The sequence below is a fragment of the Allobosea lathyri genome, from assembly GCF_900108245.1.
In the GTDB taxonomy this organism is placed as follows: domain Bacteria; phylum Pseudomonadota; class Alphaproteobacteria; order Rhizobiales; family Beijerinckiaceae; genus Allobosea; species Allobosea lathyri.
In genome coordinates, this window is record NZ_FNUY01000004.1 from 56,245 (window position 1) to 285,149 (window position 228,905).

Consider the following 228,905-nt stretch of genomic DNA (forward strand, 5'->3'; position numbering starts at 1 on the left):
GACGGCCAGACAAGCGACGTAAGCATCGAGCGGCAAGGGTTGGGCTAGAGCATTTCGCGTCTGGCTTGGCTTGGCGCACTGTCATCCCGGACAAGCCGCGAAGCGGCGCTGATCCGGGATCCATTCCGGAACCTCTCTCGGAAGCGCCTCGGAATGGATCCCGGGTCTGCGCTACGCTTCGCCCGGGATGACCGACCGTATCAACTTGAACACGAAGCGTTTCTAATATCCAGCCACGAGCGTCGTACGCCTTTCCGGCGCGGGATCGTGCCCGAACCCGTTGATCAGCCCATAGAGCGCTGCGACCCCGACCCCGAAATCGGCCGATGTACCTGCAAGCGCCGACAGCACCAGGCTGATCAGCAATGTCGCCTTCAGGGCGAGCAGCAACTCCGCCCGCGAAGAATGTCCGGCCGGTGCACGCCTTGCGAAGGTTTGGACGATAAAGCCGAGCATCAGCGCCGCGCCCAGCGCTCCGGTATTTGAAAGCAGCGCCACGAACCAGTTGGAGGCTCGCGCCGAACCCAGCCCGACGCCGAAGCCCGATGTCGCCAGGAAGCCGTCCACGGCCGTCTGGTTCCAGTTCATGCGCTCGATATAGGATTCGGAGGTGGATTTCTGGAACAGCATGAGATCGACCATGTCGTGGACGTGGTCGGAGAGCGACGGCTGGAACAGGATGATTCCGAGCACGACCGTCGCAACCACCGTCAGTCCGATGAAGCCGGTGGTGAGGCTGCTGCGCCATCGCACCGAGGGCGAGCGCAGCCGCCGCAGCCAGTTCAGCGCGAGCAGGCCTGCGCAGACACCCAGCCCGACATAGGCTGTCGACGATGTCGAAAGCGCCGACATGACCAACAGAGCGGATGCCGTGATCGCCGCCAAGCCGCGCGAACGGCCGGAATAGGCCGGATAGAGAAAGGCGAGGCCCGTCGCGTAGAGCAGCGAAAGCCCGCCGAAGGACGAGGCTTCCGGCATCAGGCCGACCAGGCGACGCGTGCCCAGGGATTCGACGTCGGTGAAGAGGTTGTAGCTCACCGTCCGGAACGGATCGAGCAGGTATGATGCCCCCGCGGCATCGGCCGCCATCGCCACCAGCGCCGACAGCGACAGCACGACGCCGCCAAGCAGAAACGCCCGCCGCATGACGGCTTCGAAGTCGAAATGCTCGGATAACACGGAGAACATCACGACGACGCCGACCGATAGGCAGAGATAAAGCGCCTGCGTGAAATTATACGAGCCCGGCGCCAGCGGCTGCGGGCCCGCACTAACCCCCGAGATCGACACGACATCGACCGTTCCCGCGAAAATGCGCGGCGCGAACATGGTGACGAGCACGCTGACGACGAGAAACAGCATCAGCAGCCCGAGCGAGCGCAGATCAAGCATCGCGGCAAGCGCCCACCGGAGCATTTGCGCATTGAGCAGCGCGCGCAGGATGATGACCCCGGCGCAAACCGCTTGTGGCAGGAGGTTGACGCCGCCTGCGGCCTCGACGGGAACAACCGCCAGCGACCCGAACGCCGCTGAGGCGAAGAACAGGTAGATCAGGACCTGCCAGGAGCCGAACACGCCCCAGAGCAGAACGCACCAGAAGACAAGAACGGGCCAGGTCACCGATCTTCTCCCGACACAGTCACGCCGGCGCAGCCGCCGGCAGCGCAACGAACAGCGATTTGCGGCGATGGTAGACCACGGCCGCCATCATGGCCGTCACCAGCGCCTCGGTCATCGTCACGGCCGCTGCGGCCCCCGCCCCGCCATAGAAATGGCAAAGCGGCACCAGCATCGCCAGATTGATCAGCCCCGACGCGACGGTGATCTGCATGAACTGCCGCGTCATGCCATGCGGCAGCATGATGTTGATGCCGAGCGCATTGCTCAATCCCACGATGAAGGGGATGGGCGAGAGCAGCTTGACGATGATCACCGCCGCCGCGAAATCCGGCCCCAGGAAACTTGTGGTGATGAATTCAGCCGAGACATACATGGCGAGGCTGAGCATCAGCGTCGCCGCCGCCTGCCCTGCCAGCACGATCTTCATCAACTGGCCGGCGCGTTCTGGCGAGGTCGCCAGCAGATTGTTGACCCGGGGAAATATCCCCATGCTGATAGGGCCGATCACGCCCTGCACGCCGCGCCGGATCCGATCCGCCCCGCTGAACAGTCCCGCCTGGCCCACGCCCGACAGGGCCGCGAGCACGACGAGATTGCTCTGGCTGTAGAGGCTGATGCCGCCCGTCGATAAAAAGAGCTGGGTTCCCTCCCTGATCTGCCGCCACGCACCCGACAGCGACAGCCCGACGGGCCGCAACGGAATGACGCGCGCGACGAAATAGAGCGACGCCACCGTCGAGACCAGGAAGGTCCCACCCTGGATTGCGGCCGCGATCACCACGTCGTCGGGAGAATGCACCAGCAGAAAGGTCAGCGGCACGGTCAGTGCACGGCCGAGCAGGGATGCGGTAGCGAAACCGACCATGCGTTCGAGCCCCTGCAGCAGCCAGCCGGCATTGGCGATGCTGAACAGCACCTGCAGCAGATAGGCGAGCAGGATCGGCGTCATCGCGTGAAGGCTCGGAATCATCCAGATGATCACCCCGGCACCGAGGATGGCGACCAGAGCCAGCAGGGCCTTGGCCATCGTGACATCCCAGAACAGGGTGCGCAGCACCGCCGGCGACGACGCGTTCTGCGCGGCCTTCTGCGTCGCGCTCAGGCTGAAGCCCCATTCGCAGACGAGCGAAACGTAACTGACGATCGCGCCGGCTATGGCCAGGATGCCGAAATGCGTGACGCCGAGGACGCGCGCAAGATAGGGCGTCGTGAGCAGGGGGATCAGATAGATGCTGCCCTGCCAGAGGATCAGCGTCCCGATGTTTACAAGGATTTTCACGCTCGGGACCCCTGGCTTCCGTCAGTGTGAAGCAGCTGCTGGGACAGGCTGGAAAAACACGTCCCTGACCTGCTGCGCAAAGACCTCCCGTTCTCGCGTGATCACCTGGCGATAGGCTTCCTGAACCGCCTGATGTCGCGGGAAATCGGTCAGGATATCGCTGATCAGCGCTTGGAATGCCGCTGGAAGCGTGTCGTCGACGGCGAGCTTGTAGCTCCCCGTCAGGTTGATATCCTCATCGAAGGCGGCGGACCCTCGCGCACCGACCACCACGACGGTTCCCATCATCGCGGCTTCGCGCGGGAGGCGATCCTTGCCGGGATGCTCGCCGAAATCGATGTAGATCTTGGCGCGTCGGAAGATGGCCTCGACCTCCGCCTTGGTCATGTTGATGATCGGGACGAAAGTAAGCGCGGGATAGGCGGCCCGCAGCCTATCGGTGATCTCGATGCCCTTCTTGGGATTGTAGAGGATAAGGTCCTCCCTCGGCGCGCTGTCGCGGGCGGCGGCCTCAATGGACAGATAGTCGGAGAGCAATTCGCCGCCGATCAAATGCGGCTTGAGCCGGCTGCGCGCATAATAGGACTGGAACAGATGGCCGGTTCCCAACCGCGTCAGCAGCTGCAGCAGGGCTGCCTTGTAGGTATTCGCGATGACACGTGCGGCCTTGCTGGAGCGCCTGCTTTCGAAGAAGTCGAAACTCAGCCACCACACATAGCGGTCGGCTGGTGAAAGCAGCGGCAGCTTCCGGATCATCGTCTCCGGGGCGACGATGCAATCGCCCTTGCCGAGATCGAGCGCGCGCAGCGGAGGCGTATCGTAGCAACGATAGCGCTCCGGAACCTCGGCGGTCGGATCGGGAACATAGTGGATCGCCGCGTCGCCGCCATGCAGCCGGATTTCATGGACGAGTTGATGCAGCAGTTCCGGGCCGCCCGTCGTCGACGCCGACGGGGCCAGGACGGCGATCTTGCCGTAGCGACAGGCCAGCGCAGTCATCGCCGCTCCTCCACCCGAACCGGCTGCTCAAGCGACGGACGTTCCGGAGCCGGCCGCTCGGACGGATCGCGAGGCGAGAGCGGCAGGCGCAGAAGCCCGAGGGCAATATCCTTCATCAGCACCTTCCACCCCGAGATGCCGCTTTCATCCATTTCGTAGAAGCCCTGCTTTTTCATCGCCGACAGCCGGGACAGGCGCGCCGCAAAGCTCGGGGCTTCGTAGAACTGCATACGCATCGCGTAGGTCTCGCCGATGCGCCTCCAGTAAAGCGCCGCCTGCTCTGCCTGATCGGCGATGGGCGATGGGCGCGATGTCGCGGCAAGATCGGCCATCAGCCCGGCCCGATGCAGCGCGATCGTCATATGCTGACGCAGGATATCGGCCGAGCCGTTGAACTTGCCGCGCAGCCGGACCATCAAGGGCTTCTTCAGGCCGCCATAGACGTTTTTGCCATGCTGGCGATAGGCAACGAGCGGATGAGCAAGCGTGACAGTCTTGCCGAGGCTGAGAGCCAGGAAATAGATCCAGCGATCATGCGACAGCGAGGTCCGCAGCGTATGGCTGTCGGTGCCGCGCGCCTCGAACCTGATCAGGCCGAGCAGGTCTCGCCGAAACACCTGCGTAAAGCCGAAGAACACCTCCCAGGGCGGCAGCGTCAGCGCCGGATAGGTCGCTCCATGCGCGATTCCCTGCGAGAAGAACCCGATATAGGCCGAGTTCCCGTCGATAAGCGTGGCGGTATGGGCGCATAACACAGCGTCCTCGCGCTCCAGAGCCTCCACGCAGCGTTCCAGCTTCTCCGGATGCCAGTCATCATCCTGATCGCAGAAGGCGATATAGGTTCCTTCGCAGAACTGCGCTGCATTCAGGAAGTTCTCGCCATATCCCAGGCGCTCGCTGTTGAACCGCACCCGCACGGGAAAAGGAGCCCGCTCGGCGAAGGCCGAGACGATACGCAAGGTTCCATCGGTAGAGCCGTCGTCGGATATAAGCAGTTCATGCGGCGGGAACGTTTGCCGCAGGATACTCTCCAATTGCGCCCCGATATACCGCTCGCCATTGTAAGTGGCCATAACGACAGAAACGCTATTCATAACAACACTCCCGATTCTATAGGCTTACGGCCATATTTTTTCGTTCCCCCGCTTCGTTTTGCGCAGTTTCGGGCGGCCTTGCCTGCGAGAGCTGTTTCTCGAAGAGCGCCAGGGCGCGGCCGCAAGCCTGGTCCATGTTGTAATAGGCGTAGTCGCCGAGCCGTCCGGCGAACCAGACCTTGCCGCGCAATTCCTGGGCCATCTGCTGATAGGGGCGCAGCGCCGATGCGGTGTCGTCGGTCGGGATCGGGTAATAGGGTTCGTTGCGGCCCGGCACATAGGCTTCCGGATACTCTTCGATCAGGACGCTGCCCGGTGCCGACTGGCCGGTCAAATGCTTGAACTCGGTGATCCGCGTGAAATCGAATTCATTGGGATAGTTGACCGTCCCGACCGGAAGGACATGAGCTTCATCGCGCTCGAACATCCGGAAGCGAATGCTGCGGTAAGGCAGCGCGCCATGGGCGAAATCGAAATATTCGTCGATAGGACCGGTGAAGACGACCTTCGCATCGGGATAAAGGCCGCGCACGGAATCAAAATCGGTCGATGTCTCCACGGCGATGTTCTCATGCGCGAGAATCCGCTCGAACATCGCGGAATAGCCATCCGCCGGCATGGCCTGGTAGATATCCTGGAAATAGCGATTGTCGCGGCTGATATGGATGGGAACACGCGCACTGACCGAAGGGTCGAGCTGTTCGGGACGCAGCGACCATTGCTTGATCGTGTAGTTCTCGAAGACTTTTTGATAAACGTAATCCGCGAGGAAGCGGAGCTGTTCGCTGGCCTCTTCGCGCATCTTCAGGATCGGGACCTTCTTGCCGTAGCCATAGGTGTCGATCAGGACTTGCGAGAGCTGATCCGCCATCTGGCGTGGAAACAGGTCGGCAAGCGTGTTCAGGTTGAACGGGATCGGCGTGTAACAGCCATCGACATGGCCGACGACGTGATGAAAATATGGCCGCCATTCGGTAAAGCGCGACAGGTAATCCCAGATCTTCTTGCTGTTGGTATGGAAGATGTGGGGACCGTATTTGTGGACGAGGATGCCGTAAGGCCCCTTGTAGTCGTAGGCATTGCCGCCGATGTGGTCACGTCGATCGATCACCAGAACCGATTGACCGAGCTGCGAAGCGATCCGCTCCGCAAGAACTGCTCCGGTAAAACCTGCTCCGACAATAATCCATTGCGGTGTACTCACGGAAAACTCCAGCCCCACAAGAGACGCCCGGCCGCGCCGGCCGTGAATTGTGATGCTGCACCGCAATAACCGTGCCAGCCTCCGCTCCGGCCGATAACGTTTGTGAGAGCGGCACCCACAAGCAGCTCCACAACGTGGAAACCTGCCCTCAAGACCTGTCGATCTTCGCCATGGACTCTAAGTAACCCAATGCCGAGCCGCGCCACGAGAATTGGCCAGCCTGAACTCGCCCCTTCTCGATGAGCGAAGCCCGCAGGGAGGGATCGTCGCGCAGCCGCAGGAATGCCTTCAGCCATTCCTGCGGCTGATCCGGATCCGCATAAAGCACGGCGCTGCCCCCGACTTCAGGCAGGCTCGCGCGGTCGGACGAAACAACAGGACAGCCAAGTGCCATGGCCTCGAGCGGCGGCAAGCCAAAGCCTTCGACGAAAGAGGGGAAAGCCAGGCACAGGCAATCGCCCAGCAAAGCGGCGAGTTCGTCATCAGACAGGCGACCCACCGAGATCGCCTCATGAGATGCATCGAGACCGCCGGCCTGAAAAACCTTCGCATCGAGAGCGCCGACGATCGCCAGCTTCAAGCCCTCCTTGGCCATATCCCCGGCAAGCGCTCGCAGCATGGCGACGTTCTTGTGCGGCGCACCACTGCCGAGGACGACGACGGTCCTCGGCCCGGCCGCTTTCTCCGTTGCGGGAGAACGCGTGGGGAACCACGCCTTGGCGTGCTCGTGGCCATTGGGAAGGACTGCGATCGCGCCCGAATCGAGGCCCACAGCCGCGATCTTCTCCGCCGAATAACGCGAAACGGTCGTGACGAGCCTGGCGCGCCGCGCCACGGTGGGGATCAGCGCCTTATAGAGCAGCCTGAACTGCAGCGAATAGCTGGCAGGAAATTCGACGACGTTCATGTCGTGGATACAGACGATGTTGCGCCCCCATACCGGCGCGGTGTTGCACAGGTTCAGGATTTTACCCTTCGCCTGCGCCGGCAGCACGATCTGCTCCCATAGATGCCCCTTGAGGCCGGTCACAGTGCGGCTCTCGATCGCCTTCAATCCCGGCAGAGCAAGCCCGGCCTCCGGCATCAGAATCTCAACCCTGAGCCCTGCCGTGAGCGGGTGCCGCTCGGCAATCAGCTCATCGAGGCCTTGGACGATCTCGCGAGCATAACGTTGAACGCCCGTGATTTTCTGCGTCAGAAAGCGGCCGTTTATGCACCAGTCTCGCCGCTCCATGAGCTGTTATCTCCGACGTTCCCTGGTCCAGCAGACCCCAGTCGGGGATGCAAAATCCGGTCCGTGCCTTGACGTGGCACGACTTTGCGCCGGGACGGGAATTCTTGGCATGAGCGATTGCTATGCGCTTCATGACGCAAATGATCTGGTTCTTACCTGAACGGAACCTGAGGTTTCGCCGCAGCTCGATTCAGAGCCGAAAAAAGTGACTACAGAACGTGCACTTCGATCCCAAAACGGTGAAAGCGTGCCACAAAATACGGCAGGCAGGCATCGCGCCGAACAAATGTTGTGCGACGCACAATATGGGCTTGCGCACCGTATTCGCATCATTCACCATTCGTTAACCTTCTGGATGCCTTCCGCATGCCTGCATGGGGACCACGATGGCTAAAATGGTCATGTCTCCGGACTTCGCCCTACGCTCATCCTCCGATGAACGCAGTACTTCGTCATCGGGAAAGGTCTTTAAATACGCTATCAAGCAGATATTTGACTTGGCCGCCTCGGCCACGGCGCTTTTTCTGCTTGCGCCATTGCTGGTAGGCATCGCTTTACTTGTTCGCGGCCGCGACGGCGGCCCTGCTTTCTTTCGGCAGACGCGGATCGGGAAAGACGGACGCCCGTTCAAATGTCTGAAATTCCGCTCCATGGTTTTGGACGCGGATGGCGCGTTGCAGGACCACCTTGCACGAGATCCCGTCGCCATGCGCGAATGGCAGGACAATCAAAAGCTCACGGTCGATCCGCGCATCACGCCTATCGGTGCAGTTCTGCGCAAGACCAGCCTGGATGAACTGCCCCAGCTGATCAACATCCTCAAGGGCGAGATGAGCTTCGTCGGCCCGCGCCCGATCGTGCCCGATGAGATCCATCGCTATGGCGAAACCTTTTCTCACTGCTTCTCGGTGGTTCCGGGCCTCACCGGCCTTTGGCAGGTCAGCGGGCGCAGCGATTGCAGCTATGCGCGACGCGTCGCACTGGACAGCCGTTATGCCAGCGACTGGACCTTGCTGGGCGACGTGGAGATTCTCCTTCGCACGGTACCGGCTGTGCTGCAGCAGCACGGGAGCCGGTGATGCCGGCCTCCGCAAGTAGAACCTCAAGTAAAATCTCCGGCCGGCGACGGCCTGAACCGAGCTTCTACGTTGATGCGGCGCGAGTGCCGATGGGAGTCCGATTGCTCTAGCCATGCTGCAGCTCACCGGCCACAACAACGGACTGAACGAGGAAAGTTCGCGCACGGCTTTCCAGCCTGAGAGCGAGCAGGATCTGGTCGTTGCGTTTCGCCAGAACTGGCGCACGATCCTGGCCTGCGTCGCGGTTGCGCTTGCAATCGCGATGGCGATCATCGCCACCTCGCGGCCCATCTATATCGGCAGCGCCCGCATTCTGTTCGATCCGCGGCGGGCGGAACCCTATCGCCAGAACTCGGACCGGGAGCTGGCGCAGTTCTCGATCGACACAGCGCAGCTTGAAAGCCAGATCCAGCTTCTGAGGTCAGAGCAGGTTTCGCGGACGGTCATCGAGGCGCACAGGCTCGATCAGGACCCGGAATTCACCAATCCCGCTCCCTCGCTGCGGTCTTTCCTGCGCTCGCTGCTGGCCACGGAAGCCCCGCCGCCGGCCTCCTACAGCGCCGTATCCAACGAATTCGACAGCCGGCTGGATGTGCGACGCCTCGGGCAATCCTATGTGCTGCAAGTGTCCTTCCAATCGGCCGATCCGCTCAAGGCGGCGAAGTTGGCCAACGCCGTGACAGCCGCCTATATCGGCAAGCAGGTATCCTCACGGATCGAGGGCGCCGTCCGCAGCAGCCAGTTCGAACGCCCGATCCGGGAGTTGAGCGCCGAGGGCGTGACCGTCACCGAGGCGATCAAGAGCGGCAAGATCGATATCGACAACTTCCCCGCAGCCGATGCCCGCGTGATCTCGGGAGCCCTGACTCCCACCGGACCATCAGCTCCACGTACGTCTCTCATCGTCGGCTTCGCCCTCTCGCTGGGACTGCTCACGGGCGGCTTGCTGGCTCTCTTGCGCCACCGCAAGCGCAAGGCCATTCGCCTGCGCTCACAGGTCGAGCGCCAGCTCGGCGTCAACTACCTCGGCTCGTTTCGCGCCTTGAGAAGCCAGGCGCCCGGGTTGCGCTCCAGCGCCATCGAGGCTTCGGACCGATGGGGCGTCGATGTGATGGCGGAAACGCCTGCGGCTCCATTCGGCACGAGCCTGCGGACGATCAGGACATCCTTCGAGATGCAGGTCGGGCATCGCGGCGGCCAGTGCATCGGCGTAACCTCGGCCAATTCAGGGGAAGGCAAGAGCCAGGTTGCGCTTGGTCTGGCCCTCAGCTTCGCAGCCGCCGGCCGCAAGACCCTGCTGATCGACGCCAACCCACGCAACCCGACATTGTCGGAGCGGCTTGCCGTGCATCTGCAGACGCGCTCGACGACCGGCTTCGTCCAGGTCCTGGCCGGGGAATATCTGAGCACCGCGATCTCTCCGGCACTGGCGAGGAACCTCTCCTTCATGCCCATCGGCCACGAGCATGAACTGGCGAATTTCAGCGATCTGTTCGATACGTCCGCAGCCTCGGAGTTGTTCAAGCGCCTGCGCGAGCAATATGACCGCGTCATCATCGATCTGCCGGGCTTTTCGGTGCTGCCGGACGCCTGGGCCATCGGCTCCATCATCGACAGCTACCTTCTGGTCATCGAAGCCGGACGCACCCGCCACAGCGACGCGATGCAGATGATCTCGGCGCTGAAATTCGCCAATGCGGGCATCGCCGGCGCGGTGCTGAACGAACGCCGGGGCTGACCGCCAACCTGGACGACGTCAACGATTTCGAGTGTCGAGTATCTGTGCGGGGACGGGTGAACCTCATGAAAGTAGCCATCGTCCATTATTGGCTCGTCGGCATGCGCGGCGGCGAGAAGGTCATCGAAGCCTTGTGCCGGATCTATCCCGAGGCGGACATCTTCACCCATGTCTATGCGCCCGAGGCCATCTCCGACGCCATCAAGCGGCATCGGATCGAGACCAGCTTCATCAACAGGCTGCCGCGCGCGAAGCGCTTCTATCAGAAATACCTGCCGCTGATGCCGCTCGCCCTCGAGCAGCTCGATCTTCGCGGCTACGATCTGATCATCAGCAGCGAGTCTGGGCCGGCCAAGGGCATCATCCCCCCGCCCGGGTCGATCCATGTCTGCTACTGCCACTCCCCGATGCGCTACATCTGGAACATGTTCCACGAATATCGGAACCGCTCCGGCTTCATCACGCGCGCGATCATGCCGGTCCTGGCGCATTACATCCGCAACTGGGACGCCGTATCGGCCAACCGGGTCGACCATTACATCGCCAACTCCGAGACGGTCGCAGCGCGGCTCCAGCGCTATTACCGCCGCAAATCACACGTCATCTACCCACCGGTCGACGTCGATTCCTTCGAGGTGCTGCCGGACGACCAGATCGGCGACTATTATCTGATGGTCGGCGAACTCGTCGGCTACAAGCGCCCCGAGCTTGCGGTTCAGGCCTTCAACGCGACCGGCCAGAAGCTCGTGATCATCGGCGGCGGGGAAATGCTCGCCGAGCTGCGCCGGATCGCCAAGCCGAATGTCACGGTCCTGGGACCGCAGCCGTTCAGCGCCCTGAAGCACCATTATTCGCGCTGCCGTGCCCTGATCTTTCCGGGCGAGGAGGATTTCGGCATCGTGCCCGTCGAGGCCATGGCGAGCGGACGCCCGGTGATTGCATTTCGGCGCGGCGGCGCGACTGAAACCGTCATCGATGGCGTGACAGGAGTGTTCTTCGACGAACAGAGCGTCGAGGCCATCATCGACGCGAAGCAGCGCCTCAACGCGCTCACGCTGAAGCCCGCAATCATCGCGGCCCACGCTCGCAATTTCTCGACCCGTGTCTTCGAGAGCCAGATGAAGCAGCATCTGGCCAGCCTGTGCGCGCCGATAGCCGCGCCCGAGAGCGCGCGGCTATCTCTCGCCGAAAGGACCCCGGCGCTGGCCGCCAAGGTGTGACGCCGCAGCTTGTGATCAGTCGGAAAGCACTGGCGGCGCCCGCGAAACCAGCGAGCCCGCTACGGCCGCGCCTGCGCCCGCGGCATCGACCGTCGCGAGGGGCGGCCTCTGGATCTTCAGGATGTCGCCGGGCCGAACCGCATCGGTCTGCTCGGCTGCAATCTCCTGCAGCTTGCCGTCCTGGCGGCGAACGATCCTGAAGCTCAGCCTCGCCGCCTCGCTGGACTGCAGCAATTGCTGACGCGGCCCCGAAACCTGGGAGTCATAGATCAGCATCTGCAGCGAATTGATCCGGTCCGTGGTCTGCCGCAGGCTGATCTGGGTTTCACGCAGATCCTTGTTGATCTCGTTTTCGCGCAGATTCTGCAGCTCGATGATGTTGCGCTCGTTGCGGCTGATCTCCTGCTTGGTCCGCGCGGTCGCGAGCAGCAGGTCAAGCATCTGGCTTTCCATCTGCGCCAGGTTCTGTTCCACGGCGAGTTGCCGGGGACTCACAGCCAGACCCCGGCTCAGCAGGCTGTTGATATTATCCAGTTCCTTGCGAACCAGATCGTATTGCTTCTGCTGCGTCACGCTTTTGGCCGCCAGCGTCTTCAACTCCTCCTCGAGCAGGCTCTTGGCCTGCCGCAGCAGATCGGTTTGAGACCGCGCCGTCTTCAGGCGGGACGCGAAGATCTGGCCTTCCTCGCGCATCCCTTGCGCGACGACACGCTCGTCCTTGTGCTGGAGCACCTCTTCTGAAAAGCGGATCGCCTCCAGATTCTGTGTTTCCGACAACAATCGGTCGCGCCGCAGCAGCAGCGCCGCGCGCTGGGTCTCGTTGATCCTGATGTCGCCTTCGGTGACGATCGTCTCGCGCTCGAAGCGCGACATGTTCGTGTCCGGCCGGAAAAAGCCGCCGGCAATGCTGACGGCCTGGATGACGCTCATCCCCGGGCGGTAGGCGTATTCTCCCGGCCGCTCGACATTGCCGACGACGTAGAACGGGCGATATTGCGAAATCTCGACAGCCGCGTTCGGGCTCTTCACCAGCCCGGCTATGGATTTGAGCCGCTCTGAAATGATCGCCGCGATCTCGCCGGTGGTCGCGCTCTCGGCATGGATGGGACCGACGATCGGCAGTGACAGCATCCCGACTGAATTGATCGTGAACTCGCCCGTCAGCCCCGCCCATTCGAAGACATCTCCGGAGGTCGGGCGCCATTCCGAGACCTTGACCTTGATCTTGTCGAGCGGTCCGAGCTTGTAGTCGGCCTCGTCGGCAAAACTCGGCAGCGTCAAGGCGGTGAGCAGCGCGAGCGCAAGCAGCGCCGAGGACACTTTGCTCGATAGGCTTCCCACATTCAGGCGGGAGCCGGTCGATGCTGTTGGGCAATCGTCAGCCACCATAACCTCCTCAAGATCATTCTTGCGTCGCCGCCGGCACAGCAAAGCAATTTCGTGGCCAAGGCGCCGGCCGATCCCACTCCGTTAATGTTTTCGCGGTATTTCCAAACGCGGGTTTGCCTTGCCGGGCTCGACTATTCCCGCTGACGAGCGGGCGGGCTCTCGCAGAATTCGCGTGGTCACGGGCAGGCCGGCCTTTGAGTTTGGGCTTTTGCTCGGTCGGGAGGGCGTCTATGGTCGCGATGACGATTGAGCGCGCACAAGAGCGGGGGACGATGATCGTTCTGCTATCAGTTCTTACGCTGATGCTCGGCGCCCTCACCGCGACCCTGCTTTGGCCTCATGGCGTCGTCCTGGCGATCATCGTGACGCCTTTCGTCTGCAGCGCCTTCGTGATCCTCATTGCCCTCGCGCTCGCAGCCCGCCCCAGTCAGGCCGCCCGCGACAACGCCAAGGATCGCGCCACCAGAAGCGCCAACCCTGTCCTGGATGCCCTGAGCAAATTGCTCGCTCGCTGATCCTGCTGAAGGCGTACTCGTTCCTTGTGTGAAAATCGCGCGTGCCTCGTCCCGCGCGGGCGTGATCTGTGAGCTTATGGCATAGCTCTTGCCTGTAACCTTTCGTTAAGCATCGACTTCTGTTGAACGCGTGATCTCGTTTCGGGATCGCGAAACGCTTCGGTCGGACGGGACGATGAGGATGTGGGTCGCGGATTTCTTTCGGGATGACACGCGCGGAACGTCCGGGGCGTTTCGCACCAGTGGACGATTCTGGGCGCTGGCTCTCGCGCCGGCGCAGCGCTGGCGAAAGGCACGAGTGATGACGGCAATCCCGCGTTTCCGGTCTGCGGATCGCGACCAGCAAACCGATGCGGCGAGGATGGCGCCTGTAAGGGGCGAGCTTCGCAAGGCGCTCAGCTCGCTCGATCGGGAGGAGACCGGTCTCAAGCTGCGCCTCGAAGAGATCTCGACACGCACGGCCGTACTTATGGGCAATGAGGACGGCGTCTATTTCGAGCGCGAGCCGGCCGATGAAAAGCGCCTGGTCGAAGCCGAAGCGGAAATGATGAACGCCTACCGGCGATTGAAGACGCTGCGATCCCAGCACGCGATCTATACGCGGCTGCTTGAGCTTGTGGGTTCGGAGGACGATCCCGCCGGCGTGATCGAGCAGCGTATCCTCGGATCCACCCCGCCGTCGCCGCAATGATGCAGCCGGGCATGCACGCGTTCCTCACGGCTCGAAGCGGCCCGGAGCGAGGCCGAACCCGACTGCTGTCGATATGGGAGCGTTCTCGCCCGCTATTCGCCTTGCTTGGCTGGCTCATGCTTCTGGCGATCCTCTACGCGACGCTATCGACGATCGAGCAGCGGCCGCGCATCTCGCCGCTTGCCCCCCGGCTGGATTGCAGCCTGATTGCCGACCGTTACGGCCTCTCCATGCCGCCATGGCAAGCCTCGACCCGGGCTTGCGTCTTGCGTCTCTTGTCTTGAGCGGTTTCGCGTCATTCTTGCCGCAGGAAGCGGCACGCGGCTTCACCCCATGACACTAAACGAGCTGTCAGATCGCAGCGGAGAAACGCACATTTCCGATCGCGACCTCGGTCAAGGCGCCCTGTAGCGACCCGGAAAGCCGTTTCACCAGCTCCGGCGTGTAGTGATCGTAAAGCGATTGGTTCGATCGGCCGAGCGCATGCTCGCCGGTGAAGCTGCCGCGATATCGGCCGATGACGATATCCAGCACTATCGCCCGCACGCGACCGATATAGGCGGCGTCCGGCTTGCCGGGATGCACGAGATTGAAGTGCACGCCGCCATCGGCAATATGCCCGAAATCGCAGACCTCCAGCTCGGGGAACTCCGTAGCGAGAAGCGGAATGATCTCGTTGCGAAAGCAGACGAGGTCCGACCGCCGCAGGGAGAGGTCGAAGGCGATCACATGCCCTGCCGCCTTCAGCCCCTCCGACAGGGAATGACGCAAAGCCCAAAGCTCCTCCGGCCGGCCGACCAATGCATCGCTCAACAGCGCGTCATCCTGCTCGAACTGTTCGGCGAGAACACTTTCGAGCACATCCGAAAGCGCCAGTTCCTGCGCTCGCTCAGGCCAGCTCCGGGTGAGTTCGACCAGGATCGCATAAGGCGGGATTTCGCCGCGCGCGAAAGGGTTTCGCAAATGCCCGACATGGCCAAGCGCGTGCTTCATCGCATTGCGCGAAATGCCCTCGAAGGCCGTCAGATATTCCCCGCAAGCCTCCTCCAGCGCCGTGAGCAGGAGCGGGATGGCTTCGCCGTCGCGCGGCACCAGCAATGCGGTCGCAACCTGTTGCGGCAGGCGCTGCACCTCGAGAACCGCCTTTGTGACAATGCCGAAAGCCCCGCTCGTTCCGACGAAGAGCTGCTTGAGATCGAGGCTGGCATTGTCCTTCCGGAGGCCTGTGGTCAGGTCCAGGATCGTGCCGTCATGGTCTGGCAGCACGACCTCCAGCCCCAGAACCTGCCGCCGCATCGCGCCATAGCGCAGGAAGCGGGCGCCGCCGGTATTCGTGGCGACCATGCCGCCGATCATCGGATCGGCTCCCAGATCGATCGGCAGGAACAGCCCATGCACTGCCAGGGCCTCGTTGAGCGCGGACAGGCGCACGCCCGCTCCGACCTTGACCGTCCGGTTCGGTATGTCGATCTCAGGCGCCGCGTTGAGACGGTCGAGACTGAGCACGGCCTGCGTTCCCGACGAATCGGGCGTCGATCCACCGACCACGCCGGTATTCCCGGATTGGGGCACGAGACGAATACCGTTCGAGACCGCATAGGCGACGACGCGGGAGACCTCTTCGGTAGTGCCTGGCCGAACGACACAGGCAGCCCTGCCCTCGTCATAGCGCGCACCGATCTCGTAGCCGCGCATGTCGGCCGCGTCGGTGATCAATCCCTTGTGGCCGACGATCGCGCCGATGGCGTCGAGATGTCTGGTGGCGATCATGTCTGTGCTCGGTCGTTTGTGCTCGGTATTTGGCTTGGAACATGGAGGCGGACTCTGGCAGGTTCGGATCACAACCGAGCCTGCCAGAGCTTGCTTACTGAAGCCAGACTTTGAACCCGCCAGGCCGTGTCGTTACTTCGGGGGCGACATGTCCGACTTGAACCACTTGAGCGACAGCGTCTTGATCGTGCCATCCGCGAGCGCCTGATCGATGGCCTGATCTAAGCTCTGCTTGAGCCCGCCATCATCCTTGCGCAACCCGATCGCGACACCGCGGCCGAGAAGGCCGCCACGGAAAGCCGGGCCGGCAACGGTCATGCCCTGCAACTCCTTCTTCTCGAGCGAGGCCATTGCCGATGCATAGTCGACGAACACCGCATCGATACGGCCGGCCGAGAGATCGAGATCATGCTGCTCGGAGGTCTTGTATTCGCGGATCTGGATATCGCCCTTGAAGAAATTTTCGAGGAAGGCAAGCGCGTTCGTCGATGTCTGGACGCCGATCGTTTTCCCTTTGAGGCTCTTCCTCATCTGCTCGATGGTGGCTTTGCCATCGTCGTTCAGGGAGGTGATGTCGATCAGCTCGCCATTTTTGGGGAGATTGAGGATGTCGCGATCGTTCATCGTCGCAAAGACATGGCGGCTGGTCGCGTAGGGCTTCGAAAAGCCGATCACCGCGAGCCGCTTGTCGGTGATGTTCATCCCCGTCATCACCGCGTCGTGCTTTCCGGCCTGAAGAGCCGGGATGATGCCGGCCCAGTCTTGACCGACCATCTTGCACTTCGCATTCATCCGGCGGCAGAGGTCATTGGCCAGCTCGACATCGAAACCGCCCAGCTTGCCGCTTGGCTCGGTGAGGTTCCAGGGCGCAAAGGCGCCTTCCGTCGCGATAGTGATCTCCTTGGCCTGCTGCGCCTGCGCGGCAGGAGCAAGCAATGCGCATGCGCCAAGCGCAAGCAGCCAGCGGCGGGTCTTCGCAAGTAGCCAGCGGCGGGTCTTCGAATCTGTCATGGCGTCCCTCCTAACGATGTTCTGAGATGAATTGTCGAAACCGCGGCGAGGTGGGCGAACTGAACACCTCACCGGGCGGGCCGTCCTCCTCCACCACCCCTTTGTGGAGGAACACGACGCGGGACGAGACGTCCCGGGCAAAGCCCATCTCATGCGTCACCACGAGCATTGTGCGGCCCTCTTCGGCGAGCGACCGCATGACGCGCAGAACCTCACCCACGAGTTCCGGATCGAGCGCCGAGGTCGGCTCGTCGAACAGCATCAGCTTCGGCTTCATGGCGAGTGCGCGCGCGATCGCGGCGCGCTGCTGCTGGCCACCGGACAAGTGAGCCGGATAATGATTTCGCTTGTCGACAATGCCGACCCGCGTCAGCAAGGCTTCCGCCTCGGCGATGCACTCGGCCCGAGGCCGCTTCTGCACATGCACCGGTGCCTCGATGACGTTCTCGAGCACCGTCAGATGCGACCAGAGATTGAAGCTCTGGAAGACCATCGCGACGCGAGAGCGAATGCGGTCGACCTGGCCGCGATCGACCGGCTCGGTGCGGCCGTGCCTGCCCTTGCGCAGTGCGATGACCTCCCCACCGATCGCGATCTCGCCCGCATCCGGCGTTTCCAGCATGTTGATACAGCGAAGCATCGTTGATTTGCCGGAACCGGACGAGCCCAGGATCGAGATCACCTGCCCCTCGGCTGCGTCGAGCGAAATGCCGCGCAGAACCTCCAACGAGCCGAAGCTCTTGCGCAGATCGCGCACCGACACAGCAGGTGTGGACAGCAAGGTCACCGATCGTCTCCGCTACTCTGAGGCCGCCACGAGGCGCGGCATTGGTGACGGCGCGTTCCGCAGATGCGGAGAAAGCCGGTACTCGAGCGCCTGGATGGCCCGCGTCACCAGGAAATTGAGGATGAGATAGATCGCCCCGGCGCAGATGAAGATCTCGATCGCGCGGAAGGTCTCGGAAATCAGCTTGTGCGCAATGCCGGTCACTTCCATCATCGTGATGATCGACGCCAGCGACGTCGCCTTCACCATCAAGATGATTTCGTTGCCATAGCCGGGCAGTGCCTGCCGCACCGCGATCGGCAGGATGATGCGGCGGGCGAGCAGCAGCCGCGACATCCCGCAGGCGCGCGCCGCCTCGATCTGGCCTGCCGGAACCGACTGCAGCCCGCCCCGCATGATCTCGCTCACATAGGCGGCGGTATTCAGGGTCAGGGCGAGCAGCGCACACCAATACGGCTCGCGGAAGAAGCCCCACAGGTTCATTGCCTGCAGGCTCGGCCGGAACTGCCCGAGCCCGTAATAGATAAGGAATATCTGAACAAGCAGCGGCGTTCCGCGAAACACGAAGACATAAGCTCGTGCAAACCAGTCGAGCGCGGGCACGCCCGACATGCGCATCGCAGCCAGCGACATCGCGACGACCAAGCCCAACACGACCGACGCGAAGGTGAGGTTGAGCGTGAGAGGCAGCCCTCCCAGCAACCTCAGGAAGGTTTCGCCCATGAATGCAGCGTCCATCATGGGCTCCGCTTTTCCGGATGTTTCAGGGCGGCCGGCTTGCGAGCGGGATGCATTCAGGCTCTCCGGACGCCGCGCATCGCGTAGGTCTCGGCGCGCCGAAAGCCCCATGACGAGACCGTGGTGATGGCCAGGTAAAGCACGGCTGCGGCGAGGTAGAAGCTGAAGGGCTGACGCGTCGACCCCGCGCCGATCGCCGACTGGCGAAGGAGTTCGACAAGCCCGGTGACAGAGACCAGCGCCGACTCCTTCAAAGCCAGTTGCCAGACATTACCCAGCCCCGGAATGGCGTATCGCAGCACCTGCGGCGCGATGATGCGGCGAAACATCAAGGCGCGGTGCATGCCCACGGATTTCGCGGCCTCGATCTCCCCCCGGTTCAGCGCCGTATAGGCGCCTCGGAACACCTCCGACTGATAAGCGCCGGAGATGATGCCGATCGCGGCAGCGCCCGCAGCGAACCCGGACACGCCGACAAAGCCGCCGGGACCGAAAAGCCCCGCAATGCTGCTCAGAACTGCGCTGCCCCCGAAATAGAAGAGGTAGATGACGAGAAGGTCCGGAATGCCGCGGAGAACCGTGGTGTACGCATCTGCCGCGCCGCGCGCCATGACGCCGCCCGAGAGCTTCACCCAGGCAATGAGGCTGCCGATCACGGAACCGATGAGGAAGCCGCAGGCAGCAACGGACAGCGTCACGCCGGCGGCGAACACCATCGCCAGCCCCCAGCCTTCGGAGCCAAAGCTCATGAGCGAGAATATCGACATGGATGACGTCTCGCGGATTTCAGACAGACGAGGCGGTCACGCCAGATCCATCAGGATCGAAAGCGCGGCCTGGCCTTCACCGCATGGTCCCTCGTATCCGCCGTCGGCATTGCGTGGTGATTTGATCGTGGTCACGGCAGCCCCCAATCCAACGCATTTTGCGCGCTCATATTTTGAGCCTAACAAACGTTTGGTTGTCGGACAAAAATCACAATCTTTCGGAGGCGTCAAGCTTTGCAACCGTAGTGCCCAGGCGACGTGAGCAATGCCACAGGAGCGAAGCGCTTAACGACGATCGACGTGATGGCGCCAAGGCAATCACGGGAATGATCTGCCTGGCAAAACCACACGCCCGGGAGGCAGGACGATCGCCTCCACGATATATTTGCCTGACAAATATTTCTTTGATACTGGCTGAACAGGAATGACTCTCAAACACGCAAAACCCGCACCTGCAGAGATGCGCCGCTCCTTGCGGCGGCCGAACCTGGCCGAGCAGATCGCGAGCGATCTGGCCGCGCGCATTGGCGACGGCGAATTCGAGATCGGGCAGAGATTGCCGACAGAACTCGTGCTCTCTCGAACCATCGGCGTCAGCAGAGCCGTGATCAGGGAAGCCATATCGCGGCTGAAGCAGGAGGGGCTGGTCGACGGCCGCCAGGGCAGCGGCGCCTTCGTCACAAGCCTGCGCCCGGCGGGATCGTTCCGGCTCGATCCACGCGAGATCGAGAACAATCGGGAGCAGCTTTCACAGGTCTTCGAATTGCGCCTCACGCTCGAGGGCGATGCGGCGGGCTATGCGGCCCTGAGGCGCTCCGACGACGATCTGCGCGATCTCTCCCGCTGCCTCGACGCCATCGATGCAGATATTCGCGACGGAAATGACGGCATCGACGCCGACTTCACGTTTCACAGCACGATCGCCAGGGCGACCGGAAACGCCTTCATTCTCGAACTCGTCGATCTTCTCGGAGCCCAGCTCAAGAATTCCATCCGGATCGCCCGGCTGAACTCCTCCTCCTATGTCGGACGGCCTGAGGCGGTCCTCGCCGAGCACAGGGAAATCTACGACAACATTGCCGACCAGCGCGTCGAGGCGGCACGCAGCGCCGCGCGACGGCACGTCATGAACGCTGCCAAGCGACTGGGCCTCTCGGTCGGCCTCTAGATTCAAGCAGTGCGGGCGGATGCAAGCCAGCACCACGCCTTCCAAACCCGACATCTTCCAGGGACAAACCATGCCGGTCATCACTCTGGGCTCTCTGCGCCCAACCCTTCCGCAGCCGGGCCGCTATTGGTTCGCGCCCGACGCTTCGATCATCGGCGACGTCGTTGTCGGGGATGACGCCAGTGTCTGGTTCGGGGCGGTCATTCGCGGCGACAATGACCGCATCGCGATCGGCGCGGGCTCGAATGTTCAGGACGGAGCCGTGCTCCACGTCGACGCCGGCTCGCCGCTGACGATCGGGGAAGCCTGCACGGTGGGACACCGTGCGATCCTGCATGGCTGCACGATCGCCGACAATGTCCTGATCGGCATGGGTGCAACCGTTCTGAACGGCGCCGTCATCGGAAAAAACTGCATCGTCGGCGCCAACGCGCTGGTCACCCAGGGCAAACAGTTCGATCCGAACTCGCTGATCATGGGCGTGCCGGCCAAGGCGGTGCGGTCACTGACCGAGCAGGAGGTTCGGGACATCGCGGAGACGGCGGCAGAGTATGTCGCCAACCATCGGCGCTTCCTGGCGGAGATGGCTATCGACGAGCCGGCGGGTCTTTCGTCTCAGATCTGACACCGACAAGACCGAGGGCCATGCTCGCATAAAGGTCCGCGGTCGCCTCGATCGAGAGCCGACCCTCGGCGCGATACCAGGTGATGACACCGTCACACATGGAAATGATCGCGAAGGCTGCGATCGAGACGTCCTCGACCGCGAACTCGCCCGCCGCGACACCCTGCTGGATGACGCGGCGCAGGTTTTCGGTGTGCCGGCGCTGCAGCGCGCGCATGACGTCGCGCTGCTCATCCGACAGGAACTCGACGAGCGGGCCCATTCCCAGGAAAGTCCGATCATAGACCCGGGCGTATTCGATCTTCTCGATCTGATAGCGGACATGCGAAGCCACGAGGGCCGCAAGCTGCCCCCTCGGCTCGGAAGGCGCCTTCGCGACGGCATCCTCCGTCGTTGCGAGGAAGTCGCGCTGATTGTCTTCGAGGACGGCGAAGAGCAGCGCCTCCTTCGAAGAGAAGTGGTGATAGAGGCTGGGCGCGGTGATGCCGAGTTGCTGCGCCAGCAGGCGCATGCTCACTCCCTGATAGCCGCGCCCGCCGAAGAGCAGCGTCGCGGTGCGAACGATCGCATCCCTGCCGCTCTCCTGCTGCTCCTGCCTAAAGCTCGTCGCCATCTGCCGCTTGTGCACTGGATCCAGCGCGAGTGCCAGCCGGACGACGCAGCCTGCTACCGGTCAGGTCATATGGGCCGTGCTTCCCAGGGTCGCCTCGATGCAACGTGCCCAGTAAAGCAGGCGTGCATCTTCCTTCACGCAGCCTACCACTTGGAAACCGAGCGGCAATCCGGCGGGACCGCGCGACACAGGCAGGGTGATGGAGGGGTTGTGCAGCAACGACCAGATCCGGATGAAGGCCGAGCTGCCGGTGCTGGCCGCCTCGGGCGCCTCGCCCAGCGTCGAGGGCATGACCAGGACGTCGAAATCGCGCGCGAGATCGTAGAAAGCCCTGCGGCAGGCGTCTGCGACATCGAGCGCACGCGCATAATCGCTCGCCGAGTAGCTCTCGCCGAGCTCCAGATACGCGATCAGCTCGCGATCGCATTTGTCGGCATGATCGCGCTTGATGTCGGCATATTCGCGCGCCAGATCGAAGGCCATGATCACGTCCTGCGCCTCGCCGATGGTCTCGAAGATCGCGGGCATGACCAGCGAGCGGACAGTTGCGCCGGCCGCTTCCAGCTTGCGCAGATTGTCCTCGAAGATCGCCAGCGCCGCGGGATCCGCCTTGTCAAAATCCTTCGTCCGCCACACGCCGACGCGCATGTCGCTCCGCACGGGCGTCGTCGCGTCGAAACGCGGATCGCCGGTGAAGCCATGCATGAACAACGTCGCGTCTTCCACCGAGCGACAGATCGGCCCGATGACGTCGAGCGGGCGCGAATAGGTGCGGATACCGAGATAGGGGATGGCATCAAGCGTCGGCTTGAAGCCGACCGCGCCGCAGAAGGCGGACGGCCGTAGGATCGAGCCGGCCGTCTGGGTGCCCACAGAGATCGGAGTCATGAAGTCGGCGACAGCGGCGCCGGAGCCTGCGGACGACGCAGCGGGAGTCCGCGTCAGGTCATGGGGGTTGCGCGCCGGCCCCGGCAGCATGATGGCGTGCCGCGAGACGGTGTTCTTGCCCAGGATGGTGAAGCCGAGATTGCGCGCCATCGTGACGACAGGCGCATCGGCCTTCGGTTGCCGGCCCGGAAATATCGCGGGATCGCCCAGTTCCGTCGGCATGTCCGCGGTGTCGATGGTGTCCTTGAGACCGAGCGGGACACCGTCGAACATGCGGCGGCGTCCGGTCCGGTCGAGCGTGCGCGCATGGGCAAGGGCGGCCTCGGCGTTGACATGGACCCAGGCCTTGACGCCGCTATTTCGCTCCTCGATGCGATCGAGGCAGGCGCGTGCCCAGGCCTCGCAGGTCAGCGTGCCCTGTTCGAGCGCGCGCAGCCCCCCTGCGACAGTGAGCGTGGCGGTTGCCGAGGCGGCCGGACGCTTGGCCTTCACGGGCTGGGTGGTTTGGGGATGGGTAGCGACGGGAGAGATGTCCATGGACCTGTCCTGTTCTAGATATGCGAGGATGGGGATTGGGGCGCCGCCTGGACCTGGCCGCGTCCGATATAGACGTCTCCCATTTCCTCATTGGCGAGCAGATTTGCCCCGGTATCGGATAGGACGATGCGGCCGGCATCGAGAATGTAGCCGCGATCGCTGAAGGCGAGCGCCTGGCGCGCGCGCTGTTCGACCATGAGCACGGCAACATCGGCCTGCGGCAGCCGCTTGACCTCCTCGAAGACCTGGTCGGTCAACGCCGGCGACAGCGCGGCCGACGGCTCGTCGAGCAGGATCAGGCGTGGCGAGGACATCAGGGCTCGCGCGAAAGCGAGTTGCTGGCGCTCGCCGCCGGAGAGGTTCTCGGCATAGGTGCCGCGCCGCCCCGCCAAGGCGGGGAAGAGATCGAACATGTCGCGGATCCGCGCGGCCTTGGCCGGCGCGTGCTCGACGACCTGCAGGTTCTCCAGCACCGTCAGGGTGCCGAAGACATTGCGGACCTGCGGCACGTAGGAAATGCCGATGCGGACGCGATCCTCGATCTGCAGCTTCATCAGGTCGATGCCGTCGAAGACCATCGTGCCGGAGATGCGCGGCAGGATCCCCATAGCAGCCTTGATGAGGGTCGATTTGCCCGCGCCATTGGTGCCGGCGATCGTGACGATCTCCTTGGCGCCAACGTCCATGTCGATGCCGCTGATGATGTCGACATCGCCGTAGCCGCCCGACAGGTTGGCGATTTTCAGAAGGCTCATATGACCCCTCCCATATAGGCTTCGCGGACGCCCTGATCGGCGAGAACGGCATCGGGCGTGCCGCTGGCTATGACCCGGCCACGATCCATCGCGTAGAGACGCGGCACGATGCGGGCGAGTTCGGCGAGATTGTGCTCGATGATCAGCACCGCGATGCCGCGCTTGTTCAGCTCGACGATCCGGTCGCAGAGCTGCTCGATCAGAACCGGGTTCACGCCGGCAAAGGGCTCGTCGAGCAGGATGCATTTGGGTTCGAGCATCAGCAGCCGGCCGATCTCGAGCAGCTTCTTCTGGCCGCCCGAAAGCTTGCCGGCAAGTTCGTCCGAAACGCGCGCAAGATTGAGGAAGGCCATCACCTCGCGCACGCGCTCGGCCAGCCGCTCCTCCTCCTGCCGGATCGCGTGCCTGGAGAAGACCAGGGCCGCGAGCTTCTCGCCGCGCTGATCACGCGCCGCCACCATCATGTTGTCGAACACCGTCATGTGGCTGAATTCGCGCGGCACCTGGAAGGTCCGGGCGAGGCCGCGCCGCACGCGCTGATGAACCGGCACGTTGGTGATGTCCTCGCCCTGGAAGACCACGCTGCCGGAGCCCGCCGGGATGTAGCCGGTCGCGACCGAGAACAGCGTGCTCTTGCCGGCGCCGTTCGTGCCGATCAAGCCGACCAGCTCGCCATCGCCGACCTCGAGGGAGACGCTGTCGAGGGCACGGAATCCGCCAAAGCGCGCCGTGATGTCGGTAATCGAAAGGAGCGCCATCAGTTGCTCCCCCTTGCGGATTTGCCGGAGGATTTCCCGAACAGGCCCTGCGGGCGGTAGAGCACGACGCAGATCAGCGCCATGCCGATGATCCAGATGCGCACGCTCGCCAGTTGCACCTCGGACACGCCGGTGAAGATGTCGCGCAGGAAGCGCGAGCCTTCGAGAAAGCCGACGAGCAGGACGGTTCCGATGATGACGCCGCGCAGCGAGCCCACGCCGCCCAGCACGAGGGCGATCCAGATATAGAAGGTGATGAGCGGGACGTATTGCTCGGGGCTGATGAAGGTCAGGTAGTGGGCCTGAAGCCCGCCAGCGAGACCGGCGATTCCCGCGCCGATCATCAGGGACCGCGTCTTGAACTGCGCGGGGTTCTTGCCCAGCGCCCGGACAGCGACCTCATTGTCGCGGATCGCTTCGATCACGCGGCCGAACGGGCTGCGGATGATGTGATGGATCAGCAGGAAGACCGCCGCGCAGACCGCGAGCAGCAGCAGGAAGATGCAGAGATCGATCATCTTCGGATCGACCCAGCCGGCAAAAAGCCTCGGAATGCCCGGCAGGCCGTGCATGCCCCGCGTCAGCCACTCTTCCGTCTGCAGCGTCATGCGCACCGCCTCGGAAAAGCCGAGCGTCACGATGGCCAGGTAGTCGCCGCCCAGTCGCAGCGAGACCATTCCCAGCGGGTATGCGGCAAGCGCCGCCAGAGCCGTGGCCGCCGCCAGCGAAACCGGGATCGGCACGCCTTTGAGTGCAAGCAGCGCCGAGGTGTAGGATCCGATGGCGAAGAAGCCGACATGCCCGAAATTCACCAGGCCGGTGAAGCCGTATTGCAGCGCCAGCCCGCTTGCCATCAGCAGATAGATCAGCACGCTGATCGAGATCGCGATCAAATAGCCTTCCATGGCATCACCTCGCTGCAATCGGACGGCCGAACATTCCCTGCGGTCGCATCAGCAGCACGCAAAGAAGGATCAGGAAGGCGAGGACGACCTTGTAGGCAGGGCCCACGAACAGGGTCGCGACTTCCTGGGCGATACTGAAGGTCACGATGCCCAGCACCGCGCCGACAGGACTGCCGATCCCGCCGAGGATCACGCCGGCAAACATCGGCATCAGCAGTTCCCAGCCGAGCTCAGGCAGAACCACGGCCTTGATGCCCAGCAGCGCGCCGCCGAGCCCGCAGAAGGCCCCGGCCACGGCCCAGAGGAAAATCATCACCCGGCGCGCGCGGATGCCGCTCGCCGCAGCCAGTTCGGGACTGTCCGCGATCGCCCTCATGCGGCGGCCCGTCGGCGTCAGATACATCACGCAGAACACGAGTAGGAGCGCGACGAGCGCCGCACCGACGATGTAGAGGTCGGTCGGCAGGATGCGGATTCCGCCGAAGTTCCAGGCCCGCACCAGCGGCAGGTCCACCACATACTGGTCCTGCCCGGCGAAGAAGGTGATCGAACTGCGCACCGCGAAGGCAACGCCGATCGAAGCGATCAGGCGGGACACGTGGGAACGCTCCGCAAGCGCCCGGAAGACCCAGAAATACATCAGCAGCGAGACGGCCGCCGTCATCGTCATCGCGCCCAGCACGGCTGTCACGATGGAGCCGCCCAGAAACATCTGGGAGGCGATGGTCGTATAGGCGCCCAGGGTCATGTAGTCGCCCGTGGCCGCATTGGGGAAGCGCGCGATGCCGAACACCAGCGTGATCGCCAGTGCCGGCAAGGCAAGGAGCATCCCGATCACCACGCCGTTGATGACCGCGTTTGCGATCGAGATCCAATCCATGGCTGCGACCTTCCCTACGCCGGCAACTGGCCAGGGATGGTCTCTTTCAGGACAAGCTTGCCATCCTGAATGTCGAACACGCCGAAGTCGGGTACCGTTTCGCCTTGCTTGCCGAAATCGAGGCGCGATGAGGCGCCGTCATAATCGACCTTCTGGCCCTTCCGCAGGATGTCGCGGCCTTCGACGAAGGAGTTCGCCTTGGTGCCACCGGTGCCGGTGACCGAGCGGATCTTGTCGTTGATGGCGGCAATGTCGGCCTTGGCCCCGGCGGCTTCGAGGGCGAGAGCAAGGGTGATCACCATGTCGTAGCTCTGCGCGGCGAAGATGTCCGGTTCGCGCTTGGTGATCTTCTTGAACTCGCCCGCGAAATGCTTGAAGGCGGAATGCTGCTCGGCCGCGACATTGGAGATCGAGATGAGCCCTTCGGTCGCCTCCTTGCCGAGCGCCTTGACGAGGTCCTCATTGGCCGTCCAGCCGGGCATGATGAACTTGCAGTCCTGCCCGCTCTGGTACCATTCCTTGAGGATGATCGTGGCATCCGGACGGTAGGCGCTGAGTGAGATGACATCCGGCTTCGTGGCGAGGACGCGTGCCAGTTCGGTGCGATAGCTGCTCTGGTTGGGCTCGTAGACGACGAAGGCGCTGACCTTGCCGCCATTGGCCTCCCAGGCATTCTTGAAGTAGTTGGCCTGCCCGACAAAGGTCGAGTTGTTGAAGGCCATCACGGCCGGGCGCTTGAAGCCGCGGCGCCGCGCAACCTCGGCGAAGGCATTCCCGAAGATCGCGTTGGAGGCCTGGAACATCCAGGCGAGCCCCTTCTTGTTCTCGGTGAGCATCTCCGGCGCGCCGCAGGTGTTCATCGTGATGACGTTGGCGTCGTTGGTGATCGGCATCGTCGCAAGGCCGACCGAGGACGGCCAGATGCCAACGACTGCTTCGACCTTGTTGATCTCGACGAGCTTCTTGACCGCAAGCACTGCGGCCTCGGGCTTGGTCTGGTCGTCCTCGGCAAAGAGCTGGAACTTGCGGCCGGCAGCACCGCCGGCGGCATTCACCTCGCTGACCGCGAGCTTGATCGCTTCCAGCATGTAAGGGCCATAGGGGCCGCCGATGCCGGTGATCGAATTGAGCGCGCCGAGCCGGAAGACCGGCTCGCCCTGCGCAAGAGCGGGGACTGGAAGTGCGCCCAGGGCGGCGGCTGCCGTCCCGGAGACGAGAAAGCCGCGCCGTGACAAATCGTAAGGCTGTTTCATCATCGTTCCCTGTGTTGGTTTTTGGCGTTTTTTTATTGTTGGGGGCGGTTGCGTGCCCCGAAAAGGCAACTCACTGAATGGCGCCGCGATCTCGCAGGCCGGAGATCTGATCGTCCGAAACCCCGAACCGACGCAGGACGGTGTCCGTGTCTTCGCCGAGCAGGGGAGCGGCCTTTCGGATCGCTCCCGGCGTTTTCGAGAATTTCGTGGGGATGCCGATCATCCGCATGGAGCCAAGCTTGGGATGTTCGATCTCCTCGATCATGCCGCGGGCGATATAGTGCGGGTCGTTCATCGCCTGCCCGAAGTCGTTGATCGGGCCGCAGGGAACGCTGGCCTCCTCGCAACGCGCGATCCAGGTTGCCGCATCGGCTGAGGCGAAGGCCGCTTCGAGCAGCGGCTCGAGCGCCGTGATGTTCTCGAGCCGGTCCATATTGGTCAAGAAACGCGGGTCGGCGATCAGCTCCGGGCAATTGATAACGTCGCGGCAAAGCTTCTCCCAGGTACGCTGGTTGGCGGCGCCGATGACGATGAAGCCGTCTCCCGTGCGCAGCGCCTGATAGGGCGCCGAAACCCGGTGACGGCTGCCCGTCGCCTTGGCCACAGTGCCCTCAGCGAAATAGGCGGCCGCCTCCCAGATGAACCAGGGCAGCCCGCATTCCGCCAGCGAGATGTCGATATGCTGGCCTTCGCCGGTCTTGAGTTGATGGACATGGGCCGCGATGATCGAATAGGCGGCGGTCAGACCGGCGCCGACATCATAGATCGCGATGCCGGATTTGAGCGGGCGGCCATCGGGCTCTCCGGTCATGCTCATGATGCCGGTCAGGCCCTGCGCCACCAGGTCGAAACCGCCCTTGCGCGAATACGGGCCCGTCTGGCCGTAGCCGGACACCGAGCAGTAGATCAGGCGCGGATTGATCTTGCTCAGGGTTTCGTAGTCGACACCCAGCGATTTGGTCACGCCGACCCGGTAGTTCTCCACCACGACATCGGCCCAACGGACCATGTCGTAGAGAATGTCGCGCGCCTGCGGGTCCTTCAGATTGAGGGAGATGCCCTCCTTGTTGCGGTTGATCTGCGCGAAGCAGGTCGACTCGCCGTTCACATAGGGGCCCATCTCGCGGGAATCGTCGCCCGTGACGGGCTTCTCGACCTTGATCACCTCGGCCCCGAGATCGGCGAGGACCATGGTGCAGTAAGGCCCCGCCATAATCTGCGAGAGATCGAGGACCTTCATGCCGGTGATCGGCGACGGATGGCTGCTCATTGGAACTCTGCCTGTCATGTTCTTGTCAGCGCCCGGCAAAGGCCGGCTTGATCTTCTGGGCGAAGGCTGTCCGCCCCAGCCGGTAGTCCTCGGTGTCGAAGCACGCATAGGCTTCGTCGCTTTCCTCCGAGGTCAGCGGGCCGCCCTGGCGCAGGCGCTGGACGAATTTCTTGTGCCAGCGATTGACCAGGGGCGCCCCGGCGGCGATGCGATCGGCCGCGCCATGGGCTTCGGCGGCGACAGCCTCGTCATCGGCGAGCCGGGTCACGAGCCCTTTCGACAAGGCCTCTTCTGCTCCGAAAATGCGACCTTCGAGCAGGATTTCGAGCGCAGCCGAATGGCCGATGACCGCAACGATGTCCTCGAGCTCGCGATAGTCCAGCGTGATGCCGATCCGGTTGATCGGCACGCCGAAGCGCGCCGAGCGCGCCGCGATGCGGATGTCGCACATCGAGGCGACCTCCAACCCGCCGCCGACGCAGGCGCCTTCGATGCAGGCCACGGTCGGATGCCGCAGGTTCTTCAGCCGGTCGGTCATTTCGAGCGTGAAATCGGCATAGTCGCGGGCCTGCCGACGGCCGTCGCGATCGTCGCTGAAACCACCGATATCGCTGCCGGCACAAAAGTGGCCGCCGGCGCCCCGGACGACGACGCAGCGAACGTCGTCATCGACCTCGAAGCCGGCAAAGGCCGCACCGAACGCCTGGTACATCTCCATCGTGAAAGCATTGCGCTTCTCGGGACGGTTCAGCAGGACCGTGACGACGCCCTTCCCGTCGCGCGAAACCTCGATGCTCATCAGGCGCGCTCCAGCAGCAGGTCGGTGCCGCGCAGGACGGCGCGGCCGTCCAGCTCAAGGGTCGCGTCGGTCAGGATCGTGTCGTAATGCGCCGCCGCCTTCACGGTGCCGCCGATATAGGCGCTGGTGCCCAGCGCGAGCTGGATCGAGCCATAGACGCTCTCATCGGAGAGCATGGTGCCGTCGAGAACGCAGTGCGGGTTCATGCCGACGCCGAGTTCGCCGAGATTGTAGACGAGCGGGTCGTTGAAGCTCTTCAGGAGGTCGCTGAACTGGCGCGCCTCGGCTCCGCCCTCGATCGCGACGGCCATGCCCTTCTCCATATGGATGCGAACCGGCTCCTCGCGGATCAGAGACACGCCGGGAATGCTGGCATTGACGACGATGACGCCCTCGGCCGTGCCCTCGACTGGAGCCAGGCTGGCCTCCAGGCAGTATCCGGCCGAGATATCGACGGTGTTGGCGAAGCCATGCAGCGCCCGGCCGCGCCGGCCGGCGATGCTCATGGTCACGTCGGTCCCGTCAGCGCTGGTGACGCGGGCAGTATCGGCCTGGGTGAAGGCCTCGGCCAGGCTCTCGATGCGCGGTCGCAGGGCGACGAAATCCGCTTCCCAGCCCTCGGCCAGGAAGAAGTCGCTTTGATGCGACTCCGGCAGCACGATGACACCGACACCGGCGCGCGTCGCCTCCTGGCGGGCCTGGGTGTGCGCGATGTTGGCGCGCGTCAGCCCGATCACGAGATCCGAGGCCTTCATGGCATCCGCGGTGATCCGCGAAAGCCCGCCTCCATGCCGCGACGAGCCCTCGATCTGCATGAGGTGCACGCCGGCGCCGACCTCCGACAGGGCGATCGCCAGCGCCTCGACATTATGATCGGTGAAGAGATCGTACAGGACCAGAACCTGGCTGTCGGGCCCGGCATTGCCGAGCAGCTTCACGACCTTGCGCGCGTTTTTCAGCTTGAGAAGTGTGTTCATGTCGATCTCAGGCGCTCTTTGCCATCGGGCTGGCGCGACGGTCGGCAGCGGCGATCGCCTCGCCGAGAATGTCGAGGCCTCGCTCCAGATCCGCCAGCTCGATCGAGAGCGGCCCCAGGAAGCGGATGACGTTGCCGTGGAAGCCGGCCTTCACCAGGATGAGGCCGTTGCGATAGCACTCCTCGACGATCTGGGCGGCGAGGTCTCCGGCCGGCGCGTGCGACTTGCGATCCCGCACGATCTCGACGGCCCGCATCGCCCCGAGGCCACGGGCATCGCCCACAACCGCATAGTGCTGCGCCCAGCCAGCGAAACGATCCTCGACAATGGCGCCGATACGCCGGGCCTTCTCGAGGTAATCGTCGCGCTGCATCACCGCGATCGTGGCCAGGGCCGCAGCGCAGGAGAGCGGATTTCCGCCATAGGTCCCGCCCAGGCCACCGACCCGGGGGGTGTCCATGAGATCGGCACGCCCGACCAGCGCCGCGATCGGCATGCCTCCGCCCATCGATTTGGCGAGCGTGTAAAGGTCGGCCTCGATGCCCGAATGCTCGGTCGCGAACCATTCGCCTGTGCGGCAGAAGCCGGATTGGATCTCGTCGGCGATCAGCACGATGCCATGCTCAGTGCAATAATCGCGCAGCTTCCTGAGAAAAGGCGTGGGCGCAGCGTGGAAGCCGCCCTCCCCCTGAAGCGGCTCGATGATTACGGCGGCAACCGCGTCGGGCGAGATCTCCATCTCCACCATGCGCGCGAATTCGGCAAAGGCGGCTTCGCTGCAGGCTTCCTCGCTTTCATGGCCGGAGCGATACAGGATCGGGAATGGGGCGCGGTAGATTTCCGACGCGAACGGCCCAAAGCCGCTCTTGTAGGCGGGGGCTTTCGCCGTCAGCGACAGCGCCATGAAGGTGCGGCCGTGGAACGCGCCCTCGAAAGCGATGACCGCCTGACGCCCCGTGGCGCTGCGCGCCACCTTGATCGCATTCTCGACAGCCTCGGCACCCGTCGTCTGGAGCATGACCTTCTTCGGCCATGAACCGGGAACGAGCTCGATGAGCTTCTCGGCCAGCTCGATATAGCCGGGATACATCACGATGTTGAAGCAGGTGTGCAGGAACTGGTCGGCCTGCGTCTTCACGGCCTGCACCACGTCCGGGTGGGCATGGCCGACATTCAGCGTGCCGATCCCGCCAGCGAAATCCAGGAACGCATTGCCGTCGACATCAGTCAGCTTTGCGCCCGAGGCTTGTGAAGCGAAGACCGGCGGCCCGTTCGCGACACCACGCGCCACGGCCGCATTGCGCCGCTCCAGCATCGAAATGCACTGCGGGCCCGGCACTGCCAATTCCTGCTTCAGCCTCATGCGGCTTTCCTCCCCGGCGTCCAATCGCCATGGCCGGACATAAGCGCGCACATCACTTTGTGTCAACTATATTGCAATCGATTGTACAATCTTTTGTCGAAGCGATTGATCTATCCGCTCAGCCGCTCTATTCGGAAGGCACACACACCATGGGGTTGCATAATGCCTAGGCCGAAGAGAAAGGCGGCGACTGTCGAGGGCGCCATCGCCGACATGCGCAAGAAGATTTCCTCGCGGGCCATCAGCCCGGGCACGCGAATTCCCGAAGAGGATCTGGCCCAGGCCTATGATCTGCCGCGCGCCAAGGCGCGCGAGGTGCTGGCAACCCTGGAAGACCGCAGCCTGATCACCCGCGAACCCAATAAGGGCGCGATCGTCGCGGCGGTGGATATGGAAACCACCTATCGCCTCTATGAGGTCCGCGAAGCCCTGGACGGCCTTGCCGTCAGATTGGCGACGCTGAACTCGAAGACGAGCGATTGGGACGATATCAGCGAGCTCTTCGGCCCGTCCTTCGAGGAAAGCCTGAAGGCAGGCGACATCGACCGCCATGTCGAGGCGATCGAAACATTTCGCGCCCGGATCACGGAAGCCGCCCAGAATCCGGTGCTCACCGATCTGATCGAGCGGATCTACGACCGCACGCGCGTCACGATCCGCCGCGTGGCGCTGCTACCCGGCCGCGCCCAGATGGGCATACTTCAATATCGGGCCGTGCTCTCGGCAATGATCCGTGGCGACGCCGACGAAGCCGAACTGCGCATAAGGGAGCTGAACCGGAGCGCGCGCGAATATATCGAACGCTACAAGGACTACGTGCTTTAGACGGCGCCTGCACATGCAGGACGAACTCCGCCGGCGCCAGCGCCCCACTTCGATGGCGAGGATGCTGGTCCGGTCGAGAATCTCGACCGGGTTATGGGGTGCAACGTGGCATAGGTCCGTAGAATCCGCGGCAAGCGCCCGTACATCAGCGAATGCACGGAGGCGATCGCGATGCCTCCTGTCGAAAACCGCGAGATGGTCTTCAGCCTGTCACCCTGCGCGATCTCGAAAGTCGATGCCCTGACGGGACAAACCGCTTAAGCCAGCGGTCTCTGAAATGACGCATCGCTTGTCCTGAAACCCTATGCCAGACGGAAGGTCGGCAGGGGATAACGGGCTGCGTCCGGCAGCGGCAGCGTCTCCACCTTCGCGGTGCTCTTCACTGCGGTCGCGTCTGCGGCAATGACGCGGCCGAGCAGCGTCGCGCCCTCCTCCAGGGCGATCTCGGCCAGGATGATCGGAACCTCATCGTTGAACGAGGGGTGGTTCGGGCGGGTGATCAGCGAGAAGGACACGATGTGGCCGCGCCCCGACGCTTCGATCCAGACGAGATCGCTGGAGCCGGTATAGGGGCATAGGAGGCGCGGATAGAAGAAGGGTTGCCCGCCGGACCGGGCCTGCTGGAGGAGGAGCTTGCCCTCGCGCCATCCGGCGAGGAACGTGGCATTGTCCTCATCCTCATAGGGCTGCGGATAATTGGGTTTCTGCGTCATTGCACGGCCTCCAGAATGATGCTGCTGGCGGAGAGGCCATGGCCGTACCCGACCATGCCATAACCCGCGACGAGCCCGCGCCGGGCCTTGGCGACCTGACGCCCGACCGCCTCCCCGCGAAGCTGCCGGACGGCTTCCGTCACGCTGAGCAGTCCGCCGGCGATTCCAGCCTGGCCGCAGGACAGCTGCCCGCCGCCGGTGTTGAGCGGCAGGGTTCCCTCCCATGAGAAGCTGTTGGCCGCCAGGAACGCGCTGACCTCGCCCTTCCTGCAGAAGCCTAGATCCTCGAGCTGGATGGCGACCATGATCGGGTAATCGTCGTAAGCCTGGACGAAATCCATGTCTTGCGGGCCATAGCCCGCCTTGGCGTAAAGCTTGTCGGCGAAGGTCTCCCAGCCGCCGCGCAAGGGCGCGATCTCCATCGGCGGATGATTGTGCCGCTCGAAGCCGGACAAAATCCGGACGCCCTTGCCCGGCGGCGCGCGATCCAGCGTGGTCACGATCACAGCCTCGGCTCCGGCGCAGGGCAGCACGCAATCGTAGAGGCAGATCGGGTCGGCGATGACCCGCGCGTTCATATAGTCGTCGATCGTCATCGGCCCACGCAGCAGCGCGTGCTCGTTCTGTTGCGCGCTGCGACGCTGGTCGACGGAGATCCGGCCCAGATCCTCGCGGCGGGTGCCGTAGGTTTCCGCATGTTTGCGCTGGATGATGCCGAAAAGACCGTTCGCGCCGCCAAAGCCGAGCGGCGTGCCGTAGTTGCGCAGACCGCGGCTGAAATTATCCATCAGCTTGAAGTGACCGCCGACATCGTAATTGTCGCCGGCGATGCAAAGCACTGTCGTCGCCTGTCCGGTCTCGATCGCGTGCTTGGCATTGATCACGCTGGCGACGGGCCCGGCGCTGCCCGCCGTGCCCAGATACGCCCAGGACAGCGACAGGCCGAACTGCTCGGCCGTCGTCACCGTGTTGTCGGGCGGCAGTTCGAATGAGGAGATCGCCAGTCCATCGACATCCCCAAAGGACAGGCCCGCCGAAGCGAGCGCCTTCTGGCCGGCCTCGGCAAGGAACGCGAAGAGGGTGCGGCTCGTCCGCTTCTCATAGGCCGTCTGGCCATATCCGGTTATTCCGATGCTGCTCGTTGTCATGTCGGCCTCAGATGATGTTGCTGCGCCGCAGCGCGTCCATGTCGTCGCGGGACAGGCCGAGCCAGCCACCGAACACTTCGTCGTTCGACGCCCCCGGGTCGCGGCCGGTCCAGCGGATCGTGCCGGGCGTGTCGCTCAGCTTGGGTACAGGCGCCGGCATTCGCAGGGGGCCGAGTTGATCGTCGACCAGCGTCTTGATCGCCTCGCGAGCCGCGACATGCGCATCGCCCAGGACATCGGCGATATCGTTGATCCGACCGGCGACGACTTTCTGCGCGACCAGCTTGGCGAGCGCTTCGTCGGTGTTCTGCGTTGCGAGCCAGGCAGCCACCTCGCCATCGATCGCGTCCCGGTGCGTGACCCGGTCGGCCATCGAGCCGAAGCGCGGGTCGGTCTTGAGGTCGGGCCGCTCCATCGCAGCCACGAGCCCCTCATAGATGCGCTGCGAGCCGCAACTGATGGCGATCGCGCCGCCATCGGCCGTCGGATAAACGTTGCGCGGGACATCCTCTTCCATCTGGTTGCCGAGAAGCGGCTTCTTCTGGCCGGTCTGGTCGAAGCGCACGACGACGGATTCGATGATCCGCAGCAATGGCTCGTACAGGGCGACGTCGACGACCTGTCCCCTTCCGGTCAACTCGCGGCGATGGATCGCAGCGAGCGCTCCGAAAGCGCCGAAGACGCCGGCGAGATAGTCGCCCATCGGAAAAGCGGAGACCGTCGGCCCCTTGTCGGGATGGCCGGTGAAGGAGGCGAGGCCGGAGAAGGCCTCGGCGATCGTGGCATAGCCGCCTTGCTCCTTGTTCGGGCCGGTCTGCCCCCAGCCGCTGACGCGCACCCAGACGATACGGGGAAAGCGCTCGCTCAATTCCTGCGGGGACAGCCCCCAGCGTTCGAGCGTGCCCGGTCGGAAATTCTCGATCACGATGTCGCTTTCGCCGATGAGCTTGAGCGCGAGCTCGCGTGCCTCGGGCCGGGAGATGTCCAGCGTGACCGTGTGCTTGTTGCGCGCCATCGTCTTCCACCAGAGCGCCGCGCCGTCCTTGTGCGGCGGCCATTCGCGCAACGCGTCCGGCTTGCCGGGTTTCTCGACCTTGATCACGCGGGCGCCGAAATCGGCCAGCATCGAGCCGACGAACGGCCCCGCCAGCATCGAGCCGAGTTCGAGCACTTTCAGGTCGCCGAGCGCGCCTTGGGATGGCAGGGCAGAGTCCGTGGTTCGTGTCATGATCGGCCTGTGATGATGCGCGCGGGTCGATTTCCGCGCGGGTGCGGCGAAATATCGAGCTATTTCTGGGAGGCTGCGACGCGATCGATCCCGACAAAGATATCGAGGATCACCACCGCGACGATCGCGACATAGATCGTCCCCGCGGAGATGGCCGCCACCATCGGATCGATGGCGTATTGGACGTAGTTGAAAAGTTTCACCGGGATCGGCATCAGGCTGGCGGTCGAGTTGAAGATGCTCAGCTCGACGTTGATCCAGGAGATGATCAGGGCGAAGAGCGCGCCCGCAACGATGCCGGGCTTGATGATCGGCAGCGTCACCAGGAAGAAGGTCGAGACCCCGGATGCGCCGAGATCGAGGCTCGCCTCCTCCAGCGACTGATCGAACCGCGCCAGCGAGGCGAGGACGGTTCGCAGGATGTAGGGCACGACGATGACGACATGGCCCAGCAGCAGGGCCGCGTAGCTGCGCGCGAAACCGAGCGCGCTGGCATATTGCAGCAGCGCCGCGCCGATCACGATGGTCGGCAGAATGAGCGGGGCCAGGAAGATGGCGTTGACGACGCCGCGGCCAGGAAGCGAGCTGCGCGTGATCGCAAGCGCGGCCGGCACCCCGATAAGCACGGCTATGGCCGTGGCGCCGAAGGCGATCGACGCGCTTAGCCCGATCGATTCAAGATAGGAGCTGTCGGCGAGGAAGCGTTCGTACCAGCGGAAGGTGAAGCCCTGCGGCGGGAACTTCAGATACTCGGTCTCCGTGAACGAGACAGCCACGATGATGGCAAGCGGCAGGGTCAGGAAGGCAAGTCCCGCCCAGACCACGATCACAAGACAGGCGCGCCCGATGCGCTCGGAGACCGTCATCATCATTGCACCGCCTGGCGGCCTGACGGCTGCCGCTCGATGAAGAACAGGGAAAGCGCGATCAGGATCAGGGTCACGACGAGCAGGCCAACCGCGAGGGCCGCTCCGAAGTTGAAGTCGAACAGGGAGCCGTATTGCTCGAAGATCGACATCGCCATCACCACGGTTCGTCCGCCGCTCATGATGCTGGGAACGACATAGGCGCTGACGGCGAGCGTGAAGACGATGAGCGAGCCCGCGATCACGCCGGGCAGGCTGAGCGGGAACGTCACCTTCGCGAAGGTGACGAACCGGCTGGCGCCGAGGTCGAGCGATGCCTCGACCAGGGATTTGTCGATCGTCTGCAGCACTCCCGCCACGGTGAGCACCATGAAGGGCACGAGGATGTAGGTGAGACCGATCACGATGCTCAGTTCGGTGAACAGGATCGGGATCGGACGCTCGGTCAGCCCCAGCGTCACCAGGGTCGCATTAACGATCCCCTGCCGGCCGAGCAGGATGATCCAGCCGAACGAGCGCACGATATTGCTCGTGAACAGCGGCATGATCACGAGGATGTAGCAGAGCCGCCGGCCGGCGCGGCTGCGCACGACATTCACGATGTAATAGGCGATCGGATAGCCGATCAGGAACGAGACCACCGTCGCAAGCAGAGACAGCTTGAACGTGGTGTAGAGGACGTTGGGATAGTAGCTGTCGGCCAGGATGCGCGCATAGTTGGCCAGACTCCATTCGCCGGCCGCGTTCTGGAAACTCGCGACAACGACGACGACGAACGGCACCAGGAAGAACGCGGCCATGAAGGCCAGCGGCACGCCGAGCAGAAGCGCAGCCCAACCGTTCCGGATTCTCATCGCGGCATCTCCACGGACCAGCAGTGGAGGCCGAAGCGGCGCGTGCCGTATGCCGTCGGGGGGCCCAACCCAAGCTCCACGAGAGCGCTCATTTCGTCAGGACCTGGCCGCTGTCGCAGTGCCAGGACAGGAAGACGGCATCGTTCCTGCCGAACTCGGTCGCCCCCGCCAGCGCAGTCTGCTGTGCAATGAACTCCTGGCCACCGTCGGTCACGGCATAGACACGGACAGCACCGCCGATGAAGACCACATCCTTGACCTTGGCGCGAACCACGATCCCGCCGGAGGCTTTCGGCGGCTCTTCGCACGTCAGCGTCACGGCCTCCGGCCGGAGCAGATAGGTGACCTCGGCACCGGCAGGGGCGGCATGGCCGGCTGGAATCGAAAGCCCCGCCACCACAAGCGTCCGGTCGGCAGCGACGGTTGCGGAGATGAGATTGGCGTCCCCGATAAAGTCGGCAACATACCGCTCGCTCGGCGCATGATAGATGTCGCGCCCCCGGCCGATCTGCGCGATGCGCCCCGCATCCATCACCGCGATACGATCGGCCATCACCAGCGCTTCTTCCTGATCATGCGTCACGAAGATGAAGGTGATGCCCAGCTTCTGCTGCAGGCTTTTCAATTCGATCTGCATCTGCTTGCGGAGCTTGAGGTCGAGCGCTCCGAGCGGTTCGTCCAGCAGCAGGACCTTCGGCTTGTTGGCGATGGCGCGGGCAAGCGCCACGCGCTGCTGCTGCCCCCCGGACAGCTGCGAGGGAAAGCGCCCGGCAAATGTCGCCATGCCCACGGTCGTCAGGGATTCATCGACGATCGCCGCTATATCCTTCGGCGAGACACCGGCGCGGCGCGGCCCGAAGGCAACGTTCTGCGCGACGGTAAGATGCGGAAACAGCGCATAATTCTGGAAAACGGTGTTCACCGGCCTTCGATTGGGCGGGAGATGCTTCACCGAGCGCCCGTCGATGACGATGTCGCCCCCGCTTATGTCGACAAAGCCGGCGATCGACCGCAGAAGCGTGGTCTTTCCGCAGCCGCTGGGGCCGAGCAGCGCGAGAAACTCGCCCTCGGCAACGTCCAGCGAGATGTCGTCGAGGACGACGAGATCGCTGTAGCGCTTGACGAGCCGTTCCACCCTGATGAAGCCGTCGGACATCCGATCTCCCAATCGTTCTGCGGACGCGTGAAGCCTTCCGTCGGCTATGATGCCGGGATGTCGATCCGCATCAGCGGCACATGATGCTGGCAGCCATACATGTCGCCATCGCCGGCCGAACCCTGCGCGCGCGGCCGCTTGATCGTGATCTTGATCGCGTTCGCCATGTCGATTTCGAAGAAGGACGAGATTTGCGCGACGTCGATGCCATAGGCCGCCGCGACCGATGCCGGATTGATGGCGCCAGTGTCGCGGACGGCCTCATAACGCGCCTTGTCCTTGAAAAGGATGTCGAAGGTGATCCGATAGGGGCCGGCATTCTTGCTGCGGACGATGTCCGCGAGATCCTTGAGCGGGCGCGGGTTCATCTCAGAGATCCTCGAAGCTGACGGGAAAGAGTTCGTTCGGCGAAGCGACCTTCATCAGGTGATAGGCGCTGAACTCGTAGACCGGCCCGAGGTCGATATCCGACGGCGAATACGGGAAGGCGAGATTGCCGGAGGTGTTGATCACGCCGGGGTAGTGATAGTGCAGCATCGCGCCGCTGATCTGGTGGCAGGCCGCATGGGCGAGCTCCTGGTCAGCCGCCGTGACCTCGATCACCAGTCCGACCTCGCGCTGGGGCGTCGTTTCGCGCTCCAGTTCCTTCATCACCCCGTCACGGCCATAGACGTGGAAGGTGATCGTGACGGGGGCAGGCGCGAAATAGACAAGCGCCTTCTGCCTGACATCGGCGAGGATCGCGTCGAGCGCTTTCACTGTGGTGGGGCAGCGGATGCCGGCGATCGCGATCGAGCGATAGCCCGCCAGCTTCGCGCCCTCCAGCTTGACGTAGTACTCGGCGGTTTCGGTCAGCTTCGCGCCTCGGACCCGGACCTGACGCTCTCCGATCTGCTCGAAGGAACAGGCCGAAAGGTCGATCTCGTGGCCGGGGCCGGATTGCTTGAAAGGGTTCTCGCGTTCGTAAAGGGAATGCGCGGCGACCGACTTCACCGAGGCCCGCCGTGCCGTGCTGCCCGGTTCAAGCACGAAATTATCCGCGTGCAATGTGCCAAGCATCACATCCATCGCGAAGGGCTCGGCGGAAAACGCGCCGCATTCCAGGATTTTGCCCATATGGATCGCCAAAGCGGGATCGGCCCCACGCCAGATCGGGAAGGAGGCGATGACGGAATCGTCGCAGGCACGCCCGGCGATGATGACCTCGGCGCCACCGTCCAGCGCCGCGCAGATCGGCTCATGCCCCATCTGGGCAACGAGCATCACGGTCTCGTCGAGGAGTTCGCTCGTCAGGGCACTGCCCGCCTCGAAATCGATGATCTCGCCGGCGGCGACAGCCTGCTTCGCCCGCTCGATCGGAATATCGGAGCGAATCGTCGCCAGCCTGAAGCCGAGGCCCTGTTCCTCGGCGATCTCACGGACCAGCCTGGCTGTCCGCTCCACCTGAACGCCTGAGCCCGCCCCTCCGGCGCTGCCGACGATCACCGGGATGCCAGCTTCGCGGCCGGCGCGGATCAGCGCTGTCAGCTCGCGCTTGATGCTGACGTCGGACACCAGCGGCTTGCCGGAACCGAGATAATGCGGGCCGGGATCCGTCGATCCGGCATCCACGGCGATGACCGCCGGCCCCAGCGACATGCCACGCGCCAGCGCTTCGTCGCCGAAACCATACCCCAACGTTCCCGTTGGAGTCAGAACCGTAATGGCGGTCATAATCTACCTCAAATTGCAATTGAACATGAATATCGCCCACGAATACATCGGATGTATCCGGACAAGATTCATTTCCACTGCAATTGATCGCTTGCGAGGCATCTTCGTCAAATCGCTTCTGACGCCTCAGAGATAACCTGAGGATATGCCTGAACGCTCAACACGCGCGCGCCGCCGTGTCGATCAGGAATTTTCGCTGCCGATCACCCTGGCAATTTCATCCAGCTTCCGGGCCAGTTGCGCACGCACATGAGAGATCAGCGCCTGGGCGCTCAGCGAGGTCTCGCGAAAGCTCGGCGTGACCACCCAGATGTCGTAGCTCACCGCCGGCCGGAAAGGCCGCACGACCAGTTGCTCGGGCCCAAAACCGACCGTGCTGAGCGGATCGACAACCGCGACTCCAACACCGGCCGCAACAAAGGAGCAGCAGGCTTCGGTCAGTTGCACCTTGAGGATGATCTCGCGCTCCGCGCCGCATTCGGCAAAGGCATTGTCGATCTGGAGCTGGGCGCGGTCCTCCTCCACCATCGCCACGAAGCGCTCGCCGTGAAGGTCTTCCGCCCTGATGACGGGTCGGTCAGCCAGCGGGTGACTGGGCGGCAGGACGCAAACCGCCTCCATGGAGCAGAGCTTCTCGAAGCGCACGCCGGGCCGCTCCGAGGCGACCATGCCAAAGCCAACATCGACCCCTTGCGAGGCGACCCTGTCGACCAGGAGCCAGGAGTTGCGACTCGACATCGTCACGCGCAGGGCCGGTCTCGACGTCAGGAACTCGGCCAGGATGGGCGGCAGGACCCGCGTCGCCAATGATGGAAACGTAACGAGCTTGATCTCGCCATAGTCGAACTGCCGGATCGCGCGCGCCCGCGCCGATACGGAATCGACGCTGAGGAAAACCCGCTCAACCTCGGAATAGAGCATCTGCCCTTCGGCGGTCGGGATGACCCCGTTCTTCTGCCGGTGAAACAGGGCGAAGCCGCATTTTCGCTCGAGCAGGAAGATGAGTTTGCTGACCGCGGGCTGAGACAAATGCAGCTTCTCGGCGGCGCGGGTGAAGCTGCCCAACTCCATGATGGTTTTGAAAGCTTCAAGCTGCCGGATGTTCATAGCTGCAAGTTATCTCAGTCGCGCCAATTTCAATTTGATGCGGGCGCAAAGCCGCTCCCTCATATCACGCTCAGAGGAAAGATACCAAAACGCTGGAGGAGAAGGCATGTTTATCAGTAAACGTCATGCATTCGCATGTGCTGTCATGCTCGCAGGCACCGCTGGCGCGTTGCCGGCGAAAGCACAGGAATCGATCACGGTCGCGACCTATGGCGGCGAGTGGGGCGCGGCCATGCAGGCCTGCATCATCGACCCGTTCACGCGCGACACCAAGATCCGCGTCGTTCCCGAGCCGGGCGTGTCGGGCGTCACCCTGAGCAAGCTGCGCCAGCAGAAGGATGCACCGACGCTCGACGCGGTCTGGATCGATGGCGGCGTGTCCGAGATCACCGCTGCCGACAAACTCCTGAAGCCGATCGATCCCGCCAGGGTTCCGGCCGTCGCCGACATGATTCCCGAAGGACTCTACAAGGACGGAAGCGGCGCCATCTTCGCCGTCAGCACCGGCTTCTACTCGCTCGGCCTCGCCTATAACAGCAAGGACATCAAGCAGGCCCCCATCTCCTGGCTCGACCTCTGGAAGCCGGAATTCGCCGGGGCGGTCACCTTCCCCAGCCCATCGAACGCCATGGGCGTGCCATTCATCGTTCATCTGGCCGGCCTGCTCGGCGGAACGGCCGACAATGTGGCGCCGGCGTTCGACAAGCTGAAGCAGCTGAAGGTCGCAGCTTATTTCGACACGGCGGGCGCGGGAACCAACCTCTTCCAAAGCGGGGAGACCGTCATCGGCGCTCATTATGCCAGCTCGGCCTATGCGATGCGCGACCAGAAGCTGCCGATCGGCTTCGTCGTGCCCAGGGAGGGCGCGATCGGCGGCGACATCCGGTTGCACCTCGTCGCCAACAGCAGGAAACAGGAGGCGGCGGAAAAATTTGTGAATTATGCGCTAGGCAAAGAGCCGGCTAAGTGCATGGCGGAACGAATCTATGTCGGGCCGGCGACGGCGGGTGTGGACCTTTCCGAAAACGCCAGGCAGCGCATGCCCTGGGGCGCCGATGGTTCGATCAAAAGTCTTGCGCTTCCGGACTGGAACAAGATCAACGCCAATCGCGCCGCTATCATCGAGGCGTTCAATCGCAGTGTGGCGGCGAAGAAATAACGCAAACGGCCAGTGCGAAGGGAATGTCGCCCGAGTTCAGACTCGAGGCGGCGTTCCCGTATCGTCGAGATCGGAGACGAAGGCGGCAAGCCGTTCGAGCGTGAAGGCGACGAATTTGTCGACGAGGTTGAACGGGCGCGCCGCCTTGGGTCGGATCAGCCAGATGTCGAACTCGACCGCAGGCTCGAAACGGCTGACGGCGATCCGCTTGTCGTCATTGTTGTAGACGCTGATCGGGTCGACCACCGCGACCCCGGCATTGGCGGCGACGAAGGAGAAGGTCGTTTCGGACTGCCCCGCTTCGATCCGGGTTTTGCGGGGGACTTTGAGTTCGTCGAATATCCTGTCGATCATGAACCGCGAGTGATCCTGCGGACCCAGCGAGATGAAGTTCTCGTCCGCCAGATCGCGCGCATGAATCACCTCGCGTCCGGCCAGGCGATGAGCCGCCGGCAGGATGCAGAGCCCGCGCAGGCGGTGCAGATGCGTGCTTTCCACCTCGGGGCGGTCTCCCGGCAGGATGCTCAACCCGATATCGACATGCTGGGCGGCCACGGCATCGATCAGGCTGCGAGAGCGCATGCTCTCGAGCCGGAAGCGCGTGTCCGGATGTGCCTCGCAGAAGCTCCACAGGATTTCGGGGATCACCCGCCGCGCGATGGCTGGGAAAGCTGCCAGACTCACCGAGCCCCAACTCTGGTCGCGCAGCGCCGTCGCGACGCGCGCAATCTGCCCGACGCCGATAAACATGCGCTGGACTTCGATGTAGAGCGCTTCCGCCTCGCGCGTTGGAGCGATCTTGCTGCCCTGCCGGTCAAACAGCCGAAAGCCGCAATGGCGCTCCAGCTGCGCGATCAGCTGGCTGACGGCCGGCTGGGAAATGCTGAGGCGTTCGCCCGCGCGAGTGACGCTGCCGGTTGCCATGACGGCCTGGAAGGCCTCGATCTGCCGAACATTCATTGCGGACGCCATAAGTTCTACTTATTTTGATAATGCAATTATCTATTAGGAAATTATGATGAGCAAGGCGATCCTGTGTATCAGAGCGCCGCGCCGACAGTTGCTGATCGGTATAAGGAGCGCTCCCGGAAAAAGGGGATTTCCATGACGTCTCGCTTCGCCAAGCCGCGCTTCGCCAAGCCGCTCGCCGCTATTTCTCTGCTGGCCACCTGCCTCGCTTTCGGAGGCGGCGCCCAGGCCGACCAGCTCGACCGCGTCAAACAGCGCGGCAAGCTCATCGCAGGCATCAAGAACGACTATCCGCCGTTCGGTTCGCTCGACGCGAAAGGCGAGATCAAGGGTTTCGAGATCGATCTGGCGAAGTTCGTCGCCAAGCAGATCTTCGGCTCGGATACGGCGATCGAACTCGTTCCCGTCATCGCCTCGAACCGGATCGAGCTTCTGAATGCGGGTCGCATCGACGTGATCTTCGCGACGCTCGGCAAGAACGCCGACCGGGCCAAGGTGCTCGACTTCACTGAAGAGTATTACAAGATGGCCGGCATCGTCCTGCTGGCCGCCAGGGACACGCCGGTCAAGACGTGGGAAGACGTCAAGGGGCGCAAGCTCTGCGGCATCCAGGGCAATCTGTACAACCGCACCCTGAGCGAAAAATACGGTGCCGAGACGGTGCTCTTCACCGGCACGGCCGAGATGTTCAAGGCCTTCCAGGACAATCGCTGCGAAGGCATCGCCTTTGACGGCCCGATCCTGACCATGAAGGTTGCCGAGGACGGCTGGAAGGACAAGTACAGGATCGCGCTGGAGACCTTCGACTACATCCCGATCGCGGGAGGCGTGCGCAAGGGCGAGGCCGCGTTCCTGGCAACGGTCAACAAGGCCATCATCGCGGCGGAAGCCGCCAATGTCCTGACCTCGGCGGAACAGAGCTTCCACATGGGCGCCAGCGACTACGTCACCAAGCGCGCGGCCGAGGCCGCCGCGAAAGTCAAGGCGAACTGATCCCGTCCTGGCGATGGCCTCAGCCTTTGCGCTTGGCCATCCGATCTCCTGAGTCAGCCGGCAAATCCGGCTGACTCCAGCATTGATCCGAGGATTCGGAAGGCGATGACTCTCGATTTCAGCTGGCTCGCCGACCCGCTCTATCAGCAATGGCTGCTGCGCGGCCTCGGCACGACGATCCTGATGAGCCTGCTGGGCATCGTCTTGATGTTCATCATCGGCATCGCCGGCGCCGCCTGCATCCACTTCCGGCTGCCGGTGCTGGAGACGCTGACGACGATCCTCGTCGAGCTTTTCCGCAACACGCCACCGCTCGTGCAGCTCTTCTTCCTGTATTTCATGCTCTCGGAAATAGGCCTGACCCTGACCGACTCCGCGACGGGACGCAGCATACCGCTCTTCAGCGGCTTCACCTGCGTGGTGCTCTCGCTTGGCCTCTACAACGGCGCGATCGCGGTCGAGATCATCCGCTCGGGCCTGCTCGCCGTTCCCTCCCAGACGGTCGAGGGAGCGCGCTCCCTCGGCTATTCCAGGCTGCAGACGTTCCGGCATGTGGAGCTGCCGATCGGCCTGCGCATGAGCATTCCCGCGATGACGAATAACGTCGTCAGCCTGATCAAGACATCGTCGCAGGCCGTTCTCGTCGCCGTCGCGGACATCATGTACGGCGCGACCCAGATCATGCTCGAAACCTTCCGCAATCTGGAGGTCATGATCCTGATCTGGATCATCTATGTGGTGATCGCGAGCCTCGCTGTCGTCGCGGCGCGCCGCATCGCAGCGGCCGTCCGCATCCCCGGCTACGGGATGTGATCCGCCATGAACAGTGAACTCAAAGCCTTCACCTTCGGCGTTGTCGGCGTCACGCTCGTCCTGAGCGCCATTCTGGTCACCGTCTATGGCGCGGAAACCGGCCGCGTCGTGCAGGCGCTGGCCGTGCGCACGCCGCTCCTTTTATCCGGCTCACCTGATTTCAGCCGGTTCGAGGGCGGTTTCGCCGCCAACATCATCATCAGCCTGTGGGCGATGCTGATCGCTGGAATCACCGGGGTAGCGCTCGGCATCGGCCTGATCGCGCAGTCGGCAGCGGTGCGGACGCCGTCCGTGCTGGTCATGAACATCCTGCGGAACTCGCCCTGGCTCGTCGTTCTCTATGCGATGCTCTATCTGCTGCCTTTCGAGGTCGATCTCTTCGGAACGACGTTTTTCCTGTCGCCGCTGGTGAAATCCGTCATCGGCCTGGCCCTGCCGGTCACGGCCAACATCGCCGAAGTGTTTCGCGGCGGCGTCGAGGCCATTCCGAGCGGCCAGTGGGAATCCGCACGCTCGCTCGGATATCGCAGGCTCCAGATCCTGCGCCATGTCGTGGTCCCCCAGGCGATACCGTTCATGACGCCCAACCTCATGACGACCTACGCCATGCTGTTCATCGGCACGAGCCTGGTGGTCGTGACCGGGGCCGCCGATGTCCTGTCGGTGGCACGCACGGTGATCGCCAGCGACGGCGCGCATTACGCCACCGCGATCTACCTCTACGTGCTGTTTCTCTTCTTCATCTTCTGCTTCCCGATCGCCATCCTGACCCGTTGGCTGGAGCGACGCGTGCGAGTTCGCCAATGACGCCAGACCAGCAAGTCCGCCCTTTGATCGAACTCCAGGGCGTCCACAAATCCTTTGGCAGTTTCCCCGTGCTCAAGGGCGTTTCCCTGTCCGTTCAGGACGGCGGCGTGGTCTGCATCATCGGGCCATCGGGCTCGGGCAAGTCGACCATCCTGCGCTGCATCAACGGCCTGACGCCAATCGATCGCGGAACGATCAGGGTCGGTTCCTTCGCGGTCGAGACGCTGAAGAGCGACAAGGATCTCGTGCCTCTCAGGCATCAGGTCGCGATGGTTTTCCAGCAGTACAATCTGTTCCCGCATCGCACCGTCCTGCAGAACCTGACCATGGCGCCCATCCAGGTGCTGGGCGAAGATCCCACGCAGGTTCGCGAAAGGGCGTTGTCGCTGCTCGCGAAAGTCCGGCTGACGGGAAAGGAGGCCGCCTATCCCGGCGAACTCTCCGGCGGCCAGCAACAGCGCGTCGCCATTGCTCGCGCCCTTGCCATGCAGCCGCGCGTGATCCTGTTCGACGAGGTCACCGCCGCACTCGATCCCGAAATGGTCAGCGAAGTCCTGAGCGTCATTCGCGATCTGGCCCGCGAAGGCATGACCTGCGTGCTCGTGACCCATGAGATGCGTTTCGCGGAGGAGGTCGCCGACGAGGTCTTCTTCACCGATCGTGGCGTGATCGTCGAGCACGGCCCCCCAAGCACGATCTTCAAGGCGCCAGGCGACGAGCGGCTGAAAAGCTTTCTCGAAAAGGTTCTCTGAACAAGAGCATCACAAGGAACGATCTGATGAAACCTCTCAAGGTCCTGGTCCCGGACGCGCATCTCCGCGATCTCGATGTCGAGCGCGGCGTTTCGGGCGATCGCCTCGACTATCTCGTCTTCGACGAGACCGACCCGGCGGCGATTCCCGACGAAACCTGGCGCTCCTGCGAAGCAATACTGATCTGGCACCGGATGAAGCTCACGCGGGACGTCGTCGCCAAGCTCGACAACTGCCGCCTGATCGTGCGCGTTGGCGTCGGCTTCGACAATGTGGACGGCGAGGCCTGCCGGGCGCGCGGCATTCCGGTTTCCAACGTACCGAACTACGGCACCACCGAGGTGGCCGACCACGCGCTGGCCATGCTCCTCCATCTCGTGCGCGGACTCGGCTCCTATGAGGCCAGGTTGAAGGCCGACCTCGTCGCCGGTTTCCTCGCCGAGGACGTTCCCGTGGTCCGCCGCATCAGGGGCACCACCTTCGGCGCCATCGGCATGGGGCGCATCGGGACGGCCATCGCCCGCCGCGCCGCCGCCTTCGACATGAACGTGATCTACCACGATCCCTATCTGCCCGAAGGTCATGAACTTGGCCTCGGCGTCGAGCGCGTCAAGACGTTGGACGATCTGCTGGGCCGTTCGGACGTCGTCAGCCTTCATGTCCCCCTGTCGGACAAGACCCGCAACATCATCGGCAAGCGCGAGCTGGCATCGATGAAGCCCGGCGGCATTCTCATCAACGTGGCCCGAGGCGGTCTGGTCGATGTCGACGCGGTCCACGACGCCCTGAAGAGCGGGCATTTAGCCGCCGCCGGGTTCGATGTCCTGCCGAAGGAACCGCCCGTCCCAGCGCCGGCGCTGATCGAGGCGTGGCGAAACGACGAAGCCTGGCTGGCAGGCAGGCTGGTCGTCACACCGCACGCCGCCTTCTATTCGCAGGCCGGCTATCTCGACATGCGAACCTTCTCCGCCGAGATCCTGCTCGACTTCCTGTTCGAAGGACGGCTCCGGAACAACGTCAATCCAGGCTGGGACGTGAAGGCCTCATAGCCCGCCACCCTCCCCGCAGCCTTACGAGAAGAGAGCGACCCATGGCCTTTCAACAATGCGACACTCAGTTCCGGGTTCTGAGCAAGGACGAACTGGATGCCTGGCGCGCCATCCCGCCAGCCGTGGCTTCGGACTGCATGAACCGCACCCAGGTGATGAACGCGACGATCAAACCCATCATCGAAGGCCTCACACTTTGCGGACAGGCCCGCACGGTGACGACCATGGTCGGCGATTGCGGGCCGATCTGCTCGCTGATCAGCAACGCCCTGCCCGGCGAGATCATCGTCGTCGATGCCGGCGGCGTCGAGGATACCGCCGTCTGGGGCGGCGTCATGGCGGAGGAAGCCGTCCATCGCCGGCTCGGCGGCGCAGTCGTGGATGGCGCGATCCGCGACGTTGCGGATATGCGCAAGGCGCGGTTTGCCATGTTCTGCCGCTCCGTCGTACCGCGCGGCCCCCATCACGGCTTTGGCGGGACGATCGACGGCACGGTCTCGGTCGCTGGAGTACCGGTGCGCTCGGGCGATATCGTGCTGGGCAACGATGACGGCGTGGTCATCGTTCCGCTCGAACTGGCGCCCACCGTGCTGAAGGCCGCGCAAGCTCATCTCCTCAAGGAAGAGAGCTGGATACGCGACATCCGCAACGGCATGTCGATACCAACGATGTTCGAGCTTCCCAGCGCAAAGTAATCAGCCGCGACATAGTCCGCTTGAGCGCGTCTGTAGCCGTCAGGGCCTCGCGCATGAACAGGCCGCCATGGCGAAACGGCGTCGGGCCTTTCCCGTCAAACCGATTTGGGCAAGCCGATGGCTTGCCTGCCGCACCAATGGTCCGTCAGCCGCGTGCTGTGGGCGGAAACTGGATCCCTCGTCGCCTCAGGCGCAAGCGGGCATCGTTCTGCTGCGGGATCCGAAATCCACTAATCCGCCGAATGGTATGGCCGAAGAGTAGAGATAGCCCTGGCCGAACTCGACGCCCATCTGCATCAGCAGCTGGCGCTGCTCCTCGGTCTCAATGCCTTCGGTCACGAGCTTGGCGCCATAGCGCCGGGCGCTCTCGAAGGCCAGGGCCACCGCTTCCCTGATCCTGGCCTGATCGAGTCTGGCGGTCATCCAGTGATCGACCTTGACCTCCGCGAAGGGGAAACGCGCCAGCAGGGTCAGCGCCGCGTAACCCGTGCCGAAATCATCGAGAGACAGCTTGACGCCGGCCTGGCTCAGCGCATCGAAATTCCGCTGGACGATGTCGATCGTGGGCATCTTGCTCGTCTCCGTAACCTCGATCGACAAGCGATGCGCCGGAACCGCCATGTCGCGCAGGAGCGTCACGACACGTTCGCCAAAGCGGGCCGTGGCGAAGGATGAAGCGGAGATGTTGACCGCGAGATGGAGATCGGGCTCGACGCTGTCGAGTTCACGCAGGTCCCGGACGACGGCCTCGATTGTCGACCATTCGAACTCGACGAGCAGCCGGTGACGCTCGGCGATCTCGAGCACATAATAGGGCGAAAGCGGCCTCCCGCTCGCATCGACTGCGCGAAGCAGGGCCTCGGCGCCGACCATGCAGCGGGTGCGTATTTCAAGCTTCGGCTGGTAGCAGAGCGGCGGGTTGGCGCCCTTGATCCACTCGACCAGCAGGAGCCGGACGCGCTCGTCCGATTGGGCCTTCTCGGCGAATGAGCCCGAGAAGATCTGAATGGGGTTGTCACTGCCTCGGAGCGCCAAGCTGAGATTTCGCAGGGTAGAGGAGATCGTCTGCGGCGAATGCGCGTCCAGATTGGCGGCACCGATTCTCAGATGCGGTATCGGGCCGGCCTCACCGATCTGGAACTGCGCCGTCAAACCGGCATGGAGCCGCGTCATCAACCCGGTGCGTTGGATATCCTGGGCCATCGGTCCGTGCAGCACGATAGCCAGGGTCGCATCGCCGAACAGGAAGCAGCGCGGCCGATAGGGCTTCAGCGCCGCACCGACCTCGCCAGAGACAATCTGCTCCGCGAGATACGGCCAGAATTTGTCGCCCCAGTCATCGCCATGTATCGAGGCGACGTCGGCCATGTTGATGATTTCGACCAGAACGATGGTCCGGGACTCGACCTTTTCGACGGGTGTAAGCGCCTCGATATAGTCTTTCAGCGCGCGCCGGTTGGGCAGACCGGTCAGGGAATCCGTTCGAGCAGCAGCTTCGCGCTGCCTTGCCTCCTCGCGCGCACGCGCTTCGCTGCGAAGAACGAGGAAGAGGCATGCGATCATCGGCAGCGTGACGGCCGAGCTGACGATGCGCCGCCCGAAATTGCTCCAGAAGATGTCGGGGCCGATCATCCCCATCCCATAGGTGAACGATACGGCCAGCAGCGACGCGAGCAAGCGGACCGTGAAGACGATCATTGCATCGGCAAGGCCGAGCTGCATGAGTGAGCGCGAGCGCATCCAGCCATGCATCATCACGCCGACGCCGGCGATGACGGCCATGTCGATGAGGCCCGCGAGCAGGAAGGCCGGACCGCCGAATACGAAACGGGCCACACCCATGATGAGCAGGCAGATCAGCCCGCCCTGCCATGCCCCGAAGAGCCCGGCCAAGAACAGCAGATCGGAGCGGATATAGGGTTTTGAGGGGAGCTTTATGAATTCGGAAACGAGCAGGGCCAGCAGAAAGCCCGCCATGCCGAAGATGAAGCCGTAATAGACCTTGAAGCGTTTATCAGCCAGGCCGATATCGCGCCGCAGAAGAATGAGAACCGAGACGATGCCGACGACAGCGGCCGCCTGCAGCAACAGGAAAGGCAGCTCTTCCGCCGAGGCGCCGAACTGGCTGGTGATCGCTGCCATCATCCCCTGCGTCCTTGATCATGGGCGTGGCGAGCACCAAAAGCTCCGCATTCATATCCGGCCTGAGACCGTCTGTTCGCGCAAGAGATGGACCTTTCGGCAGCACAAGCCGCGATCATCGACCGGCCTCCTTGTTGCGCGCGCGGTCTGCGCTCGTTTCGGCGACCGGTTCAGGACCAGAGTGCAATTGCGCCACGACCCACTCGGCATCCTCATGCGCCAGCACGGAGCGATCGCGGCCCTGTCGCTTGGCCTCGTATAGCGCAGCGTCCGCACGACCGAGCGCCTGCGCGATCGTTTCATTGCGATGGCTCGATACCGCGATGCCGAGACTCACCGTCACGATGTCCCGCTCATCAGGCCGGGCAGGATGGGCGATCGCGAGATCGGATACGGTCCGCCGCAGCCTTTCGCTGACGGCCAGGGCGTCGGGCTGGGAGCACTTCTCCAGCAGCACCGCGAATTCCTCGCCACCGTAGCGTGCCACGAAATCCTGGCTTTCCCGGTCGTTCCTGAGCGCGGTGCGCAGCGCATTGCCGATAAGCCGCAGACACTCATCGCCGGCGGGATGGCCCATCGCGTCGTTGTAATGTTTGAAGTAGTCGACATCGAGCAGGATGACAGCCCGCGGCCGGCCGCTGCTGCGATAGGTCTCCTCGACGGCCGCGTCGAAACCGCGGCGGTTGGGAATGCCGGTGAGTTGATCGGTATTGGAGAGTTGCTGCAATTCGGCGTTCGCACTCTGGATACGCGCCAGCAACGTCTTCTCGCGGAGCGAGGCGAGGTAGTCCTTCCGTTCGACCCCCTCGATGCGGTAGGCGGCGAAAAGCGAGACGAGACTGATCCCGATCGAGCACAGGATCGCCGGCAATTTGGCTTCCTCGCTCGTGACGGTGACGTATTGCATGCCGATGATGAAGACAGCCAGGCAACCCGCCGTGCCGAGAGCGGCCAGCAGCAATGGCTTGCGATGTACAGTGTTCATATACATCACGACGGTGGCGACACCCATGTAATACTCGCTCGCAGCCGTCGTTCTGGCATTGGCATAGATGTACATGAGCGAGGCGACCACGAGCATGCAGCCCAATGCATGGATAACCTCATGCGCAATCGCATCCGGTCTCGCCTTCATGGCGAAATGCCGGGCGGGCAGATAGAGAAACAGAAGCGGCGAGACGATGACGAGACGCATGAAGATATCTATCCCGATAAGATCGGGAACGAACCATGAATCAACGATGAGGTAAAGATTGTAGATCAGTATGCCGAACAACAATCCACGCGTGTTGAATTTATAGTTCGTTTCATTTATTTTTTGGAGGAATCCGGACGAACGATCATCTTCAAGGAACTTACCTATCACAACGGAGCCTTCATTTTCATGAAAGCATTATTGCTTTTCACCTGATGCCGCCGGTTGCTTGTCCAGCCCGGCCCGTTTCCCCTTGAGTTGCATGCCAGACGGGCTATGAGCGCCAACGGACATTCCCGGCGTAGACAGCTGCATTCGGCCAATGAAATTTCGCCGCGCTTGCTGATGCCGAACGCGCTCAAAGCCGACAACGCCCGCAATAGAAGCCTCGATAAACCTGCAACCCCAACTCATCGAGGCACAGGCACGGATGTCTTCCATCTCGTGCCTTGGCTTGATCACGCGAATTCACAGCGACACCTCTGATGTCTCTCCCGACCAGGGCAGCTTCCAGAGAGACTCAGGTCGCGATGGCTCGTTCAATCCAGGATAGAGACCCGCTCCGAGTTGGCGATAACGTCAGCGTTTCAAATCCGTGCAGCCCGTCCATAAATGCAGGTTTCACGCAGGCCAAACATGGTGAAAATCAAACAATGTGGTATTTTATCTCGGAGCCGACCTAACGTTAATAAAATCGATAGCGCAGATTCAAAACATATTCTTAGATCTATATGCGAGCAAACTAAAACAAATTTCACAAAACATTGGGTAATCGGCGCATTTCCAATGAATAGATCCGCCAATCGTCAAAATAAATCCGATTCGAATCAAAATTCGGCCATCAGAATGTGGCCTCCATCCATTCTGTTCACCACGGAAAAGCTCTCAAAGCCGAAGCAGTTTGACGAATGGAGCTCGTTCATTTCGCCCGTTGCGGAGGTTGAGGCCATCACTGCGGAGCGGGACGGCCTCGCCGCTGAAGCGTCCATCTGGGACATGGGCAGCCTCGCATTCTTCCGGCTTTCTGCACCAAGTCTGCTTCATCGCCGGACGCCTCGCCTGATACGAAAGGAACCGGTCGACCACTGGATGCTGAGCTTCCCGAAAAGACGCTTACTGCCGACGCAAGCGGCATTGCCCATTCGCCGGAAGAGAGCGGAACGCCTGTTGCTTCATTCGCTTGGCCGCCCGTTTGAAGCCCGAATGGAAAGCGGCTTGATCGGCGTCATCGTGCCGCGTCATCTTCTCGGAACATTGTCGAATGAGCTCGACAGCGGCTCACAGATGATCCCCGGCAGCGGCCGGGGAGCCATGCTCATCGATTATCTCCTGGCGGTCGAGAGGCGGCTTCCCGCTTTGACCAGGAGCGAAGTGCCGCAGCTCGCCTTGGCGACCCAAGCCATGCTCAACTCCTGCCTCTCGGCGAACGGCGAGCCTCGGGATGAAGCGCGCGTGCCCCTCTCCGCGACCCTGTTCGAGCGTGCGAGGCTCGCAGTGCAACTGAATCTGAGGTCACCCGCACTGGGAGCTACGGAACTCTGCCGCCATGTCGGTATTTCGCGAACGCGGCTCTACCGACTCTTCGAACATCATGGCGGTGTCATCCGCTATATCCAGCGCCAGCGCCTGCATGCCGCACATGCCGAGCTGTCGGATCCCGACAATATGCAAAGCACCGGAGACGTCGGCGAGGCCCTCGGCTTCAGCGACGCATCGAGCTTCGCCCGCTCATTTCGGGTGGAGTTCGGCCTCAGCCCCGGCGAGGCCAGAGCGGCAGCACAGGCGGGCATGCCGCAGATCGTATCACCGTCCTGGCCGGTCAACGGCAAGGCGACAGGACTCCGGGAGCTACTGTGGCGCCTTTCGACCTGAGCAGCGGCACCTCACTTTAAGTTGCGACGAATCTGGTTGGCATCTGCGGGTATGAACGATGCAGGCGAAGGACAACGCCCTCCATGGCGCAGCAGAGGCTGCGGCGGACCATCTCCAGCCCGTCCGGTTTTCGACCAGCGCGATCAAGGCGTCGGAACAGTTCGACGCGTGGCGGGAGCATTGCGGTGCTGTCGCCGACATCTCGCCGGTCTCGAAAGGGAGGCAGGCTTCAAGGTCGGGCATAGCGTCTGGCAGTTGAACGCCTTTGCGGTGAGCTGTGCCACGATACCGCCCGCCAATTTCGTTCGCGACGCGCGCCAATTGCGCAGGGACAGCGTCGACCACTGGTTCATCATCTGCCCAAGGTTTGGCGGCTCGAAGGTTCGGATTGGAGACAAGGTCCTCGTCACCCAGCCCGCAACCCCGCTCCTGCTGTCGCTCGCCGACAGTTTCGACGGGCAAAACGCGCAATGCGAGAGCTGCTCTCTTTTCATGCCGCGCGACGCCCTGCAAAGCATCGTCGGGGCGCTCGATCTCGCCCGCAACCGCACCCTCGACACGCCGATCGCGGGCCTGCTGGGGGACTACATCCAGCTTCTCGAGCGGGGTTTGCCGGACTTGAAACAAGCCGACATCCCGGCTGTCACCGACGCGACAAAAGCGATGATCGCGGCATGCCTGGCGCCCTCCTCCGATCGTCAGGCCGAAGCACAGGGGCAAATCGACATCGTCTGGCGCGAGCGGGTTCGCCAATTGGTCGAGCAACGCTTCAGGAGGCCGACGCTCGGTCCCGATGAGCTTTGCCGCCTCCTGGGCATTTCCCGTTCGCGGCTCTACCGGGTTTCCGAGCCGCTGGGCGGAGTGCAGCATTATATCAGGCGCCGGCGCCTCCGCGAGGCGGAGGCGGAACTGTGCCGGGAAGGCAGCGTCCGTCCCATCTTCGAGATTGCCGAAAGCCTCGGCTTCGCCGATGCCTCCAGTTTCTACAGCGCATTCCGAGCTGAGTTCGGCTGCAGCCCCAGCGAGAAACGCGCGGCAGCGGCGCAAGACAAGGGCGAGAGCATGCCGCGACCTGCGCGAACAGATGGCCAGCCGAGCGATTTGGGCAGCCTGCTTCGCGCGCTCAAAGCCTGATCTCCGCGCCGCAGATTGCTCCGCCAACCAGGACGCGGTGAGCGTGGTTTAGGCAGCATGCGCCATTCGCAGCCCGAGCGGACGAGATAGCGGGTCGCGTTCAGCACCTCGCGAAATCGGTTCCGCGCGGACTGCCCGTCGCTTCGCGCTGCGGAAGAAAACGCCTCGACCGCCGACCACCCCTCATCGGTCAGATCGCGCGGATAGCGCTTCGCCTTCTTCTCGATCGCGGCCATCCGGCCTCGGCTTGATGTTGTCCACATCCAAAGCGTGAACCACGCAAATCCAACAATGCCAAAGTTGCCGAACAGCCTCGAACAGCTTCGGTCACCTCTGCGCGACCGCTGGTGAAATCGAGCTCGCCTGAACCGAGCCGTGCAAGCCGCTCCGGCATTGAAAGCTGAGTTACGTTCATGTGTCGCTCTAAATTTCGCGTTTAAGCCGGCGCTGGAATTTCGGCACAATATGCTCTCCGGAATTTGGACCGCGAGAGGCAGCGCTTGAACGTTTCACCAAAGATCACGCCTGTTGGTCCGAGCCCGCTCGCTCTTGCCGAAATGGCCCATGCGATCCGATTTCTCTCCATCGACGCCATTCTTGCCGCGGGAGAAGGTCACCAGGGTGTCCCGCTAGGCATGGCCGAGATCGCGACGACACTCTACGCCCGGCATCTGAAATTCGACCCGGCGGACCCGACCTGGCCGGATCGCGACCGCGTCGTGCTCTCGAACGGCCATGGCTCGATGCTGCTCTATTCCTTGCTGCATCTGAGCGGCTATCGCCATATCTCGCTCGACGCGGTGAAGCGCTTCCGCGAACTCGGCTCACCTTGCGCCGGACATCCCGAATATGACCCGCCTGCCGGCATCGAGACCACCACCGGGCCGCTCGGCCAGGGCATCGCCAACGCGCTGGGAATGGCCATTGCCGAAGCCGCGCTGAACGCCCGCTTCGGCGACGGCCTCATCGATCATTGCACCTGGGCCTTCGTCGGCGACGGCTGCCTGCAGGAGGGGCTTGGACAGGAGGTGATCCAACTTGCCGGACACCTGCGGTTGAACAAGCTCACCTTCTTCTGGGACGACAATGCCATCACCGATGATGGCTCGACCGAACTGTCGATCTCCGAGAACGTCGCCGAACGCTTCCGCGTCGCTGGCTGGCATGTTCAGGAGATCGATGGCCACGACATCGCCGCGATCGATGCCGCGATAGCCGCCGCCAAGGCCGATTCACGCCCCTCGATGATCGCCTGCAAGACCGTGATCGCGCACGGCGTTCCGCGCCTGGAGGGTCAGCGTGGCGGCCATTCCGGTAAGCTCATCGCGCAAGATCGCGCCGATATGGCCGCGCGCTTCGACTGGGTAGGGGAGATTTTCGACATCCCGGAGGCGATCGCAACGGCCTGGCGGGAGACCGCCGCGCATGGAGCGAAGGAGCGGGCAGCCTGGAGCCAGCGCCTCGGCCTGGCGAGCGATGCCGCCCGCGACGAATTCGCGCGCGTTCACACGCGCTCCCTCAAGGATGGCTGGCGCGAGACGATCCACGCCTTCAAGGAACGCGCCGCCCGAGAGGGCAGGGCCGAGTTCTCGATCGCGACATCGGGCGAGATCGCGGCGAGGCTCTACGACGTGCTGCCCGAGGTCGTGACGGCCTGCGCCGATCTGGAGGCGCCGACCAACCACAAGCGCCAGCTCGCCGCCTTCACCGCGCGCGACCGGGCCGGCCGGTATCTGCATTGCGGCGTGCGCGAGCATGCGATGGGCTCGCTGGCCAACGGCATTGCGGCGCATGGCGGCGTGATCCCGCTCGCCGTGACCTACCTGCCATTCTCCGATTACGAGCGGCCGGCCATGCGCATGGCCGCATTGATGGGCCTGCCGACGATCTTCATCTTCAGCCACGACTCTATCGGCATCGGCAAGAACGGACCGACTCACCAGCCGGTCGAGATCATCGCCTCGCTCAGGGCCATGCCGAACATGCTGGTGTTGCGCCCCTGCGACGCGGTCGAGGCCGCCGAAGCCTGGGAGATCGCGCTGGAGCACCGCACAGGCCCGATCTCGCTCGTCTTCGCGCGCCAGAGCCTGCCGCAGCTGCGCCGCGACGGCTGCCGGGAGAACCGCTCGGCCCGCGGCGCCTATGTGCTCGCGGAAGCAGAAGGCGGCGCGCGCCGGGTGACGCTGCTCTCGACGGGCTCGGAGGTGCAGATCGCGCTCGCGGGCCGCGATATCCTGCAGGGAGAAGGCATTCCCACGGCGGTCGTCTCGATGCCGTGCTGGAGTCTGTTCGAGGCGCAGGACCGGGCGTACCGCAAGGCCGTACTGGGCGAAGGCTGCGTGCGCGTGGCGGTGGAGGCCGCCGTGAAATTCGGCTGGGAACGCTGGATCGGCGAGGAGGGCGGCTTCGTCGGCATGAGCGGCTTCGGGGCTTCTGGGCCGGCCGATGAACTCTACCGGCATTTCGGCATCACCGCCGAAGCCGTCGCCGCGCAAGCCCGCGAACGCCTGTAGCCGGAGAGCGCCATGCACAGGATCGTCTTTCTCGACCGCGACACCGTCGCGCCGGCTCTCGACGGAGGCCCAGCAGGCTTTGGTCGACCAGCTCATCGACAACATCGAGAATTTCGTCGCGGGCAACCCGAGCAACGTCGTCGCGCCCGACTGATCGGACGCCACTACGCTCCGGGAAGGCGGCGCTCTCCAGCATTCATCATCGGAAGCAACGAAAAGGCGGCCTGCGGGCCGCCTTTCTTGTTCGGCGAAGTTCTTCGCCGCGATTTCAGTAGATCGTAAGCGCCGGCACGTAGCTGATCAGCAGCAGCACCAACATCGCCACGCCGAAGAAGGGCCAGAGCTCGCGGGTCGTTTCTCCGAGCGAAGTCCGGGCGATCGAGGTCGAGATGAACAGCGTCGTCCCGATCGGCGGCGTGTAAAGCCCGATGCCAAGGTTCAGCACCATGATGATGCCGAGCTGGACCGGATCGAGCCCGATCGAGGCCGCCAGCGGCACGAAGATCGGCCCCAACAGCAGGATCGCCGGCGGCAGGTCGATCGGCATGCCGACGAGCAGCAGCAGGATGTTCATCGCGAGGATGACGAGATAGGGATTCGAGATCGTCGCCGAAACCCATTCGGCGAAGCGCTGCGGCACCTGGTCGAAGGTCAGTATCCAGCCGACGATGGCCGAGCCCATGATCACCAGCATGACCACGCCTGTGGCGACGCCAGCTTCGACCATGCTGACGCGGAATCGGTTCCAGGTCATGTCGCGGTAGAGCACGACGCTCAGCACCATTGCGTAGAGCACGGCGAGAACGGCGATCTCCGTCGGCGTCGCGATGCCGAAACGCAGGCCGAGCAGGATGAAGACCGGCATCAGCAGCGCCGGCATGCTGCGCCACGCGAGCCGCGCCAGCTCCGCCTTAGAGACCGGCGCCTCGAGCGAGACATAGCCGCGACGGCGCGCGATCCAGCTGCACAGTACGATGAAGCCGCCGGCCATCAGCAGGCCGGGCAGGATGCCGGCCGTGAACAGGTCGGCGATCGAGACGTTCGAGACCAGTGAATACAGGATCAGTGGAATCGAGGGCGGGATCAGGATGTCGATGATCGCCGATGTCGCGTTGTTGGCGGCGCAGAGCGGGGCCGGATAGCCCTGCCGCTTCTGCCAGGGGATCAGCACCGAGCCGAGCGCGCTGGCATTGGCGACCGCACTGCCCGAGACGCCGCCGAATACCACCGACGCGACCACCGTGGTCGAGAGCGGCCCGCCGCGCCAGCGCTGCATCGCCTTGGAGGCGAAGGCGAGAAGCTCGTTGCCGAGCGCGCCGCCGAGCATGAGCGAGCCCGCGAGCATGAAGAAGGGCAGCGCCAGCATCGGGAAGGACTGGGTCTGCTGATACATCTGCTGGGCGATGATCGTCAGCGGAATCTGCCCCTGCACGAGCAGGGCGGCTCCCGCCGCCACGATCAGCGCATGACCGACGGGGATCGCGAGCAGCATCAGAATGGTGAAGGAAAGGATGAGGGTGATGCTCATGCGACCGACTCTTCGGGGGCGGGGATCGGCATCGCCTCGGGCCCCATCAGGGCGACGCGCACCGCCTGTGTCGCGGTAACGACGATGATGAGCGCCAGACCCACGGCGAGCGTGTAGTAGCCATAGCTCGCCGGGATCCCCATCACCGGGGAGCGGTCGATCCAGAGCATCTCGGCGAGCAGCAGGATATCCTTGCTCAGCAGGATATAGCTGCCGATCACGATCACATGCCCGGCCAGCAGCATGATCCGGGCGCCCTCGCGGTTCAGCATGGCGAGGATCGTCTCCACCGCCATGTGGCCGCCTTTCTGCACGCCGAGCACGACACCCGCCATGATGAAAACAGGGAAAAGCCGCTCCGGCAGCTCCTGCGCGAAGCGGAAGCCGCCGGAATCGAGCACGTAGCGGGCGCCGACATTGGCGGTGAGCATGGCGAGCAGCGCCGAGCCGACAGCGATGACGATCACCTCGCACAATCTGGCGGCGAGGCGGTCTATGCCGTACGCCGCGGCGATGGCGCTTGCGCGCCACCCCTTCTCGCGTTGCTCTTCCATGACCTCAGCCCCTCGCAGCCTTGGCGAGCCTGTCGACGAAATCGCCGAAGGGCTTGGCCTTCCAGGTGTCGTAGACCTTGGCCGAAGCCTCGCGGAAGGCACCCTGGTCGGCCTCGTTCACTTGCAGCTTCGGGTTCGCCTTGAACTCGCCGGCGAACTTCGTGTCGGCATCGAGGAACAGTTTGCGCTGCAGCTCTCCCGCCTCCTTGGCCGCGGCCTTGACGATGTCACGGTCGGCCGGCGACAGCCGCATCCAGGTGATCTGCGACATCAGGAACGGCGAGCATTCCCATTTGTGAGCCGAGAGCGAGATGTAGCGCTGCACTTCATAGAGCTTTGACGAGGCGATGTTGACGAGCGGGTTCTCCTGGCCGTCGACCACGCCCTGCTGGAGCGCGACATAGAGTTCGCCGAAGGAGATCTGCTCCGTGCCCGCCCCCAGCGACTGGAAGATGTCGATCGTCATCGGATCGGGCGGCGTGCGGATCTTCAGCCCCTTGAGATCGGCGGGCTTCACGATCGGGCGCTTGCTGTTGGTGATGTGGCGGATGCCGTTATCCCACCAGCCGAGCGGCACCATGCCGATCTTGGCGAAACGCTGGTCGAATTCGGAGCCGATCGGGCCTTCCAGCACCTTGAAGGCCGCAGCGGAATTCGCGAACAGGAAGGGCAGGCCGAGCGCGGCGAGCTCGGGCAACAGGGCGGAGGTCGAGCCCTGGCTGTTGACGGTCATGTCGACCGCTCCGGTGCGCAGGCTCGTCAGCAGCGATTGTTCGTTGCCGAGCTGCTCGGCGCCGGCGACGCGGACCGCGAGGCGGCCGTTGCTGCGCTCCCTGATCAGCTCGCCGAACTTGTCGGCCGCGAGCCCGCGCGGATTGCCGGCGGCTGCATTGTGCCCAAGCGTCATGGTGACCTGCGCTTGCGCGCCGCGTGGCAGGGCGAGGACAGCCGGCATCGCCAAACCTGCCACAAGCATAGTCCGGCGGCTCAGGCCTCCGGTCGAGAGATTGGGTTTCGTCATCAAGTCCTCCCTTGTTTTGCCGTTTCGACGGCTTTTGCTACTTACTGTCGATCAGCTTGCATCCCGCCCCTGAAGCGCCCGGTAGGCGGCGATCACCTGGCTGTCGTCCAGCGCACCGAGACCGCGCCCGGAGACGGACAGGAAAAGCTGATGGGCGATCGCTGCCATCGGCAGCGCCGCCTTCGCGTCACGCCCGGCCTCGAGGACGATGCCGAGATCCTTGACGAAGATGTCGATCGCGCTGGTCACGCGCGGGTCGCTCTCCAGCATGCGAGGGCCGCGGTCCTTCAGCATCCAGCTCGATGCGGCCGAGCCCGATACGATGTCGAGCATCCGCTCGGGATCGACGCCAAGCTTCTCGGCCAGCGAAAGGCCTTCGGCCGCGATGGCGAGATGGGCGCCGCAGAGCAGCTGGTTGACGGCCTTGGCCGTCGCCCCCTGCCCCGGCTCCTCGCCCATGAACACCACCTTGGAGCCCATGGCGTCGAGCGCGGGTTTGACCGCATCGAAGACCGGCCGGCGCGCGGCCGCCATGATGGTGAGGCTGCCCGCCTCGGCGCCGACGACACCCCCGGATACCGGCGCGTCGACCAGCGCATGGCCGGCCGCTTCCACCCGGACCGCGAGCGCAGCGACGGCCGCCGGCGGACAGGTCGCCATCAGGATGACGGTGCTCCCCGGCGAGAGATGCGTCAGCGCCGCCTGCGCGAACAGGATATCCTCGGCCTGCGCTGCATTCACGACCATGAGAACAGCGGCGTCGCGCCCCGAGAATGCGTCCGCGAGCGCGCCGGCCGACTGCCCCCCTGCCGCTTCCAGCGCCGCGCGGGCTTCGGCGCGCAGGTCGAACCCCGTCACGGCGAAACCGGCCCTGCCCAGATTAACCGCCATGGGCAGGCCCATCGAGCCCAGCCCCACGAAGCCGATCGTCTTCATCCATCCCTCCCGGCATTTCGCTCCTCTTGGCAGGAGCTTCGACACATTCAGGCTATTTCAGCCAGGCTTTGACCCTGTTGCAAAAGGCCTCGGTCGAGATCCCGTAGCGATCGTGCAGCGTCGGCAGGGCGCCCGCCGCGAGGAACTCGTCGGGTAGGCCGATCATTCGGAAAGCCGGATGCACGCCCTCCCGCATCAGCAGGCCGGCGACCGCCTCGCCGAGACCGCCGTTGACGGTGTGGTTCTCCGCCACCACGACCAGCCGGCCAGGCTTCGCGCAGGCTGCGAGAATCGTCGCCGTGTCGAGCGGCTTGATGGTCGGCACATGCAGCACGCCGACATCGATCCGGTCCTTCTCCAACGCCTTCGCGGCCTCCAGCGCGCGCATCGTCATGATGCCGGAGGAGATGAACAGAACCTCGTAGCCGTCGCGCAGCAGCTTGGCCTTGCCGAGCTCGAAACTGTAGCCGTATTCGTCGAGCACGAGCGGCACCTGCCCGCGCAGCAGGCGCATGTAGACTGGGCCCTTGTGCCGCACCATGGCCGGAACGACCTGCTCGATCTCATGCGCGTCGCACGGATCGATCACCACCATGTTCGGCATGGCGCGGAACAGCGCCAGATCCTCGGTCGCCTGATGCGACGGCCCGTAGCCCGAGGTCAGGCCCGGCAGCGCGCAGGCGATCTTCACATTGCGGTCTTCTTCCGCGATCGTCTGGTGGATGAAGTCATAGGCCCGGCGCGAGGCGAAGACCGCATAGGTCGTTGCGAAGGGGGTGAAACCTTCCGCCGCGAGGCCGGAAGCGGCGCCGAACAGCAGCTGCTCCGCCATCCCCATCTGGTAATAGCGATCGGGAAAGGCCTTCGCGAAGATGTGCAGATCGGTATATTTGCCGAGATCGGCCGTCATGCCGACGATCGAGGGATCCTGCTTCGCCAGTTCGACCAGCGCATGGCCGAAGGGGGCGGGCTTGGTCCGCTGACCTTCGCCCGCGATCGAGGCGATCATCGCCGAGGTGGTCAAGCGCGGCTTGCCGGCGTCGGACTTGCCGAGGCCGGGGTTGGCAGCAGCGGGCTTCATGCGGGCTTCCTCTCGTCGAGCGCATCGAGCGCCAGCCGCCATTCATGGGCGTCCACGCGGATGAAATGGTTCTTCTCGCGCGCCTCGAGGAACGGCACGCCCTTGCCCATCAAGGTGTCGGCGATGATCATGCTGGGCTTGCCCTGGCCGGCTTGAGCCTTGGCGGCGTCGAAGGCGGCCCGCACCGCGGCAAGATCGTTGCCGTCGACGCGCTGCACGAACCAGCCGAAGGCGTCGAGCTTCTCCTTCAAGGGCTCGAAACCCATGACGGCGTTCGAGGGACCGTCCGCCTGCTGGTTGTTGACGTCCACGACCGCGACGAGATTGTCGAGCTTGTAATGGGCGGCGGACATGATCGCCTCCCACACCGAGCCTTCGTCCAGCTCGCCATCCGAGAACAGCGTATAGACACGGCTGTCCGAACCCTTGCGCTTGAGGCCCAGGCACTTGCCGACCGCGATGGACAGGCCGAGCCCGAGCGAGCCGCCCGACATCTCCATGCCCGGCGTGTAGCTCGCCATGCCGGACATCGGCAGGCGGCTGTCGTCGAAACCGTAGGTTTCCAGCTCCTCTTCCGGGACGATCCCGGCCTCGATCAGCGCCGCGTAGAGCGCGATCGCATAATGGCCGTTCGAGAGCAGGAAGCGGTCGCGCCCCTCCCAATCCGGGTCGTCCGGCCGGTAGCGCATGGCGTGGAAATAGGCGACGGCGAGGACATCGGCGATGTCGAGCGCTTGCGCGATATAGCCCTGGCCCTGCACCTCGCCCATCAGGATGGCATGGCGCCTGATGTTCCAGGCGCGACGCTCGAGCGAGACATTGTGGCCAAGTGAAGCGGTGCTCATGGGCACGGAGCCTCCTGAAGATCGGTCATCGGATGGGATGGCGGCTTGGGCCGCCAGGTGCCCGGCGGGCGACAAGGGCTCAGCCGTGGATCAGCATTCCGCCGTTCACGTCGATCACCGCGCCGGTGACGTAGGCCGAGAGGTCGGAGGCCAGGAACAGGTAAATGCCCGCCACGTCGCTGGCATCGCCGAGCCGGTTCAGCGGGATGCCCTTGGTGATCTCCGCGCGCAACTCGTCGGTCAGCTTGCCGCCGGTGATGTCGGTCTGGATCAGGCCCGGCGTCACGCAGTTCACACGGATGCCGTCCGGTCCGAATTCGCGCGCCATCGCCTTGGCAAGGCCGAGCACGCCCGCCTTGGCGGAGGAGTAATGCGGGCCGCCGAAGATTCCGCCGCCGCGCTGCGCCGAAACGGAGGACATGCAGGCGATCGATCCCCGCTTGCGCGCCTGCATGTGCGGAATGAAGACTTGGCTGAGGAACAGGACGCCCTTGCAGTTGATGTCCTGGATACGGTCCCAGCTCTCCTCATCGATCTCCAGAGTCTTGACCGGCTGGGTCACGCCCGCATTGTTCACCAGGATGTCGATCTGACCGAAGGCCTCGACGACCTTGTCGGCCGCGGCCTGGCACGACGCCTTGTTCGCGACGTCGCAGCCGAGACCGACATGCTGGGAACCGAGCTCGGCCGCAGCCGTCTTCGCGGCGGCCTCGTCGATATCGAGGATCGCGACCCGCGCTCCATTGGCGGCGAAGAGCTTTGCCGTGGCGAGGCCGATGCCGCGCGCGCTGGCGGCGCCGGAAATCGCGGCGGTCTTGTTCTGAAGCAGCATTTCAACTCCCTAGGGCGTTCTTTTTCTAGGATCACGTCGACCAAGAGTCAGAGCATGGCTTACGCGAGAAACCGGCTCCAACTTTTTCGCGCCATACTCTAAGCCTGACACTGACTCGTCTTTCCCATTGTGAAAAACGCAAAAAATGCGCTATTGGATGAATTTCATTCATCGATCTAAATCGAGCCGCGTGTCTCCAGTCAGGGAATGGGCAGGGAGGCGCCGGCTGCACAGACGAGACGTTCCCGCCATGAAGCGTCTACCTCTCTCGGCGCTGGAAGCCTTCGAGGCCGCCGCCCGCACCGGCTCGTTCAGGGCTGCGGGCGAGGAACTCGGCATTTCGCCGAGCGCGATTAGTCACGCGGTGCGCAAGCTCGAGACCCTGATGGGGGCCGTGCTCTTCGACCGGGAGAGCCGCGCCGTCCATCTCAACACGGCCGGAGAGGCGCTGACGCGCCATATCGCAGCGGGGTTCGACGAGATGCGGCAAGGCATCGAGACGGTCGCCTCCCGCTCCGGCAACCTACTGCGCCTGCATTGTGCGCCATCCATGGCTGCACAATGGCTGCTGCCGCGCCTGCGCGACCTTCTCGCCAAACAACCGGGCCTCGAGGTAAGATTGTCGGCTGGTATCGACTACCCGCGCTTCGAGCACGACGAATTCGACGCCGACATCTGTTACGGGCCGCCGAGGCAGGAAGGTCTGATCGTCATTCCGCTCGGCGACGAGACGGTCACCCCGCTCTGCGCGCCTGATATGGCGGCGCAGATCCACTCGGCCAAAGACCTCCTCGGAGCGGAGCTGATCGAAAGCGACAACAAGCGCGTGCGCTGGAACAACTGGTTCCAGGCGAACGACATCGCACCGCCCTCCCCACGCGGCTCCCGCTTCGACCGCTCCTTCATTGCGATCGCCGCGGCTGTCGACGGGCTCGGCATCGCGCTCGAGTCGACTCGGCTGGCCGAGCGCGAAATAAAAGCCGGTCAACTCGTCGCCCCACTCGCTGGTCGAACGAATGACGTCCGCTATGTCGGGCACTACCTCGTCTTTCCGCGCGTAGCCAAGGCCCGCCGTTCGGTGCGGATGTTCGCGCATTGGCTGACGCAAGAGCTAGCCCTGCCTCCGCCAAAGATCTGATTCATGTCTTCATCTTAGCAGGCGGCGGTTGCCTAAGCGATCCCTGACGCCGCATGCGCGAGAGCACCTCGAAACGTGACTACCACCGCCGGGCCTGAGGCAAAGACCGGGCGCGCCTCGTGCAATACATTCCGCGCGCTGTGGCTATTGCCACCTGCGCCAGCTGCCGAAGTGCGATGACATTGTGCACCGGCACCTCACGCTCAGGCAAATGCCATCGCTATTATACGTGTTCGATGCGCGCGCATGGGCAAGGCCGCCTGCAAGAGCCGTTCGATAGCCATGGATCGGCTCGACACGCTCGTCACCGATCATTTGGTTGAGCGGTTGTTTCAGCCTGCGCGCCTAACCGAGCTTCTCGCCTCGACGCTGGGGCGTCGCAGCCGGCAGGCGGTCGAGGTCGATCAACGCATCACCACGTTGCAGAGCGACCTGACCAAAGCCGAGGATAAACTGAAGCGGCTCTATCGCATGGTCGAAGATGGCCTGACCGAGCTGGATGACATCCTCAAAGACCGCATCACCGATCAAACTCGCCCGCGACAAGGCCCGCGCGGCGCTTGAGCGAATCACCGTAGCCCCGGCACTCTCGATCCGTCTTTGATCGAGGCCTTCAGCCGCGTCATGCGCGACAACATCACCACCGGCGAGATTTCGTTCCGGAAAGCCTATGTCCGCTCGCTGGTCGATCGCATCGAGGTCGATGACGTCATCCGCATCGTTGGCGACAAAGCCACCCTCGAACAGGCCGTCGCACATGGCGAAATGGCAGGAAAGGCGGTTCGCAGTTTTGAACCGAAATGGCGCGCCCGAAAGGATTCGAACCTCTGACCCTCAGATTCGTAGTCTGATGCTCTATCCAGCTGAGCTACGGGCGCGTGCCGGGCTCCGCAACGCGCTGCGTCTCGAAGCCGATGGCGGGGAGATAGCTGCTCTCCATCGGCTTGGCAACCCCGAAAAACACTTCCGTATTGGAGGGCGTCGCAGAATTCGGCTTCGTGTTGAAAATGCTCGCGCACCAGCCCCGGCAAGCCAGCTTCGATTTTCCCCTCACCTCAATCCTCGGTCACGGCCACCACGATAGCCTCCGGCCTGATCCGCCTGGCCCGGTCGGCGGCGCGGCTCTTGGGCAACTTCTCGGCAATTCCGTAGAGCTGCTCGCGTCGGTCGATCTCGCGCCAGACATCGTCGGGCGCTATGCCGATCTCGCTCCAGAGCACGACGAGATTGTAGATCAGGTCGGCACTTTCGAGAATCGCGCGCTGACGGTCACCCTGGACCGCCTCCAGGCCGAGCTCGACCGCCTCCTCCGCCAGCTTCTTCGCCATTTTCGGCATGCCCTCGCTCAGCAGTTTTGCAGTGCGCGAGAAAGCCGGGTCGCGGGAGCGGGCCGTCAGGACAGCCGCATGAAGCCGGAGGATCGAATCAGACATGCAGACGAGCGTCGGCCTGTCGCATGAGGGTTTCATGACAATCCGACCGGAGAGGCTTTTCTATATGGCGCGATGCGGGCAGCCATAGCGCGTTAAAGGCCGCCCTCATCGGCCGGCCCTGGTATTGTCAACTCTTGTTCGCCAGCCCTAGCCAGGGCCGCCGGTCAGCGGGTCGCGCGTCGCGTCGTGCGAACGACCGTGGGCGCCGTTACAGCCCCTGCAGCGCCACCGACCACCGCGCCGACCGGTCCCGCTACCACGGCGCCCGTCCCCGCGCCGACGGCTGCTCCGCCGACTGCTCGACGGTATTGCAGGCGCAGAGCGCGATGGCGGTCGCAGCGAGCAGGCCAAAGGTTGAAATCTTCATGATCGGCAATCCCCCAGTTGAATAGTTGGGCAACGCGGCGACAAGGCGAGATGTTCCGTAGACAGGTCGCCAGAGCGGAACGGGCAACCGGGGCAAGCTTGCTGGCCTGCAGCCCGGCCCCTACATTCTCGCCGCGAATCCCCCAGACGCGATCCGGAGTTGGGTCATGCCCCGTTTCCTCTGCCGACAATGCGGCGCGCGCTATCCGGAAGCGGCCGCGCCGCCACCGGGCTGCCCTATCTGCCTCGACGAGCGCCAGTTCGTGCGCTGGGGCGGCCAGGAATGGCTGGAGGTCGAGGATCTCGCGAAGAGCCATAAGATCATCTGCCGGGAGGACCATGGCGTGCTCGGCCTGCGCATCGCACCCGCTTTCGCTATCGACCAGCGCGCGCTTCTCGTCGAGGCCAGCGAAGGCAACCTGCTCTGGGACTGCATCGGACTGGTGACACGCGAGGCTATCGAAGCAATCCGCGCGCGCGGACCTGTAATCGGCATCGCGATCTCGCATCCGCACTATTACACCGCGATGGCGGAATGGGCGAAGGCGCTCGGCGTGCCCGTGCATGTCCACGCCGACGACCGCGTCTGGGTCACTGAACCCGATCTCGCAATCGAGCACTGGGACGGCGAGGCATTGAAGCTCGGCCCATCGCTGACCCTGCTGCGCTGCGGCGGCCATTTCGCCGGCGCGACGGTGCTGCATCATTCCGAAGGCGACGGCGCGCTCTATTGCGGCGACGTGCTCCAGGTCACGCAGGACCGCGCCCATGTCAGCGTGCTCTACTCCTATCCCAACATGATTCCGGTCAATGCCGCCGCGATCCGGCGGATTGCCGCGATACTCGATCCTTATCCGTTTGCGCGGGTTTATGGCGCTTTCGAAGGCCGCGTCATCCCGGCCGACGCCAAGACAGCGCTCGAGCGGTCCTTCGCACGCTATCTGGCGGCTATCGCCTGATGCTTTCTTTCCGATGTTTTCTGCAGATGCGCGGTCTGTGCCCTTGCGATCCGCGCAAAAATCCGTATACAGCCGGCATCGCATCAGCCGCACCATTCGTGTGGGCGATGAGGACCGGTCTCCGGTTCGCGTCGCAAGGTTGAGTTTTTTTGACCGGTCTGTCCCGCAAGGATGGATCGACGGAGTTGAGACGATGAAGATCCGTAATTCGCTGAAGTCGCTGCGTGGCCGTCATCGCGACAACCAGCTCGTGCGCCGCAAGGGCCGCGTTTACATCATCAACAAGGTCCAGAAGCGCTTCAAGGCGCGCCAGGGCTGAGTTGCCGCGCGGCGTCTTTCGCCGCGTCTCCCGGATTTTGACCGGTTTGGGAATGGCGGGGCGCTTTGGCGCAGCCCGCCTTTTTCCGTTGGACTCCAGGTCGCCTTCCTGTGAATTGACCTTGCACCGGGCCGGGCTACAATCATGGGCATGATGATCGCTCGCATGCTTCCCGTCGCATTCGCGCTGGCGCTGGTCGCAGCGGCACCGCTCGGCATCACCGCTGCCTGCGCGCAGGAGAACCCGCTGCAGAACCCACCGCCTCGCCCGGGCGTGGTTCCGCCGTCGGACAAGGACGACAACCCCGTCGCACCCGCCCCTGCGCCCTTGCGGACGCCAGCGGCAACGCTCGACCGGCTGTTCGAGAGGCTCACTGCCGCCAAGACGCCCGAAGAAGCCAAGGGCATCGCCAATTTGATCCAGCGCCGCTGGGCACGCTCGGGGTCCGATACGGCCGATCTGCTGATGACCCGCGCCCAGAGCGCGATGAAAGACAAGCAGCTCGAACTCGCAATCGAACTGCTCGACCGCGTGATCAGCCTGGAGCCGAACTGGGCAGAAGGCTGGAACCAGCGCGCCAATGCGCTCTTCCTCGCCGGAGATCCGATTCGCTCGATGATCGACATCGGCGAGGCCTTGAAGCGCGAGCCCAGGCACTATGGCGCCATGATGGGGCTAGGCACCATCCTGCGTCAGCAGGGTGACGACAAGCGCGCCATGGTGGCCTATCGCCGCGCGCTCGAAGTCTATCCGCAGATGGAAGCGGTCAAGAGTGCCGTCGAATCGCTCAAGAGCGAGGTCGATGGGCGGGACGCCTGATGCCGTGCCGCGAGCGCGCCGACCCCGGATACGCCGGTCACAAACACCCTGCCCCAAGTTTATCCCCGAAACCGATAAGCGCGTCGCAGCGTAGGCAGGCCATGCTGACCCGCCTCCTGCTCATCGCCCTCGTCCTGGTCGTGTCAGGCCTGCTCCTGCGGACGGGCTGGCTCAACCTCGAAGCCGGGCGCCAGTACCCGCCGCAGGGCAGCTTCGTCTCCGTCCCCGGCGGCAGGCTTCACTATCGCGAGCGCAAGCCCACGGACGAGGGGCTTGGCACTGTGGTGCTCGTCCATGGCGCGTCCTCGGCCCATGCCGACCTGCTCGCCACGCTGGGACCCGAGCTTGCGCATTACCGGGTCATCGCGATCGACCGCCCTGGCCATGGCTGGAGCGACCGGCTCGACGGCGCGGCGATGGCCGATCCGGGGCGTCAGGCCGCCGCGATCATGCAGGCGGTCGATCGGATTGCGCCCGAGCGCTTCGTGCTGGTCGCGCATTCGCTCGCCGGCGCCCTGTCGACCCGGATCGCGCTGGATAGGCCGGAACGGCTGCGCGGGCTCGTGTTGCTCGGCGCCGTCACCCAACCCTGGCCCGGCGGCGTCGCCTGGTACCATCATCTCCTCGCATGGCCGGTCATCGGATCCGCCTTCACCTGGCTGGTGGGCGTGCCCGCGGCGAGCCTCCTCCTGGAATCAGGCGCGGAAAGCGTCTTCGCGCCGCGCGAGGTCACGCCCGGCTACCTCGAAACGGCGGAGACCCGCCTCCTGCTGCGGCCTGCGGCATTGCGGGCGAACTCGCAGGACATAGCGGCGACCCATGCGTTTGTAGCGGCGCAGGCACCGCGCTACCGCGAGCTGAAAGTCCCGGTAGTCGCGATCACCGGCGACAGCGACGCGATCGTCTCACCCATGATCCACTCCGCCGCGATCGCGCGCGCGGCACCGCAGGGCCGCTTCGTGCTGCTGCCCGGCGTCGGCCACATGCCGCATCACGCGGCGCCCGAGATCGTGGTCGAGGCGATCGACCAGATCGTCGGGCCCCGCTCGGGCCTCGCTCTGCTGAGCCCCGACCTCACGCCTTCTGGACGTGTTCCTGCGCGATAAAGGCGATGCGGACCATGTTGGTCGCGCCCGGTGTGCCGAAGGGCACGCCGGCCACGACGATGATCCGGTCACCCAGCTTGGCGAAATCCTCGCGCACGGCGAATTTGCAGGCGCGCGAGGCCATGTCGTCGATGTCGCTGGCATCCTTGGTTACGACGGAGTGCACGCCCCAGACGAGCGTCAGGCGGCGTGCCGTGGCCCGATTTGGGGTGAGCGCGATCACCGTGGAGTTGGGCCGTTCGCGGGCGATGCGGAAGGCTGTCGAACCCGACGAAGTCCAGGCCGCGATAGCTTTCAGGTTGAGCGCATCGGCGATCTCATGGGCCGCCTTTGCAATCGCATCGGCGCCGGTCGCCTCCGGCTCGGCGCGCTGCGACTCCAGGATCGAACGATAAACCGACTCGCTTTCGACCTCCTCGGCGATGCGGTTCATCATCGTCACCGCCTCGATCGGGAACTGCCCGGCCGCGCTCTCAGCCGAAAGCATCACGGCGTCGGCGCCTTCGAAGACGGCGGTCGCGACGTCGGAGACCTCGGCGCGCGTCGGCACTGGGCTCGTGATCATGCTCTCCAGCATCTGGGTGGCGACGACGACCGGCTTGCCCTTGCGGCGGCACATGCGGACCATGCGCTTCTGCGTGCCCGGCACCTTCTCCAGCGGCATCTCGACGCCGAGATCGCCGCGCGCGACCATGATCGCATCGGAGGCGTCGATGATCTCGTCCAGGCGAAGCAGGGCCTGCGGCTTCTCGATCTTGGCCATTGCCAGAGCCCGGCCACGCACGATCTTGCGCAGATCGGCCATATCCTCGGGCCGCTGCACGAAAGATAGCGCGATCCAGTCGACGCCGGCCTCCGCTGCGGCTTCCGCGTCGGAGCGATCCTTCTCGGTCATCGCGGACACAGCGATCGTGGTGTCTGGCAGGCTGACGCCCTTGCGCGAGGACAGGCGCCCACCGACCGTGACACGCGTCACGGCCTGGGTCGGCGTCGCCTTCTCGACCACGAGCCGCAGCTTGCCATCGTCGAGGATCAGGGTATGGCCGGCCTCCAGCGCAGTCAGGATTTCCGGGTGCGGCAGGTGAACCCGCTTCACCGTTCCCGGCGTCGGATCGGAATCGAGCGTGAACCTGGCGCCATTCTCCAGCATCACGCCGCCATCGCCGCCAAACTGGCCGACGCGCAGCTTGGGCCCCTGAAGATCGGCGAGAATGCCGACCGGGCGGTGGAACTTGGCTTCCAGCCCCCGCAGCATCGCGACCTTCTCGGGCAGCGTCTCGCGCTGGGTATGGCTCATATTGATGCGGAAGACGTCGACGCCAGCCTGGAACAGCTTGCCGCACATCTCCTCGGTCGCCGATGCCGGGCCCAGTGTGGCGATGATCTTGATACGGCGCTCACGCTTCTTCATGTCTCGTCCTTCAGGGGCGCGCTGGCGCATTTCCGGTGGTGTCGGTCAGCTGGATGGTCCAGCTCTTCTGTTCGCCCGTATCGACCTCGAAGAAGCCGGCGCGGTCATATCCCCGCGCCAGGCAATCCTCGATGCCGCGGATCGTGAATTCCTTGTTGCGCGTGCACATGACGGACTTGCCGGTCCACTCGCCGCCCCTGTCGTAATCGATGGCATGGACGTAGTAAAAACGCGCTGCCAGCGTTCCCCGCAGCAGGGTCTCGCAGCCGCGTGGCGCGAGATTCCACCAGCCCTCGGTGATCCAGCCCTGCGCGTCGCGATAACCGATCGCCACGCCGATCCGGCTGCTCGTCGTGTTGCACATGCGCAGATCCGCCCATGCCGGAGCAGCGCTCGCAAGGAGGCCGCCCACCAGCAAGGCAAGGCGCAGGCCCAGTCTTTGGATTCGGTGCGTATTCACGGCTCGATCAGGATCACGCGGCAATCATTGATATTGGTCAAGGTCGGCCCCGGCTGCAGCAAATCACCCAGTGCTTCGAAGAAGCCCGTGGAATCGTTGTCGGCGAGGTATTGGGCGGGAACGAGGCCGAGCCCGCCTGCGCGCGTCAATGTGCCGGGATCGATGACCGCGCCGGCTGGATCGGTCGCCTCCCCGCCTCCGCCATCGGTCCCGTCCGTATCCCCCGACAAGGCGATGATGCCGGGTTCTCCGGCCAGCGCGATGGCCAGCGCCAGCGCATATTCCTGATTGGGACCGCCACGGCCCTGGCCGCGCAACGTCACGGTAAGTTCTCCACCGGACAGGACCGCGGCACGCCGACCCCTACGCTTCAGCTCGCGCGCAAGCTCGGCATGGGCAGCCGCCACATCGCGGGCTTCGCCTTCGAGATCGGCGCCAAGATCATGAACGGCATAGCCGGCAGCTTCCGCGGCAGCACGCGCAGCGGCGATGCCATCGGCGGGGCGGGCGATGATGTGGAACTCGCTGTTGGCGAAGGCCGGATGGCTGGGCTTCGGCGTCTCGCTGGCCTCGTCGTCCAGCAGGACACGCGCGGCATCCGGCAGATCGAGCTTGTAGCGGGCGACGATCGCGCGAGCATCCGCCATCGTCGTCGGATCGGGCACGGTCGGGCCCGAGGCGATCGCGGTGGGCTCGTCGCCCGGCACGTCGGAAATGGCGAGCGTCAGCAGCCGCGCCGGGGCGGCCGCAAGCGCGAGCCTGCCACCCTTGATGCGCGAGAGCCGCTTGCGCACGATGTTCATCTCGCCGATCGGCGCGCCCGAGCGCAGCAGCGCCTTGTTGACCGCCTGCTTCTCCGCCAGCGTCAGCGTTCCCGCCGGAGCGACCCAATTGGCCGAGCCGCCGCCCGACAGCAGCACCAGGACAAGGTCGTCGGCAGTCGCGGAGGCCGCAAGTTCGAGCGCCCGGCTGGCACTATCGATGCTGCCCTGATCCGGCACGGGGTGGCCGGCCGCAACCATCGGAATCTGGCGCGTCCTGGCCTCATAGCCATGGCGCGCAACGGCGTGGCCGGTCAGGCGCTGCGCCGGGAAGCCTGAATCGAGATAATGCGCTTCGGCGAAAGCGATCATGCTGCCTGCGGCCTTGCCGGCGGCCAGCAGGATCAGGCGTCCCGTCTCCGGCGCAACAGGCAGATGGGCCGGCAGGCAACCAGCCGGCTGGGCCCGCGCGACGGCGGCATCGAAGATCGTTCTTGCAGTGGCGCGCATCCGGGCCAAGTCGTCGCTGGGTCGCTGCAAGGCCGCCTCGTGTTCCGCCCGTCTTTGACAGCCGATCATGTCGACTTTCGTTGCTGATTCTTTTAAGTCGCGGCGATGCAGACGTCATCAGGCTTTTGCTGGAATAGTCATACTTTTTGAGGGATGCATGCGCTCCGATTTCGCGATCGCCCGCCCTGCCCCGCCGCTCGCGCCGGGCGAGGTCGAAATCATCCCCGGCAATCCGGCGACGGGCATGCTGCTGCTCTGCGACCACGCCTCGAACGCAATCCCGCGCGAGCTCGAATCGCTCGGCCTGCCCCCGGCGCAGCTCGAACGCCACATCGCCTATGATATCGGCGCCGCCGAAATGACGCGGGCCATGGCGCAGGCGCTCGGCGCGCCGGCGGTGCTGACGAATTTCTCCCGCCTGCTGATCGACCCCAATCGCGGGCTCGACGACCCGACGCTGGTGATGCGGCTGTCGGATGGCGCGATCGTGCCGGGTAATCGACATATCGACGAGACCGGTATCGCCGAGCGCGTTGCGCGCTACTACAAGCCCTATGATGCGGCGATCGACGCGAGCATCGCCGCCGCGCTGGCCGCCGGACATCCCCCCGCGATCGTCTCGCTGCATTCCTTCACGCCTTATTGGAAGGCGGCGGCCCGCCCCTGGCATGTCGGCGTGCTCTGGGACCATGAGGGCCGGCTGGCAAAGCTCGTGATCGCAGCTCTGCAAGCCGAGAGCGATCTCGTTGTCGGCGACAACGAGCCCTATCATGGCGGCCTGCCCGGCGACACGATCGACCGTCACGCCACCCGGCGCGGCCTGCCCGACGCGCTGATCGAGATCAGGCAGGATCTGATCGCGACCGACGCTGCAGCACGCGCCTGGGGCGAGCGGCTGGCGGGGATTGTCCCGCCCTGCATCGAGGCGCTGCGCGCCGGGTGAGACATCAGGACTGTTGAACGCGCAGGCCTCGACGTCGCTTCCCGCTTGACGTCGCCCCCCGATCCCTGCGAACCCTCCGGCCAAATCTCCCATCATCGAGAAGGATATCAGATGGACGATCCGGTTGCTGGCGACCAGCTGAAGAGCATTGTCGAGCGCATCGAGCGCCTCGAGGAAGAGAAGAAGACCATCTCCGACGATATCAAGGAGGTCTATGCCGAGGCCAAGGGCAACGGCTACGACGTCAAGGTCCTGCGCAAGGTCATCGCCATCCGCAAGCGCGACGCCAATGAGCGCGCCGAGGAGGAAGCGATCCTCGACCTCTATCTGCAGGCGGTCGGCGAAAGCGCCTGAGTTCGCCAGCACAACCCGATATGACAATGCCGGCTTCGGTTGCCCGACGCCGGCATTTTTATGTCACGGATGAACCGAGATCAGGCGACGAGTGCCAGTTCGGCCCGGGCGTCGTTCATCGCCTGCTCGCGTGCCTCGGGACCATATCCGAGCTTCTCGGCGCGGATGAAGGTGATGTCGCTGATGCCCATGAAGCCGAGCAGCGTGCGCAGATGCGGCTCCTGCGAATCCATCGGCTGGGCCGGGCCGCTGCTGTAAAGACCGCCGCGGCTCTCGACGACGATGGCGCGCTTGCCCTTGAGCAGGCCTTCGGGACCGGCTTCGCTGTATTTGAAGGTCAGGCCGGCACGCAGCACATAGTCGAACCAGGCCTTCAGCGTCGAGGGAATGCCGAAATTATACATGGGAGCGCCGATCACGACGACATCGGCGGCCTTCAGCTCCTCGATCAGCGCGTCGGAGAATGCCTTGGCCTTGACCTGAACCTCGGACACCGCCTCGCCGCCACGCAGCGCCGGGGTGGTCTCGACCGTCAGATGCGGAACCGGCTCGGCGCCGAGATCGCGTTCGACGACCTTGAGGCCGGAATTCTGGCTGCGCAGCCGCTCGACCGTCGCCTGGACCAGTTCCCTCGATGCCGAGGCGGGGCCCGAAGCGCTGCTGTTGAGAACGAGAACGGTGGACATGGTGATTGATCCTGTCACGAGGAAGAGTTCGATGACGGGCAACATAGGGGTTCATTGAGCGCACCAGAACGCGCATAATGAACACTAGACTGTTGCTCACAGAGGAACGCGCCATGTCCGAGCTGGACGATATCCGCAGTTTCATCGCCGTCGTCGAGACCGGCGGTTTCGGGCGCGCGGGCAGGAGCCTGGGCCTGGCGAAGTCCATCGTCAGCCGGCGCGTCTCGCGGCTGGAGGCCGATCTCGGCACGCGCCTCCTGAGCCGGACCACGCGCGGGGTCAGCCCGACCGAGGCCGGCCTCGAATTCAAGGCGCGGGGCGAGCGCATCCTGGCGGAACTCGTCGAAGCCCGCGAATCCGTGGCGCAGCAGGCCGGCGGCGTGGCCGGGCGCCTGCGCCTGTCGATGCCGCTGACCTTCGGCATCCGCCATGTCGCCCCGCTGCTTGGCGAACTCGCGCGCCAGCACCCCAGGCTCGAGATCGATGTCGAGGCCAGCGACCGCTATGTCGACCTGATCGGCGAGCGCTTCGACGCGGCGATCAGGATCGGCACCCTCAAGGATTCCAGCCTCGTGGCGCGCAAGATCGCGCCCGTCCATGGCGCCGTGCTGGCGAGCCCCGATTACTTCGCGCGCAAGGGGCGCCCAACCTCCCCGCTCGAACTGACGGAGCATGACTGCCTGCTCTACACCGGCACCGCCGTTCCCGATTGGACCTTCCGCATCGGCAAGCGCTGGGTGCCGGTGCGGCCATCGGGCCGCATGCGTTCCGACAGTGGCGAGACATTGCTGGAATGGGCTGCAGCAGGACTGGGCATCGCTGTCCTGCCGACCTTCATCGCTTCCGACGCGATCCGCGACGGCACCGTCGAACATCTCCTGTGGGACTTCCCGATGCCGACGCAAGCACTCTATGTCGTACGCCCTCCCGGCGCCTATGTGCCCGGCAAGGTCCGGGTCCTGATCGACCTGCTGGTCGAGCGCTTCGGCAGCACGCCCTATTGGGACCCCTGCCAGCTCGCAGCGAAAGCTCAAGGCATATCGCTGGGCCATACCGCCGATGCCGATGATGACGCGGACATCGAGGCCGACGCAATGGACCATCAGCCGGCGTGATCTCAGGCATCACGCGATTTCGCGTGGCTTTTCGCCGCCCGCAGGCCAGTCTGCGCCGCGTCGAACATGGAGATCGCGATGCTGCTCGTCGGAATGCTGGATAGCCCCTATGTCCGCCGCGCGGCGATCACAGGTACCCTGCTGGAGCTGGAGTTCGAGCACCGCTCAGTCTCCGTCTTCCGGCACATGGATGAGTTCAGGGCGATCAACCCGCTGATCAAGGCCCCCTCCCTCGTTTGCGACGATGGCGTCGTGATCAGCGAATCGCTCCTGATCATCCAGCATTTCGAGGATGTCGCGGGCCGATCCTTACGTCCGCTGGAGCCCGGCGCACGCAACCGCGACCTCGGCCTGACCGGCATCGGCATCGTCACCGCCGACAAGGCCGTCTCGGTCGAATACGAGCGCAAGCGTCCCGAAGCGCAACGCTACGCGCCCTGGCAGGAACGCATCGTCACGCAGCTCCATACCGCGCTCGGCCTGCTCGATGCTGCCGCGACGCGTGGCGAATTGACCTCAGGCCCGGAGCTGCAGCCCTGCGATATCGCGGCGGCGGTCGCCTGGGGCTTCTGCCGCTTCACGATCCCGGAATTCGTGCCCGAGGACCGTTGGCCGGCGCTGGCAGCCCAGGCGCGTGCCTGCGAGGCACTCGATGTCTTTAAGGCATGGCCGATCGACCGCGAGTAGCGGCCGGCTCTCGGCGAAGGGCACCTGCTCTAGTTCTGGACGAAATTCGTCGGCAGGGAGCGCACGGCCGGTCCGCTGAACGAGCCGACCTTGGCGTCGCTGGGATCGGCATGGCTGAAGCCGAGAGCGGCAGCGGGGCTTGGGCCCTGGATCGGCGACGCGGCCGGAACAGTTGTCTTGGAGCGGGCGGTCGCAACCGTGACCGGCCTGTCCGGCGAGCGTGTGGTCCGCGACACCGCAGCAAATAGCGAGTCGAGCCCGGAACGGTCGGCCTCATAGGCTGCAACATCAGGCGCAGGCGCCGGAACGGGCATCGAACGGCCACGCGCACTCGCCACGGCGGTCATACCACCATCGCGAGGCCTGATCGGCGGCATCGGGTGGTTGACCGCGACGAGGCGGCCTTCCGGCACGGCCGATTGCTGGTTGGCGACGTCGTTGGAACCGCGCAGCGCCACGCCTGCAAGACTTGCGAAGGCCGCCGGGCGCGCCGGCGGCAGCGGCGCATTGGTGGGCTTTCCGGCAACGACGGAATCAATCAGCGCGACGATCTGGTCGGGCCGGCGCGGCGGCAGCGAGGCCAGGACCAGCCTCTGGTCTGAACTCAGAGCAGGCTGCGGCGCGAAGGCGAGAGCCCCGCCCGGACCGGGCAGAGCCGCGACCTGCACGGCGGCGCCTGCGTCGCCCGGCTGCTGCGGCAGGGTCAGGCCACGCGGCCGCGCCAGCGGCACGGGCGCATCGATCAGCTTGGGCCGGTTGTCCTCGGGCACAGGCACGGGCGCCGGCGTCGGTGCAACGGCGACAGCAGCGGCCGGAGCTTCCTGCGGTTGCGCCTGACGTGGCGCAAGACGTTCGGAGCGCTCGCGCGTAAGCGCACGCGCCGTCGGCTCCGGAGGCGCAGAGGCGACCGCGAAGCGACCACCATCAGACGCGTTGCTGTCGGAATAGCCGCTATTGTTGTTGGCATAGGCCATGACCGTCGGCTGCGGCTTGGGCGCGCCACGGCGTCCGCGCGTGGGACGGGCATCGGCTTCTTCGTCGTCGCCGCCGAAGAGCGAGGCCCACAGGCTCTTGCGACCGGACGCCATGACGGCGCCCTCGTCACTCTCGGCTGAGGCATAGCCCATCACCGAGCCACCGCTGGAAATGACCTCGGCCATGGCGACGTCGTAGCCGCTGAGCGGCTTGCCGTCGGCGGGCAGATGGACCGTCTTCTCGTCGGGGAAGAGGCGCACCAGCTGGTCGCGCGTCATGCGCGGCCAGGAGCGCACGGAACCAGCATCGAGATGGACGAAAGGGGTATGCGCGCCGGGATAAAAACCGACGCCGCCGCGCTGGAGCCGCATTCCGGCCTCGCGGATGCGGGCGGTCGGCGTATCCGGCAAATAGAAGTCCATTGCCTTGCCGAGCATATGCTGGCTGTTCTTGGCGACGGCGCGCGAGCGACGGCGCAGCATCGAATTGGTGCCGGGCGAGCGATAGGCGGACACGACATGGAAGGGCTGTTCCGAGCCAACCGTCCGCTGCACCTCCCACGCGACATCGAACAGGCGCGGATCCATGCGGATCGGCTCGTCGGTGCGCCAGTCGCGCAGGGCCCAGTTCAGCTTCTCCAGGCCCTCCGACACATAGCGCCCGTCGCGCTTGAAGGTGACTGTCGTCTCCTCCTTGGTGTGCATGTGCTTGATGGTGATGGTGCGGGTGTCACCGTTGGCGACGGCATCCTGAGTGCCGCGCACGCCGAGCAGAAGCGCGACCACAGCAGCGCCCAGCGCCACACTGCGCTTCAGAACGGGCTTCGAGCAGAACGGCAGCCGTCCTGAAAGCGTGGCGTTTAACCTGACCAATCTGCCTGACCCGTCTCGATGTCACCGCCGACGCGGCGCGATGAACGTGAACGAACAGTTGCGGAGAAGCGTTAACGATTAGTTAGCAAGCCGGCAATCGGGCCGCCATGACTTTGTCGGCCGAGAGCTGGCTAACGGCAGATCGTGGCGAAACCGTGCCCGCGGTGTCGCGGGCACGTCTTCAGCCGCGCTGCTCCAGTGCCTGACGGACCAGTCGATGGAAGCCGTAGAGGTCGTCGAAGATCGTCAGGCGGCCGTCCGCGCCGATGACATGGGTGTTGTAGACAAGGTGGATCGGGATCGGCTCCGGCAGCCTGATCGTCCGCTCGCCCGAGCCGATCAATCGCTTCAGGCGCTCATGCGTCCATTCCGGGCCGAGCACCTGGTCGGCCAGCAGGAAGGGGTTGTCCACGCGCACGCAGCCATGGCTGAAAGCCCGCTTGTCGGCGCTGAAGAGCCGGCGATTGGGCGTGTCATGCAGATAGACCGCATGATCGTTGGGGAACATGAACTTGATCCAGCCGAGCGCGTTGCGTTCGCCCGGCGGCTGGCGCACCGAGATATTGCTGCCCCGCCGCGTCACGACATAGCCGCGCTTGGCGGCGTAGTCGGGATCGGCCGCGAGGCCGGGCAGGAACTCCTTCTTCAGGATCGAAGGCGGCACGAACCAGGACGGATTGACGACGACGTGGTCCATCTTGTGCGAGAAGATCGGCGTCGCGGATTCCGGCTTGCCGACGATGGCGCGGGCCTGATGCACCAGCTTGCCGTCGCGGAATACACGAACCTGGAACTCCGGCACATTGACCATGATGTGGCTCGCGCCGAGATCGGGCGGCAGCCAGCGCCAGCGTTCCATCTGCGCGATGATGTCCTGCTCGCCGCGCGCCGTGGCGGGCGTGCCGAGCGCGGCCAGCGTCTGGGCGCTCAGGATGCCGTTCGCGCGCAGGCCCGCCTGCTTCTGGAATTCGGCAAGCGCGGTTGCCGTCGAGCGGTCGAATACCGGCTCCTCCGACGGGCCGAGCCCAAGCCGGGCGCGCACCAGCGGCACGCGCTCGTCGCGCATGCCGAGCTTCAGCGCCGGCCCTGCGGGGATGCGAACCAGCGGCGTGTCGTCCAGATGCTCGCGCAGTTCCACGAGCTTGACCTTGAGCCGGCGATAGCCCTCATGCGGTGGATTATATGAGGCCAGCATCGCACCGGCATCGGTCGCGCCCGCCAGTTCCGAAAGCACTTCGGTGGCCGAGGGCAGATAGAGCGTCGGCGTCAGGTTCTTCGACAGCCGGCGCGGATCGATGCGGCCGCCACGCGCGTCGCGAGCGTAGAGCACGGCCAGCGCCGACAGCCTGACATCGGCCTCGGCGAGGCGGCCCTTGTCGCTCGCCTCGAACACCGGCAGCGGATAATCCGTCGGCCGCAAGCCATCCTCACGAGCCCGGCTGAGCTGCGCGACCAGACGCTTGCCCGCCTCGCTCCAGCCCTTGCCGTCGATCCAGAAGGGCCGGTTCTCATTGGCCTGATAGGCGGCCAGAACATCGTTTCGCTCGCGCTCGCCCAGGCGCGGCAGCGCCAGCGCCTCAGGAGCATACGTCGCGATATCCGCGGCGAATTCGGAGCCCGGCGGCAGCTCGATCACGACTTTCGGGATTTCGGGCAACGGCACGAGCGGCTCGGCCGCGCGCAAGGGTTCGGGCTGAGGTGCGACTTGCTCAGGTCCGGCCTGCTCAGGCTCAACCTGCTGAGGCTCGGCTTGCGGCTTGACGACAGGAACGAGCGCCGGGTCGGCAGGCGGCAGCTCGACATCGGGAATGTCGAGCATGACGGGGCCGTCATCGACGCCGGGCGACGCCGGAGCAGTCGTGGCGCGCGTCGGCGGGACTTCGAGCGTCGAAAGCCCTCGTGGCGGCTGGCCGGAAGGCGAAACCGTGCCGGTCACCATCTCGGCGTCGGGAGCCGGCTCGGTCCGGGCGGTCGCCTCCGGCTGTCCGCGCAATTCCGGCAGCGCTGCGGGTTTCTCGCCTTCGAGAAGGATCAGAGCCGGCTGCTCGGGAAACGCGATCCCCAGCATCGGTTCGGTATTGCCGGAACTCTGCGCCAGGGCAGCAGCACTTCCCAGTGCCAGCGCCAAGACGGATGCGGAGGCCAGATTCGCCCATTGGCGACGACGCATGGTCGCTATCCCTAAACTTTGCCGGATGTCCGCATTCCTGCGTGAACCCGGCTGCTTCGACAAGATGCGGCGGCGCAACAACCACCTGCATTCGACCCCTGCGGCGCTTATGCCGCGTCGGAATCCTCGGAGGTGGGTTCGCTCTCCATCAGCCCGTAATCCTTGAGCTTGCGGTAGAGCGTCGAGCGGCCGATGCCGAGCTTGCGCGAGACCTCGGACATGTGTCCGCGGTAGTGCGCCAGCGCGAATGTGATGATCTCGCGCTCCAGCTCTTCGAGCTTTCGCATGTCGGAGCCCTCGAGGAGTTCCAGCGCATTGGGATCGCGCACCGGCATCTGGATGATGCGCGGCGTGTCGTCGCGCGGCTCGGAGCGTGAGAAGGAAGCCGGCGCGGGCGGTATGCGGATGTCGAACCCGTCCATCTGCGCCGCGATCTGCGGGAATTCGGCGATGGTCAGCTCATCACCATCAGCCAGAACGACCGCGCGGAACATCGCGTTTTCGAGCTGGCGGACATTGCCCGGCCAGTCATAGTCGCTGAGCAGGCCAAGCGTTTCCGGGGCGATGCCGCGCAGCTTCTTGCCCTCCTCGGCCGCAAAACGCGCCAGAAATCCCCGCGCGAGATCGGCGATGTCCTCGCGGCGCTGGCGCAGCGGCGGCAGCGTGATCGGGAAGACGTTGAGGCGGTAGTACAGATCCTCGCGGAAAGCGCCCTGCTTCACCTGCTCGAGCAGGCTCTTGTTGGTGGCGGAGATGATGCGGATGTCGACGCGCACCGACTTCTTGCCGCCGACCGGGTCGACCTCACCCTCCTGGATCGCGCGCAACAGCTTGACCTGCGCGTCGAGAGGCAATTCGCCGACCTCGTCGAGGAAGAGCGTGCCGCCATTGGCCTCGACGAACTTGCCGACATGGCGCTCGGTCGCTCCCGTGAAAGCGCCCTTCTCATGGCCGAACAGGATCGATTCGACCAGATTATGCGGGATCGCGCCGCAATTGACGGTGACGAAGGGCTTGCCCTTGCGGTCGCTGGAACCCTGTATGGCGCGCGCGAGCACCTCCTTGCCGACGCCGGATTCGCCCTCGACCAGGATCGGGATATTGGACTTCGCGGCGCGCTCCGACAGGCGTACCACGCGCGCCATGTCGGCACTCTTGGTGGCGAGGTCGCGGAAGCCGAGCGTGTTCGAGACACGGCGCTTGATATGGCGCAATTCGTGTTCGAGAGCGCCGAGCTTCAGCGCGTTCTTGATCGAGATCTGCAGGCGCTCGGCACCCACGGGCTTGACCACGAAGTCGACCGCGCCGGCGCGCATCGCCGAGACCACGGTCTCGATCGAGCTATGCGCCGTCTGGACGATGACCGGCGTTTCCACGCCGCGCTCGCGCAGCGCCGCCAGAACGCCCATGCCGTCGAGCTCGGGCATGACGAGATCGAGCACAACGGCATCGAAACGCTCCCCCTCGCCCCCGCCGAGCAGTTTGACCGCCGCATCCCCGCTTTCGGCGGTGACGACATCATACCCGAATCGCTTGAGCATGGCGTCGAGCAGGCGGCGCTGGACGGGATCGTCATCGACGACGAGGACGGTGGCGGTCATGAAACCTCGAAGGCTTGGACAAAAGGCAGGGCAAGGCTGGGGGTAGGCTTGGCCATAGGCTTGGCAGTCGATCTGGCAATATGAAGAGAAAACACGCGCGACCCGGAATCACGTGTTCCGTTCTGGGGCATCCTCGGTCACAACGGTTAATCGGCGCTTAAGCGCGGCCGGATCGTCAGGCCTTGCGTCAGGCCTTGGATCGGCCGTCATGCGAGGCTCGACATTGATCGTGCGCTCTGCACCGCGCATATGGGAATGACTGTTCTTCAGCCTGTGGGATGTTTCAGAGATGACCGTTGCGTTTGCAGGGATCACCGCGCGCGCCAGTGCGACCGAAAGCGCCGCGCGAACCGCCAAGGCGCTCGGCCCGCTGCCGGAATGGGATCTGAGCCACCTCTATCCGGGGATGGATTCAAGCGAGTTCAAGGGCGATCTCGAACGAGCGCTCACCGAAGCGCAGCGCTTCGCCGAGCTCTATCGCGGCAAGCTCGAAGCCATCGCCCAGCACGAGGATGCGAGCACCGTGCTGGCCGAGGCGGTGAGCTCCTACGAAGTGCTCAGCGATCTGCTTGGACGCATCGGCGCCTATGCCGGCCTCGTCTATTCCGGCGACACGACCGATCCGCAGCGCGCCAAATTCTACGGCGACACGCAGGACCGCCTGAACGCCGCCGTGACCGAGCTACTGTTCTTCGAGCTTGAGCTGAACCGCATCGACGCCGCCCTGTTGGCCGATATCGCAAGCCGCGCCCCGCTCTCGCACTGGAAGCCCTGGCTCACCGACCTCGCCAAGGACAAGCCCCACCAGCTCGAAGACCGGATCGAGGCGCTGTTCCACGAGAAGTCGATGACCGGCCAGGCCGCCTGGAACCGGCTGTTCGACGAGACCATCGCCTCGCTGCGCTTCAGGATCGACGGTGAGGAACTGACGCTGGAGCTGACCCTGAACCGGCTGCAGGATGCCGATGGCGCCGTGCGCAAGGCTGCCGCCGATGCGCTGGGCGAGGTTTTCCGCGGCCAGTTGCGCACTTTCGCGCTGATCACCAACACGCTCGCCAAGGACAAGGAGATCTCCGACCGCTGGCGAAAGTTCGTGGATGTCGCGGATTCCCGCCATCTCGCCAACAGAGTCGAACGCGAGGTCGTGGACGCTCTCGTTTCCGCGGTGCGCGCGGCCTATCCGCGGCTGTCGCATCGCTATTACAAGCTCAAGGCCCGCTGGTTCGGCCGCGAGCAGCTCGACTTCTGGGACCGCAACGCGCCACTGCCCCAGGTCGAGCAGCGCTCGATCCCCTGGACGGAGGCGCGCGACACCGTGCTTGGCGCCTATGATGCCTTCTCACCGGAGATGGCGGGCATAGCGCGGCGCTTCTTCGACGAGAAATGGATCGACGCGCCAGCCCGGCCCGGCAAGGCGCCCGGCGCCTTCGCGCATCCCACCGTCCCCTCCGCGCACCCCTATGTTCTGGTCAATTATCAGGGCAAGCCGCGGGATGTGATGACACTGGCCCACGAACTCGGCCATGGCGTGCATCAGGTACTGGCCGCGCCCAATGGAGCACTGATGGCGCCGACGCCCCTGACGCTGGCCGAGACCGCGAGCGTGTTCGGGGAGATGCTGACCTTCCGCAAGCTGCTCGACGGCACCAGGGATGCAAAGCAGCGCAAGGCGATGCTGGCGGCCAAGGTCGAGGACATGATCAACACCGTCGTGCGCCAGATCGCGTTCTACACATTCGAACGCAAGGTGCATGAGGCCCGCAAGAATGGCGAGCTGACGGCTGAAGCACTGTGCGAACTCTGGATGAGCGTTCAGGCGGAGAGCCTGGGGCCGGCGATCAAGCTCGGCCCGGGCTACGAGCCGTTCTGGTGCTACATCCCGCACTTCATCCATTCGCCGTTCTACGTCTACGCCTACGCCTTCGGCGACTGCCTGGTGAACTCGCTCTACGGCGTCTACCAGAACTCGGCGGAGGGCTTTCAGGAGCGCTATTTCGCCCTGCTCTCGGCCGGCGGCACCAAGCATCACGCCGAGCTGCTCGCGCCCTTCGGCCTCGACGCGCGCGATCCCGCGTTCTGGCAGATCGGTCTGACGATGATCGAAGGCATGATCATCGAGCTGGAGGGGATGGAGTAGGCGGCCCACACGTCATGGTCGGGCTTGACCCGACCCTCTCGAAAACCAGCGCCCTCCGGTCATGAGATGGTCGGGTCAAGCCCGACCATGACGGCGCCTCAAAACTGCATCCTCAAACCGACCTGCGCGACATTCGCGGTGTAGTCGGAGCCCTGCGCTGTCGAGATCAGCCGCTCATTGGTGAAGCTCGCGCGCACCGAGAAGGTCCGCGTCAGCTTGTATTCGATCCGCGCGCCGATGCTGATGAAATCCTCGCGCAGTCCCTGCCCTTCATATTCGGTGCGCCCGAACGTGCTGAAGCCGGTCACGACCACATTGCGGCGCAGCGCATGGGCGATCTCGAGTGCGACCCGGCGCGCCGTCGTGCCCGATGAACCTGCAATCGTCGTGTCGCCGAGGTCGGCGGTGCCACGTAGCGTCACCGTCGTCAGCGGCGTCGGCGACCACAGGATCGCGGCATCGCCGACGAAGCCGCGCAGGTTCTTCAACCGCGTGTCGTCGTAGTCGCGGTCCTGATAGCCGCCCGAGATTTCGCCTGTGAGCTGGCGGCTGATCTCGAAGGTCGAGCCGACACGCCCCGTCAGACCGCGCGACGAGCGCCGGTAGCCGTTCGAATCGACCGCCTGGTCGAAGTCGCGCGCATCGATCTCGCCCTGGACGAACGGCTTGATGCCCGGAGTCAGCTCGTAGGCCGCGCGCAGGCGCAAGCCGTATTGCATCTGATTGCGGTCCTTCTGGCTCAGAATCGCGCCGCTGACGAGCCTGGCATCCTCGTAGTCGGCGCGATCGACCGAGCCGCGCAGCGTCATCTGCAGACGGTTGAGGTCGTGGGTCACGCCGGCCGACGTCCCGTATTGATAGACCGCCGGACGGCCGACGACCGGATAGTTCAGGTCTGGTGAGCCGGGGCGCTGCGTATCGAGCTTCACGCGCGTTTCGAGCAGTATCCGGGTATCGCGCGCAGCATCCAGCCTGAGATCGAGATTACCCTCGGCATCGGGCCGCGAGGCCTCATTGTTGCGGAAGTACTCGACATAGCCGCCCCGCAGCTTGCCCCTGAGTTCGTGCACGTTCCAGTCCGACTGGACCTCGACCTCGCCGTCATGCCGGCGAAACCCCGAGCTGTTTCGGTCGGGTCCCGAGATCCGCTCTGGATTGGTGTCATAGCCCACCGAATTGGTGATGGCGGGCTTCAGGACCACATTGCCGAGCCGAAGGCCCAACGGCGCATAGGGATCTTCTACCAGGGCGGCCCGCCGACGTGGCGGCGGAGGCGGTTCGGGCGGCGGCGGCAGCCGCGTCACGACGGCCTGCGGCGCTCGAAACTGGCGCTGGGTGACGCCGCGCAGCGCGGGCGCCTGGACAGGTCGGCTGGCGCGCGGTGGCGCACGGCGGGAAATCACGGATGTCTGGTTCCGGATCATCCCGACCGGGCCGGGGATAGCCTCGGACGTCGCCACCAGCGGGGCTGCGGGCACGTCCGGCGGCGGCTGCTGCGCGACATAGACCGGCACCGTCGAACGCAGGCGCGCACCCGACTGCTGCGCCGCCGCGCTGGTCGCGGCAAGCGCAAGCCCCGCCATGGCGACGCCGGACAGAAGCAGGGTTTTCGCGCGGCCGGACACGGGGGCTGCGTTGCTCCAGGCAAAAGCCTTGAGCGCACCGGGATGGCGCGCATGGTTAATGGAGTTAGAACGAACTGGGTTAACGGCCCGTCAATCTGGCGCAGCCCGTCATCGGCCAATTTGGCGCAAGCCGGCATCGAGGCTGTGGAATTGATCGACGCGGCTGTGCTAGAGCCCCGGTCATGACAGCCGATACTCGCGCTTCGGCGCTCCGCACCATCGCCACCGAGCGCGCCGGCCTCGACTCGCTCCATGCCGCTCTCGCAAACGGGCTCGGCGAGCCCTTTGCGGCGGCAGTCGCGATGATCCGCGCCGCCAGCGGCCGCGTCGTCGTCTCCGGCATGGGCAAATCCGGCCATATCGGCCGCAAGATCGCCGCGACCCTGGCCTCGACCGGAACGCCCGCTCATTTCGTCCATCCCGCAGAAGCCAGCCATGGCGACCTCGGCATGATCCAGCCCGAGGATGTGGTGATCGCCCTGTCCTGGTCCGGCGAGACGGCGGAGCTTGCCGCGATCGTCGCCCATAGCCGGCGCTTCCGCGTGGGGCTGGTCGGCATCACCTCGAACGCCGACAGCGCGCTCGGGCGCGAGGCCGACGTGACGCTAACCCTGCCGAAGGCGCAGGAGGCCTGCCCGAACGGTCTTGCGCCGACGACCTCGACGACGATGCAGATGGCGCTCGGCGATGCGCTCGCCGTCGCACTGCTGGAGGCGCGTGGCTTCTCGCGCCAGGATTTCTTCGTTTATCACCCCGGCGGCAAGCTCGGCGCGCAGCTCAAGACCGTCGCCAGCATCATGCATCAGGCCGATGCGATGCCGCGCGTCGGCCTCGACGCCGTCATGACCGACGTCATCGAGATGATCTCGGCCAAGGGCTTCGGCTGCGCTGTCGTCACCGATCCCGATGGCCGGCTGGTCGGCGTGGTCACGGACGGTGACTTGCGCCGCAAGCTGTCTCAAGGGGGCGGCCTTGCACAGCGCGCACGCGACGTCATGACGCCCAACCCCCGCCGCATAGCGCCTGACGCCCTGGCCGTCGAGGCGTTGGAGATGGTCAGCCGCCTGCGCATCACCGCGCTGATCGTTGCAGATGAGGCCGACCGTCCGGTCGGCCTCGTGCATGTGCACGATCTGTTGTCGCTCGGCGTGGCGTGAGCCAGGCTAGGACGCTTCGATCACCTTTTGCTCGAGGATGGCGGCGAGTTCGACGAACGCCGCCTTGCTCGGGTGCAGCTCGTCGTGCCAGCGATCGCCCACGACACCACGGAAGTCGATATAGGTCACCGCTTTATGCCGCCCTGCAAAGGCTTTCAGCTCTTCGTTGAAGGCGTCCATCAGCACCTTGACGATGTCGATCTGCAGCTCAGCCTTGTATTCATCGATCCCGACGAAGGCCATCGGCTCACCAAGCCAGCCTAGCTTCATTGGCCTGGCGTAGTCATAACCATGCACGACAATCTTGACGTTCTTCAAAGCTGAATCGGCTGCGATGCTTTCCAGGATCGCCTCGTAGTGCAAGATGACATTGCGGAGCTCCTGATAGAAGCTATCAAGCAGATAGTCCTTCGGCTGCCGCTCAGGGCTATAAAGTCTTAGATAGGTCTTAAGCTTGCTACCCCCAAGCAGGTCGTTACCGCCGCCGCCCAGCAGAAGCAGTTTCGCCTTGGTATGCTTCAATGCATTCAGGTAGTCGCGCGCGCCTGCAATCGCCGCGATAGTGTCCCCCCAATAGGCGATATTGTGGATCGTATGGCCACGGGCCGCCAATGCGCGGGACAGATCGTAATTCGGACCGCCAACAATTGGCAGAGCCTTAAGGCCGAAATCCGGCAGATGCTCCCATGAGTCACCCTCGACGACGAAGGATAAAATCTTGGCAGCTTTCGCCTTATCCTTTTTGGCGCCCAATGGCGCCGAAGTATCTTTTCGCTTTGCTTTTGGTTTCTTGGTCATATTGCCCCCTCAACTGCAATTTAACGGCATAGCTAGAGTCTTTGCCGAGAATGTCGTATACGCGCATTGCATGAATAATTCGCAAAGATCAATCAAAACAACGCATATAGACTTGGTGGCTGCACCAATCCGGCTCTAGCGAAATGTGAATCCAGCCCTCGAACGCTAGGTCATGAGGCGTAATTCACTACGCCTCCTTCGTCGTCTCCCGCACGGTCCTGAAGCCGATCCAGCGCCTCACACGGCCCTGATAGTCGCGATATGACTGCCCAAGCGTCGCTGCCAACACGCGCTCTTCGATTGCGACCTGCAGGCGGATCGCCACCATCAGCGCCAGCGTCAACCCCGCCTGGATCAGGCTCGGCAGCACGATCAGCAAACCGATGAACAGGATGGCCTGCCCGACGAAGACCGGATTGCGCGAGATCGCGAAGGGACCGCTCTCGACGATCGCGCCGATCTCGCCTTCGGCCGCGCCGATGCGCCAGGACGCCCCCATATAGCGCTGCGAGATGATCGCGATGCAGGCGCCGATCACGCAGAGCAGATGGCCGAAGACATCGTGCCAGGGCCCGTCCAGCGCGGCAAACACGGGATCGTTGCGGACGGGATTGCCGAACAGCGTCAGTGCCAGCGGCCAGAACACCGCACCCGTGAAGGCGATGCGGAACAGCAAGGCGGGCAGCCGCTGGTCCCGCGTCCCCCTGTCGAAGAGCCAGATCGGACGTCCGGCTTCCTTCGCCAGGATCGCGGACATCCCCAGGAAACTGATGACGTAGACCACGACCATCAGATAGCTGGCGATCTCCATTCCCTGCATCGGGAAACCCCTCGGCGTTGCGTCAGGCCTGTCCCGCCTTGAAGCGCAGCAGCCGCAGCGCATTGGCGGTGACGATCACCGTCGCCCCGGTATCGGCGAGGATCGCGACCCACAGGCCGGTATAGCCGAACACGCTCGTGACGAGGAAGACCGCCTTGAGGCCGAGCGCGATGGCGATATTGACGCGGATATTGCTCATCGTCGCCCGTGCCAGCCGGATCATCGCCGCAACGTCGCGGACGCGGCTCTTCAGAACCGCGCCGTCGGCGGTCTCCAGCGCGACATCCGTGCCCGAGCCCATGGCAATGCCGACGCCAGCGGCAGCGAGTGCGGGCGCATCGTTGATGCCATCCCCGACCATCATGACCGGCGCTTCGGACGCCAGCGACTTGATCGCCGCGACCTTGTCGTCGGGCATCAGCTCGGCCTTGCAGGCCATGCCGAGCGCGCCTGCAATGGCGGCACCGGTGCGGGCATTGTCGCCCGTCAGCATCACCGAGCGAACCCCCAGTTCCTTGAGCTCCGCAACGCCCGCAGCGGCATCCTCCCGCGGCTCGTCGCGCAATGCGATGAGCCCGGCGAGGCTGCCATTCGCTATCACCGCAGCCACGGTCTTGCCCTCGGCTTCCAGCCGTTCGACAGCGGCATTCGCCTGATCGTCGAACCGCGCCCGCTTGACCGCATGACGCGGCGCGCCGACGAAGATCGCCACGCCATCGAGCACGCCGGTGACGCCCTGTCCGGCGATGGCGGTTGCCTGCGACGCGGCACGGACAGGAATGGCGTCCGCCTTTGCCCGGTCGATGATCGCCATGGCCAGCGGGTGGCTGGAGCCGGTCTCGACAGCCGCCGCCCATGCGACGACATCATGCTCGGACTGTCCGAAGGCGAGGATTTCGGTGACCCGCGGACGGCCTGCGGTCAACGTACCCGTCTTGTCGAAGGCGACGATTCCGGTCTTCGCCGCAGCCTCGATGACGACGCCGCCCTTCATGAGCAGCCCCTGCCGCGCGCCCGTCGAGAGCGAGGCCGCAATTGCGGCCGGGACCGAGATCACCAGCGCACAGGGGCAGCCGATCAGCAGTAGCGCGAGCGCCCGATAGATCCAGACCGACCACTCTCCCCCAAATGCCAGCGGCGGTAAGAATGCGACGAGCAAGGCGAGCCCCACGATTGCCGGCATATAGATGCGCGAGAACCGGTCGATGAAGCGCTCCGTCGGCGCGCGTGCCTCCTGCGCCTCCTCGACCAGCCGGATGATGCGGGCGATCGTGTTGTCCTCCGCCGCCTTGCTGACGCGCACGCGCAGCGCCGCTTCGCGATTGACCGAACCGGCAAAGACCGGCTCGCCGACGCCCTTGGTCTTAGGCACCGACTCCCCCGTAACCGGGCTCTCATCGATGCCGGACACCCCATCGGTGATCTCGCCATCGGCAGCGATGCGATCGCCGGGGCGGACAAGCAGGATCTGCCCAATCGCCAGCGCGGCGGCATCGACCTGCCGCGTCGCGCCATTCTCCTCGATGATCGCGGTCTTCGGCACGAGATCGCCGAGCGCCCTGATCGACGCCCGCGCCCGGTCCGCCGCGACGCCTTCCAGCACCTCGCCGACAGCGAAGAGGAAGACGACCAGCGCCGCCTCCTCCGCCGCGCCGATGAACAGCGCGCCGGTGGCGGCGATGGTCATCAGCATTTCGATGGTGAAAGGCATGCCGGCGCTGGCGGCGGCAAAGGCGCGCCGCGCGACCGGGACGACGCCGATGAGACAGGCCGCGACGAAAAGCCAATGCGCCGCAGCCGGCCACAGCAGGCTGGCAGTCCAGGCGATGGCGAGACAGGCGCCTGTGACGAGGACAAGCCTGCCCTTATTGGTCTGATACCAGGACACGCCGTCAGGCGTCGCCTCATGGACATGGCCGGGCAGGCCGTGGCCGGAATCGGCCTTGCCGATCACGGCCGCGCTCTGGGCCTTGCCGTGGGAATCGCCCTGGGAATGGTCATGCCCGTCGGAATGTTCTTGCCCGTGAGAATGGTCTTGGGAACGGGCATGAGCGTGGCCGGCATGATCGTGCCCATGCCCGCCATGGTCATGTCCGGCGCAATCATGGCCTTCATGAGCGTGATCTGCCGAGCCGTGATCGCCGTGACCGTGATCGCCATGACGGTGATTGCCGTGGTCATGATGGGCATGATCATGGCCGGAACAACAGCTTGCCGCGGGCTCGCTGACCTTTTCCGCTCTCGGGGCCGCAACCGCCGTCTTGTAGCCAAGGCTTGCGACCCGTTTCTCGATCGCATCGCGCCTCGTCCGGCTTTCATCGAGCGAAAGCGTCATCAACTCGGTCATCACCGAGAGCTTGACATCCGAGACCCCCGGCAAGCGCTCGACGGCGCCACGGATCGTCGCCGCGCAGCTTGCGCAATCCATGCCGGAAACTTTCCAGCTTAGGATCTGCGATTGGGTTCGGGCGATGTCGGACATGCGTCTCTCCGCTTGTCGGGGCTGCGAGACAGCTTATGTACAAGCTAGAGCGACTAGAGGTTCAAGAGGAAAATCATGCCCGACGCAAAAAAACTCGAACGCGTCGTCCCGATCGGGGCCCTCGCCGATCAGACCGGCGTGAAGGTCGAGACCATCCGCTATTACGAGCAGGTCGGCCTGCTGCCGCCGCCGGAGCGCTCGGAGGGCAACCAGCGGCGCTATGGCCACAAACATGTCGAGCGCCTGTCCTTCATCAAACATGCGCGCGATCTCGGCTTCCCCGTCGATGGCATCCGCGCGTTGCTGAAGCTCTCCGACACGCCGGGCATGACCTGCGACGAAGCGCATGCGATCTCGGTCGCGCATCTCGACGATGTCCGCCACAAGATCGCCCGGCTGCGTTCGCTGGAAAAAGAGCTGGAGCGCATCGCTGCAACCTGCTCGGGCGGGGTCGCGGCCTGCGACTGCGCGATCATTGAAGCTCTCGCCGACCACGGCCAGTGCCGGCATGTGCGGCATTGAGTCAGCCACCCGAAACCGCTGATCGGGCTGATTCGTTCTGGCTGCATCCGAGTGCCCCCGGTAGTCAGCGGCCGAGGCCGGCATGCTCAGCTCGAATTTCGCGAGAAGATGGCGGCTTTTTTCTCCGCCGACTGTGGAGAAGCCCTGTTGCATCGGGCTCATGCGCTCAGGGCGATTGCCGTAGCGTCCGAAGCGGCTTTAGCCTCGTCGCCTCAGCTTGTCTCGGAGCCGTCATGCCCAGCGATTTCGCCTTGCCGCCCGGTTTGCGCCACCGGCATATCGCCGTGCGCGATACGACGCTGCACGTGGCCGAGGTCGGCTCCGGCATGCCGATCCTGCTGCTGCATGGCTGGCCCGAATTCTGGGCGACATGGCTGCCGCTGATGAACCGCCTGCATGGTGATTTCCACCTGATCGCACCCGATCTGCGCGGTTTCGGCGACAGCGCCAAGGCCGCGACGCCACGCAGCGACGCCGGTGCGAATACCCATGCCGACGACATGGCGTCGCTGATCGCCGCGCTGGATACCGGCCCGGTCGGCGTCGTCGGCCATGATGTCGGCGCCTATGTTGCCCAGGCCCTGGCCCGTCGACACCCGCAGCTCGTCGACAGGCTGCTGTTCTTCAATTGCCCGACTGCGAGCGTCGGCACACGTTGGGTCCGCGAGGGGCATGTCAACGAGATCTGGTATCAGTCCTTCCAGCAACTCGGTCTCGCCGAACTCATGGTCGGCCAGAACCGCGAGGCCTGCGCGCTCTATTTCGGGCATTTCCTCGGGCATTGGTGCCATCGCAAGGATGCCTTCGCGCCGGCCTTCGATCTCTGGATCGACAATTTCATGAAGCCCGGCAATCTGCGCGGCGGCTTCGACTGGTACCGCAGCCAGAACGCGGCACGCCTCGCCGCCATGGATGGGCATCCCACCCCCTCCGTCCGCATCCGCCAGCCGACGCGCGTGCATTGGGGTCGGCACGACCCGATCCTGAAATCGGAATGGGCCGCCTTCCTCCCGGAGCATTTCGACGAGGTCGAGACCACCTTCTGCGAGACGGCGGGACATTTCGTCCATGTCGAGGCGCCCGACGAGGCCGCGCAGGTGTTTTCGGAATTTTTCGGCTGAGCGTGACGGGGCCTCTCCGCCGGCATGACCGGACCGGCTGTTCCCCGAGGGCGCAATTCGGCGATACCCGCCACATTCGTTCGCGCGCCGCCGTTTTCTCACGACCCCCTCGTTTCCCGGAGAGGAAGGCTTAAATAGGCGGGGCGCTATGCGGCCGGCCGCCGTTCACATTTGTCGCGCGAGAGGGTGGATGATGCCGGTTTGCGATTCCAGATATGGTGGCCCATCCACCTTGAGCCGCAACATCTCGCAGAGAACGAAACCCGACTCAGCACGAGTCAGCGATTCGGGCCTGCTTCGTTCAGGACTCGTTCCAGATTCTAATTTCACGAGCTGGCCTTGCCCCATTGCGAGACGCCCGACCGGCGTCTCCGTAGGGCGAGGCTGAATGTCATGATCGGCTGCGTCCTTGATTTCACAACGCTCCCTGCCGCCCTCGGTCCGTGCCAATGGCGTCACCGCCGTGCTTGGGCCCACCAATACCGGCAAGACCCACCTCGCGATCGAGCGGATGGTCGCCCATCCCACCGGCATGATCGGATTGCCGCTGCGGCTCCTGGCGCGCGAGGTCTATCAGCGCGTCGTGGAGAAGGTCGGCGCTGACGCAGTCGCGCTCGTCACCGGCGAGGAGAAGATCAAGCCGGCGCGGCCACGCTTCTGGGTCTGCACCGTCGAGGCGATGCCGCGTGATCTCGCGGTCGATTTCGTCGCGATCGACGAGGTCCAGCTCGCCGCCGATCTCGATCGCGGCCATGTCTTCACAGACAGGTTGCTGAACCGCCGCGGCCGGGCCGAGACGATGCTGATCGGCGCCGGCACGATGCGCCCGCTGATCGAGCAGCTCATGCCCGGCGTCAATGTCGTGACCCGCCCGCGCCTCTCGCAGCTGCTGTTCGCCGGCGATCGCAAGATCACCCGCCTGCCGCCACGCTCGGCCATCGTCGCCTTCTCGGTCGAGGAGGTCTACGCCATCGCCGAGCTGATCCGCCGGCAGAAGGGCGGCGCCGCGGTGGTGCTCGGCGCGCTAAGCCCGCGCACCCGCAATGCGCAGGTCGAAATCTACCAGTCCGGCGATGTCGATTATCTCGTCGCCACTGACGCGATCGGCATGGGACTCAATCTCGATGTCGACCACATCGCCTTCGCCGCCGACAAGAAATTCGACGGACATCATTTCCGCAAGCTCAATCCAGCCGAATTCGGCCAGATCGCTGGCCGCGCCGGCCGGCATCTACGCGACGGCACCTTCGGCACCAGCGGGCGCTGCCCGCCTTTCGAGGCCGATCTCGTCGATGCCATCGAGAATCACCGCTTCGAGCCGATCAGGCAGTTGCAATGGCGCAATACCGACCTCGACCTGCGCTCCGTCCAGGGCCTGCTGGACAGCCTCAATCTTCAGCCCAGCGAGCAGGGGCTGACCCGGGCGCTGATCGCCGAGGACATGACGACGCTCGAAATCCTGGCGAAAGATCCCGACGTCAAGGCGCTGGCCCATGGCCGGGCCGCGGTGGAACGGCTCTGGGAAGTCTGTGGACTGCCGGATTATCGCAAGATCGCTCCGATGCAGCATGCCGATCTCGCAACCACGCTTTATCTGCGCCTGATGCGCCACGGCCACCTCGATATCGACTGGTATCGGGCGCAATTGGCAGCCCTGGACCGCACCGATGGCGAGATCGACACCCTCTCCGCCCGCATCAGCCAGGTCAGGACATGGACCTTTGTAGCAAACCGTCCTGACTGGTTACCTGATCCAGAGCATTGGCAGGGGGTGGCGCGTCTTGTAGAGGACAAGTTGTCGGACGCTTTGCACGAGAGGCTCGCCAGCCGTTTTGTGGATCGGCGCACGAGTGTGCTGATGCGTCGTTTGCGGGAGAATGCAATGTTGGAGGCTGAGGTCACCACGACGGGCGATGTGCTCGTCGAGGGCCAGCACGTTGGAATGCTTCAGGGATTCCGCTTTACAGCGGACCCGAAAGCAGGCGGGCCGGAGGCGAAGGCCCTGAACCTGGCCGCGATGAAGGCGCTGGGCAGCGAGATCGAAGCTCGCGCCGCGCGCGTCGTTCTGGCTGGCGACGACGCCTTCGTGCTGTCGCATGACGGGCTGCTGCGCTGGATCGGCGAGCCGGTCGCGCGCCTTGTGGCGGGCGAAAAGGCGATCGAACCGCGCCTGCGCCTGCTCGTCGAGGAGCATCTGACTGGGCAGGCGCGTGAACAGGTCGAGGCGCGATTGGCGCTCTGGCTGAAGAATCACGTCACCCGCCTGCTCGGCGCGCTGCAACTGCTTGAGGACGCGACGACGCTGACCGGCATCGCGCGCGGCATCGCCTATCAGACCGCCGAGGCGCTCGGCGTTCTGGAACGCGCCAAGGTCGGCGAGGAGATGAAGGCGCTCGACCAGGAAGGCCGCGCGGCCCTGCGTCAGCTCGGCATCCGCTTCGGCGCCTTCCATCTTTATGTGCCCGCTTTGCTGAAGCCTGCGCCGCGTGCGTTGGCAGCCCAGCTCTGGGCGCTGAAGCATGGCGGCCCCGAACTGATGGGCCTCGACGATATCGCCCATCTCGCGGCATCGGGCCGGACCTCGTTCCCGGTCGACAAGATCATCCCCAAGGGGCTCTACCGCGCAGCCGGCTACCGCGTCTGCGGCGAGCGGGCCGTGCGTGTCGATATCCTGGAGCGCCTGGCCGATCTCATCCGCCCCGCCATCGCCTATCGCCCTGGCCTGACGCAGGGCGTACCGCCGACCGGCACGGCCGATCAGGACGGTTTCGTCGCGACCGGCGCGATGACTTCGCTCGTCGGCTGCGCGGGCGAGGATTTCGCCTCGATCCTGCGCTCGCTCGGCTATGTCTCGGTGAAGCGTCCCGGCCCGGCGATCACAGTGCCGCTTGCCGTGCCGCCTGCTCCGGCCGCCAAGGCTGAAGCGGCAGCTCCGGCTTCCGACACCGCCCAACTGCTCAACGAAGGCGCCGAGGCGGCTTCGGTCGAGGCGCAGGAAACGGCCGATACGCAGGCGCCTGCCGACGAAACAGTCTCTCTGGAAGAAACCGTTGTCGAAACGGCGGATGCCACGTCTGAAGCTGAGACAGCTGAAGCTGAGACAGCTAAGCCGGAGGCAGCTGAGCCCGAGGCAGCCGAGCCTGCTGTCTCCGAGACGCCGGATGCGCCGATCCTGACCGAGGCGGAACTGGAGCCCGTTCGCGAGCCCGTTCCGGCCGACGCGATGGCCGCGTTGCCGACTGTCTCCACGGAAGCGCCGACCGAAGCCGGTGCAGAGGTCCAGGCGGTCGCGGTAGCCGAAGTACCGGCAACGCCCCCAGCCGAGCCGGAGTTGATCGAGGTCTGGCGGCCGCACCGCCATCAGGGCGGGCGCAGACCCGACCAGGCCAATCGCGGTCAGCGCGAAGGTGCACCGGGCGAGCGCCAGCCTGGCGGACGCCGTGGTGATCGACCCAATCGCGAAGGTCGCCAGGATGAGCGGCGGCGTGACGGCCGCCCGAACCGGCCACCTGTGGCTGCGGCTGTGGCGACGACGGATGCGGCACCAGCCGCTGCCCCTCGCCCCGACAGGCCGCCGCGGCGGGACGACCAGCCCCGGCAGAACCAGCCTTCGCGCAACGGACGTCCCGAGCAGGGGCGTGGGCCGAGGCCCGACTTCAAGCGCGACGGCTCAAAGCCTGCGGGCGGCGGACAGCGTCGCGACGATCGCGGTGGCGAGCGCTTCCAGCAACCGCCAAGGCCGCGCCCGGTCGAGCGTGAGCCCGATCCGGATTCACCTTTCGCCAAGCTCGCTGCCCTCAAGGCGCAGCTCGAAGGGCGGAAGACCTAGGCAAGAGCCGACGGGATAGGTGCCTGTTGCGGGATGATCGTCAACGCCTCGACAAATGGCTCTGGTTCGCGCGCTTCGCTAGGACGCGCCCGGCCGCCGTGCGTCTGGTGGAGGACGGCCATGTCCGGGTCGAGGGGCGCCGGATCACCAGCCCGTCGCACGCGCTGAAGCTTGGCGATGTGCTGACGCTCGCTCTGCCACACGCGACCGTGCTGGCGCGCGTGGTCGCGCTGGGAGAGCGGCGCGGCCCCTATGAGGAAGCCCGTCAGCTCTACAGCCGCCTCGACGAGGAGCGCGGCGATGCGTCGCTTGCGGAGGACGGGGCAGACGGCTAAATTTGATATCGTTCGTGCACAAACGAATATCGTGAGTGAGCGGATTTATTCTCCCGCTCCGGTGTGAAACAGAAATTCCTGCTGCCGAAAGCAGCTGAATCAGCCTTGAAACCTGAGCCTGTCAGGTCTTTATGGGGCCGGTTAGCAGACGGGGAAGGGCCGGCGACATGACCTATGTGGTCACTGAGAACTGCATCAAGTGCAAATACATGGATTGCGTCGAGGTTTGCCCGGTCGACTGCTTCTATGAAGGCGAGAACATGCTCGTCATCCATCCCGACGAGTGCATCGATTGCGGCGTCTGCGAGCCCGAATGCCCTGCCGAGGCGATCAAGCCCGACACTGAACCGGGTCTTGAGAGCTGGCTGCAACTCAACACGAAATATGCATCGAGCTGGCCCAATATCAGTCAGAAGAAAGATGCTCCGCCTGACGCAAAGGCGTTCGATGGCGTCGCTGGAAAGCTCGAACTCTTCTCGCCGGAACCCGGCGAAGGCGACTGAGCCTGACCTTTGGTCAGTCTTTGACGGGCGTTAACCAGGCCTGTTCCGCTGCGGGCGGCGGGAACGCGGAATCGCGTTTACCTTTGATTCGGCGTGTTTTTTGTGATACATAATGGGCTCAGTCGAATTCGTTCCGCATGCCCCTGCGAGGTTTTCACAAACGGGGCGCCCCCTGAGAGACGGTTGACGAAGGACGCCGGCACAGTTTGCCGGAGCCGAATGTCGTCCGCGTCCGGAGGCACAGATGAGACGATCAGCTGAGGGAGCGTGAAGCGGCGCGGCAACGCAGCCCGCATCAGGCAGAGTGTCTCTGGTCATCCGGCCGGAGGCGGACAATCTCGAGCCCGCGTCAAGCGGTCCGGTCAGGAGTCGTAACGGCATGTCCACGGTGATTAAGAAAGCTGTTGTACGCCTTGGTTTCAAGACGGGCGAGTTCGTCGTCTACCCGTCTCATGGCGTCGGCCAGATCACGGCGATCGAGGAGCAGGAAGTCGCCGGCTTCAAGCTTGAACTCTTCGTGGTCAGCTTTGCCAAGGACAAGATGACGTTGCGCGTCCCGACCGCCAAGGCCGCCAGCGTCGGCCTGCGCAAGCTTGCCGATGCCGAGAGCGTCACCAAGGCCCTGACAACGCTGACCGGCCGCGCCCGCGTCAAGCGCACCATGTGGTCGCGTCGCGCCCAGGAATACGAAGCCAAGATCAATTCGGGCGATCTCGTCGCCATCGCCGAGGTGGTCCGCGATCTGTACCGCTCCGAGGCGCAGCCCGAGCAGTCCTATTCCGAGCGCCAGCTCTATGAGGCCGCTGTCGATCGCATGACCCGCGAAATCGCGGTGGTCGACGACATCACCGAGACCGAGGCCCTGAAGAAGATCGAAGGCCAGCTCGCCAAGTCGCCGCGCCGTCCCGGCAAGGGCGAAGTCGTGGAAGCTGCCGAGGGCGATGCCGACAGCGACAATGACGATATCCAGGAGGAGGCCGCCTGATCAGGGCGACCACCTGCGGAAAATCGAAAACCCGGCGGGCAGCCGCCGGGTTTTTATTTGGCCTGAAGAGGTGATCTGCAGACGGGCTGTGCGCTCGATGTTTGATGATTGATCTGGAAACCCGCCGTCATCCCGGACAAGCGGCCAAGCCGCGCAGATCCGGGAGCCATCGTAGGGAGCAGAGGTTTACGATGGATCCCGGGACGACCTGCGGTCGCCCAGGATGACGGGCTGGCTCCGAGGGAAATCATCAAGCCCTACGCCGCGCCGGTCTCAGCTGCCAGGAAAGCGACGGAGCGATCCCAGGCAACCTTCGCCGTCGCGGCATTGTAACGCTCGGCGCTCGTGTCGTTGAGAAAGGCGTGGTCGACATCGGGGTAGATGATGATCTCGTGGCGGATGCCGGCCGCTTTCAGAGCCTTCTCATAATCCGGCACCATCTCGACAAGTCGCGTGTCGCGCGAGGCCTGCTGGATCAGCATCCGCGCCTTGATCTGCGGCACCTTGGCGAGATCCGGCGGCCGGCCATAGAAAACCACCCCCGCCGCCAGCTCCGGCGCCGATACGGCAAGGTCGTTCACGGCGCCACCACCCCAGCAGAACCCGATCGCGCCGGTCTTGCCGGTCGCGTCAGAGCGCGAGACCAGCAGCTTGAGTGCGGCGCGCGCCTGCTGGACCACCGCCTCCGCGGAGAGCTGCGGAAACAGCGCCCGCGCGGCGTCGGGATCGGCAGGAGTTCCACCGAGCGGCGTGAGGAAATCCAGGCCCAGTGCGGTAAAGCCCGCGAGCGCCATGCGCCGCGTGATGTCCTCGATATGGGGATTGAGTCCGCGATTCTCATGGATAACCAACACGCCGCCACGCCGTCCGGCAGCCTTGGGCGCGACGAGATAGCCTTTCAGCGCGACACCATCGACGCTCTGCTCCAGCCGCGACGCGGTGATCCGGGCATCATCAGGCGCGACCTGCTGGGCATGGGCATAATTCGGTTCGAGCAGCGCCAGTGCGGCTTCGGCTGCGCCCGCGGAACCTGCGAGCAGGAAAAGCCGGTTCATGAAAACGCGGCGATCGAGCGGCTTATGCGTGTATTCATCGTAGAGTTCGACGATCCGGCGATCGAGGGCCATGTCCCTACCCCTTTGCAGTGGATTGCGCGCGTAAGGCCATCATAGCCAAGAAAAGCCGGTGACACGCGAGAGGCGCCGCCGAGATCGCAGCTTCGTGAAGACGCTTACCGGGCTTTCGGGGCGCTATTCGGCGATGATCTTGTAACGCTGGCCCGGCGTCAGCGCGCCATTGCGGTCGAGCCCGTTCAACAGCATGAACAGTTCGAGCGCGCGCTCCTGCTCGGGCATGCGCGCGGCCATGCTCGCCGGCGTATCGCCGGCCGAGGCCGCAACGAGCCGGATCTGCATCGGCCGCACCGCTTGAGCCTCCGTGGGCGCGAGCGAACGGAAGCTGTCGAGAACGCTCTGCATGGCGCGGCTAGGGTCGTTGCCGCCGCGCGCCGCCAGGATGAAGCGGTAGACCCTGTCGCCGGCCTGCACCGCCGCGAGCCGGAAGGTCCAGTCGGTCCCCTTGCCTGTCGCGACGACTGCCGGCTGGCCGCTGATCTCGAGCTTCTCGACCCCTGTGGTCTCGACGCCCTCGATCCAGCCCGTGGCGACATAGGATTCCAGCGTCTGCCCGGCCTTGAGCGTCACCGAATCGAAGCGCAGAGCCTGCGCTCCATTGGCGCTGACACCGATCACCATGTCGCGCGCCGCCTCGAGGCTGAAACCCTCGGGTGCGCTGAAGGCGATCCGCAAGGCGCTGTTGAGGTAGCGCCGGCCGCGAACCACGCCATCGCGCGGATCGTCGCCGTAAGCGAGGCCGTCAATCGCTGCGAGCCAGCGCGCCGCGTCATGCTCGCCGATACCGGGCGCCCCGATCTGGCGGGCCGCGGCCGTCACGGCCGCGATGCGTTCGGGCGTCTGGGGATGGCTCGACAGAATGTCGAGACGCTTGTCGTCCGCACTCTGGTTCTGCGCGCTGTTGCGGAAGGCCGTATTGCGGCCAAGCGCACCCAGGAAGCGCCCCGCGCCATAAGGATCATAACCTGCGCGCGAAATGTTGCGCACGCTGATCTGGTCGGCCGTCAACTCCTGCTGCCGCGAGAAGCGTGCGAGCGAAAGCTTCGACCCGGCCTGTACGGCAGCCCCCTGGGCCGGGTCCTTCAGCACCTGCGAGACGACCTGGCTGACCAGGGCCGATTCCAATTCGCGCTCAGCCCGTTCGACCGCATGCTGCGCCGTGACATGCGCGATCTCATGAGCCAGAACGGAGGCGATCTCGGAGGTGTCGTTGGCCAGGGCGAGAAGACCGCGCGTCACATAGAGCCTGCCGGTGGGCAAGGCGAAAGCGTTCACCACCGGCGAATTCAGGATCGTGATCTCGTAGGCGCCGATCTGCCCCTCGCTAGCCTTGGCCAGCCGCTGGACGACATCGTCGAGCGCCGCGCGAGCCTTCGGCGCACGGTACTCACCACCGAAGGCTGCCAGCAGGCGCTGGTGCTCACGGTCGGAAGCGCGCTGGACCGTGCTGATCCTCGGCGCGAATTCGCCATCGGCCGGGCGCTCCGGTGGCAGCAGCGCGTTCTGATCGCCGCCGCAGGCAACGAGCAGCAATGCCGGCAGCGCGAGCGCCGCCAACCGCTTCCGAAGAGCCAGGGATCCATGTCGCCAGAGCGCCAGCATTCCGTCAGTCGACCAATTCCAGCGCGAGCCTCGATGTAACGTCGAGCAGGAGACCGTCCCGCCCGGACAGTATTCCGTGCGCACGCAAGCGTTTACCGCTCAGCCCGCTCGCGGTCCAGCCTGCATCCTTCAGATCGCGCCAGAGCTTCTGTGACAAAACGATCGACGCAGCCTCCCCGCGCCGCCGCGAGAAATTGATATAAGTCCGCTGCGAACGCTCGCCAACCGAGGCAATCCGTCCCTCGAGCAGGATCAGGCGCCCTTCCTGCGCCTTCAGCGCGGCAATATCGTGACCATCGATCGCGCGGGAGCTGCCTTGCTCCCGGTTCTGCGCCGCGATGGTCCCGGCATTGCCATCACAGCCCACCAGACCGGGCTCGGGCATGACAGAGGCCGACCCGCTGCGCAGCAGGAGACTGGCGAGGTCGGGCGCGCCCTCATCCGATTGCCCGTCCGCGGGGAACAACCGGGCAGTGGTCCGCCCCCAACGGTCGACACCTGCCTGGGCCAGGAGCAGGAGGTCCTTGTCGCGCCAGCCCAGAATAGCGTCGGCGAAGCGGGTCGCCTCCGCTGCATCCTGCCTTGGCGCCAGCCCGAGAAGGCGCAGCGAGCGCCCGTCCGTAAGCACCGGATCGCCGGCGGCATCGACGCCAGCCAGCCGAACCATCGTTTCCTCCGGCACGAGCCCGGAACAGGCATCATTCGCGCCGGCAAAGCTGCCGGAACACATCAGCGCAACAAAAGCGACAACAAGAGGCTTCACCGGCATGCCGATTATGCTACACGGTTTCGCGTGCGTCCCGGTAGCTCAGCAGGATAGAGCAACGGTTTCCTAAACCGTAGGTCAGGGGTTCGAATCCCTTCCGGGACGCCAAAAATACATGTTTTCAAATACTTACAAGACGGTTCGCCAAGGTGGTTCGCCAACCGGTTAGCCTCCCCGCTTTTTGCGCTCCTCGTGAAGCAACGTCACCTTGCCCAGCCCTGCCCGCGCCAGGCGCTCTTGGTTCGCGGACTTGGTGTAAAGCTCGGCGTGCTTGATGTCGGTATGGCCGAGCGTATCCATGATCTCGCGGGTGGTGGCGCCGCCATCGGCCAGCATGCCGCCGAGCGTCTTGCGCAGGCCATGCAAGGTGCAGCCCTTGGGCAGGTTCGCCGCCTTGGTCCAGTCGGCCATGCGGCCGGTCAGGGACTTTGCTGAGAAGGGGTTGCCATAGGCGGTCAACAGGATGGTCGGCCCCTTCAGGTCGGTGGCGTCCAGCGCCTCCTTAAGCATCGGCGAGATCGACAGCCGCATCTCCCGGCCGGTTTTTATCTGCTTCAGCGCGATCGTGTCGTCGCGGATGGCCGAGACCGGCAGGGCAGCGACGTCGCTGCGTCGATTGCCCAGCCAAAGCGCCAGCGTGTAGACGAGGCGCGGCGTCGTGCCGATAGGCCAGCGCTTTTCGAACTGCTCGCGCTCGTCATCCGTCCAGGCCCGCCAGCCCTTGAGCTTGGGCCGATAGTTCAGCCGATAGCTCGGATCGTTCTCGATCCACTCCTCGTCGAGCCCGACCAGAATCATCTTGCGGATTGCGACGAGCAGATGGCGCGCCGCATGCGGGCGGTCGCTGCGTTCGGCGAGCAGCGCCTTCAAGTGCCGGCGCTTGAGATCGGCGAGCGGGGCCTCCCCCCAGAGCGTATCGACGCCGTCGGTGATCGGCAGATTGAGGAAAGTCTCGGCGATCGAGGACTGCTTCTGCTGCGTCACCGCGTCGAGCTGCTGCCACTCCGTCGTCTTGGTGATGACGATGCGCCAGGCAGCGCGCAGCGTGCGCGGCAGGGCAAAGCTGGGGTGCCGCTTGACCTCGGCCTTGCGCGGCTTGCGACCTTCGACCGCAGCGAGATAGGCCTCCTCGAACTCCGGGTGGCCGGGGTTGTGCGGCAGCGCGACGGTCTTGCCCGCGCGGCGGAAACGCCAGCGCTCGCGGCCGTGGCGATCTCTGTAGGGGCCGGCGTTGGGATGGTCGTTCATGGGGTGACGCTACGGAGTCACCCGGCCTTCCGCAAGGCGGCGTCGATCGCGTTCTCGCCGGCCTCGGCAAGGTCGCTGAAGGCCATATCGAGCTGGACGCGATCCCAGACGATGCGGCCGTCGATCTTCTTGCCTCGCGGCATCCGGCGATCGGCAACGAGTTCGTCGAATTTGGTGGTGCCGACGCCGATGTAATAGGCCGCCTCCTCCTTGCAGAGACCGCGCGGCACCCAGGAAATCGTTTCGATCCGTCCGGAGGTGCGCGGCATCAGCCGAACCTCGGATAGGTTTCGGCTTCGCCGCGCGCGACGTTCCGGCCGAGCGCCGTCAGCTCGTACATGATCATATCCGGCCCGCCGTGCCGGCCGCGCTCACGGCGGTGGATCGCGAAAAGGCCGTGATAGAGCGCGGCTTTCATTTCCGGGTCTGTGTCGGCCGCATAGAAATGGTCGCGATAGCCAGCCCGAAGTCCGGTCCCGCCATAGGCATGCGTGACGCAGTGCAGGATGCCGTCCGACAGGTGCGGGCGAAGCGAGTGAGGCTCCGGCAGATGGATGTCGTCTTCTGGCGCCCGGCGGCACGACACGAGCATGGAGAGAAAGTCGCGCCAGTGGAGGCTCCAGCAGTCGCTTAGGTCATCGATCTCGACCTGGGCAAGGCCAGCGTCGGCTATGCCACCGAGATCGAGGCCAAGGTCAATGCCGTCTCGGCGAGCGGGCAATTCGACATGGTCGCGTCGGTCGGTCCCGGCGGTCCCGCAAGCCGGATCCGCATGCGGGCCTCGACGACGTCGGGCGGCACGATGACGGATGCCGGCTTCATGATCGACGTGATCGGCGGCGTTATCACAGCGACGGCGTTTTCGCCGCCGTGGACGTCACCGGCTACGTGTGAGGACTTCATGGCAACCGGCTATTACATCCTGAGCGGCGTCGGCGTCGCGGCAGGCGACACGGTCCTGACCGCGACGCACCTGGCGGCGCCTGGCGGCGCGGCCGAGCCACTCAACTTCGCCCAGCTGATCGGCGGCGAAGGGGCGGAAGGCACGCCGGCCGGCTTCATGCTGATCGGCCCCGCCGGGCAGACCGCGATCGCCCGCCACACCGTCGACAATCACACGATCGCGCTCGGCGCGCCCTGGACTGGTGCCGATATCGCAGCCGGCGCCTGTCTGCTCGTGCTCGGGATCAATGCCCTGCCGATCGGCCGCTTGGCCACGCTGATCACACAGCTCTCGGTGTCGCGGCCGATGTTGGCGGCAAACCGCCTGATCGAGTTCGCCGGCGATCCTGAGGCGCAAGCGGCAGTGCGCGCCAACCTCGCGATCAGCGCCGCCAACACGCTCTTCACGCCCGCCGGCGGGATCTCTGCCCTCACGGTGCAAGCTGCGCTGGTCGAGCTCGACGGCGAGAAAGCCGCCGCAGCCTCGGTCACAGCCGTGGCCGATCAGGTCGATATCATCTCCGATCAGGTCGCTATCATCTCCGGTCAGGTCGATACGGTCGCCGGGCAGGTGGCGGCGCTTTCCGACGACGTTGATGCCGTCGCTGATGTCGCTAACGGCGCGGCTTCGGGGCTGGCCGCGCTCGATAGTGCGACGGCGGATGCCCTCGCCAAGCGCCTGCGCGTCGACGCTGTTCAGGGCTTCACCACGCCCGAAAAGTTGCAGGCCCGACAGAACCTCGGCATTGGCAACGCGGTTGCCGGCATCACCGACATGCAGCCGATACGCGACCTCGTCACCGAGCAGCGGCGCATCGCGGAGGCGACGGAGCGCGGCGTCGAGGTCCAGGAACGCATCGCCGATGAGCTGGGCACGCTGCGCCAGATCTTCGCCGAGGACGCGGAAGAGCGGCAGGACTATCGGCAATGGCGCAAGGGCTTCGAGGCGGGGCAGCAGCAGCCGCAACCTGTTCGCCGGCGCCGGCAGGAATGAGCGCCGTCATGTGAATTGCCGAAGCGGCGAGAGCCGCTGCGGCCGTCGCCTCGCCCTCGTAAGGGGGCGGCCCTCCTTGGGCGTTTCCTCCCTAAACCTGGGCCGGTCATCCTTCGGGATGGCTGGCCTTTTTTCGTTTGAGGCCGAGCTGCCTGTGCGATAAATGCGCATGCCTTTTCGATCGATCGTTGCAGAACCGGACGAGCTAGCCAAACTTGCCGACGCGTTCGATGCGGCATGGATGGGCGTCAACAGCGTCAATACGATCGGCACCCAATCCCAGAAGCGGGCTCGTACCCGGTTAGCCGAAATCATCCTTGAACTTTGGCGAGAGGATCCTACCCAGGCGCTCAGTGCCCGCGCCGTTGAGCGCTTCCTCGCTTCTGCTGACGATCAGGCGCAGGACTAACGACGTTCCGCCGGGCCTTTTTTCGTTTCAGAGGCGAACCGCCCGACTGCAGATGCGTTTCTTCCGCGTCGCCAGGTCTTCAGCCCGCTTGGCGATCACCTTAGGGTGAAGTTCTGCCCGTGCCGTCAGCCGCCGTTCCTCCGGGATCGGCGGCTTTTTTATTGGAACAAGCTCCGATTGCCTCGGTTGAAGGGGCGGCGCTCCCCGGGCGCCGCGTGGCCCGCGTGGTTTGCCCCCAACAGGGCGGGTTCGCGCTCTACCGCCAGCCGGAAGCTAGCCGCGGATGTACCGGCAGCAACTGGCCCGGCGGTAGAGAGACAAACATATCCAGCGCGAGCTTCCTCACCAGCACTACGAGTTCAGGGCGTCCCTGGCCGCCACGAATTGGGCGTCTAGTTCCAGAGAAGCCATGAGTTCTCGGTACTCGGCGACCATCTCGCTGCTTTCAGACGCGTCGGATTTGGTCCAATGCTCCAGACCCACCCACGCCAGTTCGTAAGCCTCGCAGATATCGAGAAAAGATTCGCTTGAAGCACGCTCCAGCTGAGCCCGCGCTTCCGGCATTCGAAGTTTCAGGCGCGCGCGGCCGCATTCAGCGAGATGGGTCATGGTAGTACGGTTGTCGAGATCTCTGGCGCATTTTTGACGGTCGCGCCCGCCAGCGTTGCGCAATTTATCCTCAACGCACGGTTCCCCTCTATTGGCCAGCCACATTAGATGAGGAGGGGCCGCGCCTCGTATTGATGTGGGTTAGTCGCGCTAGCCTGTGTGCCGGCCGGGGAGGACGGCGTCAGATAGCTCGGAGGAAAGCAGCGCAGCACAAAGCCACGAGGGCGAGCGCTGCAATGGCGATCGAGCCGATTATCAGTGCGTTCCAGAGCGCAAGGGGCCGACGAGACGCATCGCCCAAAAGAGCTTTAGATGCGCCTCGTTGTTGGCCTTCGTACGCGCGGATCGCCGCGGCCCATCCCAATCTCTCCGCGTGGGCTGCCGAACCCTTCTTTGCACCTTGCAACTCTTCCACGCGGCGCTCCGCAAGGGCGAGCTCGCTGTCATCGTGGATGACGATCAATGGCGGAACCGGTTTCATCCACGCCGAACAATTCTACTGGGGATCTGTTCCGCCCGGCACCTCGCAATAGACGCGGACGGCTTCATGCGTCGCCAACAGTTCCAGCCACTCTGCGGTATTCGGGCGCGGCTCCCCGAGTTCCGCAATTCGCCTGAGGGCGGCCTCGAACTCTTCGCTATCCTCGAGACGTAGGATCGGGGCTTCGGGAGGCAGATTCGACATACCTTATGATACCCGACGGCCGATGCGTGAAAAGTAGAAATATTCTTACCGGACCCCCGACCAGATTGCGCATCGCCTGGCGTTGGCCTCTCATCAAAGTTGATGCCCGCTGGCCGCTTGGTGGAGGTGCTTGAACCGACTTATCAGAGTGAGAGCGACCGGTAGCGGGTCAGAAAGGGCGAAGCGAATGAACGCGCGATCGCCGGCAGTCATTTCCCAGGGTCGCAGGAGATGATTCAGGATGATCCGTGCGCCATCGAGGCGGACTGGGCGAATGGGGAAGAGTCCCTTTTCACGTGAGCGATCGGGCCAGAGACCAAACTCAATGAAATTGGCGCCCGCTCGCATTGCCACATCCATCCGGTACCAGAAGCGGGGATTGCATTCGATGAGGAATAGCTGGCCTGCCTCATCAACCCGAACATCAAACACCATAATCCCGTCATAAGAGAGACTGGAGGCGACTTGGGACGCGAGTTGCGTTGCCTCTGCATGGTCGAAGAAGGTTACCGCTCCGTCGTCGCGGCGGTAGTGGGCAACGTTTGCAAGGCAACCCGCCCGCGCAAGAGCGACCGTAGTGAACTCGGTGCCTGCGATGTAGTTCTGAAGCAAAATCGGGCTGTAATCGAGGGATCGAAGTACGGGTTCGGCGGTGGCGTTGGTGATCTTGGCGACGCCAAGGCTGCCCCACATCGCCAACGGCTTCACCACAAAACTGCTGTCAGGGTCGGCTGCCGCGAGCACCTTTCGAACCTGATCCACCCCCTCGCACACCACTGAGGCCGGATGCGGCAGGTGATGCCGGACGCAGAACTGAGCGAAGCGCGCTTTGTCGTTCAAGGTGTCGAACGTCTCCACGGTGGGCACGGGATAGCAAGTAGCGGCTATGGCTGTCCGGTGCTCGGCGAGAAAGCGCGTCGTGTCCGCATCGCTCGGTAGGATGTAGCTGATGTTCTCGTCGGCCAGGATGCGGTTGATCGCTTCTACGTCCGCAACGGTTCCAAACGGCTGTGCTTGAGGTTGCCTCGCATGAAACCGTTGGCAGAAGGTTGACCGCGAAAGCGCCTTTGCCTCGGCGGTTCCATAGACCTCTACGGCCTCAAATAACGGGGCTGCGCAGCGTAAGCTGCGGTATTGCAGACGGAAGCCGTTAGCAAGAATAAGGGCTTTCCGCATGTCCCCTCAGGCCTTCATCTCGTCCCGGATCAGGGCAGTCGTAAAAGGCGTCGCATCCTTGACTAACCACTGAGCGATGCCGCCGTCGAGCGCTCTTAGGCGTTAGCGCTCTGGCGAATAAGGTTGATCGTCTCGACATCCCTGTTGCGATTAGGGGCGATACAAGGAAGCTGCGCCACACATCTTTCAAGGGTGTGCGCGATGATGCCGACGCGGGCGAGATTTACCAGCTGGAAGCGTAGGGGTCTGCCACGCCGCGCGTCGCCGGTCGTGTGCGAACGCATTGACTCTGCTCTGTCATCGTAAGATGTTCGTGCTCTGTTCTCATTTTGGAGCCGGGTACGCGTATGGACAAGGACATCGATCCGCCCTGCATTCCACCGTGGACGCCGGAAACCCGGTTCTTGGGCTGGCGCCGCCGCGATCCCATGCAGCCCGATCGGAATTTCAGTCGGCCTCGCTCGAAGTTGGATGCCCGCGCGCGCGCTATGCTCCGCGTGCCGCCTGATCACCCAGATATTCCGTTCTAGGGCTGGCCGAAGGCGGCGCTGCCGTCTTTGGTGTTGGGGGCGCGGCGAAGGCGACAGGCTCCACGTTCGCGCGGTCCAATATCCCGATGGCTATCCCCACGATACCTAGTCGTGTGGTTCATCGCGCGTTCATGCGGCTAAAGGCACGGTCAAGTTCGAAAACGAGTTGGTTTGCCGACTGCTCTGAGGGATCCCTTAAGCGTTTAAGCGGCTATGCGCAGGCTGAAGATCGAAACGGAGTTCGAATGCTGGCTCGCTGATCTGCGGATTGCCGAACTCGCCGGTTGCCTTGAGCATACTGAGGAAGAGCAGGAGCTCAGGTCGCTCATCGAGGCGGTCGACAGATGGAAGATGCGCTGGGCTCACAAGATGGAGCAGCCGTGCAGTTGAGGTAATACAAAAGCGGGCCGCCGGCTGGCCGCTCTTGTAGTAATGAGACCGCCGCTTTGCAGAATATCGATCGATTTGAACGATATTTCAGCTTGTTCGCGCCCTGATGGCTCGAATCAATAAAGATAATCTCCGCGGAACGAACTGGATGACGCTGCGTTTCCTAGCGACTCGCTGACCAGTGAGCAAAATCATATAACTATATGAGCTTAATGCCATGACTGCAGGCAGAGGACGTCTTGTGTCGACGGGCGGCGGCGCGGTGCCTGGTTCTTACAGTTACGAGCCAGCGCGCAGGCCCGGACTCTATGAGGGCTGGTTCAAAGGCAGAATTGACCGCATCGAAAAGAGTTCGCTGCAAGGCGACGTGACATTATTTTGTTCTAACGGAATTACTCTGCCGATTACCATAACAACTTTCAGCGACAGGATGGTATCGTTCACGGCACCGATGGATCAGTCTTCCTGCATCGCACCTGATGAAGTAAAGGCGGTTAAGGCGGGTTGAGCTAAAAACTCGCCAGCTTGTTGGCGGGAAGATCGGGCTCGCAATGCAATTTGATAATGACGGCGGTGCGGACTTTTCGCCTCAAAACTGTCAGAGGTCGAAAGGTTCATCGGGCCTCGCTGATGGTATTCTATTCATCGCGTCTTGCCGAATTCTGCGACGCTTTTTTCAATTAGCGGGCAATCTGGATCAGCTCGCCAAAGCGTGACGAAGATATGGCCGAGACGCTCTCTCTCAGCGACCAAATCGGTAGCTTCTATCGTATGCCGACTTTGCACAACTGCCCATGCCTCATCAAACGCAGCTGTCAGTTTGGCAAGAATTTCAGGCTCGATGATCGCTTGAAACGGCATGGGCACTCCGGATGATGGCGCTCAAATTTGCAGCGCCGCGACCCTACTGTCCCGTTTGGAACTTGTCTAATGTTGGGACGTTTTTGCTCACGCGAATCCGAGTTGGATCGCTTCGAGGGAGGACGACATGAAAAAGGTAATCCTGGCTACCGTCATAGCCCTGTCGGTTATGGGCTCAGCGGCATACGCTCAGGTCGGCGCCACCGTCACGATCGGACAGCCCGAGCAGACTCGCATCAAGGAGTACGTCGTCAAGGAGAAGGTGAAACCGACAATGATCAAGGAGAAGGTCACTGTCGGCACAACACTCGGCTCTGACGTGGAATTGGCACCGGTCCCGTCCGACTGGGGGCCGTCGGTCAGCAAATACCGCTACGTCTACACCAATGACCACGTTGTCTTGGTCGAGCCTTCGAGCCGGCGGGTCGTTCATATCATCGAATAAAACTTCCGATAGAGGATTCGCTCCCGGCTCGGTGCCGGGGGCGAGTTCGACGCGTTTCAAAGCGGCTTGCCAACGGCATCGCATTGACAAAGGGAGTCCGTCCGTCACGCGACGCACGGCGAGCGATTTAGGTATTCAAGCACTCAAATGGAATGACGATGGCAGATGACACGGATTTGAACGGCCTTGGCAAGGACCCTTCTGCCTTCACCAAGGTGGCACAGGTCACAGCGCGCTGGACGGGCAAACCGGCCACCTTTTTCGTAGCATTGGGTGTCATCGTGGCTTGGGGCCTGTCGGGACCGATCTTCGGTTTCAATGATACGTGGCAGCTCGTTATCAACACTGCGACCACCATCATCACGTTCCTGATGGTGTTCATCATCCAGAACAGCCAGAACCGGGACACAGCCGCTATGCAGATCAAGCTCGACGAGCTGATCGTTCGGCTAGAAGGTGCTCGCGAGGAGCTTTTAGATTTGGAGCAACTGGACGAGGACAAGCTTGAGAAACTACGGAAACAGTTTGAAGAGCGTGCCGCTATTGCTCGGAATGGCCGGGATCCAGGCCCTCCACCAGCCGTCAATTGAGGAGACCGCTGTGTGCCTTTGCTCACTCTCTATCGAGAACGTTCCGACGAGTAGTTGTAAGTTGAAACAGCCGCCAAGATTTAGAATCCTGGCAATAGGGAGCAGCGAACCCTTGTGAAAGGTTGGTTTGAAGGATTTGCGACAGCGAGCGCTCGATTCGCAGGGCGACCGGCGATGCTGATGGTCGCGCTCTTGATGTGTATCGTCGGCGTCGCCGCATTTTTTTCTGATAACGAGCATTTTTTAGGAGGTGTTAGCCTCGCAATAAGCATGGTGACGCTTGTGCTAATCCCCATACTGCAGGCGACCCAGAACCGAGATAATGCCGCTCTTCATGCAAAAATCGACGAGCTGATCAAAACGCATGAAGGCGCGCGCGATAGTCTCATCGGCGTTGAAAAACAGAGCAACGATGAAATTGAGAAAGTCCGTTTAGCCGAAGAGAGAAGCGCTTAGTTTTCGGTCGTGCCTGTGGGTGACCACCCAATTCACGGTGCCGGGTAAACAATGCGCACTTTACGTACCGGGGCTTGTTTCACAGGTGCGGTTTCACTTGCTGCGCTTTGATGCGTCAGATCCGGCTGTGCCGGATCGCTGGGCGTAACCTTGCTATCGATTTTAGTGCTTAGGCGCTCGCCAAGCTCTAGGCCTGTCATGACATGTCCAAATCCATGTCCCTTATGATCAGCCTTGGCAACGCCGCTCATGGGGAGGATGCTGGCGGAGGCAAGGATTAGCAGAGCGCGGAACATCGTGAAGCCTCGGAAATGTTGTCTTTGATCTCCAACTCTCTGTACTTGTCGTTTGTTCCCGCCCGGTTGTTCCGTGCTGCCCTACGGCTGTCAGTCGTTTCGATTCAAGACTTTTAAGTCCCGTCTGGAACTTTTCTAAATTTGGCCGAGTTTGGGGTACGGCTTCCTGCCACATGAGAGGAATACCCATGCTCAAGAAAATCGCACTGGTCACCGTTCTTACTCTGGCTCCGGCTCTCGCATTCGCTCAGTCGCAGCCTTCGGCTGGGGCAACTGGCGGCGCTCTCAGTGGCGCCACCTCTGGCGCCATCGGGGGCGCGGTTGTTGGCGGCCCAGTGGGCGCTGCTGTTGGTGGGGTTGGTGGCGCGGTCGTAGGCGCAATCATCGGCGATGCCGCCACGCCGAAATTCCGCGCCTACGTGACGCAGGAGGATGTGCCCTCCTACACCTACGCTGAGCCGGTCGCTGTCGGCACCGTGCTTCCGTCGAGCGGCGTCACCTATCGCAAGCTTCCCGCCGAGTATGGTTCTGGCAGCTACGAGTACACGGTCGTGAACAAGCGCACGGTCGTTGTCGAGCCAGGCACCCGCCGCGTGGTCCAGATCATCAACTGATCCTGATTGAAGGAAGCAAATCCAATGAAGAAAGTTCTGGTCCTTGCCTCGCTCGCCTTGCTGGCTCTGCCCATGGCCGCACCATCGGCATCAGCCGAGACGGTTGTGATCAAAGAGCGCCGGCACGTTGACAACGGCCTGCATAGAGGCTGGCAAAACGGGCGCGGTCATGGCGTGCGGAAGGTTGTGGTTCGCCGTGATGTCGGCACTCACGGATCGACTCGGGTAACGAAAAAGGTCACGCGCACCAATGCAAATGGCGACCGCGTGACGCACAAGGTGACCCGCGAGGTCAACTGAAATACGGCTGGGGGGTGGCCTTGCCATTCCCCAGCCCTCTCCCGATCCATAGATGCGGATATCGGCTGCCCAGGGCGCCTCGTACAACAGAACGTGCAACATTTCGCGTAACAGGCGCGCTAAAACGTCAATAAAATCAGAGGCTCTGAACAGCGTCGAATCCCGCCCTGTCCGCCATTCCGTCATCGCCTTCGCGAAGCCTGGTCTCATTGTCCGCTTGCGCATAATTCTCTAACTAAGATCCGTCACTATGGAGAATGAATCGGCTCATTAGACGAGGCTTTCGCTGGCGTGACGGAGCTGCTGGACGACACGCAGAAGAAGCTGGGCCTTTAGCAATGCGCGAAGCCGCTATCGCATTCCTCGAAGGCCTACAGCGTTACGAACTCGCGATGCTGACGCGCGAGTGCGCCATCGAAATCGTCGATCTGGAAAGCCCCGGTTACTTTGGGGGGCGAGTGCGCTCCCGCGAAGCCACATTTTCGGCTCCTCCCCCCGTGGACGAGGCGTTGAAAAGCCTGACCGATATCGACCGGAAGCGTTTGGTCGAAGCAGTAGCAACAGTTGAGGCGGACCTCGCGCCCGGCGAAGATATCATTGTGAAGCGCAACACGGACCGCAAGTGCTCTGCGGCGGCTGAAATACTCAGCGATCTCATCATTCATCGCGCCATGATGAAATCGGTCGCCACTGGAGGCCCTCGAATCCAAGAGGTTGACGACTATTACAAGGCGAGAGAACTGAGGCTGAAAGACTCGGTTTCGCCCGAGTTTTTATATAACAACCCCTACCCAAGCCTGTGGGACTGGTACAAGCACTGGAGTGAAGCGTTGCCGCATTACCGGCAGCGCCGGCAAGCTGTGGATTGTATTTTCGGACCCGTCATCGACGCTGTAGCGCGTCGTCCCAGGATGACCGCGCCGCAGCGCGACGACACAGGATGGGAACGTGTCGATCGCGCGCTGAGCAAGGCACGGCAGCTACTGGAACGCGCCTCGGCTGAAGAGGATTTTCAAGCCATTGGATTGTTATGTCGCGAGGTCACGATTTCTCTCGCACAGGCAGTCTATAGCCCAAAGCGGCACCCTTCAGTGGATGGGACGGCCATCGGGCCTGCAGACGCCAATCGGATGCTCGACGCATTCTTCGCTGTCGAATTTCACGGGTCCAGCGAAAAGGAGGTCCGGGCTCATGCGAGGGCTTCTCTCGCACTATCACTCAATCTTCAGCATAGACGGACAGCCACCCGAACTCTTGCCGCTTTGTGCATTGAGGCAACGTCGTCAACCGTTGCCGTGGTGTCGATCACAGCCCGCGAGGCCTCCAATGATGTAGGATAGTCTGTCGGTAAACGTGCCAATTTAGCATGCGCAGCAGACTCGATAAATATGGCCGGACAGGTTAGCGGGTTCTTCCTTAAGGCCGCACGATTTTCGGGGAGTGAGAGGGATAGCTGAAAGCAATGGGCTTTTTGTATAAATACCTACCAGCAGACTTAGCTGACGTGATCTTTACCAAAGACGATGAAGTAATTTTGAAATTCTCAAAGCCGAAAGATTTTAATGATCCTTATGAGCTATTTCTGGCTACAGATTTCGGGGGAGACCCCGAGATGCTTGCTTGCTATGCGGAGGCTATTGGTGAGTTGCCCCAGTACCCCACCACATGCTTTTCCCGATCCCCGATCGTGATACCGATGTGGGCGCATTACGCCTATAATCATAATGGTTTCGTGATCGAATTTTCTGAAGAAGCTATCCGTGAAGAATTTCCGGAAACCCGATTCGATAACGTTGCTTATAAAGATGGCCCTGCCCACGATTTTTCGGACTTAGTCGGCAGAGTATTGCATATAGCCAAACCTAGATATACGTACTTTCTACAAGGAGCAGTCGTAAACGCTGCTTACTTTACGAAGTCTACGTGCTGGACTTACGAGCAAGAGCGCAGGATGGTTGTGGGCGATGAGGATGTAAGAGTATCAGGTGATTTGATGCTTATGAATATTCCGGGAGCATGTGTTTCTAGCATCATCTGCGGCGCGAGAGCTACGCTCAAAACCAAGATTGCGCTCAAAGAGGTCGCCAAGAGATTTTCCGCTGACTTCTATGAGCTCAGAATTGGAAGGACTTCTGCGGTCCCTTATCTGGTTGATTCGAAAGAAAAAGCTCATTTATTCAGCGATACTGAAATCGTTCCTAGCAAGAATTCTTGCGCTTCTTGCTCCGAGCCGATTGAGGAGGACGAAGAAGAGTGCGCTTGGTGTCAGATAACCGATGAGACCAAGCGAACGGTAGCCATAAAAAATCCCTACCGGATCATCGATCATTATGGCGGTCTAGAGAAGTATATTGCCGGAATGCAGGCTATAGGTCGCGCAGCTAGAAAGAAAAAATGAGGTGATTGCCCGCATGGCTAGTCAGGAAGAAGGGACCCTTTCAGCGCTAAAATCTTGGCAAGGAACGCTAATGCGCCGCCTGTTATCTACACTGTTCTTAATGGTGGCTACCGGTGCCGTTGCCCAAGCCCCGGTAATCGCAGGTCCCGGGATGGTTTCCTGTGCTGAGTTTGCCGAGGCATATCGGCGAAATCCCGGCCCTACGGAGATTCAATTTTTTGCATGGGCACAGGGTTACATGTCCGCGACCAATGAACCGATGCGCGTCCGCAATGAGCCGACGCGCAATCTAATCGGAATACCGACGGCTTCACAGAAGCAGCGCTTGCGAGCCTTCTGCGATCAAAGGCCCCTCGCCAACTTTTATCAGGCGGTCAGGAATCTCTACGAGAGCCTTCCGGAAAATCCGCCTAAATCAAACTGACCTAGCTAATTGAGGTTCCCCGGCCAGAGGCACCATCCAGCGCCGGCGACCTGCCTGGGCTGGTGGCGAACCACGGGAACAGGCGGTGCACGCTATGTGGCGAACCTTTTTCTAAGTCTCTGATATCGGCTACTGTTAGCAGTCCCTTCCGGGACGCCAGTTTTTTGATTTTGGCCCCGATTTTATTCGAATCCTGACATAGACGCTTTGGCGGACAGCATCCGGGGTAACGACAATTGCAAGTTGATCGCGCGAGCCTGTCGCAATGAAATCCAACCCGGAAGATGATGGCGCTAGCGGCGCATCGCCGCAGCCGAGTGGGAATCCACATGATTGGATCACGCCCGAGGTTCTTCGCGAATTCCTATCAGACCGAGGTGTGAGCTTTGTCTGTGACGTTTGCTCGCGCGACACACTGCAAATTTTGGATGCGGGGAACGAAGAACTTATAGGCTCTCTGCCAGCGTACGGCAGACTTCAGACGGGCACCGTTGACACAAACAATAGTATTCACATGCCGGTCGCTCGACTAATCTGCTTAAATTGTGGCTTTATGAGACTACATTCTCTCTATATTATTGAGACCTGGAGGCAACTAAAAGCAACCGGTCACACCGGCCCTATGGGCAAGGTCGTGCCATGAGCAACGTTGTCCCTCTTCGCCGCGGCGAGCCTGCGGGTACTGGTGGCCCCCGTTCGCCAAGCGGCTCCGGAGGTGGTACACCACCGGATATGGAAGAGCGTGTCGCCAGACTGGAAAAGGCGTTCGATCGGGTCGATGCGAAGCTCGACCGGATAGGAACTGATCTTGCCGAGGTCAAAGGCAAACTGAGCATGTTGCCGGACGCCAAGTCCTTTGGTGCCTTGGAGGGACGCGTAAACGCCCTGCCGACAACGTGGCAAATCACCTTAGCACTTATCTCGACATGGGCCGCGGGTTCCGCGATCGTTTTCGCCCTGACCCGCCTCACGAAGTGAGCCTCTTTGCCTCACGCGCTTCGGTCAACCGCGCGCTTGAAATGTGAAATACCGAGTTTCGCTCGCAGGCCTCGCACGTCATTCGTGCGACGGCCAACATCGGGTCGCCGCGCCGGATCCTCAAGTTCTTCGATCCATGCGTCGCGTAACGCCCGGGGAGTGGAATTATTGGGAACGTTCGTGAACCCTCAAAAACTGTTTAAATATGGACAGCAACGGTTTCCTAAACCGTAGGCAGGGGGCTCGAATCCCTTCCGATACGTCAAATATCCCCTTTTTTCAGATAGAGGACGGTTCGCCAGGTGGTTCGCCGCCAGGGAGCGGAACTCGTCTCGAGCACGGTTCGGGCCGCGCAATTGCAGCCCGCCCGCCTCCACTTCCGACGCGTGTAATACGATGCGATAGGCGCACCGAGCACCACCTCTCTTCGTCCCGAAACGCTGCCAGTATATATGAATATATCATAAGCTATTTGTTAAAGAACATTTCACTGAAATGCGTTTACTGACCAGCCGTTGTTATAATTTTTTTACCCTGCGATAGCACCTTAAAGCGGCCGACTGGCGGCGCGAGTAAAACAGTAACGGCATGCAGATCGACTATAATTCCCTTCTGCTGGCTTTGGGCATTTCCACAACCTGCCTTGCGTTGATGCTCGTCGGAAGCTGGTTCTCTCGCCGCCCGGAGACGTTTCTGCTGATTTTATCGGCGGGTCTTGGGTTCGCCGTCGCCGGCATTTTCTGTTATGGCGCCTATGTCGATACGCCGCGGCTGATATTCGCCATCTTGACCCACGTGCTGTATTACATTGGCTTCTCCACCATATGGGCCGCAGGATATCAGTACCGTATGCGCCGGTTTTCCACGGCTCGCATCCTGCTGGTAAGCCTCGCCGGTAGCGCCGCCTCCATACCCGCCCTGCTTGCCGGTTATGATGGCCTCGCTTTCATGGTCGTCAATATCGTCATTACCGTGCTCCTCATGCTGACGGCCCGCGAATATTGGCTGAGCCGTCACGAGGCTCCCCTCCCGCTCAACGGCATTGCGGCGCTTTACGCGTTGATGGCGATGTCCTTTGCTCTGTGCGCGGCAATCCTGATCTGGAACGGGGAGTTCGTGCTCGGCCATGCGCCGAACAATTGGGCGGAGAATGTCAATCTCGCCATCTGCATTGCTGCCGCGCCCGGCATCTGCGCGCTTTCGCTGGCGCTGCATCAGTGGCGTCGGGCGACATATCATCGTTTGGAGGCGATCACCGATCCGTTGACCGGATTGCTCAACCGCCGTGCCCTGTTCGATCTCCACCGTCACCACTCCTTCGGCCCGTCCATGGCGGTGATCGTCTTCGACATCGATCGCTTCAAGGCCGTCAACGACCAGCATGGCCATGCCACCGGCGACCTCGTGCTGAAGCTTTTCGCCGAGGAATTGTCGATTGGCCTGCGCGCCTCCGACACGGTAGCGCGGCTGGGCGGTGAGGAGTTTGCGGTCGTTCTCGACAATACCCTGTCGGGCCCGGCCGAACAGATCGCTGAACGGATCCGCTGCGCTTTCGCTGGCCGCGAGATCACGGTCGACGGCAAGAGCTTCGCCTGTACGGTCAGCGTCGGCATCGCGCTCGGGACGGTGGCGGGCCTCGGTTTCGACAGCGTGCTCAGCGCCGCCGACAAGGCGCTTTATGCTGCCAAGAGCAAAGGCCGCAACCGTATCGAAGTTGCAGCCCATCTGCATACGGTATCGCCGTCAGGCTCCCGTACGGCAGCCTGACGGCCTCCAAGGACGATCAGTTAAAAGATGATCCGGACGAGGGGGGTGGACCCGGCCGGCACCTAGCCACGGTGTTCTGGGACGACCCGCTGTGTTCTCGCCATTCTCGATCGGACAGAGCGATCTCGGCGGGCTCCCGGCAGACTGTCGGCTCGGCCGTACGCGTCCGTCCGGGGACGCTGTGTTTGGCGCTGCGGAAGAGCTCAAACCCCAGGTCGTGGCACTGATTCACGAGTTTGAATGACCAAAGGGCAGACAAAGCGCAATCAGCACGGGTCGCACGACGGCGCCCGGTTCGGCATTGACGACACCTGCTCGTGTGGGCACGGTTGTCGCTGGCGAGGCCCGAAGAGGGCTCGTGGCTATGCCTAGGGGGGCGTGTGAATCTCTTGCCTAAAGCGACCGTTGCAGCGCTGCTGCTGTCGACGGCGGTCAATGGTTTTGCTGCAGCTCAATCGAGCGGCCTCCTGACCGATCCCAACAACTGGCGGACGCCTGAATACTACGCGCAATGGGGCCTCGAGGCGATCCGTGCTGCGGAGGCTTATGCCCGTGGCGTCGACGGCACCGGCGTCATGATCGGCGTCGTCGATTCCGGTATCTTCGCCGGTCATTCCGAGTTCGTGGGCCGTTATGCCGGCGGCTACGACCATGTCGCCGACACTCCGCTCGCAACCGATCCCGTTGGACACGGCACCGGCGTCGCGTCGGTGATCTCCGCCAATCGCGACGGTAGTGGCATGCACGGCGTTGCGCCGGGGGCCACCATCATCAATGCCCGTGTCTTCGATCAGGATGGCGTTCCGGCAAGCATCTCGTCCTTCGTTGCCGCCCTTGACGGGCTCGTTGCGCGCGGTGTGCGCGTCGTCAACAACAGCTGGGGCAGTTTCGATCCCATCACCTCGTCGACGCAGAGTGAGCTGGCTCAATCGCGGGAGCTGCCGGGCTATCGCCGCGCGGTCGCATCCGGCGCGCTGCTGGTCTGGAGTGCCGGTAACGAAGAGCGAACCCAACCGAGTATCCAAGCCGGCTTGCCTCACCTCTTTCCGGAACTCGAACGCGGCTGGCTCGCGGTGGTCGCCTATGCGCCGGGCTACGAGCCGCTCTACACCAACCGCTGCGGCGTGGCCAAGAACTGGTGCCTGACGGCGCCTGGCGGCGGGGATTGGTGGGGCGAATTCCCCGATGATCCCATCGTCGTCGCCGACAAGAATGGCGGCTACACCAAGGTGAACGGCACCTCCTTCGCCGCCCCCCATGTCTCCGGCGCTGCGGCGCTGGTCTGGCAGATGTTCCCGTTCTTCAGCGCCGACCAGGTGCGCCAGACCCTGCTCGGGACAGCCCGCGACATCGGCCCGGCGGGCGTCGACGCGATCTATGGCTACGGCATGCTCGATGTCGGCAAGGCCGTGCTCGGCCCCGGCCGCTTCGACTGGGGCGATTTCATCGTCGAGCAACCCGGTGGCATCGCCTTCTTCGAAAATGATATCGTCGGCGCCGGCGGCCTGGTGAAGCACGGCCACGGCGAGCTCGTGCTCACCGGCCACAGCGCCTATGCGGGTGCGACGCGCGTCGAGGGCGGCTTCCTCTCCGTCTTCGGCAGCATCGTCTCGCCGACCAGCATTGCCCCGGCAGGCACCCTTGCCGGCACAGGTCTGATCACCGGCACGGTCACCAATGCCGGCGCGGTCTGGGCTGGCGATAATCGCGGCGTCGGCACACTGACCATCAACGGCAACTACGTGCAGCAGGCCGGTGGCCTCCTGATCCAGCAGATCAGCCCTGCAGGAGCTCTGAACCACGTCGCCGTCACCGGGACAGCAAACCTCGCCGGCTGGGTTGCGCTGACCGGTGGACCGCAGCTTCTGCCGCGCGCGCTGACCATGCCGGTTCTCACCGCCGATCAGGGCCTTACAGGCCGCTTCGAGGGTGTCGAGGGGCCGTTCGGCGACGGCTCGGCGCCCTTCATCCAGGCGAGCCTGCGCTACCAGCCGAACACGGCACATCTCGACATCCAGACCCTGCCTTTCGACGCGCCCGGCATCTGCGCCTCGGCCAATCAATGTGCTGTCGGCCACGCACTCGAGAGCGGACTGGCGGGCGCTGATCGCGACCTGCGCGGCGTGGCCGGGCTGCTCCAGGCGGCCGGCACGCATGAGGGTGCGCGCCGCGCGCTCGCAGGCCTGTCCGGCGAAGTGCATGCGGGCCTGTCCACCCTGGCGCTCGGCGGCTCCGCACCATTCGGCGCCATGATCTCGCAGCGCCTGAGCGCCTTGCGCTCCGGGCAGGCGGAGCCCACCATCGGCGACGCTCCTCTCGCCTATGCGTCGAGTGCCGCGACCAACCCGGCGGCGGCGATGCTGATGCGACTGCCTTCGCAGCCTCCCGCGCCGAACAGCGCCTGGGCGCGCGGCTATGGCGTCATCGGCAAGCTCGGCGGCGATGCCAATGCCGGCAGTGCCGATTATCGCGGCGGCGGCGTGATCGGCGGCTTCGACCGGCAGATCACGCCCTCCTTCCTCGCCGGCTTCAGCCTCGGCTACTCCAGCACCGACACCGATTTCCGCCAGTTCTCCGGCAAGAGCGGCATCAAGGCCTATGAAGGCGCGTTCTATGGCAGCTATTCCAGCGGGAAGCTGCGCCTCGACGGCCTCCTGGGCTATGGCCGCCTCAACTTCGCGACTGAACGAAACATCAGCTTCGGCGGGCTCTCGCGACAGGCAAAGGCCGAGTATGACGGGGATCGCTTCACCGGCGCCCTTGAGGCCGGCTATGCCTTCGATCTCGGCTGGTCGACGGTCGAGCCGCTGGCGGCGCTGCGCTATACCTATCTGCGGCAGGACGGGTTCAGCGAGACAGGCGCCGGCAGCATCGGCCTGACCGCGGCTGGACAGACGGCTTCAAGCCTTCTCGGCAGCCTCGGCCTGCGCCTTGCCAGGGAATGGGAACTCGGCGAGGGCCGCTTCGCCATCGAGGCGAGAGCTCGCTGGCAACACGAGCTCCTCGATGATGCGGTACTTCTCGACACCGCGTTCATCGGCGCGCCGGCGGCGACTTTTCCAGTCCGGAGCGCGCAGATCGCCTCAGACAGCGCGATCCTTGGGCTTGGCCTGTCCGCGCGCACCAACGGCAATCTCTCGCTGTTTGCCGATTATGATGTCCGGCTCAACACGGACATCACCTCCCACGCCGTCACAGCCGGCCTGCGCGCAAGCTGGTAGCAGGGCAGCGAAGGGCGCCGGCTCTTTCCTTCGCTCTTCAGTGGCTTTTGACGGGATATCCAGGTGCCTGGCAAATGCCTGCCTCCCATTCCTGCAATGCCATTTCCAGCGCAATGAGCTCCTGTTCAGCCGCAGCGTCTTTCGCTCCTGAGCGCAAGCACCGGATTCGTCGGCGGACCAGGGCATAATCCTCCCTGGTTTCGATCGTGAAGCGAGGCACTCGCGAGCCATTGCGCTCGGAAGCATGATCCATCGTGGTTTTCATGACACCACCTCCGACTTGCATTTTAGCTCAAAGCGCATGGGTCGTGCTGTCATTTGATGGAGCGCGCTCCGTTTCGTGATGAACCCGGCTGCCTCTAACGCGTTGATTCGATGCGGCGCAGGTGGCGCGCGCCGCGAGGTAAACTTGCCGGCCTCCTTCGGGAGCGCCGGCCTTTTTTGGGCGGCAGGAACTGGCTCCGCCCGCAGGCGTTATCCCTCGCGCCTCAACAGCGCCGCATGGCCTGCAGCTTACGCCCATTGGCGCGGGTCACGCGCTTCCGCCAGCGATCAGGACGCGCCCGCGCCAGCGAGATCAACGGATGCCTTCAGTCCGAACACGGACATAGCGCCAAGTATTTGGGACGTAGAGCCAAGGACGTGGGCCTGGGCTGCATTGTATCCTGTCTCAACGCCCTGCTTGCCCGGAGGGAGCCATGTTCTCCTGTACGTCTGGTGAAGAGGCCCTGGCCTCCGATCACACCACCTGTTTCTGCCATCGGCCGGAAATCCAAATTCTCAATCGGCGGATGGGCGCCGATTTGTCCCGACGCGGCTTTCTGGGCGGTATAGCCGCCACGGTCGCGGCTCAAGGCTTGCCGGGCTTGGCCGTTGCGCAGCCTTCAGGCGCGGCGCGCAGGCCTATCGTCTTCACGAATTTCCGGTTGTTCGACGGAACCTCGGCATCGCTGCGCGACGGGCTTCGCCTGCTTGTCGAGGGAGGCGTTGTCCGATCGGTGCTGGCGGGCGGGCCAAAGCCGCCGGAAGGTGCAGAGATTATCGACTGCCGCGGCAAGACCATCATGCCCGGCCTGATCGACGCCCATTGGCATACGCTGTTTGCGGCGCTTCCGCTTCCCCGGTTGCTGACCGAGGATGCCGGATACATTCATCTCGCTGCCAGCGCGGAATCGGAGCGCACGCTCTTGCGGGGGTTTACGACGGTTCGCGACCTCGGCGGCTTTGTGTTCGCCTTCAAGCAAGCGGTCGACGAGGGTTTGATAGCGGGCCCGCGCATTTACCCGTCCGGCGCGATGATCACGACGACCGGCGGGCATGGCGATTTGCGGATGCTGTCGGAATTGCCGAGGGATGCGAACGGATCGCTCAGTTCCGTCGAACGCTCGGGCGGCGGCATGATTGCAGACAGCGCCGCTGAGCTGCAGCTTCGCGTTCGCGAGCAGTTGATGCAGGGCGCCTCGCAGATAAAGCTCGTTGGCGGTGGCGGCGTGTCGTCGCCGCGCAGCCCGTTGGATATGTCGACCTTCAGTGAAGCCGACCTCAAGGCAGCCATCGCGGTTGCACGAGACTGGAATACCATTGTCACCGTGCACGCCTATGCGCCGGAGACGGTTCAGCGCGCGGTGTCGGCCGGGGCCAGATGCATCGAACACGCACATCTGATGGACGAGACAACCGCAAAGATGATGGCGGACAAGGGCGTCTGGCTCAGCATCCAGCCATTTTTGTCGGCAGAGGACACCGGGACGCTCACAGGCCCAAGCCATGTGGCGTCGCTGCAGGTCTTCGCCGGAACAAACAACGCCTATCAGCTGGCGATCAAACATAAGATCAAGACGGCTTTCGGCTCCGACATGCTGTTTTCGCAGGCGCATGCGGCACGTCAGGGGACAATGCTGACCCATCTGACCAAATGGTACTCGAACGCCGATATCTTGAAGATGGCGACTTCGACGAATGCCGAGCTGCTGGCATTGTCTGGGCCGCGCAATCCATATCCCGGAAAGCTGGGCGTCGTGGAGGAAGGGGCTTTTGCCGATCTCCTGCTGGTCGACGGCAATCCGCTGGACGACATCAGCCTGCTCGCCAACCCCGACCGGAGCCTTCTGATCGTGATGAAGGACGGCAAAATCTATAAGAACACCTTGCCGCGATAAGCCGGCGAAAGGCACAGACAAGCACATCGGTCATGACCGCAGCGCTCCCACCAAGAGCGGGAGGCAGAACGCATTCCGACGCTTGGTGCCATCTCAGCCGCAATACGGTCAGCCATCACACAGGCGACGCACCGTACTTCGTCGGCGTCAGGCGCGATTATCGCCGCATCTCGCAGCTTGGCCCATAGGCAACGTTCTTGCTCGGTACGGGCATGCAGGCCTGAGACGGTCCCGGATTGGAACAGTTTCACGCCGCAAGCGCAGCCCTTCGGGCAGTTGAAGTGAGGATCAAGCCATGACGAATATGCCTGGCCTGGCCGGAAATGAGCCTTTGCCCCAGCAAACTGGCAATGAGCCAGAGCTAAACCTCGGCAGTACCGCCCTGGCACAGCTGCTGGCGACGATCGACGACATGTGTCGCGTTCAGAAACAACACCGCGTGAGGCTCATGCTCGTCGAGCGCTCGCTGCGCAACTTGCGCCAACGAGTCGGAACCGAAAACCGAGTGACCTGGGACAGCCCATACAGCTAGGGTAGTTCCCCTCGTCACCCTCCCTCCCCCCGCAGCAGCTGAAGGCCTTTCAGAAGCTGACGTCGACGCGTCCCTTGAGGGCATGATCCCTGCGGTTTTCGCCGAGCGCGGCAGCGTAGGTGAGGCCGAGGGTGGTTGTGGCCGAGGCGCGCCAATCGAGGCCGGCCTCGGCAACGAGCGCGTCGCGGGCGATGCCGGCGGCGAAAACCCGGGCCGGCATGGCCCCGCCGACGAGGGCGATCTTTGCTTGCGGGGTCAGCTCGCCGAAGCCGCGCTGCCAGCCGAGCATACCGCGGGCGAAGAGCGGAGTTGCCCCGAGCTGCGCCTCGGCACGCAGGCCCAGCGTCGCAAAGCCAAGGCTCTGCTCACCCGCGAGAATACGAAGCGCCGCAGCCCCGCCCTGCTCGGTAGCGGAGCCGGCCTTGACCCGGATCAGCGCAAGCTGGGCAAAGGGCTCGATCGCCAGGCCTTGCCAGCAGATGGCGTGGCCGAGCTCGGCAAAGGCCTGCAGAGTCGATGCCGGGCGCTGCGAGCCCAACATGTTGGCGAGGCCGCCGATCTGAACCTGACGGCGGATGTCGCTTTCGCCCCCGCTGTAACCGAGGCCGGCGTCGAACCTTAGGCCACCGAAGCGGGCTCCGGCATAAAGCGCGGCGTGGCCGCTCTCAAGCTTGCCCGAGGAGAGCCTGGCGTCGAGGTCGAAGCGCGATTGGGTGTAGCCGCCGGCAGCGCCGAGACGCAGCGAAGACGTGTCGCTGTCATAGAGTCTGACATCGGCTCCGAGGATGCCGCCGCCGCCGCGGCGCGAAAGCGAGGCGGCATTGCCGTCGGCATTTGTGTTCGATTGGCTGCCGACCGCCTCACCCCAGAACGCCAGGCTCGGCCCGGGGCGCGGCACCGTCAGAAGGCTCTGGCGCAGGCGCCCTAGAACAGCGTCGCGCAAGACCCGACTTTCATCGATAGCGACCGCGACGCCCTGAGCATGTGCCTCGCCCGAAAGCAGGTCGAACCCGGCCCGAGCGCCCTCGGCTGTAGCCGAGACCAGCTCGTCATGGACGGGATTACCAGCGCCCGGCCTCTCGGCCGAAACCGCTATCCCGCCCTGATTGCGGGTCTGGGCGATAAAGGTTGCGCCGCCATTTGGACCAAACGACGTGTCGTTGCGGGTCATCGTCAAGGTGACGCTGGTGGCGCCATAGCTCAGGCTCGGCGTCAGGAAGGCAAGGTTCGAGGTCACGGCCCCGAACTGGCCGGTCAACCCGCCACCGGCAGTCAGGATGGTATAGCGCGTTGCCGCCGCGTAATTGCCGCTCGCAGCCAGGACCTCGACCTTGCCGCCGGACAGCGTCGCCATGCCCGAGGCGACGATCCTGTCGCCCTGGCCGGCGGCGTTGACCTCGACCTGATAGGTCGAGCCGGCTGCAAAGGAAATATTGCCGTTGACGTTGAACGTGCCGATCGAATTGCCCGGCGCGACCATGCCGCCGCTCGCAACCGAGACCGCGCCGAGCGTGCCGGAGCCGCCAAGCGTACCGGAGCCGCCCAGCGTGCCGCCGCTCAGCGTCACCGAACCTGCGATCGAGCCATTGACGACCAGCCTGCCACCCGAAACCGTCGTCCCACCGGTGTGAGTGCTGCTGTTCGAAAGCGTTAGCGTGCCGGGCCCGGTCTTGATGACCGCGCCGGCGCCGGAAATGACATTATCGACCGTGACATCGCTTGGCTGGGCGAAGGTCAGCACACCGGCCTCGATGACAATCCCCCCGCTGAGACCCGAGGTGGCATTGCCGAAGGTGAGCGTGTTGGCGCCACCGGTGAAGCGGATCGCCGCTGCGCGCGTCGCGCCATCGGCGGAGACCCCGCCCGAAATCGTGCCATTATTGATGATAGCGAGGTTCGAACCGACGATGCCTGCTCCGCTTTCGCCGGGCATACCAGGCTCTCCAATTAAACCTCCACTCGCAAGGACTCCGCCATTGCCACCGCTGCCGCCCTGAACGGTGCCGATGACGGTCAGCGTCGTCGGCAGGCTGCCGTTGATGAAACGCAGACCGATGCCGCCGGACCCGCCCGATCCGCCCTGATCCAGATCCGTGCTGCCGCCACTGCCGCCATTGCCGCCCTGGACCGTGCCGGTGATGGTCAGAGCCGTCGCCAGGCTGCCATTGGTGACGAGCAGACCGATGCCCCCGGACCCGCCCGATCCGCCCTGATCCAGAAACGTATTGCCGCCATCGCCACCATTGCCGCCGTTGATCGTGACCGAGACCGTTCCGGTCGTGCCCGCGCCGGTGACGACGGCGCCATATCCCCCGGCGCCACCACCGCCGCCGCCGCTCCTGTTGTTGCCATCGACGCCCGCGCCACCGCCTGTGCCGGTCGCAGCGCCGCCGGGAAGGGCCATGCCGACCCAGCCATGGGCGCCACCGACTCCACCTTGGCCAATGCCGGGAACGCCGACCCCACCGAACCCTCCCGCGCCCCCAGTGAAGGCGCCGGCCCCGCCGCCACCGCCGCCGGAGAACGCGCCCGTTGTATCGCTTCCTGCGCGTCCCATGCCGGTCGGGTTGTCGACTCCACCCACTCCCCCGGTGCTACCGTCGCCGCCATCTGCCAACGCCGGCTGAACAAGCGCTGCGACGAGCAAGGCAAGGCACGACGCAACCGCCAGCCATAGGCGCCCGCCACCGGGGCAGAGCAAAGGCCGGTCGCGAGGGGTTCGCGCCAATTCCCGGAATTGCATCGGCTTTTCGACATCCCCCGACCACAGGCTGAAATCACCGGCCATGTCGTTACGGAAGTCAGGCCGTGATTCGGCGATTGGTGTCCACTTCCCGGGCGGATAATCGATGTCCACTTGGCAAAACTCGAAAAGACCTCGGCAAGCGCAGAACAGGCCTGAACAGGTGGCTTGCAGATATGGACTACGCCGGCCGGCTGGCTCGATCGCGCCAATTACGGGAATCGGGCCCTACTTGGGAGTGGAGCTTGCTGTCGCTCGCGAGATCGCTTTAGCTATCGAGCGTCGCCAGGCAGCTCACATCGATGACGGCGTCGAGGTCGAGCAATCCGATGATGTCGTCGCTCTTGACCGCAAGCCCGCGCAGAAGCGGCCTGTGACCATCGGCATAGTCCGGAGCAGCGCGCAGGTCTTCTTCGCAGATGTCGATGATGTCCGACACCGAGTCGGACAGGAAGCCGACGAACCTGTCACCGATCTCGACGACGATCACCACCCCGGCCGCCGCATCGTCGTTCGGCCCGAAGCCGAGCCGCGCCTGGAGATCGAACACCGGAACGATCGCGCCGCGCAGATTGACGACCCCCAGCACGTAATTCGGCGCATGCGGCAGTTCCGTCGTCGGCTGCCAGCCACGGATTTCCCTGACGCAGCCGACATCGACGCCGAAGACGCGCCCCCTCAGCTTGAACACGACGATCTGCCGAGGTGGAGCCGACAGGGCCGGCAATCTCGCAAAACTATCCAGGGCTTCTTTCACATCAGGCTCCATCGCTGAATGTTATCGGCGGCGACCGCGTTTGGACGTCACGGGGTTCGCATCGCAGGACGTCAGAAATCGGACCAGACGGCTGCAGCACCGCCATTGGCCTGGCGCCGCGGCCGCGGCGAAGCGACCACTGCCGGCGCGGCCTTGCGCGGGCGGGGCATATGCGGCGCCACCTGTGCCAGCTCGGCCACGATACTGGTCGTGAGCGTCTGATCCGCCCGACCCTCGACCTTGAAGGCGCCGACCAGCTGCCTCAACGCTTCGGTCGCCTGCTCCAGCTCGCGGGCGACTCCGGCGCTCTGCTCGGCCATCGCCGAGTTCTGCTGCGTCATGTCGTCCATATGCGCGACGACCTTGGCGACCTCTTCGATGCCATTGGCCTGCTCCTGCGAGGCGCTGGAGATGTCGGCCAATGCCTCGGCGACACTGCTGGACGAGATCACGATCTCCGACAGCGCCGAGCCGGCATCCTTGACCAACCTGACTCCGCTCGCGACCTCCTGGGTCGAGTTCGCCATCAGCTTCTTGATGTCGTTGGCGGATTGGCTGGAACGCTGGGCCAGCGCACGCACCTCCGAAGCCACGACCGCAAAGCCCTTGCCGGCATCGCCGGCCCGCGCCGCCTCGACGGCAGCGTTCAATGCCAGGAGGTTGGTCTGGAAGGCGATATTGTCGATGACGGTGATGATCTCGACGATGCTGGCCGAGGCTTTCTCGATGCGCTCCATTGCGACGACCGCCTCGGAGACGATGACACCGCCACGATTGGCGACGCCATTGGCCCTGGCGCCGAGGCCGGTCGCATCCTGAGCGCGCGCCGCGCTCTGCTTCACCGAGGCTGCGAGTTCCTCGGTGGTCGCCGCTGTCTCCTCGAGGCTGCTCGCCTGTTCCTCGGTACGCTCGGCCAGAGCACGGCTGTCATGGCTGATCCGCGTCGAGCCCGAGGTGATCTGCTCCGAGATGTCCGAGACCGTCGCGACGATGTCCGCAACGGAGCCGACCAGCTCGTTGACGCCGCCGCAGAGCTCCGCGATGTCGCCGCTCTTGCCCTGCAAGGGAACGCGCGCCGTCAAGTCGCGGTTCATCGCGGCGCGGATGACCATGCGTGTCTCGTCGACAGCCTGGCGCAAAGCATCCTGCGCCAGCTTGTTCGCCGTGATGTCGGCAGCGTATTTCACGACCTTGTAGGGCTTGCCGAGCGCATCGAAGATCGGGTTGTAGCTCGCCTGGATCCAGATCGGCCTGTCGCCCTTGCCGAAGCGCAGATACTGGCCGTCATCATAGTGGCCCTGCGCCAGCTTCTCCCAGAAGCGGCGATAGCTCTCGCCCGTGCTCTCGTTTGGATCGACGAACATCCGGTGATGCTGTCCCTTTATCTCGGCGAGGCTGTATCCGATCGCCTGCAGGAAGTTGTCGTTGGCGTCGAGCACCGTGCCGTCGAGGCCGAACTCGATCACCGCCTGCGATTTCCGGATCGCCGCGACCTGTCCCTCGAAATTCGCGATCAGCCCCTTGGTCGCCGTGATGTCGGTCGCGAATTTGATGACCTTCACCGGCTTTCCGGAGCGATTGAGGATCGGCGTGTAGACCGCCTGCAGCCAGATCTGCTTGCCGCCCTTGCCGACGCGAAGGAACTGCGCCTCCATCGCCTCGCCGCGATTCAGCCGCGACCAGAACGACTTGTATTCGTCCGACGCGCGATAGCCGGCCTCGACGAACATGCCATGATGCTTGCCGATGATCTCCTCGCGGGAATAGCCGACGACATTGAGAAAACCGGCATTGGCTTCGAGGATCTGGCCATTCAGATCGAACTCGATAACCGCTTGCGATCGACGAATAGCGGCCGCCTCCCCGGCGGAATTGCCGCGGGCGCTCTCAAAAAAACCGAATGTCATGGACGGTATCCACTGCGGAAGGCGTTGCTGTGATGGGACGATGACGTAAGGTCGCCGTGCAGCCGCGTTTTGCAGTCAATTTATTTCAAATTGGTCAATCGAGATTCTGAAAATCGGCCATATTTGCCTCAGGAGATAAAATACCTCCGCGAAACCCTGCGTTAGCGGAAGAATTGGCCCTAGAATACTTAATGAATGAAATACCCGATTATAGAAAACCCGGCGGCTCGCCTGAGCGTCGCGAGCCCTGACGAAAACGGCCCCGCATCACTGCGGAGCCGTCTTCCATCGGGAGCTAGTGGTAGCTCGACCTCGGATGCCGCAAGTCTGGCCTGGGCAGGCCAGCAGCGAGCGACATGTCTGCCTTACGCCATCGAGAGGGCCTGAGCCACTGTCAATCACGGGGCAGATGGCGCGCCCTCATCGATATGGCGGACCGCAACCGAAGATCAGTCGATCATCGCCACCAAGGTGCACGATGAATAGCCGCTCAGAACCTTGTTCATTTTCGCGTCGGTGACGCCGCCGCCCCGTTTGATGGCCATAAGGCGAGCAATCAGGGTGTCCGACACGCCTGTCGACTGGCCAATTTTGGTGCTGCCTTTGAGGAAGCGAACCGATGTGAATTTTGCACCGGCAGGAATCCCTGCCTCGACGAGTACGGCTTTGGTCCATGTCGCGATTTCGGGCAGTGTGATCGTTATCTCGGCCATTGTGTCTCCGTTTCTGGATTGCCTATGGCACAACGGGATCAGGGCACCAATGAAATATGCCGCCGAACTCGTCCGAACGCAATTCATGTGGGCGGTCCGGCGGATCTGGCGAAGCCCCAGACAGCAATCGGACGCAGGCCACAGGCTCAGCTTCGCGCATTGCCCCAGACCACGTCCCTCAATGCGACGCATCTGATCCGATTTGCTATCGTAAGGGCCGCCCTTTGGGCGGCCTTGCTTTATGTGCCGCAGACGGCTGGAAATGGTCACATGAATTGGCTCACGCTTGCGGTCGCGGCATTCGCCCTTGCCCTGCTCGTTCTGATCGTCTCGGGCCTCGGCGATGCGCCCTGCCAGGACGGCGACTGGGATGCCAGCAGCGAGGCTTGCATAGCGGAGGCACCGGGCCCCTGAGGCGCCGCGATCAGCCTGTTCGCTCCAGCCGTTCGAAGACGTAGGCGCCGACATAGCCGTAGATTGCATGGCCGACGAGGCTCATGAAGGAGAGGCGCGGCACGTCGAGAAGCAGGAAGGCCTGGCCGGCCAGCGGCGCAAAGAAGCCCAGCGCGATGAAATAGGTGATCACGCCCCAGATCCAGCCAGCGGCCGGCATGCCGAAGCTCTTCACCCAGCGTGTCAGCCCGTAATAGCCGAGCGGGTAGAACAGGAAGCCGGTGAGGAAGTGCAGCAGCTTTGCCATCGGCGTCGACAGCGTCAACCCCAGTTGATGGGCGAACAGCGCCTTGACCAGTTCCGGCGGTTCGAGCGGATATTCCGCGAACCAGGCTGTTGGAACCGCCGAGAATAGCTCCCAGAAACCGAGCCCGGCAAAGCCGCCGAGCGCGAGGTTGATGACGGCACGCGATGAGGGAAGGGCCAGCCCCCGGGGCATGGTTGTTGTGGTCATGGTGGTTATGTCCTGTGCTGATCGTCAATGCGCGATGGCGATGGGCGTCGCGGCGACTGCAAATGCCGCCGCGCGGCCGATCGGCCGGTTTCGCAGCATGGCGAGGCGGCGGGCGGCATAGAGGTTCGACCCGCCCCGCCGGGCGATGCGCTCCCCCAGAACGGTCGCCGCATGCTCATGGCTGCCGGAGCGGATCAGGCTTTCGATATAGGCCTGCTCGAACAGATCGCGCTGGGCATGGCTGCCGCCGATCACGACGAGCCCATGCCGCGCCGCGCCGAGCAACCGCGTCGCCTCGGCATAGTCGCCCTCGTGGAAGGCGAGCAGTCCGAAGGCCGCAAGCGCGCCATTGCGGGCCGCCTCGCGCCGTTCGCCGCTGGGATGGGTGTGGCAGTCCTCGACCAGCGTGCGGGCGATCGTTTCGGCACCGTCCGTCCGGCCAGCGCCGAGCAGGGAAAGGGCATAATGCAGATCGGCGAAAACCAGACGTCCATCGCCGACCCGGTTCTCGGCACGCGCAGCGAGTTCCTCCCAGCGCGTACCGACATCGACACCGGCATATTCGAGGCGGGCCAGCAGCGACGCGCCATTGGCGATGTCGCGGAAATCGTCGGCGGCCTCGCCCCTTATGTCGTTGTCGTAAAGGCGCAGAACTTCGCTGGTTTCCCCACGCTCCAGCCGGAACAGCGCGAGATGCCAGACGATATGGAAGCGCAGATTGTTGGCATGGGCCCAGTTTCGGGAGTTGCCGAGCCAGGCGACGCCCTCATCGGCCCGGCCGGTCATCTCCAGCACATGCGCGACGGCATGACGGCCCCAGGCGTCGCGCGGGCTCAAGGCGACGGCGTGGCGCCCGGTGCGTTCCGCCTCGGCATAGAAGCCCTGCTCTTCCAGCGCGAAGGCGTAGCAGCCGTTCACATAGCCGGCGAGCGGGTGGCTGTCGGCGAAGTCCGGCGCGACGCGGCGCAGGCTCGCCAGCATCTCGGCCTGATCGCCGAGCATGAAGCGGATGCCATGGGCGAGCTTCAGCGCCAGCACATCGAATGGGTGAGCCTCCAGGATCATCTCGAGGCGATGGGCAGCCTGCCGGGGCGCATCCGCCAGCCAGAGCGCCAGAGCCTCCGCAACCATGCGCTCGCGCCGGGTCACGGGGCGCCGCGCCATCGCCGCATGGGCGGTCGCGAGGCAGTTCCGCGCCGCGCCGACCAGTTCGGGCTTGGCCAGGGACAGCAGCATCAGGCCCTTGGTGGCATGCGCCAATGCGAAATCGGGATCGGCCTGAAGCGTGCGGGCGAGATGCTCGGGCGTCGCGGCCGCATGGGCCAGCGCAGCTTCCAGCGTGTCGTTCCAGGCCAATCGCGCGGCATCGTTCGCGACGGTGACGCGGTCGCCTGAAAGATCGTGAAACATCGGATCACTCCCTTGAAGCGCCTCGAAGGGCGCACTGTCGAGGAGTTCGCGTGCGAGCGATCAAACGGACATCAACTCGCTTCACGGACCCGTGTTGGCGGAGCCATCTGGGATGACGGCTCCAGAGCGGGCGGCACTGCTTTGACCGCCGGAGCCGATCCCGACCAGGGCGCGCTCTTGAACCAGCCGACTACGATCGCGACACCAAGGATCGCGCCAAAGCCGACGAGATTGGTCAGCGCCACGCTGAGTTCGGTACGGCCGGCCATGTCGGCGATCGTGCCGGCAAGTCTTGCGAAGACGACGCTGGCGAGGAAGGTCGCGAGCGACTGCCGGCCGATCAGGATGAGAAGATGGCCGACACCGCTATCGAGCCGCTGGCGGTACGGCTCGATCAGGCTGAGCACGAGATAGGCCAGAGCCAGGAAATGAAGCACGCGCAGGACATGCAGGCTGCTCTTCTCGCTGCCCGGAAGGAGTTGGTCGCGCAGCGCCTGCATTGCCGGCCAGTGCTCCAATATGCCCCAGAAGGACAGTGGCACGCTGAGCAGCAGGAACACGGCGGCGACCATCATCAGGCGGCGCTCTCCGAGCTGCGGCGCCTGCAGCCAGCCCATGCCGAAGAAGAAGCCGAGGAAGAAGATCAGCTGCCAGGCAAAGGGATTGAGGAACCAGCCGGAGCCGTTCCAGGGATTGCCGGGCAGGTTGAGATCGACAGTCCAGACCAGCGCATAAAGCAGCGCGACCATCAGGAACGGCAGCGTCTCGTGCACCCGGCGCAACGCCATCGCGACCGGCACCAGCGCCAGAATGACCAGATACATCGGCAGGATGTCGAGATAATCGGGCTGCCAGGTCAGCGTGACCAAGCCAAGCAGCGCGCTTTCAGGATCGCTCAGCAGCGGCGCGAACTGGCTCGCGACGACGGCAAGGCCGATCCAGCGATCCAGAAGTGCAGCAATGCCGACGAGAGCCAGAACCAGGCCCAGCTGCGCCCAGTAGACCTGCCAGATCCGCAGGAGAATGCGCGCCGCGCCGAGCAACAGGCCACGCCGCACGAACACCGCGCCGAAAGCGATGGAGCTCGCGAGCCCCGAGCAGAAAACGAAGAGCTCCGCGCCGGACGAAAAGCCGAAGCGCGCCGGAATGAGGCCGTTCCAGCTGTTCTCCGGCATATGCGCCACGAAGATGATCAGCATGGTCAGGCCCCGAAAGAAATCGAGGCGTTCGTCGCGCGGGCGCTTGAGCGGTCTTGGCTGCATCTGCGCCATCAGAACGCTCCCTCATAGCTCTGGGCGTCGATCCGGCAGGCCAAGATCGTGAAGCCATCGCGCCGGAACGCCGCGCTCGCCTCGCGGGCAAGGCCGTCGCGATCGCGAACCATGACGCCGTGCCCGCCCATGGCATGGGCGACCGCAACGAAATTGGTCGCGCCGAAATCGACCCCGGCGCGGGCCAGACCAAGCTGGCGCTGCTTCAGGGCGATCAGTCCGAGGCTTTCGTCGACGAGCACCGCGATGACGACGGGAACCGCGAGGTCGCGCAGGGTTGCAAGCTCTCCCAGCACCATTTCGAGGCCGGCATCGCCAACGACGCAAAGCGTCGGCTGTCCCGAGCCCAGCGCCGCGCCGATGGCGAGCGGCAGTGCGCAACCCACGGTGCAAAGACCGGTCGATTGCAGCAGGCGACGCGGACCATCGCAGCGCCACATCTGGCTGAGCAGGATCCGGTGGGCGCCGGAATCGGCCGTAGTGATCGTGCCGACCGGTGCAACCTCCCGGAGGACCTCGAAGACGCTGTGAGGCCCCCAAGTGGCAGGAGGAGCAAACGCTGCCTGAAAGGCGGCACGGACAACCGCCGGCTTCCCCTCACGCCAGGCAATCTGCGGCGCCGCACCATCGACAAGCCGCGAAAGGATGGTGCCGACATGCCCCTCCAGCACAAGGCTCGCGCTGTGCATGCCATGCGCCATGTCCTGCGCGACGATGTCGATGACACGCTTGCTCGCCGGCCACGGATGCCGCCAGCCCTGTCGCATCTCGATTGGATCGTACCCGGCCAGCACGATAAGATCGGCCTCGTCGATCAGCGGGTGCACGATCGCATCGGCCTTCGGCGAGAGCCCGACAGCGCCGATGACACGAGGGTCATCTTCCGCAATCAGCCCCTTGGCCTTGTAGGTCGTCAGCAGGGGTGCACCGGTCTGCGACAGGAAGCGGTCGAGAACCGCCGCAGCGCCTTCATTGACCAGATCGAGCCCGGCAATCACCAGCGGCTTCGTCGCGGCCGCGATCATGGCGCGGGCGACGGAGAGGTCGGCCGGCACGGAACGCAACGGCCTCGGCGCGACCGGCATCGCGCGGCGTGCCGTGCGTGTCTCGGCGACAGCGATCGGCAGATCGATATGGACGGGTCCCGGTCGGCCGCGCAGCGCGATGGCGAGCGCTTTTTCGACCACGAGGTCTTCCGTGCCGGGCGCCGCGCGGAAGCTCGCCTTCACCAGCGGGCGCAATACCGCCTGATGGTCGAAGACCTGATGCGTGTAGCTCTCGGCCAATGCTTGATCGACGCAGCCGGTGATGAAGATCAGCGGCACCCTGTCCTGGTGCGCGTTGGCGACGACATTGACCGCGTTGGCGACGCCGGGCCCCAGCGTCGCCACCAGCACGGGAAGCGCACCCGTCGCATGCCACAGCCCTTCCGCCATGAAACCCGCGGCATTCTCATGCTTGGCAAGCAGGAAGCGGATGCCCGCGCGTTCCAGAGCATCGACCAGAGCCAGAACCTCGCCGCCGGGGATACCGAAGGCGTGGGTCGCACCTGCCGCCGCGAGCCGGGCGGCCATGAGGTCGGCGCCGGTCACGAGATCGGCAACGCCCGCGTCCGGCATCTGCTCTGGTGACAGCAAATCGTGGCGCATGGCTTCCCCTTGGGCGATCCGCACACGCGGCCCGAAGGGGTAATCGCGCGTTGGCGCGTTTCGGTTACCGCATCACGGAAAAGTGAGCTTCGCTCCCGTCGCTGCCACGGGCGCGCCGGTTGGCATGGCAACTCTCCAGGCCCGCTCGACCCAGGTCGGATCCGCATAATGCCCACCCGGATGCAGGCATAATTCGAGACGCGCCGGCCCCGAACAGCCCGAGGCCGCCCGGCAGGACAACGTGGCCGGTGGCTCTGCACTGCGGACATCCGCCGCCCAGGACGCCGTACAGCCCGGCGCCAGGATCGCGAGACTCTTGAAGACATCGCCCTGCTTGTAGCCCTGGCGCAGCGAGCGTCCGGCCAGCGGCACGGTCGGATCGCTCGTGCCGTGAAAATGAACGAGGTTCGGCCGTGGTTCCGCGCAATCGGCAGGCAGAGGCTCCCAGAAGGCGCCGGCAATCGGCGCGAAGGCGTGGAATCGCGTCGGCATCCGGCAGGCGAGATTCCAGACCATCGAAGCGCCCTGCGAGAAGCCGCTGGCCATCATAGCGTCGGGATCAACAGCAAAGCGCCGCACGACATCGTCCAGAACCTGCGCGACGAAAGCGAATTCGTCGCGATGATGTCCCGGCGATCCCGGATAGGACCAGGTCTTGCCCATTCCATCAGGCGCGATCAGCGCAACGCCGAGACGGCGCGCGACATCGACGAGTCCCTGATCGGACATGGTCTCGTCGGCGGAGCCCTGCCAGCCGTGGAAGAACATGATCGCGCCGGGCCGTCGTCCGGCCGCCGTCGGGGGCGGGAGCATGACCCGGTAAAAGCCGCCCTCAACCTGGCAGCCGCCCTCGGTGGGACATGAGTCCACGGCCTTGCCGGCGAGTGGCAGGTTCTGCGCGCTGACCATCGCGGCGGGGGTAACAAAAGCAGCGATCGACGCCGCGATCGAAAGCGTGAGACGCGCTAGTGCCGACATCTCCGGCGACCTTCCTGCAACCGCTCGCGCAAGCGCTGCTTCCGAGCTGAGGCTAGCGCATATCGGCAGCGTCGGCATGCCATCGCCGGTCACAGGCTTGTGAGGCGCTGGTCGCCATGCGACGGGATAGGCACTATCCGCCTCCGACGGAAAATTGCGCCAGCCCGTGTCCATTGACGAACTCGAAACGCAGTTGCGGCCGGCCTTTCTGGCTGGGTTGGGCGGCGACGCGGCCGCCTACCGCCTGTTCCTCGAGACGATCAGCCTGCGCCTGCGCGGCTATCTGCGCTCGCAACTCGCGCGGGTTGGCCGCCACGAGGCGAGCGAGGCCGAGGATGTCCTCCAGGAGACGCTGCTCGCCTTGCACCTGTCGCGTCATACCTATGAGCCCGCCAGCCCCGTCACCGCCTGGGCGCATGCGATCGCCCGCTACAAGCTCATAGATCATTTGCGGCGCTCAGGGCGCCATGCCGCCAATCTCCCGATCGACGAAGAGGCCTATCAACTGGCTGCGCCCGACACCGTAGCATCGGATGCGCGGCTCGACCTGTCGCGTGCCATGCAGGCCCTGCCGGAGCGGACGCGCACGCTGATCGACAGGGTCAAGGTCCAGGGTTGCACTATCGCCGAAGCGGCCGGCGCCGCCGGCATGACCGAAACGGCAGCGAAGGTGGCAATCCATCGCGGACTGCACGCGCTGGCGAGAATCCTGACGAAACGAGGCCCCCGGGCGGAGCCATGACCACCGTGCGACTTCATCGCTGTAACGTTTTGCCGATTTGCTGCGAAATTCCAGAAAACAAGGGCACCTCCGTAGAGATATGAAAACCGACGAACTGATCTCCCTGATGGCTGCGAGCGACCGGCCGGTCGATACCGGGTGGCTTGGCCGCACGACTTGGCTGGCCGCGCTCCTCGCCACGGTCGCGACGGTCGGTCTCGTCCTGCTGACGCTTGGAGCGCGCCATGATCTGGCGGCGACCTGGGCGAGCGGCCCGGTTCTCACCAAGGCGCTGTTCGGAGCGAGCGTCGCGACGATAGCGCTCGCCGCCTTCCAGAAAAGCCTGCGGCCGGGGCTGAAACCACGCAAGGGCTTTGCTCTGATCGCGGTGCCGGTCGTAGCCGTCGCGATCTGGGCTGCCGTCACTTTGATGAATGCGCCCCCGGAGCAATGGACCGCGCTGACTTTCGGCCGGAGCTGGCGCGCCTGCCTGATCGCCATCCCACTATACGCGTTGGTGCCGTTTGCCGTGTTGCTCGCGCTTGCAAGACAGGGCGCTCCAGTCGACCAGCCTTTCAGCGGAGCTAGCGCCGGCATCGCTTCGGCCGGGTTGGCGACGATTGCCTACAGCGTCCATTGCCCGGAAGACGCGATCCCCTTCATCGCCAGCTGGTATCCCCTAGCGATGGCCGCGATGGCCGGCCTCGGTGCCTGGATTTTTCCTCGCATGGTGCGGTGGTGATTGCTCAGGGCTAACCGTCGCCCCATCCGCGCGCCGAAAACGGGACGCTGCGAACAGGGTTGGGATTCTCCGCTAATCCCCGGCTTTGCAATGACAGGCATAGAAGTCGGCAACGGAATGGCGCCAGTCGTGCCGGCTGGGCCGACATGCCATCATCATGGCAGCCCGGATGGCCGCACCGTGACATCCCGGCCGGTACGTGGCGCAAAGAAACAAGCTGTCGAAGGTCGAAATGATCAGCGGATTCATCGGCAAGACGCTGAAGCGCGGCGCCATAGTCGTCGTGATCAGCGCGCTCTCCCTGCTCGGCCTGCGCATTTACGACACCCAGAGAGGCGCTCCGCTCGAACCCTGGCATACGTTCACGCCCCACGAGCTCTCGATCGAAGAACTCGACCGGAGCAGCTGGGCACAGTTTCTGAAAGCCGAGGACGCTGCGTTCGCGAGCGTCCGCAAGGAGGTCACGCAGAAGCTGACCCCCGACGAGCGGATTCCGGTCAACCGCTACTTCGACGGCAGCGCGATCTATCCTCCAAACTTCTCGCAGGACTGGAACCGCTCCTATCTGCTGGAGCCGGAGGGCAAGCCGGTCGGCGCCGCCGTCTTCCTGCATGGCCTCACGGATTCGCCCTACAGCCTGCGCCATGTCGCAAGACAATATCGCGATCGCGGCTTTGTCTCCGTTGCGATCCGCCTGCCCGGCCACGGCACGGTCCCCGCCGGCCTCACCGATATCGAATGGGAGGATTGGCTCGCCGCCACCCGCCTGGCGGTGCGGGAGGCTAGGCGGCAGGTCGGCCCCTCGGCGCCGCTCCATCTGGTCGGCTTCTCGAATGGCGGCGCGCTCGCGTTGATGTATGCGCTGGAGGCGATCGAGAACGAGAAGCTGTCGCGGCCCGATCGTATCGTGCTGATATCGCCGATGATCGGCATCACCGCCTTCGCCCGATTTGCCGGGCTTGCGGCCCTGCCGGCCATCCTGCCGTCCTTTGCGAAGGCGGCCTGGCTCAGCGTGCTGCCCGAGTTCAATCCGTTCAAGTACAACTCCTTTCCCGTCAATGGCGCGAGGCAGTCCCACCTTCTGACCAACGCGCTGCAGCAGAAGATTCTCCGGCTGGCGCGGGAAAACCGGCTGAAGGATCTGGCTCCCCTCATCACCTTCCAATCGGTGATGGATTTCACGGTGAGCACGCGGGCGATCGTCTCGTCGCTCTACGCGCACCTCCCCGCGAATGGCAGCGAACTCGTGCTGTTCGACCTCAACCGCAACACCAAATTCGGGCCGCTGCTGAATTCAGCATCGGACACGCTGCTGAGCCGCATGCTGCCGGCCCCGCCGCGGCCGTTCCGGGTCTCGATCATCACCAATGCCAGCGCCGATTCCAGCGATGTCGTCGAGCGGGTCACGGAAGCAGGCGCCTCGACCGAGACGGTCCGAGATCTCGGCCTGCAATACCCGTTCGATGTCTACTCCCTGTCCCATGTCGCGCTGCCGTTCCCGACGAGCGACTCGCTTTACGGCCTGCATCCAGACCCGAAGGAGAGTTTCGGCATCAATCTCGGAGCCGTCGCGGCGCGTGGCGAGCGCGGCACCTTGATCGTGAACTTGGATTCCCTGCTGCGGATGGCGTCGAACCCGTTCTTTTCCTACTTGATCGAGCGGATCGACGAGCCTTTGCGTGGCACCAGCCCCGTACCAGTTCAGCCCGCCACCAAATGAAGCTGGAGCGACTTCTCAGAAGCGCCAGATGAGCGGCACGTAGAACACCGCCATGATGAAGAACCAGATCATCAGGGGGGTTCCGAGTTTCCAGTAGCTGCCGAAGCTGTAGCCGCCCGGCCCCATGACCATGAGGTTCGTCGAGGTCGCGATCGGCGTCAGGAAGGATGCCGAGCCCGCGATGCACAGGCTCATCAGGATCGGCCGGGGCGAGACGCCCATACTTGCGGCCGAGGCCATTGCAATCGGGATCACCAGCATCGTCGTCGCGGTGTTGCTCATGATCTGGCCCAGGCTGGCGGTCAGGATGAAGAGCCCGGCGAGAAAGACCGTGGGGCCGGCATCGCCGGTCAGCGCAACGAGATGGCCAGCAACGAGTTGTGCCGCGCCCGACTGCACCATCGCGATCGAGAGCGGCATCATCGCCCCCACCAGGATCACCGTGGTCCAGTGGATGGCGCGGTAGGACTGCTCGACCGTGATGATCCCGGTCAGGATCAGGGCGCAGGCAGCCAGCAGTCCCGCCACCGCAGGGGGAACGATGCCGGTGGCCAGCAGGAACACCAGCCCGGCGAGAACCGCGATGGCGACGCCGGCTCCCGTCCCCATCGGCACGGCTTGGCGCCTGACCAGATCGGGCGAGTTGACCACCAGCACGTCGGGATCGTCGAGGTGCAGGTCGAGCGCCTTCCAGCTTCCCTCCAGCAGGATGGTGTCGCCGGCCTGGAGATAGGAAGCGGAGGGGTCGAGATCGACACCGGCGCGTTGCACCGCCAGCACGACGAGGTCGCCGCTATCGGTGACCATGCCGGGAAACATCGGCCGGCCGATCAGCGCGGAACGCGGCGGGATCACGACCTCGGCCAGGCCCGAGCTGCGGCTGAACAGGCTGTCCCCGGTGGCGCCTTCGTCCTCGCGCAAGGCAAGATGCTTTTCGGCGGAGAACGTCGCCACGACCTCGGCCGCGCCCCTCACCAGCACGTAATCGCCTTCGGAAATGATCGGCGCACGCAAGGGCAGGCCGGTCGCGCCGGCCTGCACGACAATCAGGCCGAGCTGCGGATAGTTCGCAACGTCGAGCTGAGCTGGCGCCATGCCGATATAGGGCGATGTGGCGCGCACGCGCAGGCGGAAGACGCCGTCGGCGATGCCGTAATGCTCGACGAGGGTCTGCGCATGTTGGCTGAAATCGGCGGGCAGCCTCGCGCTGGTCTGCTCCGGCAGCAGCCATTTCCCCAGCACCAGGATGATCGCCATCGTGCCGGCCAGAAGCGGAAGGCCGACGAGCGCGAATTCGGCGAAGCCGAAGCCAAGCAGGCCGATATCCTCGAGCGCTTCCGAGACCAGGATATTCTTCGGCGCACCCGTCAGCAGCATGTTCGAGCCGGCATGGGCGGCAAAGGCAAGCGGCATCAGCAATTGCGACGGCGACTGGCGCAGCCTGACGGCAGCCATGACCACGACCGGCATGAGGGCCGCGACCGCCCCACCTCCGCTGATCACGGCGGCAAGGCAGCCCACCGCGCTCATGATGATGATCAGCAGGCGACTGCGCTTGTTCTCGCCCGCCTTGGCGATCAGCAACTGACCGGCCCAGGCGGTCACGCCCGTCTTTTCCAGCGCCGCGCTGACGATGAACAGGCTGGCGATGAACAGCACCGCACGATCGCCGAACCCGGCAAGCGCCTGCTCGAGCGTGACGACACCCATCGCCCAGAGCGACAGGGCCGCAGCCATGGCGACGATCGTGACGGGCAGCCGGTTCCAGGCGAACAGGATGATCGTGCCGGCGATGATCGCCGCAGTGCTCTCAATCGGAGTCAACACGTGCCATGTCCCGTATGAAGCGGTGCGTGTCGCATGGTCAGCGCCAAGCGATCAGCGACCCTGCCAGCGCAATCGCTATGCACAATAGCAGCAGCCCTGCGACCGGCCAGCGGCGTAAACCAGCGTCGAGGTGCTCGACACCGACACCGAGCCGGCGAACAGCCGGCCCGCATCGCTCCGCGAGGACGAGGATATCACCCTCTGGAATGCTGCCGGACACGGCCCGGAACCGCCTCAGCAGCAACATCGCGACGCCGCCCAGCGCCATCGGCCAGACCAGCTTCCAAATCGCATCCGGCTGCAGCGCGCTCAATGCGGGATCCCCGGAGACAGCGGGATAGAGCGACCATGGCACCACCAGCGCCGCGAGCGCGACGACGAGCCATGGCACGACCTCACTTGCCGGCGCCACAGTCTCCGCATTCCCCCTGGCATCACCAGCCACAGTCGCGATGAAATGCAGCATAAGGAGCGTGCTTCCCGCCGCCGCGACGGACATCGCCATGCCCAAAGCGCCATAGCCAAGCGTCGGTTTCGTGGCGAGCTTTGCCAGAGCGCCGCTCGTCAGCGGCAGGCCGCCCAGGCTGAGCGCGAGGATGGCCGTGAGCAGCAGCACCGGGCGCAGCCGCGCCCCGCCTGTCGCCGCGACGATGCCGACCGCGAGGAACAGGCCGCCTTTGACCAGGGTATGATGGACGCCATAATAGGCGACGAGATTGACCCCGCCGGGATCGCCCTCCCCCAGGGATATCCCCAGGAGAACGGCGAGCAATCCCATCTGGCTGACAGTGGAATAGGCGAGGATCGTCTTGGCGCGCAGCTGGGTGACACCGACGATCACGCCGTAATAGGCGGTCACGATGCCGACGAGCATGAGGACGGCGCCCCAACCCGGCAGGCCGGAGTCGAACGGCAGGAAGCGGATCAGCCCGATCACGCCGGCCTTGACCACGACGCCGCTGAGCACGGCCGAAGCCGGCATGGGCGCGGCCGGATGCGCGAGCGGCAGCCAGACATGGAGCGGCACGAGCCCCATCTTCAGAGCAAAGCCCAGGATCAGCAAGGCGACGATACCGTCCCGCATCGGAGACGAGGGCAGCTTGGCGACGACGTCGCGGATCAGCGGGTTGGCTTCGGGGCTGCCGGCGGCGAGCATCACGAAGGCGAGCAGGAGACAGGCCTCGCCGACCAGGGCCAGCACGACATAGACCGTCCCGGCATGCTGCGCGCGCGCCGTCTGTTCGTGTGCGATGAGCCCGAAAGCGGCAAGACTGACCAGCCCGTAGACCAGATAGAAGCTCGCAATATCCGCGACGACGAAGGTTCCGAGGCTCCCCGCCAGTGTCAGCAGCCACCAGATGGCGAAGCCCGCCGTCCGGGGTTTGCCGGCCATATAGGCCGCAGCAAAGGCGCCGGCCGCGCTCCACAGAAGGGCCGCTCCTCCGAGCAGCAGAGCGCCGGGCCGGTCCAGCGTCAGGGTCATCCGGAACGGCGCCGGAAAGAAGACGAGCGTTCCCTCCGGCGCCCACAGCGCCGCCATCAGTGCCGGAATCGGCGCGAGAACGAGCAGTGACAATGCGCGCGCTCGAAATGCCGAGATGACACAGAGAGCCGTCATCGCAAGCGGCAGGAGCAGTGTCGCAGCCACGAGCAGGCCGGCGGTGCTCATGGCGCCACCATCGCGCTGACGGCGGGTCGACCCAGCTGCAGGAATCCGAAAGGCTGCAGCGGCACGAAACCCACCCCGACCGCCGCCAGCGCCAGCACCAGCGCAACGGCTTCGAGCCGGCGCGGAATCGGCCGGCGCGCGACCAGCTCGACCGCCGGCGTCGCAAGCGCGCGGTCGACGATGCGGAAGACGTAGCCACCTGCCAGCAACCCGCCTGCCAGGATCGTCGCGGCAAGCCAGGGATGGCCGCCGGTGACGGCGGCCGTGAGCAGCAGGCATTTGGCGATGAAACCGCCGCTGGGTGGCAGACCCATCAGCGACAGCCCCGCCAGCCCGAAAGCCAGCGCGCTGATCGGGAGAATGCGTCCGAAGCCGCCGAGATCGGAGATGCGGTCGTGACCGAAAGCCTCGGCAACGGCGCCGGCGGCCATGAACATGGCAGCCTTGGCCAGCGCATGCGACACCAGCTGAAGCGCCCCGCCAGTCCAGGCGATGGTGCCCCAGGCCGGCAGTGTCTCGGTGCCCGCCGCAAGCGGAAAGACGATGAAGAGGTAGCCGATCTGCGCCACCGTCGAATAGGCGATCATGAGCTTAAGGCGCTGCTGCCGGAACGCCATGACGCTGCAGAACAGAATTGACGAGGCCCCGAGGACCGCCAGGATCTGCCCGATAAGGATCTGCCCGATAAATATCTGCCCGGCCAGCGGACCTGCCGAGGACGGAGCGACATCCAGCACCAGGCGCAGGATCAGAAAGACCGGCGCCTTGATCACCAGCGCCGACAGCACCGCACTCGCGGCCGCAGGAGCTCCGGCATGGGCCGGCGGCAGCCAGAGGTGGAGCGGGAACAGGGCCGCTTTGGCGAGAAGGCCAGCGATCATCAACCCCAGCGCCACGGTGACAGCCGGAGCGCCCCCGTCGAGGCGCGACAGGCTATGGATGTCGAGCGCCCCGAACACGCCATAGAGAAGCGCCGCCCCAAGCAGATAGAGCAGCGAGCCCAGCAGCGCGAACATGAGATAGCGCAACGCGGCGGCGATCGTCTCGGCGCGGCCATCGAGGCAGACGAGCGGCACGGCGGCGAAGGTCAGCAGTTCCAAGGCTACATAAAGCGTGAACAGATCCTCGCCGACGAAGATCGCGTTCAGCGCGCTCCAGATCGCCATCAGCAGCGGCCAGAATGTCGTGGCGGCCCGGCCATCCTGCGTTTCGGGCTCCAGACATTGATGAAAACGGGCGAAAAGGCCGGTGGCGCAGATCACGACGGCGGTCATCGCCAGCATCGCGGCGGACAGCCCGTCGGCACGCAGGGCGAGCCCCAGCGGCGGCTGCCAGCCTCCCACGACGTAAGCGAGCGCCATGCCGGTCCCGACCAGCTCGGCAACGATGACGAGCGCGACCGCCAGCCCCGCAGCCATGACTGCAAAGGCGATGCGCGCGACATGGCGCGGAGGGACCAGCAGCATCGCCAGCACGGCCACCGCCGGCAGGATGATCGCGAGGACCAGAAGATAGCCGCCGGATGTCGTCACATAGAAGGGAGCATTGGCGAGCGCGCTCATGTCTCGCTCCCCGGCCGGCCTTCCGGCGCCGGAGGCTCGAGCGTCGCGCGCCCCGTCAGATCGAACAGGCGCTGCAGCATGGCAACCGCAAGCGCGGTCGCCGAAAAGGCGACGACGATGCCGGTGATCACCATCGCCTGAGGCACCGGATCGCCCTCGAAACCCGCCCCCGCTCCCCGTCGCGCAACCGCGCCGAAGATCAGGAAAATGCCGGCGCCCAGGATATTGAACCCGACGATCCGCCGTAGCAGGCCGGGATGCACAATCACAGTGAACAGGCCGATGCCGACGAGCGCAGCACCGCACAGACCAAACAGCGTGGCGGGGTTGGAGATGGACGACATCACGAGGTCGGCGCCCTCTTCGATGGCCCCGAAACGAGCATGCCCAGCGTCACGGCGATGGAGAGCGTCAGCGCCGCCTCGATGCCGAGGATGATCGGCTTGGCCGCGCCTGCGGGATAGGCGAGGAAGCCGCCCGCCATGGCAAATCCGAGAAAGCCGACGGCGAGGAAGACTGCCGGACCGACAATCAGGAGGAGCCGCAGCGTGACCCGCCTGGTATCGGGCGCAGCCCGCAAGCCCGCGAGCATGACGAGCAGCCACATGGCGGCGAGGATCGTGCCGGCCTGGAAGGTGCCGCCGGGCGCGTCGGCACCCACCCAGAACATGTAGACGGCAATGAGCACGCCGAAGGGTGGCAGTACGCGCGCAAGATAGCTCAACGGCTCGGGAACCACGGCCGGGCGCAGCTCCGGGGCACCGCCCCAGAGATGGTCCGGGGCAAGCGACCATACGCCCACAAGCGCCAGGATCAGGACGACCTTCTCCAACAGCGTATCGAGCGCGCGATAGGCAAGCAGCACCGCCGTCACCGGGTTTTCCAGGCCGGTCGCGTCAAGCGCCGCTGCGGCGGCAGGCGCCTGCGTCGGCGGCGGCGAGGGAAGATTGAGTATGACGAAAGCCAGCCCTGCCGTGACCGCTATGCAGAGCACGGCAGCGGCAGCGATCGTGATGGGACGCGCGGTCCGGTCCGGAGCGCTGCTGTCACGCGTATGCGCCTCGACCCGGAGCAGCAGGAGCCCGGTCACGCCGCCCCCGATCGCCGCCTCGGTCAAGGCCACATCGATCGAGGCAAGACGCACCCAGCCCAGCCCGAGCAGGAACCCGAATGCGATGAACCCGACGATGGCGCCTTGGTCGTCTCGCGCCCTGGCAACATGCAGCGCAAGCGCGAGCAGCCCGGCGACGAGCACGACATCGAGCAGCGCATTCATGCGCGCGGCCGACGATTGCGGGCGACACCCGCGATCAGCTGGCTCGCCGTCGCCGCCGAAAGCTGCGCGAGCAACCAGACGCAGGCCAGTTTCAGCCCCGCCGAAACACTCGTCGCATGGGGCAGCAGACCGATCACGATCAGGCCCAGACCAAGATTATCCGCCTTGCTGAGCGCGTGAAGGCGGCTCAGCGTATCGGGGAAGCGCAGCAGGCCCAGCGTGCCCGCCAGAAAGAAAATCGCGCCGCTGCCGACCGCAAGCACGGTGAAGGCGTCTACAAAGCCGGTCATGGCTTTTCCTCCGCACGCTCGGTCGCAGTCGCTGAAGACGACTGCCCAAGCGTGAAGGCCGCGCAGGAAAAAGCGGAGAGCAGCATGAGCAGCAGGGCGACATCGGTCAGCGCGTCCGAAGCCGTTGCCGTCCCGAGCAGCAGGATGACGGCAGCACCACCAGTGCCAAGCAGCTGAACCGCCATCATCCGCTCGACCGCGACCTGCGAGCGCAGCACCCTGAACAGGCCAAGCCCCGTCACGACAAGAATGAATACTGCCGCCCCGGTCAGAAAATCAGGCATTGCGCATCCCGTCTCGCAGCATCCCCGTAAAGGCCGCCTCATCCGCCGCCATCGGCCCGGCCGCAGCCTGCCGGACATCGAGGCAGTGGACTTCGATCGTGCCATCCCGCGCCACCGCAACCGGCAGCTTCCCAGGCTGGAGGCTCATCACGGCACAGAGGCCGCCCCTGGCCATGCCGGGCGGCAGCGCAGTTCGATGGGTCGCGAAGCCCGGTTCCAGATCGAGGCTGGGCTTGAAGGCGTGCCGCGCGACATCCACGCCAGCCGCGACCGACTGGGGCAGGAAACGCAGGACGAAGCGCCCGACGCCGACCACCGACACATCACTGTCCGACGGCCAGAGCGCCGTGCTTGCCCAGGTGGCAGCCGCAGCCGCGACCATGCCCAGGGGGAGGTCTTTGAGCGACGGACCCATCAGGACGATCCAGAGCACCAGAAAGCCGGCCGCCCGGACAAGAAGCGCAAACAGTGCAGTCCGATCTCTTGCTCCGGTGACCGCGTTCATCTTGATCCATCATCGACAGGGCGTTGAGGAGACCCAGGAGCCGGCGGCCTCGATAGAGAAACGTCACGCTCGTCAGGGCCAATGAGCAGCCCGGAATTCCTGCCTGCCTCCCGGACGGGCAGGGCTTTCAGGATTATAAACTCGAATATACGCTGGAGCGTGCCCAGATAATCGAACAGCGAATAGATTTATTCGCCAATCATATCTTGTATACCCAAGCAAAGGGTAGCATCTGCCCTGATTGGGGGCATCAGCCTCATGTCTCACTTCTGTGCCCGGTGTCCCATTTTCCGGATTTGTCCAAAGGCAGCCCGAAGAAGCGATTGCAGCTTTCGCCCTGCTCTGCGCCAGATCGTCCGCAAGGCCTCCGGGCCGGTACTGGCGCAAGGCCATCTCCAGATCGGCCCCGCCGCCCGAACACTGCTCTGAAGGTCAAGGCGATGAGAGTTCGAGATCCAGAGGCGCGTATCGCGGCGACTTGCGGCAGTCGCGCCCGATGAAGATGATCATCGAGCCCAAGGCCGGCGACGCGGAAGACGATGCCAGCAGCACCAAGAAGCGATCGCTCCTGGCGATCGCGGGGACGCTGCTGGGCGAAATCAACCTTCCCAAGCTCGCTTTATCCTGGATCATCCTCGCCCTCGTTCCAGCCGTGCTGCTCGGCCTCGCGCCGCTGGTCGCCACCGCCTGGTTCTCGACGATGTCGGACCGGATCGTGGCGCTGGCGGGCATCGGACCGCTCATCATCCTCGCTGTGCTCGCTGCCGCCAGCTGGTATGGTTTCAGGCCGCTCCTGCGCGCCGCCGAACTGAGTTTCTGGTCGCTGAACTCGCTTGTCGTACAGCCTGGCTACACCCTGTGCCGCGAAGGCCTGCGCCATCTCGCGGAACGCTTTCTCGGCCTTGAAACAAGCGAGGACAGGCGCGCGCGCGTTCGCGCGGCAACAGCTCTGGGCGCGGGCCTCGGCGCCTGCGCCGCCGCCGCCGGCATGGCGTTGATAGCCTGGCCCGCTACACGCTGGTCGGGCGAGATCGCGGACCTCGCCCAGCCCCTGCGGCTGGTCGTTCCCGCTCTGGCCAACACGCTCGTGCTGATGGGCGCCTATCTGGCGGCCGCCTCGCTGGTCTGGGGTCTGGCCGATGCGACGATGGACCAGCCGCGCGACATCGTCGACTTCGACGAAGCTCCCCGATCGGCCCGGCGCTGGCGGGTCGCGCATCTCTCCGACGTCCATGCCGTCGGCGAGCGCTACGGTTTCCGCATCGAAAGCGGCCGCGCCGGCCCGCGCGGCAATGAACGCTTTGCCCGCGTGCTCGAAAGGCTCGACGCGATCCATGCGAACGACCCGCTGGATTTCGTGCTGATCACCGGCGACATGACCGATGCAGGCCGATCTTCAGAATGGGCGGAATTCCTCGAAGCCATCGCGGGATATCCCGCTCTGGCGCAGCGGACCTTCATCATTCCCGGCAATCACGACGTGAACATCGTCGACCGCGCCAATCCGGCCCGCATGGAACTGCCGGCGAGCCCGGGCAAGCGGCTGCGCCAGATGCGCACCCTGTCCGCCATGACAGCGCTTCAGGGCGATCAGGTTCGCATCGTCGACAAGCCCAAGGCGCAGCTGGGTCCCAGCCTGTCGCAGATGCTGCAGCCCCATGCAGAGGCCATCGCGGCCTTCGCCGATATCGGGAGCCGACGAAGTTCGTCCAGCCTGTCCCGCCTATGGGACGATGCATTCCCGATGATACTGCCGCCGTCCGAGGTGGACGGGCTCGGTCTCGTGCTCCTCAACTCGAATGCCGAGACGAACTTCTCCTTCACCAACGCGCTCGGACTGGTCTCCGAGGAAGACATGCGCGCCGTACTCGCCATTCTCCCGCAATTTCCCGGGGCGAAGTGGATCATCGCGCTTCATCATCATCCGGTGGAATACCCGATGCCGGCAAAAGCGTTCTCCGAGCGCATCGGCACCGCGCTGATCAATGGCAGCCGGTTCGTGCGCCTGCTCAAGCCGCTCTCCAGCCGGATCGTGGCGATGCACGGGCACCGCCACATCGACTGGATCGGGCGTTGCGGCCAGCTGAAGATCATCTCGGCCCCCTCGCCGGTCATGGAGGCGACGGATGACGAGCCGACCGGCTTCTACATCCACACGCTGGCGCCGGCGGCCGATGGCGGCCTTGCGCTGTTGAAACCAGAGCACATCGAGATCATGCCGGGCTGACCGGATCCGTCACGCCTTGCTGACCTTGCGCCGGTTGCCCGTCCTTGCCTGGCGAGCCGAACAGCTCGGCGACCCAAAGGCTCGATGGATGCTGTGCGCAGAAGGTCAGCAGGGCGATGGTGATGGGCACGCCGATGAACGCGCCGAATACGCCCCACAGATAGGTCCAGAAGAACACCGAGAACAGCACCATCGCGGGTGAGATCGAGAGCGCGCTGCCCGCAACGCGCGGCTCGATATAGCTGCCGACGATGAACTGGATCAGGTTGAGGCAGGCGAAGACTGCGATCACCGCCTGCCAGGATTCGAACTGCGCCATCGCGAACACCGTCGGGAACACGGTCGCGATCAGCGGCCCCATGAAGGGAATGTAGTTCAGCAGGAAGGCGATGAAGCCCCATTCCGCCGCGAGCTGAAGACCGACGAGCTTGGCGAAGCCCCAGACGAGCAGGCCGGTCATCACGCTCATCAACGTCCTGACCAGCATGTAGCGGCGGATCTTGGTGGCGGTGGAGGTGCTGCCGTCGAGAAGGACCCGGCCGACGTCGCGATTGCCCATGCCGCGCACCTTCTTGCCGAAATCATCGACCTCCAGCAGCCCAAGGATCACATAGACCAGCACCACCAGCCAGAAGCTCATCGTGCTGTTCAGGCGCCCGCTGATGGTCTGCGCCGTGCGCAACATCCAGTTGACGTTGAAGTTCTCGGACCAGACGCCCGCGACCGCGATGCCATGCCCTTCGAGCCAGACAGTTGTCTGGTCGTAGAAGTGCTGGAATCGGGCGGCATCGCTGACGATCCACCGGCCGACCCGGCCGAATGCCCAGACGATCAGCGATCCGAAGGCGACGAAGGTGACGACCATGACCACGACGCTGATCGCCAGCGCCAGCATCGCCGGCAGGACCGCCTTCAGACGCTTCTGCAACGGCCAGACGAGCGCGATGATGAAAAGCGCGAACGCAACCGGCGCGAAGACGGAACTGGCTACCGACAAGGCGGCTATCGCGAGGATCATCGCGATCAGAACCTGCGCGCTCTGATAGATTTTACCGCTTGTCATGCTCATTCCTGGTGACGCTGTTTCGAGAGGGTGCCGGCGGGGGACGCGGTCCGGCAGCCGGCTGTGGCGATCGGGTGTCAGATACCTTCGGTGAGTTCGTCGAGGTCGAGCGTCGACCTCTTGCCGATATCATCCTTGTGCTCACGATAGAACGCCTCGGCCGAGCGTCGCCCTTCCTCGCGAAGCATGGTCAGGAAGTCCCACTCGGCATTGAGCTTCGAGGAATAGCCGAGCTCCGCCATCGCATCGCTGGTGATCCGGTGAATGCGCATGCCGGCCCAGCGGGCGCCCTCCCCACTCTCGGGATTGGCCTTCTGGCGCAGCAGCGCCATCATCCGGAGCTCCTTGAGCAGCACGGCATTGAACGAGACCTCGTTGAGCCGGTTGAGGATGTCTCGTGCCGTACGCGGTGTCTCGGGACGCTCGACCGGGTTGATCTGAACCAGGATCGTGTCGAGCGCGTCGCTGTCACGGATCAGCGGTGTCATCGTCGGATTGCCGGAATAGCCGCCGTCCCAATAGCTCTCGCCGTCGATCTCGACCGCCTGGAACAGCGTCGGCAAGCAGGCCGACGCCAAAAGCGCGTCGGGCGTGATCTCGGCGTTCCGGAACACGCGTCCTCTGCCGGTGCGCACATTGGTCGCGGTGACGAAGAGCTTGATCGGGCTGGCGCCGAGGCTGCCGAAATCGATGACATCGGCGAGGATATCAGCCAGGGGATTCGCGCCGCCCGGGTTCAAGCTGTAGGGCGACACGACCCTCGACATCAGGTCCATCGCCACGAATAGCGGCGAGTTGTCGAGCGTCCAGCGGCCGAGCAGCACATCGAGCGGGCTGCGCTGGAACGGGCTGAACTGAGCGGCTTCCGAGACCTTGCGCCAGAAAATCTCCAACGCCTGACGTGCGCCCTCGCGCCCGGCCTGGGCGTATCCCGAGGCCAGCACGGCAGCATTCATCGCCCCCGCCGAGGTGCCCGAAATCGCGTTGATGGTCAGCCAGTCCTCCTCGAGCACCCGGTCAAGGACGCCCCATGTGAAGGCGCCATGCGCGCCGCCACCCTGCAAGGCAAGGTCGATGCTCAGCGATGACCGCTTCTCGCGCTCCCGGCTGACTCCAGCGATGTCGGCAGGCGAAGCGGGCTTTGTCACGGCATCCTCACTTTGCTGTTCTGGAAAGTCTGCTGGGTCATGGCGACTTCACGAGCCCCGAAAAGCCGGCAACCGCCAGCAGGCTCAATGCCCAGCCCACGATCGACTGGAAATAGAAATAGCCGAGCGCGAGCTCACCGCCGGGCTCGGTTGGATTGGGACGCCAGAAGGCTTTCTGACCCATGTCGAGCACCGGCAGCAACGTGTCGAGCGAATACATCCACGGATTGAACTCCGGATAGCTCGACGCCTCCCACTGCTGCCGGAAGCAGGCAAGCTGCGTCTGTCCCCCTGTGGCCAGTCCCGATGCCGCCTGGCGATTGGCAACGAGGACGCGCTCCTCGGACCTGTCGAGCCCGCACAGCGTCCATTCCGGCGCGCGCAGGACGACGGCACTGTTGGGCTTGAAGGCGCCCTGGCGTTCGGCATGCGCGAACACCGCGACGCCGGCGCCCCAGAACAGGATCAGCCAGACGAAGGCAAGCAACGGCTGGCGGCCATAGGCGAGCGTGATCGCCAGGACGCCGTCCAGCGCGGTCAGGGCCGCGCGCCACACCGGGTTCTTCGCCCGCGCGCGGCGCGCCCGCCTTTGCAACCGTTCCTTGACGATCAGGACCGCGCGGGCATCCTCGCCATGCCCCATCTCGCGAAAGACGGATGCGAGCTGCTCGTAGGGCTGTGGCCAGAAATCCTCGCCCCAACGCGCCGGCGTCTGCCGGGCCAGCCAGTCGAGCCGGCTCTCGGCGTCGACGGGGGCGTCGATGAAGGCCCCATAGCGACAACGGTTCAGCAGCAGATCGCCGAGTTTAGGCCAGCAGGACGCATCGTCGTGGATGGTGCCGATCGAGGCGCCCGTCATCGCCAACGTGCCGTTCACCTGAGCCTCGCGGCGCAGGAAGAATGCTCCCTTGATCACGGTGCGGCTGATCTCCAGCGCGTGCTGGCCGGGATTGCCGAGAACGGCGCCGCTGCAATCCATATCGCCGTTGATCAGCGAAGCCACCATGCGCACTTCACCGTCGACCCGCGCGCTGCGCAGCACGGCGCTGCCGCGAATGTCGATCTCGCTGGCATCGATCGCGACGCCTTCGGGGCTCGTGACGGTCGCGCCCGCGCAGTCGAAATCAGCCGCCAGCTGGGCACCCGACACATTGATTCCGCCGCGGAGATGGGCACCCCGCGCCAGCAGATTTCGCACCTCGATCCCCTGCGCAGTCAGGGCAAAGCCGCGCGTGGTGCGGATCGTCGCTCCGTCGCATTCGAGATTGCCTCCGAGGCGCGACTGGGACAGGTTGACCTCGCCATTGACCTGCGCGCCGCGCAGATAGACGCCGCCGCGCGCCTCCAGCCGCTCCGCCTGAAGCCCGGGAAATGACGAACCATCGAGAAACAACCGGTTGATGATCGCCGCCCTCAGGATAGGCGCGGCTTCGAAATGGCAATCGTTCAGGCCGATGTCGCGGTAGACACGGCAGGCCTCCAGATCGAGCACCTCCGTAATCCACGCACCACTGACCCTGACGCCCTTCTCATGCGGCCGGCAGCCCTGCTCTCCCCCGAGCATGAGGAATCGCAGGAACGGCGCGCGGATCGCCCGTGCGGGATCCGCGCTTTCCGGTCGCGAGCCATCTCCGAGACGGTCGAAAGTGCCGGTGAGCAGGCGAGCCACGACCTCCTCCTCAGCCGGCAGGAGCGGGCGGAAGTCATCCAGTCGGGCAGCGCCGACCGGCCAGTACGGAGGCTCGCCTCCGGATGACGCCGCCCACCCTTCGGTCATGTCGTCGCCGGGGACGCCTCGACGGTGCCCGCGGACACTGCGAGTGCCTCGCGCAGCGCGGCTTCCTTCGTCTCGTCGAACGAGGTCGACATCAGGACCCCGCCGACGCCCTTGAGATCGGCGAGGACCTTGTCGGTCGTCATCTTGCGGATCAGGAGGAAGAGCCCCGCCGTATTCGGCTGCAGCGCGCTGGCGGCATCCTTCATGAACTGGTCGTTGATGCCGACATCGCTGAGCTTGCCGCCAAGCGCGCCCGAAGCCGCGCCGAGCGCCGTTCCCAGAAGCGGCATCATGAAGATGAACCCGACCAAAGTACCCCACAGGGCGCCCGAGGCCGCACCCGCACTTGTCAGGTTCATCAGCTGGTTGAGCTTGATGCGCCCGGCCTCGTCCTTGACCACGACGACCGCGTCGCCCAGTTCGATGAGGTACTCACGCTGCAGCGAAAGCACCTTCTGGCGAACCTCCTCGGCTTTCTGCTCGGTCGGGAAGGCGATGAAGACCAGATCACTCATGGGAAAACTCCGTTGCTTGGGGGGTAAGAGGGGAAAAGATGTCCTGCGCTTTCACGCAGCTTCGGCCGCGCGCCTGATCAGGAATTCGGCCAGCAGGGGAACCGGTCTTCCGGTCGAGACCTTCGTGTCGCGCGAAATCGAGGCCGTGCCGGCAATGTCGAGATGCGCCCAGGGGTACGCCCGCGCGAACCGGGCAAGAAAGCTCGCGGCCGTGATCGCATCGACCGCGCACGGGCCGAGATGGCTCAGATCGGCAAAATCGCTGTCGATCTGCTCGGGATCCTCGTCGGAGAGGGGAAGCTGCCAGGCGCGATCGCCCGCTACGGCGCCGCATTTCAGAAGCTCTGCTGCAAGGGCATCGTCATTGGCGAAGAGGCCGCTGGCATGGGAGCCGAGCGCAACTACACAGGCCTCCGTCAACGCAGCGACATCGATCACGCAGGCCGGGCGGAAATGCTCGGCATAGGTCAGCGCATCCCCGAGCAGCAGCCAACCCTCCGCATCATCGCTAAGGGTTTCGGTCGCCTGACGAAGAAGCGACGCAACATGGTCGCCGGAATGCGCGACTTGCCGCCGTCGCGTGCCTTCCGCCGTGGCGATCAGGCCGATGACATTGATCGGCAAGCCCAGCCGCGCGACCGTTCGCATCGCACCCAGCACGCTGCCGGCACCGCGCATATCGAAGGTCAATGCGTCCGGGCTTGCCAGCGATCCCGATGGGCCTGCGCTGTCATCGATATTGATGCCCTTCCCGACGAGCACGATGGGTCTGCTCTTCACCCGCCGCCCGTTGCATCGCATCACGATGAGCTTGCAGGGCTTTGCCACGCCGCCTTCGGCCGAAAGAAACGGCCCCGAGCCAGGCATCGCGACGGTCGGGCGCTCCAGGATTTCGACATTGAATCCGAATTCGCCTCCCATCGCTATGGCCGTGCTCGCCAGAAAGGCGGGCGTGCAAATTCGCGCCGGCAGGTTGCCCAGGTTCTTGGCCAGCGCGACCCCTTCCGCCACCGCAACGCCTTGGCGCAGCGCCCCGACGAGCTCCGAGGTCAGCGTCTGCGGGATCAGCAGCATGACGTGGCAGACAGGCCGCCGCCGGACCGTCCGGCCGGTCTCCATGTCGGGCAACGCGAAAGCCGAACTGCCGGCGGCAACGACATGCCCGGCCTGCTGCACCCGCCAGCTCAGCGTGCGGCCGGGAACATCGATTTCTGCCAGCGTGACCACCGCCTCGGTGGTGGCGTTCTGGACCAGAACCCTGCCTGTCGCGGCAAGCGCCTTCCAATAGGCGCGATCGCAATAGGTTTCCGCTTTTCCCAGGCTGACAAGCAGAATGCGAGTGGCGAAGGATCCCGGCAGATGTTGGACCAGCAAGGTCGCGCCGGCCGCAGCTCCAAGCTCGCCCCGCTTCAAGATCAGGGCAATCCGGCCTTCCGTGAGATCGTCGACCGCCCGCGCCGATCCGGTCAGCGCCCCCGAGCTGAAAACGCCCAGGACAAGAAATTCCGTCTTGAGCCTTGCAGCATCGCCAACGGCGGGGACTATCTCCATCAAATCCTCCGCGAAGAAAACACTGCACTGATTGGAGGTGAATCGGTTTCGCCGGGAACGGCTACGCCTCTCGGGAGATGCTGCCCTGATCGGGCCGCCCGCACGTCACGAAGGCGGACGGGTCGGCGGCGAGACGGCAGCAGCGCTGCGGCCGGCTCCGGCTTTCGGTTCCGGAAGCGGCGAAACGCGTTGACCGACATGAAGCGCCTGGATGCCGCCGGTGACGATCACCTCGCCGGGTTCAAGCCCCTGCGAGACGATGACGCGGTTGGGATCGAAGCGCAGCACATCGACGTTCCGGAGCGAGACCGTCGAGCTGGTGGGATCGACGATCCAGACGGCGGGAGAGACGCCCGACTGGGCCAATGCGCTCGCCGGAATAGCGACGATCGCGGCGGACGTGAGCTCCATCGTACCGGTCACGGTCGATCCCAGCCGCATTGCCTCCTGCGGATTGATCAGCCCGACCCTTACCTGAAAGGTGCGCGTCACCGGATCGGCCTGGGGCGCGACTTCACGCACCCGGCCATAGGCGGTTACCGAAGCGTCTTCTGCGAGCGCGATCCGGATCGTCGCATCGCCCGTTTTCGCCTCGAGTAGACGGGCCGGCACATTGAAGACAGCATCGCGCCCGTCATCGCGCGCCACCTGCACGATGACCTGTCCGGCCTGAACGACTTCGCCGGGCTCGACGCTGCGGGCCGTCACCACGCCGGCGACATCGGCCCGCAATTCGGTGAAGCCGAGGCGGTCCTGAGCCAGCTCGACCTGAGCCTCGGCATTTTCGAGCTGGGCTTGCGCGGTCTCCTGCGCCTGCAGCGCCTGGTCGAAGCGCGGGCGGGTCGTGAAGCCCTGCGCCATCAACCGTTCCTGGCGCTCGAACGTGTTGCGCGCCGTACCGACCTCTCCCCTGGCAGCCGTCAAGGCCGCCTTCGCCGCATTGAGGGCATTCCGTTCGATCACGGGGTCCAGCCGAGCAACAACCTGACCGGCTGCGACACGGTCCCCGACATTGACCGGCCGCTCGCTGACGCGACCACCGATCCGGAACCCCAGCGCTACGTTCTTCTCGGCCTGGATCTCGCCGGTCAGTTTCGTGTCGTTGGCAAGCTTGCTCTCCTCGACCGTGGCGACGCGCACAGGCCTGGCGGCCGTCGGCGGAGCCGGCTCGTTTTGGCCGCAAGCCGCCAACGCAAGGACAAGCGCCATGGCGGTCACAGGCCGGACGATTTCCCGGCCAAATGTCTTGGCACGAGGTGACGCGGCAAGAATTGTCGGGATCAGCTTCATGTCGAGGGAACTCCCGCAACGCCCGCAGCCCGGGTCTTGTTTTTGGTCGGGGTCTGGTTTTTGGTCGTGGTCTTGCTCGGCGTGCTCGAAGCCCTGTCGAACACGGCAACGTAAAGCGTGGGCAGCAGGATAAGGGTCAGGACGGTCGCCACGAGCAGACCACCCATGATCGCGAAGGCCATCGGCCCCCAGAACACGGTCGGCGCGATCGGGATCATGCCGAGCACCGTGGATATCGCCGTCAGCACGATCGGCCGAAAACGGGTCGTGCTCGCATCGAGCGCCGCCTGCGTCACGCTCTTGCCGTTCGAGCGTTCCTCTTCGATCTGGCCGATCAGGATCACCGCATTCTTGGTGATGATGCCGATCAGCGCCAGGACGCCCAGCAGCGCCACGAAGCCCAGAGGCTTGTTGGAAATCAGCAGGGCGCCGACCACACCGATGAGACCGAGCGGGGCGATGCTGAGGACGATCGCGAGCCGCCTGAAGCTGCGCAGCTCCGCCATCAGCACCGTGAGCATGATTAGGAGCATGACCGGCACCACCGCGATGACCGAGGCCTGCGAACTGGCGCTCTCCTCGACCGTTCCGCCGACCTCGATGCTGTAGGCGGGCGGCAGGGTCTTCCGGAGGTTTTCGATAGCCGGCGCGAGCGCGGAGACGACGGCATCGGGCTGAATGCCGGGCACGACATCGGCCGCCACGGTGAGGTTGGGTAGGCGATCTCGACGCCAGATCAGCGGCGCATCCTGGCCATAACTGAAGGTGACGAACTGCGACAGCGGCACCGAGCGGCCACCGGGCAGCGCAACCTGCATCGTCCGCAGCGTCGCAAGCGAGACACGCTCCGCATCCTGCGCCCGCACCACGACATCGACGAGATAGATATCGTCGCGAACCTGCGTCACCACCGTGCCGGAGACCACGGTGTTGAGGATCGCCGCGAGCGCCTGCGAACTCAGGCCAAGGCGCCTCGCCTCATCCTGATCGACGCGCAGCCGCAATTCGCGCGAAGGCTCGATCCAGTCGAAATTGACCTGCTCGGCCTTCGGATTCGCGGCCACAACCTGCGCAAGCTTCATCGCGATCGAGCGAACTTCCGCGATCTCGGGCCCGCTGACACGGTACTGCACGGGCCAGCCGACCGGCGGCCCGAGCTCCAGCGGATAGATGCGCCCGACGACATTCGGGAAGTCGTTGGCCAGCAACGCCTCGAGCTTCGCCTGCAGCCGGTCACGCGCCGGAACGTCCTTGGCGACGATCACGGCCTGGCTGAAGAAGTCGTTGGGCAGCTGGGCGTTCAGCGGCAGATAGAACCGGATCGCTCCGCGCCCGACATAGGTGCTCCAGCGATCGACATCGGGATTGCCCTTCAGCGTCGCATCGAGCCGCGTTGCAAGCTCCTGGCTAGCGTAGATCGACGCGTTCTGCGGCAGCGTCAGGTCGACCAGCAATTCAGGCCGGTCCGACGCCGGGAAGAATTGCCGCGGCACCAGCGGCAAAGCGAGCACCGAGGCCGCAAACAGCACGAGCGTCACCGCGATCGTGATCCACCGCACCCGGATCGCGCCGGCAAGCGTCTTCCTGAACAGCGTCACCACGCGTCCGGGCTCGGCCGTGGCCGATGACGGCTTCGGTGACGACAACATCGCCACGCCGAGCACGGGAGCAAAGATCACCGCGACGAACCAGGAAACGACGAGCGCAATACTGACCACGGCGAAGAGCGAAAACGTGTATTCGCCCGCCGAACTCGCGGCAAAACCGATCGGCACGAAGCCGGCGATCGTCACCAGCGTACCAGCCGCCATCGCCACGGCATATCGCTTGAAGGCATAGGTCGCGGCTTTGGTCTTCTCGTCGCCCGCGGCAAGCCGCGTCACCATGGCGTCGGTCGTGGTCATCGCGTCGTCGACCAGAAGCGCCAGCGCGATGATCAGCGCGCCCAGCGAAATGCGCTGCATGTCGATGCCGACGACGAGCATGCCGGCGAAGACGATGGCGAGCGTCAGCGGAATCGACAGCGCGACGACGAGACCGGCTCGCACGCCCAGGCTGACGAAGCTCACGACAAGGATGATGCCGATCGATTGCCAAAGCGACGTCATGAAATCGGCGATGGCGTGATCGACCGTCACGGCCTGATCGGCGACAAGGCGCGGCTCGATGCCGACGGGCAGATTGGCGGTGACCTCCGCCATCGCCTTCTTGACGTTGCGGCCAAGCGCCAGGATGTCGCCGCCATCCCGCATGGCGATGCCCAGGCCGATCGCATCCTGCCCGTTCACGCGGAACATCGGCTGGGGCGGGTCAGCATGGCCACGCCTAACCGTGGCGATGTCGGCGAGCCGGACCATGCGGTCGCCGACGGGGAAGTTCACGTTGAGAAGGTCGGCTTCCGACTGGAAGGCACCGGAGACGCGCACCGAGAGCTTCTCGTCCTGCGTCTGGATCGTGCCGGCCGGGCGCACCACGTTCTGGCTCTGCAGGGCTGCGAGCAGCGCGCTGCGGTCGATGCCCAGATTGGCCAGCTCGCGCACCGAGAACTCGACGAAGATCCTCTCGTCCTGCGCGCCGATGATCTCGATCTTCGAGACGTCGGGAACCAGCAGCAATCGCGAACGGATCGCCTCGACATGGTCGCGCAGATCGCGGCCGGTGAAGCCGTCGGCGGTGAATCCGTAGATGATGCCGAAGGTGTCGCCAAAGCGGTCGTTGAAGAAGGGACCGAGCGTTCCCGTCGGCAGCGTGTGGCGGATATCGGTGACGAGATTGCGAACCTGATACCAGGTGTCCTGAACCTTGCGCGCCGGGATCGACTGCTTCAAGTCGACGAAGATCGTCGTCACGCCGGGCGTCGTATAGCTGCGAACGGAATCCAGCCCGGGCGTTTCCTCGAGCTGGCGCTCGAGACGCTCCGTGACCTGTTTCAGCGTGTCATCCATGGTCGCGCCGGGCCAGGCTGCCGAGACCACCATCGTCTTGATCACGAAGGACGGATCCTCGTTCCGGCCCAGCCGGTAATAGGCCAGCAATCCGGCGGCGACCGACACGATCATGAAATAGATCACGACCGAGCGGTTCTTGAGCGCCCAGTCCGAGAGGTTGAAAGTCATCGCGGTTCCGTCCCGGTCAGCCGCACGGCCTGGCCGTCCTGCAGGAGATTCGCCCCGGCGGTCACAATGACGTCGCCGGGCTGGAGCCCATTCCGGATCAAGGCCGTGGCGGGGTCGGCGCTGAGCACGTCGAGCTTGCGCAAGGACACGGTGAGGCTCTGCGGATTGACGATCCAGGCGCCCGTGTCGGGTCCACGCCGGGTAAGCGCCGTCGCCGGAATAGCGATAGCCGAAAGCTCGCTGCCGCGGATCGTGCCCGTGACGGTGGTGCCCAGCCGGAAGGTCGGCGGCGGGTCGATCAGGCCGATCCTGACGCGGAAGGTGCGGGTCACAGGGTCGGCCTGCGGCGAGACCTCCCGCACACGGCCGCGCACTGTCACGCTGGGGTCGCCGGCAAGGCTGACGACCACCTGCGCTTCGGGCGAAGTCGAGCGGATCACGTCAGCCGGCACCTCGAAGACGGCATCGCGCCCGTCGCGTCGCGCCAGCTGCACGACCATGCGGCCAGCCGGAACGATTTCGCCGGGCTCGGCCCCGATCATGGTCACGACGCCCGGCGCATCGGCTTTCAGGGAAGTGAAGCTGACGACATCCTCGGCCGTCTTGACCTGGGCCTGTGCGGCCTCCACCTGCGCCTGCGCCGCGATGCGCGCCTGCTCGGCGGCTTCGAAATCGGCGCGCGTCGTCACATTGCGCTGAAGCAGGTGGCTCTGCCGCTGATACTGGTTCTCGGCCTGCCGCAGGAAGCCCTGCGCCGCCGTAAGCGCCGCCCGGGCGGAGCGCAGCGCGTTGAGCTCGTTCTCCGGGTCGAGACGCGCGAGCAGGTCTCCGTCCCGAACCGTGGCACCGACACCGACCGCCCGCTCGGCCAAGCGGCCGGAAATACGGAAGGACAGCGCCGTCTGGTCCTTGGCCTCGATATGGCCGGCAAAGCTGATATCGGCCGCGGCAGGTGGTTGCTCGACAGTGATCGTGCGGATGGGGCGCACGGGCGGCGGCGGTGCTTCCGCCTCGCTTTGGCAGGCAGCGCAGAGGAGCGCGACGGCCGTCAACGCCATGGCGCGCGACACGGTCGAAACCGTCATGGACGAACTCGCTGCGGCAGCAGGAGCATGCGCCGAGGCCATTGCGTCGGCCCAACCGGCTGGGCGAGCCCGGCTCCTTCGCAGTTCCAGAAAGGGCATACTGTTCTTCCTCCGGCGACCGCGAGACAGAGGCAGTGGGCCTCGGGCGCTAGACAACGCTTCCGTCGCGCCAACCATTCCGGACGGTGGGAAAGGACGGTACCAACTGTCCCCAAGGCGCGGATTAGCTCAGAATCCCAATCCTGCGCTGCTCATCCCAATCTTGGGACGAGCCGCTGCCGGATGAAATATGCGAAGCCGAACCGTCATGCTGGCCGGGGTTCGCTTGCGCCCTCCCGCGCCTGTGAGATGGCGACAGGGAGCAGCAGCAGGAAGCCGGCTCCGGCAGCAATGGCCATCAGCCAGTAGATTTGCTCGCCCCAGGATCCATAGAGATAGCCGGAAAGCGACATCAGAACGGCCATGGCACCAGCCCAACCGGCGGCCATCCACGCCTGGACCTGCGCAAGCATCGAGGCCGGCGCGAGCCTGGCGAGCAGAAAGACGCTGCCGAGATGCGTCATCCCGAAGGTCACGCCCTGCAGCAGCTGGAGCCCGACGAGAAAGCCCAGATGCGGATCGAGCGCCATTCCGCTCCAGCGGATCGTTGCGATGGCTGCACTCCCCAGCAGCAGCGCGGCCGAGCCGATAAGGGCATGTCCGACCACGCTGAACAGCACGATCTCAGAGACCACCCCGACCGCCCAAAGACCGCCGATCGCGGCTCCCGACATCCCGCTGCTCTGCCAATGCAGCGCACTGAACGCATAGACGGCGGCATGACTCGCCTGCACCAGCGCTGCCCCGGCAATCGTGAAGCCCAGCAGCCACGGCCGGTCCAGCCGTCCCACCGCGATCGTCGCGGACGGCGCCAGTTCGGGCGCCCTCACTCCGGCAATGGCGATGGCGGCAAGTGCGGTGACGAGCGCGGATATCAGGAGCATGCCGATGATCGACGAGGTCGGAAGCCAGTCGAGCATCCACCCGGCCACGATATTGGCCAGCGCAAAGCCTGCCGAGCCCCAAAGCCGGATGCGCCCATAGCGCAGCTCGGCCGCATGCAGCCGGCTCAGCACCCGCAGCGTGACCGCGTCGGTCAAGGCGATCAGCGGCCCCTGGGCCGAAGCGATCACGACCACCAGCAGGAGGATCTGGACAAAGCCATGGGCGAAGGCGAGCAGCGCGGTTCCGAGCACGACCAGCACCGAGCAGGCGACCAGTGCCGCCGCCATCCGCCCCGTGCGGTCCACGAAAGCCGCAACGATCGGGTTCGCGACGATGCGCGTCAGCAGCGGCGCGGCGAGCACGATCCCGATGACGCTGTCTTCAAGTGCCGAAGCGCGCAGCCAGAGCGGAAAGAACGGCAGATTGACGCCAAGCTCGAAGAAAAGAGCCGCATAGAGAAACGAGAGCCGTCCCGTGGCCCGGCTCATACGATAAATTCCATGCTCGTCGGACTGCCGATAATGCGGTGTTTGCGCGGACCAAGCGAACTATGCCCGATCTTCCGCAGCGTCAATCTATGCGTGGAAGACGTCCTGCGTCGCAGAAAGCTTGCTGAAGGCCCGGTCCCGCGCCTCGCTCGGGCTGTAGCCGAATTCCCGCCTGAAGGCGCGGCTGAAGGTCGAATGGTCGCCGAAGCCCACCTCGTTCCCAACCAGATGGATGGAGAGCGCGTCAGGATGGGCGCTGAGGCGACGATGCGCCTCTCGCAGACGCTCGCGATTGATGAAGTGAGCAACCCCGCCGCTGCTTTCGAACAGTCGATAGAGCTTTGACCGGGAAACGGCCAGCAGCCGGCGCAACCGCTCCGGGCCGAACTCGGGCGACGCCATGTTTCGCCGCACGACAAGCCGCGCTCGCTCGATCATGACGGAAGACAGCGGCGCATCCGCCGCCTCGACGCGCTCGAGGCAAGGCGCGATGCAAGCGGCCACAAGCGCACGCGTCGGCGCGGCAAGGCTTTGGGCATGCTCAGGCGGAATCTGGGGCAACTGGCGGGCCAGAGTGTCCATGTAGCCTGCCAGCAATACCGCGAATTGGGGGCTGACCGCCATGTCATGCGCGCGCTCGAAATCGCGCATGTCGTTTCCGCGGAGATCTCTGGGCAGGTAGAGCGTGAGCACTTCGGTATCGGACGCCTGTCCCTCGAACGGCATCGCCAGCGACCGGAAGGTCAGCGAGTCCAGGGACGGATTCAGGGATAGCGGCGAAGCAGGCCGATCGTCGCAGAACGTCCGCGCCAGCACGACACACCAATAGTCCAGATGGGATTTCGGCCTGTGCCGCCAGTGGCGCACCGAGGTGCCGGGAAAGAAGGCGCGCGTGAAGACGATGTCTCCAAAGCTCCATGACGAAAAATCAGCCAGGAAATCCGTCGTCGCCCCAGGCACCGGGCGGAGTTCGATGAGATCGGCCATGAGATCGCGCCAGGCGTCGAACTGGTCCTGCAACGGCAGATCCCTGGTCGAGAAATCCTGAACCAGAAACGTTCCGATCGATGGCGCTGGGTCTGAAAGCGAGACACTCGGCACGATGGGCTCCATTCAAGGATGTCGCGGCAGTCTAGGCGCTCGGCTACCGACGATGAGACGATGACTGCAAGTGTGCTAAAGAAACTGTGACGCTAGAAATACGCTTTTTGTCAAGTTCTGACCGCCATCGTTGCTCTCTCGCTTCGATGGTTCCTTTGCGACCTGTATTGTCGCGCTCCCGATGACTTTAGCGCTCCGCGGCCGCGTTGAAAACCAGGATCGGCGCGGAGACGACCAACCCAGCCGCCGACCCGATCGTCTCCGCCGCCATGGCCGAGACCGAGACATCCGTATCGGTGATGACTTGGCCCTGGATCAGCCGGTCGCCGATGAGGCGGACCGCATCGGGACTGGCGGCAAAGAGGTCGTGATTGATCCTGTCGCCGGCCCGAATGGCGCTGAGATCGAGGACCGTGATGCCGTTGAGGCTTGCAAGCTGCCGCCGATATTCGTCTTGCGACAGGTCGATCGCGCCGAGCCTTGCCGAGCCTTGCGAGAGGAACTGCGACAGTTGGAGCGCCCTGTCGTTTTGCGACACGAACAGCGTGATCTGCGGGCGTCGCGGCCCCATATCCTCGACTTGCCGGCGGAAAACACCGACATCGAGATCCGGTGAAGCCAGGATGATGTTGTTGATCTTTCTGGGAACGCCGCCTTGTTCAAGGGCGATCTGTTTCACCGCCTCCATCGCAAGCCAGCTTCCCATGGAATGCGCGAGGATGACGACTTCACTGACGGCCGAACCATTCGCTACGGTCTTCAGGAGGTAGGCAAGGTCGCTGCGCGAGTAGGAGGCATTATCGAAATCGCGCTTGTAGTCGAGCAATCGACCACGCGAAGGCCAGGAGAACAGCACCGGAGCCGCCATCGCATCCGCATCATGAGTAAGTTGCGCAAAACGGAACACTGCCCGGTCGAACGGCGTGTTGAAGCCGTGCACGAAGACGAAGACCCGCCGTTTGCGCCCACCAGCCTTCGCGAACCATTTGGCAAGGTCGGCCTTGGCGACCGGCCTCTCCGCCGTGACGACGAAATCCGTGGCAGCGTTTCCCGGGACGGAACGAGGCAGCTGGATGGTGCCGACTTCGCGATCCCTGGGAATCGAGACGACGATATTGCTGAAGGAGACCCCGGGGCCGCGATCCCCGCTGAACAGGACGCCAGCCTCGTCGGAAGGCGCTCGCGTGGTCGCGGCGAGCATGTTGACGCTGTCGGTCCCAGCGGCCGGCGCGACGGGCTGAAGCATCCCCCTGGGCGCCGAAGCGCAACCGGCGACGACCACCACGACAGCGACGCCTGCAAAGCGCCTGGACCAAGAAAGGGCAGCGTCACGCATCATCACGCGGCGAGAACAGCGAGATACGAGGCGTGTTCGGCGCTTGAAGGGCAGCACGACTGCGATCCGTCATCCTTCATGTGCCGCTCCCTCGCGCCGTCTCGGCCCGCCATCGTCAAATCCACCGTCCCAGCCGCGTTAGAGAGCCCAAGCGGGAGGCGCAAGCCCGATACCGGGTCGCCGGAACAAGGCAAAGCCTATCCCATGCCATGCGCGGGAACCAGCCGGACGCTTCCGCAAGCGCGGGCAACTGCACCAAACCTCGCCGCCTTCCCAACTTTGGGACAGGCGGCCCACGTTTTGGGATTCTGTGCCGATGCTCCGCCGGCGCAGAGGGCTAAGTTCGCCGCATCGTCAGCTGGAGCATCCGCTTCGGCGGCACATCTGTCTTGTCGCAGCCCCCGGGCGCGGAATTGTTTGGCTCAAGGAGAGACAAGAAATGGCCACGGGAAACGTAGCGTCAAAGACCGTGATGCAGAGATTTCTCGATACGGTCGAGAAGGTCGGGAACATGGTTCCCCATCCCGTGGTCATCTTCCTGATCCTGATTGCGATCGTCATCGGCCTGTCGGCCGTGCTCGGCGCGTTCGGAGCGGCCGTCACCTTCGAGCGCATCAATCCCGATACGCACAAGGTCGAGACGGCGACGACGGCGATACGCAGCCTGCTGAACGTTGAAGGCATTCGCTTCATCTATTCCTCGCTGATCCCGAACTTCATGAGCTTCACTGCAGTCGGGCTCATGATCGTCGCCATGATCGGCGCCGGCGTTGCCGAGGAATCCGGCCTCGTCACGGCGCTGATCCGCAAACTCGTCATCGTCTCGCCGCGCTGGGCCCTGACCTACATCCTCTCCTTCGTCGGCATCCTCGCCAGCATCGCGGCCGATGCCGGTTATCTCGTCCTGATCCCCCTTGCCGGCATCGCCTATCTCGCCGTCGGCCGGCATCCTCTCGCCGGCCTGGCGCTGGGCTTTGCCGCCGTGGCCGGCGCCTTCACGGTCAACATGCTGATCAAGCCGCTCGACGCCGTTCTGGTCGAGTTCACCAATGACGCCGCCCATCTCGTCGACCCCAGCAGGTCGATCGGCCTGGCCTCGAACGTCTGGTTCTCGATCGCCTCGGTGCTGTTCCTCACGGTCATCATCGCCTTCATCTCCGACCGCATGATCGAGCCGCGCCTGGGCAAATACGATCCCAAGCTGGCGGCCGAGGGCACCACCACAGAGCAGGGCGCCACGCTGTCCGAGCAGGAGTCGCGCGGACTGCGCTTCGCCGGCTTCGGCCTGCTTGGCCTGATTGTGGTCTTCTGCCTGCTCACCATTCCGGCCGGCGCGCCGCTGCGCAACCCGACAACGGGTGAACTCATCGGCAACTCGCCGTTCATGAACGGCCTCATCGCACTGATCATGCTGATGTTCCTGACGACCGGCTGGACCTATGGCATCGGCGCCGGCACCCTGCGCACGCTGACCGAGGTGATCGCGGCGATCGAGAAGTCGATCAAGAACCTCGGCGGGACGATCTTCCTGTTCTTCGTGCTCAGCCAGTTCGTCGCCTATTTCACCTATACCAACATGGGCACGGTGATGGCGCTCAGCCTGTCGGGCGTGCTCCAATCGGCCAATATCGGCGCCTTGCCCTTGCTGCTCGGCTTCATCGTCGTTGTCGCGATCATCGACCTGCTGCTGACCGGCGCAATCGCCAAATGGGCGATCTTCGCGCCCGTCTTCGTACCCCTGCTGATGAAGCTCGGCGTCGAGCCGGAGGCCGTGCTCGCCGCCTATCGCGTCGGCGACTCCCCGATGAACGCCATCACCCCGCTCAACGCCTATTTCGCGCTCGTCGTCGGCTTCGCCCAGAAATACGACAAGACCGCCGGCGTCGGCACGATCGTCTCGCTGATGCTGCCCTATGTCATGTGGATGTTCGTGCTCTGGACCGCGCTCTTCGCCGCCTGGAAATGGCTTGGATTGCCCTGGGGCCTGTGACCCCGGTCGCTCCCTGGGGAGTGTGACCCCGGTGACTGCCCTGGCGGCTGTGGCTCCGGTCCAGCTGCCCAAAAATCCAGCAACACTCAATTGATCGGATGCATATCATGAGCAGCACCTCTCTTCCCCTCGATGTCGAAGCCGCCATCGACCACCTGATGAACTTCCTGTCGGTCGAGGGCGTCACCGGTCAGGAGGCCAAGATCGCGGCCGCCGTCAGCGACGCGCTGAAGAAGGTCGGCGTGCCGGCATCGGCGATCCGCTTCGACGATGCCAACAAGCGCATCCCGGTGCCGACCGAAACCGGCAACCTCTTCGTCGATCTGCCGGGTACGCGACCCGGTCCGCGCCTGCTGTTCTCCACCCATCTCGACACCGTGCCGCTTTGCGCAGGCGCCAAGCCCCGCCGCGAGGGCGACCGCATCGTCTCGGACGGCACGACCGCACTCGGCGGCGATGCCCGCACCGGCGTCGCGCTTCTGGTCGTGCTCGCCGAGACCCTGATCAAGCACAAGCTCCCCCATCCGCCGATCACCCTGCTGTTCACCGTCCGCGAGGAAAGCGGCCTGCACGGCGCGCGCGAGCTGAACCCGGCCGATCTCGGCGGGGCCGCCATGTGCATCAATGTCGATGGCCAACTCGCCTCCGAACTGCTCATCGGCGCGGTCGGACAGGAGAACTGGGAAGTCGAGATCAAGGGTCGGGCCTCCCATGCCGGCGTCGCGCCGGAAAAGGGCATCTCGGCCACCATGGTCGGGGCTCTGGCCCTGGCCGAGGCGCGCAGTGCAGGCTGGTTCGGCAAGGTCGTCAAATCAGACGGCCGCGGCACGAGCAATGTCGGCATCTTCGGCGGCAAGGCTGGCAAGGTCGCAGCCGGCGACGCCACGAACGTCGTCACCGACTACGTCTACATCAAGGGCGAGGCGCGCAGCCCCGAGGCTGCCTTCGCGACTAAGATCGCCGATGGCTACAAGAAGGCCTTCGCCGAGGCGAAGGCCGCCGTCGTGGACCATGAGGGCGACACCGCCGAGGTCACCTTCACTCAGACGCCGGCCTATCCGCCCTTCGAACTGGCCAAGGACGCGCCGGTGGTGAAGCGCGCCTCCAAAGCGCTGGCAGCGCTGGGCATCGAGCCGGTCTACCTGTTCTCGAATGGCGGTCTCGACGCCAACTGGTTCGACAAGCACGGCGTTCCGACGATCACCATCGGCGCCGGCCAGGCCGAGATCCACACTATCAAGGAATACGTGAATCTCACCGAATACGAGAAGGGCTGCCGCATCGGCCTGCTGATGGCGACCCTCGAAGACTAAACTGACAAGGGTCGCATCATCGACTGCGCCTCCTGTCGACGACCAGCCCCTGAAGCACGTCGCCCCATCACGCGTGGCGACGTGCATTTGCGTATCGGGGACGAGAATAGGTGCGGACGCGGCGACGCCGGCTTTCGGCGACCGGCGCAGAGACGTGCACCTTTGATGACCGAGCGGCCTTGGCATGGCCCAATGAGGAGCTGAGCGATTGAGCCCGATAGCTTATACTGCGACCATCATCGCTGTTGCCGTCGTCCTGTTCGTCTCGAACAGGGTCCCGGTCGTCATCGTCGCGATGCTGACAGCTCTGTCGCTCTGGGCGACAGGCGTTTTGACCCTCGGTCAGTCGCTCGGCGGCCTCGGCGATCCCGCCGTCATCTTCATCGCCTCGCTCTTCATCGTCAGCTCCGGCCTTGAGGTCACTGGCGTCACCGCCTGGGCCGGCCAGCTTCTCATCCGTGGAGCCGGCGAGGAAAGCCGGACGCGACTTCTGCTTTTGACGATGCTGCTGGTCTCACTGCTCACGGCGCTGATCAGCGTCAACGGCGCGGTGGCGGCCTTGTTGCCGGTGGTCGTGGTCATCGCCGTCCGGCTCAAGCGCAACTCCTCGCAGCTCCTGATGCCGCTGGTCTTCGCCGCCCATGCCGGCTCGATGCTGGCGCTGACCGGCACACCGGTGAACGTTCTCGTCTCCGAAGCCGGAAGCGATGCCGGCGTCGGCGGTTTCGGCTTCTTCGAGTTCGCACTTGTCGGCGTCCCCCTGCTTGCGGGCACGATGGCGATCATCATCCTCTTCGGAAAACGGCTCCTGCCCGAGCGCAACGGCGCCACGATGCCCACCGATTTCAGCCGTCATGCCAAAACGCTGGTCGAGCAATACGGGCTTGCCAGCGGCGTCTACCAGATGCGGGTCCGTGAGAGCTCGCCCTATATCGGCGCGGCGACCTCAACGATCGACCTCTCCGCCTATCCGGGACTGCAGCTCGTTGCCATTCAGGACGGCGAAACCGCCGGGCCGATCCGCCGGCCTGTCATGGCCGATGGCGATCACCTGCTGCTGCGCGGCGATGCGGAAGCCGCGGCCTCATTCGGAGCCACGATGCATCTCGCCTTTCGCGAGGAAGCGACACCCGGCCAGGGCGAGGAAACCCTGTTCAACCGCCGTTCCGGCCTTGCTGAAGTCGTCATCCCCCCGCGCTCGGGGCTGGTTGGCCAAAGCGTGTTTCCCGGCATGGTCACCGATAGCGGCGACCTGATCATCCTCGCGGTGCAGCGCGCCGGCGCGGAAATCGCAGCGGCCAACGCAACGCGGGATGCGGGCGGCATCGTCTTGCAGGCTGGCGACACCATGCTGCTTCAGGGCACCTGGAAGGCTCTCGACATCCACCTGGACGATCCCGACGTTCTCGTCGTCAGCTCGCCCGAACTGGTCCGGCGCCAGGCCGTGCCGATGGGCCCAGGCGCGCGCCAGGCCATCGTCATCCTGATCGCCATGGTCCTGCTGCTCGCCACCGGCATCGTCCCGCCTGCGGTGGCGGGCCTCCTGGCCGCCGGCGCCATCATCCTGTCGGGCATCATGAACGTCGAGCAGTCCTATCGCGCCATCAGCTGGACGACGGTGATCCTCGTCGGCGCGATGATGCCGCTTTCGACCGCCATGGTGGAGACCGGAGCCGCGAAGATGATGGCCGAACGGCTCGTCTACATGGTGGGCGACGCAGGCCCCGTTGCCCTGCTCGCCGGCCTGTTCGTCCTGACCGCCATCATGGGCCAACTCATCAGCAATACCGCCACGGCGCTGATCGTCATTCCGATCGGCGTCGCGGCCGCCGCCAGCATGGGGATCTCCCCTCGCCCCGTCCTGATGAGCACCGCCGTGGCCGCTGCCGCCGCCTTCCTGACGCCGATCGCAACCCCGACCAACCTGATGGTGATGGGCCCCGGCGGCTATGCTTTCAGCGACTATTGGAAACTCGGCCTGCCATTGCTGCTCTGGTTCTTCGTCGTGGCGGTTTTCATCGTGCCGCTGATCTGGCGGTTCTGACCATCTGGATGGCCCGAAAACGGCCCCGGAAGCCCCTGCCGCCAGTTGTCGGAGCGACGCTCCCGGCAAGGCGGGGCCGGCCTGCCGCGAGAGCGACGGGCCTTTACCAGCGTGAAAGCCGATTGATCTCGGCCTAGCAGCCCAAAGGAGAAACATATGGTTCATTTTCGCGGAGCAGCCATTGCGGCTGCGGTCCTGATCGGGGCGCTGTGCTCCGGCAGCTCTTTTGCTGCTCCGGTCTCGACGGGCGGGATCGTCGCCACGACTGCAAGCGCCGAACTGGCCCAGTGGCATCCCTCGCGCCAGCGGCATATCGGCCCCCGCCACGGACGCTGCTGGTGGGAAAACCGCCGCGTGCGCGACCATCGCGGACGCTGGGTGCTCCGGCGCGTGCAGGTCTGCCGCCGCTGAACGACAGGTCCCGCCGGGAACAACAGACCCCACTCGGTCAAGCCGAGTGGGGCCTCTTACGTCGCGATCAGCCTGTCGCCGCGATCGCAGGCCGGCCACGACGCCGCCCTGTCTCTGTAGGCTCCGCCGCCAAAACCTGATCCATGAGAGCCGCCAGCGACACATCCGGTGCTCCAAGCCCGAGGCTGGTCTCGCAGATCCGCCTCGACCGGTCTTCGCTCAGATAATCGGTCAGCTCGCTGAATTTCTGCTTGAGATCGGCATCGCCCAGCGGCGCGTCCGGATCGCCCCGCGCGGTGGTGACGGGCGAGGTCCGGACCTCACCATCAGCCATGACGATGCGCAGAACGGCCTGCCGCTTCGCCGGGAACTGGCGCGAGAACTCGGCTCTTTCGCGCAGCACGATCAGCCTGGTCATCGCGGCAATGGCAGGGTCGGCCAATCCTTCCGGGCCGATCTCGGCCGCGCCGAGCCGGCCGCGAACCAGAAACGCGGCCAGCGGGAAGCCAAGCGCATATTGCGCAGCCTCCGTCGTGGCCGGCACGGCGGCTCCCAGCCTGACCGCCTCGGCGAAGGTCTCGACCTCGATGCTGACGATACCGGCCGGCGCGATCGGCCCCGAAGCCAGCATGGTCGCGGCAGCCTCGACCGCCGGCTGCGCCCAGCGGCACACCGGCCACGGCTTGAAATACTGTTCCCCAATTCGCCAGCGCGTGCCGAGGTCCGACCACAGCCCGGCCTGCTCAGGCGCTTCCATGGTGATCGCCGGTGCGCCTGAAAAGCCGTCCTGCGCCAGATAGGCAGCCGAGACGCCGGCAAAGGCGCCCCAGCCCGAACCGTCCTTCAGCATGGTCGGATGGTCGATGCAGCGCATCATCTGGCTGCGCGGGCCATGATACTCCGCAATGCCGAGCGCATGGCGCGTCTCCTCGGGCGTGAGTCGCAGCAGGCGCGCGGTGATGGCCGCACAAGCCAGGGCGTTCCAGGCGCCCGATGTGTGATAGTCGGCGACGCTGCCATGCAAGGCGATGCCGGCGCGAATCGCGATCTCGTAGCCGATCACCAGCGCTGTGAGAATTTCACGGCCATCCACGAGGCCCGTGGCGACGAGCTGTTCGGCATCGGCGACCGCGAGCAGTGCTGGCAGGATCGCGACGCCGGCATGGCCCTTGGTCAAGGCATGGCCGTCATGGGCGTCGAATGAGTCGATCGTCGAGGCCCCGGCGAAGGCCGCACCCGCAGCGCTCGCTCTGCGACCGTCGAACAGCAACCGCGCCCCGCCTTCGCTCGCGCCCATCTGGCGGACCGCGAAACCGTGGACGATGCGCGACAGCTCGGTCCGGCGCCCGGCAGCCGCGACCCCGATCAGATCGAGCAGGCAGCGCCGCGCCTGATGGACGACTTCGGCCGGCAGGTCGGCAAACCGCAGATCGTGGATGAAGGCGAGCGACGACATGGGTCATTCCTTCGTGGCTTCGAGATATTCGCCGAGCAGGCGATGGATCAGGGTAGGATCGCTGTCGCGGGCCGTTGGCAGGTTTTTGCGGGCGGTGATGCCGTCGTCGAGGTCGATCACTGCCGAGATCAGCTCAGGCTCATCGCCTGCCCGGGCCAGTTCGCGTCCGGTCGCATCGAGGATGCGCGAGCCGCCCCAGAAATCGAAGCCGCCGCGCCGTCCGCAATGGTTGGCGAAGATCGTCGGCAGGCCATAGGTCATGGCGGTGTGGGCCAGATTGATCTCCCAGCCACGCGGATTGTCGAAGCCGCCATCGACCGCACCGCGCGATGATGCCACAGGCAGGATCAGCAGGTTGGCGCCTGCCAGCGCCGCAAGCCAGGGCAGCGCCGGATTCCAGCTGTCGGCGCAGATCAGCGTTGCCAAGCGCCAGCCGTCCCGCATGTCGACGAGGTCCAGCGCCTCGCCCTTTGCGTAGACGGCGTCCTCGCGCAGTGTGCCATAGCCCGGCAGGTTGAGCTTGCGGTGGACCGCAATCCGATCCCCGGCGATCAGCGCCTGCGCATTGAAAAAACGACCCTGCGCGTCTCGCTCGATGAAGCCTATCGAGACCTGCAGCGCGCCCGCCGCCTCTCCGATGAGTGCGAATTCAGGTGCAGCGCGGGTCGTGGCCAAAGCCGCGCAATCGGGCGCGGCGACGTAATCCGTCAGCGAAAGCTCGGGAAAGACAAGAATGTCGGCGCCCAGAGCGGTCGCCTGCCGCACCATCTCGATATGCGCCGTCAGATTAGCGGATATGTCGCCCGGCCGGCAGGCGATCTGCGCGGCTGCAACGGTCAAACGGCACGTCACGATGCAACGATCCTCCCAACCCTTCTGGTAGCCCGTATCGTTACCGGGCGGAGAGAAGCGCAGACTCAGGACCCAAGCCGGAATGGTTCGGGGATGGATCCTGGTCTTCCCTTCGGTCGCCCGGTACGACGGTTGCCTATCGACCCTGCGGAGCGCTCCGACGCCTCAGATCAGCGCCTGCGCCTTCAGAAAGCCGGCCGCGACCTCCTCGACGCTCTTCTTGTCGACATCGACGGTGGCATTGAGCTTGGCCATGGTGGCGTCGTCTAGCTTGGCGGAAAGCGCGTTCAGCGCCTCACCGAGCTTCGGGTTCTTCTCGAGCGTCTCCTTGCGGATGACGGGCGTCATCGCATAGGTCGGGAAATAACCCTTGTCGTCGGTCAGGATGACGAAGTTGAAGGCCGGTACACGCCCGTCGGTGGCGAAGACAAGGCCGACATCGACCTGAGAGTCGCGCAAGGCCTGATAGACGAGGCCGGTATCCATGCGCACCGTCGCTTCACGGCCGAATTCGAAGCCATAGGTGGTCTGCAAGGGGCCGAGCCCGTCAGGACGGGCGTAGAACTCGGCATTACAGCCGAACTTCATCGCCTGCCCGCCCTTCACCTTGCCGGCGAGATCCGACAGCGACTTGATGCCCTTGGCGTCGGCATCGGCCTTGCGCATCGCCAGCGCGTAGGTGTTGTTGGCTTTGGAGGGATTGAGCCAGACCAGCCCCTTGGCCGCGTCGAGCTCCTTGACCTTCGCATAGGTCGCAGCTGCGTCCATCTTGTCCGTCACCTTGTTGAAGGTGATGAGCGAGGTGCCGGTGTATTCCCAGTAGACGTCGATCTGCCCGGCTTCCTGCGCCTGGCGCAGGGGCGCTGTGCCAAGGCCGGCGCGCTTGTCGACGGTGAAACCCTTGGCCTTGAGCAGCTGGGTTGTCATCTCCGCCATGATCTGCTGCTCGGTGAAGTTCTTGCCGCCGACCACGACGTTTTGCGCCTGGGCCGCCAGCGGCGTCAGCGAGAGCACGAGGGCCGCGCCGGCCAGTCCGAGAAAGCTGCGTTTCAGCATGGTTGTTCCCCTTTTTTGGTTGGTTGAAGGAAGCCGCTGCGTCAGCGCAGTGGGTTGACGCCTCTCGGAACCAGCCAGAACTGGATCTGGCCGACCAGGAAATCGACGAATACGGCGAGCAGCGCTGTCGGGATCGCGCCCGCCAGCAGCATGCTCGGTTCCATCAGGTCGATGCCGGTGAAGATGAGCTCGCCCAGCCCACCGCCACCGATCAGGAAGGCGAGCGGCACCGTGCCGATATTGATAGCGAGCGCCGTGCGGATGCCCGCGAGGATGACGAAAACGGCGTTGGGCAGCTCGACCCGGCGCAGGATCTGCGCGGGTGTCATGCCCATGCCGCGCGCCGCCTCGATCAGCGGCTGCGGCACCGATCGCAGACCGGCGATGGTGTTGAGCACGATCGGCAGCAGCGTCAGCACGAACAGCGCGAAGATCACCGGCGGCGCACCGATACCCAGAAACGACATCGACAGGGCTAGCAGTGCGAGTGTCGGGATCGTCGTCCCTAGATTGACCACCTGCGTCACCGCGTCAGCGAACATCTCGAAGCGCGGCCGGGTCAGGATGACGCCGAGCGGGATGCCCACAACGATCGCGATCGCGCCCGATACCGCCGCCAACGCCAGATGCTGGCGGATGAGATAGATCACATCGCTGCGATGCTTCAGGATCGCAGGCAGCAGGCCATTCGCCTGAAACCAGGCGCCGCACGCGAACACGCCTGTGATCAGCAGCAGGCGGAACGCGGTCTGGAGCCCGGTCGCGGCCATCTCAGCGGTCCCGATAGGTCGTGCCGAGCACCTGCGTGATGCTCTTCTGGGTGATGTAGCCCTTGTAGAAGCCATCATCGTCGACGCAGGCGAGCCAGGTCACGCCGTGGGTGAACATCTGCGACACCGCCGAGCGCAGATCGTCCTTGATGTTGACGATGCCCGGCAGCGGCTCCTGATGCTCGCCGACGAGACCCTTGAGGTCGCGGGCGACCTCGTGCCGGACGACGCCACGCGCCCGGCCGCGCGGGCCGACCATCACGACCGAGACATGGCCGTGCTCGTCCATCAGCCTGACGGCCGTCTCCAGAGTGTCCTCCGCCTTGACCCGCGGTGGGTCGCTCATCATCGCATCCGTGACCTTGATCAGGCGCAGGCGCTTCAGCGTCCTGTCCGAACCGACGAACTCCGAGACGAAGGCGTCGACGGGATGGGCGAGGATATTGTCGGGCGTATCGTACTGGATCAGTTTCCCGTCGCGGAAGATCGCGATCCGGGTTGCCATCTTCACGGCTTCGTCGATGTCGTGGCTGACGAAGACGATGGTTTTCTTGAGCTCCGCCTGGAGCTTCATGAATTCGTCCTGGATGACCTCGCGGTTGATCGGGTCGATCGCCCCGAACGGCTCGTCCATCAGCAGCACCGGCGGATCGGCGGCGAGCGCACGCACGACGCCGACGCGCTGCTGCTGCCCACCCGACAACTGCTTGGGATAGCGCTTCAGGAAGACCGACGGGTCGAGATTGACCATGTCGAGCAGTTGCGACGCGCGCTTGCGCGATTTGGCGCGCGGCCAGCCCAGCAGGTCCGGCACGACGCAGATATTGTCCTCGACCGTCATGTTCGGGAACAGGCCGATCTGCTGGATCACGTAGCCGATCGAGCGCCTTAAGCTGACCTCATCGACCCCGGTCGTATCCTTGCCATCGAGGAAAATCTTGCCCGATGTCGGCGGGATCAGCCGGTTGATCATCTTCATAGTCGTGGTCTTGCCGCAGCCCGAAGGGCCCAGCAGCACGCAGACGGCCCCGGTGGGCACTTCCATGTCGATGCGGTCGACCGCGACCATCGTGCCGAAATGTTTTGAGACCTGCTCGAGACGGATCATCGCAGCCTCAATCCGGGGGACGTCATCAGGCGCTGGGCGCCGAGAAGGGCATAATCGGCGATGATCGCGAGCAGGCTCACCGAGAGCGCGCCGGTCAGCAGCTGGCGGATGTCGGTCTGCGAGATGCCGCGCGAGATGAAGGTGCCAAGGCCGCCGGCGCCGATATAGGTGGCGATCGCGCCGATCGCGATGTTGAGGACGACCGCGCTGCGCACGCCGTTGATGATCACCGGCAGCGCCAGCGGCAACTCGACCCGGCGCAGCCGCTCCAGCGTCGTCATGCCCATGCCGCGCGCGGCCTCCCGCAGCGCCGGGTCGACATTCATGATCGCGGTGTAGGTGTTCCGGATGATCGGCAATTGCGCATAGAGGATCAGCGCGATCACCGCCGGCAGATAGCCGATGCCCTGTCCGATCAGCGAGAGCACCGGGATCAGGATGCCAAACAGCGCGATCGAGGGAATGGTGATGATGACGGAGGCGACATAGAGCACGCGGTCGGCCCATGCCCGGCTTTGGGTGATCAGGATGCCGATCGGCACGCCGGTCAGGATCGCAACGCCGACGGAGACGCCGACGAGGGAGACGTGCTCGAGCATGCGCTGCCCGATCACCGGAAGATTCGCCATGATGAAGGCGATCGTCTCCACTCACATCCCCTTTCGACGGTTATCCGTCTTGTCAGGACAAAGTGTCGATCAGAACGGTTCCAACAAAGGGGCGGGGAAGCGACATGGAATGTCGGGGATACGACGTATCGCGTTCCCTGCCATACGAGCCCTCATCCTGAGGGAGCAGGCTTCAGCCCGCGTCTCGAAGGATGCTCCAGCCTCAGCCCCCTGAAGCATCCTTCGAGACGCCGCTGCGCGGCTCCTCAGGATGAGGGCTGAGGGGTCGGCAGTCTCGCGGCGGCGACGGTTTCAGCTTCACTCGCCACCCTTCCCCTCAATTGCGACGGCCTCACGCCCTGAAGCCGCTTGAACCAGTGAGCGAAATGCGACGTCGAGGTGAACCCCGCCGCGATCGCGACCTCCAGGATCGGCCGGTCGGAATAGAGCAGCAGTTCGCGCGCCCGGTCGATGCGCAGCGAGAGGTAGTAGCGCGCCGGAGACGTCTCGAGATAGCGCAGGAAGAGGCGCTCGATCTGGCGCGCACTCATGCCGGCACGCTCCGCGATCTCGGCGATGGAGATGGTGTCCTCGACATGGCGCTGCATCAGGCGGATCGCGGCACGCACCGGCGGCGGCAGATTCGCCAGCCGCTCCAGCCGCCCGCCGCTCTGGTTGTCGCGCTCGTCGCGGATGCGGTCATGGTGGAACTGGTTGGCGACGCGACGCGCAAGGTCGGCGCCATGGCGTTCGATGATCAGGTGCAGCATCAAATCCATCGCGGCGGTGCCGCCCGAGCAGGTCAGGCGATCGCGGTCTATCTCATAGATCTTGTCGGTGCAGACGAGGTCGGGAAATTCCTCCTGGAAGGCCGGCCGGTTCTCCCAATGGATGGTGCAGCGATAGCCGTCGAGCAAGCCGGCGCGGGCCAGCAGGTAAGTGCCCGTCGAGAGCGAGCCGACCGCAACGCCACCGCGCGCCGCCCGGCGCAGCAACGCCAGATAGCGCCGCTCATCGACCGACTGGATGCGCAGGCCACCGCAGACGAAGACATAATCCGAGCCGATCAGCGCCGTCTCGGCCTTCTCCGTCGGTAGCGGAATTCCGTTAGAGGCAGCCAGAACCTCGCCGTCGAGACTGGCCAGCCGCCAGCGCCAGGCCTCGCGGTCGATCAATCGGTTGAGCGAGCGCAACGGCTCGATCGCCGATGCCACGCTCATCATCGAAAACCCCTCGACGAGCAGGAGGGTGATGACGCGCGTGCCGGCTGCCTGATCCCTCACCACTGTCGCCTCGTTCCAGTTAGCAACCAATCAACCGCACCGTCATCCCGGGCGACCGAAGGGAGACCCGGGATCCATTCCGGAGCGCTGAACGGCTCCGCTCAGGCATGGATCCCGGGTCTTCGCTGCGCTACGCCCGGGATGACGGCAAGAGAAGAACCCAAGCAGATCATCACAAATGGGCGCGGCCTCGAAAAGCGGCTTTCCGACATTGTTACAATGAAAACGACGCAGACTGTCGGAAAGCTTGCCGGCAAGGTCGCAATGCTCAGGCACGGGCGGCGCCATCTGGCGGATCATGGCGCGTCCAGCAGCCTCCGGGGCATCAGTCATGATCGACCGCGACCGCATCAGCCATCTGCTCAGCCAGCGCCGCGAAGGCTTCAGCCTGCCGCAGGCCTTCTATGTCGATCCCGCGATGCATGAGGCCGACCTGAAGGCGGTGTTCGAGACCGAATGGCTGTTCGCCTGCAATAGCTGCGAGATCAGGAAACCCGGCGACTATCTGACGCTCGCCGTCGGCGATAACCCGATCGTCATCCTGCGCGATCGCGATGGCGGCATCCGCGCCTTCCACAATTCCTGCCGGCATCGCGGCTCGCGCATCTGCGGCAAGGAGAAGGGCCGGGCGACGCGGCTGGTCTGCCCCTATCATCAATGGGTCTACGAACTCGACGGCTCGCTGCTCAACGCGCGCCAGATGCCTGAAGATTTCGATCGCAGCGAATACGGCCTGCATCCGGTCCATGCCGAGGTGATCTGCGGCATGGTCTATATCTGCCTTGCGCAAGAGCCTCCCGATATCGCCCGGTTCAGGGCTGGCGTGACGCCCTACATCGCGCCCCATCAGCCCGACCGCACCAAGGTCGCCTTCGAGATGACTCTGATTGAGGAGGCCAACTGGAAACTCGTGATCGAGAACAACCGCGAATGCTATCATTGCGCCGGCAATCACCCCGAGCTGCTGGTAACGCTGGTTGAGTTCGCTCTGCCCGATGATCCGCGCGGGCCGGCGCAGTTCAAGGCGCTGATGGACGCCAAGACCGCGAAATGGGACGCACTCGGACTGCCCCACAAGCCGGCCGATGGCGGCGAGGAATTCCGCTGCATCCGCCTGCCCTTCCACGAGGGCGCGGTCTCCTTCACCATGGATGGCGGACCCGGCTGCAGGAAGCTCCTGGCGGATTTCACCGAACCCGATCTCGGCTCGGTCAGGATGTTCCGCGCGCCCAATAACTGGAATCACTTCCTCTCCGACCACATCATCCATTTCCGCGTGCTGCCGCTCGGCCAGGACCGCACGGCCGTGCGCACGACCTGGCTGGTGCATGAGGACGCCGTCGAGGGTGTCGACTACGATGTCGAGCGGCTGACCGAGGTCTGGATCGCCACCAATGCGCAGGACGCGGAACTGGCCGAAGTCAACCATCGCGGCATCCGCTCCATGGCTTACCGGCCCGGCCCCTATGCGCCCTCCGAGTTCATGCTGACCAACTTCGCCAACTGGTATGCCGGCAAGATGGAAGCCTTCGTCGGCGCGGCCGCGTCCAGAAGGATGGCTGCGGAATGAGCGATGCCGACACGCTGGACATGCCCCCCACGACGGACGAGGCGCGGTTCCTGAAGCTGACCGTCATCGCGATCCGGCGAGAGACGCCGGACATCAAGACCTTCGTCTTCCGGCCGGAAGGCGCCATGCCCGATTACGACGCCGGACAGTCGATGACGCTGCGGCTCACGCTCGACGGGGAGCGTCTGTTCCGGACCTTCTCGCTGGCCTCCGCTCCGGGCAGCGACGCGCTGGCGATGACGATCAAGGCGCATGCCGAGGGGCGCGCGACACGCTGGCTGCACGAGCGTCTTTCGGTCGGCGATGTGATCGAGGGGCGTCGACCGCGCGGCCGCTTCACCATCGCAGGGCGCCAGAGCGAAAGCATTGCGCTGGTCTCGGCCGGCTCTGGCGCAAGCCCGCTGATGGCCATGGTCCGGCATCTCGCGGACACCGCACCCGACATCGACATCGCCTGGCTGCATGCGGCGCGCATGCCCGGTGATGTCCTCTTTCCGGAAGAGCTCGCTGAGCTCCAGCGCCGCATGCCCCAGCTGAAGATCGCGATGCTGGTCAGTCAGCCCTCGCCTGGCTGGTTCGGCTTCTCCGGCCGGCTCAATCGCCGGCTGGTCTCGGTCGCTGTGCCGGATTTCGGCCGGCGCGAGGTGTTCTGCTGCGGCCCCGCCGGATTCATGGAGGAGGCCCGGCTGATCCATGCGGCCGAAGGGGGCACGCGCGCGCATTTCCATATCGAGCATTTCGGGGCCGTCGCACCGGCCGCGCCAGCGCCCATTCCCGACGACGCGCCGGCAACGGGCTTTGCCATCACAATGGGCGAGAAGCGCTTCTTGGCGCGCGCAGACGAAACGCTGCTGGAAGCGGCGACACGCCAAACGATCGTTATCCCCTGCGGCTGCGCCTCAGGCATGTGCGGGACCTGCCGCGTCAGCCTCGTCGCCGGCGACGTCGCAATGCATCACGAGGGCGGGATTTCGGCCGAGGAAGAGGCGCAGGGCTTTATCCTGGCCTGCTCGTCCCGGCCGCGAAGCGATGTGACGATCGCTTTGTAGAGCGCGCCATCGTTGCCGTCATGCTCGCCCTTGTGGCGAGCATCCACGTCTTGAACTCAGACCTCGACCGGTGAAGACGTGGATGGTCGGGACAAGCCCGACCATGACGATCGTCGCTGTCTTCCCCCGACTGGCGCGTTCAGGCCGCCAGCGCCTCTTCCGCCGCCAGAGCCTGCCACCCCTGCAACTCCCGCCAATCCGGCTCCAGCTGAGCGAAGCGCGCGAGCCTGAACGAGGAAATGTCGGCGAAGCTGCAGGCCCCATCCATCACCAGGTCGCGGATGGCATGCCCGCTAGCCGGCGAAAGGCCGAAGCCGACGCTCGACAGAGTCGCGACCACGACATTGCTCTGCGTGTCCAGGCGGTCGATCACCGGCCGCCCATCGGGCGTGTTCTCGATCACGCCGGCCCAGGAGCGGATGATCCGGGCATGGGCCGCCTTGGGCAGGAGTTCCGCCAGCCTGCGGCCGATATGCCCCATCAGCGGCGTCGTCGGCTTGGCCGGCGCGGCGTTCCCGGCAATGTCGAGCCATTCATGCGGGCCGCCGCCATAGGCGAGGTTGCCGCGCAGCGTCTGGCGGCCATAGAGCCCGTTGCCGTCGACGCCGCCATAAGGCATCAGCGGCAGCGGCTCCGTAACCACCATCTCGCAGCGGGCCGAGGCCATCGGGACCTCATGGCCGAGCATGGCCGATAACCGACCCGTATGCGGCCCGGCGGCAATGACGAGGTGATCGCAGGCGATCAAGCCGCGCTCGGTCTCGACGCCGGTGACCTTGCCGCCGACGCTCCGGAATCCGGTGACCGCGCAATGCTGCATCAAGCGCCCGCCATGGTCCTGCATGGCCCAGGCATAGGCCTGCAAGGTGCGGTGCGGATTCGCATGGCCGCCGAAATGATAGAAATAGCCGCCGACCATGTTGTCACCGGCCAGCGGCACGAATTCCCTGATCTGCCTGGTATCGAGGATTTCGGATTTGAAGCCCTGCCGCGCGGCGTTGCTCAGTGCCCGGCCATACAGCGCCATCTGGTGCTCGCTGGAAGCAAGGCGGATGCGGCTGCCGGCGAATTCCGTCGGATAGCCCAGCAGTTCATCCATCTTCGGCCAGAGGCGCTGCTCCTCGAGGAAGAGCGGCGAGTGATGGTGCGAGCAGCCGCCGCCATTGCGGCCCGACGCCTCCCAGCCGATCATGCCCTTCTCGATGACGAGGACGTCGACGCCCTCGCGCGCCAGCCACCAGCCGGCGCTCAGGCCGGTGACGCCACCGCCGACAATGACGACCGAGGCTCCCTTGATCGCGCTCATGATCGGCCTCACTCGCTCGCCACGGGGCCGGTCGCGTCGTTGGTCGCGACCGTATAAAGCTCCGGCACGTCCCAGAACGGACGCCATTGCGCATGCATGCCGAACCAGGTGTCCCAATGCTCGGCCTGCTCGGGCGGTTCGGGGATCTGGCCCGCAATCGACAGCGGCAATGGCCGTACCGGCGCGCGATAACCGGCAAGCGGGATCGAGGACAAAGGCATGGCCGCGCCCAGCGCCAGCAAGGCTGCAACCTGCTCGCGGCAGCGCCTGCCCTGGCACGCGCCCATGCCGGCGCGCGTCAGGCGCTTGACCTGATCGGGATTGGGCGGCTCCTCGCCCAGCAGCGCCGAAAGCGAGCGATCATTGCGGCGCTCGTTTTTCCAGTCGAGATAGCGCGGCGGACGTACCTCCAGGATCTCGCGCGCCGTCACCTCCTCGCACTGGCAGACATGGAACTCGGCGCGCGCCTCGATCACGCTGGCGCGGACCCAGGCAAGGCGATAGGCGGAGATGTCGTGGCTCGGCGCAGGCGGTTCCAGCGCGGCAGGAACCACGCGATCGTCAGTCATCCCCAACCCGGCTGCGATGGCCGCGACCGCGCGCCGTCCCTCGGCTTCGGCGATGGCGCGATCCTGCGTCTTGCCCGACCAGATTCCGGCGCAATCGCCGACCGCAAAGATGTTCCTCACGTTGGTGCGCTGGCCGGAATCCACGACCGGGGCATAGCCGCCACGCTCGGGCTGGAAGGCGATCCGGCAGCCCATCGCATCCAGCAGATCGACGACCGGTGTCGCGCCTATGGCGAGCACGATGCCGTCACAGGAAATGATCCGCTCGGCTCCGAAACTGCGGCCATCGCCATCGATCTCACTGAACAGCACCGCCTCGACCGCATCGCGCCCGCTGGCCTCGCGAACGACATGGCCGGTCAGGATCTCGGTCCCGGCCTTGCGCAACGCCGCGATCAGCTCGGGCGAACCCAGCGGCGCCTGCGCCTGCTCGATGATCGCGGCGATCTCGGTTCCGGCCTCGCGCAAGTTGAGCGCGGCGGTCAAAGCCTCGGTCGACGAGCCCAGCACGACTACGCGCCTTCGCCCAAGCGCGCCATAGCGCGAGGCCAGCGAGACCGCCGCCGTCGCGCCGAGAACGCCGGGCTTCTCCCAGCCGGGAAAACCCAGCCCCATATCGCGGCGGCCGGCGGCGACCACGACATGCTCCGCCTGGAGCATCCAGGAGCGGCTCTCATCGTTCAGCCCGGCAACGAGCCCCGGCAGCCAGGTGACGGCGGGCCCGTTGGCGTAGAGCCCCCAGCAGGCCGTGCCGAGACGGACATCGACGCCAGCCTCGAAAGCCGCCTCGATCTGCGGTTCCGAGGCGATGAAGGCTTCCATCATGGCATTGCGATTGCGAGCCTCCGCCGACATGCCCTGCCCGTAATGCAAGGGGACCTCGTCGCCCATCGTCTTGAAGGACACCGGATTTTCGTCGACGAGGACAACCGACAGGCCACGTCCGGCAGCCTCGATTGCGGCAGCAAGTCCCGCCGGACCGGCGCCGATGACCAGAAGCTGCGCGCGCTCCTCGACATGCAGCGACTTGCCGGCGACGGATTTCGGATCGGGCGGAACGGTCGAGGCCATGGCGCACTTCGCTTGGATGGAAATGACCTGCATTGTTCCCTGCCGATGACTTGGCAGGCGGTCGATTTGCGACAGGCGTTTGCCCGAATGCGACATCGGCGGCGGCGTCAAAGCACCTTGTCGAGAAACGCTTTGGTCCGCTCCTCGCGGGGATTGCCGAAGAGTTCCGCGGGAGCGGCGTGCTCGACGATCAGGCCGCCATCGGTGAAATAGACATGATCGGCCACCTCGCGGGCAAAGCCCATCTCATGGGTGACGAGGATGCAGGTCATGCCCTCGGCGGCGAGGTCCTGGATCGTCACCAGCACCTCCTTTTTGGTCTCGGGATCGAGCGCAGCGGTGACCTCGTCGAACAGCATCACCTTGGGGTTCATCGCCAGCGAGCGGGCAATCGCGACGCGCTGCTGCTGGCCACCAGACAATTCGCCCGGATAGGTCGACAGCTTGTCGGAGAGGCCGACCTTGGCGAGCAATTTGCGGGCGCGCGCCTCGACCTCCGCCTTGTCCTGCTTGAGCACATGGATCGGCGCCATCATGACATTCTGCAGGGCGTTCTTGTGCGGAAACAGATTGTACTGCTGGAAGACGATCCCGACGTCGCGACGTAAGGAGAGCTTGTCGAGATTCTTGTCGTTGACCTCGCGCCCGGCGAGCTTGATCGAGCCCTTGCTGATTGGCACCAGGCCGTTGATGCAACGCAGTAGCGTCGACTTTCCCGATCCCGACGGGCCGATGATGCAGACTGTCTCGCCCCGCCGGACGGTCAGCGCGACGTCCTTCAGCACCTTCAGCGCACCGAAGGATTTCTCGACACCCTCGACGACGACGACGGGCTCGCCCAGTTCATGCCGGCTTGCCATGCTAAAGCATGACGCCGAAAAGTGGGGACCGGTTTTCGGACCACATCATGCTCATCCCCATCTAGGCTTTCACGTTGAAGCGGCGTTCGAGCGCGAGCGTCGCCCGCGCGATCGGGTAGCAGTAGGCGAAGAACATCAGGAGCAGCAGAAGGTACATCGGGATCATCAGCTCCGGCCGGCTTTCCGCAACGAGCGCCGCGCGCGTGATGGTCAGCCCGTCCTGGATACCGACGACCGAGATCAGCGTCGTCGCCATGGTCAGGATGGCATAGAGGTTCATCCAGGGCGGGATCATGCGCTTGAAGGCCTGCGGCAGGATGATCATCCACATCGTCTGGCGCCGGGTGAAGGCGAGCGCTTCGGCCGATTCCCATTGGCCCGACGGAATCGAGCGGATGCCGCCGCGCACGATCTCGGACACATTGGCCGCGACCGGCAAGGCCAGCCCGATGATCGCCTTGACCCAGGCCGGGAAAGCGATGGTCAGCCCGAAGACCCTGAACTCGAAGGGCAGCAGGAACATCGCGTAGAACAGCAGCACCAGCCAGGGCGCATTGCGGAAGAACTGCGTCAGCCCCCAGGCCAGCTTGCGGACAGGTGCGACCAGCGAAACCTGAGCGATGCCGACGAGCACGCCCACGGCCGAGCCGAGCGCCATCGACAGGAAGCTGATCAGGATGTTGAACAGGAAACCCTGGAAGATCAGCGGTGCCCAGCGCAGCAGCACGGTCACGGCACTTTCGCCTGGGGGCCGTGCCGTGACCTGCGCAAGCGCGAGGGACGCGCCAAACAGGATCGCGAAGGCGGCGAGCGTCGCGCCGCCCAGCAGCATCGGCGATGCCAGCCCCGAGGGCGAAATAGGGGCCGGCGCGCGGAAGGGCAGCAGTACCGGCAGATCGGTCGAGGCCTTGCTGTGGGTTGCGGCCTTGCTCATGTCGAATATCCCGGGATGCGCAGCGCCCTCTCCCAGCGGCCCATCACCCAGACCAGCACGGCCACGAGGGCGACATAGGTCACGAGCAGCACGTTCATCATCTCGCGGACGTTGAATACCTCGGACCAGATCTGCGACGCCGCATAAAGCAGTTCGGGCACGCCGATGGCGTAGGCGAGCGTCGTCGTCTTCACCAGATTGATCAGGTTGTTGTTCAGCGCCGGCAGGCAGATGCGGAAAGCCAGCGGCAGCACGACGTGGATGTAGAGCTGCAGCCGGGTGTAGCCCAGCGATTCAGCCGCCTCGACCGTCGTCGAGGGCACCGCCTCTATGCCGGCCCGAAAAATCTCGACATTGAAGGCGCCGGCAAAGAGCGAGAAGGCGACGATCGCCCAGCCTGTGCCGGAGACCAGGGGCGACTGCCCGCCAAACCCGTCGCTGACTGTCGGCAGCAGGCTGGCAACGGCGAAGTAGAAGAACGAGAGCTGCACGAGAGGCGGAGTGTTGCGGAAGAACTGGACATAACCACGCACCAGCAGCCGCCCCAGCCGTGACTGGCTGCCCGCGACCCAGGTGCCGAGCAGGCCAAGCGCAAGCGAGGCAATGATCGAGACCACGCAGATATAGGTCGTGGTCCAGAGCCCGGTCAGGAAGCGCGACTGGTCGAACGCGTCATAGAAGACTGAAAAGTTCAGTCCGGACGTCTCGTTCAGGCGTTCGAAGAAGGCGGCGATCATGATCGTTTTTGGCTTTCGCTGCCCACAGCCCTCATCCTGAGGAGCCGCGGAACGCGGCGTCTCGAAGGATGATCCAGGTGGTTCCCGAGCCTCCCAGAGCATCCTTCGAGACGCGCTTCTGCGAAGCGCTCCTCAGGATGAGGGCTGTGGTACTCGGCGTCTTTACGACGCCGCCTTCAGCTTCTTGTTGGTCTCGATCAGGTAAGGGCTCTGCTTGATGCCCCATTTCGTCTCGAGTTCGAGCAGCTTGCCGCTCTTGTGCCAGTCGACCGACATGTCCTTGACGAGCTTGCCGAAGGGGCCGTCCATGTCCTCGAGCCGCAGGCCGATCGCCCAGAGCTGCGGGTCTTCAGAGACCAGCGGCATCTCGTAATTCGCCCATTTCGCATCGCCACCCGAAAGCGTCGAGACGATCAGCGTGTCATCGAAGAGGAAGGCGACGCAGTTGTTGCCCTGCAGCGCATTGAGCGCGTCCGGCACGGAGGGGAACACGACCATTTCCGGCGTGTACATCTGCGTGACCCGACGGTTGTAATAGGCCCCCTGCACGGCGCAGACCTTGCGTCCCTTCAGGTCGTTCCACGTCTTGAGGCCGGCACTCTTGGGCGCCAGCACGTTGGTCGCGCCGGCATAGTAGTTGGGCTCGACCATGCCGATGATCTTGCGGCGCTCGGCGGTGTCGCCCAGCGTGGCGAGGATCATGTCGATCCGTCCCTGCTTCAGGAACTCCATGCGGTTGGCGGCGATGACCGGGACCATCTCGAGCTTGACGCCGATCTTGTCGGCGACGGCCTGGGCGAGGTCGATCTCGAGCCCGACGATCTTGCCCGACGGCTCCAGGAAGCCCCAGGGCTTGTAGTCGTTCTTGACGCCGACCGTCATCACGCCCTTTTCCTTGATCTTGGCGAGCGTGTCCTGGGCGAGCGCGGGCAGGGAGGCAAGCGTTGCGGCGCAGGCGAGCGCGAGCGCGATCATAGGTTTCATGGCATCCGTTCCCGTGGTTTTTCTGATCGCCTAGAGTTCCGGCGCGGGGCGCAGATGATTTGTCGCTATGCGACGGTTTCTTGACACTCAGCGCCAAACCGCTCCGCCATGGGGAACCCGCTCCGCCCGCGGCGGATGCCCGAAGCGCTCGCGATAGGCGCGCGAAAAGTGGCTAGCGCTGGCAAAGCCGCAGGCGAGCCCGATCTCCAGTACGGACAGGCTGGTCTGGCGCAGCAGGTCGCGGGCCCGATCCAGACGCAAAGCCAGATAATGCTCGCCGAGCGACCGGCCCAGATGCAAGCGAAAGAGCCGCTCCAGCTGTCGCAGCGAGACCCCCGCTGTCCGCGCCAGCTCAGCGCGCGAGAGTGGGTTCTCGAGGCTCTGCTCCATGCGGCCGACGACCCGCAGAAGCGGCGCATGGCTGATCCCGAGCCGCTCGCGCAAGGGCATGCGCTGTGGCCCCTCGCCTTCCCGCACATGGGTCTGCAGAAACCATTCGCTGACGGCCAGCGCGAGTTCGCTGCCATGCTCCCGGGCGATAACGGCATGCATCATGTCGAGCGGGGCCGTGCCGCCGCTCGATGTCAGCCGGTCGCGGTCGATCTCATAGAGCGAGCGCCGCAGGTCGAGCTCGGGGTAATCCTCCAGGAAGGCCGGCGCATGCTCCCAGTGGATGGTGAAGCGATAGCCGGACAGCACATTTGCATGCGCCAGAATGTAGGGCCCGCCCGAAACGCCGCCCAGCCGCACGCCCCGACGCGCCAATTGCCTGAGCCAGGCGAAGGTCTGGGGATGCTGGAAGGCGGCAGGATTGCCGCCGGCGCAAACGAAGACATAGTCGAAGCGCATCTCTCCGCCGACGCCGTATTCGGCCTGGATGCTGACGCCGTTCGAGGCCGGCGCCGGCAGGCCGTCGATCGAGACATGGCTCCAGCGGTAGAGATCGCGGCCCGAGAGGCGATTGGCGGCGCGCAACGGCTCGATGGCCGAGGCATAGGCCAGCAGGGCAAAATCCGGGATCAGCAGGAACCCGACATGAGCCGGCCCCTGCTCGTGATCCCTGTCGCTGGAAGGCAATCTGGCGTCGCTCACGGTCATGTCGGCGAAGCTACGTCGGTCAATCTCCCAATGACAAGTCCGGCGCGCCCTCGGTGACCGGTCATAGCTCCGGATCGAACCGCCGATGCGCTATTCCATCTTCTCGCTTGCCGCGCAGACGCTTGCCGGCCACCGCGGCTGGAAACCGGCCTGGCGCGATGCCGCGCCCAAGGCCGAATACGACGTGCTGATCATCGGCGGCGGCGGTCATGGGCTGGCCACCGCCCATTATCTCGCGAGCCGACACGGCATCACAAATGTCGCGGTGATCGAGAAAGGCTATATCGGCTCCGGCAATGTCGGCCGCAACACGACGATCATCCGCTCCAACTACCTGCTGCCCGGCAACACGCCGTTCTACGAGCACTCGCTGAAGCTCTGGGAAGGGCTCGAGCAGGACATCAACTACAACGCCATGGTGAGCCAGCGCGGCGTGCTGAACCTCTACCATTCCGATGCGCAGCGCGACGCCTATGCCAGGCGCGGCAATGCGATGCGGCTGGCCGGCGTCGATGCCGATCTGCTCGACCGCGAGCAGGTCCGCGCCATGGTGCCGTTCCTGAACTACGAAACCGGCCGCTTCCCGATCCAGGGCGGGCTGCTTCAGAAGCGCGGTGGCTCGGTGCGCCACGACGCCGTCGCCTGGGGCTATGCCCGCGCCGCCGACCAGCGCGGCGTCGATATCGTACAGAACTGCGAGGTCACGGGCCTCACGATCGCGAATGGCCGCATCACCGGTGTCGAGACCTCGCGGGGTCCGATCCGGGCGAAGAAGGTCGCGCTTGCGGTGGCCGGCAACTCCTCGCGGCTCGCCGCCATGGCTGGAATGCGCCTGCCGATCGAGACGCATGTCCTGCAGGCCTTCGTGTCGGAGGGCCTCAAGCCGGTGATCGACAATGTCGTGACCTATGGCGCCGGGCATTTCTATATCAGCCAGTCCGACAAGGGCGGGCTCGTCTTCGGCGGCGATATCGACGGCTACAATTCATACGCCCAGCGCGGCAACCTGCCGGTGATCGAGGATGTGATGGAATCCGCGATGGGGCTGTGGCCGGGTCTGGGCCGCATCCGCATGCTCAGGCATTGGGGCGGTGTCATGGACATGTCGATGGACGGCTCGCCGATCATCGACCACACGCCGGTCGACGGCCTCTATCTCAATGCCGGCTGGTGCTATGGCGGCTTCAAGGCGACGCCGGCCTCAGGCTTCTGCTTCGCCCATCTGATCGCCCGCGACGAGCCACACCCCGTTGCGACAGCCTTCCGGCTCGACCGTTTCGCGACGGGCCGCGTCATCGACGAAAAGGGCGCAGGCGCCCAACCGAACCTGCATTGACCGCGGCTATGCTGGCAACACTCGAACAATCGATCGCGCGTCCCCTCCCGTCATGGCCGGGCTTGTCCCGATCATCCATGTCTTCCTTCGGCGAGGGCGGTGTTCAGGACGTGGATGCTCGGCACAAGGCCGAGCATGACGCAGCGGGTTCAATTACCGATTTCGTTTTGGAAGCCCGACCATGCGCATAACCTGCCCCCATTGCGGCGCCCGCGACGTCCAGGAATTCACCTATCTCGGTGACGCCAGTCCCAGCCGCCCCGATGGGCTGGAGGCGACGGAGGCCGCGATGTTCGACTACGTCTACCAGCGCGAAAACCCGGCCGGGCGGCATCGCGAACTCTGGTATCACGGTGCCGGCTGCCATGCCTGGCTCACCGTGACCCGCGACACGCGCACCCATGCGATCGAGGCCGTCGAGCCGACGAAGCGGCCAAAAGCAGGAACGGCAGCATGAGCACGAAGCAGCCTTTCCGCACGGCCGATGGCGGTCTGATCGACAGGACGCAACCGCAATCCTTCCGCTTCGACGGCACCCGCTATGAGGGCTTTGCCGGCGACACGCTGGCTTCAGCCCTGCTCGCCAACGGTGTCAGGCTGGTCGGCCGCTCCTTCAAATACCACCGTCCGCGCGGCATTCTCTCGGCCGGCCCGGAGGAGCCCAACGCGCTCGTCGAATTGCGGGCCGGCGCCCGCCGCGAACCCAACACCCGCGCGACTGTCACCGAGCTTTATCATGGCCTGGAGGCGCGCAGCCAGAATCGCTGGCCCTCGCTCGCCTTCGACGTGCTGTCGATCAACTCGCTGCTGGGACCGGCGCTGACCGCGGGTTTCTACTACAAGACCTTCATGTGGCCGGCGAGTTTCTGGGAGAAGCTCTACGAGCCGCTGATCCGCCGCGCCGCAGGGCTGGGACGTGCGGCCGGCCATGAAGACCCCGACCACTACGAGAAGGCCTTCGCCTTCTGCGACGTGCTTGTCATCGGCGGCGGCCCGGCCGGACTTGCGGCGGCGCTTGCGGCGGGCCGGACCGGCGCACGGGTCATCCTCTGCGACGAGGATTTCCGGCTCGGCGGCAAGCTCCTCGCCGAGAAGCGCGAGATCGATGCGCGAGCCTCCTCCGAATGGATCGCGGATACGCTCGCGGAACTGGCTGGCATGCCCGATGTCCGTATCATGGCGCGCAGTACGGTCTATGGCGTCTACGACCACGGCATCTATGGCGTGATCGAGCGCGTGAACGATCATCTGCCGATCCCGCCAGCGCATCAGCCGCGCCAGCGCTCATGGCGCATCAATGCCAAGCGTGCCGTGCTGGCGGCTGGTGCGATCGAGCGGCCGATCGTCTTTGCCGGCAACGACACACCCGGCGTCATGCTGGCCGGTGCTGTACGCGCCTATGTCAACCGCCATGGCGTGCTGCCGGGTCGCGAGGCCGTCATCTTCACCAGCGGCGACGATGGCTGGGCGACAGCGCGAGACCTCGCGGCGGCCGGCGCCAGGATCGCGGCGATCGTCGACCCGCGCCCGCAGATCGATGCGGGGCTGACGGCGCTGGCCAGCAGGATCGGCGCACGCGTCTTGACCGGCGGCGTGGTCAGCGCCGCATCCGGCGGCAGGGCGCTCAGGCAGGTCACCATCCGGGATGCGTCGGGGCGCGAACAAACGATCGCCTGCGATCTCCTCGCGGTATCGAATGGCTGGAATCCGACGCTGCACCTGACCTCGCATCAAAACACGCGACCTGTCTGGGACGAGGCCATCCACGCTTTCGTGCCCGGCCAGATGCCGGCAGGCCTGAGCGTCGCGGGCAGCGCAGCCGGACGGTTCTCGCTGGCACAGGCTCTGGAAGATGGCGCGCGACTGGGATCGCAGGCTGCCGCCGATTGCGGCTTTGCGCCGACGGTTGACGCGCAGCCGCCCAAGACCGATCCGGAAGGCGTCGCGCTCGCGCCGGTCTGGCGCGTCAAGGACGGTAAGGGCCGGAGCTTCCGGGGCAAAGCCTTCGTCGATTTCCAGAACGACGTCACCGACAAGGATGTCGAGCTTGCGGCGCGCGAGGGCTTCAAGCCGGTCGAGCATCTCAAGCGCTACACCACGCTGGGCATGGCGACCGACCAGGGCAAGACCTCCAACATCGCCGGCCTCGCCATCATGGCCGAGCAGACCGGCAAGACGATCCCTGAGACCGGCACGACGATCTTCCGTCCGCCCTACACGCCGGTCGCGATCGGCGCGCTGGCCGGCCACCATCGTGGGCAGGATTTCCGGCCGATCAGGCTGACGCCGACGCATCAATGGTCGAAGGACCAGGGCGCCGTCTTCGTCGAAGCCGGCCTTTGGCTGAGGGCGCAGTACTATCCCAGGCCCGGCGAGAACGACTGGCTGGTGACGGTGAACCGGGAGGTTCTGGCCGTGCGCAATGGCGTCGGACTCTGCGACGTGTCCACGCTCGGCAAGATCGACATCCAGGGCGCGGATGCGGCCGGTTTCCTGGAGCGCGTCTACATCAACGGCTGGAAGGCGCTTCCCGTCGGCAAGGCCCGCTATGGCCTGATGCTGCGCGAGGACGGTTTCGTCATGGATGACGGCACGACCTCGCGCCTGGCCGAGACGCATTTCGTGATGACGACCACCACGGCCAATGCCGCCAAGGTGATGCAGCATCTCGAATTCTGCCATCAGGTGCTCTGGCCCGATCTCGATGTCCGCATGGTCTCGGTCTCCGAGCAATGGGCGCAAGCCGCGATTGCCGGTCCCAAAGCGCGCGAGGTCCTGCGCGGCGTCGTCGATGCCCAGCACGACATCTCGAACGAGGCCTTTCCCTATCTGGCCGCGCGCGAGATCACGGTCGGCGGCGGCATTCCGGCGCGGCTGTTCCGGATCTCGTTCTCCGGCGAGCTTGCCTATGAGCTGGCCGTTCCCGCCGATCATGGCGACGCCATGATGCGCGCGCTGATGGCGGCGGGCGAACCGCACGGCATCACGCCTTACGGCACCGAGGCGCTGGGCGTGATGCGCATCGAGAAGGGCCATGTCGCCGGCAATGAGCTCAACGGCCAGACTACGGCGCGCGATCTCGGCCTGGGCAAGATGATGTCGTCGAAAAAGGACTTCATCGGCCGCCTGATGGCCGGCCGCGACGCGCTGGTCGAGACCGGCAGGCCGAGCTTCGTCGGCTTCAAGCCGGTCGATCCCAACCAGAGACTGCGCGCGGGCGCCCATTTCATCGGAGTCGGCAAGCCGGCCGTGATGGAGCATGACGAAGGCTACATGACTTCGGTCGCCTATTCGCCGAACCTGAAACACTGGATGGGTCTCGGCCTACTCAGGAATGGTGCAAGCCGCATCGGCGAACGCATCCGGGCTGTCGATCCCGTCCGCAATGGCGATATCGAGGTCGAAATCTGCAATCCGGTCTTCGTCGATCCGGAAGGAGCCCGTTTGCATGTCTGACGCCGCGACTATCCCTGACGCAGACACCATCCCTGACGCAGCCAGAAAGCTGGAATGGGCGCCTCGCGGAGCCTGGGCGGAGCTTCCGGCCGACGGCCATCTCGGGACACCCGGCGCAGCCGGCACGACCATCACCGCGCGAAACGGGCTCGGCATTGCGAGCCTGATCGCCGCGGAGGGCAGCGATGACGCGCTGGTGCAGGCGCTGAAGACGCGCTTCGGGCTCGACCTGCCGTCGACTCCGCTCGCCGTCCGCTCGGCCACGCATGCGCTGGTCTGGGCCGGCCCGGGTCAATGGCTGCTGGTCGCCGACGATCGCAGCGGCTTCGCCGATGATCTGCAGGCTCTTTCCGGCCTCGCCGCAATCGCCGAACAGAGCGACGGACGCGCTGCGCTCACGCTTTCGGGTCCGAAAATCCGCGATGCCCTGGCCAAGGGCTGTATGATCGATCTGCACCCCTCGGTCTTCCCGATTGGCGCTGCGGCCTTGACAAGCATCGCCCATATCGGTGTGCATCTCTGGCGGGTCGCTGATGGCCCGGATGGAGCGGTCTTCGAGATCATGGTCGCGCGCAGCATGGCTGGCAGTTTCTGGTCCTGGCTTTCCGCCTCGGTGGCGGAATTCGGCTGCACCCTGGCGGCAACCGGCCGAGGTTGAGCGCAGCGCGTCGCGCGCATTCGCCTGCCCCTGCCATTTCCAGCCCCACTTCAGCGAAGGGCCGCCTCCTCGGCGGCATCAGCCATGCCCGAACGCACCGCTATCCTCACTCTCTCCTGCCCCAACCGCCCCGGCATCGTCGCTGCCGTCTCGACGCTCCTGTTCGAGGCAGGCTGCAACATCCTCGACGCCCAGCAATTCGACGACACCGAGACCGATCGCTTCTTCATGCGCGTCGTCTTCAACCGGCTGGAACAGAGCCAGACGCAGGCGGCGATTGCCGCCTCGGTTGGTGATCTCGCTGAACGATTCGGCATGGAATTCACCCTGCGCGAGCGCGAGGCGCGCAAGCGGGTGATGCTGCTGGTCTCGAAATTCGACCATTGCCTGGCCGATCTGCTCTATCGCTGGCGCATCGGCGAATTGCCCATGGAGATCAGCGCGATCGTCTCGAACCACGGACGGTCCAGCATCGCCTCGACGGATATCGGCGATCTGCCCTTCCATCACCTGCCGGTTACCCGGCAGACCAAGATGGAGCAGGAGGCGCAGCTCTGGCAGCTGGTGCAGGAGACCAACACCGATCTCGTCGTGCTCGCGCGCTATATGCAGATTCTGTCAGATGGGTTTTCGGCCAAGCTGCTCGGCCGCTGCATCAACATCCACCACTCGTTTCTGCCGGGCTTCAAGGGCGCCAAGCCCTATCATCAGGCGCATGAGCGCGGGGTGAAGCTGATCGGCGCAACCGCCCACTACGTCACGCCCGATCTCGACGAGGGGCCGATCATCGAGCAGGACGTCGAGCGCATCTCGCACCGCGACACGCCCGACGATCTCGTCCGCAAGGGCCGCGACATCGAGCGCCGTGTCCTGGCGCGCGCCGTGCTGCATCACCTTGAGGATCGCGTCATCCTGAACGGCAAGAAGACGGTCGTCTTCACCGATTAAAGAGATAGGCAACGCAAAAATCCAGGCGGCCTGCGAGGCCGCCTGCGATCACGGATGCTGTCTTTGATTTTGCATCGGCTTCTTCCGAAAACCGCGCTCCGCTTTCCGGGCCGATACTCTAAAGCGTGGAAGCTCTAAAGCGTGGCGGCCACGTCCTTGTGGCGCGCTGCAAACTGCGTCGCTTCCTGACGGAACAGCATCCAGGCGGGCTGCGGGCTCTCATGGCCCGGCTGCCGCATCGACATCGTGAAGGGGCCCTTGTTGCCCGCGGGCTTGTCGGGGTCCAGCTTCGAGGCCCGGCACATGGCCCGCGCAATTCGCTTGATCCGCTGTTCGTCCATCATCTCGATCTCCGCCTAGAATGGTCATGGCGGGTGAATGAACGCAGAGCGCCCCTCAGGGTTCCAAAAAAAGAAAACGATCCGGCAGGCGGCTCACTCGCCCCCTTCTCCGGCTCCTCGAAGCCGCTGCGGATGAAGATAACACCGTCGAGCGCCCGGCTGACCGCATTGAGCTCGATCCGGCCGGGCCTTGGGCCGAGTGGGCGGATCGACAGCTTCAGGCCGCAGGCACTGACATGCTGCACGGCCGCATCGATATCATCGGACGCGAACCGCTCCGAGCGGACGTGATGAGCAGGGAGAGACCGACCATACGGCTCGCCCTGACCGGCGTGCCGTTTTTTCGCCATGCACTCCTTGCGGCAGAAAATATCGGCATATCCGCTTAAGCGTCGTCGCGGCCCGTTCGCCGGCATATATGTCGACACATATCCAGCATACGCCAAGGTATGCCTCTTAAAATTCATTTTATGTCGACACAATTTTCGACGGACGTTATGAGTTCAGCGGATCAGCAGGAGCCCTCGACCTTGACACTCGCTCAAAATGCCCGCCGCTCGCTCGTTTCGGATGACAAGGCCTACGGCTATTTCGCGCTGTCAGCCCTCGAAGAGGCCGGCGCAGTCGCTCTCGACCGGCTCCCCTATTGCCTGAGAGTGCTTCTCGAAAACGTACTGCGTCATACCGGGCGCAATGACGTCGATGACGGCGACGTTCGCCGGCTCGCCGGCTGGTCGCCGAGTTCAAGCGATATCATTCCGGTCTCGTTCCACCCGGCGCGCGTATTGATGCAGGACTACACGGGAATTCCGACGCTGGTCGATCTGGCGGCCATGCGCGATGCCATGGTCGCGCTCGGACGCGACCCACAAATGGTCAATCCGCAGATTCCGGTCGATCTCGTCATCGACCATTCGCTGATCGTCGACGAGGCCGGCCATGCCGGGGCGATGAACTTCAACCTCGCCGTCGAGTTCCGCCGCAATGCCGAACGCTATCAGCTGGCGAAATGGGCGCAGTCCGCTTTCGAGCGCATCCGCGTGGTGCCGCCCGGCAAGGGCATCCTGCATCAGGTCAATATCGAGCATATCGCGACGCTGGTATGCAGCGATCCCGAACCTGGCAACGAGACGCTGCTTTACCCCGACACGATGGTCGGGACCGACAGCCACAGCACGATGGTCAATGGCATCGGGGTGCTCGGCTGGGGCGTCGGCGGCATCGAGGCAGAGGCCGCCATGCTCGGCCTGCCTCTGGTAGTGCCTCTTGGCCGCATCATCGGCGTGCGGCTGACAGGCGAACTGACCGAGGGCGTGACGGCCACCGACATCGTCCTGACCATGACCCAGCGCCTGCGGGCTTTCGGCGTGGTCGACACTTTCGTCGAGTTCTTCGGCCCCTCCGCGCAGAACCTGACCGTCGCCGATCGCGTGACCCTGGCGAACATGTCGCCCGAATACGGCTCGACCTGCGCCTTCTTCCCGATCGACCGCGCCACGATCGACTATCTCGAACTGACCGGCCGAACCCCCGAGCAGATCAGGCGAGTCGAGGCCTATGCGAGGGCGCAAAGGCTCTGGAGCGAGCCGGATGCCCCGGAGTCGCTCTATAGCGCGGTCATCGACTTCGACCTCGGCGAGGTCACGCCCAGCGCAGCCGGCCCGCGCCGGCCCCAGGATTGGGTAGCGCTCGCCGATATCCCCCAGAATTTCCAGACGCAGATGAAGGTCGAGCCTGCACCTGCGCATGACGGCATCTCTGATGGCGCGATCGCGCTGGCCGCGATCACGAGCTGCACCAACACCTCCAACCCCGCGGTGATGATCGGCGCGGGCCTGCTCGCCAGGAAAGCCGTCGCGCGCGGTCTTTCCGTCAAGCCCTGGGTCAAGACCTCGCTGACGCCGGGATCGCGCGTCGTCGGCGGCTATCTGGAGGCGAGCGGTCTCCAGGCCGATCTCGACCGGCTCGGCTTCCAGGTCGCGGGCTATGGCTGCGCGACCTGTGGCGGCAATTCCGGCCCGCTGGCCGATTGGGTGGAAGAGGAGATCGTCGCCAAGAACGCCGTCGCGGTCGCGGTCCTCTCCGGAAACCGCAATTTCGAGGCCCGCATCCATCCGCTGGCCAAGGCGAACTATCTGATGTCGCCCCCGCTGGTGGTCGCCTACGCCCTGGCGGGATCGGTCAAGATCGACCTCACGACCCAGCCGATTGGCCATGGCTGCGATGGCAAACCCGTCTTCCTCAGGGATATCTGGCCGTCGACGCAGGAGATCATGGCGGTCCTCGCGGAAGTCGTGACCCCCGCTTTGTTCCGAACCTACTATGCCGACCTGTTCGCCGGCGACGCGACCTGGAACGGGCTCGAAGCGCCCAGGGGACAGCGCTTCCCCTGGAACATGGCGAGCACCTATATTCGACGCCCGCCCTATTTCGACGATCTGTCGGGGGCCACGTCAAACCCGCCCGCGATCGCGCAGGCCCGCGCGCTGCTGATCCTCGGCGACAGCATCACGACCGACCATATCTCGCCGGTGGGCGATATCGCGGCAGACTCCCCCGCGGGGCGCCTGCTCGCAAGCCATCAGGTCGCCCGGCGCGATTTCAACGCCTATGGTTCGCGCCGCGCCAATCATGAGGTGATGGTGCGCGGCACCTTCGCCAATATCCGTCTCAGGAACGAGATGGTGCCCGGCATCGAGGGCGGCATGACCCGGCATGTTCCGTCAGGCGATGTCCTGCCGATCTTCGATGCGGCCATGCGGTATGCCGCGGATGGGCAGCCCTTGCTCGTCATCGCCGGCAAGGAATATGGCAGCGGCTCGTCGCGCGACTGGGCAGCCAAAGGCGCGCGACTGCTCGGCGTTCGCGCAGTCCTCGCCGAGAGCTTCGAACGCATCCATCGCTCGAACCTCATCGCCATGGGCGTGTTGCCGCTGCAGTTCCCGGCCGGCACGACCCGCCTGACGCTGGAGCTCGACGGCTCGGAACTGATCGAACTGGTCGGCTTCGAGAACTGGACCATTCCGGGCGAAACCCTGCAGGCGCGGATCACGCGAGCGGACGGCACGCTGACGGCCGTGACGATGCAAGGCCGTCTCGACACCGCCAACGAACTCAAGGTCTGGCGGGCCGGCGGCATCCTGCCCTTCGTGCTCCGCCGCCTGGCCGGCCAGGCCCCTAACATCGACGAGGCCGCCCATGTCGCGTGAAACGCCCCAGATCGCCATTCCCGCGGTCTATATGCGCGGCGGCACCAGCCGCGCGATCATCTTCCACGCAGCCGACCTGCCCGCCGACTCCAACGCGCGCGACGCCGTGTTCCTGGCGGCACTTGGCAGCCCCGACCCCAACCGCAGGCAGCTCGACGGGCTCGGCGGAGCGATGTCCTCCCTGTCGAAGATCGCGATCGTGGGACCGCCGAGCCGCCCGGACGCCGATGTCGACTACACCTTCGGCCAGGTCGCGATCGATGCGCCGCTTGTCCAGTACAAGGCCAATTGCGGCAACATCTCCTCCGCGATCGGCCCCTTCGCCATCGACGAGGGCCTTGTCTCGGCGACCGGAGACACCGCCACCGTCCGGATCCACAACACCAATACCGGCAAGATCATCGTTGCCCGCTTCGCCGTGACCAACGGCATGGCCGCGGTCGATGGCGATTTCGAACTGCAGGGCGTCGCCGGTCGCGGCGCGCCGATCCGCCTGTCCTTCCTCGAACCCGGCGGCGCCGCAACCGGGCAGCTGCTGCCGACTGGCAATCCGCGTGACGAGCTGGAAGTCGCAGGGCTGGGGCGGGTATCCGTCTCTCTCATCGACGCCGCCAACCCGGTGGTGTTCGTCGCCGCGACATCGCTGGGCCTGCGGGGCACCGAATTGCCAGATGAGCTCGACCGCGCCCCTGGCCTTCTCGCATGCTGCGAGGCGCTGCGTGTCGCCGCCGCAGTGCGGATGGGCATCGCCTCAAGCGCCTCGGAAGCCGAGGCCCGGATCCGCAATCTGCCGCTTGTCGGAATCCTTGCGGCCCCGACCGACGCGCCCACCTTGAGCGGGGACACCCTGCCGGCCGCCAGCCACCAGATCGTCGTGCGCATGATCTCGGCCGGCCAGCCGCACAAAGCGACGCCTTTGACAGGCGCCATGTGCCTGGCGATCGCCATGCGCCTGCCCGGCACCCTGGCGGCGGAACTCGCGTGCCTCCCTGATGATGCCGAGGCCGATCTGGTCATCGCTCACCCGTCCGGCCTTCTGCCGGTGGCCGCGAAGCTGCGCCTCGAGCCCAGCCCCCACGCGCAGGAGGCAGTGGTGTACCGCACCGCCCGGCGGCTGATGCAGGGCAGCGTGCTGGTTCCACGGCGCGCACTTGAGATATCGGCGAATCTGTCGACAACTTCGTGATAATCAGGACGTCACTGGACAAGCGATGGATCAGATGACGGACGACAACACCTCGCAAGACTCTTCGCAGGACGCCAACCTCGACCCCGCCGAGGCGCAAACCATCGCCGACAGCGCTTTGCAGCGCCTGACCGAGGTCATCCTGAGCGGCGAACTGAAGCCGGGCGCCAAGGTCAGCGAACCCGAACTCGCGCGGCGTTTCGGCATCAGCCGCGCGCCGCTGCGGGAAGCGATCCGCCGGTTGGAGGAGCGCAGCGTGTTGACGAGGGCGCCGCGCCTGGGCGCACGCGTCGTCGTGCTGTCGCCGGCACGGGTGCAACAGATCTTCATGGTGCGGGAGGCGATCGAGGGCATGATCGCGCGCGAAGCCGCCAAGGTCATCACCGACGCGGAAATCGCCCATCTGCGCGCGAATCTCGCGCGGCAGAAGGCTCGCTCGGAGGAGATCGGCTTCACCAACTTCCTGACACGCGAGCTCGACAGCGACTTCCATACCTATATCGCGCAATGCAGCCGCAACGAGTTCCTGATCAAGTTCCTCTGCGAGGATTACGCGACCCTGATCGGCCTCTGCCGCCGTCATCTGCGCCAAGTGCCGGAGCGCGGCTACCGGGCCTTCGTCGAGCACGGCCGGATCGTCGATGCCCTGGAAGATCGTGACCCCGACATGGCCGAACTGACCATGCGCCGGCACATCACCGCATCCCGACAGGTGCTGGAGGCCAGCGTTCAGGAGCCGCGCCGTGATGCGGCGCGCTCGAAGCGGAAGCGGGCCGGCTAGCACGGCCCTGATCTGCCGATTTTGTCGACATAAACATCAGAGTTCGAATTATTCTTGATTGACATAACGGCGCACCGCCGAAATTATGTCGACAATATGCAGCCAATCAGAAGCTGCGACCCAGGAAACGTCCATCAGGAGCCATCAATGACCATTGCTGTGTTTCAAGGCATGAAGACGCGCGTCCAGTCGGCGAGCCATGCCGCCGGCCGCGCCTTGGGCTGTGCGGCTCTGATCGCCTCGGTCGTCACAGGCGCCGCCCAGGCCCAGCAGGTCACGGTGACGATCCCGGCTGCTCCCGGCGGCGGCTGGGACGGAACCGCGCGCCTGACCATGCAGGCCCTGCAGAGCGAAAAGCTCGTCACGGGCGGCCTGCAATATGTCAACAAGGGCGGCGGCGTCGGCATCATCGGGCTGACCGATTTCGTCCGCAACAACAAGGGCAATGACAACGCGCTGATGTTCATGGGCGTGATCATGCTCGGCGCCATCATCACCAATAATTCGGCGATCACGATGGACAATGTCGTGCCGCTGGCGCGGCTGACCCGCGAATACAACGCGATCGCAGTCCCCATCGATTCCCCGATCAAGACGGCAGCCGATCTGGCGACGGCGCTGAAGCAGAACCCCGGCGCCGTCGCGGTCGGCGGCTCCGGCGTCGGCACCGTTGACCACCTGACGCTGGCGCTCGTCGCCAAGACGCAAGGGGTCTCGGCCGACAAGCTCAACTTCATCTCCTTCAGCGGCGGCGAGATCGTCCCCGCCCTGGTCGGCGGCAAGATCAAGGCGGCGATTTCGGGTGTCTCAGAGCTATACCCGCTCGCCCAGGCCGGCCGCATCCGCCTGATCGCGATCACCTCCGAAACCCGCCTGCCGAATGTCGATGCTCCCACGCTGAAGGAGGGTGGCCTCGACGTCACCGTCAGCAACTGGCGCGGCGTCACCGGCTCGCCGGGCATGTCGGATGCGGCGCGCAAGGGCTGGATCGAAAAGCTCGACGCATTGTCGAAGTCGAAGTCCTGGGCTGCGGCGCTCGAAAAGCAGGGTGTCGAGGACGCCTATCTCAGCGGCGACGCCTTCACGGCCTTCATCGCCGCCGAGAACAAAAACTGGCAGGCGCTCCTCAAGGAAGCGGGCATCGTCAAGTAGTCGCGCCAGATCACCTCACATGCGGACGGAAGCGTCCAAATGCGAGGTGATCTGTTCTAAAAAGTTTAGAGCATTGCTTCTGCGAAAAACCGGTGCCCACTTTTTCGCGCGATGCTCTACCGGGCAGGGTTGTTCGTGATGATCAAGCGTGATGCGTCGATGCGTCCGTGGTGGCTCCCTGGCGGCGTCGTCGCCTTCGGTCTGGTGTTGCTCTACGGGGCAGCCCAACTCGGGCAATCCGACAATTATTCCAGGATCGGACCCGGCCTCTTCGTCACGGTCATCGGCATCGCGCTTGTCGGACTCGGCATCGCATTGGCCGTGCAGATCGCGCGCGGCATGTCATTCGCCCCCTCCGACAGCGAGGGTGCCGATACGGAGGGGCCGACGAAACTCGGCCCATTCCTGACCGCCGTGGCAGCGACGGCCGCACCGCTCGTGCTGATGCAGCCCGCCGGCTTCCCGGTTACAGCCTCCGTGGTCTTTGCCGGCGTGGCGCGCGCCTTCGGCTCGACCCAGCCGTTCTTCGACCTTGCGATCGGCGCGGTGCTGGGCGTGCTCGCCTGGTTTTTCTTTGCCTGGCTGGGCGTCAATCTCGGCCCCTTCTTTCCGCTCCTGAAGGGGTTCTAGGCAATGTCGACCTTCGAACTGCTGATGCAGGGCTTCGGCGTCGCCCTTCAGCCGATCAACCTGCTGATGGCCTTCATCGGCAGCGTGCTGGGCACCGCCATCGGCGTCCTGCCGGGCATCGGCCCTGCCTTGACGATCGCGCTCTTGATGCCGGTCACCACGCAGCTCGAACCCGCCTCTGCCTTCATCATGTTCGCCGGCATACTTTACGGCGCGATGTACGGCGGCTCGACCACCTCTATCCTGCTGAACACGCCGGGCGAGAGCGGCTCGATGATGACCGCGCTCGAAGGCAACCAGATGGCCCGTCGCGGTCGCGGCGCGGCAGCGCTGGCGACAGCGGCGATCGGCTCCTTCATCGCCGGAACTATCGGCACGATTCTGCTCTCCTTCGTTGCGCCATCGGTCTCGGAACTCGCCTTCATCTTCGGACCTCAGGATTATTTCGCCCTGATGATCCTCTCCTTCACCACCATCTCGGTGGTGCTGGGGAATTCCCGCCTGCGCGGCATGATCGCGGTCACCATCGGACTCGGCCTCGGGGTCATCGGCATAGACGCCCAGACAGGCCAGTCGCGCATGACCTTCGGCAGCCTCGATCTGCTCGACGGCATTCCCTTCACCATCGTGCTGGTTTCGCTCTTCGCAGTCGGAGAGATCATGTTCGTCGCCAGCCGCTCGCTGGCGCGCACGGAAGGAACCAACCCGCTCAAGGGCGGCATCTGGATGACGCGCGAGGACTGGAAGCGCTCCTGGAAGCCCTGGCTGCGCGGCACCGCGCTCGGCTTTCCCATCGGTGTGCTCCCGGCCGGCGGATCGGAAATCCCGACCTTCCTCTCCTATGCGGTCGAAAAACGCCTCTCGAAACATCCGGAGGAATTCGGCTCGGGCGCCATCGAGGGCGTGGCCGGTCCCGAAGCGGCCAACAATGCGGCAGCTGCCGGCATCCTCGTGCCGCTCCTGACGCTGGGCCTGCCGACCTCGGCGACCTCAGCCATTCTGCTCAGCGCCTTCCAGGGCTATGGCCTTCAACCCGGCCCGCTGCTGTTCGTGAACAACGCCCAGCTGGTCTGGGGCCTGATCGCCTCGCTCTATATCGGCAATCTCATGCTGATCGTGCTGAACCTGCCGCTCGCCGGTGTCTGGGTGCGCCTGCTGATGATCCCGCGCCCGCAGCTTTATGCCGGCATCATGATCTTCGCCCTGGTCGGCGTCTGGGGCCTGTCGACATCCTGGTTCGACCTGCTGCTGATGTTCCTGATGGGGCTGCTCGGTTTCGTGATGCGGGTTTACGATTTCCCGACAGCTCCTGTCCTGATCGGCCTGATCCTCGGCCCCATGGCCGAGCAGCAGCTCCGCCGCGCACTCGCCATCAGCCAGGGCGATCCCTCGACGCTGGTCGCGACGCCGATCTCAGCCTCGCTGCTGGCCATCGCGGTCCTGATCCTGGTCGGCCCGCCGCTGTTTCGGTATCTGGCGGGACGCGGCAGGCCCGCACGCGGCAGGTCCGCACTCGCCACGCCGGACTCCAACCCGGCACAGTAGCGCGGTCAGATCGACGGCCGACCACACCATTCCGGCCGCAGAACAGAGCCTGGCCGTCACGACTGACCTTCCCATAAAGCGGCGCAGCCACGAGCTGCGCCGTTTCCGCATGGGACGCGGACCCGCTCTCGCACAGATGCTACGCGAAGCCGCACCGGCGCTTGACCGCGCTTGTCGATCCTGCTTCAATATCAAATAACAAAATGACGTTTCATTATTTGAAATGAAACGCAGAGGAACGCCCTTGAAGACCGACCCGAACACAGCTTCGGCCAAAGCTCCGGCGGCCGGCACCAGCACGCTCGATCTCGCCTTGCGCGCAGTCGAGTATCTGGCCCTGCAGAGCCGGCCGGTCGCACTCGCACAGATCGCCGAAGCCCTGTCGGCCTCCAAGGCCACGATCTACCGGCATCTGGTGACGCTGCAGCGCCACGGCTTCGTTCGTCAGGATAACGACACCGGCCGTTACGACGCCGGCGTCAAGCTGATGGTTCTGGGCGAGGCGCTGCGCCAGCGCTTCGACATCGTTTCCGCCGCGCGCGAGGAGTTGATGAACTTGCGCGATCGCACAGGTCAGGCGGTCACCCTATGCGCCGTGATCGACGAGGAGTTGATCGTCCTCGAACTGATCCAGGGACGCACGATGATCGAGTTCGCGATGCGACCGGGCACGCGGCTCGCCTTTCATGCCAGCGCCCATGGCAAGACCTGGCTCGCCTTCGGCTCGCCCGAACGCACGAAAAAGATCGCGGCCGGCGAGCTCAAGGCCTGGACGCCCACCACCATTGTCTCCGGCGACGATCTGCTGGCCGAGATCGCCATCGTTCGCGAGCGCGGCTGGGCGACGGCGCCCGATCAGGTCATCACCGGCGTCAATACCCTGGCGGCGCCCGTCTTCGATCACCGCAAGATGCTCGTCGGATCGATCGCCCTCGTCGGTGCGACGCAATTCATCCCGCCCGTCCCCGATGCCGAGCAGATCCGGGAGGTCGTCGGCAGCGCCGCACGCATCTCGCGCGGATTGACCTGGCAAGATTAGCATCTGGCAAGATTAGCATCTGGAAAGATCAGAGCATGACTTACTCACTGGCCGTCGACATTGGCGGCACCTTCACCGACATCGTGCTGCGCGATTCCAAAGGCGGCCTCAGCGTCGACAAGACCCTGACCACGCATCACGACCTGCTGGAAGGTTTCTTCCGCGGCGTCGATTCCGTGCTGGCGAAGGCTGGCGTCGAAGCCGGTGCCGTCGATGGCGTCGTGGTCCATGCGACGACGGTAGTGACGAACGCGCTGATCGAGCGAAAAGGCCTGCCCACCGCCCTCGTCGTGACCGAGGGCTTTCGCGATGTGCTCTCGATCCGCAACGAGCACCGCTACGACATGTATGACCCGCAGATCGAGTTCCCCGAGCCACTGGTGACGCGCGAGTTGACCTTCGGCATCAAGGAGCGCGTGCTCGCAGACGGCACCATCGCCCTGGCGCCCGACCCCGCCGATATCACTAGGCTGGCTGCCGAAATCCGCGCCAGCGGCGCCCGCGCGCTCGCGATCTGCTTTCTCAACAGCTTCGCCAATCCCGCCAACGAGGCGCAGGTTGCTGCTGCCCTGGCCCGCGAGCTCAACGATGTCTTCATCTGCACCTCCTCGGAGGTCGCCCCGCAGATCCGCGAATACCAGCGCGCCTCGACCGCAACGGTGAACGCCTATGCGATGCCGATCTCGCAGCCTTATCTCAAGAGCCTCAGCGAGAGGCTGCGCGTCGAGGGCTTCGCCAACACCCCCTTGATCATGCTGTCCTCGGGCGGCGTCGTCGGCGCGGAAACGGCCGGCAAGAACCCGGTTCGCATGATCGAGAGCGGCCCGGCTGCCGGTGCGCTCGCCGCCTGCCACTACGCGGAGCTGCTCGGTATCGACCGCCTGATGTCCTTCGACATGGGCGGCACCACCGCCAAGGCCTGTCTGATCGAGAACCGCACGCCGCTGGTCACGGGCTTGTTCGAGGTCGACCGGCGCTATCGCTTCAAAGAGGGCAGCGGCCTGCCAGTCACCGTGCCCTCGATCGACCTGATCGAGATCGGCGCCGGCGGCGGCAGCATCGCCCATGTCGACGATCTCGGCCTGCTCAAGGTCGGTCCCGAAAGCGCCGGCTCCAATCCCGGCCCCGCCTGCTACGGCAAGGGCGGAACGAGCGCGACCGTCACCGACGCCGATCTGGTGCTCGGCCTGATCGACGCCGAGAACTTCTTGGGCGGCGACATGTCCCTCGACAAGCCGGCCTGCGACTCCGCCATGGCGCGGCTGGGCGAGGCGCTCGACATCTCCGCGGTCCAGGCGGCGCGCGGCATCTATCGCATCGTCACCGAGGCGATGGCGTCGGCCGCCCGCACCCATGCCACGGATCGCGGCGTCGACTATCGCGGCCTGCCGCTCTTCGCCTTTGGCGGTGCCGGGCCCCTCCACGCCTGTGGCGTCGCCGACCTGCTGCAGAGCACGAGCGTGATCGTGCCGCCGCAATCCAGCGTGCTCTCGGCCTTCGGCACTCTGGTCACTCCGATCAGGCTCGACCTGGTGCGCAGCGACCTGACCCAGATCGGCCGGCTCGACTGGACCCGTGTCGATCGCGTGCTCGGCGATCTCGAAGCAGAAGGCCGGGCTGCGCTTGGGGAATCCGGCTGCGCGCCCGGCGACGTCACGGTTCTGGTCGGTGCCGACATGCGCTATGTCGGACAGCAGCACGAGGTCACCGTCATCTTCGAGACCGACCCGCGTCAGAGCCGCGATGTGGGGGTACTCTCGGCCCAGTTCGAGGCCGCCTATCGCACGCTCTACGGCGTCAACCCATCGCATGTGCCGATCGAGATCGTGACCTGGCGTGTCGTCGCGCGCGGCCCCTCCCCGCATTTCGACGGACAGGCGCGGCCCCAGATCGCGCCGGGCAAGCCGAAACGCCATCGCCCCGTCCACGCCTGGCAGGACGGCCAGTCCGTGCCGGTCTATGACCGCGCCGCTCTCGCCACCGGCCAGACAATCGCCGGCCCCGCCATCATCGAGGAGCGCGAGACCACGACCGCGCTTCCGCCCGGCTGGAGCGCGACGATCGACGCGCTCGGCTGCATCGTCGCCACGAAAGGCTGAAATCCGATGGCAAAGTCACCTGAGATGGCAAAGTCACCCGCGATGGCAAAAGCTGCGATGGCAAAAGCTGCGATGGACGGCGTTGAACTGGAAATCCTCTGGTCGAACCTGATCGGCGTCGTCACCGAACGGGCCAAGGCGCTGCAGCGCATCGCCTTCAGCCCGATCGTGCGCGAAGCCGGCGACCTCGCCTGCGCGCTGTTCGACCGGCGTGGCCGCATGGTGGCTCAGGCCAATACCGGCACGCCCGGCCATATCAACTCGCTGGCATTCGCAGGCGCCCATCTCGTGCGCATCTTCGAGGGTCGCTGCGAACCCGGCGACGTGCTGATCACCAACGATCCCTGGCTCTCGGCCGGGCACTTCTTCGACATCACGATCCTGACGCCGATCTTCGACGGGCAGAACCTGATCGCCTATATCGGTTCGACCATCCACCACACCGATATCGGCGGTTACGGCATCGGCGCCGGCGCCCGCGACGTGCATGAGGAAGGGCTCTGGATTCCGCCGCTCAAGCTCTATGAGCGCGGCAAGCCCAGCGAGATGCTGCATGACATCATCCGCCGCAATGTGCGCACGCCCGACGCGGTATTCGGCGATCTCTCGGCCCAAGTCTCGTCGGGCGAGGCAGCTGCCGACCATCTGATCGCGCTGTGCCGGCGCTACGGCCTCGACGACATCGAAGCGCTCTCCGACGAGATCATCAACCGCTCCGAAGATGCGACCCGCAACGCCATCCGCAAGCTGAAGGCCGGCACCTATCATGGCGAGACCAGCTTCGACGTGCCCGGCGGCGAGATCATCACCCTGAAAACGGCGGTCACGGTCGACACGGACAAGGGCGCGATCATCGTCGATTTCGAGGGTTCTTCGCCGCAGACCACGACCGGCATCAATGTCGTGCTCAATTACACCCATGCCTATTCGACCTTCGCCATCCGCTCTTGCCTCAACCCCGATCTGCCCAACAATACCGGGTCCCTGGCCCCGATCGAGATTCGTGCGCCGGAAGGCTCGATCATCAACTGCGCCTATCCAGCGCCCGTGAATGCGCGCCATGTCGTGGGCATGTACGTGCCGATGCCGATCCTGAAAGCGCTCCATCAGGTCATGCCCGAGCGCGTGCTGGCGGAGGGCTCCGGCGCGGTCTGGACCATGCAGATCCAGGGCCGGCGACCGAGCGGCGAGGCCTTCACCTCCTCCATGTTCAACTATTCCGGCGGCATGGGCGCGCGCGCCACCAAGACCGGCCCGAGCGCTACCTGCTACCCGACAGGGGTCGCGGCCGTGCCGATCGAGATCCTCGAGGCGGCGATGCCGATCGTCTTCGACCGGAAGGAGTTGCGGCGCGGTTCCGGCGGCAAGGGGCGGATGCAGGGCGGCGACGGCCAGATCATCCAGTTCCACATGCGCACCGACCATGCCTGGCTGCTCAACGCCGTGCCAAGCCGGCTCGAAAAGGGCCCGGATGGAATCGATGGCGGGCTTTCCGGCGCGCCCGGCCGCTTCCTCGTCAACGGCAAGTCGGTCAGCGAAGCCAAGAAACTGACCATGCAGGCCGGCGATATCGTGCTGCTGGAGACGCCCGGTGGTGGCGGCTACGGCAAGCCCACGGCCTAGGACGCGCGTTCCGATCAACCTCAAAACCAAAACGGCCGGCGCCTCGCATGAGCGGCGAAACGACCGAAAGCAAGGAAACCGGGAGGACAGGATGATGAAGCACAAGGTTATCGCAGCCGGGTTCGCGGCCTGCGTCGCACTCGCGGCGCCGCAAATCGCCGGCGCTCAGGAGGCCTACAAGATCGGCGTCTCGGCCGGCCTCACCGGCTATGCCGCAACGGTGGACCGCGCCTGGCGCGACGGCGTCGAACTGGCTGCTGCCGCCGTCAACGCCAAGGGCGGCGTCATGGGCCGCAAGATCCAGGTCGTCGTCGAGGACAACCGCTCCGAGCCGCAGGAAGCGGTCACGGTCTATCGGAAGATGCTGAGCTCGGACAAGGTCGAGGCCTTTGTCAGCGGCTGCGTCTCGGCCGGGAATTTTGCCGCCGCCGGCCTGCTTCAGCGCGCCAAGGTGCCGATGATGCTGTGCTCGATCCTGCCAACGCAGCCCGAGCATCTGCAATGGGCCTTCACCACGCTGCCTCCCGCCGGTTTCGAGGTCGACAAGCGCCTCGAATATCTCAAGGAGAAGACGCAGATCCGCAAGATCGCGGTGCTGCATGACCCGACCCCCTACGCCAATCTCCAGAAGGGCGTAGCCGAGCGCAATGCCGCCAAATACGGGCTCGAAGTCGTCTCCATCGAGCAATACAAGCAGGATGATGCCGATCTCAGCGTCCAGATCAGCAAGGCGCGCTCGGCTGGAGCAGGCGCCATCCTGAAGATCGGGCTCGGTGGCACCACGCTCACCGCCGCCAAGAACATCAAGCAGCTCGGCGCCGACATGCTGCTGCTGACGAGCCTCGAGGATCTGGCCGTGTTCGGCCCGGTCGCCGAAGTCCTCGGCGACAAGTTCTTCTTCGTCGCCTCGCCCTCGCAGGTCTATGAGGCGCTGCCGGAAGGCGCGCTCAAGGCCGGCATCAAGGCCTTCCTCGATCCCTGGCGCGAGAAATTTCGGGATCGCGACCCGAACTGGGCCTCGCGCGGCTGGGATGGCGTGATGCTGACCGTCGCCGCGATCGAACAGGCCAAATCCTTCGACGGTGAGAAGCTGCGCGCTGCCTATGAGGAGTTGAAGGGGTTCCAGGGCACAACCGGCGTCTACAACTTCAGGCCGGACCTGCATCAGGGCATCACCGACAATCCTTTCGTGCTGGCGACGATCCAGGACGGCAAGGTCAAGGTGGTTCAATGAGCCCATCGGTCGCGGCCGCACCCACCACGGCCGCATCCTCGCCGATCCTGAGCACGACGGGCCTGTCGGCCAGCTATGGCCATGCCCGGGCGCTGCACGAGGTCGACATCAGGGTTGGCGAAGGCGAGCTCGTCGCAGTGCTTGGCCCCAACGGCGCCGGCAAATCGACCTTGCTGCGCGCGTTGCTCGGCCTCGTCGCCAATAGCGGCGAGGTCCGTTTCCGGGGCGCATCGCTGCCACGCCAGAATGCGGTCGCGGTCGCCTCGCGCGGCATCGTGCTGGTGCCGGAGGGGCGGGGCATCTTCGGGCCGATGAGCGTCGCCGACAATCTCGAACTTGGTGCCTACCGGCTGCACGACAAGGCCGAGTTCGCCCGGCGGCGCGAGAGGGTGCTCACCCTGTTCCCGCGTCTGAAGGAACGTCTGGGCCAGGTCGCGGGCTCGATGTCGGGCGGCGAACAGCAGATGCTCGCCATCGGCCGCGCTTTGATGGCCGGCCCGCAGATCCTGCTGCTGGACGAGCCCTCTCTCGGCCTCGCGCCGCGCGTCACCGGAGAAATCCTGGAGACGCTCGGCCTCTTGAACCGCGAAGGACTGGCGATCGTGCTGGTCGAGCAGAAGGCGCCGCTGGCGCTCAAGCTCGCCAACCGCGTCTACCTGCTTTCGCTCGGGCGCATCGCCGCCGAACTCGATCCGCGTGACATCACCTCCCATGACGATCTCGCCCAGCATTACTTCGCCTGAACGACGGCCGCTGCGGCTCGTCGGCCTGTTGCCCTGGCTCTTTGCCGGCGTCGTGATCGGCTATGCCATGCTCGTCGGCGGCTATGCGGCGACCGTCGTCTCCTTCGCGCTGATCTACGCCGTCTTCGTCACAGGCCTGAACCTGTTCATGGGCTTCGCCGCCCAGGTCTCCTTCGGCCAGAACGCCTTCGCCGCAATCGGCGGCTACGTTTCGGCCGTGCTGACCGCGACCTATGGCTGGGGTCCGCTACCGGCGATGGTGCTGGGCATGAGCGCGGCCGTCGCTGCCGCCGCCGTGATCGGCTTTCCCGCTTTGCGGCTGAAGGGGCATTACCTGGCCATGGGCACGCTTGCCATCGGCCTGATCGCCTATGAGATCACGGTGGAATGGCAGTCGGTGACGCAGGGCTATATGGGGATTTCCGGCATTCCACCCTTCGGCATTGCCGGCTACGAGATCACGTCCGATCGCGGCCAGCTCGTGATGCTGTCGCTCATCGTCGCGGCCTGCGCCTTCGCTGCGGCGCGCATCCGTCGCTCGCGCTTCGGCCGCGCGCTCTCGGCAGTCGCCGGCAGCGAGGAGGCGGCGCTGGCGCTCGGCATCGACGTCTCCCGTTACAAGCTGATGGCCTTCCTGCTTTCGGCCGGTTTCGCGGCGCTTGCAGGCTCGCTTTTCGTGCATGTCGTCGGCTTCGTCAGCCCGGAGGTGTTTGGCCTGCACATGGTCATCGTCACCTTCACCATGCTCTATGTCGGCGGCATCGGCACGGTGGCGGGCCCGTTGATCGGGGCTCTGATCGTCAGCCTGCTGCCCGAGACCTTCCGCGCCTTCAAGGACTATCAGGACCTCGCCTATGGCGCGGCGCTGATCCTGCTGCTGATCTACGCGCCGCGCGGCCTTGCCAGCCTGTTCGCCCCGCGAGGCCGGTCATGAGCCGGCTTCGCCTCGAAGGTGTCACGCGCCGTTTCGGCGGGCTCGTCGCGGTCGACAATGTCAGCTTCGACGTCCCGGCCGAGGGCGTGACGGCGGTCATCGGCCCCAACGGCGCCGGCAAGACCACTCTTTTCAGCCTGATCTCGGGCTTTCTTCCGCCGAGCGCCGGCAAGATCACCTTCGATGGGCAGGACATCACCGGGCATGCGCCGCAGAGCATCGCCGCGCGCGGGCTGGTGCGCACCTTCCAGCTCGTCAAGCTGTTCGAGGATCTGAGCGTGCTCGACAACGTCAAGGTCGGCTGCCACCTGCATGGCAAGGCCGGCCTGTTCTCGGCACTGCTGCGGCCGGCCTCGGCAAGGCGGGAGGAGGCACAGGTCGAGGCCCGCGCCCGCGACCTGCTCGCCTTCACCGGGCTCGCGGCGCTTGCCGACGAGCCGGCCTCCGCCCTGCCCTATGGCCGGCAGCGAATGCTCGAACTGGCGCGCGCCATGGCAGCGGGTCCGAAGCTGATCCTGCTCGACGAGCCCGCCGCCGGCCTCAATGCCGAGGAATCGGCGGCGCTCTCGCGCATCATCCGGCGCATCGCCGATGACGGCACGACCGTGCTTCTGATCGAACACGACATGACACTGGTGATGAACACGGCAGACCGCGTCGTCGTCGTCGATTTCGGCCGCAAGATCGCGCAGGGCACGCCGGCGCAAGTGCGCGCCGACCCGGCCGTGATCGCAGCCTATCTCGGTGCGCCCGAGCCATCGGACACGGAATCGCCGTCCGCACAGGAGACGGCCCATGGCTGACTGGTCCTATATTCCGCAGGTTCTGGTCAGCGGGCTCGGCATCGGCTGCGTCTACGGCCTCATCGGCATCGGCTTCTGCGTGATCTACAACGCCAGCGGCATCGTGAATTTCGCTCAGGGCGCATTCGTGATGCTCGGCGGCATGATCACCCACGTGCTGCTCGCTCGACATGGCGTGCCCTTGCCTCTGGCGGCGCTGATCGCGATCGCCGCCGTGGCGCTGCTCGGCGTCGCGATCGAGCGGATTGTCGTCAGGCCGCTCTGGAACCGCAAGGCGACGATGTTCGTGATGATCCTGGCGACGCTCGCCGCCCAGATCGTCATCGAACGGCTGACGCTGATAGCGGTGGGCGACCAGCCCAAGACGCTGCCCGTCTTCACCGACCGGCCACCCCTGATGCTGGGCAATGTCGCCGTCGGCTACCAGTTCCTCTGGATCGTCGGCGGCTCGCTCACCATTGTCGGCCTGCTCGCTGCCTTCTTCAGCCTGACGCGAACCGGCAAGGCGATGCGCGCCTGCTCGATCAACCGCGAGGCCGCCGCGCTGCAGGGCATACCGGTTTCGCGCATGCTGGCGCTGGCCTTCGCGCTCAGCGCTGCACTGGGCGCCATCGCCGGCATCCTGATCACGCCGACGCAATACACCGCCTTCAATGTCGGCGTGCCCTTCGCCATCAGCGGCTTCATCGCGGCCATCGTCGGCGGCTTCGGCCGGCCCTTCGGAGCTTTTCTCGGCGGGCTGCTGCTCGGCCTCCTGCAGGCGCTGGCCATCGTCGTCTTCGGCGCTGGTCTGAAGAACGTGGCGGCGCTCTCGGTGCTGCTGCTGTTCCTCTTCATCCGCCCCTCCGGCATCCTCGGGGCGGCGAAATGAGCGATCCCACATCCAGAACAGGACCCTTCGCCATGGACATCCACAAGATCGACTGGAGCCAGATCCCGTGGACACCGGTGCGGCCGGGCGTCGATCGCAAGGCGTTCTCCGGCAGCGCGGCGACATTGGCGCTGCACCGCCTGATCCCGGGCCATGAGCCCAGGCCGCACAGCCACCCCCACGAACAGATCGCCTATATCGTCAGCGGCACCATCCGCTTCTTCGTCGGCGGGGAGGAGCATCTGATCGGCCCCGGCGGGCTGATCGTGATCCCCTCCAATGTCGAGCATTGGGGCGAGGTTGTCGGCGACGAGCCGGTGATCAATCTTGATGTCTTCACGCCGCGCCGGCCCGAATACGCCTGAGGCCGGCCGCAGATTCGCGCCCTGCCCGTATCCCCTGCGCTGGCATCATGCGAGCCTCGCCGCCTGCCCCGTTGCCGGCGCCTGTCCGGGCCGCTACGCCTGAGGGAAGGCCCCGGCGTGGAGCGAGCAGATGATCAGCGAAAACCGATACGATCACATGAAGTATAACCGCTGCGGACGTAGCGGGCTCATGCTGCCCGCGCTGTCGCTCGGCCTCTGGCACAATTTCGGCGAGACGACCGCGCCCGATACCGGACGCAGGATTTGCCGCACCGCCTTCGATCTTGGCATCACTCATTTCGACCTGGCCAATAACTACGGCCCGCCGCCCGGCTCCGCCGAAACGGCCTTCGGCAAGATCCTCCAAGAGGACTTCGCCGCCCACCGCCACGAACTCGTGATCTCGACGAAAGCCGGGTACCGGATGTGGCCCGGCCCTTACGGCGAATGGGGCAGCCGCAAATATCTGCTCTCCAGCCTGGACCAGAGCCTGAAGCGGCTGAAGCTCGACTATGTCGATATTTTTTATTCGCATCGCTTCGACCCCAACACGCCCCTCGAAGAGACGATGGGCGCGCTCGATGCCGCCGTGCGTCAGGGCAAGGCGCTCTATGTCGGCCTCTCCTCCTATAATTCGCAGCGGACGCGCGAGGCGGCGGCTATCCTGCAGCGCCTGGGCACGCCCTGCCTCATCCATCAGCCCAGCTACTCGATGCTCAATCGCTGGATCGAGGAAGACGGCCTGCTCGATACGCTCGACGGCGAGGGCATCGGCTCTATCGTCTTCTCCCCGCTCGCCCAGGGCATGCTGACCTCGAAATATCTCAAGGGCGTGCCGGAGGGCAGCCGGGCGACGACGGCTCCATCGTTCAGACAGGGCTTCCTCAGCGAGGATAATCTCCGGCGCATAGCCGCGCTCAACGACATCGCGGCAGGGCGCGGCCAGAGCCTTGCCCAGATGGCGATCGCCTGGGCCCTGCGCGGCGGACGCGTCACCTCCGCGCTGATCGGAGCAAGCCGGCCCGAACAGGTCACCGAATGCGTCGCAGCGCTCGAAAAACCGTCGTTCAGCACCGAGGAACTCGCGCTCATCGACCAATATGCCGGAGAAGCCGGCGTGAACATCTGGGCCGCCTCGGCCGAACGCTGAGACGACGCGCGAAAAGACCCGGAGCCGAACGTCAGGCGCGCCTCCGAAGGCTTTGCGGCGCATGCCGTTTTGAGCGCCGCGCCAGCTGCGCCCGCTCTACGACGCCGGAGAGTTTTCCGCGCGACGCAACGACCGACTAGCGCCCGCCCCTCTCGCCATGCTTGATTTGGCTTCGTCGAATCCGGAGAAAAGCATGCGCTTACTTGTCGCTTTGATTGCCCTGCCTCTCGCCGCCTGCGGCTCCTCGCCTGAAAGCAGAGGTGGCGGCCAGAACCTGACGCTCGGCACGGAGCAGTGCTCCAAGCACAAATGGGGCACGCCCGAAATGGCGCAATGCCTGGACACTGCGAGCGCGGCTCGAACCGCGCAGCGACAAGCCGCCATCCCTGAAATGGCAGCCGCCGGATCGCAGCCCGAGCAAGTCCCTGCCGCAGCGCCCGCTCGGTCATGGCCCTGGAACTGGTTCACATCAGGCGCTGCCCAATAGCCGCCGCGGCGGAGCAGGCCAGCGCGGGCTCGCCGGGCGCCGCTTTGAGTCCGGGAGCCTTTCGTCAGAATGCCAGCTGCACCTTCATTGCGCGCGAGCGGTCGCCGGCAAGCTCGAAGGCTTCGACCGCGCGGTCGAACGGCAAGGTGGCACTGACCAGTGGCTTGAGATCGACGAGCCCAGCGCTCATCAGATCGACCGCCAGCTGGAACTCCGCATCGAAGCGGAAGGTGCCATGGAGCCGGAGCTCCTTCGCGACGATCAGGTTCATCGGCAGGCTCATATCGCCGCCCAACCCGACCTGCACGATGACGCCGCCGGGCCGCATCGCGTCAAGCGCGCCGGCGAGCGCGCGGCCGTTCCCCGAAGCCTCGAACAGAACATCGAAGCTGCCCTTGTCGACGCCATAGCCGGCAAGCGCATCGGGATCGCTCGCTACATTGATGGTGCTGGTGGCTCCGAGCTCGCGGGCCAAGGCGAGCGGCGCCGTCGCGACATCGGTCACGACGATCTCTTTGGCGCCGCCGAGCCGCGCGACGACGACACACAGCGCGCCGATCGGCCCGCAGCCGGTCACCAGCACACGCTTGCCGATGAGCGAGCCGGCCTGTTTGGCCGCATGCAGGCAGACGGCGAAGGGTTCGGCCATCGCAGCCTCGCCCATGCTGACGCTGTCACCGACCGGAACGGCCTGATAGGCGTTGACCGTCAGGCTCTGGCGGAAGCCGCCCTGTGCGTGCGGAAAGCGCATCGCGCTGCCGATGAACTGCATGTTCAGGCACTGGTGCCGCATGCCTTCATGGCAATAGCGGCAGGCATTGCAGGGCTGGCTCGGATTGACCGCCACGCGCATGCCCGGCGCGAGATGCGAGACACCTTCGCCGATCTCCTCGACGACTCCAGCGATCTCGTGACCCAGCGCCATCGGCTGCTTGATCCGGACGGTTCCAAAACCGCCTTGGTGATAATAATGCAGGTCCGAGCCGCAGATGCCGCCCGCGGCGATGCGGATCCGGACCTGGTAACGCTGCGGAGCGACCACTGCGATGTCCTCGATCCGGAGGTCGTGAGGCGCGTGGAGGATGACACCTTTCATCGGGAACGATCCTTGTCGTCAGGCTGCCAGAGCGAGGCCGGCACGAAGCCGCTCGCCCGTGGCGCGGGAAAACAGAACGGCCTCCGACAGATCGGCGACGACGGAGACCTGATCGCCGGGCTCGAGATCACTATAGCCCTGGGTCGTGATCATGATCTCGCCCGGCACCGCGCCTTCCTCGTCATGGGCGGTCGAGGCATGGGAGAGCTTCACCGCGACGACGGATTCGGCTCCGACATGCTCGACCAGGCTCACCTGCCCGGCGAGGCTGACTTGCCCGGCGAGTTGGCCGGGCGCTCCGGCGGCTCCCAACGTTAGGGCGTTCGGCCTGATCCCGAGCAGGATCGGTTCGCCAGCGGCATGCGCCGCCGCCGCAAGACCATGCGGCATCGGCAGGCTGGCCTCGCCGAGCTTGATCATGCCCCCCTCGACGCGACCCTCGATCAGGTTCATCGGCGGCGTGCCGATGAAGCGCGCGACATAGGTGTTGGCGGGTGAGGTGTAGATTTCGCGCGGCGTGCCGAATTGCTGAACCACGCCGTCGCGCATCAGGGCGATGCGCGTGCCCATCGTCATCGCCTCGACTTGATCATGCGTCACATAGACGAAGGTGCCGCCGACGCGCTGATGCAGGCGGGTGATCTCGGCGCGCATCGCGGTTCGCAGTTTGGCGTCGAGGTTGGACAAGGGCTCGTCCATCAGGAAGACCTCGGGCTGGCGCACCATGGCGCGGCCCAGCGCGACGCGCTGACGCTGCCCGCCCGACAGGGTGCGCGGGTAGCGGTCGAGCATCTCCGTCAGCGACAGCGTCCTGGCGGTTTTCTCGACGAGATCGGCGACCTCGGGCGAGCGCTCGATCCGGCGCTTGGCCCAGCCGCCGATCAACGGAATATGGAACCACCATTTGAACTGCCGCATGATCAGCGGGAAGGCGATGTTCCGCCGCACGCTCATATGCGGATAGAGCGCATAGGACTGGAAGACGAAGGCCATGTCGCGCGCACTCGGCGGCAACTGATCGACGCGCCGGTCGTTGAGATGGATTTCGCCGCTCGATACCGTCTCGAGCCCGGCGAGCATCCGCAGCAAAGTCGACTTGCCGCAGCCGGAGGGGCCGAGCAGGACCAGGAATTCGCCATCGTTGACGTCGAGATCGACGTCGGAAATCGCAACCTTCGTGCCGAAATGCTTGGCGACATGTTGGAGCTTGATCGAAGCCATGTTGGTTTCGCTTTCTCAGCCCTTGACGCTGCCGGCGGTCATGCCGGCCACGACATAGCGCTGGACCATGAGGTAGAAGAGGACGGCCGGAAGCGTGTACATCACGCCGATGGCCATGACGGTGTGGATCGGGGTCGAGAGTTCCCCGACGAAGCTGGCGAGGCCGACGGAAGCCGTTCGCAGTTCCTGGCTGGAGACCAGGGTCTGGGCGAAGACGTATTCGTTCCAGCCATGGAAAAAGGCGATGACCGAGGCTGCGGCCAGCGTCGGCGCGACGACGGGCACCACGACCTGCAGCACGATGCCGAGCCGCGAGCAGCCATCGACGCGCGCGGCCTCCTCGATCTCCAGCGGCACGCCATCGATGGCGCCCTTGAGGATCCAGGTGATGACCGGCACGGTGAAGGCCGTGTTGGCGAGGATCAGCCCACCCAGCGTGTTGAGCAGGGCCAGATTGGTGAAGATCGCATAGAGCGGCACCACCAGCATGGCTTCCGGCAGCATCTGCGTCGCAAACAGCACGAAACCAAGGCCACCCTTGCCGCGAAATTTGAACCGCGACAGCGCATAGGCCGGGAGGATCGCCAGCAGGATGCTCAGGACCATCGTGCCGATCGCAACGATCGCGCTGTTCTTCAGCCAGACGAGCACGCCGGTATGCTTGAAGGTGTCGGCGTAATTGAAGCTCTGCGCCGGATCGGGGAGCATCTGCGGCGTATCGGCGAAGAGGTTCGCCGAAGATGTCAGCGAGGTCACGACCATCCAGTAGATCGGAAAGGTCGCGAGGCTGAGCAGGATGAGGATCAGTGCGATCCTAATTGCGTGGGATGAGGGATTGGTCATCAGCGTCGTCCCTCAGCTCGCTCGGCGCGCTGCGTCACCCAGAAATAGATCAGCGTGACACCAAGAGCGATCGTCAGCCCGACCATGCCGACGGCTGCGGCTTCGCCGAGTTCGCGGGAGACGAAGGCGCGGGTGTAGAGTTCGATGACGAGCGTCTTGGTCGCGCCGATCGGCCCGCCTTGCGTCATCACCCAGATCAGATCGAAGCGGCGCAGCGACCAGATGGTCACGAACAGTGCAAGCAGGGCGACCGTCGGCCGGATCGTCGGCCAGACCGCGACCTTGAAGATGCTGAGCTTGTCGGCCCCGTCGATCTGCGCGGCTTCGCGAACCTCTTCGGACACGCCTTGCAGCGCGGCCAGCAGCACGACCGAGGAGAACGGGAAGATCTGCCAGATCGTGGTGATCAGGATCGCCGGAAGGGCAAGTCTGGGATTATCCAGCCAGCTCTCATAGCCGATCTCGAGATCGAGGAGCTTCATCCAGTGGTTGAGAATGCCGTATTGCGCGTTCAGCATCCAGGCGAAGATCGTTGCGACCGCCACCGGCGGAGCCGCCCAGGGAATGGTGACCAATGCGCGCGCTATACCCCGCCCCCGGAAGGGCCGGTCGAGCAGCAGCGCGGCGCCCAGTCCCAGCGCAATCGCCGCGATGACGCACACCCCGGTGTAAAGCGCGGTGACGCCGATCACGCGCCAGAAATCCGGCCGCGCCGCGAGTTCGGCATAATTGCGCATGCCGACGAATGTCGAGATCTGCGGTGTCAGCAGCGAGGTCTGCGTGAAGCTCAGCATGAGCTCCCGCCACAACGGATAGCCCTGAAAGAGCAGGAGATAGAGCACCACGGGCGCGGCGAACAGATACGGCGTCCACGGGCTGCCATCGAGCCGCGCGGTCCTTCCGGACCGCGCGCTCGGGGATTGCGACAGCGGCGATTGCCTCAGGGCGGCATCCGTCATGTCAGCGCCGCAGGATACGGCTGAGCGCCTGGGCCTGCGCATCGGCCATGACCTGCTTGGGCGTCTCGCCGCCGATCAGGCAGCGCAGCACGTTCTCGCAGACGACCTGCTGGAAATCGAGCGTCTTGCTCTCCAGCGAGCGCACCAGGAAGGGCTGGCCATTGGGCGTGTTGGCGTCGAAGGCCGTCACCCACGGATACTTCTTGAGCTCTTCCTCGGCGCGCGGGATCTGCGTCGCGACATTGGAGGCCCCGAGCAGGAGCTGGAGTTCGGCCTGCGGCTCGGGCTGCAACATCCACTCGATGAAGGCAGCCGCGGCAGCCTTCTTCTTGGAATTCGCGTTGAACGCCAGCATGGTCAAGGTGATGCCCTGCGCCTTGTTGGGGAAGGGCGAAGGCGCGGCGTCGAACTTGAAGTCGGGCGCCTGGGCCGAGAAGATGCCGCCGACGCCGCCATTGTCGACGTTCATCGCGATCTTGCCCTCCCAGAACATGCGCCGGTAGGTCGCGGCATCCGCACCCTTCGGGATCACGCCGAGATCGTAGACGCGCTTGTACTGGGTGATCGCCTCGATCACTTCGGGGCTGTTCAGCGTGGGCTCGCCATTGCCGCCCCATTGGCCGCCGAAACCGTAGACATAGTTCGACAGGTCGAACCAGAAACCGGCCCGCTCCGGCATCGTCGCGCGATAGGCATAGCCGAATTTGCCCTTGCCGGTCGCTTCCTTGGCGGCTGCGATGAACGCATCGAAGTCCTTCGGCGCGCCGTCCTTCAGCAGGGCCGGGTTGTAGAGCATCGCGTAATTCGCGGTCTCGAAGGCGATGCCGATGCGCTTGCCGTCGACCTTGACGAACTTGTCGGCGGCTTGGAATTTATACTTCGAGAGGTCGAGCAGGTCATCGACCGGGAACAGCCGCCCGGCCGGCACCGCGGCGAAGAAGTCGGTCTGGTCGAAGCGGATCAGGTCGGGCCCGCCGCCACCGCCCATCTGAGTGAAGACGGTGTCCGCAAGCTTGGAGAAGGGGATCGCCACCGGCTCGATGGCATAGCGATCCTGGCTCTTGTTGAACTTGTCGACCCAGGCGCGCGTCTTGTCGCCCCGGCCCGCCTCGGCGAAGAGGCCGGCTGCGAAGGTCAGCGTTTCCTTGGTCTGCGCGAAACTGCGCGTCACGTTCAGCGCGGCGGCGCCCGAGGCAGCCTGCAGCAATGTGCGTCTTGAAATCCCGGTCATGGCGTTCCTCCGAAAAGCCCAGAAGGGCGAAAGCGCCCGGTTTTCCGGGTCGCGGATACATTTCGCGGCGCGATCGGCCGCAGTGTCCTGTCTCTCTTCACGTCGAATGCGCTTGGACCACGAACGAGGCTTCAGCCCGCGACCCGTCATTTCCGGCCTTGGACAAAGGGCCAGTCCTCTTGCTGCAAAGGTCAGGCGAAGCATCTGGTTCGCTTTGATGCCCTCCGGATCATCTCCGGCGCGCGCCGCCTGGCTCTCCTCCGCTGCGAAACTTTTTGAACCCTGCCCCGTCCCCAATGATCATAAACATATCGTGATATTTTACAAGACAGCTCTTTTCGTTATCAGCGACGGGGCGCGGCCAGCCGTTTTTCCTCGTTCTGCTGCTCCAGCGCGTCGATCAGGACATTGCCCCACCGGATATCGTCCTGGATCGCCTGGCGGGCCGCCTTGGCATCGCCGCGACGTAGCGCCTCCAGAATGTCGTGATGCAGGTGCTCCTCGGTCGAAAGCTGGCGCTTGGGGATATGGACGTGGAACAGCCGCAGGAACGGGCCCATCAACACCCAGGCGTTCTCGACGATGCTTTCGAGGATCGGCAATTCGGCGACGCGCAGCAGGGCGAAATGGAAATCGCGGTTGCGCACGCTCGCTTCCGCCGGGTCGGACGCAGCCGCCTTGAGGAAACGGTCATGAATCGCGGTCAGTTCGGCCAGTTGCTTGGCCGTGATTTTCTGGGCCGCGCGCTCCGCCGCCGCGCCTTCCAGCTCGACGCGGATCAGCTGCACCTCGCGCAGCCGGGCGGGATCGAGATGGGGGACGTGCACGGCGGTCGCCGCGCGCATCTCCAGGGCGTGCTCGCTGACGAGGCGGAAGATCGTCTCGCGCACCGGTGTGATCGAGGTACCGAACTGGGCAGCCAGCGCCGCGATGGTGACCCGCTCGCCCGGCTCGAACTGCCCGTCCATCAACGCTCCACGCATCTGGGCGTAGATTCGCGCCGACAGATTATCCTTGCCGACCTGCTTCATCGGCGTTTTCGTCTCAAACATCGCTGATCTCCTCGGGAATCTCGACGAGTTCTATCAGGATGCCGTGGGGGTCACGCATGAACAGGCCGCGCAGTCCCCTCGCGATCCCCTCCGTGATTTCGCTGACCTCGCCTTGCAGCGCGCCACCGGCATCGAGGATGTCCTGACGCAGCTCGGGCAGCCTTGTGACGCGCAGGCAGACATGCGCGGCGCCCGGCTGGTTGGCGGCGGGACGGATCGCCTCGCCCGGTGGCGAGACGAACTGGATGAACTCGATATGCGCGCCATGTCCGAAGAGATGGGCGAGCCGCATATGGGCGCCGGGCACCCCGATGAAGCTGGCGAGCCAGGGCGCTCTGCGCTCGCCGATCGGCTCGGCCCGGAAGCCGAGAACCTGCGTCCAGAAGGCGACCGAACGCTCGATATCGGGCGTAATGAAGCCGGTATGCCCGAAGGTGATCGTGCGGGAAGTGGCCGCGCGCCGGGGAATCGTGTCGGTCATGCTCATGCCCCCACCCGCTCGCTGCGCAACGCGAACGCCGCTGCGCGATCCCAGTCGAAGGCGATCGCCGCGCCGGGCGCATCCGACACCAGCAGGTCGCCATCCTCGATCTGCGCGGCCTCGCTGAGCAACCGGTCCATCGGGTCGGCGCCGACCTCGGGCAGGATCATCTCGACGCAAGCGATCGCGGGGAAGGCGGCCGCGAGCTGGCCGTGCATCGTCGGAAAGACGTGCGGGATGACCTCGCGGTCCATGATCGTCACCAGATGCAGCGCTTCGATTGCGCCGGTGAGCCCGCCGCTGACGGAGGCATCGATGCGCAGGATGCGGGCGGATTCCGCCAGGTCCCGGAAGCCATAACGATCGATCACATCCTCGCCGACGGCGATCGGCACCGGAATCTGCGCCTGCAGATCGGCGACGTTGCGCCATTGCTGCGGCAGGAAAGGGTCCTCAATGAAGACGGCGCCGAGATCCTGCGCCAGCCGGCAAGTCGGCAGCGCGTCGGAGATCGTCTTCCACGACCAGTGCGCATCGATGCCAAAGGCGACATCATCGGGCATCGCACCGCGCACGGCCTTGAGCAACGCCGTATCGGCAACGAGGTCAGTCCCGTTGATCATGACCTTGATGGTCCGGAAGCCTCGCCCTGCCAGATCGGCGCATTGAGTGGCGACCGCATCGGGCGAGGCGCCATACCCGACAACCGGCATCACCGGCACGCGCTTGCGCGCGCCGCCCAGCAACGCCCAGAGCGGCAGATCGCTGCCGCGTCCGAGCGCATCCCACATCGCGATGTCGAGCAGGCTTATGCCACGCATCAGGACGGCGCGCGCCGGCGGCGTCGCCGATTCAGCCGCCTGCCGGGCCGAAGCGCGCATCTGCGGCGAGCGCCCGACGTAATGTGGCGCGACCCGCGTGACCAGATCGAGCAGAGGCATGCCGCGCTCGAAACCCACCGCATGACCCGTGCCGCCATCGGCAAGCCTGACCCGCACCAGCACATAGTCGCGATGCGTCATATGCACCTTGCCGAGCTGGAGCGGGCTCGGAAAGGGAATGCGGCAGTGCATGGCCTCGACCGCAGTCACGGCCGGCATCGCGGCGACGTTTGATGTGGCTTTGTCGAGGGCGGGCTTTTGCGTCATGCCGCGAGCCCCAGATCGGTCACTTCCGGCTGGAACAATGTTGCCGACATGCCGCCATCGACCATCAGCACATGGCCGGAGACAAAGCCCGCGGCGGCCGAGGCCAGGAACACGGCGGGACCAGCCAACTCGTCGGGCGAGGCCCAGCGCGCCAGCGGCGTGCGGTCGACGACCTGCTTATGGAAGCGGCCGTCGGCGAGCGTCGCCTTGTTGATCTCGGTCTCTATATAGCCCGGGCCGATCGCATTGACAGTGATGCCGTGGATGCCGAGTTCGGCGGCAAGCGCCCTGGTTATGCCGACGACGCCGTGCTTGGCGGCGACATAGGAAATCACGCCTGGCCGCGACGAGATGCCCATCAGCGAGGCCGTGTTGATGATGCGGCCATAGCCAGCCTTGCGCATATGCCGCGTCGCCTCGCGAGCGAGCGCATAGAGCGAGGTCAGGTTGATCGCGATGACCTTGTCCCAATCGGACATGTCATGGGTTTCGACCGGCTTGCGGATCAGGATGCCGGCATTGTTCATGAGGATGTCGAGCTTGCCGTGACGCTCGACGATGGCGTCGATAGCCGCTCCGCCAGCCGCATGGTCGGTGACATCGAAGGCCTGCGGCTCGGCATTATAGCCCTGCGAGCGCAAGGTCTCGCAGGCGGCTTCTGCGGTTGCCGGGTTGATGTCGTTGATCACGACGGTCGCGCCCGCCTCGGCAAAGCCGCGTGCGATCGAGAAGCCGATGCCGCGCCCTGCCCCGGTAACGAGTGCGATGCGGCCGTCAAGCGAGAAATCGGCGATGCGTTTGGGCGGCAATGCGAGCGAGCTCATGCGGCGGCATCCTTCTTGGCGGGCGTGGCGGCCTCGACCGACTCGATCGCGGCCACAAGGTCCGCAGCCGAGATCGATCGCGAGAAATGCTTCATATGTGCCGCCTGCGCTGTCAGCTCCGCAATGGTCGCGATCTCGTCAGCCCCACCGGCGAAGCCGAGATCGGCGAGCGACAGCGGCAGGCCGACCTGAGCGAAGAAGTCGCGGATATCGGCGATGAAGGCAGCGTCACGCTTCTCCAGAGCGAGCTGGACGAGCAGGCCATAGGCGACCTGATGGCCGTGAAGCGCAGAGGCCGGGCCGGGCACCGCCGAAAGCCCGCGTGTCATGGCGTGGCAGACCGACAGGCCGCCGCTCTCGAACGCAAGACCGCTCATCAGCACGGTCGCCTCGACCAGTCGCTCCAGCGCCTCGTCGGGCTCTCCACGCTTGACGGCCGCGAGCGCGGCGACCGAGTCGGCGCGCACGGTGTCGTAGCAGGCATGGGCGAGCGCCAGCGCGGTACGCGGCGAGCGTCCGCCGAACACGTTGTTACCTTTCACGCCGACGCATTGCTCGACCTCGAAGCGCTTGACGATGGCATCGCCGATACCTGCAGAAAGCAGGGCCGCGGGCGCCTTGGCGATGACTGAGGTGTCGACCAGCACGAGATCGGGGTTTCCCGCGAGCTTCTCGACACCGGTCAGCTTATGGTTCTCGTCATAGACCACGATGATGTGGCTGGTCGGGGAATCGTTGGAGGCCACCGTCGGCACGGTCGCGAGCTTCGCCTTGATCTTGCCGCTCAGGAACTTGCCGGCATCGATCGTCTTGCCGCCGCCTGCCGCGATCACGACCTCGGGTGGGTTGGCGCCACACAGGCCGGCCATTCGCTCGACCTCCGCATGGGTGATCTCGCCGCCGAAGGTGATCTCGCTCAGGCCGACGCCGGCAGCCGCGCAGCTCTCCCTGACGCGTGGGCCCACCAGGGCAAGCACATGGCTGTCCGCAACCAGCGCCGCCGTCTTGCCGAGACGCGCGATCTCCTCGCCGAGCCGCGCAAGCGCGTCGGGTCCCTGCAGATAGCGCCGTGGTGAGCCGAAGATGATCATGGGTCGAGGTCTCGTTTGCTGTGAATGGATCAGGCGAGGCGAAGCGCCGGACGCTGCGTCTCGGTCGCAGCAGCCGCGTCGCCTATGAGGAAATCGATGAAGAGATCGATCTGGGCGGCGACCATGTGCACGCCCTGATGGATCTGCGCACCACGCGCCTGCGCACCGATCAGCAGCGGCGTCATCGCAGGCTTCATGACGATATCGGCGACCATGCTGCCGCGCGCGATCGTGGCGATATCGACGGGGCTCGCCGGATCGCCATCGAGCCCCACAGACGTGCCGTTGACGATGAGATCGAAACCGGTCGCATCGGCGGGCCCGGTCGCGATGCGGGCCGATGGATTGAGCTCGCGCAGGCGGCCGACGAGTGCCTCGGCCCGCGCCGCGTTGCGGTTGGCAATGACGAGTTCGGCGACCCCTGCCTCGATAAGCGCCTGGGCGAGCGCAGTCGAAGCTCCTCCCGCCCCCAGCAGCAGCGTGCGCCGCCCCCGGGGATCATAGCCGTGCTGGCGCAGGCCGGCGACGAAGCCGAGCCCGTCATAGAGCCGTCCGGTCAGACGACCATCGGCATCGCGGCGCACGACATTGGCAACGGTGAGTTCCGCCGCCACGCCTTCGAGCGCATCGCAATGGGCGGCGGCCGTCTCCTTGTGGGGGATCGTGACGATGGCGCCGGCGATGCTGCTCGCATTCCGCAGCGCTGCCCAGGTCGTGGCAAGATCGGCGGGCGCGACCTCCCAGGGCACGAGCACGGCGTTGATACGGCGCTCGCGGCAGCGGGCATTGAACAGCGCGGGTGTCTGCAAATGGGCCGACGGATACGCCAGATGAACGATGACGCGGGTGCGCCCGTCGATATCCATGTTCCGCCTCCCTGAGTTCGCGGCAGCTTCGCCGAGTGCCTTGCAGCCTTGTTATCATATATCATGCATGATATGAGACTGCCGTCAACCGGCGACGGATGATGCGACGGGAACAGTCCGGCACGGACCCTCCAAGCGCTCATTCTTCACGAAGAAAAGCCCGGCGCCCGCCGTTTCGCCTAAATGGCGGCGGTTGGCGCGGGGCTGGCTCGCCGGGGCGAAACGAGGATTGTTGAGGAAACGTCCAGCATGTCAGCCATCACCGCCACACAGAGACCGGCCGGCAATGATTACGCGCCGTCAGCGGCCGAAATCGCCCGCCTCCGCGAGAAGGCGCGCTTTGTCCGCCTGGAGACGATCCGCCTGATCGAGATCGCCAAGGTCGGTCATTACTCGTCGGTCTTCTCGGCCGCCGAAATCTTCTCGGCGCTGTATTACGACGTCATGGAATTGAAAGCCGGCGAGCCGACCTGGCCCGATCGCGACCGCTTCCTGATGGGCAAGGGCCACGCCGCCGTCGGCCTGTTCCCGATCCTGGCCGATCTCGGCTACATCCGGAAAGACGTGCTCGACGGCTACACCCGCCTCGGCAATCCGCTCGGCGACCACCCCGACATGCGCAAGGTGCCCGGCATCGACTTCTCCTCGGGCTCGATCGGTCATGCGCTTTCGGCAGGTGCCGGCATGGCCTGGGGCGGCCACGCCTCGCACCGCGACTTCAACGTTTTCGTCATGCTCGGCGATGGCGAGATGCAGGAGGGCCAGGTCTGGGAGGCCGCGCTCTTCGGCGCCCATCACAAGCTCTCAAAACTGATCGCAATCGTCGACCGCAACGGCTTCCAGCTGGACGGCGCTGTCGACGACGTCATCGGCGTCGAGCCGCTCGACGCGAAATGGCGTGCCTTCGGCTGGGAAACCCATGTCGTCGACGGCCACAACCTCGCGGAGCTGACTGCGTTGCTGCGCCGGCTGAAGGCAGATGAAACCCGCACGACACCCGCCTGCATCATCGCCAAAACCCTCAAGGGCAAGGGCGTCTCCTACATGGAAACCGAGCCGGGCTGGCATCTCGGCTATCTCGCGCCCGAGGATGCGCAACGCGCCGTCGCTGAAATCATGAGCCGGGAGATCTGACCCGTGAACGCACCGCTTTTCCCCAACGGTCCGCAATCCGCCAATTCCTGGCAGTATCGCGCGCTGAACTCGGCCAATCCCGGGCTGAACTTCCTGTCCGACGCGCTGCTGGAACTGGTCGCGGAGGGCCATCCCGTGCTCGCAGGCTCCGCCGACCTGCAATATTCCAACGGCCTCAACAAATTCGCCGCGCAGCATCCCGAACGCTACATCCAGTTCGGCATCTCCGAGCAGAACATGGTCACGGCCGCCGCCGGCCTCGCCACGACCGGGCATATGCCGTTCGTCGCGACCTTCGCCTCCTTCCTCGGACTGCTCTGCTGTGAGCAGATCCGCATGGACATCGCCTATTGCGCCCAGCCTGTGCGCCTGATCGGCCACCACACCGGCATCTCGCTGGGCTTCTACGGCACTTCGCATCACGCCACCGAGGACATCGCGACGATGCGCGCCATCGCCGACCTCACCGTGATCTCCCCAGCAGACGGCCCGCAGCTTGCCGCCGCGATCAAGGCGTCCGCCAGCTGGCCGGAGCCGATCTATTTCCGCATCGGGCGCGGGCGCGAGCCCGACGTCTACGCACCCGGCACGCCCTTCGTCATCGGCAAGGCGATCGAACACATGCAGGGCGACGAACTCACCATCATCGCCTGTGGCCTGCCGGTGCATCCCGCGCTCGAGGCGGCCCGCAAGCTCAATGCGGAGGGCCGCTCGGTTGGCGTCATCGACATGGCAACAGTGAAGCCGCTCGACCGCGAGGCCGTGCTGCGCGCAGCCGGCCGCAGCAAGATCCTGATGACGGCCGAGGAACATAACGTGCTCGGCGGCCTTGGCTCGGCGGTCGCCGAAGTGCTGGCCGACGAGGGCTGCGGCATCAAGCTGGTCCGTCACGGCATCCATGACGAGTACAGCCTGATCGCGCCACCGACCCATCTCTACGCGCATTACAAGCTCGATGCGGTCGGGATGGAAGAGGTGGCGCGCGCAGCCCTGGCGCGGATCTGAAGAGACGAAGCTGAGCGACGGCGGGGGCAGATGGAGATCCTGAGCCCCGCCGTCAATGTCAGCTGTGAGCGATATTCATGCGGGGCCTGCACCGAGAGGCCGGACTGCGAAGCGCCTGCTCTTGAGGCGGAAGCCCGGACGAACACGTCTCGGAATGCGTTGCGGCTCGAGACCGAGCCCCGCCCAACACAGTGCCTCGGGAACCGCACATGGCAGTGTCCACGCGCACCGGTGCGGTGGCGAAGGAGCCTGTCGGACATAACCTGGATTTTACGGGAACGGCCGCAAGCGAAACGAAGCGGCGGACCTTTTGTGGGCAAGCTCGAGTGCCTGCTGGCCTAAGTCCGTGGCGCTCCCATGGGGAATCGAACCCCAGTTTTCGCCGTGAGAGGGCGACGTCCTAACCGCTAGACGATGGGAGCAACGCGGCAAGGGCGTCTGTGTAATCGGACGATCGCCTCGCCGCAACTGCTTTTTCCGCAGTCGCACAAGATAATCGGCGAGAGATCGAAATCTCCCGCCGTGAATCGCTCATGAACAGTCACGACCGAGGCCGGAATTGGCCGCTCAGGCGGCCTTTTCGGCCAGAGCGGGATAGTCGGTATAGCCCTTGGCATCGCCGCCATAGAACGTCTCGACGATCGGCGTGTTGAGCGGCGCATCCCTCTCCAGCCGCTCGACGAGGTCGGGATTGGCGATAAAAAGCCGCCCGAAGGCGATGGCGTCGGCGCGG

At 64.6% G+C, this 228,905-nt stretch carries 211 protein-coding genes, 3 tRNA genes and 1 pseudogene (2 of these 215 only partly in view); 89 read left to right on the top strand and 126 right to left on the bottom strand.

Annotation, left to right across the window (positions count from 1 at the left end):
• Positions 1–22, top strand: partial view of a glycosyltransferase family 4 protein gene (locus C4S73_RS10795; protein WP_160115724.1) — the end only. It extends 1,067 nt beyond the left edge of the window; only the last 22 of its 1,089 coding nucleotides appear in the window; its start codon lies beyond the left edge, outside the window; it ends in the stop codon at positions 20–22.
• A gap of 200 nt (positions 23–222) precedes the next feature.
• On the opposite strand, the gene C4S73_RS10800 is transcribed toward C4S73_RS10795, so the two are convergent.
• From C4S73_RS10800 to C4S73_RS10825, 6 genes are all read right to left on the bottom strand, one after another.
• The gene (locus C4S73_RS10800) at positions 223–1,620 is read right to left on the bottom strand and encodes a hypothetical protein (protein WP_103872517.1); all 1,398 of its coding nucleotides are present in this window, start codon (positions 1,618–1,620) and stop codon (positions 223–225) included.
• A 19-nt stretch (positions 1,621–1,639) separates the two neighbouring features.
• The gene (locus tag C4S73_RS10805) at positions 1,640–2,899 is read right to left on the bottom strand and encodes an oligosaccharide flippase family protein (protein WP_103872518.1); all 1,260 of its coding nucleotides are present in this window, start codon (positions 2,897–2,899) and stop codon (positions 1,640–1,642) included.
• A gap of 21 nt (positions 2,900–2,920) precedes the next feature.
• A complete protein-coding gene (locus C4S73_RS10810; protein WP_103872519.1) occupies positions 2,921–3,898 on the bottom strand; it encodes a hypothetical protein in 978 nt (325 codons plus the stop codon).
• Entirely contained in the window at positions 3,895–4,992 is a 1,098-nt protein-coding gene (locus C4S73_RS10815; RefSeq protein ID WP_103872520.1) for a glycosyltransferase family 2 protein, read from the bottom strand. Before C4S73_RS10815 ends, C4S73_RS10810 begins: the two co-directional genes overlap by 4 nt.
• Positions 4,993–5,008: 16 nt before the next feature.
• The gene (gene glf, locus C4S73_RS10820; RefSeq protein WP_103872885.1) at positions 5,009–6,196 is read right to left on the bottom strand and encodes a UDP-galactopyranose mutase; all 1,188 of its coding nucleotides are present in this window, start codon (positions 6,194–6,196) and stop codon (positions 5,009–5,011) included.
• Between the two features lie 148 nt (positions 6,197–6,344).
• The gene (locus C4S73_RS10825; protein WP_244595550.1) at positions 6,345–7,226 is read right to left on the bottom strand and encodes a glycosyltransferase family 4 protein; all 882 of its coding nucleotides are present in this window, start codon (positions 7,224–7,226) and stop codon (positions 6,345–6,347) included.
• A gap of 590 nt (positions 7,227–7,816) precedes the next feature.
• On the opposite strand from C4S73_RS10825, the gene C4S73_RS10830 reads away from it, so the two are divergent.
• From C4S73_RS10830 to C4S73_RS10840, 3 genes are all read left to right on the top strand, one after another.
• A complete protein-coding gene (locus C4S73_RS10830) occupies positions 7,817–8,509 on the top strand; it encodes a sugar transferase (protein WP_244595551.1) in 693 nt (230 codons plus the stop codon).
• A gap of 112 nt (positions 8,510–8,621) precedes the next feature.
• The gene (locus tag C4S73_RS10835; protein ID WP_103872523.1) at positions 8,622–10,247 is read left to right on the top strand and encodes a tyrosine-protein kinase domain-containing protein; all 1,626 of its coding nucleotides are present in this window, start codon (positions 8,622–8,624) and stop codon (positions 10,245–10,247) included.
• A 65-nt stretch (positions 10,248–10,312) separates the two neighbouring features.
• A complete protein-coding gene (locus tag C4S73_RS10840) occupies positions 10,313–11,467 on the top strand; it encodes a glycosyltransferase (RefSeq protein ID WP_103872886.1) in 1,155 nt (384 codons plus the stop codon).
• Positions 11,468–11,482: 15 nt separating this feature from the next.
• Here the strand turns inward: C4S73_RS10840 and C4S73_RS10845 are convergent, their stop codons facing one another.
• Positions 11,483–12,853, bottom strand: a complete 1,371-nt coding sequence (locus C4S73_RS10845) for a polysaccharide biosynthesis/export family protein (RefSeq protein WP_160115725.1) — start codon at positions 12,851–12,853, stop codon at positions 11,483–11,485.
• A gap of 233 nt (positions 12,854–13,086) precedes the next feature.
• On the opposite strand from C4S73_RS10845, the gene C4S73_RS10850 reads away from it, so the two are divergent.
• Both C4S73_RS10850 and C4S73_RS10855 read left to right on the top strand, forming a co-directional pair.
• Entirely contained in the window at positions 13,087–13,371 is a 285-nt protein-coding gene (locus tag C4S73_RS10850; RefSeq protein WP_103872525.1) for a hypothetical protein, read from the top strand.
• A 301-nt stretch (positions 13,372–13,672) separates the two neighbouring features.
• Entirely contained in the window at positions 13,673–14,062 is a 390-nt protein-coding gene (locus tag C4S73_RS10855; RefSeq protein WP_146071322.1) for a hypothetical protein, read from the top strand.
• A 351-nt stretch (positions 14,063–14,413) separates the two neighbouring features.
• Here C4S73_RS10855 and C4S73_RS10865 read toward each other — a convergent pair whose 3' ends face one another.
• The 5 genes from C4S73_RS10865 to C4S73_RS10885 form a co-directional block, all read right to left on the bottom strand.
• Positions 14,414–15,832 (bottom strand): FAD-binding oxidoreductase, encoded by a 1,419-nt coding sequence (locus C4S73_RS10865; protein ID WP_103872528.1) that lies wholly within the window; start codon positions 15,830–15,832, stop codon positions 14,414–14,416.
• 132 nt (positions 15,833–15,964) lie between these two features.
• On the bottom strand, positions 15,965–16,843 hold the full coding sequence (locus C4S73_RS10870) for a transporter substrate-binding domain-containing protein (protein ID WP_103872529.1): 879 nt from the start codon (positions 16,841–16,843) through the stop codon (positions 15,965–15,967).
• A 10-nt stretch (positions 16,844–16,853) separates the two neighbouring features.
• Complete coding sequence (locus tag C4S73_RS10875) at positions 16,854–17,630, bottom strand: ABC transporter ATP-binding protein (RefSeq protein ID WP_280177588.1); 777 nt, start codon at positions 17,628–17,630, stop codon at positions 16,854–16,856.
• 12 nt (positions 17,631–17,642) lie between these two features.
• A complete protein-coding gene (locus C4S73_RS10880) occupies positions 17,643–18,368 on the bottom strand; it encodes an ABC transporter permease (protein WP_103872888.1) in 726 nt (241 codons plus the stop codon).
• A gap of 56 nt (positions 18,369–18,424) precedes the next feature.
• Positions 18,425–19,084, bottom strand: coding sequence for an ABC transporter permease (locus C4S73_RS10885; protein WP_280177589.1), 660 nt, complete (start codon positions 19,082–19,084; stop codon positions 18,425–18,427).
• Positions 19,085–19,115: 31 nt separating this feature from the next.
• Between C4S73_RS10885 and C4S73_RS27905 the strand changes: the two genes are divergently transcribed.
• From C4S73_RS27905 to C4S73_RS10895, 3 genes are all read left to right on the top strand, one after another.
• A complete protein-coding gene (locus tag C4S73_RS27905) occupies positions 19,116–19,397 on the top strand; it encodes a hypothetical protein (protein ID WP_146071323.1) in 282 nt (93 codons plus the stop codon).
• Positions 19,398–19,559: 162 nt separating this feature from the next.
• Positions 19,560–20,303 carry a FadR/GntR family transcriptional regulator gene (locus C4S73_RS10890; protein WP_103872530.1) on the top strand — a complete coding sequence of 248 codons (744 nt, stop codon included), beginning with the start codon at positions 19,560–19,562 and terminating at the stop codon, positions 20,301–20,303.
• 70 nt (positions 20,304–20,373) lie between these two features.
• Positions 20,374–20,928, top strand: coding sequence for a gamma carbonic anhydrase family protein (locus tag C4S73_RS10895; protein WP_103872890.1), 555 nt, complete (start codon positions 20,374–20,376; stop codon positions 20,926–20,928).
• Here C4S73_RS10895 and C4S73_RS10900 read toward each other — a convergent pair.
• From C4S73_RS10900 to gabT, 11 genes are all read right to left on the bottom strand, one after another.
• Positions 20,891–21,541 carry a TetR/AcrR family transcriptional regulator gene (locus tag C4S73_RS10900; RefSeq protein ID WP_103872531.1) on the bottom strand — a complete coding sequence of 217 codons (651 nt, stop codon included), beginning with the start codon at positions 21,539–21,541 and terminating at the stop codon, positions 20,891–20,893. The two genes, C4S73_RS10895 and C4S73_RS10900, sit on opposite strands and share 38 nt — an antisense overlap.
• 60 nt (positions 21,542–21,601) lie before the next feature.
• Positions 21,602–22,966: an amidase gene (locus tag C4S73_RS10905; RefSeq protein WP_103872532.1), complete on the bottom strand. Its 1,365-nt coding sequence runs from the start codon at positions 22,964–22,966 to the stop codon at positions 21,602–21,604.
• Positions 22,967–22,980: 14 nt separating this feature from the next.
• Positions 22,981–23,721, bottom strand: a complete 741-nt coding sequence (locus C4S73_RS10910) for an ABC transporter ATP-binding protein (protein ID WP_103872533.1) — start codon at positions 23,719–23,721, stop codon at positions 22,981–22,983.
• Positions 23,718–24,479 carry an ABC transporter ATP-binding protein gene (locus C4S73_RS10915; protein WP_103872534.1) on the bottom strand — a complete coding sequence of 254 codons (762 nt, stop codon included), beginning with the start codon at positions 24,477–24,479 and terminating at the stop codon, positions 23,718–23,720. The genes C4S73_RS10910 and C4S73_RS10915 overlap by 4 nt, the downstream gene beginning before the upstream one ends.
• A complete protein-coding gene (locus C4S73_RS10920; protein WP_103872535.1) occupies positions 24,479–25,384 on the bottom strand; it encodes a branched-chain amino acid ABC transporter permease in 906 nt (301 codons plus the stop codon). Before C4S73_RS10920 ends, C4S73_RS10915 begins: the two co-directional genes overlap by 1 nt.
• Positions 25,385–25,388: 4 nt before the next feature.
• The gene (locus C4S73_RS10925) at positions 25,389–26,264 is read right to left on the bottom strand and encodes a branched-chain amino acid ABC transporter permease (RefSeq protein ID WP_103872536.1); all 876 of its coding nucleotides are present in this window, start codon (positions 26,262–26,264) and stop codon (positions 25,389–25,391) included.
• A gap of 14 nt (positions 26,265–26,278) precedes the next feature.
• Complete coding sequence (locus C4S73_RS10930; RefSeq protein WP_103872537.1) at positions 26,279–27,517, bottom strand: ABC transporter substrate-binding protein; 1,239 nt, start codon at positions 27,515–27,517, stop codon at positions 26,279–26,281.
• A 70-nt stretch (positions 27,518–27,587) separates the two neighbouring features.
• Positions 27,588–28,787, bottom strand: a complete 1,200-nt coding sequence (locus C4S73_RS10935) for a CaiB/BaiF CoA transferase family protein (RefSeq protein ID WP_103872538.1) — start codon at positions 28,785–28,787, stop codon at positions 27,588–27,590.
• Positions 28,788–28,812: 25 nt separating this feature from the next.
• Positions 28,813–29,586 (bottom strand): enoyl-CoA hydratase/isomerase family protein, encoded by a 774-nt coding sequence (locus C4S73_RS10940; protein ID WP_103872539.1) that lies wholly within the window; start codon positions 29,584–29,586, stop codon positions 28,813–28,815.
• Positions 29,586–30,563 carry an aminopeptidase gene (locus C4S73_RS10945; RefSeq protein WP_103872540.1) on the bottom strand — a complete coding sequence of 326 codons (978 nt, stop codon included), beginning with the start codon at positions 30,561–30,563 and terminating at the stop codon, positions 29,586–29,588. The genes C4S73_RS10940 and C4S73_RS10945 overlap by 1 nt, the downstream gene beginning before the upstream one ends.
• Before the next feature lie 7 nt (positions 30,564–30,570).
• Positions 30,571–31,926 carry a 4-aminobutyrate--2-oxoglutarate transaminase gene (gabT, locus tag C4S73_RS10950; protein WP_103872541.1) on the bottom strand — a complete coding sequence of 452 codons (1,356 nt, stop codon included), beginning with the start codon at positions 31,924–31,926 and terminating at the stop codon, positions 30,571–30,573.
• A 162-nt stretch (positions 31,927–32,088) separates the two neighbouring features.
• On the opposite strand from gabT, the gene C4S73_RS10955 reads away from it, so the two are divergent.
• Positions 32,089–32,751, top strand: a complete 663-nt coding sequence (locus C4S73_RS10955; RefSeq protein WP_103872542.1) for a GntR family transcriptional regulator — start codon at positions 32,089–32,091, stop codon at positions 32,749–32,751.
• Positions 32,752–33,053: 302 nt separating this feature from the next.
• On the opposite strand, the gene C4S73_RS28210 is transcribed toward C4S73_RS10955, so the two are convergent.
• The 9 genes from C4S73_RS28210 to C4S73_RS10995 all read right to left on the bottom strand — a co-directional run bounded on the left by C4S73_RS28210 (position 33,054) and on the right by C4S73_RS10995 (position 41,500).
• Positions 33,054–33,464, bottom strand: coding sequence for a Zn-ribbon domain-containing OB-fold protein (locus tag C4S73_RS28210; RefSeq protein ID WP_160115726.1), 411 nt, complete (start codon positions 33,462–33,464; stop codon positions 33,054–33,056).
• Entirely contained in the window at positions 33,461–34,612 is a 1,152-nt protein-coding gene (locus C4S73_RS28215) for a thiolase family protein (protein ID WP_160115727.1), read from the bottom strand. Before C4S73_RS28215 ends, C4S73_RS28210 begins: the two co-directional genes overlap by 4 nt.
• Before the next feature lie 7 nt (positions 34,613–34,619).
• Positions 34,620–35,840: a CaiB/BaiF CoA transferase family protein gene (locus C4S73_RS10965; protein ID WP_103872544.1), complete on the bottom strand. Its 1,221-nt coding sequence runs from the start codon at positions 35,838–35,840 to the stop codon at positions 34,620–34,622.
• Positions 35,841–35,899: 59 nt separating this feature from the next.
• A complete protein-coding gene (locus tag C4S73_RS10970) occupies positions 35,900–36,709 on the bottom strand; it encodes an ABC transporter permease (protein ID WP_244595553.1) in 810 nt (269 codons plus the stop codon).
• Complete coding sequence (locus tag C4S73_RS10975) at positions 36,709–37,560, bottom strand: ABC transporter permease (protein ID WP_103872545.1); 852 nt, start codon at positions 37,558–37,560, stop codon at positions 36,709–36,711. Before C4S73_RS10975 ends, C4S73_RS10970 begins: the two co-directional genes overlap by 1 nt.
• Positions 37,561–37,648: 88 nt before the next feature.
• Complete coding sequence (locus C4S73_RS10980; RefSeq protein WP_103872546.1) at positions 37,649–38,716, bottom strand: ABC transporter ATP-binding protein; 1,068 nt, start codon at positions 38,714–38,716, stop codon at positions 37,649–37,651.
• A gap of 44 nt (positions 38,717–38,760) precedes the next feature.
• Positions 38,761–39,084, bottom strand: a complete 324-nt coding sequence (locus tag C4S73_RS10985) for a DUF4387 domain-containing protein (RefSeq protein WP_103872547.1) — start codon at positions 39,082–39,084, stop codon at positions 38,761–38,763.
• A 1-nt stretch (position 39,085) separates the two neighbouring features.
• Positions 39,086–40,429, bottom strand: coding sequence for an acyclic terpene utilization AtuA family protein (locus C4S73_RS10990; protein WP_103872548.1), 1,344 nt, complete (start codon positions 40,427–40,429; stop codon positions 39,086–39,088).
• Positions 40,430–40,612: 183 nt separating this feature from the next.
• Complete coding sequence (locus tag C4S73_RS10995; RefSeq protein ID WP_160115728.1) at positions 40,613–41,500, bottom strand: LysR substrate-binding domain-containing protein; 888 nt, start codon at positions 41,498–41,500, stop codon at positions 40,613–40,615.
• Between C4S73_RS10995 and C4S73_RS11000 the strand changes: the two genes are divergently transcribed.
• The gene (locus tag C4S73_RS11000; RefSeq protein ID WP_244595554.1) at positions 41,481–42,695 is read left to right on the top strand and encodes an ABC transporter substrate-binding protein; all 1,215 of its coding nucleotides are present in this window, start codon (positions 41,481–41,483) and stop codon (positions 42,693–42,695) included. The genes C4S73_RS10995 and C4S73_RS11000 overlap by 20 nt on opposite strands.
• A 36-nt stretch (positions 42,696–42,731) precedes the next feature.
• Here C4S73_RS11000 and C4S73_RS11005 read toward each other — a convergent pair whose 3' ends face one another.
• A complete protein-coding gene (locus tag C4S73_RS11005; RefSeq protein ID WP_103872551.1) occupies positions 42,732–43,655 on the bottom strand; it encodes a LysR substrate-binding domain-containing protein in 924 nt (307 codons plus the stop codon).
• 144 nt (positions 43,656–43,799) lie between these two features.
• On the opposite strand from C4S73_RS11005, the gene C4S73_RS11010 reads away from it, so the two are divergent.
• The 6 genes from C4S73_RS11010 to C4S73_RS11035 all read left to right on the top strand — a co-directional run bounded on the left by C4S73_RS11010 (position 43,800) and on the right by C4S73_RS11035 (position 48,773).
• Positions 43,800–44,657, top strand: coding sequence for a transporter substrate-binding domain-containing protein (locus C4S73_RS11010; protein WP_103872552.1), 858 nt, complete (start codon positions 43,800–43,802; stop codon positions 44,655–44,657).
• Between the two features lie 105 nt (positions 44,658–44,762).
• On the top strand, positions 44,763–45,470 hold the full coding sequence (locus C4S73_RS11015; protein ID WP_103872553.1) for an amino acid ABC transporter permease: 708 nt from the start codon (positions 44,763–44,765) through the stop codon (positions 45,468–45,470).
• A 6-nt stretch (positions 45,471–45,476) separates the two neighbouring features.
• A complete protein-coding gene (locus C4S73_RS11020) occupies positions 45,477–46,277 on the top strand; it encodes an amino acid ABC transporter permease (RefSeq protein WP_103872554.1) in 801 nt (266 codons plus the stop codon).
• Positions 46,274–47,029: an amino acid ABC transporter ATP-binding protein gene (locus C4S73_RS11025; protein WP_103872555.1), complete on the top strand. Its 756-nt coding sequence runs from the start codon at positions 46,274–46,276 to the stop codon at positions 47,027–47,029. Before C4S73_RS11020 ends, C4S73_RS11025 begins: the two co-directional genes overlap by 4 nt.
• Positions 47,030–47,055: 26 nt before the next feature.
• A complete protein-coding gene (locus C4S73_RS11030) occupies positions 47,056–48,078 on the top strand; it encodes a C-terminal binding protein (protein ID WP_200827984.1) in 1,023 nt (340 codons plus the stop codon).
• Positions 48,079–48,119: 41 nt separating this feature from the next.
• Positions 48,120–48,773: an RraA family protein gene (locus C4S73_RS11035; RefSeq protein ID WP_103872557.1), complete on the top strand. Its 654-nt coding sequence runs from the start codon at positions 48,120–48,122 to the stop codon at positions 48,771–48,773.
• 186 nt (positions 48,774–48,959) lie between these two features.
• On the opposite strand, the gene C4S73_RS11040 is transcribed toward C4S73_RS11035, so the two are convergent.
• Together C4S73_RS11040 and C4S73_RS11045 are read right to left on the bottom strand one after the other, a co-directional pair.
• On the bottom strand, positions 48,960–50,918 hold the full coding sequence (locus C4S73_RS11040) for an EAL domain-containing protein (protein WP_103872558.1): 1,959 nt from the start codon (positions 50,916–50,918) through the stop codon (positions 48,960–48,962).
• Positions 50,919–51,030: 112 nt separating this feature from the next.
• Positions 51,031–52,110 (bottom strand): GGDEF domain-containing protein, encoded by a 1,080-nt coding sequence (locus C4S73_RS11045; protein ID WP_244595555.1) that lies wholly within the window; start codon positions 52,108–52,110, stop codon positions 51,031–51,033.
• 786 nt (positions 52,111–52,896) lie between these two features.
• Here C4S73_RS11045 and C4S73_RS11050 point away from each other — a divergent pair.
• Both C4S73_RS11050 and C4S73_RS11055 read left to right on the top strand, forming a co-directional pair.
• The gene (locus tag C4S73_RS11050; protein WP_160115729.1) at positions 52,897–53,982 is read left to right on the top strand and encodes a helix-turn-helix transcriptional regulator; all 1,086 of its coding nucleotides are present in this window, start codon (positions 52,897–52,899) and stop codon (positions 53,980–53,982) included.
• Between the two features lie 255 nt (positions 53,983–54,237).
• Positions 54,238–55,116 carry a helix-turn-helix domain-containing protein gene (locus tag C4S73_RS11055; RefSeq protein WP_160115730.1) on the top strand — a complete coding sequence of 293 codons (879 nt, stop codon included), beginning with the start codon at positions 54,238–54,240 and terminating at the stop codon, positions 55,114–55,116.
• Between the two features lie 47 nt (positions 55,117–55,163).
• Here C4S73_RS11055 and C4S73_RS29045 read toward each other — a convergent pair.
• Positions 55,164–55,379: pseudogene (locus tag C4S73_RS29045) on the bottom strand (transposase); the annotation flags it as partial.
• Positions 55,380–55,616: 237 nt separating this feature from the next.
• On the opposite strand from C4S73_RS29045, the gene tkt reads away from it, so the two are divergent.
• Positions 55,617–57,629: a transketolase gene (tkt, locus tag C4S73_RS11065; protein WP_342210571.1), complete on the top strand. Its 2,013-nt coding sequence runs from the start codon at positions 55,617–55,619 to the stop codon at positions 57,627–57,629.
• A 268-nt stretch (positions 57,630–57,897) separates the two neighbouring features.
• Here tkt and C4S73_RS11075 read toward each other — a convergent pair whose 3' ends face one another.
• The 7 genes from C4S73_RS11075 to C4S73_RS11105 all read right to left on the bottom strand — a co-directional run bounded on the left by C4S73_RS11075 (position 57,898) and on the right by C4S73_RS11105 (position 64,426).
• Positions 57,898–59,157 carry a TRAP transporter large permease gene (locus C4S73_RS11075; RefSeq protein ID WP_103872565.1) on the bottom strand — a complete coding sequence of 420 codons (1,260 nt, stop codon included), beginning with the start codon at positions 59,155–59,157 and terminating at the stop codon, positions 57,898–57,900.
• Positions 59,154–59,711: a TRAP transporter small permease gene (locus C4S73_RS11080; protein WP_103872566.1), complete on the bottom strand. Its 558-nt coding sequence runs from the start codon at positions 59,709–59,711 to the stop codon at positions 59,154–59,156. Before C4S73_RS11080 ends, C4S73_RS11075 begins: the two co-directional genes overlap by 4 nt.
• Before the next feature lie 4 nt (positions 59,712–59,715).
• A complete protein-coding gene (locus C4S73_RS11085; protein ID WP_103872567.1) occupies positions 59,716–60,732 on the bottom strand; it encodes a TRAP transporter substrate-binding protein in 1,017 nt (338 codons plus the stop codon).
• Positions 60,733–60,783: 51 nt separating this feature from the next.
• Positions 60,784–61,668, bottom strand: a complete 885-nt coding sequence (locus tag C4S73_RS11090; RefSeq protein ID WP_103872568.1) for an NAD(P)-dependent oxidoreductase — start codon at positions 61,666–61,668, stop codon at positions 60,784–60,786.
• Positions 61,669–61,720: 52 nt separating this feature from the next.
• Positions 61,721–62,749: a transketolase family protein gene (locus tag C4S73_RS11095; RefSeq protein WP_103872569.1), complete on the bottom strand. Its 1,029-nt coding sequence runs from the start codon at positions 62,747–62,749 to the stop codon at positions 61,721–61,723.
• A complete protein-coding gene (locus C4S73_RS11100; protein WP_103872570.1) occupies positions 62,746–63,594 on the bottom strand; it encodes a transketolase in 849 nt (282 codons plus the stop codon). Before C4S73_RS11100 ends, C4S73_RS11095 begins: the two co-directional genes overlap by 4 nt.
• A gap of 79 nt (positions 63,595–63,673) precedes the next feature.
• Positions 63,674–64,426: an SDR family NAD(P)-dependent oxidoreductase gene (locus tag C4S73_RS11105; protein ID WP_103872571.1), complete on the bottom strand. Its 753-nt coding sequence runs from the start codon at positions 64,424–64,426 to the stop codon at positions 63,674–63,676.
• A 250-nt stretch (positions 64,427–64,676) separates the two neighbouring features.
• Between C4S73_RS11105 and C4S73_RS11110 the strand changes: the two genes are divergently transcribed.
• From C4S73_RS11110 to C4S73_RS11120, 3 genes are all read left to right on the top strand, one after another.
• Positions 64,677–65,564 (top strand): LysR substrate-binding domain-containing protein, encoded by an 888-nt coding sequence (locus tag C4S73_RS11110; protein WP_103872572.1) that lies wholly within the window; start codon positions 64,677–64,679, stop codon positions 65,562–65,564.
• Positions 65,565–65,810: 246 nt separating this feature from the next.
• Complete coding sequence (locus C4S73_RS11115) at positions 65,811–66,128, top strand: hypothetical protein (protein ID WP_103872573.1); 318 nt, start codon at positions 65,811–65,813, stop codon at positions 66,126–66,128.
• A gap of 36 nt (positions 66,129–66,164) precedes the next feature.
• Positions 66,165–66,395, top strand: a complete 231-nt coding sequence (locus C4S73_RS11120) for a hypothetical protein (protein WP_103872574.1) — start codon at positions 66,165–66,167, stop codon at positions 66,393–66,395.
• On the opposite strand, the gene C4S73_RS11125 is transcribed toward C4S73_RS11120, so the two are convergent.
• Positions 66,366–66,442: transfer RNA gene (locus C4S73_RS11125), tRNA-Arg, on the bottom strand. The two genes, C4S73_RS11120 and C4S73_RS11125, sit on opposite strands and share 30 nt — an antisense overlap.
• 177 nt (positions 66,443–66,619) lie before the next feature.
• On the bottom strand, positions 66,620–66,997 hold the full coding sequence (gene hisE, locus C4S73_RS11135; protein ID WP_103872576.1) for a phosphoribosyl-ATP diphosphatase: 378 nt from the start codon (positions 66,995–66,997) through the stop codon (positions 66,620–66,622).
• 533 nt (positions 66,998–67,530) lie between these two features.
• Between hisE and C4S73_RS11145 the strand changes: the two genes are divergently transcribed.
• From C4S73_RS11145 to C4S73_RS11160, 4 genes are all read left to right on the top strand, one after another.
• Positions 67,531–68,322 carry an MBL fold metallo-hydrolase gene (locus C4S73_RS11145; protein ID WP_103872578.1) on the top strand — a complete coding sequence of 264 codons (792 nt, stop codon included), beginning with the start codon at positions 67,531–67,533 and terminating at the stop codon, positions 68,320–68,322.
• Between the two features lie 193 nt (positions 68,323–68,515).
• A complete protein-coding gene (gene ykgO / locus C4S73_RS11150) occupies positions 68,516–68,641 on the top strand; it encodes a type B 50S ribosomal protein L36 (protein WP_066615235.1) in 126 nt (41 codons plus the stop codon).
• A 165-nt stretch (positions 68,642–68,806) separates the two neighbouring features.
• Positions 68,807–69,460, top strand: coding sequence for a tetratricopeptide repeat protein (locus tag C4S73_RS11155; RefSeq protein WP_160115732.1), 654 nt, complete (start codon positions 68,807–68,809; stop codon positions 69,458–69,460).
• Positions 69,461–69,561: 101 nt separating this feature from the next.
• The gene (locus tag C4S73_RS11160; protein ID WP_160115733.1) at positions 69,562–70,566 is read left to right on the top strand and encodes an alpha/beta fold hydrolase; all 1,005 of its coding nucleotides are present in this window, start codon (positions 69,562–69,564) and stop codon (positions 70,564–70,566) included.
• Here C4S73_RS11160 and pyk read toward each other — a convergent pair.
• The 3 genes from pyk to C4S73_RS11175 are packed head-to-tail and all read right to left on the bottom strand — an operon-like array spanning position 70,535 to position 73,708.
• A complete protein-coding gene (gene pyk, locus C4S73_RS11165) occupies positions 70,535–71,977 on the bottom strand; it encodes a pyruvate kinase (RefSeq protein WP_103872581.1) in 1,443 nt (480 codons plus the stop codon). The genes C4S73_RS11160 and pyk overlap by 32 nt on opposite strands.
• Before the next feature lie 10 nt (positions 71,978–71,987).
• Complete coding sequence (locus tag C4S73_RS11170; protein WP_425290339.1) at positions 71,988–72,395, bottom strand: DUF1036 domain-containing protein; 408 nt, start codon at positions 72,393–72,395, stop codon at positions 71,988–71,990.
• Between the two features lie 38 nt (positions 72,396–72,433).
• Complete coding sequence (locus tag C4S73_RS11175; protein ID WP_103872582.1) at positions 72,434–73,708, bottom strand: glycerate kinase type-2 family protein; 1,275 nt, start codon at positions 73,706–73,708, stop codon at positions 72,434–72,436.
• A 157-nt stretch (positions 73,709–73,865) separates the two neighbouring features.
• Between C4S73_RS11175 and C4S73_RS11180 the strand changes: the two genes are divergently transcribed.
• A complete protein-coding gene (locus tag C4S73_RS11180) occupies positions 73,866–74,651 on the top strand; it encodes an N-formylglutamate amidohydrolase (RefSeq protein ID WP_103872583.1) in 786 nt (261 codons plus the stop codon).
• Positions 74,652–74,762: 111 nt separating this feature from the next.
• A complete protein-coding gene (locus C4S73_RS11185; protein ID WP_103872584.1) occupies positions 74,763–75,005 on the top strand; it encodes a DUF2312 domain-containing protein in 243 nt (80 codons plus the stop codon).
• Positions 75,006–75,085: 80 nt separating this feature from the next.
• Here C4S73_RS11185 and C4S73_RS11190 read toward each other — a convergent pair whose 3' ends face one another.
• Positions 75,086–75,691, bottom strand: coding sequence for an FMN-dependent NADH-azoreductase (locus tag C4S73_RS11190; protein WP_103872893.1), 606 nt, complete (start codon positions 75,689–75,691; stop codon positions 75,086–75,088).
• A gap of 113 nt (positions 75,692–75,804) precedes the next feature.
• Here C4S73_RS11190 and C4S73_RS11195 point away from each other — a divergent pair, with 113 nt between their 5' ends.
• Both C4S73_RS11195 and C4S73_RS11200 read left to right on the top strand, forming a co-directional pair.
• Positions 75,805–76,806, top strand: a complete 1,002-nt coding sequence (locus C4S73_RS11195; RefSeq protein WP_103872585.1) for a LysR family transcriptional regulator — start codon at positions 75,805–75,807, stop codon at positions 76,804–76,806.
• Between the two features lie 78 nt (positions 76,807–76,884).
• On the top strand, positions 76,885–77,493 hold the full coding sequence (locus C4S73_RS11200; RefSeq protein ID WP_160115734.1) for a glutathione S-transferase family protein: 609 nt from the start codon (positions 76,885–76,887) through the stop codon (positions 77,491–77,493).
• Positions 77,494–77,522: 29 nt separating this feature from the next.
• On the opposite strand, the gene C4S73_RS11205 is transcribed toward C4S73_RS11200, so the two are convergent.
• The 3 genes from C4S73_RS11205 to C4S73_RS11215 form a co-directional block, all read right to left on the bottom strand.
• Positions 77,523–79,271 (bottom strand): peptidoglycan L,D-endopeptidase MepK, encoded by a 1,749-nt coding sequence (locus tag C4S73_RS11205; RefSeq protein ID WP_244595556.1) that lies wholly within the window; start codon positions 79,269–79,271, stop codon positions 77,523–77,525.
• A gap of 250 nt (positions 79,272–79,521) precedes the next feature.
• Positions 79,522–81,510, bottom strand: coding sequence for a L,D-transpeptidase scaffold domain-containing protein (locus tag C4S73_RS11210; RefSeq protein ID WP_103872588.1), 1,989 nt, complete (start codon positions 81,508–81,510; stop codon positions 79,522–79,524).
• A 107-nt stretch (positions 81,511–81,617) separates the two neighbouring features.
• A complete protein-coding gene (locus C4S73_RS11215) occupies positions 81,618–83,111 on the bottom strand; it encodes a sigma-54-dependent transcriptional regulator (protein WP_103872589.1) in 1,494 nt (497 codons plus the stop codon).
• 289 nt (positions 83,112–83,400) lie between these two features.
• On the opposite strand from C4S73_RS11215, the gene C4S73_RS11220 reads away from it, so the two are divergent.
• Positions 83,401–85,248, top strand: coding sequence for a M3 family oligoendopeptidase (locus C4S73_RS11220; protein ID WP_103872590.1), 1,848 nt, complete (start codon positions 83,401–83,403; stop codon positions 85,246–85,248).
• Between the two features lie 98 nt (positions 85,249–85,346).
• Here the strand turns inward: C4S73_RS11220 and C4S73_RS11225 are convergent, their stop codons facing one another.
• Positions 85,347–86,873 carry an outer membrane beta-barrel protein gene (locus C4S73_RS11225; protein WP_103872591.1) on the bottom strand — a complete coding sequence of 509 codons (1,527 nt, stop codon included), beginning with the start codon at positions 86,871–86,873 and terminating at the stop codon, positions 85,347–85,349.
• Positions 86,874–87,055: 182 nt separating this feature from the next.
• Here C4S73_RS11225 and C4S73_RS11230 point away from each other — a divergent pair, with 182 nt between their 5' ends.
• On the top strand, positions 87,056–88,030 hold the full coding sequence (locus C4S73_RS11230; protein WP_103872592.1) for a KpsF/GutQ family sugar-phosphate isomerase: 975 nt from the start codon (positions 87,056–87,058) through the stop codon (positions 88,028–88,030).
• A 6-nt stretch (positions 88,031–88,036) separates the two neighbouring features.
• Here C4S73_RS11230 and C4S73_RS11235 read toward each other — a convergent pair whose 3' ends face one another.
• From C4S73_RS11235 to C4S73_RS11245, 3 genes are all read right to left on the bottom strand, one after another.
• Positions 88,037–88,828 carry a GDSL-type esterase/lipase family protein gene (locus C4S73_RS11235; protein ID WP_146071325.1) on the bottom strand — a complete coding sequence of 264 codons (792 nt, stop codon included), beginning with the start codon at positions 88,826–88,828 and terminating at the stop codon, positions 88,037–88,039.
• 187 nt (positions 88,829–89,015) lie between these two features.
• Positions 89,016–89,639: a methyltransferase family protein gene (locus C4S73_RS11240; RefSeq protein WP_160115735.1), complete on the bottom strand. Its 624-nt coding sequence runs from the start codon at positions 89,637–89,639 to the stop codon at positions 89,016–89,018.
• Between the two features lie 31 nt (positions 89,640–89,670).
• Positions 89,671–92,130, bottom strand: a complete 2,460-nt coding sequence (locus C4S73_RS11245) for a heavy metal translocating P-type ATPase (protein ID WP_103872595.1) — start codon at positions 92,128–92,130, stop codon at positions 89,671–89,673.
• A gap of 75 nt (positions 92,131–92,205) precedes the next feature.
• On the opposite strand from C4S73_RS11245, the gene C4S73_RS11250 reads away from it, so the two are divergent.
• The 6 genes from C4S73_RS11250 to C4S73_RS11275 all read left to right on the top strand — a co-directional run bounded on the left by C4S73_RS11250 (position 92,206) and on the right by C4S73_RS11275 (position 99,425).
• On the top strand, positions 92,206–92,652 hold the full coding sequence (locus C4S73_RS11250; RefSeq protein ID WP_103872596.1) for a MerR family transcriptional regulator: 447 nt from the start codon (positions 92,206–92,208) through the stop codon (positions 92,650–92,652).
• A 233-nt stretch (positions 92,653–92,885) separates the two neighbouring features.
• Complete coding sequence (locus tag C4S73_RS11255) at positions 92,886–93,773, top strand: alpha/beta fold hydrolase (protein ID WP_103872597.1); 888 nt, start codon at positions 92,886–92,888, stop codon at positions 93,771–93,773.
• 412 nt (positions 93,774–94,185) lie between these two features.
• Positions 94,186–97,602, top strand: coding sequence for a helicase-related protein (locus tag C4S73_RS11260; RefSeq protein ID WP_103872894.1), 3,417 nt, complete (start codon positions 94,186–94,188; stop codon positions 97,600–97,602).
• A 26-nt stretch (positions 97,603–97,628) separates the two neighbouring features.
• Positions 97,629–97,937: an RNA-binding S4 domain-containing protein gene (locus C4S73_RS11265; protein ID WP_103872598.1), complete on the top strand. Its 309-nt coding sequence runs from the start codon at positions 97,629–97,631 to the stop codon at positions 97,935–97,937.
• A 167-nt stretch (positions 97,938–98,104) separates the two neighbouring features.
• On the top strand, positions 98,105–98,440 hold the full coding sequence (gene fdxA, locus C4S73_RS11270) for a ferredoxin FdxA (RefSeq protein WP_103872599.1): 336 nt from the start codon (positions 98,105–98,107) through the stop codon (positions 98,438–98,440).
• Between the two features lie 379 nt (positions 98,441–98,819).
• On the top strand, positions 98,820–99,425 hold the full coding sequence (locus C4S73_RS11275) for a CarD family transcriptional regulator (protein ID WP_103872600.1): 606 nt from the start codon (positions 98,820–98,822) through the stop codon (positions 99,423–99,425).
• A gap of 257 nt (positions 99,426–99,682) precedes the next feature.
• On the opposite strand, the gene C4S73_RS11280 is transcribed toward C4S73_RS11275, so the two are convergent.
• From C4S73_RS11280 to C4S73_RS11290, 3 genes are all read right to left on the bottom strand, one after another.
• Positions 99,683–100,552 carry a dienelactone hydrolase family protein gene (locus C4S73_RS11280; protein ID WP_103872601.1) on the bottom strand — a complete coding sequence of 290 codons (870 nt, stop codon included), beginning with the start codon at positions 100,550–100,552 and terminating at the stop codon, positions 99,683–99,685.
• A 123-nt stretch (positions 100,553–100,675) separates the two neighbouring features.
• Positions 100,676–102,115, bottom strand: a complete 1,440-nt coding sequence (locus C4S73_RS11285; RefSeq protein ID WP_244595557.1) for a M48 family metalloprotease — start codon at positions 102,113–102,115, stop codon at positions 100,676–100,678.
• A gap of 49 nt (positions 102,116–102,164) precedes the next feature.
• Positions 102,165–102,929 carry a hypothetical protein gene (locus C4S73_RS11290; protein ID WP_103872603.1) on the bottom strand — a complete coding sequence of 255 codons (765 nt, stop codon included), beginning with the start codon at positions 102,927–102,929 and terminating at the stop codon, positions 102,165–102,167.
• 28 nt (positions 102,930–102,957) lie between these two features.
• Between C4S73_RS11290 and C4S73_RS11295 the strand changes: the two genes are divergently transcribed.
• Positions 102,958–103,034, top strand: a tRNA-Arg gene (locus C4S73_RS11295).
• Between the two features lie 57 nt (positions 103,035–103,091).
• Here the strand turns inward: C4S73_RS11295 and C4S73_RS11300 are convergent.
• From C4S73_RS11300 to C4S73_RS11310, 3 genes are read right to left on the bottom strand one after another with little or no spacing between them, the layout of a single operon-like run.
• On the bottom strand, positions 103,092–104,174 hold the full coding sequence (locus tag C4S73_RS11300) for a tyrosine-type recombinase/integrase (RefSeq protein ID WP_103872604.1): 1,083 nt from the start codon (positions 104,172–104,174) through the stop codon (positions 103,092–103,094).
• Positions 104,175–104,191: 17 nt separating this feature from the next.
• Complete coding sequence (locus C4S73_RS11305; protein WP_103872605.1) at positions 104,192–104,443, bottom strand: hypothetical protein; 252 nt, start codon at positions 104,441–104,443, stop codon at positions 104,192–104,194.
• Positions 104,443–104,895: a hypothetical protein gene (locus tag C4S73_RS11310; protein ID WP_146071326.1), complete on the bottom strand. Its 453-nt coding sequence runs from the start codon at positions 104,893–104,895 to the stop codon at positions 104,443–104,445. The genes C4S73_RS11305 and C4S73_RS11310 overlap by 1 nt, the downstream gene beginning before the upstream one ends.
• A 6-nt stretch (positions 104,896–104,901) precedes the next feature.
• On the opposite strand from C4S73_RS11310, the gene C4S73_RS11320 reads away from it, so the two are divergent.
• The gene (locus C4S73_RS11320; protein WP_146071327.1) at positions 104,902–106,110 is read left to right on the top strand and encodes a hypothetical protein; all 1,209 of its coding nucleotides are present in this window, start codon (positions 104,902–104,904) and stop codon (positions 106,108–106,110) included.
• A gap of 163 nt (positions 106,111–106,273) precedes the next feature.
• Positions 106,274–106,519, top strand: a complete 246-nt coding sequence (locus C4S73_RS11325) for a hypothetical protein (protein ID WP_103872609.1) — start codon at positions 106,274–106,276, stop codon at positions 106,517–106,519.
• Positions 106,520–106,870: 351 nt separating this feature from the next.
• Here the strand turns inward: C4S73_RS11325 and C4S73_RS11330 are convergent, their stop codons facing one another.
• From C4S73_RS11330 to C4S73_RS27910, 5 genes are all read right to left on the bottom strand, one after another.
• Positions 106,871–107,128, bottom strand: coding sequence for a hypothetical protein (locus C4S73_RS11330; RefSeq protein ID WP_103872610.1), 258 nt, complete (start codon positions 107,126–107,128; stop codon positions 106,871–106,873).
• 181 nt (positions 107,129–107,309) lie between these two features.
• Entirely contained in the window at positions 107,310–107,609 is a 300-nt protein-coding gene (locus C4S73_RS11335; RefSeq protein WP_103872611.1) for a hypothetical protein, read from the bottom strand.
• 297 nt (positions 107,610–107,906) lie between these two features.
• Positions 107,907–108,989: an ATP-grasp domain-containing protein gene (locus tag C4S73_RS11345; RefSeq protein WP_103872613.1), complete on the bottom strand. Its 1,083-nt coding sequence runs from the start codon at positions 108,987–108,989 to the stop codon at positions 107,907–107,909.
• Between the two features lie 1,376 nt (positions 108,990–110,365).
• Positions 110,366–110,527 carry a hypothetical protein gene (locus C4S73_RS28225; protein ID WP_160115736.1) on the bottom strand — a complete coding sequence of 54 codons (162 nt, stop codon included), beginning with the start codon at positions 110,525–110,527 and terminating at the stop codon, positions 110,366–110,368.
• 24 nt (positions 110,528–110,551) lie between these two features.
• Positions 110,552–110,770 carry a hypothetical protein gene (locus C4S73_RS27910; protein WP_146071330.1) on the bottom strand — a complete coding sequence of 73 codons (219 nt, stop codon included), beginning with the start codon at positions 110,768–110,770 and terminating at the stop codon, positions 110,552–110,554.
• Positions 110,771–110,897: 127 nt separating this feature from the next.
• On the opposite strand from C4S73_RS27910, the gene C4S73_RS11350 reads away from it, so the two are divergent.
• From C4S73_RS11350 to C4S73_RS11360, 3 genes are all read left to right on the top strand, one after another.
• Positions 110,898–111,215, top strand: a complete 318-nt coding sequence (locus tag C4S73_RS11350) for a DUF1236 domain-containing protein (protein ID WP_103872614.1) — start codon at positions 110,898–110,900, stop codon at positions 111,213–111,215.
• A gap of 158 nt (positions 111,216–111,373) precedes the next feature.
• Positions 111,374–111,805 carry a low affinity iron permease family protein gene (locus tag C4S73_RS11355; protein ID WP_103872895.1) on the top strand — a complete coding sequence of 144 codons (432 nt, stop codon included), beginning with the start codon at positions 111,374–111,376 and terminating at the stop codon, positions 111,803–111,805.
• A gap of 114 nt (positions 111,806–111,919) precedes the next feature.
• Positions 111,920–112,261, top strand: a complete 342-nt coding sequence (locus C4S73_RS11360; RefSeq protein WP_103872615.1) for a low affinity iron permease family protein — start codon at positions 111,920–111,922, stop codon at positions 112,259–112,261.
• Positions 112,262–112,293: 32 nt separating this feature from the next.
• Here C4S73_RS11360 and C4S73_RS27915 read toward each other — a convergent pair whose 3' ends face one another.
• Complete coding sequence (locus C4S73_RS27915; protein WP_146071331.1) at positions 112,294–112,512, bottom strand: hypothetical protein; 219 nt, start codon at positions 112,510–112,512, stop codon at positions 112,294–112,296.
• 233 nt (positions 112,513–112,745) lie between these two features.
• Between C4S73_RS27915 and C4S73_RS11365 the strand changes: the two genes are divergently transcribed.
• The 8 genes from C4S73_RS11365 to C4S73_RS11395 all read left to right on the top strand — a co-directional run bounded on the left by C4S73_RS11365 (position 112,746) and on the right by C4S73_RS11395 (position 122,259).
• Complete coding sequence (locus tag C4S73_RS11365) at positions 112,746–113,171, top strand: DUF1236 domain-containing protein (protein ID WP_103872616.1); 426 nt, start codon at positions 112,746–112,748, stop codon at positions 113,169–113,171.
• A gap of 24 nt (positions 113,172–113,195) precedes the next feature.
• Entirely contained in the window at positions 113,196–113,471 is a 276-nt protein-coding gene (locus tag C4S73_RS11370; protein ID WP_103872617.1) for a hypothetical protein, read from the top strand.
• A 338-nt stretch (positions 113,472–113,809) separates the two neighbouring features.
• The gene (locus C4S73_RS11375; RefSeq protein WP_103872618.1) at positions 113,810–114,811 is read left to right on the top strand and encodes a hypothetical protein; all 1,002 of its coding nucleotides are present in this window, start codon (positions 113,810–113,812) and stop codon (positions 114,809–114,811) included.
• A gap of 122 nt (positions 114,812–114,933) precedes the next feature.
• Positions 114,934–115,869, top strand: coding sequence for a DUF2971 domain-containing protein (locus tag C4S73_RS11380; RefSeq protein WP_103872619.1), 936 nt, complete (start codon positions 114,934–114,936; stop codon positions 115,867–115,869).
• 13 nt (positions 115,870–115,882) lie between these two features.
• Positions 115,883–116,293 carry a hypothetical protein gene (locus C4S73_RS28525; protein WP_210201402.1) on the top strand — a complete coding sequence of 137 codons (411 nt, stop codon included), beginning with the start codon at positions 115,883–115,885 and terminating at the stop codon, positions 116,291–116,293.
• Positions 116,294–116,932: 639 nt separating this feature from the next.
• Positions 116,933–117,271, top strand: coding sequence for a hypothetical protein (locus C4S73_RS11385; protein WP_146071332.1), 339 nt, complete (start codon positions 116,933–116,935; stop codon positions 117,269–117,271).
• 588 nt (positions 117,272–117,859) lie between these two features.
• Entirely contained in the window at positions 117,860–119,038 is a 1,179-nt protein-coding gene (locus tag C4S73_RS11390; RefSeq protein WP_103872621.1) for a GGDEF domain-containing protein, read from the top strand.
• A gap of 380 nt (positions 119,039–119,418) precedes the next feature.
• On the top strand, positions 119,419–122,259 hold the full coding sequence (locus C4S73_RS11395) for an autotransporter domain-containing protein (protein ID WP_103872622.1): 2,841 nt from the start codon (positions 119,419–119,421) through the stop codon (positions 122,257–122,259).
• A 37-nt stretch (positions 122,260–122,296) separates the two neighbouring features.
• Here C4S73_RS11395 and C4S73_RS27920 read toward each other — a convergent pair whose 3' ends face one another.
• Positions 122,297–122,524: a hypothetical protein gene (locus C4S73_RS27920; protein WP_146071333.1), complete on the bottom strand. Its 228-nt coding sequence runs from the start codon at positions 122,522–122,524 to the stop codon at positions 122,297–122,299.
• A gap of 433 nt (positions 122,525–122,957) precedes the next feature.
• Between C4S73_RS27920 and C4S73_RS11400 the strand changes: the two genes are divergently transcribed.
• Both C4S73_RS11400 and C4S73_RS11405 read left to right on the top strand, forming a co-directional pair.
• Positions 122,958–124,418: a metal-dependent hydrolase family protein gene (locus C4S73_RS11400; RefSeq protein WP_103872623.1), complete on the top strand. Its 1,461-nt coding sequence runs from the start codon at positions 122,958–122,960 to the stop codon at positions 124,416–124,418.
• Between the two features lie 295 nt (positions 124,419–124,713).
• Entirely contained in the window at positions 124,714–124,950 is a 237-nt protein-coding gene (locus C4S73_RS11405; protein ID WP_103872624.1) for a hypothetical protein, read from the top strand.
• Between the two features lie 49 nt (positions 124,951–124,999).
• On the opposite strand, the gene C4S73_RS11410 is transcribed toward C4S73_RS11405, so the two are convergent.
• From C4S73_RS11410 to C4S73_RS11425, 4 genes are all read right to left on the bottom strand, one after another.
• Positions 125,000–127,738, bottom strand: coding sequence for an autotransporter outer membrane beta-barrel domain-containing protein (locus C4S73_RS11410; RefSeq protein WP_160115737.1), 2,739 nt, complete (start codon positions 127,736–127,738; stop codon positions 125,000–125,002).
• 223 nt (positions 127,739–127,961) lie between these two features.
• On the bottom strand, positions 127,962–128,450 hold the full coding sequence (locus C4S73_RS11415) for a chemotaxis protein CheW (RefSeq protein ID WP_160115738.1): 489 nt from the start codon (positions 128,448–128,450) through the stop codon (positions 127,962–127,964).
• A gap of 71 nt (positions 128,451–128,521) precedes the next feature.
• Positions 128,522–130,357: a methyl-accepting chemotaxis protein gene (locus C4S73_RS11420; RefSeq protein ID WP_103872627.1), complete on the bottom strand. Its 1,836-nt coding sequence runs from the start codon at positions 130,355–130,357 to the stop codon at positions 128,522–128,524.
• A gap of 449 nt (positions 130,358–130,806) precedes the next feature.
• Positions 130,807–131,070 (bottom strand): hypothetical protein, encoded by a 264-nt coding sequence (locus tag C4S73_RS11425; RefSeq protein ID WP_103872628.1) that lies wholly within the window; start codon positions 131,068–131,070, stop codon positions 130,807–130,809.
• 270 nt (positions 131,071–131,340) lie between these two features.
• On the opposite strand from C4S73_RS11425, the gene C4S73_RS28230 reads away from it, so the two are divergent.
• Positions 131,341–131,484, top strand: a complete 144-nt coding sequence (locus C4S73_RS28230) for a hypothetical protein (protein WP_160115739.1) — start codon at positions 131,341–131,343, stop codon at positions 131,482–131,484.
• Between the two features lie 10 nt (positions 131,485–131,494).
• On the opposite strand, the gene C4S73_RS11430 is transcribed toward C4S73_RS28230, so the two are convergent.
• From C4S73_RS11430 to C4S73_RS11450, 5 genes are all read right to left on the bottom strand, one after another.
• Complete coding sequence (locus tag C4S73_RS11430) at positions 131,495–131,977, bottom strand: hypothetical protein (protein WP_146071334.1); 483 nt, start codon at positions 131,975–131,977, stop codon at positions 131,495–131,497.
• 24 nt (positions 131,978–132,001) lie between these two features.
• Positions 132,002–133,387, bottom strand: a complete 1,386-nt coding sequence (locus C4S73_RS11435) for a tetratricopeptide repeat protein (protein ID WP_103872630.1) — start codon at positions 133,385–133,387, stop codon at positions 132,002–132,004.
• Between the two features lie 71 nt (positions 133,388–133,458).
• Positions 133,459–134,658 carry an OpgC family protein gene (locus tag C4S73_RS11440; protein WP_103872631.1) on the bottom strand — a complete coding sequence of 400 codons (1,200 nt, stop codon included), beginning with the start codon at positions 134,656–134,658 and terminating at the stop codon, positions 133,459–133,461.
• Complete coding sequence (locus C4S73_RS11445) at positions 134,658–136,307, bottom strand: thiamine pyrophosphate-binding protein (protein WP_244595559.1); 1,650 nt, start codon at positions 136,305–136,307, stop codon at positions 134,658–134,660. The genes C4S73_RS11440 and C4S73_RS11445 overlap by 1 nt, the downstream gene beginning before the upstream one ends.
• A 72-nt stretch (positions 136,308–136,379) precedes the next feature.
• Positions 136,380–137,285, bottom strand: coding sequence for a CE1 family esterase (locus C4S73_RS11450; protein ID WP_160115740.1), 906 nt, complete (start codon positions 137,283–137,285; stop codon positions 136,380–136,382).
• Between the two features lie 166 nt (positions 137,286–137,451).
• Between C4S73_RS11450 and C4S73_RS11455 the strand changes: the two genes are divergently transcribed.
• The 3 genes from C4S73_RS11455 to C4S73_RS11465 all read left to right on the top strand — a co-directional run bounded on the left by C4S73_RS11455 (position 137,452) and on the right by C4S73_RS11465 (position 140,468).
• Entirely contained in the window at positions 137,452–138,027 is a 576-nt protein-coding gene (locus C4S73_RS11455; RefSeq protein WP_244595560.1) for a sigma-70 family RNA polymerase sigma factor, read from the top strand.
• A gap of 79 nt (positions 138,028–138,106) precedes the next feature.
• Complete coding sequence (locus C4S73_RS11460; protein WP_103872633.1) at positions 138,107–138,748, top strand: NrsF family protein; 642 nt, start codon at positions 138,107–138,109, stop codon at positions 138,746–138,748.
• A gap of 232 nt (positions 138,749–138,980) precedes the next feature.
• Positions 138,981–140,468, top strand: a complete 1,488-nt coding sequence (locus tag C4S73_RS11465; RefSeq protein WP_103872898.1) for an alpha/beta hydrolase — start codon at positions 138,981–138,983, stop codon at positions 140,466–140,468.
• A gap of 15 nt (positions 140,469–140,483) precedes the next feature.
• On the opposite strand, the gene C4S73_RS11470 is transcribed toward C4S73_RS11465, so the two are convergent.
• From C4S73_RS11470 to C4S73_RS11505, 8 genes are read right to left on the bottom strand one after another with little or no spacing between them, the layout of a single operon-like run.
• Entirely contained in the window at positions 140,484–142,292 is a 1,809-nt protein-coding gene (locus tag C4S73_RS11470) for an SLC13 family permease (protein WP_103872899.1), read from the bottom strand.
• Positions 142,293–142,332: 40 nt separating this feature from the next.
• On the bottom strand, positions 142,333–143,964 hold the full coding sequence (locus C4S73_RS11475; RefSeq protein WP_103872634.1) for a complex I subunit 5 family protein: 1,632 nt from the start codon (positions 143,962–143,964) through the stop codon (positions 142,333–142,335).
• Positions 143,961–145,526 carry a complex I subunit 5 family protein gene (locus C4S73_RS11480; protein ID WP_103872635.1) on the bottom strand — a complete coding sequence of 522 codons (1,566 nt, stop codon included), beginning with the start codon at positions 145,524–145,526 and terminating at the stop codon, positions 143,961–143,963. The genes C4S73_RS11475 and C4S73_RS11480 overlap by 4 nt, the downstream gene beginning before the upstream one ends.
• Positions 145,523–145,870: an NADH-quinone oxidoreductase subunit K gene (locus C4S73_RS11485; RefSeq protein ID WP_103872636.1), complete on the bottom strand. Its 348-nt coding sequence runs from the start codon at positions 145,868–145,870 to the stop codon at positions 145,523–145,525. The genes C4S73_RS11480 and C4S73_RS11485 overlap by 4 nt, the downstream gene beginning before the upstream one ends.
• A complete protein-coding gene (locus C4S73_RS11490) occupies positions 145,870–146,802 on the bottom strand; it encodes an MnhB domain-containing protein (RefSeq protein WP_103872637.1) in 933 nt (310 codons plus the stop codon). The genes C4S73_RS11485 and C4S73_RS11490 overlap by 1 nt, the downstream gene beginning before the upstream one ends.
• Positions 146,799–147,092: a monovalent cation/H(+) antiporter subunit G gene (locus tag C4S73_RS11495; protein ID WP_103872638.1), complete on the bottom strand. Its 294-nt coding sequence runs from the start codon at positions 147,090–147,092 to the stop codon at positions 146,799–146,801. Before C4S73_RS11495 ends, C4S73_RS11490 begins: the two co-directional genes overlap by 4 nt.
• The gene (locus C4S73_RS11500) at positions 147,089–147,376 is read right to left on the bottom strand and encodes a monovalent cation/H+ antiporter complex subunit F (protein WP_103872639.1); all 288 of its coding nucleotides are present in this window, start codon (positions 147,374–147,376) and stop codon (positions 147,089–147,091) included. The genes C4S73_RS11495 and C4S73_RS11500 overlap by 4 nt, the downstream gene beginning before the upstream one ends.
• On the bottom strand, positions 147,369–147,881 hold the full coding sequence (locus C4S73_RS11505; protein WP_103872640.1) for a Na+/H+ antiporter subunit E: 513 nt from the start codon (positions 147,879–147,881) through the stop codon (positions 147,369–147,371). The genes C4S73_RS11500 and C4S73_RS11505 overlap by 8 nt, the downstream gene beginning before the upstream one ends.
• Positions 147,882–148,377: 496 nt before the next feature.
• On the opposite strand from C4S73_RS11505, the gene C4S73_RS11510 reads away from it, so the two are divergent.
• The gene (locus C4S73_RS11510) at positions 148,378–150,108 is read left to right on the top strand and encodes a metallophosphoesterase (RefSeq protein ID WP_103872641.1); all 1,731 of its coding nucleotides are present in this window, start codon (positions 148,378–148,380) and stop codon (positions 150,106–150,108) included.
• On the opposite strand, the gene C4S73_RS11515 is transcribed toward C4S73_RS11510, so the two are convergent.
• From C4S73_RS11515 to C4S73_RS11565, 11 genes are all read right to left on the bottom strand, one after another.
• Positions 150,095–151,177 (bottom strand): AI-2E family transporter, encoded by a 1,083-nt coding sequence (locus tag C4S73_RS11515; RefSeq protein WP_425290336.1) that lies wholly within the window; start codon positions 151,175–151,177, stop codon positions 150,095–150,097. The genes C4S73_RS11510 and C4S73_RS11515 overlap by 14 nt on opposite strands.
• Positions 151,178–151,248: 71 nt before the next feature.
• On the bottom strand, positions 151,249–152,292 hold the full coding sequence (locus C4S73_RS11520; RefSeq protein WP_244595582.1) for a patatin-like phospholipase family protein: 1,044 nt from the start codon (positions 152,290–152,292) through the stop codon (positions 151,249–151,251).
• Positions 152,293–152,356: 64 nt separating this feature from the next.
• On the bottom strand, positions 152,357–153,988 hold the full coding sequence (locus tag C4S73_RS11525; protein ID WP_244595561.1) for a bactofilin family protein: 1,632 nt from the start codon (positions 153,986–153,988) through the stop codon (positions 152,357–152,359).
• A gap of 104 nt (positions 153,989–154,092) precedes the next feature.
• On the bottom strand, positions 154,093–154,611 hold the full coding sequence (locus C4S73_RS11530; protein ID WP_103872644.1) for a DUF1269 domain-containing protein: 519 nt from the start codon (positions 154,609–154,611) through the stop codon (positions 154,093–154,095).
• A gap of 51 nt (positions 154,612–154,662) precedes the next feature.
• Positions 154,663–156,162, bottom strand: a complete 1,500-nt coding sequence (locus C4S73_RS11535; RefSeq protein ID WP_103872645.1) for a leucyl aminopeptidase — start codon at positions 156,160–156,162, stop codon at positions 154,663–154,665.
• Positions 156,163–156,267: 105 nt separating this feature from the next.
• Positions 156,268–157,452 carry an efflux RND transporter periplasmic adaptor subunit gene (locus C4S73_RS11540; protein WP_244595562.1) on the bottom strand — a complete coding sequence of 395 codons (1,185 nt, stop codon included), beginning with the start codon at positions 157,450–157,452 and terminating at the stop codon, positions 156,268–156,270.
• Positions 157,449–160,568 carry an efflux RND transporter permease subunit gene (locus tag C4S73_RS11545; protein ID WP_103872647.1) on the bottom strand — a complete coding sequence of 1,040 codons (3,120 nt, stop codon included), beginning with the start codon at positions 160,566–160,568 and terminating at the stop codon, positions 157,449–157,451. Before C4S73_RS11545 ends, C4S73_RS11540 begins: the two co-directional genes overlap by 4 nt.
• Positions 160,565–161,653 (bottom strand): efflux RND transporter periplasmic adaptor subunit, encoded by a 1,089-nt coding sequence (locus tag C4S73_RS11550; RefSeq protein WP_103872648.1) that lies wholly within the window; start codon positions 161,651–161,653, stop codon positions 160,565–160,567. Before C4S73_RS11550 ends, C4S73_RS11545 begins: the two co-directional genes overlap by 4 nt.
• 305 nt (positions 161,654–161,958) lie before the next feature.
• Positions 161,959–163,125 (bottom strand): MFS transporter, encoded by a 1,167-nt coding sequence (locus tag C4S73_RS11555; protein WP_103872649.1) that lies wholly within the window; start codon positions 163,123–163,125, stop codon positions 161,959–161,961.
• 87 nt (positions 163,126–163,212) lie between these two features.
• Positions 163,213–164,226 (bottom strand): helix-turn-helix domain-containing protein, encoded by a 1,014-nt coding sequence (locus C4S73_RS11560; RefSeq protein ID WP_160115741.1) that lies wholly within the window; start codon positions 164,224–164,226, stop codon positions 163,213–163,215.
• 187 nt (positions 164,227–164,413) lie between these two features.
• On the bottom strand, positions 164,414–165,472 hold the full coding sequence (locus tag C4S73_RS11565; RefSeq protein ID WP_244595563.1) for an alpha/beta hydrolase: 1,059 nt from the start codon (positions 165,470–165,472) through the stop codon (positions 164,414–164,416).
• 529 nt (positions 165,473–166,001) lie between these two features.
• Between C4S73_RS11565 and C4S73_RS11570 the strand changes: the two genes are divergently transcribed.
• The 4 genes from C4S73_RS11570 (at position 166,002) to C4S73_RS11585 (ending at position 171,320) form a co-directional block, all read left to right on the top strand.
• Positions 166,002–167,552: an AbgT family transporter gene (locus C4S73_RS11570; protein ID WP_103872651.1), complete on the top strand. Its 1,551-nt coding sequence runs from the start codon at positions 166,002–166,004 to the stop codon at positions 167,550–167,552.
• A gap of 107 nt (positions 167,553–167,659) precedes the next feature.
• Positions 167,660–168,865 carry a M20/M25/M40 family metallo-hydrolase gene (locus C4S73_RS11575; protein ID WP_425290337.1) on the top strand — a complete coding sequence of 402 codons (1,206 nt, stop codon included), beginning with the start codon at positions 167,660–167,662 and terminating at the stop codon, positions 168,863–168,865.
• Between the two features lie 208 nt (positions 168,866–169,073).
• Positions 169,074–170,909: an SLC13 family permease gene (locus tag C4S73_RS11580; RefSeq protein WP_103872653.1), complete on the top strand. Its 1,836-nt coding sequence runs from the start codon at positions 169,074–169,076 to the stop codon at positions 170,907–170,909.
• A 156-nt stretch (positions 170,910–171,065) separates the two neighbouring features.
• Positions 171,066–171,320: a hypothetical protein gene (locus C4S73_RS11585; protein WP_103872654.1), complete on the top strand. Its 255-nt coding sequence runs from the start codon at positions 171,066–171,068 to the stop codon at positions 171,318–171,320.
• Positions 171,321–171,387: 67 nt separating this feature from the next.
• On the opposite strand, the gene C4S73_RS11590 is transcribed toward C4S73_RS11585, so the two are convergent.
• The 7 genes from C4S73_RS11590 to C4S73_RS11620 all read right to left on the bottom strand — a co-directional run bounded on the left by C4S73_RS11590 (position 171,388) and on the right by C4S73_RS11620 (position 178,453).
• Positions 171,388–172,776 (bottom strand): MmgE/PrpD family protein, encoded by a 1,389-nt coding sequence (locus tag C4S73_RS11590; RefSeq protein WP_103872655.1) that lies wholly within the window; start codon positions 172,774–172,776, stop codon positions 171,388–171,390.
• A gap of 3 nt (positions 172,777–172,779) precedes the next feature.
• Positions 172,780–173,628 carry a nitrilase-related carbon-nitrogen hydrolase gene (locus C4S73_RS11595; RefSeq protein WP_160115742.1) on the bottom strand — a complete coding sequence of 283 codons (849 nt, stop codon included), beginning with the start codon at positions 173,626–173,628 and terminating at the stop codon, positions 172,780–172,782.
• A 165-nt stretch (positions 173,629–173,793) separates the two neighbouring features.
• Complete coding sequence (locus tag C4S73_RS11600) at positions 173,794–174,684, bottom strand: glycine betaine ABC transporter substrate-binding protein (RefSeq protein ID WP_103872657.1); 891 nt, start codon at positions 174,682–174,684, stop codon at positions 173,794–173,796.
• A gap of 41 nt (positions 174,685–174,725) precedes the next feature.
• Entirely contained in the window at positions 174,726–175,454 is a 729-nt protein-coding gene (locus C4S73_RS11605; RefSeq protein ID WP_103872658.1) for an ABC transporter permease, read from the bottom strand.
• A 1-nt stretch (position 175,455) separates the two neighbouring features.
• Positions 175,456–176,562, bottom strand: coding sequence for an ABC transporter ATP-binding protein (locus tag C4S73_RS11610; RefSeq protein WP_103872659.1), 1,107 nt, complete (start codon positions 176,560–176,562; stop codon positions 175,456–175,458).
• Entirely contained in the window at positions 176,559–177,212 is a 654-nt protein-coding gene (locus C4S73_RS11615) for an ABC transporter permease (RefSeq protein ID WP_280177590.1), read from the bottom strand. Before C4S73_RS11615 ends, C4S73_RS11610 begins: the two co-directional genes overlap by 4 nt.
• Before the next feature lie 224 nt (positions 177,213–177,436).
• A complete protein-coding gene (locus tag C4S73_RS11620) occupies positions 177,437–178,453 on the bottom strand; it encodes a GlxA family transcriptional regulator (RefSeq protein ID WP_244595564.1) in 1,017 nt (338 codons plus the stop codon).
• A gap of 331 nt (positions 178,454–178,784) precedes the next feature.
• Here C4S73_RS11620 and C4S73_RS11625 point away from each other — a divergent pair, with 331 nt between their 5' ends.
• Positions 178,785–180,023, top strand: coding sequence for an aromatic ring-hydroxylating oxygenase subunit alpha (locus C4S73_RS11625; RefSeq protein ID WP_200827986.1), 1,239 nt, complete (start codon positions 178,785–178,787; stop codon positions 180,021–180,023).
• On the top strand, positions 180,020–181,072 hold the full coding sequence (locus tag C4S73_RS11630; protein WP_200827987.1) for a flavin reductase family protein: 1,053 nt from the start codon (positions 180,020–180,022) through the stop codon (positions 181,070–181,072). The genes C4S73_RS11625 and C4S73_RS11630 overlap by 4 nt, the downstream gene beginning before the upstream one ends.
• Positions 181,073–181,211: 139 nt before the next feature.
• On the opposite strand, the gene C4S73_RS11635 is transcribed toward C4S73_RS11630, so the two are convergent.
• From C4S73_RS11635 to C4S73_RS11665, 7 genes are all read right to left on the bottom strand, one after another.
• Complete coding sequence (locus tag C4S73_RS11635; protein WP_103872660.1) at positions 181,212–182,378, bottom strand: NAD(P)/FAD-dependent oxidoreductase; 1,167 nt, start codon at positions 182,376–182,378, stop codon at positions 181,212–181,214.
• Between the two features lie 8 nt (positions 182,379–182,386).
• Entirely contained in the window at positions 182,387–184,018 is a 1,632-nt protein-coding gene (locus tag C4S73_RS11640) for an NAD(P)/FAD-dependent oxidoreductase (protein ID WP_103872906.1), read from the bottom strand.
• A gap of 107 nt (positions 184,019–184,125) precedes the next feature.
• A complete protein-coding gene (locus C4S73_RS11645; RefSeq protein ID WP_103872661.1) occupies positions 184,126–184,878 on the bottom strand; it encodes an amino acid ABC transporter ATP-binding protein in 753 nt (250 codons plus the stop codon).
• Between the two features lie 61 nt (positions 184,879–184,939).
• Complete coding sequence (locus tag C4S73_RS11650; protein ID WP_244595565.1) at positions 184,940–185,812, bottom strand: amino acid ABC transporter permease; 873 nt, start codon at positions 185,810–185,812, stop codon at positions 184,940–184,942.
• The gene (locus C4S73_RS11655) at positions 185,809–186,549 is read right to left on the bottom strand and encodes an amino acid ABC transporter permease (protein ID WP_103872662.1); all 741 of its coding nucleotides are present in this window, start codon (positions 186,547–186,549) and stop codon (positions 185,809–185,811) included. The genes C4S73_RS11650 and C4S73_RS11655 overlap by 4 nt, the downstream gene beginning before the upstream one ends.
• Before the next feature lie 162 nt (positions 186,550–186,711).
• On the bottom strand, positions 186,712–187,533 hold the full coding sequence (locus tag C4S73_RS11660; RefSeq protein WP_103872663.1) for a transporter substrate-binding domain-containing protein: 822 nt from the start codon (positions 187,531–187,533) through the stop codon (positions 186,712–186,714).
• An 87-nt stretch (positions 187,534–187,620) separates the two neighbouring features.
• Entirely contained in the window at positions 187,621–188,631 is a 1,011-nt protein-coding gene (locus C4S73_RS11665) for a GlxA family transcriptional regulator (RefSeq protein WP_103872664.1), read from the bottom strand.
• An 85-nt stretch (positions 188,632–188,716) separates the two neighbouring features.
• Between C4S73_RS11665 and C4S73_RS11670 the strand changes: the two genes are divergently transcribed.
• The 5 genes from C4S73_RS11670 (at position 188,717) to purU (ending at position 195,029) form a co-directional block, all read left to right on the top strand.
• A complete protein-coding gene (locus C4S73_RS11670) occupies positions 188,717–189,967 on the top strand; it encodes a sarcosine oxidase subunit beta family protein (protein ID WP_103872665.1) in 1,251 nt (416 codons plus the stop codon).
• A gap of 181 nt (positions 189,968–190,148) precedes the next feature.
• Complete coding sequence (locus C4S73_RS11675; protein WP_103872666.1) at positions 190,149–190,424, top strand: sarcosine oxidase subunit delta; 276 nt, start codon at positions 190,149–190,151, stop codon at positions 190,422–190,424.
• The gene (locus C4S73_RS11680; protein ID WP_103872667.1) at positions 190,421–193,423 is read left to right on the top strand and encodes a sarcosine oxidase subunit alpha family protein; all 3,003 of its coding nucleotides are present in this window, start codon (positions 190,421–190,423) and stop codon (positions 193,421–193,423) included. The genes C4S73_RS11675 and C4S73_RS11680 overlap by 4 nt, the downstream gene beginning before the upstream one ends.
• Positions 193,416–194,081 carry a sarcosine oxidase subunit gamma gene (locus C4S73_RS11685; RefSeq protein ID WP_160115743.1) on the top strand — a complete coding sequence of 222 codons (666 nt, stop codon included), beginning with the start codon at positions 193,416–193,418 and terminating at the stop codon, positions 194,079–194,081. Before C4S73_RS11680 ends, C4S73_RS11685 begins: the two co-directional genes overlap by 8 nt.
• A gap of 84 nt (positions 194,082–194,165) precedes the next feature.
• Positions 194,166–195,029, top strand: coding sequence for a formyltetrahydrofolate deformylase (purU, locus tag C4S73_RS11690; protein WP_103872669.1), 864 nt, complete (start codon positions 194,166–194,168; stop codon positions 195,027–195,029).
• A 134-nt stretch (positions 195,030–195,163) separates the two neighbouring features.
• Here purU and C4S73_RS11695 read toward each other — a convergent pair whose 3' ends face one another.
• Positions 195,164–195,370 carry a hypothetical protein gene (locus C4S73_RS11695; RefSeq protein ID WP_146071336.1) on the bottom strand — a complete coding sequence of 69 codons (207 nt, stop codon included), beginning with the start codon at positions 195,368–195,370 and terminating at the stop codon, positions 195,164–195,166.
• Positions 195,370–195,720 (bottom strand): hypothetical protein, encoded by a 351-nt coding sequence (locus C4S73_RS27930; protein WP_160115744.1) that lies wholly within the window; start codon positions 195,718–195,720, stop codon positions 195,370–195,372. Before C4S73_RS27930 ends, C4S73_RS11695 begins: the two co-directional genes overlap by 1 nt.
• Before the next feature lie 147 nt (positions 195,721–195,867).
• Here C4S73_RS27930 and acnA point away from each other — a divergent pair, with 147 nt between their 5' ends.
• The 16 genes from acnA (at position 195,868) to mgrA (ending at position 214,734) form a co-directional block, all read left to right on the top strand.
• On the top strand, positions 195,868–198,579 hold the full coding sequence (acnA, locus tag C4S73_RS11700) for an aconitate hydratase AcnA (RefSeq protein WP_103872671.1): 2,712 nt from the start codon (positions 195,868–195,870) through the stop codon (positions 198,577–198,579).
• The gene (locus C4S73_RS11705) at positions 198,569–199,765 is read left to right on the top strand and encodes a 2-methylaconitate cis-trans isomerase PrpF family protein (protein ID WP_103872672.1); all 1,197 of its coding nucleotides are present in this window, start codon (positions 198,569–198,571) and stop codon (positions 199,763–199,765) included. Before acnA ends, C4S73_RS11705 begins: the two co-directional genes overlap by 11 nt.
• Positions 199,766–199,790: 25 nt before the next feature.
• Entirely contained in the window at positions 199,791–200,546 is a 756-nt protein-coding gene (locus C4S73_RS11710) for a GntR family transcriptional regulator (protein WP_103872673.1), read from the top strand.
• Positions 200,547–200,693: 147 nt separating this feature from the next.
• Positions 200,694–201,698: a Bug family tripartite tricarboxylate transporter substrate binding protein gene (locus tag C4S73_RS11715; protein ID WP_200827988.1), complete on the top strand. Its 1,005-nt coding sequence runs from the start codon at positions 200,694–200,696 to the stop codon at positions 201,696–201,698.
• Positions 201,699–201,836: 138 nt separating this feature from the next.
• Positions 201,837–202,328 (top strand): tripartite tricarboxylate transporter TctB family protein, encoded by a 492-nt coding sequence (locus tag C4S73_RS11720; protein WP_160115745.1) that lies wholly within the window; start codon positions 201,837–201,839, stop codon positions 202,326–202,328.
• 3 nt (positions 202,329–202,331) lie between these two features.
• A complete protein-coding gene (locus C4S73_RS11725; RefSeq protein WP_103872676.1) occupies positions 202,332–203,873 on the top strand; it encodes a tripartite tricarboxylate transporter permease in 1,542 nt (513 codons plus the stop codon).
• Between the two features lie 244 nt (positions 203,874–204,117).
• Positions 204,118–204,912, top strand: a complete 795-nt coding sequence (locus tag C4S73_RS11730) for an IclR family transcriptional regulator (RefSeq protein WP_160115746.1) — start codon at positions 204,118–204,120, stop codon at positions 204,910–204,912.
• 35 nt (positions 204,913–204,947) lie between these two features.
• Positions 204,948–207,011 (top strand): hydantoinase/oxoprolinase family protein, encoded by a 2,064-nt coding sequence (locus tag C4S73_RS11735; RefSeq protein WP_103872678.1) that lies wholly within the window; start codon positions 204,948–204,950, stop codon positions 207,009–207,011.
• 57 nt (positions 207,012–207,068) lie between these two features.
• The gene (locus tag C4S73_RS11740; RefSeq protein ID WP_244595567.1) at positions 207,069–208,634 is read left to right on the top strand and encodes a hydantoinase B/oxoprolinase family protein; all 1,566 of its coding nucleotides are present in this window, start codon (positions 207,069–207,071) and stop codon (positions 208,632–208,634) included.
• 94 nt (positions 208,635–208,728) lie between these two features.
• The gene (locus tag C4S73_RS11745; RefSeq protein ID WP_160115747.1) at positions 208,729–209,868 is read left to right on the top strand and encodes an ABC transporter substrate-binding protein; all 1,140 of its coding nucleotides are present in this window, start codon (positions 208,729–208,731) and stop codon (positions 209,866–209,868) included.
• Positions 209,865–210,611 (top strand): ABC transporter ATP-binding protein, encoded by a 747-nt coding sequence (locus C4S73_RS11750; RefSeq protein ID WP_103872681.1) that lies wholly within the window; start codon positions 209,865–209,867, stop codon positions 210,609–210,611. Before C4S73_RS11745 ends, C4S73_RS11750 begins: the two co-directional genes overlap by 4 nt.
• The gene (locus C4S73_RS11755; RefSeq protein WP_103872682.1) at positions 210,580–211,545 is read left to right on the top strand and encodes a branched-chain amino acid ABC transporter permease; all 966 of its coding nucleotides are present in this window, start codon (positions 210,580–210,582) and stop codon (positions 211,543–211,545) included. The genes C4S73_RS11750 and C4S73_RS11755 overlap by 32 nt, the downstream gene beginning before the upstream one ends.
• Positions 211,542–212,348, top strand: a complete 807-nt coding sequence (locus C4S73_RS11760) for an ABC transporter ATP-binding protein (RefSeq protein WP_103872683.1) — start codon at positions 211,542–211,544, stop codon at positions 212,346–212,348. The genes C4S73_RS11755 and C4S73_RS11760 overlap by 4 nt, the downstream gene beginning before the upstream one ends.
• Complete coding sequence (locus C4S73_RS11765; protein ID WP_103872684.1) at positions 212,341–213,219, top strand: branched-chain amino acid ABC transporter permease; 879 nt, start codon at positions 212,341–212,343, stop codon at positions 213,217–213,219. Before C4S73_RS11760 ends, C4S73_RS11765 begins: the two co-directional genes overlap by 8 nt.
• A gap of 32 nt (positions 213,220–213,251) precedes the next feature.
• The gene (locus C4S73_RS11770; RefSeq protein WP_103872685.1) at positions 213,252–213,584 is read left to right on the top strand and encodes a cupin domain-containing protein; all 333 of its coding nucleotides are present in this window, start codon (positions 213,252–213,254) and stop codon (positions 213,582–213,584) included.
• 130 nt (positions 213,585–213,714) lie between these two features.
• Positions 213,715–214,734: an L-glyceraldehyde 3-phosphate reductase gene (gene mgrA / locus C4S73_RS11775; RefSeq protein WP_103872686.1), complete on the top strand. Its 1,020-nt coding sequence runs from the start codon at positions 213,715–213,717 to the stop codon at positions 214,732–214,734.
• A gap of 551 nt (positions 214,735–215,285) precedes the next feature.
• Here mgrA and C4S73_RS11780 read toward each other — a convergent pair.
• From C4S73_RS11780 to C4S73_RS11830, 11 genes are all read right to left on the bottom strand, one after another.
• Positions 215,286–216,317 (bottom strand): L-idonate 5-dehydrogenase, encoded by a 1,032-nt coding sequence (locus C4S73_RS11780; protein ID WP_103872687.1) that lies wholly within the window; start codon positions 216,315–216,317, stop codon positions 215,286–215,288.
• 18 nt (positions 216,318–216,335) lie between these two features.
• A complete protein-coding gene (locus tag C4S73_RS11785; RefSeq protein WP_103872688.1) occupies positions 216,336–217,538 on the bottom strand; it encodes an ABC transporter ATP-binding protein in 1,203 nt (400 codons plus the stop codon).
• A gap of 15 nt (positions 217,539–217,553) precedes the next feature.
• Positions 217,554–218,381, bottom strand: a complete 828-nt coding sequence (locus C4S73_RS11790) for a carbohydrate ABC transporter permease (protein WP_103872689.1) — start codon at positions 218,379–218,381, stop codon at positions 217,554–217,556.
• Complete coding sequence (locus C4S73_RS11795) at positions 218,381–219,340, bottom strand: carbohydrate ABC transporter permease (RefSeq protein ID WP_103872690.1); 960 nt, start codon at positions 219,338–219,340, stop codon at positions 218,381–218,383. The genes C4S73_RS11790 and C4S73_RS11795 overlap by 1 nt, the downstream gene beginning before the upstream one ends.
• A gap of 1 nt (position 219,341) precedes the next feature.
• Positions 219,342–220,571, bottom strand: a complete 1,230-nt coding sequence (locus C4S73_RS11800; RefSeq protein ID WP_103872691.1) for an ABC transporter substrate-binding protein — start codon at positions 220,569–220,571, stop codon at positions 219,342–219,344.
• A 344-nt stretch (positions 220,572–220,915) separates the two neighbouring features.
• Entirely contained in the window at positions 220,916–221,623 is a 708-nt protein-coding gene (locus tag C4S73_RS11805) for a GntR family transcriptional regulator (protein ID WP_103872692.1), read from the bottom strand.
• Complete coding sequence (locus tag C4S73_RS11810) at positions 221,616–222,104, bottom strand: VOC family protein (RefSeq protein ID WP_160115748.1); 489 nt, start codon at positions 222,102–222,104, stop codon at positions 221,616–221,618. The genes C4S73_RS11805 and C4S73_RS11810 overlap by 8 nt, the downstream gene beginning before the upstream one ends.
• Positions 222,105–222,106: 2 nt before the next feature.
• Positions 222,107–223,252: a mandelate racemase/muconate lactonizing enzyme family protein gene (locus tag C4S73_RS11815; RefSeq protein ID WP_103872694.1), complete on the bottom strand. Its 1,146-nt coding sequence runs from the start codon at positions 223,250–223,252 to the stop codon at positions 222,107–222,109.
• Complete coding sequence (locus C4S73_RS11820) at positions 223,249–224,076, bottom strand: SDR family NAD(P)-dependent oxidoreductase (RefSeq protein WP_103872695.1); 828 nt, start codon at positions 224,074–224,076, stop codon at positions 223,249–223,251. Before C4S73_RS11820 ends, C4S73_RS11815 begins: the two co-directional genes overlap by 4 nt.
• Entirely contained in the window at positions 224,073–225,167 is a 1,095-nt protein-coding gene (locus C4S73_RS11825; RefSeq protein ID WP_103872696.1) for a glycerol dehydrogenase, read from the bottom strand. The genes C4S73_RS11820 and C4S73_RS11825 overlap by 4 nt, the downstream gene beginning before the upstream one ends.
• A 29-nt stretch (positions 225,168–225,196) precedes the next feature.
• Complete coding sequence (locus tag C4S73_RS11830; RefSeq protein ID WP_103872697.1) at positions 225,197–226,033, bottom strand: shikimate dehydrogenase family protein; 837 nt, start codon at positions 226,031–226,033, stop codon at positions 225,197–225,199.
• Between the two features lie 249 nt (positions 226,034–226,282).
• On the opposite strand from C4S73_RS11830, the gene C4S73_RS11835 reads away from it, so the two are divergent.
• Together C4S73_RS11835 and C4S73_RS11840 are read left to right on the top strand one after the other, a co-directional pair.
• Positions 226,283–227,167, top strand: coding sequence for a transketolase (locus C4S73_RS11835; protein ID WP_103872698.1), 885 nt, complete (start codon positions 226,283–226,285; stop codon positions 227,165–227,167).
• Positions 227,168–227,170: 3 nt separating this feature from the next.
• Positions 227,171–228,172 carry a transketolase family protein gene (locus C4S73_RS11840; RefSeq protein ID WP_103872699.1) on the top strand — a complete coding sequence of 334 codons (1,002 nt, stop codon included), beginning with the start codon at positions 227,171–227,173 and terminating at the stop codon, positions 228,170–228,172.
• A 347-nt stretch (positions 228,173–228,519) separates the two neighbouring features.
• On the opposite strand, the gene C4S73_RS11845 is transcribed toward C4S73_RS11840, so the two are convergent.
• Positions 228,520–228,594 (bottom strand) — tRNA-Glu (locus C4S73_RS11845).
• Between the two features lie 145 nt (positions 228,595–228,739).
• Positions 228,740–228,905: the 3' portion of an alkene reductase gene (locus tag C4S73_RS11850; protein WP_103872700.1), read on the bottom strand. It continues 944 nt past the right edge of the window; only the last 166 of its 1,110 coding nucleotides appear in the window; its start codon lies off the right edge, out of view; it ends in the stop codon at positions 228,740–228,742.

Coding starts and splice junctions, on each gene's coding strand:
- C4S73_RS10895 (WP_103872890.1), top strand. CDS start 20,374: ATGCCGGTCATCACTCTGGGCTCTCTGCGCCCAACCCTTCCGCAGCCG.
- C4S73_RS11570 (WP_103872651.1), top strand. CDS start 166,002: ATGGCCACGGGAAACGTAGCGTCAAAGACCGTGATGCAGAGATTTCTC.
- C4S73_RS11240 (WP_160115735.1), bottom strand. CDS start 89,639: ATGGAGATCGCCAGCTATCTGATGGTCGTGGTCTACGTCATCAGTTTC.
- C4S73_RS11160 (WP_160115733.1), top strand. CDS start 69,562: ATGCTGACCCGCCTCCTGCTCATCGCCCTCGTCCTGGTCGTGTCAGGC.
- C4S73_RS11820 (WP_103872695.1), bottom strand. CDS start 224,076: ATGAGCTCGCTCGCATTGCCGCCCAAACGCATCGCCGATTTCTCGCTT.
- C4S73_RS10965 (WP_103872544.1), bottom strand. CDS start 35,840: ATGACACGAACCACGGACTCTGCCCTGCCATCCCAAGGCGCGCTCGGC.
- C4S73_RS11495 (WP_103872638.1), bottom strand. CDS start 147,092: ATGACCGGCTTTGTAGACGCCTTCACCGTGCTTGCGGTCGGCAGCGGC.
- C4S73_RS11795 (WP_103872690.1), bottom strand. CDS start 219,340: ATGACGGATGCCGCCCTGAGGCAATCGCCGCTGTCGCAATCCCCGAGC.
- C4S73_RS11825 (WP_103872696.1), bottom strand. CDS start 225,167: ATGATCATCTTCGGCTCACCACGGCGCTATCTGCAGGGACCCGACGCG.
- C4S73_RS11215 (WP_103872589.1), bottom strand. CDS start 83,111: ATGACCGCCACCGTCCTCGTCGTCGATGACGATCCCGTCCAGCGCCGC.
- C4S73_RS11755 (WP_103872682.1), top strand. CDS start 210,580: ATGACGATCTCGCCCAGCATTACTTCGCCTGAACGACGGCCGCTGCGG.
- C4S73_RS11300 (WP_103872604.1), bottom strand. CDS start 104,174: ATGAACGACCATCCCAACGCCGGCCCCTACAGAGATCGCCACGGCCGC.
- C4S73_RS11480 (WP_103872635.1), bottom strand. CDS start 145,526: ATGAGCGCGCTCGCCAATGCTCCCTTCTATGTGACGACATCCGGCGGC.
- C4S73_RS11290 (WP_103872603.1), bottom strand. CDS start 102,929: ATGCCGGTGAAGCCTCTTGTTGTCGCTTTTGTTGCGCTGATGTGTTCC.
- C4S73_RS11145 (WP_103872578.1), top strand. CDS start 67,531: ATGCCCCGTTTCCTCTGCCGACAATGCGGCGCGCGCTATCCGGAAGCG.
- C4S73_RS11685 (WP_160115743.1), top strand. CDS start 193,416: ATGTCTGACGCCGCGACTATCCCTGACGCAGACACCATCCCTGACGCA.
- C4S73_RS11675 (WP_103872666.1), top strand. CDS start 190,149: ATGCGCATAACCTGCCCCCATTGCGGCGCCCGCGACGTCCAGGAATTC.
- C4S73_RS10835 (WP_103872523.1), top strand. CDS start 8,622: ATGCTGCAGCTCACCGGCCACAACAACGGACTGAACGAGGAAAGTTCG.
- ykgO (WP_066615235.1), top strand. CDS start 68,516: ATGAAGATCCGTAATTCGCTGAAGTCGCTGCGTGGCCGTCATCGCGAC.
- C4S73_RS11785 (WP_103872688.1), bottom strand. CDS start 217,538: ATGGCTTCGATCAAGCTCCAACATGTCGCCAAGCATTTCGGCACGAAG.
- C4S73_RS11555 (WP_103872649.1), bottom strand. CDS start 163,125: ATGAGCCGGGCCACGGGACGGCTCTCGTTTCTCTATGCGGCTCTTTTC.
- C4S73_RS11650 (WP_244595565.1), bottom strand. CDS start 185,812: ATGAGCAAGGCCGCAACCCACAGCAAGGCCTCGACCGATCTGCCGGTA.
- C4S73_RS11090 (WP_103872568.1), bottom strand. CDS start 61,668: ATGAAGACGATCGGCTTCGTGGGGCTGGGCTCGATGGGCCTGCCCATG.
- C4S73_RS11200 (WP_160115734.1), top strand. CDS start 76,885: ATGCTGCTCGTCGGAATGCTGGATAGCCCCTATGTCCGCCGCGCGGCG.
- C4S73_RS11760 (WP_103872683.1), top strand. CDS start 211,542: ATGAGCCGGCTTCGCCTCGAAGGTGTCACGCGCCGTTTCGGCGGGCTC.
- C4S73_RS11710 (WP_103872673.1), top strand. CDS start 199,791: ATGGATCAGATGACGGACGACAACACCTCGCAAGACTCTTCGCAGGAC.
- C4S73_RS10985 (WP_103872547.1), bottom strand. CDS start 39,084: ATGAACCCGCGCCCGCTCAAGGATCTCGCGGACATCGTCCGCAGCAAG.
- C4S73_RS10915 (WP_103872534.1), bottom strand. CDS start 24,479: ATGGCGCTCCTTTCGATTACCGACATCACGGCGCGCTTTGGCGGATTC.
- C4S73_RS11735 (WP_103872678.1), top strand. CDS start 204,948: ATGACTTACTCACTGGCCGTCGACATTGGCGGCACCTTCACCGACATC.
- C4S73_RS11190 (WP_103872893.1), bottom strand. CDS start 75,691: ATGTCCACCGTTCTCGTTCTCAACAGCAGCGCTTCGGGCCCCGCCTCG.
- C4S73_RS28210 (WP_160115726.1), bottom strand. CDS start 33,464: ATGACGCAGAAACCCAATTATCCGCAGCCCTATGAGGATGAGGACAAT.
- C4S73_RS11720 (WP_160115745.1), top strand. CDS start 201,837: ATGATCAAGCGTGATGCGTCGATGCGTCCGTGGTGGCTCCCTGGCGGC.
- C4S73_RS10940 (WP_103872539.1), bottom strand. CDS start 29,586: ATGAGCATCGAGGTTTCGCGCGACGGGAAGGGCGTCGTCACGGTCCTG.
- C4S73_RS11770 (WP_103872685.1), top strand. CDS start 213,252: ATGGACATCCACAAGATCGACTGGAGCCAGATCCCGTGGACACCGGTG.
- C4S73_RS10850 (WP_103872525.1), top strand. CDS start 13,087: ATGGTCGCGATGACGATTGAGCGCGCACAAGAGCGGGGGACGATGATC.
- C4S73_RS10855 (WP_146071322.1), top strand. CDS start 13,673: ATGACGGCAATCCCGCGTTTCCGGTCTGCGGATCGCGACCAGCAAACC.
- C4S73_RS10925 (WP_103872536.1), bottom strand. CDS start 26,264: ATGGATTGGATCTCGATCGCAAACGCGGTCATCAACGGCGTGGTGATC.
- C4S73_RS11585 (WP_103872654.1), top strand. CDS start 171,066: ATGGTTCATTTTCGCGGAGCAGCCATTGCGGCTGCGGTCCTGATCGGG.
- C4S73_RS11075 (WP_103872565.1), bottom strand. CDS start 59,157: ATGAGCATCACCCTCATCCTTTCCTTCACCATTCTGATGCTGCTCGCG.
- C4S73_RS11420 (WP_103872627.1), bottom strand. CDS start 130,357: ATGACATTCGGTTTTTTTGAGAGCGCCCGCGGCAATTCCGCCGGGGAG.
- C4S73_RS11180 (WP_103872583.1), top strand. CDS start 73,866: ATGCGCTCCGATTTCGCGATCGCCCGCCCTGCCCCGCCGCTCGCGCCG.
- C4S73_RS10890 (WP_103872530.1), top strand. CDS start 19,560: ATGACTCTCAAACACGCAAAACCCGCACCTGCAGAGATGCGCCGCTCC.
- C4S73_RS10955 (WP_103872542.1), top strand. CDS start 32,089: ATGCCTAGGCCGAAGAGAAAGGCGGCGACTGTCGAGGGCGCCATCGCC.
- C4S73_RS11015 (WP_103872553.1), top strand. CDS start 44,763: ATGACTCTCGATTTCAGCTGGCTCGCCGACCCGCTCTATCAGCAATGG.
- C4S73_RS11195 (WP_103872585.1), top strand. CDS start 75,805: ATGTCCGAGCTGGACGATATCCGCAGTTTCATCGCCGTCGTCGAGACC.
- C4S73_RS11780 (WP_103872687.1), bottom strand. CDS start 216,317: ATGAAAGGTGTCATCCTCCACGCGCCTCACGACCTCCGGATCGAGGAC.
- C4S73_RS11405 (WP_103872624.1), top strand. CDS start 124,714: ATGACGAATATGCCTGGCCTGGCCGGAAATGAGCCTTTGCCCCAGCAA.
- C4S73_RS11645 (WP_103872661.1), bottom strand. CDS start 184,878: ATGGCAAGCCGGCATGAACTGGGCGAGCCCGTCGTCGTCGTCGAGGGT.
- C4S73_RS11605 (WP_103872658.1), bottom strand. CDS start 175,454: ATGGCCGCGACCGGGCTCCAGACCGCGTTCCGCCTGCTGCTGATCACA.
- C4S73_RS27915 (WP_146071331.1), bottom strand. CDS start 112,512: ATGAGCGGCGTTGCCAAGGCTGATCATAAGGGACATGGATTTGGACAT.
- C4S73_RS11035 (WP_103872557.1), top strand. CDS start 48,120: ATGGCCTTTCAACAATGCGACACTCAGTTCCGGGTTCTGAGCAAGGAC.
- C4S73_RS11485 (WP_103872636.1), bottom strand. CDS start 145,870: ATGTCGTCCATCTCCAACCCCGCCACGCTGTTTGGTCTGTGCGGTGCT.
- C4S73_RS11105 (WP_103872571.1), bottom strand. CDS start 64,426: ATGCTGCTTCAGAACAAGACCGCCGCGATTTCCGGCGCCGCCAGCGCG.
- C4S73_RS11345 (WP_103872613.1), bottom strand. CDS start 108,989: ATGCGGAAAGCCCTTATTCTTGCTAACGGCTTCCGTCTGCAATACCGC.
- C4S73_RS27930 (WP_160115744.1), bottom strand. CDS start 195,720: ATGGCGAAAAAACGGCACGCCGGTCAGGGCGAGCCGTATGGTCGGTCT.
- C4S73_RS11515 (WP_425290336.1), bottom strand. CDS start 151,177: ATGAGCATGACAAGCGGTAAAATCTATCAGAGCGCGCAGGTTCTGATC.
- C4S73_RS11175 (WP_103872582.1), bottom strand. CDS start 73,708: ATGCGCGCCACTGCAAGAACGATCTTCGATGCCGCCGTCGCGCGGGCC.
- C4S73_RS10840 (WP_103872886.1), top strand. CDS start 10,313: ATGAAAGTAGCCATCGTCCATTATTGGCTCGTCGGCATGCGCGGCGGC.
- C4S73_RS11355 (WP_103872895.1), top strand. CDS start 111,374: ATGGCAGATGACACGGATTTGAACGGCCTTGGCAAGGACCCTTCTGCC.
- C4S73_RS28525 (WP_210201402.1), top strand. CDS start 115,883: ATGGCTAGTCAGGAAGAAGGGACCCTTTCAGCGCTAAAATCTTGGCAA.
- C4S73_RS11250 (WP_103872596.1), top strand. CDS start 92,206: ATGCCCGACGCAAAAAAACTCGAACGCGTCGTCCCGATCGGGGCCCTC.
- C4S73_RS27910 (WP_146071330.1), bottom strand. CDS start 110,770: ATGCCGTTTCAAGCGATCATCGAGCCTGAAATTCTTGCCAAACTGACA.
- C4S73_RS10870 (WP_103872529.1), bottom strand. CDS start 16,843: ATGACAGATTCGAAGACCCGCCGCTGGCTACTTGCGAAGACCCGCCGC.
- gabT (WP_103872541.1), bottom strand. CDS start 31,926: ATGAGGCTGAAGCAGGAATTGGCAGTGCCGGGCCCGCAGTGCATTTCG.
- C4S73_RS10935 (WP_103872538.1), bottom strand. CDS start 28,787: ATGAGCAGCCATCCGTCGCCGATCACCGGCATGAAGGTCCTCGATCTC.
- C4S73_RS11155 (WP_160115732.1), top strand. CDS start 68,807: ATGCTTCCCGTCGCATTCGCGCTGGCGCTGGTCGCAGCGGCACCGCTC.
- C4S73_RS11400 (WP_103872623.1), top strand. CDS start 122,958: ATGTTCTCCTGTACGTCTGGTGAAGAGGCCCTGGCCTCCGATCACACC.
- C4S73_RS10885 (WP_280177589.1), bottom strand. CDS start 19,084: ATGGTGTTCGCCGCCGGCGTGACGCTGTCCGTTGCTGCCTGCGGCTTC.
- C4S73_RS10810 (WP_103872519.1), bottom strand. CDS start 3,898: ATGACTGCGCTGGCCTGTCGCTACGGCAAGATCGCCGTCCTGGCCCCG.
- C4S73_RS11235 (WP_146071325.1), bottom strand. CDS start 88,828: ATGACCAAGAAACCAAAAGCAAAGCGAAAAGATACTTCGGCGCCATTG.
- C4S73_RS11815 (WP_103872694.1), bottom strand. CDS start 223,252: ATGACGCAAAAGCCCGCCCTCGACAAAGCCACATCAAACGTCGCCGCG.
- C4S73_RS11550 (WP_103872648.1), bottom strand. CDS start 161,653: ATGACGGTTTCGACCGTGTCGCGCGCCATGGCGTTGACGGCCGTCGCG.
- C4S73_RS11390 (WP_103872621.1), top strand. CDS start 117,860: ATGCAGATCGACTATAATTCCCTTCTGCTGGCTTTGGGCATTTCCACA.
- C4S73_RS11465 (WP_103872898.1), top strand. CDS start 138,981: ATGATCAGCGGATTCATCGGCAAGACGCTGAAGCGCGGCGCCATAGTC.
- C4S73_RS11830 (WP_103872697.1), bottom strand. CDS start 226,033: ATGGATATCGACGGGCGCACCCGCGTCATCGTTCATCTGGCGTATCCG.
- C4S73_RS11695 (WP_146071336.1), bottom strand. CDS start 195,370: ATGGACGAACAGCGGATCAAGCGAATTGCGCGGGCCATGTGCCGGGCC.
- C4S73_RS11245 (WP_103872595.1), bottom strand. CDS start 92,130: ATGTCCGACATCGCCCGAACCCAATCGCAGATCCTAAGCTGGAAAGTT.
- C4S73_RS11005 (WP_103872551.1), bottom strand. CDS start 43,655: ATGAATGTTCGGCAGATCGAGGCCTTCCAGGCCGTCATGGCAACCGGC.
- C4S73_RS11655 (WP_103872662.1), bottom strand. CDS start 186,549: ATGATCGCCGCCTTCTTCGAACGCCTGAACGAGACGTCCGGACTGAAC.
- C4S73_RS11680 (WP_103872667.1), top strand. CDS start 190,421: ATGAGCACGAAGCAGCCTTTCCGCACGGCCGATGGCGGTCTGATCGAC.
- C4S73_RS11350 (WP_103872614.1), top strand. CDS start 110,898: ATGAAAAAGGTAATCCTGGCTACCGTCATAGCCCTGTCGGTTATGGGC.
- C4S73_RS11365 (WP_103872616.1), top strand. CDS start 112,746: ATGCTCAAGAAAATCGCACTGGTCACCGTTCTTACTCTGGCTCCGGCT.
- C4S73_RS11740 (WP_244595567.1), top strand. CDS start 207,069: ATGGCAAAAGCTGCGATGGACGGCGTTGAACTGGAAATCCTCTGGTCG.
- C4S73_RS11810 (WP_160115748.1), bottom strand. CDS start 222,104: ATGACCGACACGATTCCCCGGCGCGCGGCCACTTCCCGCACGATCACC.
- C4S73_RS11050 (WP_160115729.1), top strand. CDS start 52,897: ATGAATAGATCCGCCAATCGTCAAAATAAATCCGATTCGAATCAAAAT.
- C4S73_RS11665 (WP_103872664.1), bottom strand. CDS start 188,631: ATGACCGTGAGCGACGCCAGATTGCCTTCCAGCGACAGGGATCACGAG.
- C4S73_RS11320 (WP_146071327.1), top strand. CDS start 104,902: ATGGTCGCGTCGGTCGGTCCCGGCGGTCCCGCAAGCCGGATCCGCATG.
- C4S73_RS10990 (WP_103872548.1), bottom strand. CDS start 40,429: ATGACCGCCATTACGGTTCTGACTCCAACGGGAACGTTGGGGTATGGT.
- C4S73_RS11500 (WP_103872639.1), bottom strand. CDS start 147,376: ATGCCTGATTTTCTGACCGGGGCGGCAGTATTCATTCTTGTCGTGACG.
- C4S73_RS11475 (WP_103872634.1), bottom strand. CDS start 143,964: ATGAGCACCGCCGGCCTGCTCGTGGCTGCGACACTGCTCCTGCCGCTT.
- C4S73_RS11110 (WP_103872572.1), top strand. CDS start 64,677: ATGAAGCGTCTACCTCTCTCGGCGCTGGAAGCCTTCGAGGCCGCCGCC.
- C4S73_RS11335 (WP_103872611.1), bottom strand. CDS start 107,609: ATGAAACCGGTTCCGCCATTGATCGTCATCCACGATGACAGCGAGCTC.
- C4S73_RS11745 (WP_160115747.1), top strand. CDS start 208,729: ATGAAGCACAAGGTTATCGCAGCCGGGTTCGCGGCCTGCGTCGCACTC.
- C4S73_RS11715 (WP_200827988.1), top strand. CDS start 200,694: ATGACCATTGCTGTGTTTCAAGGCATGAAGACGCGCGTCCAGTCGGCG.
- C4S73_RS11660 (WP_103872663.1), bottom strand. CDS start 187,533: ATGAAACCTATGATCGCGCTCGCGCTCGCCTGCGCCGCAACGCTTGCC.
- C4S73_RS11445 (WP_244595559.1), bottom strand. CDS start 136,307: ATGCGCCACGATTTGCTGTCACCAGAGCAGATGCCGGACGCGGGCGTT.
- C4S73_RS11255 (WP_103872597.1), top strand. CDS start 92,886: ATGCCCAGCGATTTCGCCTTGCCGCCCGGTTTGCGCCACCGGCATATC.
- C4S73_RS11450 (WP_160115740.1), bottom strand. CDS start 137,285: ATGTCGGCACTAGCGCGTCTCACGCTTTCGATCGCGGCGTCGATCGCT.
- C4S73_RS11410 (WP_160115737.1), bottom strand. CDS start 127,738: ATGGCCGGTGATTTCAGCCTGTGGTCGGGGGATGTCGAAAAGCCGATG.
- C4S73_RS28225 (WP_160115736.1), bottom strand. CDS start 110,527: ATGAACCTTTCGACCTCTGACAGTTTTGAGGCGAAAAGTCCGCACCGC.
- C4S73_RS11020 (WP_103872554.1), top strand. CDS start 45,477: ATGAACAGTGAACTCAAAGCCTTCACCTTCGGCGTTGTCGGCGTCACG.
- C4S73_RS11635 (WP_103872660.1), bottom strand. CDS start 182,378: ATGAGCGCGATCAAGGGAGCCTCGGTCGTCATTGTCGGCGGTGGCGTC.
- C4S73_RS10970 (WP_244595553.1), bottom strand. CDS start 36,709: ATGATGACGGTCTCCGAGCGCATCGGGCGCGCCTGTCTTGTGATCGTG.
- C4S73_RS10995 (WP_160115728.1), bottom strand. CDS start 41,500: ATGGAGTTGGGCAGCTTCACCCGCGCCGCCGAGAAGCTGCATTTGTCT.
- C4S73_RS11045 (WP_244595555.1), bottom strand. CDS start 52,110: ATGCGTCTCGTCATCGTCTCGCCGCTTCTGTTTCTCTATCTGCCCGCC.
- C4S73_RS11280 (WP_103872601.1), bottom strand. CDS start 100,552: ATGGCCCTCGATCGCCGGATCGTCGAACTCTACGATGAATACACGCAT.
- C4S73_RS27905 (WP_146071323.1), top strand. CDS start 19,116: ATGAGCGAGAATATCGACATGGATGACGTCTCGCGGATTTCAGACAGA.
- C4S73_RS11210 (WP_103872588.1), bottom strand. CDS start 81,510: ATGCGTCGTCGCCAATGGGCGAATCTGGCCTCCGCATCCGTCTTGGCG.
- C4S73_RS10815 (WP_103872520.1), bottom strand. CDS start 4,992: ATGAATAGCGTTTCTGTCGTTATGGCCACTTACAATGGCGAGCGGTAT.
- C4S73_RS11025 (WP_103872555.1), top strand. CDS start 46,274: ATGACGCCAGACCAGCAAGTCCGCCCTTTGATCGAACTCCAGGGCGTC.
- C4S73_RS10980 (WP_103872546.1), bottom strand. CDS start 38,716: ATGTCCGACGGCTTCATCAGGGTGGAACGGCTCGTCAAGCGCTACAGC.
- C4S73_RS11370 (WP_103872617.1), top strand. CDS start 113,196: ATGAAGAAAGTTCTGGTCCTTGCCTCGCTCGCCTTGCTGGCTCTGCCC.
- C4S73_RS11085 (WP_103872567.1), bottom strand. CDS start 60,732: ATGACGAAACCCAATCTCTCGACCGGAGGCCTGAGCCGCCGGACTATG.
- C4S73_RS10920 (WP_103872535.1), bottom strand. CDS start 25,384: ATGGAAGGCTATTTGATCGCGATCTCGATCAGCGTGCTGATCTATCTG.
- C4S73_RS11305 (WP_103872605.1), bottom strand. CDS start 104,443: ATGCCGCGCACCTCCGGACGGATCGAAACGATTTCCTGGGTGCCGCGC.
- C4S73_RS10900 (WP_103872531.1), bottom strand. CDS start 21,541: ATGGCGACGAGCTTTAGGCAGGAGCAGCAGGAGAGCGGCAGGGATGCG.
- C4S73_RS10905 (WP_103872532.1), bottom strand. CDS start 22,966: ATGGACATCTCTCCCGTCGCTACCCATCCCCAAACCACCCAGCCCGTG.
- C4S73_RS11010 (WP_103872552.1), top strand. CDS start 43,800: ATGACGTCTCGCTTCGCCAAGCCGCGCTTCGCCAAGCCGCTCGCCGCT.
- C4S73_RS11765 (WP_103872684.1), top strand. CDS start 212,341: ATGGCTGACTGGTCCTATATTCCGCAGGTTCTGGTCAGCGGGCTCGGC.
- C4S73_RS11440 (WP_103872631.1), bottom strand. CDS start 134,658: ATGGCGCAGATGCAGCCAAGACCGCTCAAGCGCCCGCGCGACGAACGC.
- C4S73_RS11565 (WP_244595563.1), bottom strand. CDS start 165,472: ATGCTTCAGCCCGTCGCGCCGGCCGCTGGGACCGACAGCGTCAACATG.
- C4S73_RS11490 (WP_103872637.1), bottom strand. CDS start 146,802: ATGAATGCGCTGCTCGATGTCGTGCTCGTCGCCGGGCTGCTCGCGCTT.
- purU (WP_103872669.1), top strand. CDS start 194,166: ATGCCCGAACGCACCGCTATCCTCACTCTCTCCTGCCCCAACCGCCCC.
- C4S73_RS11590 (WP_103872655.1), bottom strand. CDS start 172,776: ATGTCGTCGCTCGCCTTCATCCACGATCTGCGGTTTGCCGACCTGCCG.
- C4S73_RS10945 (WP_103872540.1), bottom strand. CDS start 30,563: ATGAACACACTTCTCAAGCTGAAAAACGCGCGCAAGGTCGTGAAGCTG.
- C4S73_RS10930 (WP_103872537.1), bottom strand. CDS start 27,517: ATGAAACAGCCTTACGATTTGTCACGGCGCGGCTTTCTCGTCTCCGGG.
- C4S73_RS11095 (WP_103872569.1), bottom strand. CDS start 62,749: ATGAAGCCCGCTGCTGCCAACCCCGGCCTCGGCAAGTCCGACGCCGGC.
- C4S73_RS11545 (WP_103872647.1), bottom strand. CDS start 160,568: ATGACTTTCAACCTCTCGGACTGGGCGCTCAAGAACCGCTCGGTCGTG.
- C4S73_RS11040 (WP_103872558.1), bottom strand. CDS start 50,918: ATGATGGCAGCGATCACCAGCCAGTTCGGCGCCTCGGCGGAAGAGCTG.
- C4S73_RS11030 (WP_200827984.1), top strand. CDS start 47,056: ATGAAACCTCTCAAGGTCCTGGTCCCGGACGCGCATCTCCGCGATCTC.
- C4S73_RS11425 (WP_103872628.1), bottom strand. CDS start 131,070: ATGGCCGAGATAACGATCACACTGCCCGAAATCGCGACATGGACCAAA.
- fdxA (WP_103872599.1), top strand. CDS start 98,105: ATGACCTATGTGGTCACTGAGAACTGCATCAAGTGCAAATACATGGAT.
- C4S73_RS11805 (WP_103872692.1), bottom strand. CDS start 221,623: ATGTTTGAGACGAAAACGCCGATGAAGCAGGTCGGCAAGGATAATCTG.
- acnA (WP_103872671.1), top strand. CDS start 195,868: ATGAGTTCAGCGGATCAGCAGGAGCCCTCGACCTTGACACTCGCTCAA.
- C4S73_RS11385 (WP_146071332.1), top strand. CDS start 116,933: ATGAGCAACGTTGTCCCTCTTCGCCGCGGCGAGCCTGCGGGTACTGGT.
- C4S73_RS11325 (WP_103872609.1), top strand. CDS start 106,274: ATGCGCATGCCTTTTCGATCGATCGTTGCAGAACCGGACGAGCTAGCC.
- C4S73_RS28230 (WP_160115739.1), top strand. CDS start 131,341: ATGAATTGGCTCACGCTTGCGGTCGCGGCATTCGCCCTTGCCCTGCTC.
- C4S73_RS11535 (WP_103872645.1), bottom strand. CDS start 156,162: ATGGAGATAGTCCCCGCCGTTGGCGATGCTGCAAGGCTCAAGACGGAA.
- pyk (WP_103872581.1), bottom strand. CDS start 71,977: ATGAAGAAGCGTGAGCGCCGTATCAAGATCATCGCCACACTGGGCCCG.
- C4S73_RS11510 (WP_103872641.1), top strand. CDS start 148,378: ATGAAGATGATCATCGAGCCCAAGGCCGGCGACGCGGAAGACGATGCC.
- C4S73_RS11725 (WP_103872676.1), top strand. CDS start 202,332: ATGTCGACCTTCGAACTGCTGATGCAGGGCTTCGGCGTCGCCCTTCAG.
- C4S73_RS11185 (WP_103872584.1), top strand. CDS start 74,763: ATGGACGATCCGGTTGCTGGCGACCAGCTGAAGAGCATTGTCGAGCGC.
- C4S73_RS11430 (WP_146071334.1), bottom strand. CDS start 131,977: ATGACCACAACAACCATGCCCCGGGGGCTGGCCCTTCCCTCATCGCGT.
- C4S73_RS11080 (WP_103872566.1), bottom strand. CDS start 59,711: ATGGAAGAGCAACGCGAGAAGGGGTGGCGCGCAAGCGCCATCGCCGCG.
- C4S73_RS28215 (WP_160115727.1), bottom strand. CDS start 34,612: ATGACAACGAGCAGCATCGGAATAACCGGATATGGCCAGACGGCCTAT.
- C4S73_RS11750 (WP_103872681.1), top strand. CDS start 209,865: ATGAGCCCATCGGTCGCGGCCGCACCCACCACGGCCGCATCCTCGCCG.
- C4S73_RS11640 (WP_103872906.1), bottom strand. CDS start 184,018: ATGGCCTCGACCGTTCCGCCCGATCCGAAATCCGTCGCCGGCAAGTCG.
- C4S73_RS11275 (WP_103872600.1), top strand. CDS start 98,820: ATGTCCACGGTGATTAAGAAAGCTGTTGTACGCCTTGGTTTCAAGACG.
- C4S73_RS11330 (WP_103872610.1), bottom strand. CDS start 107,128: ATGACCCATCTCGCTGAATGCGGCCGCGCGCGCCTGAAACTTCGAATG.
- C4S73_RS11460 (WP_103872633.1), top strand. CDS start 138,107: ATGAAAACCGACGAACTGATCTCCCTGATGGCTGCGAGCGACCGGCCG.
- C4S73_RS10830 (WP_244595551.1), top strand. CDS start 7,817: ATGGCTAAAATGGTCATGTCTCCGGACTTCGCCCTACGCTCATCCTCC.
- C4S73_RS11575 (WP_425290337.1), top strand. CDS start 167,660: ATGAGCAGCACCTCTCTTCCCCTCGATGTCGAAGCCGCCATCGACCAC.
- mgrA (WP_103872686.1), top strand. CDS start 213,715: ATGATCAGCGAAAACCGATACGATCACATGAAGTATAACCGCTGCGGA.
- C4S73_RS10865 (WP_103872528.1), bottom strand. CDS start 15,832: ATGATCGCCACCAGACATCTCGACGCCATCGGCGCGATCGTCGGCCAC.
- C4S73_RS11625 (WP_200827986.1), top strand. CDS start 178,785: ATGATCGACCGCGACCGCATCAGCCATCTGCTCAGCCAGCGCCGCGAA.
- C4S73_RS11505 (WP_103872640.1), bottom strand. CDS start 147,881: ATGAACGCGGTCACCGGAGCAAGAGATCGGACTGCACTGTTTGCGCTT.
- C4S73_RS11375 (WP_103872618.1), top strand. CDS start 113,810: ATGCGCGAAGCCGCTATCGCATTCCTCGAAGGCCTACAGCGTTACGAA.
- C4S73_RS11230 (WP_103872592.1), top strand. CDS start 87,056: ATGACAGCCGATACTCGCGCTTCGGCGCTCCGCACCATCGCCACCGAG.
- C4S73_RS27920 (WP_146071333.1), bottom strand. CDS start 122,524: ATGAAAACCACGATGGATCATGCTTCCGAGCGCAATGGCTCGCGAGTG.
- C4S73_RS10880 (WP_103872888.1), bottom strand. CDS start 18,368: ATGGACGCTGCATTCATGGGCGAAACCTTCCTGAGGTTGCTGGGAGGG.
- C4S73_RS11435 (WP_103872630.1), bottom strand. CDS start 133,387: ATGTTTCACGATCTTTCAGGCGACCGCGTCACCGTCGCGAACGATGCC.
- C4S73_RS11800 (WP_103872691.1), bottom strand. CDS start 220,571: ATGACCGGGATTTCAAGACGCACATTGCTGCAGGCTGCCTCGGGCGCC.
- C4S73_RS11115 (WP_103872573.1), top strand. CDS start 65,811: ATGGGCAAGGCCGCCTGCAAGAGCCGTTCGATAGCCATGGATCGGCTC.
- C4S73_RS11380 (WP_103872619.1), top strand. CDS start 114,934: ATGGGCTTTTTGTATAAATACCTACCAGCAGACTTAGCTGACGTGATC.
- C4S73_RS11790 (WP_103872689.1), bottom strand. CDS start 218,381: ATGACCAATCCCTCATCCCACGCAATTAGGATCGCACTGATCCTCATC.
- C4S73_RS11220 (WP_103872590.1), top strand. CDS start 83,401: ATGACCGTTGCGTTTGCAGGGATCACCGCGCGCGCCAGTGCGACCGAA.
- C4S73_RS11835 (WP_103872698.1), top strand. CDS start 226,283: ATGTCAGCCATCACCGCCACACAGAGACCGGCCGGCAATGATTACGCG.
- C4S73_RS11540 (WP_244595562.1), bottom strand. CDS start 157,452: ATGAAGCTGATCCCGACAATTCTTGCCGCGTCACCTCGTGCCAAGACA.
- C4S73_RS11610 (WP_103872659.1), bottom strand. CDS start 176,562: ATGATCCGTCTCGAGCAGGTCTCAAAACATTTCGGCACGATGGTCGCG.
- C4S73_RS11600 (WP_103872657.1), bottom strand. CDS start 174,684: ATGCTGAAACGCAGCTTTCTCGGACTGGCCGGCGCGGCCCTCGTGCTC.
- C4S73_RS11705 (WP_103872672.1), top strand. CDS start 198,569: ATGTCGCGTGAAACGCCCCAGATCGCCATTCCCGCGGTCTATATGCGC.
- C4S73_RS11100 (WP_103872570.1), bottom strand. CDS start 63,594: ATGAGCACCGCTTCACTTGGCCACAATGTCTCGCTCGAGCGTCGCGCC.
- C4S73_RS11670 (WP_103872665.1), top strand. CDS start 188,717: ATGCGCTATTCCATCTTCTCGCTTGCCGCGCAGACGCTTGCCGGCCAC.
- C4S73_RS11630 (WP_200827987.1), top strand. CDS start 180,020: ATGAGCGATGCCGACACGCTGGACATGCCCCCCACGACGGACGAGGCG.
- C4S73_RS10975 (WP_103872545.1), bottom strand. CDS start 37,560: ATGAGAATCCGGAACGGTTGGGCTGCGCTTCTGCTCGGCGTGCCGCTG.
- hisE (WP_103872576.1), bottom strand. CDS start 66,997: ATGTCTGATTCGATCCTCCGGCTTCATGCGGCTGTCCTGACGGCCCGC.
- C4S73_RS11530 (WP_103872644.1), bottom strand. CDS start 154,611: ATGAGTGATCTGGTCTTCATCGCCTTCCCGACCGAGCAGAAAGCCGAG.
- C4S73_RS10910 (WP_103872533.1), bottom strand. CDS start 23,721: ATGAGCCTTCTGAAAATCGCCAACCTGTCGGGCGGCTACGGCGATGTC.